This is a genomic window from Mycolicibacterium diernhoferi, from assembly GCF_019456655.1.
Lineage (GTDB): Bacteria > Actinomycetota > Actinomycetes > Mycobacteriales > Mycobacteriaceae > Mycobacterium > Mycobacterium diernhoferi.
Window position 1 is genome coordinate 456,861 of record NZ_CP080332.1, and the last position, 224,777, is coordinate 681,637.

Below are 224,777 nucleotides of genomic sequence, written 5' to 3' on the forward strand. Positions count from 1 at the left end.
ATGCCCTTCACCGACAGTGGCCAGACCATGCCGGTCGGGTGGAACTGGATGAACTCCATGTTGATCAGGCCCGAGCCGGCCCGCAGCGCCAGCGCATGGCCGTCGCCGGTGTACTCCCACGAGTTCGACGACACCTTGAAGGACTTGCCGATACCGCCGGTGGCCAGCACCACGGCCGGCGCCTCGAACAGGATGAACTCACCGGTCTCGCGCCAGTACCCGAAGGCCCCGGCGACCGCCCCGTTGTCCAGGATCAGCTCGGTGATCGAGCATTCGTGGAAGACCTTGATGCGGGCCTCGTAGTCGCCGAGTTCACGCTTGTCCTCCTGCTGCAGCGAGACGATCTTCTGCTGCAGCGTGCGGATGATCTCCAGACCGGTGCGGTCACCGACGTGGGCCAGCCGCGGGTAGGTGTGCCCGCCGAAGTTTCGCTGGCTGATCCGGCCGTCCTTGGTGCGGTCGAACAGCGCCCCATAGGTTTCCAGCTCCCAGACCCGGTCCGGCGCTTCCTGGGCGTGCAACTCGGCCATCCGCCAGTTGTTCAGGAACTTGCCACCGCGCATGGTGTCACCGAAGTGCACCTGCCAGGAGTCCTTGGTGTTGACGTTGCGCATCGCTGCCGCGCAGCCGCCCTCTGCCATCACGGTGTGCGCCTTGCCGAACAGCGATTTGGTCACCACCGCGACCCGTAGGCCGCGTTCGCGTGCCTCGATCACGGCTCGTAGACCCGCCCCGCCCGCGCCGATCACGACGACGTCGTAGGTGTGCCGTTCCAGGTCACCCATTGAGATTCCTCACTAGTGTTGTTGTGGGTCCGAATAGCTCAGTCAGCCAATGAATCTCAGGTCGCTGATGGTCCCGCTGGCGACCAGCATGACGTAGAAGTCGGTGAACATCAGCGTGCCCAGGGTGATCCATGCGTACAGCTTGTGCCGGGTGTTGATCTTGCTGATCTGCGTCCACATCCAGTACCGGACCGGATGCTTGGAGAAGTGCTTGAGCCGGCCACCGGCGACGTGCCGGCAGGAGTGGCACGACAGCGTGTAGGTCCACAGCAGGATGACGTTGACCACCAGCACGATGTTGCCCAGACCGAACCCGAATCCGCCGCCGGGCTTGGCGAACGCGATGACCGCGTCATAGGTGTTGATCACCGAGATGATCGCCGCGATGTAGAAGAAGTAGCGGTGGGTGTTCTGGATGATCAGCGGGAACCGGGTCTCGCCGGTGTACTTGGCGTGCGGTTCGGCCACCGCGCACGCCGTCGGCGACTGCCACACCGAGCGGTAGTAGGCGCCGCGGTAGTAGTAGCAGGTCAGCCGGAAGAGCAACAGGAACGGCAGTGACAGCGCCGCGTAGGGCAGCCACCAGACGTCGGGCAGGAACTGGCCGAAGTGGCTGGCCTCGGGGATACAGCCGGACTGTTCGGCGGCATTCCACTTCACGACGCAGGGCGAGTAGAACGGCGTGAGGTAGCCGTACTCCGCGACGTAGTAGTTGCTCTGCTGGAACGCCCGCACCGTCGCGTAGATGACGAACGCGGCGAAGCCGAGATCGGTGATCAGGGGCGAGCGCCACCACGCATCGGTGCGTAGTGTGCGCTCCTTGATCCGCGCTCTGGTGGGTGAGAAGACGCCGTTACCTTGAGGATTCGAGGTCGGTGCGCTCACTGAGTTCCTCTTCTTCTGTTGTAGGTGACGGGTCCCGCCGGGCAGTTGCTTCCTCGCGCGAGCGCTCGTCAGAGGTCTTACCGGCTGCCGCCGAGGCCCTCGTCATCGACGCCCTGCCAGAAATCGCTGGCGTAATCGGTGTCGGGGATGGTGACCTTCTCGGTGGGTCGGGGGTGTGCGGGTGTCCCGCGCATCTCCAATTCCGCGGCATCGATGTCCAGCCGGTCGATATCGTTGAGCATGCGTTCGGCGTCGTTGACGATGCGGCGCATCGCGGGGGCGTCGCCGTAGCGGGCTCGCAGCGATGTGACGCAACGGCGTAGGTTGCCGATCAGTTCGTGTAGTTCGGCAAGCTCGGTCGTGGTGGACATCAGGCGACCTCCTTGGGCTGAAGGGTGTCAGGAATCACAGTACGCATTCGATGTTAGCCACAACACGTTGTTGAGAGTGAGACAGATCACGTCTTCGTTTCCGGAAAGGTATCCAGATGTCCCAGCAAGACCTGCAGCAGAAGGCCTCCGCCCTGCTGGCCCTGCATCAGCCCGGCAATCCCGCGATCCTGCCCACGGTGTGGGACGCCTGGTCGGCGAAAACCGTGGTGGAGTCGGGATTCACGGCGCTGACCGTGGGTAGTCACCCGGTCGCGGACTCGGTGGGCAAGCCCGACGGCGAGGGGATGAGCTTCGAGGATCTCATCACCCGGGTCGCCCAGATCACCGGCGCGGTCGACGTGCCGATCTCGGTGGACATCGAGTCCGGTTACGGCGAGTCGGCGTCCCGGCTCATCGACGGGCTGCTGTCGGCCGGGGCGGTCGGGCTCAACATCGAGGACACCGTGCACTCCGAGGGCGGCCGTATCCGCACCGACGAGGAGCACGCCGCCCTGGTGGGTGAACTCCGCAAAGCCGCCGACGCGGCCGGCGTGCACGTGGTCATCAACGCGCGCACCGACCTGTTCCTGCGTCAGGTCGGCGACGAGTCGGACCGGTTCGACCGTGCCGTGCAGCGTCTGAGGCTGGCCGCGGAGGCCGGGGCGGACAGCCTCTACCCGGTGGGCCGCCACGACGACGACACCTACCGCCGGTTGGTCGAGGAGCTGCCGCTGCCGATCAACGCGATCGCGCTGCCCGGTGCGGATGACCCGGCGCGGTTCGGCCCGCTCGGGGTCGGCCGGATCAGCTTCGGCCCGTTCCTGCAGGCCGCGCTGACCGAGCGGATCACCGAACTGGTGTTGCCCTGGAAATAGCACTCACAGCCCCACCGGCACCCGTGTGAGGACACCGTGACGGCCGATTCACACAGCGCGACATTGCGGCAATATCGGCTCCCTACCGTCGCGGTATGCAATCAGCCAAGCATGTTGTCGTGGTCGGACACGGGATGGTCGGACACCGCTTCGTCGAGGCGTTGCGCGCCCGTGACAGCGAGGGCACCTGGCGGGTCACGGTGCTCTCCGAGGAGGCCGACGCCGCCTATGACCGCGTCGGGCTGACCGGCTACACCGAGCACTGGGACCGGGCCCGGCTGGCGCTGCCGGGCAACGACTACGCCGGCGATGACGGCGTAGTCCTGCATCTCGGGGTGGCGGCGTCCACGATCGACCGGGACGCCAAGACCGTCACGCTGGCCGACGGACGCACCCTGGACTACGACGCGCTGGTGCTGGCCACCGGCTCCTACGCCTTCGTGCCGCCGGTGCCGGGCCGCGATCTGCCGCAATGCCACGTCTACCGCACCCTCGACGACCTGGACGCCATCCGGACCGGTGCGCTGGCCGCCCTCCCGACGAAGACGCCGGTCGGCGTGGTGATCGGCGGCGGCCTGCTCGGCCTGGAGGCCGCAAATGCGTTGCGGGCCTTCGGGTTGAACACCCACGTGCTGGAGATGTCTCCGCACCTGATGGCCGCCCAGCTCGACGAGGCCGGCGGCGCCGTGCTGACCCGGATGATCCGCGGGCTGGGCATCGAGGTGCACACCGGGGTCAGCACCGAGAGCATCCAGCCCGCCCAGAGAAACCAGCCGCTGCGCAGATCGCAGTCCTCCGACGCGGTGCGGGTGTCCCTGAACGACGGCAGCAGCATCGAGGCGGGCGTCGTCATCTTCGCCGCCGGGGTGCGCCCGCGTGACGAACTGGCCCGCGAGGCCGGTCTGGACATCGCCCAGCGCGGCGGCGTCATGACCGACCTCTCCTGCGTGACAAGTGATCCCCACATCTACGCGGTCGGTGAGGTGGCCGCCATCGAGGGCCGCTGCTACGGCCTGGTCGGCCCGGGCTACACCAGCGCCGAGGTGGTGGCCGACCGGCTGCTCGGCGGCGGGGCCGAGTTCGGTGAGGCCGACATGTCGACCAAGCTGAAGCTGATGGGCGTCGATGTCGCCAGTTTCGGTGATGCCAAAGGGCATACGCCCAACAGCCTGGACGTCGTCGTCAACGATCCGGTCAAGCAGACCTACGCCAAGCTGGTCCTCTCCGACGACGCGAAGACGCTGCTGGGCGGCATCCTGGTCGGCGACGCCTCCGCCTACGGGGTGCTGCGCCCGATGGTGGCCAGCGAGTTGCCCGGCGACCCGCTGTCGTTGATCGCGCCGGCGGGCAGCGGAGACGGCGCGAGCGCACTGGGAGTCGGCGCACTACCGGACATCGCGCAGATCTGTTCGTGCAACAACGTCACCAAAGGTGATCTGGTGGAGGCGATCTGCGGCGGCTGCACCGATGTGTCGGGCCTGAAGAAGTGCACCCTGGCCGGCACCTCCTGCGGATCCTGCGTGCCGCTGCTCAAGCAGCTACTCGAAGCCCAGGGTGTCGAGCAGTCCAAGGCGCTGTGTGAGCACTTCGGCCACTCCCGCGCCGAACTGTTCGAGATCATCAGCGCCACCGAGATCCGTACCTTCTCCGGCCTGATCGAGAAGTTCGGCAGCGGAAAGGGTTGCGACATCTGCAAACCCACCGTCGCCTCGATCCTGGCGTCGACGAGTTCGGACCATGTGCTGGGCGGTGAACAGGCCTCGCTGCAGGACTCCAACGACCACTTCCTGGCCAATATCCAGAAGAACGGCAGCTACTCGGTCGTGCCGCGGGTGCCCGGCGGTGACATCACCCCCGAGCAGCTCATCCTGATCGGGGAGATCGCCCGGGATTTCGATCTCTACACCAAGATCACCGGCGGCCAGCGCATCGACATGTTCGGCGCCCGGGTGGATCAGCTACCGGAGATCTGGCGTCGCCTGGTCGAAGGCGGCATGGAATCCGGTCAGGCCTACGGCAAGTCGCTGCGCACGGTGAAGAGTTGCGTCGGTAGCGACTGGTGCCGCTTCGGGCAACAGGATTCGGTGCAGATGGCCATCGATCTGGAGTTGCGCTACCGCGGCCTGCGGGCGCCGCACAAGATCAAGATGGGTGTGTCGGGGTGTGCTCGCGAATGTGCCGAGGCCCGCGGTAAGGACGTCGGTGTGATCGCCACCGAGACCGGCTGGAACCTGTATGTGTGCGGCAACGGAGGGATGACACCCAAACACGCGCAGCTGCTGGCCGGCGATCTCGACGACGAGACCTTGATCCGTTACATCGACCGGTTCCTGATGTTCTACATCCGCACCGCGGACCGGTTGCAGCGCACCGCACCGTGGTTGGACTCCCTCGACGGTGGGCTGGATCATCTTCGCGACGTCGTGTGTAATGACTCACTCGGTCTGGCAGGCGAATTCGAGGCCGCCGTGGAGCGGCACGTGGATGGCTACTCCTGCGAATGGAAGGGTGTGCTCGACGATCCGGACAAGCTGTCGCGCTTCGTCTCCTTCGTCAACGCGCCCGATGTCGCGGACCCGACCATCGAGTTCACCGAGTCGTTCGGGCGCAAGGTGCCGATCGGCATGCCGAAGCTGCGTCCCGCACAGGAGGCCTGATGACCCTGCTCGATGACCGCAAAGAGATTGATGGGCAGGGCAATTCGGAGTGGATCACGGCCTGCGCCTACGACCGGCTGCTGCCCTGCCGCGGTGTCGCCGTGCTGATGCCCGGCAGTGCGCAGGTCGCGCTGTTCCGGCTCGACGACGGTGCGCTGTACGCGCTCGGCAACATCGATCCATTCTCCGGGGCGGCGGTGATGTCCCGCGGTATCGTCGGGGACCGGGCCGGTCGGGCCTGCGTTCAGTCGCCGATCAAGAAGCAGGCCTTCGCATTGGATGACGGTGTGTGCCTGGATGATCCGTCCGTCGCGGTACCGGTGTACCGGACCCGGGTCACGCCGGACGGTTACGTGCAGATCGCTGCGTAGCCTCGGTCGGCCCCCAGTAGGCGCCCCGGCCGGCGCCCGGCCGGCGCTCCACCTCGCCGCGGCGCTGCAGCACCGTGAGGTTGCGGTAGACGGCCTCGATGACGGCCGGTGAGCCGTGCTGGGTGTGCAGGTGATCGCGCAGCTCCGATGTCGTCATCGGCTGGTCGGCGTCCTGCAGCACCGCGAGTAACTGCGCGCGCAGTCGCTCACTCCCCCCCAACGAAGACATTTGCCCGATCCTAGTCCAGGGCAACGGCGTCTGAAGAATCGCCAGCTCACGCCGCTCTGGTCAAGCGGCGCTGGGCAACCGCACGGGCGCCGCCCGCTGGAACCGGCCGGCGATCAGCCGGATCATGCCGGGGTGGGTGCCCAGCGGGTCACTCACGATGTCCGCCCCGCAGGCCCGCAACCGGTCCTGGAAGAGTCCGTCGGCGAGCAGGTAGGACGCCACGGCGATTCTTCTCCCGTCGCCGCGCTCGCGGCCCGCCGCGACGGCATCGGCGACGGTCGGCGCGCCGGTGGCCGCATAGCCGAGTTCGACGCGGTCACCGATCAGCGCGGACAGCATCGCCGCGGTCTGCCGCAGATCGGACTGTGCGCCCGCGTCCGAGGTCCCCGCCGCGGCGAGAACGACCGAGTCGCCCGGCCGCCAGCCGGATTCGAAGAGGCGGTCGGCCAGGACACGCACCGTGCCGGCGCACGGTCCCAGTGGCCGGGTCACGGTGACCGCCGAATGGGTACTGGCCGCGACATGGGCGGGGACGTCGACGCGGACGTGGTGGCCGGCGGCCAGGAAGGCCGGCACCAGCACGGCCGGCCGGTGCCGGGGCAGGCTGTCGAGCACCTCGGTGGGGGAGGGGCCGAGCACATCGACGAACGCGACGTGCACCTCGCGCCCGAGCGCCTCACCGACGCGGCGGGCCAGATCCCGCACCATCGATACGCCGCCGGGTTTACGCGTGCCGTGTGCCACCAGCACCGCCGAGGTATGCGTGTTCATGCCGCTCCGATCGGGTACTCGTCGACGGCCAGCCGGTATCCGCGCTTCACCACCGTCGACACGATGTTCTTGTCGCCCAACGCTGTTCGCAGCCGCAGCACCGCGGTCTCCACCGCGTGGGTGTCGGTGCCGCTGCCCGGCAGCGCGCTGAGCAGGTCGAATCGGGACACCACCGCACCGGGCCGGTGGGCGAGTGCCCGGATGGTGGCCATCCCGGCCGGCGGTAGTTCCTTGACCACGTCGTCGACCAGGACGCAGGTGCCGCGGATCTCCAGCAGGTGCCCGGCCACCCGCATGCGGCGGGACTGCAGCAAGGGCAACTCGTCGGTGATGTGCCGGGCCAGCGCGCCGAGGCGCATCCGCTCGGGAGCCGACGTCGGCACCCCGAGCCGCACCAGCGGCCGGGCGGTCACCGGGCCGACGCACATGGCGTGCACATTGGTGCGCAGCGCGTCGAGCACCGCGGCCTGGACCCCGAGGTCGTGCGCCCGCAGTAACAGGGCGGCCACCGCGGGTGCGGAGGTGAAGCTGACGGCGTCGAAGCGCTGCTCGGCGATGCCCAGCACCAGCTGGTCGAACGGGCCGTTGCGGGGAGCCGGGTTCCACCGGTACACCCGGATCGGCACCACGTCGGCCCCGGCGGCGCGCAGTTCTTCCAGGAATTCCGGGAACGGGTCCCAGTCGTCGTTGGTGCCGTGCAGCTGGACGGCGATCCGCATCCCGTTGATGCCGCCCTCCAACAGGTAGTGCAGCAGTTCACGGGAGGACTCGGACTCCGGTGACCATTCCTCGGGCAGCCCCGCGGCGCGCAGCGCACCGGTGGCCTTCGGGCCGCGCGAGACGATGCGGGCCTTGCTCAGCGCGGCGGTCAGTTCGTGCGCCAGCCCCCAGCCGTCGGCGGCGGCGATCCAACCGCGCAGCCCGATGCCGGTGGTGGCGATGACGATGTGGGGTGGTGTGGCGATCAGCGCCTCGGTGTGGCGCCGCAGTTCGGCGTCGTCGGGCAGCGGCACCATGCTGATGGCGGCCGCGCTGGTCACATCGGCGCCGCGGCGGGTCAGCAGGGCGCCCAGCTCTTCGGCGCGCCGGGCCGCGGTCACGGCGACCCGGAACCCGGTGAGCGGTGCCCAGTCAGGACCAGTCATGACACCTGTGTATTCAGTCCGTGTTTCTCTGGTGTTACCCGGCGGTTGCGCGGGGGTGTCGCGCCGGGTCGGGGCACGGAGAGCGCAGCGGGCATGGGTCCAGAGATTAGGAGTGCTTTGTTGCGCCGTCGCTGCTCGCGATAACCCGGCAGTGAACTTCCGCTCACCGCCGCCGGCGGCGGGCTGTGAGGCCGGCCGGCTCTACCAGACGTCACCGTCGCGCCAGTCGCAGATGAGATCGGCCGAGGTGTCCAGCTCGACGCCCACCGGCAGGACGTACACCGCGCCGTCGTCCTCCGGGGTGCGGGTGACGCCCGACGGCGCCAACACCGAGGTCGGGCCCGTCCACTGCTGCCAGCCGCGCGGCAGGTACAGCGCCAGCCCGGCCTCCGAGGCTCCCAGCGCGCCCAGTTGGTAGGCGCCGCGCAGCACCTGTTCGAGGGCATCCATCACGGCCGTGGCCAGTCCCTGACCACGCCAGTCCTCGCGCACCGCGACGGCCTCGATGTACCCGCAGCGCAGCGCGGTCCCGCGGTGGAGCAGCCGGCGTTGCACCACCGCGCCGTGCGCGATGATGGCGCCGCGGTGCCCGATCAGTGCGTGCATGCCGCCGAGTGCGTGCTCCCAGTCGGAGTCGGCGAATCCTTCCTCGGAGGTGCTGAACGCCTCGACCACCATCCGGTGCGCGTCGGCGCGGGTTTCGGCATCCAGGTCGGCCGTGTGGATCAGGCGAGCGGTGTGCACCTCGCGCACCGCGCCGTGCCCCTGCATGTGACTGCGCACAAGTGCGTTTCTACCACCAATCCGGGGCTCCGGTCAGAATGGCCGGCGCGGCCGTGACCAGTGCAGCCGCACGGTCTGCCCGGGCCGGGTCTGGCCCAGCCTGTCGATGTCCTCGTCGGTCACCACGCCGATCACCGGGTAGCCACCGGTCACCGGGTGGTCGGGGCCCAGGATCACCGGAAACCCGTTGGGCGGGATCTGGATCGCACCGCGGGTGGCGCCCTCGCTGGGCAGCTGGCGGTCGGGCCAGCGGTATTCCAGCGGCATGCCGACCAACCGCATCCCGACCCGGTCGCTGCGGTTGGTCACCAGCCAGTTGGTGCGCACCAGGATGTCGGGGTCGACGAACCAGTCGTCCCGGGGGCCGGGCACCACCTTCAGTTCGAGGATGTCGGGTGCGATGGTGCCCACCGGCGCCTGATCGAGTTCGGGGAAGTCCGCGGTGTGCGCGCCGACCGGCAACACATCGCCGGCCTGCAGCGGCGCCGGCCCGATGCTCGACATCACGTCGAAGCTGCGTGAGCCCAGCACCGGCTCCACATCGATGCCGCCGCGCACCGCGAGGTAACTGCGCAGCCCGGAGTGCGGCGCTCCGAGGGAGATCACCTCACCGTCGTGGGCGTAGTGAATGCTGTTGGTGCCGAACGGAATCCCGTTGACGGACGGGTCGGTGTCGGCACCGGTCACCGCGATGGTGACGTCCCCGCCGCGGACCCGCGCGGAGAACCCGCCGAAGGTGACCTCGACGGTGGCGTGCTCGCCGGGGTTGGCGACCAGCCGGTTGGCCAGGGTGTGTGCCCGGCGGTCGGCCGCGCCGGACCGGCTCACCCCCATGTGGGCCAGGCCGGGGCGGCCCAGGTCTTCGACGAGGGCCAGCGGCCCGGTGCGCAGGACTTCCAGCGTGATGCTCATGGGATCTCCCGGAATGCGACGGTCATGCCCGGCGTCAGCAGGGCGGGTTGCTCACGTGCCACGTCGAACAGCACGGCGTCGGTGCGGCCGATCAGCTGCCAGCCGCCGGGGGACACCCGCGGATAGATGCCGCTGAACTCACCGGCCAGCCCCACCGCACCGGCCGGCACCCGGGTGCGGGGTTCGTCCCGGCGCGGCACCTGCAGGCGCGGGTCGCCACCCACCAGATAGGCGAATCCCGGTGCGAATCCGCCGAATCCGACGCGCCACAGACTGCCGGTGTGGGCGGCCACGACCTCGGCGGTGCTCAGCCCGGTCAGTTCGGCCACGGCCTGCAGATCCTCACCGTCGTAGGTCACGTCGATCACCACATCGGGGTGATCCGCGGTGGCTGCTTCCCGGGCGGTGTAGTCGGGCCGCAATTTTCCGAGCCGTTGCCGGGTCGGGGCTTGGTAGCGCGGGCCGGCCAGCTTGATCAGCACGGTGCGCGAAGCCGGCACGATGTCCAGGACGCCCGGCAGCCCGGCCTGTTTCAGGGTCTCGGTCCACGCCAATACATCCGCGGTGCTGCCGAACTCGAGCAGCAACGCCTGATCGCCATAGTCACGAACGGTGCCCAGTGCGCCGGGCGCCTTGATTTCCGTTGTCACGCTCATCTACCGAAGCTACCGCCGAGTAGCTTCTTTTTCGAGTGCTCTTCGGACTTTGCCAGACACCCCTTAACCACCCCTCAAGCGTGATCCGCCGCCGGCTCCTCGCGGCCGGCTCAAAGTGCGGGCTGATACGTCGGTTCGCGCCGCTTGATCACCGCGATCACCCGGTAGGTCACCGGCAGCATGACGACTTCGATGGCGGTCTTGTAGAGCCAGCCCAGCGCGGCGTAGACGACGAAATCCCGGAAGCTGGTGATGCCGATGGCGTTGGCGGCGATGGCGCAGAACACCAGGGTGTCGCCCAGCTGCCCGCCGAAGGTGGAGCCGATCAGCCGGGCCCACAGATGCTTCTCCTTGGTGCGTTCCTTGATCTTCACCACCAGCCAGGCGTTGATCGTCTGACCGACCAGGAATCCGGCCAGGCCGGCCACGATCAGCTGGGTGTAGGCGTGCACGACGTTCTCGAAATGCGGTTGGTTGACGTAGAAGTCGGCGGCCGGCAGATAGATGGTCACCCAGAACGCCAGGGCGGCCAGGGCATTCATCGCAAAGCCGACGAGGATGGCCCGCCGTGCCGCTTTGAAGCCGTACACCTCGGAGAGCACGTCGCCGATCACGTAGGTCAGCGGGAACACGATGAAGCCGCCGTCGGTGATGATCGGACCGAAGGCCACGCCCTTGGTGGCGGTGACGTTGGAGATGATCACCAGGGCGGTGAAGACGGCGACGAGCACCGGATAGTAGGCCGAACCGGCTTTCGCGTAGGCGGGGCGCTGTTGGTCGGCCGGGCTGTTCACCCGGTCATTCTCGCAGGCCGCGATCAGCCCAGCGCGGTGCGCAGCATCGGCGGCAGCCGATCGGCCACCATCGCGAGCGACAGCGGCGAACTGAAGGTGATCGCCGCGCCCAGGTCACGGCCGGTGAACACGTTGCGCGGACCCTGCTCGGCGACGATCGGGTCGGCGGACAGCGCCGCGATCTCGGCGTCATCGGCGGTCCAGATCAGCACGTCGGCCGCGCCGAGCACCTCGGCCATCCGGTCCCGCGGGATCGTCGGGTCGACCTCCGGCACGTCGAAGCCCAGTTGGGTGAGGAATTCGGTGCGCCAGCCCGGCGGCGTGGTGACCAGATCGCCGGCCGCCGGATCGCCGTGCAGCAGCAGTGCGCGCTTGCCCTCGAACACGGCGTTCTCCGCGCCCAGGGTGGTGAACCGGTTGTCGATGTCGGTGATGAGCTGCTGCATCTCATCGTTCTTGAACACCACCGCCCCGATGGCTCTGGCCTGGTCCTTCCAGGGTTCGAAGAACGCGTCCGGGCCGGACTGCGCGAGGGTCGGGGCGACGTTCGCCAACCGGGTGTAGGTGTCGCGGTCCAGACCGGCGTTGGTGGCGATGATCAGGTCCGGGTTCAGCGCGGTGATGGCCTCGAAGTCCAGGCCGTTGTCCAGGTGGAGGACGGCCGGTTGCGCGCCTCCCAGGGCGGGGGCCGCCCAGGGCCACACGCCGAACGGCTGGCCGCCGAACCATTCGGTCACCCCGATCGGGATCACGCCGACCGCCAGCAGACAGTCCTGGCCGGTCAGACCGGCGCTGACCACTCGGGTGGGCGGGCCGGGCACCTTGGTCTCACCGAAGGCATGTGCGACGGTGACCGAACCATCGTCGGCGACCGTTCCCGGTGGCGTGGAGCGGCAGCCGGCCGCGGCCGCCGCCGAACCGGCGGCGAGCGCCAGCAGGAAACCTCGCCGGGACCAGGTTGACGGCACGCCGTGAGCGTAGCCGCTAACCGACGGTGAAGTTCCCGAAGAGCAAGGTCGCCAGGCCGAGTGCCGCCACGATGTTCACCACCGTCGCCGAGGCGAACAGCGCGATCGGGCGCCAGCCCGCCTCCCGCAGGCCGCGCAGCGAGAACTCCAGCCCGATGGCGACGAAGGCGAAGATCAGGAACCAGGTGCGCAGATCGTTGACGGTGGAGATATCGGCCTTGTCCCCACCCCACAGCAGGTACAGGGTGCCGATGACGGAGGCGGCGATGAAGCCGAGCACGAACTTGGGGAACCGGTCCCAGAACTCGCGCAGCGACGGGCGTGCCTGGGCACCGGGTTTCCGCTCCACCTTCAGCGCGAAGTAGGCGGTCAGCGCGATCGCGACGATGCCGATCAAGGCGTTCTGGGTGGTCTTGACGATGGTCGCGATCTGCAGCGCGTCCTCGCCGGCGATCGCCCCGGCCGCGGCCACTGCGGCGGTGGTGTCGATGTTGCCGCCGATCCAGGCCCCGGCCACCGCGTCGGAGAGGCCCAAAACCGATGCCAGCCATGGCAACAGGAAGATCGACGGGAGCGCAAAGATGATCACCAGGGACGCCGCGTAGGCCAGCTGTTCGCGTTTGGCCTGCACCGCGCCCGCGGCGGCGATGGCCGCGCTGACCCCGCAGATCGACACCGCGGAGGCCAGCAGCGCCCGCAGTTTGTCGTCCAGACCGAGTCGGCCCCCCAGCCACCAGGTGAACCCGAACACGATGGTGATCAGCAGCAGCGCCTGGATGATGGCCGGTCCGGCCGCGGTGACCAGGAGTTTCAGGTTGATCGACGCGCCGAGCAGCACCAGGCCGGTCTTGATGAAGAATTCGGTACGGAAGCCGCGGGAGAGTGCCTCGCGCAGTGCGAGTTTGGACAACACCACATTGCCGATAAGGCCCAGAGCGATCGCGTAGACCGGGAATTCGATCGATTTGGCGACCTTGGCCAGCGGTGTCCCGGCCGCCCAGCCGGGGACCTCCTGCTCCAGGAACCGGGTGGCCGCACCGAGTGCGATCACCACGAGCACCCCGGCGACGGCGTAGCCCAGCCGGTTCGAGCGGGGATCGGTGCGCTCCGTGGTGTCCTTTCCGGCGGCGTCTTTCCCGGCGGTGACGTCCTCGGTCTCGGTCACGGGATCACGCTGCCGGGGATGACGCCGAGCAGGACCAGGGCGAGCAGCGTCAGTCCGACGATGACGGCCAGCCAGTCCTCGTTCAATTTCGCGGGTTGGGCCATGGCCGGACAGTAGGACGATCCGCGCCGACGCACACCGGTTGTGCTCAGCGGGAATCGAATATCAGCCGCGCACGCCCAGGGCGTCCAGCAGGGCTTCCCGGTGCGCGACGAACTGCGGGTTGCGGTAGGTGCGTTCGCCGCCCTCGGTGAAGTCGAGCTGGCGGTCGGCCACGAACCGCCCGCCGTCGAGCACCAGCACCCGGTCGGCCAGGGCCACCGCCTCGTCGACGTCATGGGTGACCAGCAGGACGCCGGGCCGGTACTTGGCGCACAGATCCTGCAGCAGGCCGTGCATCCGGATCCGGGTCAGCGCGTCGAGCGCACCGAACGGTTCGTCGGCGAGCAGCAGGGCCGGATCGCGCACCAGCGAGCGGGCCAGGGCGACACGCTGCTGCTCGCCGCCGGACAGCTCATACGGCCACGCCCGCTCCCGCCCGGGGAGGCCGACATCGGCGAGCACCGCCGAACCGCGCTGGGCGCTACCGCCCCCGGTCAATCCGAGGGTGACGTTGTCGAGTACGCGGGCCCACGGCAGCAGCCGGGAGTCCTGGAACACCACCGAGACGTCACGGGTGACGAACAGGTCACCGGCACCCTCGACACCGTGATCGAGGCCGGCCAGGGCGCGCAGCAGGGTGCTCTTGCCGGAGCCGCTGCGGCCCAACAGCGCGACGAATTCACCCCGGTGGATGGTCAGGTTCACCGCATCGAGGATCACCGTGGCGCCGAAGCAGCGGGTGACCTCGCGCACCACCGCGACGGGATCGCCGTAGCGGGAGGTGTTTTCGGTGCCCAGTGGCTCAGTTCTCAGTTGCCCAGTGCGCGTCGCCATGACAGTGCCCTCCTCTCGATGGCGCGGACGATGTAGTCACCGGTCAGGCCGAACACCGCGTACACCACCAGGCCGACCACCACGATCTCCAACTGCCCGTACAGCCGGGCCTGGGTCATCAGGAAACCGATGCCCTGGGTCGCGTTGACCTGTTCGACGACGACCAGCGCGGTCCAGGAGATGGTGACGGCCAGCCGCAGGCCGGTGAAAAAGCCCGGCAGCGCACCGGGAATCGCGACCCTGCGGATGAACTGGGCGCGGGACAGCCCGACGGTCTCGGCCAGTTCCACGTGGCGCAGGTCGACACCTTTGAGCTGTGCGGTGGTGTTGATGTACACCGGGATCAGCACGCTGGTGGCGATGATGATGATCTTCATGGAGTCGCCGATGCCGAACCAGATGATGGCCAGCGGGATGATCGCCAGCGTCGGGACCGCGCGCTTGACCTGGATCGGGCCGTCCACGAGGGCCTCCCCGATCCGGCTCAGCCCCGATAGCAGCGCCAGCGTCGAGCCGAGTGCCACCCCGATCACCAGGGAGATCGAGGCGAGCTTCAGGGAGGCGAGGATATTGGTGGGCAGCCGGCCGTCGGCCCACAGTTCTCCTGTGGTGCGGGCGATCTCGAAGGGGTGCGGCAGGGTGCCCGGGTCGAGGATGCCCAACTCGGAGGTGATGAACCAGATGGCCAGCAGCAGCAGTGGCCCGACGGCCAGCGCGGCGGGAATGGCGCGACCCGGCCCGAGGCGCCGCCGGCGGGTGGATCCCGAGCGGTGCTCCAGGTCCGGGTAGCTCTCGGTGGGCGGATTCCCGGTCCGCGCGAGGTCGACGCCGGGCGTCGGCGCCTGTATGTCTGTCACTGGTATCCCCCCGGATCCGGTTACTGCTTCGCGGTGGCGGGCAATTCGGTGTCCGACGTCAGATCGGCGAACCGGAAGTCGAATTCGTCGCGGGCCGTCAGCGGCGCACCGGGGAACGCACCGGCGCTCTGCAGCAGGTCGATGGTCTCCTGCTGGATGCCGATCACCTCATCGCTGAATCCGGGAGCCCTGCTGAACCCGTCGGTCTCGGCGATCACCGCGGCGTCCTCGGGTGACACGTTCTGGTCCTCGATCAGGTACTGCTGAATCCAGACATCCTTGTTCTCGTTGAGCCACTGCTCGGCGCGGTACCAGCGGATGACGAATTCGCGGATCGCGGCGGCCTGAGCCGGATCCTCCAGCGCCACATTGCTGGCGTACACGTAGTACAGGCCCGGATAGGTGCCCGGTGCGTTCGGGATCTCCTTGCTGCCCTTGCCTTCCGTGGAAGTGAGGTAGCGGAACCGGTCGGGCTGTTTGAGCACCGCGGCGTCGATCTGGTTGGCGCGCAGTCCGTCGGCGAATTCGGCCAGGCCCAGGTTCACCGGCTCGACGTCCTCGATGGTCAGCCCGGCGGCCTTGAGGTTGCGCAGCACGAGGGCCTGTTGGGCGGTGCCCTCGTTGATGGCGATCTTCTTGCCTGCCAGGTCGGCCAGCGACTCGATGCCCGATCCGGGCGCGGTGGCCAGCGTCATGCCCGCTCCGTCGTGCTGCACGACGCCGACGATCGGGACCCCCGCGTCGGAGTACTGGGCCAGGATCGGTGGCACGTCGCCGACCCGGCCGAGTTGGGCGTTGCCGGAGCGGATCGCTTCCAGTCGCAGCGGGCCGCTGCTGAAGTTCGCGTAGGTCACGTCGGCGGTGAGCAGATCCTGCTCGCCGGACAGTTCGAACAGGGTCCTGAGCCGGTTCGCGTCGTCGGCGACGACGAGTTCGGTACCCGCCGGCACTTCGACGGGCAGCGCGGCGTCTGCGGCGAGTTTGGTTCCGGAGGCGGGGGATTCGGGTGAACTGCAGGCGGTCAGCGATGCGGTTGCCACCACGGCGACCGCCGCGAGACGCAACAGGGTGGACAGCGGGGTGGGCATGAGTGCTCCTATCAGCAAGCGGGCGCCGACGCGGCGGTGGTGAATCGGCTGGCGGGGCGGTTCAAGCCCAGGTGGCCGCGCAGGGTGGAGCCGGTGTACTCGGTGCGGAACAGGCCGCGTCGCTGCAACTCGGGCACCACATGGTCGACGAACGCCGACAGCGAGGACGGCAGCGCCGGGGGGATGAGGTTGAATCCGTCGGCCGCGCCGGTGGTGAACCATTCCTCGATGGTGTCGGCGACCTGTTCCGGGGTTCCGGCGAACACCCGGTGCCCGCGGCCCCCGCTGAGCCGCAGCAGCAGTTCGCGCACCGTCAGCTTCTCGTTGTGCACCATGCGCTTCACCAGCGCGTACCGGCTCTTGATGAAATGCGTTCCGGTGTCCTGGCGGTCGGTGAAGTCCAGCCGCCGGTCCAGGTCGTCGTGGGTGACCGGGAAGCCGACGATGCTGCTGAGTTGCTCGAGCCCGTAGTCGGGGACGGTGAGGTCCTCGAGCTGGCGTTGGAGGGCGTGTGCCTCGGCTTCGGTCCCGCCGATGATCGCCGACAGGCCGGGCAGGATGTGCACCTCGTCGGGGTTGCGGCCGTGCCGGCGGATCCGGGCCTTCACGTCGGTGTAGAAGTCGCGGCCCTCCTCCAGGGTGGGCTGGGCGGTGAAGATGGCCTCGGCGTACTTGGTGGCGAAGTCCTTCCCGGGCTCCGATGACCCGGCCTGGAACAGCACCGGCCGGCCCTGCGGGGAACGCGGGACTTCCAGCGGCCCGGCCACCGAGAAGTGCTCGCCGACGTGGTCGATGCGGTGGATCTTGTCCGGGTCGACGAAGCGCGGGGCGTCCTTGTCACCGACGATGGCGTCGTCTTCCCAGCTGTCCCAAAGTTTCTGGGTGACCTGCAGGAATTCGTCGGCGCGGCGGTACCGGTGGTCGGGGTCGGGGTGGTTGGGATAGCCGAAGTTGGCGGCGGCGTCGGCGTTGGCGGTGGTGACGATGTTCCAGCCGGCCCGGCCCTTGCTGACGTGGTCGAGCGTGGCGAAACGCCGGGCCAGGCTGTACGGGTCGTTGTATGTCGTCGACGCGGTCGAGACCAGCCCGATCTGGCTGGTGGCCCCCGACAGTGCGGTCACCAGGGTGAACGGGTCCAGCGCGTCGAACGGGCGGAACTCGGTCTTGCCCTTGAGCACCGGGTGGTCGGCGAAGAAGATCGCGTCCAGTTTGCCGCGTTCGGCGGTCCGGGCGAGGTCGATGTAGTGGTCGATGTCGGTGATCCCGGCGATCCGGGTCTCGGGGAGTCGCCAGGCGGCCTCGTGCTGGCCGATGTTGCGCAGAAATGCGTTCAGGTGCAGTTGTCGTGGCAGCGTCGCCATGGTGATGCGTCCTCGGTCTCGGGTGCGCGTGCAGTCCGCTCCCATTCGACGCGGATCGGTGCCCAGCGAGAACAATTACGATCAGCGAAATTTCAGAGGGTGTTCAGGCCGCGCAACAGGACCGCGAGACCGAACTCGAAGGCATCCTCGGCGCGATCGGCCTTGGCGGCGCCGGTGTCGAGGGCGGCCGCGAGCTCCGGGCCGACGTCGGGGCTGGTACCCCACGGAGTCGCCGGGGCGGCCGCGTCGAGCGCCGAGCCGAGGACGAAGCTGTCGATCAGGGTGATGATGCGCAGCGTGTCGTCGGCGCCGAAGCCGGCCTCGGTCAGGGTGCGTGCCAGCGCGTTGTACATGCCGGTCGCCTGCTCGCTGGCGACAGGATAGGCCGTCAACAGCGGAATCAGCCGCGGGTAGCGGGCGTAGCTGCGACGGTAGGACCGCATGATGGCGGCGACGACGTCGATCCAGGGCCCGGTGGGCTCGGGGAGTTCGACCTCACTCATGGCCTTCTCGCGCAGCAGTTCGATGATCTGCTCCCGTCCGGACACGTGGTTGTACAGCGAGGACGGGCTGACCTTGAGCCTGCGGGCCAGCTCCGGAATGGTGAATCCACCGGTCGCGTCGACCAGATCCATTGCTGCCGAGGCGATCCGGTCGCCGGACAGGATTGCCACCCGGGGTCGTCCCATGCCGATCACTCCTGCCCTCTTTACAACGGCGTGTGCACACCCCACAATAAACGAATCTGATTCGTTTTAGGAGTCCCGACATGCAGACGCTGATCGCCGCCGCCGCCGAACCGCTGTCCCGTTCGCACCCGTCGCAGCGGCCGCCGTTGCGGGTGGGTCTGGTGCAGCACCGGTGGCGTTCCGACGCCGCCGAACTGGCCCGGGTGCTGCGCGAGGGCATCGACCGGGCGGCCGGCGAGGGCGCCACCGCGGTGTTCCTGCCGGAGATCACGCTGCTGCGCTACCCGGCGGACGTGCCTGCCGGGGCCAACCCGGGTGAGCGTGCCGAGGACCTCACCGGTGGACCGACTTTCGCGCTGGCGGCCGAGGCTGCGCGCGCCAACGGCATCTTCGTGCACGCCTCGCTGTACGAGAAGGCGCCGGCAGCAGACGGTTTGGGCTACAACACCGCGATCCTGGTGTCGCCGGCCGGGGAGTTGGTGGGCCGAACCCGCAAGATGCACATCCCCATCTCGGCCGGTTACTACGAGGACACGTACTTTCGGGCGGGCCCGGCCGAGAACGCGTACCCGGTCTATGACCCCGACGGACTCGGCGCCCGGATCGGGCTGCCGACCTGCTGGGACGAATGGTTTCCCGAGGTGGCGCGCAACTATGCCCTCGGTGGCGCCGAGATCGTCGTCTACCCGACGGCGATCGGGTCGGAGCCGGTGTTCCCGGCCCTCGACACCCAGCCGCTGTGGCAGCAGGTGATCGTCGCCAACGGCATCAGCAGCGGCCTGTTCATGGTGGTGCCGAACCGCACCGGGAACGAGGGGGCGCTGTCGTTCTACGGTTCCTCGTTCATCTCCGACCCGTACGGCCGGGTGCTGGTGCAGGCACCGCGTGACGAGGAGGCGGTGCTGGTCGCCGATCTGGATCTGGACCAGCGCCGGGACTGGTTGGAGCTCTTCCCGTTCCTGCTGACCCGCCGCCCGGACAGCTACGGTGCGCTGACCGCACCGGTGGACCCGACGCAGCCGTACGGGGTGGGGCACGCGGCCACCGAGGTGGTGAAATGACCGGCTATGTCATGCCCGCCGAGGGCGCCCCGCAGGACCGGGTGTGGATGGCGTTCCCGTCCGCGGGCTACTCACTCGGCGAGACCGAGGCGCAGCACCATGAGGCGCGCTCCACCTGGGCGGCCGTGGCGCACGCGATCGCCGAGTTCGAACCGGTCACGCTGCTGGTCGATCCCGGCGAGGTCGAGGCCGCCAAACGGTATGTCTCCCAGGACATCGAGCTGGTCGAGGTGCCGCTCAACGACGCCTGGATGCGCGATATCGGTCCGACCTTCGTGCACGCCGAGGACGGGTCGGTGGCGGCGGTGGACTGGGTGTTCAACGGCTGGGGCGCCCAGGACTGGGCGCGCTGGGATCGCGACGCGAAGGTCGGCGCGCTGGTCGCCGAGATCGCCGGGGTGCCGGTGGTGTCCTCGCCACTGGTCAACGAGGGCGGTGGAATTCAGGTCGACGGGCGGGGCACGGTGCTGGTCACCGAGACCGTGCAGCTCGATCCGGGCCGCAACCCGGGCCTCGGCAGGGCCGATGTCGAGGCGGAACTACGCCGCACCATCGGGGCGAGCGAGGTGGTGTGGTTGCCGCGCGGGCTGACCCGCGACTCGCAGCGTTTCGGCACCCGCGGGCACGTCGACATCGTCGCCGCGTTCACCGCCCCGGGCCGGCTGCTGCTGCACACCCAGACCGCCGAGGATCACCCGGACAGTTCGGTGTGCAAGGAAATTCGGGACTCGTTGGCCGACCGATTCGAGATCGTGGAGATGCCGGCGCCGGACACCCTCACCGACGACGAGGGCTATGTCGACTACAGCTACATCAATCATCTGGTGGTCAACGGCGGTGTCATCGCCTGCGCCTTCGGTGACCCACGCGACGCCGACGCCGCGGCCATCCTGGCCGAACAGTACCCGGGCCGGACCGTGGTGTCGGTGGATGCCCGGGCACTGTTCGCTCGCGGCGGGGGGATTCACTGCATCACCCAGCAGCAGCCCTCCGCGCAGATCAGACCAGCGTGATGGTCACCGGGATGTTGCCGCGGGTGGCCTTCGAGTAGGGGCAGACCTGATGGGCGCCGTCGACGATCGCCTGGGCGGTCTCGGGGGCGACGCCGGGGATGCTGACGTTCAGCCGTGCCTCCAGTGAGAAGGCACCGTCGGTGTTGACCAGGTCGACCTCGGCGTCGACGGCCGTCTCGGCGGGCAGCTTGACCTTGTGCTGACCGGCGACCAGGCCCATGGCGCTCAGGTAGCAGGCCGACCAGCCGGCGGCGAACAGCTGCTCGGGGTTGGTGCCGGTGCCGGTGGCCCCGGGCGGGGTCAGCTGGATGTCCAGGTTGCCGTCCGAGCTGTAGGACTCACCCTGGCGGCCGCCGGTGGTGTGGGTCTGGGCGGTGTACTGAACGGTCATCGTGTGCTCCTTGAGGTCGTATCGGCCCGTTCTGTCGGACGCGACTGGCTGGTAGAACTCCACCACGCAATGATTCATTCCCGATTTAATCGTGCGCGCTACAATTTTGTGATGAAGCCCGGTGTGATCAAGCCCAGCCCGCCTCCGCTGTCCGACTTTCTGTGCTTCGCCGTGTACTCGGCCAACCTCGCCTACGGCAAGGCCTACAAGACGATCCTGGACAAGCTCGGCATCACCTATACCCAGTATCTGGTGATCGTGGCGCTCTGGGAGGAGGACAACCAGACCGTCAGCGGGCTCGGCGAGAAGCTGTTCCTGGAATCGAACACGCTGACCCCCATCCTCAAACGGCTGGAAGCCATGGGCTACCTGACGCGGCGGCGCTCCACCGACGACGAGCGCCAGGTGGTGGTGAGCCTGACCGAGGCCGCCCGGACCCTGCGCGAACAGGGGGTGGAGATGGACCTGGTGGCCGCCACCGGGCTCTCGCCAGAGGAGTTCGCGATATTGCAGCGCGGCCTGGTGAAGCTGCGCGGCAACCTGCGCGCACACGTGCAGGAAAACGCACCCCAGGAGTGACGCGTCACCCATAATCACGTCGTGACCGACACCGACGTACTGATCGCGGGCGCCGGCCCGATCGGTCTGACCGCCGCCATCGAACTCGCGCGCCGCGGTATTGCCGTCCGGATCGTCGACCCACTGCGCGAGCCGCCCCAGTACGCCAAAGCCGTTGGTGTGCAACCCCGCACGCTCGAGGTCTTCGAGCGGATGGGTGTGCTGCGCCAGATCCTCGATGCGGCGGTGCCGTTCCGCGGCCAACTCGTCTACGTCAACGGGGAGAAGGTCACCCAACTCGAACTCGCCCTGCCCGAGGACGTGCCGTTCGGGTTCATCGGACTGCCGCAGTACGCCACCGAGGCCATCCTGCGCGCGGAGCTGACCACCCGCAATGTGCCGATCGAGCGCGGGGTGCGGCTCGGCGCCTTCGAGCAGGATACCGACGGTGTGACCGCCACCTTGACCGCGCAGGACGGCACCGAGCAGACGGTGCGGGCGCGGTACCTGCTCGGCGCCGACGGGGCACACTCGATCGTGCGCAAGACCCTCGGGCTGACCTTCGAGGGTGCGGCGTTCGAGGAGCAGTACATGCTCGGCGACGTCGAGGTCGACTGGTCGCTACCGCACGACTACAACGTCCGGGTGATGCATCAGACCGACGGCGTGGTCGACGACCTGCTGGTGGCTATCCCGCTGCCGGGCCGGGGGCGCTACCGGATGTCGATGCTCGTGCCCGAGGAGCTGAAGGCGGATTCCGACGGCACTGTGCAGCATGGATTTTCCGAGGGCGGGAAGCCTGAGTTGCACCACATCCAGACGGTGCTGGACCGGATGTCCCCGGAACCGGCCGTCGCGCGCAACCTGCGCTGGTCCTCGGTGTTCCGGATCAGTCACCGCATCGTCGACGCCTACGGCAGGGGTCGGGTGTTCGTGGCCGGCGACGCGGCGCACATCCATCCGCCCACCGGGGCGCAGGGCATGAACACCGGGATCCAGGACGCCCACAACCTGGCCTGGAAGCTGGCGCTGGCGGCGACCGGTAACGGTGCCGATGGACTGCTGGGCAGCTATGACGCCGAGCGCCGGCCGGTCGGCGAGGAGGTGGTCGGTCGCACCGTGCGCAGCGCCCGCCACGGTATCGGCGCCGACTCCGAGGATCCGGCCTTCGTGATCCGCCGCGAGGCGCAGTTGCTGATCAGCTATGCCGGCAGCCCGATCGTCGCAGACGGCGCCGGGGGCCGCGCGCCCGATGCCCGCGGGTTGGTGCGGCCTGCGGTCGCCGATCCGGTGCGGCTGTACACCCTGCTGGCCGGGACGCGGCACACCCTGCTGTTGTATGCCGATGCGGCAACGGGTTTCGAGTCGCTCGAAGCGGTAGCCACGGCGGCGGTGCAGGCCGCGCACGGGTTGCTGGATGTCTACGTCGTCGCCCATCCCGACGCCGATGTGGATGCCACCGTGCTGCCTCTGGTGCGCGACACCGACGGGGACTTCGCCAAGGCCTACCGCGTCGACGGGGCGGCGGCGTTCGTGGTCCGCCCCGACGGGTACCTCGGCTACGTGGGTGCCGCCGAGTCGGCGGCGCTGGTGGAGCATCTGCGGCGCACGTTCCGCTAGGGCACCAACATCACCTTCAGGTGGTTTCCGGCCCGTGACATCGCGGCGTCGTATCCGGCCGCAGCCTCGTCCAACGGCAGTGTGGTGGTGAAGATTCCGTCCACATCGAGCCGCCCGGCCCGCAGCAGCGGCACGAGTTCCGGCCAGGTCTGCTGCACCGGGGCGGTGGTCAACCGGATGGTCAGGCTGCGGATCAGGCAGGCCAGCGCCGGCAGCGGGTAGGGCTGCAGATCGTGCACGCCGACGATGGACACCGTGCCGCCGGTGCGCACGGTGTCCAGGGCGTCGTTGATGGAGGCGTCGGTGCCGACGGCGTCGATGACCGAATCGACGCCGAGGCCGCCGGTGGCCTCCCGGATCGCGGCGGCACCGGCCGGCTCCACCGGCACGGCACCGTCCTGCTGGGCACGGTCCCGGCGCGCCGGCACGGGATCAATCGCGTAAACCGTTGCCGCGCCGAGGGTCAGGGCACTGCGCAGGGCGCACATGCCGACGGCGCCGAGACCGATCACCGCGACCGAGCCGCCGAGCGGGATATCGGCGCGTTTGGCCGCCGCCCACCCGGTGGCCAGATTGTCGGTCAGCAGCAACGCCTGTTCGGTGCTGATGCCCTCCGGCATCCGCAGCAACTGGAAGTCCGCGGCCGGCACCGCCAGCAGTTCGGACTGCGCCCCGCCCAGGGCGCCGGAACCGAAGATCTGCGGACCGTGCACGCACCGGATCGGGTCGTGGGTGGCGCATCCGGCGCAGCGCCCGCAGCCGGCGACCGAGGAGACCAGCACCCGGTCTCCGACGGTGAATCCGCGCACCTCCGAACCGGTTTCGACGATCGTGCCGATAGCCTCGTGACCCAGGGCGACCGGTTCGAAGATCGGGTAGTGGCCCTCCAGGAAGTGCAGATCCGATCCACAGATCGCGGTGGCGTCGACCTGGACGACGGCGCCGTCCGCCCCGGGAAGCTGCGGGTCCGGCCGCACCTGTACGTCGACGGCCCCAGTGGCGTCGACCACGACTGAACGCATGCTCATTCCTCCCGGAAGTCCGACCAGACGGGTTCGTGGACGGCGGCGTGGTAGGTGCTCAGCCGCCACGGGCTGACGGTGTGGATCTCGCCGTCGGCGTTCTTGAAATACGAGTGCTCGATCGACGGGTGGGCCCAGACCGTCTTGCGGATCTCCTCCTGGGATCGCCGGTGCCATTGGGCGGTCGGCTCGGGCAGCGGCTCGATGCTACGCAGCCTCCTGGTGATCAACCGTTCCAGGCACTGGTCGATGTAGCGCATCTGCAGTTCGGAGTTCAGGATCAGGCTGCCGCCGTGGGCCAGGTGCGCACCCGGGCCGTAGGTCATGAACAGGTTGGGGAAGCCGGGCACGGTGATGCTGCGGTAGGCGTACGGCCGGCTGCCCCAGACTTGGTGCAGATCGAGTCCGTCGCGCCCGGTGATCCGCATCGGGAGCAGCACCTCGGTGGCCCGGAAACCGGTGGCGTACACCAGGATATCGGCATCGTAGGTGGCGCCGTCGGCCGTGACGACGCCGCCGGGGGTGAGGCGGTCGATCGGGGTGCGGACCAGATCCACATTGTCGCGTTTGAGGGTGGCCAGCCAGCTGCCGTTGTCCTGCAGGGTGCGTTTCCCGGTGGCCGGATAGTCCGGCAGCACCTTGGCCAGCAGCTCGGGATCATCGCCGACCTGGGTGGTGATCCAGTCGGTGAACATGATCCGCGCGATCGCGTTCATCTCGGACACCGCATAGTTTGGATCGGTGCCGGCCTGGCCGGCGTACTCGGGGTCGACGAGCGCGGCGTCCAGACCCTTGTCGGCGCCGGGCCACATCAACAGAAAGCGGTACCAGCGTCCGTAGTAGGGGAGATGGTCCATGGCCCAGCGGACCCCGTCGGCGACCGGTTCGTGGTACATCGGGTTGGGGAACATCCACTGCGCGGTGCGCTGGAACACCGTGAGGCTCTGGACTTTATCGGCGATGGCCGGCGCGATCTGAAAACCGCTGGCGCCGGCGCCGATCAGGGCGACCCGCTTGCCGGTGACGTCGACACCGTGATCCCAGGCCGCGGAATGGAAGGCCGGCCCGGTGAAGGTGTCCGCGCCGGGGAACTCGGGAAGGTGCGGGCGGTTGAGTTGGCCGACGGCGGTGATGACGGCGTGCGCGGTCAGCACCTCGGTGCCGGTGTCGACCCGCCAGATCGATGCGTCCTCATCCCAGGCCAGCGAGCCGACCTCGGTGTCGAAGCGGATGTGCGGGCGCAGGTCGTGGCGGTCGACCACATCGGCGAAGTACCGGCGAAGTTCGGGCTGCTCGGCGAAGAAGTGTTCCCAGTGGTTGCTGGGTTCGAAGCTGTAGCAGTAGAAATGGTTGGCGATGTCCACCCGGGCGCCGGGATAGCTGTTCTCCCACCAGGTTCCGCCGGGTCCGCTGTTCTTCTCCAGGATGGTGAAGCCGATGCCGGCCTGCTTGAGCCGGATCCCGGCCAGCACCCCGGATTCCCCGCAGCCGATCACGATGACATGGAAGTCTCCGGCGTCGGGGATCGGGCGGGGGCGACGCGGGTCGGCGCCGCGCAGGTCGAGTTCCTCCAACACCAGCGGCAGATTGTCGGCGCCGACAGGCTCACAGGCCGCCCAGTCCAGCATTTCCTGGACCAGGTCGTCGGGTAGCGGTGCGGGGACCGGGCAACCCGCATCGCGGTAGCCGGCGATGATCGGCAGCGCTTCGGCGCGGGCCCGGGCCTTGTCCTCCTCGGACATGAAGCCCTGCACCTCGTTGAGAAACAGTCCGGCCTGCTTGTAATCCCGGATGAAGCGCGGGTCGCCGGTGATGTGGACGAGCGACAGCAGCAGGGTGGGGATGCTGACCTGCTCGAGGGCGGCGGCGATGTCGGCATCGGCGGTGTCGAACGGTTGTCCGGCGTGGAAGCTCCGCGTCACGGGCAGTTACGCTACTGCGCGTAGCGTTAAGGGGCAAGGGTGGTGTTGCCGGGTCACCGACCGCTGGCTCAGACGTTCACTTCAATGGCTCGGGCGTGAAGGTGACGTCGACCGAGCCCACGGTCATCGTCACCTGACCTTCCATCACCATCACCTGCGCCGAGACCCGGCGGTCGACGGTCTGGGCCAGCTGCTGCACCGCTGCGTGCGGGATCTGCACCACCGACAGGTTCGGCAGCCCGGCTACCTTGGGGCCGACGGTGCGCCACCAGGTGGCCACGCCGGCGGCGAACGGGAACAGCAGCACCTGGTCGGCTTGGCCGGCCGCCTTGCCCAAGGCGCGCTCATCGGGCTGGCCGACGTTGATCCACTCCAGGATCCGGCCCGTGTAGTCGGCGAGCCGCAAGTCCGGTACGCCAGGGGTGGACAGGCCCGCTCCGAACGCCAACTCACCGTCGACGTCGCTGAGCCGGTGTGCGCGCAACCCAAACGCCAACAACCGCACCACCATCCGCTCATCGGTCTCACTGGGATGGCGGGCCACGGTCAGCGTGTGATCGGCGTAGTAGCCGTGATCGACATCGGAGACGCCAAGTTCGACTTTGAACACTGTTGCAGAAAGGGCCACGTCCTAGTGTCCACCCTGGTGGTGGTCCCCGAGCAGGCAGGCCGCTTCACATCGACATCAGTCCTGAGCCATCAACTCCACCGCGGCCCGCACCAGGTCCGCATTCGACGCTGCCATCCGCCCATCGGGCAGCTCGAACGTGTCCTCCAATCCGATCCGGGAATCGAACCCCGCATCCACCGCGAGACGAAACAGCGGCCACGTGGCAGCGCCCTCGCCGTGGCAGAGGACGGGCAGCCCCAGCCCCGCGACCACCGAGGCGATCGCCTTCACCTCGGCCACGGCCTGCCCGATGTCCTGGCGGGTGCCCTCGATCAGGATCCGGGTGCACTCGCCCGCGCGCGGATACCGCCCGAACGCCTCGGCCGCGCCGACGAACCAGAGCCCGGCCTCGACACCGATCCCCATGTCCAGCAGCAGGTCCGCGAGTTCGTCGGCGCCCTCCTCGTGCCAGTTCACCGAGGCGTAGGCGGGGCGGCTCGTCCACCCGCCGACCTGCTCCAGGCGATCCGCGGGGTCCTGCACCGCCCACGCTCCGGTGGTGACCCCGATGGGCAGGTCGGGGTGCCTGCCGCGCAAGGCCTGTACGACCGGGTCGACATGCCCGGGTCGCAGGCTGTCGGTTCCATCGGGCGCCTTGGGGTGCACGTGCACCTCTTGCGCGCCTGCCGCCACGGCGGCCGTCACAGCGTCGACGATGTCGTCGACGGTGACCGGCACGTGCGGGTGGCCGCCGGGTCGGTGCGGTCCGTTGGGACAGACCTGAAGCATCATGGCTTCTTCTCCCTCAGTCGTAGATGACGTCGAGCCCCTTGCGTCGCAACTCCTCCAGCCCGGCCCGGAACTTCTCCAGGTACTCGGGGGAGTGCCCCGTCCAGTCGGTGATCTCTCCGACGACCCGCACCGGTCCCGCACTGCGGTAGGAGTGCGTGGGATTGCCCGGGAACTTCTTGTCCGTGACGTTCGGGTCGTCCTCCACCGGTCCCTGCGGTTCCACGATGTACACCCGCTCGCGCCCCGGCCCGACGGCCAGCTCGGCGGCGAGCACCGCACCGTCGAGCACCTTGGTCATGTAGACGTGGTTGGAAATGCGGCCCTGCTGGTAGTTCGACAGCCGGCCCGGCACCAGCAGATCGCCCACCGAAAGGTCGGCCTTCGTCCCGTGCAGGTACGCCCCCGACTCGTGGACGACGAAACGTTCCGGCGTATCGGCCATGTCTGCCATCAGCACCCCCGTGCGTTGTAGGTGGTCGGCGACGCTACACCGCCGCCCGGGGCTTGCGGCAAGCCCACTCCCTGGCCATATAGTGAGAGTGGGAGCCGGACATGGCCTCGACAGCACCCCCTGACGGGCCCGCCGAAACGGCCTGCACCGCTGGTGAATTGAGTCCCACATCACGCCGGCAGGAAATGAATTCGCCGACCCGCGACGCCGCGTCTACTCTGGAACGCCGCACTGATCAGGTGCCGCAAAGTCAGGGAGTGTGCATGAGTACCGGGCCGATTACCCGAGCAACAGAGGAGCCGTTGCAGGGCAGAACGCCCACGGCCCCGCCGTCCGCGGGTGTCATCATCGCGCTGCTGGTCTTCTCCGCCTTCGTCATGATCCTCAACGAGACGATCATGAGCGTCGCGCTGCCGGTGCTGATCTCCGACCTGGACATCACCGCCCGCACCGCACAATGGCTGACCAGTGGCTTCCTGCTGACCATGGCCGTGGTGATCCCGATGTCGGGGTCGCTGCTGCAGCGGTTCTCGGTGCGCGCCGTGTTCCTGACGTCGATGTCCGCATTCTGTGCCGGCACCCTGATCTCCGCACTGGCGCCCGGCTTCGCAGTGCTGCTCGGCGGGCGGATCGTGCAGGCCTGCGGCACCGCGGTCATGGTGCCGCTGCTGATGACGACGGTGATGAAGCTGATCCCTGCCGAACGGCGCGGCCAGACGATGGGCACCATCTCGATCGTCATCGCCGTGGCGCCGGCCGTCGGACCCACCCTGTCCGGATTCATCCTCGGCTCGCTGAACTGGCGGTGGATGTTCTGGATCGTGCTGCCCATCGCACTGCTCGGCCTGGCCGCCGGGTGGCTGCGGCTGCGGGTCGACGAGGAACGGGAACAGCCGGCAACCATCGACGCCATCTCGGTGCCGCTGTCGGCGATCGCGTTCGCGGGACTGGTGTTCGGGCTCTCGGAACTGGCCGGGCACGGGGGACAGGGCGTCCCGGCGTGGATTCCGTTGACGGCCGGGGCGGTCGCGCTGGTCGCCTTCGGCGCGCGGCAGCTGCAGCTCCAGCGGGTCGAGCGGGCCTTCCTGGACCTTCGGCCGTTCACCTACCGGCGGTTCTCGGTGTCGGTGGCGTTGGTGGTCATCGGCTTCATGGGGTTGTTCGGCGCCATCATCATGGTGCCGCTCTACGTGCAGGACGTGCTGGGCCACAGCGCGCTGGTCGCCGGGCTGACCAGTCTGCCGGGTGGCCTGCTGATGGGTCTGGCCGGTCCGCCGGTCGGGCGGGTGTATGACCGGCACGGCGCTCGGGTGCTCGTCGTACCCGGATCGATCCTGCTGTTTGTGGCGCTGTGCGGCTTCGCGCTGCTGTCGGCGAGCACGCCGGTCTGGGAGCTCGTCGTGGTGCAGACGGTCATGATGGTCGGCCTGGCAATGATGTTCACGCCCTTGATGACCGACGCGCTCGGTGCGCTACCGGACCGGCTGTACTCACACGGCAGCGCCATCATGACGACCCTGCAACAAGTGGGCGGCGCCGCCGGCACTGCCCTGTTCGTGACCGTCATGGCCAAGGCGTCGATGTCGGGCGGGGCCCCGGACATGGCCGGAGTGCACGCCGCGTTCGTGGTGGCGGCGGGGATCGGCGCGGTCGCGGTGATCACCAGCTTCTTCACCGCCTCGCAACCCAGCCCGGCCGGCGGCGCACCGGTGCACCAGACGCGACTCCCGTAGGCTGAAAATCACCGTGCCGACCGGACGAACGGTGCCGATCCGGCAGGAGAGGGCGCCGACGTTTCCGTCGCGGCGATAGCGGCAATACCACCGGCGGCGGGGCGTCGGCTGCACGAGGTCAGGGAGGAGTCAGATGTCGTCACACGCGGCTGAGTCGCCAGAGCCCGGCGCTTCGACCCCGAACCACGAAGACCAGGCCAACGAGCCTGCCGAGATCACCTTCGATGAGCATCTGCACCCCGCCCGCCCGAAATCCCTGCGCTTCCGGCCCCGGGTGCGCGCCCCGTTCGTGCGGCGGTCGCTGGCCCAGGACGGACCACCCACCGGCGCGAACCCTGCTTATGTCTCCTGGCTGCTGTCCCAGTCGATGCTCTCGGATGCCAACGAGATCAGCCAGCAGTTCTCCGGTCAGGGCTCGATGTGGCAGAACCCCTTCGCCCGGCCGCACCCCCGTTCAGCCGTGGACACGGCGTCGGTGTGGTTCACCGCCTACCCGCTGTCGCTGATCACTCGGCCCGAGGAGTCCTTCCTCAAGGCGATGGCCGACGAGACGTTGTGGAAAGCCTTCTCCGAGATCGGCATTCAGGCCGTGCACACCGGCCCGGTGAAACGCGCCGGCGGTATCTCGGGCTGGCAGCTGACGCCCAGCGTCGACGGGCACTTCGACCGGATCAGCACCCAGATCGACCCGGCCTTCGGGTCCGAGGACGAGTTCCGGCAGATGTGCGGCACCGCCAACTGGTACGGCGGCACCATCATCGACGACATCGTGCCCGGCCACACCGGTAAGGGCGCAGACTTCCGGCTGGCCGAGATGAAGTACGCGGATTACCCCGGCATCTACCACATGGTGGAGATCGATCCGCTCGACTGGCAGCATCTGCCGGTCGTTCCCGACGGCGCGGATTCGGTGAACATCGATGCCGCGACCGAGGATTGGCTGGCCAAGGCCGGCTACATCATCGGCCGGTTACAGCGCGTCATCTTCTACGCCGAGGGCATCAAGGAGACCAACTGGAGTGTCACCCGCCCCACCGTCGGCGTCGACGGTGTCGAACGGCGCTGGGTGTACCTGCACTACTTCAAGGACGGGCAGCCCTCGATCAACTGGCTCGACCCCAGTTTCGCCGGCATGCGACTGGTCATCGGTGATGCCCTGCACTCGTTGTCGGATCTGGGCACCGGTGGTCTGCGGTTGGACGCCAACGGTTTCCTCGGTGCCGAGAAGTCCACCGAGGACGACGTCGGCTGGTCCGAGGGGCACCCGCTGTCGCAGGCGGCCAACCAGTTCATCGGCAGCATGGTGCGCAAACTGGGCGGCTTCACCTTCCAGGAACTCAACCTCACCATCGACGACATCCGGGACAACAGCGTCGCCGGCCCGGACCTGTCATACGACTTCATCAACCGGCCCGCCTATCACCATGCGCTGGCCACCGAGGACACCGAATTCCTCCGGCTCACCCTGCGCACCACGCTGGAGACCGATGTCGACCCGGCCTCGCTGGTGCACGCCCTGCAGAACCACGACGAGTTGACCTACGAACTGGTGCACTGGTCGGCCGGGCACCGCGACGACATCTACACCTACAAGGGCCACGAGGTCACCGGCGAGGAACTCGGGCACAGTGTCCGCACCGACCTGATCGAGGCGCTGACCGGTCCGCGCGCACCATACAACCGGGTGTTCACCACCAACGGCATCGCCTGCACCACCGCGACGGTGATCGCCGCGACGCTGGGTATCACCGACCTGGACCAGATCGACGACGCGGTGTCGCTGGATCAGATCCGTCGCGCGCACCTGCTGATGGCCATGTTCAACGCGCTGCAACCGGGGGTGTTCGCGCTGTCGGGCTGGGATCTGTGCGGCATGCTCACTCTGCCGCCCGAGGACGTCCGCGAGCTGCTCCGCGGCGGGGACACCCGGTGGATCCACCGCGCCGCGCATGACCTGATGGGCGTCAATCCCAAAGCTACCCATTCGAGTGCCGGAATGCCCCGGGGCAGAAGCCTTTACGGTTCAATACCGGAGCAGCTGGCCGACGAGACCAGCTTCCTGCGCCAGCTGCAGGCCATCCTCGCGGTGCGCACCCACTTCGGCATCGCGACCAGCACCCAGGTGGACATTCCGGAGGTGTCGCATCGGGCCATGCTGGTCATGGTCCACCAGTTGGCCGATCCGCACCAGCTGCAGCTCACGGTGCTCAACTTTGCCAACACCGAGATCGCCGGCACCGTGCGCTCGGAGTTCCTGCCACCCGACGCGGTCGTCTCGGACATGTTCAGCGGCAAGGTGATTGCGCACGTGGACGATCTGCACAGCTTTCCGGCCGAGCTACCGGCCCACCACGGGATGTCCCTGCTGGTGCAACGGCCCGTCGCGGACGAGGATCAGGGCAGCGCGTAATCCATCGGTGGCCCGTTGAGCGCGGCCACGTCGCGGTGCGCGATGGTCATGGCGACATGCTTCCCGCCGCGCAACACGGCGACGATGGCGACCTCGTCGTTCACCGCGAAGGCCTCCGCGGTCGATCCGATCCGGCTGCCTTCGGCGGTGATCCCATGAGTTTGTGCATCCACGGCGTAGGTGTGCAGTGCGCCGTCGGGTGTCTGCGCGGTCAGCGAATCCGGTGACACCGCGATCAGGCGGCCCTGCTGCGGCAGCGGCTGCACCGCCACCGGGGCGGGGTCCGCCGGCGATGGCGCGGCGGGTGCGTCGGCCAGCTGGACGATGAGCGCGGAGACGACGGCGGCGAAGGCGATCGCGAAGGAGATCGTGAGGCTGATTACGGTGTTGATCGGGGTGGTGCGGTGCGCGGTGCTGCGTGCGTGCCTTCCGGATCGGTTACCCATGTCGATGGCCTCTCGTTCGTTGCCGGTCGATTACCCGGCGCCCCAGCCGGAGAAACCCACGCCGATGGACGCGTGGATCGACCCGTTCTGGGTAGACCTGGGCCATGGCAAAGATCGGATACTTCCTGTCTGCGGAGCAGTTCACTCCCAAGGAGCTCGTCGACCAGGTCAAACGCGCCGAGGGCGCGGGTTTCGACGCGCTGTGGATCTCGGATCACTTTCATCCATGGAACGACGCCCAGGGCCAGAGTTCGTTCGTCTGGGGGGTGATCGGGGCGCTGTCGGAGGCCACCTCGCTACCGGTGTCGACCGCAGTGACCTGCCCGACCATGCGGATCCACCCGGCGATCATCGCCCAGGCCGCGGCGACGGCCGCGGTGCAACTGGACGGCCGGTTCGTCCTCGGCGTGGGCAGCGGGGAGGCGCTCAACGAGCACATCCTCGGCGACCCGTGGCCCTCGGTCGGGGTCCGGCTGGAAATGCTCGAAGAAGCCATCGATGTCATTCGGCTGCTGATGCGCGGTGACGAGGTCAGCCACCACGGCGAGCACTACGAGGTGCAGGAGGCGCGCATCTACACCCGGCCCGAACAGCCGCTGCCGATCTACGTGTCCGGTTTCGGGCCGCAGGCAGCTGAACTGGCGGGCCGCATCGGTGACGGCTACGTGCTGGTCACGCCGGAGACCGAGCTGGTGCAGGCATTTCGGTCCGGCGGCGGTGCCGACAAGCCGGTGCAGGCCGGGACCAAGGTGTGCTGGGATGCCGACGCCGACACCGCGGTCGACACCGCGCACCGCATCTGGGGGAACCAGGGGCTGCCCGGCCAAACCGCCCAGATCCTGCCGCGGCCCAAGGATTTCGAGGCACTACAGGCCCTTGTTCCCAAGCAGGACATCGCCGACTCCGTGGCCTGTGGATCCGATCCGGACCGGCATGCGGCCCAGGTCCGCCAGTACCTCGACGCCGGTGTCGACGAGGTCTACGTCAGTCAGATCGGCCCGGACATGGACGGCTTCTTCGCCGGCTGGCAGCGTGATGTGTTGCCGCAATTGCGGTAGCGCACAACGACTGCGTCCTAGGCTGGCAGCATGAGCGAACTCAGCGAAGAGGTCATCGCATTCCTGTCCGAGGGCACCCGCACCGGAAAGCTGGCCGTGGTCGCCTCCGACGGGCGGCCGCTGGTCACCCCGGTGTGGTTCATCGTGGACGGCCAGGACCTGGTGTTCAACACCGACGGACGGTCCGCGAAAGGCCGTGCGCTGAAACGGGATCCACGCGTGGCGATCTGCGTGGACGACCAGCGGCCGCCCTACTCGTTCGTCCAGGTGCAGGGCACCGTGACGACGAGCGAGGACCCCGGCGAGCTGCTGCGCACGGCGACCCTGATCGGGGGACGGTACATGGGCGCCGAACGTGCCGAGGAGTTCGGCCGGCGCAACGGGGTGCCCGGCGAACTGGTCGTGCGGATACGGCCCACGAAGGTCATCGCCGCCTTCGATCTGGCGGACTGACCTGCGGCTACGCCTGACGCACGGTGTTCCCGCCGCTGCGCTTGGCCGAGTACATCGCGGTATCGGCGGCGGCGAACAGGTGCGCCACCATGGCATCCCCGTCCAGTTGACCCGATGTCGCGAGATCGACGTGCGAAACCCCGATGCTGGCGGTCACCCCGTAGGGCATGTCCGCGATCGCATCGCACAGGGTCTGCGCCAGTTGCAGCGCGGGATCCGGTGTGCTCAGCGCGATGAGGAACTCCTCCCCGCCGGCGCGGCAGAGCGCCGCCGGGGCCGGGCAGTGCGCTCGGAGCAGATCGGCGACGGCCCGTATGACGCGATCGCCCTCGGCGTGACCGTAGGTGTCGTTGACGCGCTTGAAATCGTCGATATCCGCCAGGATCACCGTCAACTGGGCCGCGGACCGGTTCGGCTCGGTCAGCATTCGTTGCAGGGCGTGCGAGAAGCTGCGGCGGTTCAGCAATCCGGTCAGCCCGTCCCGCTCCGCGCGGGTCGCGTACATGTCCATGGCCTGCGACATGCCGCGTATCGCGACCGGGATGGACAGGTTCAGGAACCAGATGATCCAGAACCCGGCGATGGCGGTGGCCACATCGGTGTCGTCGGCCAATCGAGCGGTGGCGAAGCCTGCGGTGGTCACCGCGAGTCCGATGTTGAACAGCAGGACGCGGGGGTTGTGGAAGAAGGCGAAGTATCCCCCGGTGACCAGCAGTGCGGCAGATGCCAGGGCGGCCACCCCGGCCGAGGGTTGCACGACGCCCCAGCCGACGACGAACGCGGAGCCGGCCAACCCCATGGCCTGCGACTGTCTGCGGGTGGGCCAGCGGGTCAGCCAGAACGCCGTGATCGAGAGGGCGAACGCCGCCGCTGTCGCGCTCACCACCGTCGCCTGGACGGACATGTTGCGCTGGGTGGCCAGGTAGGACAGCGGGACCAGTGCCGAGGAGGAGGCCACCAGCGCCATGATCTGCTGCGCCGGTCGCAGCAAGCCTCGCTGCCGCAGGAAGGTGGTCATAGATTCGAATTGGTCGGGCGCATTCAGCCAGGTAGCGGCCGTGCTCGGTTCTTTGATCGGAGCCCCCCGGCAAACTATTGGAACGATACAGCAATCTGGTGTGGCCCTCACCTTACAAGCGTATTGCCGGGTCCGACAGCACGATTTGGCCCCGGATTCCGGCGCCGGTCGCCCCGTCGAACCGTCATGACATCGGCACCTTGCGCCAGGTTGGCGAGCTGTCGGCTCCGCTACGCGTTCTGAGCCACCGCGGCGATATGCGTCGCGACGGCCCGGGCCACGGCCAGCGTCGCCGGATCGTCATCGGCCTCGTACCGGTCCGCGGCCGCGTCATACCGGGCGCCGGCGATCGACCCGTGGTCGGCGGCCAGTTCCACGACCTCGACCGGCCACCCTTCCTCCAGCAGGGCCGCGGCGAACTCGGTGGACGCCGACGCCGGCACCACGTCGTCGGCGTCACCGATCAGCAGGGTGAACGGGATGCGGGGCGCCGAGTACGACATGCCGTCGAGGACCGGTCCGCCCGAGAGGGGGTCGTTCGCCATGAACGCCCCGCCCAGGCAGACGGTATGTGCCACAGGCACATCCAGGTCCTGGGCGCGCAAGGCCAGCCCGGCGGCGGCCACCCCGCCGAGTGACCAGCCCACGACCACCAGATCGGCGCCCGCCGTCTTCTGCAGCGCGAACCGCACCGAGTCCAGCAGGTCGGTGCGGCCGCCGTCGGCGGCATGCGAATCCCAGTCCGCGGCGATGACGCCGATCCCGTGCTCGGCGATCGCCTCGGCGAGCACCCGCACCGCGGCGCGGGAGTCCGTCTGGGTGCCGTGCCAGAGCAGCACGCTCGGCCGCGACGGTTCACCGAACAGATCGGCGTGGCGTCCCGGCGCGTACTCGACGGTGTGCATCGCAGTTCAGGGGGCGGCGTGCGGCGTAGGGCTCTGGACGGACTCCCACTTGGACTCCAGAGACCGCTGTACCGGCTGCCCGGTCGTCATCTGGAGCTGGAAGGTCTCGCCGTCGTCACCTTCGAAGGTGACCAGGAAACCGTCGCCGACAGCGTCCTTGTGGACCACCTTGTAGCCGATATCACCGGCGCCACGATCGAGGGCGACGATATCGCCGGGCGTCACTGCGTCGATGGGACTGGTTGTAGACATCTGCAGTCGGTAGCCAGATCTGTCCGCCGGTAAACCTGGCTGCCGGTCACCGGCACGATGACGGCACCCCGAACGCGAGTACCGCGACGTCGTCTTCCACCCCGCTACCCAATCGGCCGAGCAGGTCCCGGATGGCCGCCACGATCTCCGATGCCGACGCCCTCGCGTGGCGGCGGGCGAACTGCAGCAGTGCGCCGGCGTCGTCGTAGCGGTCGGGGCCCGCGCCTACTTTGGCTTCGGTCAATCCGTCGGTGTAGAGGACGAAGGTGTCGCCGGGGCCGAGGTGGATGGTGCTGCTGAAGAAATGCGGTCGTTCGATCATGCCGACCGCCTGGCCGCCCATGGTGTCGGCGAAATATCCGTCGCCGTCCGCGGTGAGCAGGATCGGGGGCAGGTGGCCGGCGCTGGCGAAATTGACGTCGAACCCGGTGCCGCGGCGGGTCAGGTTCCCGTAGATGACGGTGCACATCCGATGGGGTGCGATGTTCAACTGTTGGTGCAGCACCGTATTCAGGTTGTCCAGCACCTGCACCGGGTCGTCGTCGGATACCGCGGCCGAGCGCAGGACGTAGCGGGTCAGACTTGTCACCACCGCGGCGTCCACACCCTTGCCGGCGACGTCCCCGAGGAAGAATCCCCAGGTGGTCGCCGAGAGCGGAAACAGATCGTAGAAGTCGCCGCCGACATCGTCGGCCGAGGCGGTGTGGTAGTGGTCGGCAGCCTCCAAACCCGGCGGTGGGGACAATAAGGGGGGACGCAACGACACGCGCAGCGTGTCGGCGAACGACCGGGCCCGCTCGCGTTCCTGTTCGGCACGGCGGCGTTCCCCGAGAAGTTCGCGCTCGTAGGCTCGGCGGTCGGCGGCGTCCACCACGGTGATTCGCCAGAGCTCTCCGGACGCCGCTGATACCGCTTTGACGTTGGCGGTCAGGAATACCGGAAGCAGTGAACCGTCGGCGGCACGCATGTCGACGGTGACCCCGCCGAGCGATCCCGTCATCCGCAGCAGCGGGGCGAAGTGGGTTTCGAAATGAATACGTCCGCCGGTTGTCAGCAACTCGGCGAGCAGCTTGCCGTGCAACACATCCGGTGCATACCCCAGCCATCGGATCATGGTCGAGTTGGCCCGCAGAATCCGGCCTTCTCCGGTGAGAAGGAGATGACCGGAGGGCGAGTTCTGCCAGAAATCCTGGTAATCCGGTTCGGTCATGTCGACAGTGCGAACGCCGCTATCGCTGCGGCGGTGACATCCGGATCGCTCACGTGCGGGCAGTGACCGATCGCGTCCAGAGTGATCAGCCGGCTGTCGGGGATGTGGTTGTGCACGTAGGCGCCGACCGTCCGCGGTGCGATGGCGTCGACGGCGCACTCGAGGACCAGGGTGGGCACCGGCACCTTGGCGAGGTCGTGCCGATTGTCGGACAGGAACGTCGCCCGGGCGAACACCTTGGCGCAGGCGGGGTCCGTGCGGCAGAAGGTCGCCTCCAATTCGGCGTGCAGGTCGGGGCGGTCCGGATTGCCCATGATGACCGGCGCCATGGCATGCGACCAACCGAGATAGTTCGAATCGATCGATTCCAGCAGCTCCTCGATATCGGTCGCGGAGAAGCCGCCGCGGTACCCATCGTCGTCGATGTAGCGCGGGGACGGCGTCACCATGACGAGCTTGGCGAACCTGTCCGGCTCGGAGATGGCCGCCAGTGCGCCGATCATGGCCGCCACCGAGTGCCCGACGTAGATCACGTCACGAAGGTCGAGTTCACGCACGATGTCCAGGACGTCGGCGGTGTAGCCGGACAGGGTCGAGTACTTGTCGGCGTCCCACGCGGCGGGGTCCGCGGCGCCCGATCCGACGTGATCCATCAAGACGATGCGGAACCGGGACGCCAAGCGCTCGACGATGGGGCGCCACAGGTTCTGGTCGCAACCGAAGCCGTGGACCAGCAGCAACACCGGAGCCCCCGGTGCGCCCGACACGTTGACGTTGTTCTTGGTCCTGACCCCCACGCTTGCAGCATAGAACCGACGGTCGGGCTCCGCGGTCAGTCAGCCGCTTGTTGAAACACCGCGACCGAACGGGCGGCGACCTGGCGCGCCGTAGCGGCCGCGACGACATCACCGCCGGCATCCGGCTCCGCGGCGGTGTCGATGACGGTTCGCCACCGGGCTCCGAATTCCTCGGGTGGCAGCGTGAATTCGATGGGTTCGTGGTGGGCGTTGAAGCACACCACGAACGAGTCGTCGGTGACCCGCTGTCCTCGCGGATCCCGGTCCGGGATGCCGTGGCCGTTCAGGTAGACCGCCACGGACTTGCCGAAACCGGTGTCCCAGTCCTCGTCGTTCATCTCCGAACCGTCGGGGCGGAACCAGGAGATGTCGGGCACACCGGCGGACCCGCGCTGGCGCACCGGGCGGCCGTTGAAGAAGCGTCGCCGCCGGAACACCGGATGCTCGGCGCGCAGCGCGGACAGCCGGGAGGTGAAGTCCAGCAGCTCCTTGTCGGCGTTCGCCCAATTCACCCAGGTGATCTCGTTGTCCTGGCAGTATCCGTTGTTGTTGCCGCCCTGGGTGCGCCCCAGTTCGTCGCCGTGACAGATCATCGGCACACCTTGGGACAACAGCAGGGTGGTCAGGAAGTTGCGCTCCTGCTGGGCCCGCAGCGCGAGGATGCTCGGGTCATCTGTCGGGCCCTCGACGCCGCAGTTCCACGACCGGTTGTGGCTTTCGCCGTCGTTGTTGTCCTCACCGTTGGCCTCATTGTGTTTGTCGTTGTAGGACACCAGGTCCCGCAGGGTGAAGCCGTCATGTGCGATGACGAAGTTGATGGACGCGACCGGCCGGCGGGCGGTGTGCTCGTAGAGATCCGCCGATCCGGTCAGCCGGGACGCGAACTCACCGAGGCTGGCCGCCTCCCCCCGCCAGAAGTCCCGCACGGTGTCGCGGTACTTGCCGTTCCATTCCGTCCACTGCGGCGGGAAGTTGCCGACCTGGTAGCCGCCGGGGCCGACATCCCACGGCTCGGCGATCAACTTGACCTGACTGACCGTCGGATCCTGTTGGACCAGTTCGAAGAACGTCGAGAGCCGGTCCACATCGTAGAACTCGCGGGCCAGGGTGGAGGCCAGGTCAAAACGGAACCCGTCGACGTGCATCTCGGTCACCCAATACCGCAACGAGTCCATGATCAGCTGCAGCGAATGCGGATGCCGCACGTTGAAGCTGTTGCCGGTCCCGGTGTAATCCATGTAATAGCGTTGGTCATCGTCGACCAGCCGGTAATAGGCGCTGTTGTCGATCCCGCGCATCGACAACGTCGGGCCGAGATGGTTGCCCTCGGCGGTGTGGTTGTAGACCACATCGAGGATCACCTCGATGCCGGCCTCGTGCAGGGTGCGCACCATCGTCTTGAATTCCTGCACCTGACCGCCGGGTGTGGTGCTGCTGGAGTATTTGGAATCAGGGGCGAAGAAACCGATGGTGTTGTAGCCCCAGTAGTTCGACAGTCCCTTGTCGATCAGGGTGGAATCGTTCGCGAAGTGGTGCACGGGCATCAGCTCGATGGCCGTCACACCCAGAGATTTGAGGTGGTCGATGATCGCCGGGTGCGCGATCGCGCCGTAGGTGCCGCGCATCGCGTCCGGGATGTCAGGGTGGGTTTCGGTCAGGCCTTTGACGTGCGCCTCGTAGATCAAGGTGTCGGCGTACTCCCGCTGCGGGGGACGGTCCATACCCCAGTCGAAGAACGGGCTGACGACCACCGACTTCGGCATGCTGGCCGCGGAGTCGTCGTCATTGCGGCTGTCGGGATCGCCGAAGTCGTAGCCGAACAGCGACTGGTTCCACTGGAAGGTGCCGTCGATGGCCTTGGCGTACGGGTCCAGCAGCAGTTTGTTCGGGTTGCACCGGTGCCCCGCGGCGGGGTCATACGGTCCGTGCACCCGGTAGCCGTAGCGCTGACCGGGTTCGATGGAGGGCAGGAATCCGTGCCAGATGAATCCGTCGACCTCTGGAAGCGGGTATCGCGTCTCGTTGCCGTCGTCGTCGAACAGGCACAGTTCGACGCGTTCGGCGACCTCGCTGAACAAGGCGAAGTTGGTGCCCGACCCGTCGTAGGTCGCGCCGAGTGGGTAGGCCTTTCCGGGCCACACCTCCTGCTCGAGGGCGGACACCACAGTGGTCGGCGCGTTCGCAGAGTCGGGCATGGCGCCGGGATACCCCGCGCGGACGGTCCTTAGTCTGCGAGTTCGGTCACGTCCACGGGGCGCGCTCTCAGGTGATCGACCAGAATTCCAGCAGCGTGCGGATCGTGGCGACCAGCGGCAACGGCTGATCCAGCATCGGGTGATGCCCGGCCTCGGCGAGTTCGACGAACGGGCCGCGCAGTTGCAGGATCGAGCGGATCTGCTCGGCCATCTCCGGGGGCAGCACACCGTGCTCGCAGCGTAGGAAGCCGACCCGGCACGGAATCCTCTCGAAGGTGTTCTCCAGCAGTTCCAGCTCGGCGGGGGACTGTTCGAGAAGTTCGCCGCCGAAGATCTCGGGATCGAACTTCCACACCCAACCCTTGTCGGAGTGCCGGATCGATTCCCGGGCGATGTGCTGGTCGACGAACGGTAGGGTGACGTCCTGCTTGGGGACCGCGCGGAAACGGGACAAGATCTCGTCCTCGCTCCGATAGCCGGGACTGTCGTGCCGTCGGCTGCGCAACCGCCCCTCCTCCGGGGCACGGTCACGCAGCGGCGAGTCGATGACCAGGATGCTGTCGATCTGCTCGCCGTACCGCATGGCGGCGGCCGAGGTCACCCAGCCGCCCATGCTGTGCCCGACGATGGTCGGCCGCGCCGGTGACCCGCCGGCCTCGGAGGCGGCGAGCACCTCACGCGCCCAGGTATCGAGGGTGTAACAGGCCCGGCTGCCACTGTCGCCGTGCCCGCTGAGATCGGGTGCGACCACCCGGTGGGTGGCGCTGAAGAACGGGGCGATGTGGTCCCACCACCCGGAATGGGCGCCGCCGCCGTGCACCAGCACCAGCGGCGGATTGGCCGGATCGCCCCACAACCGGATATGGACCGGGCAGTCGTCGACCTCGACCGTGGCGTGCTCGGGTCGCTGACTCAGGGCGGCGGTGAACCAGGCGGGCACCTCGACCGATGGCGGTGTATCCGGGGTGTGCGGACGTCGGAACATAGGAGCCACCCAGTTAGTTTCGCAGCTTCGGTGCAGCGGGGCGGCAACCGGATGGTGTGCAGCGGGTCCGAGGGCGTCAGTCACCCACGCTGAAGTACTGCGTCTCCTGGAACTCGTGCAGGCCCACCCGGGCGCCTTCGCGGCCCAGCCCGCTCTGTTTGGTCCCGCCGAACGGGGCCGACGGATCCGACACGATGCCCCGGTTGATGCCGACCATCCCGGCGTCGGTGCGTTCGGCGATGCGCAGGGCGTCCTGCAGCCGGCCAGCGTAAACGTATGCGGCCAAGCCGTATTCGGTGTCGTTGATCCACTCGATGAGCTGATCCTCGTTCTCCCAGACGACCACCGGTGCGACGGGACCGAAGATCTCGGTGCGCAGGATCTCGGCGTCGGCCGGCACCCCGGTCAGCAGCGTGGGCTCGACGAAGTACCCGGTCGAGGGCGCGTGGGCCTGCGCCGCGACGGTGGCGCCGGCGGCCACGGTGCTCTCGAGCAGAGCGCGCAGGGTCTCGGCCGCGCGGGCACTGATCACCGGGCCGACCTGGGAGCGCTGGTCGGCGGCGGGGCCGACGCGCAGCTCGGCGATGGCGGCACCGAAGCGGGCGATGAACCGGTCGGCGACATCGGAGTGCACATAGAATCGGTTGGCCGCGGTGCAGGCCTGACCGCCGTTGCGGAACTTCGCCACCATGGCGCCCTCGACCGCGGCGTCGATGTCGGCGTCGGCGGTGACCACGAAGGGCGCGTTGCCGCCGAGTTCCATGCTGGCGTTGAGGATTCGCGCGGACGCCTGTTCCAGCAGGGTGCGCCCGACGCCGGTGGATCCGGTGAAGGACACCTTCTTCACCCGGTCATCGGCGAGCCAGGCCGAGGCCACCTCGGCGGGCTTGGCGGTGGTGACGAGGTTGACCACCCCGTCCGGCACACCGGCCTGCGCGAGGATCTCGAAGATGGCCAGCGCGGTCAGCGGGGTGAGCCCGGCCGGCTTGAGCACCACGGTGCAGCCCGCGGCGAGTGCCGGGGCGATCTTGCGGGTGGCCATGGCGGCCGGGAAGTTCCACGGCGTGATGAGCGCGGCCACCCCCACCGGCCGGTGCGTCACGATGGTGCGAGCCAGGCCCGACGGGCTGAGCCCGTACTCGCCCTCGGTGCGTACCGCCTCCTCGCCGAACCAGCGGAAGAATTCGGCGGCGTAGATCACCTCGCCGCGGGCGTCGACCGCAGACTTGCCGTTCTCGGCGCAGATCAGCGCGGTGAGCCGATCGGCGTCGGCGACCATCAGTTCGTATGCGCGCCGGAGGATGTCGGCGCGGAACCGCGGTGTCGCACCCGCCCATGCCGCGAACGCCCCCGCGGCCGCATCGACGGCGGCAACGGCTTCGGCGGTGCCGCCGTCGGCCACCTCGGCCAGCGGTTGCCCGGTGGCGGGATCGTCGACGGTGAAGGTGGATGGTGCGGCCTTGGCCTGACCACCGATGATGATGCTCTCGGCGGCGCGCAGGCCGGTGATGATGTCGTTGACGCGCATGGTGCTCCTGGGGATCAAAGTGGCGGGTTCAGTTGTCCCGGAACGCTTGTTCGAGAATGTCCAGGCCCTCGTGCAGCAGATGGTCCGGCATGGACAGCGGCGGCAGGAAACGCAACACGTTCCCGTAGGTTCCGCAGGTCAACACGATCAGACCCTGGGCGTGGGCGTAGCCGGCGATGCGCTGGGCCAGCGCGGAATCCGGTGTGGTGGAACCGGGTTCGACCAGTTCTACGGCGATCATGGCGCCGCGGCCACGCACCTCGCCGATCCGCGTGTCGGTGGTGCTGAGAGTGCGCAGCCGGTCCAGCATGATCTCGCCCATGTGGCGGGCCCGCTCGATGAGGTTCTCCGACTCGATGGTGTCCAGGACCGCCAACGCTGCCGCGCAGGCGAGCGGGTTCCCACCGTAGGTACCGCCGAGTCCGCCGGCGCGCGGGGCGTCCATGATGGCGGCCCGGCCCGTGACCGCCGACAGCGGGAGGCCCCCGGCGATGCCCTTGGCCGTGAGGATCAGGTCGGGCACCACGCCTTCGTGTTCACAGGCGAACATGTGCCCGGTGCGGGCGAAGCCCGACTGGATCTCGTCGGCGATGAACACCACACCGTTGGCGCGACACCAGTCGGCGAGTGCGGGAAGGAAACCCGGTGCCGGGACGATGAATCCGCCCTCGCCCTGGATCGGCTCGATCAGGACCGCGGCGAGGTTCTCCGCGCCGACCTGCTTCTCGATCACGCTGATGGCGTGCCGCGCGGCGGTGGGCCCGTCGAGGTCGCCGTCGCGGAACGGGTAGGACATCGGGGCGCGGTAGACCTCGGAGGCGAACGGGCCGAACCCGGACTTGTAGGGCGCGGACTTGGCGGTGAGCGCCATGGTCAGGTTGGTCCGCCCGTGGTAGGCGTGGTCGAAGGCCACCACGGCCTGGCGGCCGGTGTGCGCCCGGGCGATCTTGACGGCGTTCTCCACGGCTTCGGCGCCGGAGTTGAACAGGGCGCTGCGCTTCTCGTGATCACCGGGGGTGATGCGGTTCAGCGCGGACGCCACCTGCACATAGCTCTCGTAGGGGGTCACCATGAAGCAGGTGTGGGTGAACGCCCGCACCTGTTCGGTCACCGCGTCCACGACCGCCGGAGCGCTGTTGCCGACCGTGGTCACGGCGATACCCGAACCGAAGTCGATCAGCGAGTTGCCGTCGACATCGACGACGACGCCTCCGCCGGAGGCCACCACATAGACCGGCAACGTGGTGCCGACACCGCTGGCGACCGCAGCGAGCTTCTCCGCGTGCAGCGCAGCGGATTTCGGGCCCGGAATGGCGGTGGCCAGAATCCTGCGCTGGGCGATCTGCGGTGCTGCGTGGTCGATCGTGGTCACAACTACTCCTGTCCAGGCGGTTCGATGGGGAAACCGTAGGTCCGGTCGGCGTGGGCCGGGGCGGACAGACTGCCCACCATGTGAATGCTGGGATGTGCAAATATGTCACCATGGTCGACGTCGCGACACTGCTCGGCGCGGGTGAACTCGCGCTACGGCCGGTGGTGCTGGCCCGGCCCGATCAGGTCATCCGCTGGGTGGCCACCAGTGAGCTGCCCGATCCGACACCGTTCTTCCAGGGCGGTGAGCTGTTGCTCACCACCGGGTTGCAGACCGCGTCCTGGACCAGCGAATGGCAGGACTATGTGCAGGCGCTGGTCCGGTCCGGCACCGTCGGGGTCGGCTTCGGTACCGGGGTCAACCACACCCAGGTGCCTCGTCGGCTCGTCTCCGCCTGCCGTGCAGCGGGTTTGAACCTGATCGAGGTACCGCGGCCCACGCCGTTCGTGGCGATCAGCCACCGGGTGTCCCGGCTGTTGATGGAGGAGGAACAGGCCTCGGCGGGGGAGGCTCTGGAGTTCCAGCGCCGGCTCACCGCCGCCGCCGCCAAGCCCGACGGCATACGCGCGATGTTGGCAGCCCTGGCGCACGCCCTGCGCGGAGCCGCCGCACTGTTCTCCGGAGACGGACAGCTCCTCGCCGGCCCGACGGGAACCCGCCGCAGCGAGCTGAATCTCGATCGTGTCGCCGGTGAGATCTCCGTCCTGAGGCGACAGCGGACCCCGTCCTCGGCGGTGCTCGCCGATCCGGAGGGGCTCACGGTGGTGCAGTCGGTGGGCACCGCGAGCGGCCGCGGGCCGTTCCTCGCGGTCCTCGGCCCGCCCCGGTTGACGCTGAGCCAGCGCAGCGCGGTGACCACCGGTGTCGCGCTGCTGGGCCTGATCGCCGAACAGGAACACCGGGCCGAGCAGACCCGGCGCACCGTGCGCGGTCGAGCGGTCGAGCTGCTGGTGGCCGGCGACCTCGTCACCGCGCAGATCGTGCTGAGCATCGACGGGACCGCGCCGGTGATCCCGGACCGGCTACGGATGGTGCACGCCTCGGGGGCCCCGGAGACGCTACTGGACGCCATCGCGGCCGCAGAGAGCCGATCGGGGATCTGCGCGGTACGCGGAGACATCCTGTGGGTGGCGGTCGGCGACACCCGGGCCGGCGGGTTGGCCGGCGCGCTGGCCGATCTCGGGATGCTGGTGGGCGTGGGGAGCAGGACGGCTGCCGGGCACGCCGCCGAGAGCCACCGCACCGCGGAGATCGCACTGGCCCAAGCCAATTCCACATCCGCACTGGTGGGCTGGGACGATCTGGTGCAGCGCGGTCCGTTGGGTCTCATCGATCCCGAGGGGGCGGCGCAGTTCGCAACGGCCCTGCTCGGCGACCTGACCGAGGAGCAGCTCTCCACGCTGCGCAGTTTCCTGACCCATCACGGGTCGCAGCTGAAGGTGAGTGAGGCGCTGGGGATCCACCGCAATACGGTGCGTAAGCGGTTGGCGGCCATCGAGTCGAAACTGGCTGGCTCCCTGGATGATCCGCAACTACGAGTGAACGCGTGGATCGCGCTGCAGACGCTGCCCGCGACCTGAGACGGTCACGTCGTCGCCAAGTCGGTCGCGCCGGCCCCGGCGGTGGGCGCGGGCGTGACCGCTTCCAGTCGGACCGCCACCCCGTTGAGCACCGACATCCCGGCCAGCGCCTCCAGATCTTCGGGCCGGCTGGAGGTCAGCTCGTTGACATTGACGCCGGGATTGGCATTGGCCAGCCGCCAGCCACCTCCGCGGTGTCCCCATCCCTGCGGTATGGCGATGGTGCCGGCGCCGACCTCGTCGGTGACCGTCACCTCCAACTCGATCGCGCCGGTCGCCGAGACCACCCGGGCCACCGATCCGTCGGTGACGCCGGCGGCCTCGGCATCGGCCGGATTGATGCGGGCCCGTTGCCGGCGGTTGCCCTTCATCAGGGTGGGGCTGTTGTGCATCCAACTGTTCTGTGATCGGAGCTCTCGAATGCCGATGGCGGACAACGGGAACTGTGCACTCGTGCTGGGCGCGGATCCGAGTCTGCCGGTCTCGGTGCGGATCTCGGCGGGGTCCAGACACACCTTGCCGCCCTTGTGTGCGACCACGTCGGCGAGTACACCGTGCGGTGCGTGATCGGCCAGGACGATGCCGTGTGGATGCTCGCGCAGCTTACCCGGGTTCAGCCCGCCCCGGCGCAGCCCGAAGCGGTCCCCGTAGGGGCCGATCCGCAGCAGCATGTTCATCATTCTCTGCGGGGTCATCTTCAGGCCGAGACGTTCGAGCCGGTGCAGCACCGGATTGAGCCGCTCCAGGGGCCCGGTCGCGAGCAGCGATAATCCCATCCGGGCGGCCAACTCCTCGAACACTTCCCACTCCGGCCGGGCCTGACCGTAGGGCGCGACCACCGGTTCGGCGGCCTGCAGGAACACCGTCGGACAGCACCCGGCGAACGCCATCGGCATGTCATCGCGCTCCAAGAACGTGGTGCCCGGCAGGATGTAGTCGGCGTATCGGTTGGTCTCGTTGACGTAGAGGTCCAGCGAGACCAGCAGATCCAGTCGGGGCAGCGCGGCCTCCAGGGCGGCGCTGTTGGGCACCGACAAGACCGGGTTGCCGGCGAACACGAACAGCGCCCGTAACTGACCGGTTCCGGTGGTGGTGATCTCGTCGGCGATCAGGGCGGCCGGGAACGTGCCGAAAACGTCGGGGAATCCACCGATCCGGGAGGTCTTGGTGTTGTAACTGAATGCGCCGGAGCGCTCGCCGAAGTCCTCGACCGGGATCACCTGATGCGACATCAACGCGCCCCCGGGCCGGTCCAGATTGCCGGTCACCACGTTCAGTGCGTCGATGAGGAAGCTGACCAGGGTGCCGTGGTGGCCCAGGCAGGCGCCGGTGCGCCCGTAGGCCACCGCGGTCCGGGCCGTTGCGAAATCGCGGGCCAGGGTGCGGACGGTCGGTGCGTCGATACCGGTGCGGGCTGCGGTCTTCTCCGGCGGGAACGCCGCACACAATTCGCGCAGCGTGGCGATGCCGGTGGCCTGCGCGGCGATGGCCGCCCGGTCCTCCAACCCGTCGGCGAAGACGACGTGCAGCAGCGAAAGCATCAGCCAGGCATCCGAATCCGGGCGCACCGGGAGGTGTTCATAGGCGGCGGCGGTCTCGGTGCGGCGCGGGTCGACCACCACCACGCGGCCGCCGCGTTTCACGATGCCGGCCAGATCGTCGCGCACCCGGGGCACCCGCAGGGCACTGCCGTGGGAGACCAGCGGATTGGCCCCGAGCATGAACAGGAAGTCGGTGCGCGGCAGATCGGGGAACGGGATCTGGGTGGCCGCACCGTAGAGCAGCCTGCTGGCCACATACCGGCTGTTGATGTCCTGCGATCCGGCCGAATACAGGTGCCCGGCGCCGATCCGCTTCATGAACAGCCCCGACCACAGGCTGGCGGCGTATCCGAACGCCGCCGGGTTCCCGAGATACTCGCCGACCGCACCGCCGCCGTGGCTGTCGAGCACGTTCTGCAGCCGATTCGCGATATCGGAGAGTGCGACATCCCAGCTCACCTCGGCGAAGCTGCCGTCGGGTTGCCTGCGCAACGGGGCGAGCACCCGGTCCGGGTCATTCTGCACATCGGTGAACGCGATGCCCTTCGGGCAGGCCCGGCCCTGCGACAGCGGGTGGTCCTTGTCGGGGCGCAGCGACTGCAACCGGCCGTCCTCCACGGTGGCGATCAGCCCGCACAGGGGTTCGCAGATCCGGCAGTAGGTGACTCTCTGCTCGGCGGTCACGGGCGGCCCCTTCGTCACGACAATGTGGTGGGGCTCACAGTATGGCCGACGGTAGATGCGGGGCAACCATTCGGTGTGGGTAGGTGATCACGAGATCGCCATCCAGACTCCCAGGGCGATCATGACCACCGCGATCGTGCCGTCGAGCACCCGCCAGGTGGCCGGACTGGCGAACAGGCCGGCCAGCCGGCGGGCGCCCAGGCCCAGGCCGGTGAACCACAGTGCGCTCGCCGCGACCGCGCCGGCGCCGAAAAGCCAACGCTGCTCCTGATGTTCGTTGGCCAACGAGCCCAGCAGGACGACGGTGTCGAGATAGACATGCGGGTTCAGCCAGGTCATCGCCGCCGCGGTGAGCAACACCTCGATCAGTCGGGTCGGTGTCTCCTCCGCAGGGTTCAGCGCCCCCGGGTTCAGTGCGCGTCGCGCAGCCAGCAGTCCGTAGCCGAGCAGGAACGCTGCGCCCCCGATCTTGGCGACTGTCAGTGCATTCGGGTGCGCGGTGATCAGCGCCCCCACTCCGGCGATGCCCGCGGCGATCAGGATCAGGTCGGACACCGTGCACAGCGCGATCACCGGTACCACATGCTCACCGCGGATGCCCTGGCGCAGCACGAACGCATTCTGGGCGCCGATGGCCGCGATCAGCGCCAAGGTGGTGAGGAATCCGAGGAACACCGGTGATGCCATGGCGCTCACGCTAGGGACCGGAGCTGGTCAAGTACAGCTAATTATTCTTAACTATCATTAGCAGAATTTATCTAGAGGTGTCGTGCGCGGCCCCGCGTTCCGGCACCTCGGGCAGGTAGACGATGCGGTACCGGTTGCCGCCCTGGCTGCGGGCCGCGGTCATCGCGTCGTCGGCGATGTCGAGCAGGGTGGCGGTCAGGTCGGTGGGCGACATCGACGCCAGCGGCGACAGTGGCGTGACCACGACCCCCATGCTGGCGGTGAGTTCGCGGGCCACCGACCGCACCCCGGAGCTGATCCGATCGCACAGCGGGTCGGGGTCCGGGGTATTGAACACATCGGCCAACAGGAACCGGGAGTCGGGCAGGTGGGCGATCACATTGTCGCGGCGCGCGTTGTCGCGCAGCATCTGCCCGACCAGCACCCGGAGTTGGCGGGCCCGGCCGGCGCCGGCCAGGTCGACGACGGCGCCGAAACTGTCCAGATCGATGAGCGCGACGACCAGGAAGCGGTCATCGGTGCGCCCGCGGGCCGCGATCGTGACACCCAGTCCGTCCTCGAAGCCGTCCTTGCTGAGCAAGCCGGTGACGGGTTCGATCGCCCCGGTGAACATGTCCGCGTCGATCAGGCCGATCAGCGCCCGCGCCACGAAGGTGGTGAACACGATGCTCAGTGCGATGGTGATGCCGAGGCCGGCGGCCACCGCGGGGTCGGTTGCGGCGAGCCGGAATCCGGTGATGGCGATGACGGCGGCCGCGGAGGCCAGGACGAACGCGATGTGCCGCCCGGTGTGGAACACCGTGGCGTAGGTGGCGACGGCGGTGTACACCGCGGCGCCGATCATGCCGAGCAGGGGCTCGGGCACCAGCAGGCAGGTGGCTGCCGCGAGTATCGACCCGAGGACCACGCCCCACGTCGACTGGAGTGGGGTCGGCCAGACTCCACGCAGCCAGAGCAACCCCATCAGGCCGCTCACGATGGTGATACCGACTCCGGCCACCCGCAGCGCCCACTGATCGGAGTCGGTGGCGCCGAAAATGAGCAGTGCGGGCGCGAATCCGCCGATGATCATCCAGGCGGCGATGAAGCGTGAGGTCGCGACGCGGGCGCCGCGGGAGTCGAGCCTCGAAGTCATCCAGTGGTAGTGGTCGGGATGACGGGGGTCTTGCCAGCTCGGCGCCGTCATGATGACCGGCGTGGACTCGGCATGGCAGCGCCCACCCCCTTTCCTCCGCCCGGCCCAGCCTAGTCAAGCGGCAGGATGTTCGCGCCCGAAACGTCGCAGGCCGGCAGCGGTGCAAGCCCTGTGCTCTGCCTCCGCAGCCGCCTGGAGTCCGGTGGGTGAAGTACAAGATCGAACCGGACGTCCTGGCCGGATCGACTCCTTCGATCTGGACTCTGAAGACACCGAACCGCTGGCACCGTTGATGCCGGGGGAGGGGACCTGCCTGGAGCGGGGCCGTGCGCGATTGTGGACACCCTTCTGGTGTCGCTGGAGTTCGAATCCGTGCGTAGGTCGAGTGTCGAGGTCGGCAGGCTGGTCCGCTCCCGCCTGCGCAGCGGGCGCGTGTGACAGCCTGCCGACCGATCCCTACTTGAGCATGCTGCCGGCGTCCACGGTCACCGGAAGGCCGGTGACATAGCGTGCTTCGTCGGAGGCCAGGAACAGCACGGCGTTGCTGATGTCGACGGGCTCCACCCACCCGATGGGCAGCACGTGCATCAACTGGGCGACGATGGCCATATCGTCCGGGCCCGGGTTCTCCAGGTCGGGCCGGAACAGCTTCATCGTCCCGTCGTTCATGAACATCGGGGTGTTCACATTGGTCGGGCAGACGGCATTGACCCGGATCGAGTGCTGGCCCAGTTCCACGGCGAAGGTTCGCATGAGGCCGATGACGCCGTGCTTGGCGGCGATGTAGTGGCCGGTGTTCGGGTAGGGCTTGAGCCCGCCGACCGAGCTGGTGAGCACGATCGAACCGCCATTACCGCCGGAGATCAGATGGGGGACAGCGGCTTTGACCGATTTCCACACCCCGGAGAGGTTGATGCCGATCATGTTGTCCCAGTCTTCTTCACTGGTTTTGTCCAGGGTCTCGCCGCCGTTGCCGATTCCGGCATTGGCAACGATGATGTCGAGTCGGCCCAACTGCTCGACACCGCCGTCGACGGCCGCCTTCAGGGCGTCGAAGTCGCGGACATCGACCTCGGCGGTCACGATCCGCCGGTTCAGGCCCTTGACCAGGTCCGCGGTCTGCGCCAGGTCATCGGGCGTGGCCGGCGGGATGAGGTCGTTGTCGGTGATCGGCCTACAGATGTCCACCGCGATGATGTCGGCGCCCTCTTCGGCCAGCCGCACCGCGTGACTGCGCCCCTGGCCGCGAGCAGCACCGGTGATGAAGGCGACCTTGCCCTCGACTCTTCCAGTCATGTGTCCACCTCGATGTCGGGCCGCCCGATTCTTCGGCGCGGCGCGGGAATGGGTTTTGAATGTTTGATCGATCGATCAGGAACACTGGCAGTGATCGGTGTGGCTGTCAACCATCGCGGTGAAATGAGGGCCCCGGTGGGGCGGGCGGGGGTGGGGCCGCGGCAGGTCTAGCCGGTGAACGTGTCGAGCAGCCGGTCGACCAGTGCGCGCAGCTCGTCGTGGCCGAGCGTGACGCCGACCGCGTCCTCGTTGCACAGGCTGCGCGCCGTCTGCGCGATGAGCATCGACACCGCGACCGGAGGGTACTTGTGCACGTCGATGCCGCGGGCTCGCAGCGCCACCGCGACCGCGGCGGTCTCGATGTCGCGGACCCGTTCCGCGTAGGCCCGCAGCTCGGTGCGGATCGCCTTGCGATGGTTGGCCAGTGCCATGAACTCGGTATTCAGTGCGGTGCGGCCGGAATCGCTGTTGATCGCCCAGAGTGTCCGCAGCGGGTCGTCATCGGTCAGCGCGGTGCGCATCCGCTCCAGCGACACGTCGGCGCCGGCGCGCAGCACCTCCACGAACAAATCGTCCATGGTCGGGAAGTAGTAGTAGACCAACGCCTGTTTCACCCCGGCCTCGGCCGCCACCCGCCGTGACGTCGCCGCCGCATAACCCTCGTCGCGCATGAGTTTGGCGGTCGCTTCGATGAGTCGGTGGCGGGCCCCGGTGTCGGGCTGCTTGGGCTTACGCGGCGCTGCCATTCAACGGTCCCGGACGGGCGGTTTGCTTGACCGCCGGTGGAAGCCCGTGATAAGCATGGCGCATTCTAACAGTTTGATCGATCGATCAGTTCATGATCGGTTTCCGACGCTGCTGCAGAAGGAATTGTCACCATGACCGACCTCGCCACCGTGGATTTCTTCTCCGATCCGGCGGTCAGCCAGTCGCCCTACGAATACTGGGACCACCTGCGCGCGCAAGGCCCGGTGACCCGGGAACCGCACTACGGGGTGGTGGCGGTGACCGGCTACCGGGAAGTCATGGCGGCGTTCAAGGATCACGACTCGTTCTCGGCGGTCAACGCGATCGGCGGACCGTTCCCGCCGCTGCCGTTCACCCCGGAGGGTGATGACATCAGCGAGCAGATCGAAGCGCACCGTCACCTCTTCCCGATCCATGAGCACATGGTCGTGATGGATCCGCCGGCCCACGAGAAGGCGCGGTCGCTGCTGAGCCGGCTGCTGACACCGCGCCGCCTCAAGGAGAACGAGGACTACATGTGGCAGCTGGTCGACAGCCAGATCGACCAGTTCATCGGCAACGGCCGTTGCGAGTTCCTCTCCGAGTACGCCAAACCCTTTGCCACCTCGGCGATCATCGACCTGCTCGGGGTGCCGGCGGAGGATCGACCCGAGTTCCTGGCTGCCCTGGGTGCCGAGAAGCCGGCCGGTACCAGTGTCGGTGCACTCGACGGCGAGCCGGTCGGACTCGATCCGCTGCAGTACCTCGACGACAAGTTCCTCGGCTACCTGACCGAACGCCGGCGCGAACCCCGCGAGGATGTCCTCAGTGGGATGGCGACGGCGACGTACCCCGACGGTTCCACTCCCGAGCTCATCGAGGTGGTCAAGCCCGCGACCTTCCTGTTCGCCGCCGGCCAGGAAACGGTGACCAAGCTGCTCAGTGCCGCGGTCCAGGTACTCGGCGACCGGCCCGAATACCAGCAGCTGCTGCGTACCGAACCCGACCGCATCCCGAACTTCATCGAGGAAGCGGTGCGGATGCATTCGCCGACCAAGGTCGACTTCCGGCTGGTCCGCAAGACGACCACGCTGGGCGGGGTACGCCTACCCGCGGGCACCATCGTGATGTTGTGCCTGGGCGCGGCGAACCGGGATCCCGACAAGTTCGAAGACCCGCACGAGTTCCGGCCCGACCGAAAGAACGTGCGCGAGCACATCGCCTTCGGCCGCGGTATCCACACCTGCGCCGGTGCACCGTTGGCCCGAGTCGAAGGCCAGATCACCGTGCGCAGGCTGCTGGACCGGATGTCGGAGATCAGGATCGACGAGTCGGTGCACGGTCCCGCCGACGCGCGCACCTACACCTACGAGCCGACCTTCCTGCTGCGGGGATTGACCCAATTGCGCATCGAGTTCACTCCCGCAGCGGGGTGAACCCACCGCGGTTACGGGCCGGCGTCCTCGTCGGCCCATTCCGCCAGCACCCGCTGCTTCTGTTCACTGATCACCTGGTTCAGGTTCGAGGCCTTGGGCCAGCCGCAGTGGGCAGCGAAATGGAGTGCCAGTTCATCCATTTCGTCGAAGGACAGATCTCTGCTGCGCAGTGCGGCATAGACATGGCTGAGGATGGGATACGGGGCGTCCTGGAAGGCGACGCAGGCGACGGTGATCAACCGGCGCTCCCTCATGCCCAGCCCGGGCCGTAACCACATCTCGCCGAACACGAAGTTCAGGATCCCGGCACCGTGAAAGGGATTGTCGCGCGGCGGTGCGTACTCCAGGCAGTTGATGTCCTTGAACGCTTGTTCACCGGCGGCGAGCCGCGTCTCGGGATCAGCGGAGGTGTCGAGCGGCAGCAACCGCGGGGGTGCGGGTACCTGTCCACCGCGCTCACGGTGGATGCGATCCCACTGTTCGTCGACCATCGAGTTGAAGCGCGATGCCTTCGGCCAGCCGCCATAGACGGCGAAATGTAAGACAGTTTCCTGCATTTCGGTGATGGTCAGATCGCCGCTGTTCAGTGCCGCGTACACGTGATCGCGCAGTGGCGCCTCGGCGTCGGCGTCCGCCACGCAGGCCAGCGTGACGAAGCGGCGATCTCGCCGGCTCAGCGCGGGCCGTTGCCATACATCGGCGAACACGAACTCCAGCATGCGCGATGCCGCGGGGCTGGGGTCGTCGGGCGCCGGGATGGTCATCACATCGGCGAACGCCTGCCTGCCGCGCTCGCTCATCGGATGGTCACCCCGGCGTCGACCTTGAACTCGAGTCCGGTCACATACCGCGATTCGTCGGAGACCAGGAAGAGCACCGCGTTGCTGATGTCGACGGCCTCGGCCATCACGATCGGCATGGCGTTCTGGAAGATCGGTGCCAGGTCGGGGCGTTTCTCCACCAGCAGGGTGTGCAGCGACGCCGGTTGCATACCGGTCTCGACACCGGTCGGGTGCACGGTGTTGACTCGGACACCTACCGCGGCAAGTTCATTGGCGAGTGCCTTGCTCATCCCGACGACGCCGTGTTTGGAAGCGGTGTAGGGCGTGTGCAGCGGGCTGCCCTTGATCCCGGCCGCCGAGCTGATGTTCACCAGTGCGCCGCCGTGTTCGACGAGGTGGGGTAGCGCGGCCGCACAGGTGTTCCAGGTGCCGATCAGGTTGACGTCCACCACGGTGCGCCACTGAGCCGTCGTCGTGGTGTCCCACGTCCCGGCGGTCAGCACCCCGGCGTTGGCCACGGCGGCATCCAGCCCGCCGAGCTCGGCCACTCCCGCGTCCACGGCCGCGGACAGCGCCTCGGCGTCACGTACGTCCACGATATGGGTGACAGCTCGGCGACCGAGTTCGGTTATCAGACGGGCTGTTTCGGCGAGATCGTCGGCGCTCGACAGTGGATACTCCACTTCTGGCAGCGATTCGCAGATGTCGACCAGAATCAGGTCGGCGCCCTCCTGAGCCAACCGGATGGCATGGCTGCGACCCATTCCTCTTGCGGCACCGGTGATCAGGACGCGCTTGCCCGCGATGCGGCCGCTCATAGCTTGTTGCAGAAGCCGGCGTCGACGGGGAATGTCACCCCGGTGACGTACTTGGCCGCGTCGGAGACCAGATAGCTCAACGCCGCGCTGATGTCTTCCGGTTCCAGTAGCCCGACCGGCATCGGGTTCTGCAGATGGGGACCGCCATCGGGATAGTGCTCCAGGAAGGCGGTCATGGCGGGGTTGACGGCCATCATGGTGTTGACCGCGGTGGGGTGCACCGTGTTGACCCGAATACTCTGCGGTGCAAGCGCGTTGGCCAGCGTGCGCATCAGTCCCACCACCCCGTGCTTGGAGGCCGCGTAGCCCAGTCCGCCGCCCTGTGACCCGCCGAAGCCGCGTAGTCCGGCGGTCGAACTGGTGAAGACGATGGCGCCGCCGCGCCCGCCGGCGATCAGGTGTCCGACGGTGGCCTTCGCGGTGTGGAAAGCCCCGGTCAGATTCACGTCGATGGCCGCCGCCCACATGTCCAGGTCGTCCTCGATACTCACCTCGCGGAAGGCGGTCGGAGCGATGCCGGCGTTCGCGCACACGATGTCGAGTCGGCCGAAATGTGTGACGCCGGCGTCGACGGCGTCCTTGACCGCGTGGAAGTCGCGGACATCGGCGACCGTAGCCAGCATCTTGGCTCCGGCGGCCTCGACGAGGGCGACCGTCTCGTCGAGTTCGGCGCGGCCGGCCATCGGATAGCCGTTGGCCGGGATGTCGGCACAGATGTCGATCCCGATGATGTCGGCGCCCTCGGCGGCCAGTCGCACCGCGTGGCTGCGTCCCTGACCTCGGGCCACGCCCGTGATGAAGGCGACCTTGCCGTCCAATGAGCCCATTCGTCCTCGCTTCGTCGCGGGCGCCGCCCGGGAAGGGCGACCCACCTGGAGTAACCGGGTTACACCAGGTACGGTAACCGAGTTACTGCGCGGCGACAAGGGGAGATGGTGGCTGAGATAGAAGATCGGCTGCTCGCGGTTGTCGTCGAGATCCTCGAGACCGAGGGCTACGACGCGGTCCAGTTACGGGAGGTCGCACGCCGTGCGCGGACCTCGTTGGCCACCATCTACAAGAGGTACTCGACCCGCGAAGACCTGATCCTGGCGGCGCTCGAGGCGTGGCAGGACGAGCACCGCTACTCCGCGGTCAATCTGCGAAGCCGGGCCGCGGGAGAGTCGCTGCACTCGGCGCTGATGGCGCTGTTCCGGACCATCTTCGAACCCTGGGAACACAACCCCGGGATGCTGACCGCCTATTTCAGGGCCCGATCGTCACCGCGGGGTCAGCAGTTGTTCCGGCGTGGCGTGGACATCGTCGCGCCGGCCGGCTTGGAGCTGATGGCGGATGTCGATGGCGAGTTCGTCGCCGATCTGAACAACGTGGTGTCCAGCGTGGTCTACGGTCTGCTCGGCCGGTTTGTTGCCGGTGAGATCACCAATACCGAGATCCTGCCCACCCTGGACCGCACGGTGTACTGGCTCACCGCAGGTTATGAGGCGACGAAACGGACTGCCGCAGAGTGAGTCAGGGGACGGACAGTTTTCCTTCCAGGATCGTCAGGGATGCGGCCAGGGACTCCTCCGGCAGCGGTGTCTCGTGCGAGGCGGAGATCAGGACCCCGACGATCGCGCCTGCGATGACCCGGCGTTCCAGCGGATCCGACGGTGCGTCGGGACGGTGGACCAGAGCATCGGCAATCAAGCCGATCAGCCGGACGTACTCGGTGTAGACCAGGCCGCGCGCCTCGGGTACCTCGTACATCAGCCGTTCCCCGGCGATGGTCTCGTCGCGTTCGGCCGGCGTCAGTCCGCCGAACACCTCCGCGACAGCATGTCGGTATGCGGCGATGATCGGCAGGTCGGCGGGCGCCTTGGCGAATGCGTCCACGATCGGCCCGATGTGGCGGTCCGAGAGCAGCACCGCTTCCTTGACCCCGAAGTAGCGGTAGAAGGTTCGCGGCGAGACGTCGGCTGCCGCGGCGATCTGATCGATCGTGGTATCGGCGTATCCCTGCTGGGTGAACAGTTCGAAGGCCGCCCGGCGAATGGCCGTGCGCGTCTGGATCTTCTTGCGTTCCCGCAGACTGGTTGCGCTATCTGGTGCCGACACCCCTCTATTGTTCCCCACCTGTTCGGGAAACTGCTTGCGGAGTCAACTAACCAGTGTGCTCACTGCGCCGCTGCTGCATCCCGGTACTGTTCTGGCGTGCCCGATGACCTCTGGACAGCCGCGACTCGGCATCCGTTTCTCGACGCGGTGCGCGAGGGCACCATCACCGACGGTGCCTTCGATCGGTGGCTGTGCCAGGACGCGCTGTTCGTCGCTGACCTACTGACCTTCCAGGCCCGGCTGCTGGCGCGTGCCCCGCGCGCCGCGCAGGGCACCCTGGTCGGCGGATGCGCGGCGCTGGTCGCCGAACTGGACTGGTTCGCCGAGCAGGCCGCGGTGCGCGGTCTCGATCTCGACGTGCCGGCATTGCCCACGACTCTGCGGTACCGGAATCTGCTGCAGCGTCTCGATGATGCGCCCTACCCGGCCGCCGTCACCGCGCTGTGGGTGATCGAACGGGTGTATCTGCTGGGGTGGACCTCGGCGAAATCCCCGACGTCTCCCTTCGGGGAGTTCATCGACCACTGGACCGTCCCGGACTTCGCCGGCTACGTGGATGCGCTCGGCGCACTCGCCTCGGCCGACGAGCACCGGGATCTGATCGCCGAGGTGCTGCGATTGGAAGTGGACTTCTGGAACATGGCCTCCGATGATTCCGACCAGGAGGACCCGGTCTCGTGAGTTTGTCAGCGCAGTTGTGGTCGGAGAACGCCGATATCGTCGCCGAGGTCCAGGCCAACCCGTTCGTCCGCGGAATCGGGGACGGTTCCCTGGACCGCGGGTTGTTCGCCGGATACATCGCCCAGGACGCGTTCTTCCTCGAATCCTTCGCCCGGGCATACGCATTGGCGCTGGCGCGCAGCACCGATACCGAGACGCTGCTGACCTTCGCCGATCTGCTGGCCGGGGTGCGCGAGGAGTTGGGGCTGCACGCCTCCTACGCGGCCGAGTGGGGCATCGACATGGCCGGGGTCGAACCGGCCGCGGCGACGCTGGCCTACACCGAGTTCCTCCTGGCCACCGCGGCCACCGGGGGTCTGGGTGTGGTGTGCGCGGCGATGACACCGTGCATGCGGTTGTACGCCCACCTCGGGCGATCGCTGGACGCGAGCGCGGCGGGCCCCTACGCGGCGTGGGTGCGGACCTACGCCGACCCGGGATTCGAGGAGGTCGCCGCCCTGCTGGAGCGACTGCTCGACAAGCTCGGCGAGGACAGCCCGGCGCTGCGGGCGGCCTACCGTCGAGCCATGCGCCTGGAACTGCAGTTCTTCACCGCGGCGCTGACGCCGCAGGACTAGCCCTGCGGCGCTGCGGTTTTGGTGAGCGCAGCGTGGATCGCCGCGTTGAAGGCCGGCAGATCGTCGGGGGAGCGGCTGGTGATGAGGTTGCCGTCCACCACCACCTCCTCATCGACCACCGTGGCGCCGGCATTGCGTAGATCCGTGCGCAGGCTGGGGTAGGAGGTCAGCGTGCGTCCGTCGGCCACCCCGGCCTCGACCAGCGTCCAGGGCCCGTGACAGATGACCGCGACCGGCCGCCCGGAGTTGACGAAGTCCCGGACGAAGGCCACCGCCGCCGCATCGGAGCGCAGCTTGTCGGCGTTGACCGTGCCGCCGGGCACGACCAACGCGTCGAACTCGTCGACACCGGCCTTCCCGACCGCCCGGTCCACCGTGAATTCGCCGGCCGGTTCCAGGTCGTGGTCGCGTGCGGCGATCGTGCCGTCGGACAGCGACAGCAGCTCAGTGCTGCCGCCGGCGTCCTCGATGGCGCGGCGCGGTTCCTCGAGCTCTCGGCGTTCGACGCCGTCGGTGGCCAGGATGGCGACCTTCATATCGTGCAGTGTTTCGCTCATGACCATGGGCATGCCCGCTACGGGCGCACCCAAACATGGGTGAGCTACCCCAGGTAGATGGCGAACACCGTGATCACGAGCACGGCCAGCCAGCTCTCCATGGCGATCTTGAGCCACCGCGGCGCGTGATTGACCTCCATGAAGGACCGGATGACGATCCGGCACTTGACGTACATCATCACCAGCACCAGTGCGGTGACACTCGTGCTGGGCTGCATGGTCTCGGTGAAGTGCGCCGGAGCCAGCCACCAGGACCCGACCGTGATGAGGACCAGAACTGCCCACGCCCACAGCAGCTTGCGTTCGGTGGTGGTGCCACCGGTTGTCGATGTCGTCATGTCACCTCATCACATACAGCAGTGCGAAAATGACGACCCACAACAGATCGACCATGTGCCAGTACGTCGCGCCGGCCTCGGCCATGGAGATACGCCGGCGCGCGGGGTTGCGCAGATCCCGGATCACCACCCCCAGCACGATCAGCCCGATGAATACGTGCAGGAAGTGCACGCCGGTGATCACGTAGTAGAAGGAGAAGAACTCGTCGGAGTTGGTGTAGCCGGCACCGATCTTCGCCGCCCACTCGTAGCCCTTCAGTGCCATGAACACCACACCACATGCGCCGGCGCTGTAGACGAAGCGGATGGCCCGCCGGTGATCACCCGCGCGGGCGGACAACACGCTGCGTGCGATGAACCACGAGCTGGTCAGCAGCACAACGGTATTGACGACGCCGATATTGACGTCGAGGTGCTGCTGGGCGCGCAGGTATGCCTCGGGCGACATGCTCCGGTAGATCATGAAGATGACGAAGTAGCTGGAGAAAACGAGGATGTCGCCGAGCACCATCACCCACATGTGGATGTCGCCGGGTAGGTGCCCGGAGCTTGGCACCGGCGGCTGCGCGGTTCGGCCGGTTTCGGGTGCGGTCGCCGTCGGCGACGAGTCAGATTGTGTCATCCGGCGGTCAGCCCTCGGGGGTCCACACCGGCGTCCGCGGGTTCTTCGCGGGCCGCCGCGTTACGGAGTATGAAGATCAGTGCGCCGAGCCAGATCGAGAAGATGACGACGGCCACCCAGAAGGCGATCGAACCGTTCCAGGCGAACGGGCCGGAGGGGAACACGAACATCTGGGTGGCGATGACCTCGGTGACGATCTGCCAGATGGACAGGTAGGCGAACCACTTGGGGAAGATCTCGTTCTTGTCGTACAGCACGGCGATGGCCACCGCCAGGTACGCCGCGCTGAAGCAGCCCAGAGAACCGTTGTAGGACAACATCCCCAGGTCATAGAGCAGACTGATGAGTTCGGGATCACGGTCGGGGCGGAAGGTCGCGGTGAGGAAGCAGACGGACACCAGCAGGAACCCCGGTAATGCGCCCACACCCATCCCACCGATGTAGGCATAGGCCAGCACCGGCCCGGTCGACATCCTCGACATCTGGTACGCCACCAGCGCATTGGTCATTGCCGCGCCCCCGAGCAGGATCAGCAGGAGGACGAAGCCGATCTGAATCGTCAAGGCATGGGTGGTCACGAAGGCCACTTTGTCGGCGGCGCTGACATCGGGTCGCGGCGGCGGTGTCACCCGCGCGAGCAGGCAGATGATGACACCGAAGGCGGCGTACCAGACCGGGAAGAACCAGGTGACGAACCGGACGTCGGGCTTACCGGCCGGCGACTTGTCCGGGGCGGTGACGTAGCGGTCCGGGGACAGAATGCTCATCGGGCCGCCGGCGCCCCCACGCCGGCCTGCGGGCCGCCGGCGCCCGGATCGGCGATCACGCCGTCCTCGACAGCCTGCCGCAACACCGCGGCGCGCAGCACGAAGAACATCACGATCATGAAGGCCGCGAATGCGCCGTTGCGCAGCCAGAACGATATGAGCCCGTCCCAGGCCAGCGGGCCGGTCTGAAAGACCGCCGCGCAGGCCGAGGGCATCATGGCCAGCCCGGTGATCAGGGAATACGTGCCGACCCAGCGCGGAAACACCGGGTCGGGACCGGTGTCGAACTTCACCGCCACCGCGAGCAGCATGAACTGGCAGAACACCATGCCGATCGGGGCGATGAGAACGATCCAGGCCAGATCGTTGAGCAGCATCGTCAGTTCGGGATCGCGCTCCGGGCGAAACGCCGCCACCAGGAAGAAGATGTTCGACAGCGCGAAAAACGTTGCGCCACTGACCAGGGCGGTCAGATAGCAATATGCGAAGACGTGGCTTTGGCCATGCATGCGTTTCATCTGGGCGACGATCACCATGAAGAACGGCACCACCATGATCCCGCACAGATTGAACGTCACCTGGCTGAACCGGATCCAGGCGGTGTTCTCCGCGTAGAACCGGGCCACCTCTTCGGCGGGCAGCGTAGGTGACATCGGGGGCCAGAAGCCCGGGAACGCCACCAGTGCGACCAGGAGAACCAGACCCACGGCGGGGCCACTCCAGAGGCAGACCCATTGGGCCCTGATGTTGCCGGCTTTCGGCAGGTCTTGTACCTGCTCAAGGATCTGCACCCGGGCCTCCAATATGACTCAAGTCAGCATCGCTCCGGTTTGTCGGGGCGCTCGTCCGAAACCCGCATCACCGGACCAGTGTCCTTTGCATGGAGGGTGATCCGGGATGACCTTGTGAGGTGAACGGTAACAGCGAGGGTGGTCCGTGCCAAGAGAAAACCTGATTCAAGTCAGTTTGGAAGTCCATCGCGATAAGGTCGCGGTTATCCGAGGACACGAATCGAGGTGCCGGTCCCGTGCCGAAGATCGCTACCGACAAGCGACCCACCAAGGGGCTCCAGACCCGGGAGCGCCTGCTGGGAGCCGCCATTGTCGAGTTCACCCGCGCCGGTGTGGCCGGTGCCGACATCGCCACCATCGTGACGGCGGCGGGCGTCGCGCACGGCACCTTCTTCTTCCACTTCCCGACCAAGGAGCACGTCCTGGTCGAACTGGAGAAACGGGAAGAGGAGCGGATGGCGGCCGAACTCGATCGCCAGTTCGCCGAGCCTCACGATGTGCGTGCCACGTTGGTCGCCGCGGTGACCGCGCTGGAGAAACTCAAGATCCGGCTGGGTCCGCTGCTCTTCAAAGACTTTATCGCCCTGCACTTTTCGGCCAAGACGGTGCAGACCAACGAGTGGGCCAACCACCCGTTCATCGTCGCCGTGATATCGGACCTGCAGCGGGCGCAGGAAGCCGGTGGCCTCCCCGCCGGTGCGGACATCCTGCACAACGGCATCTCCTACCTGGTGGGCTTGTACGCGCTGCTGATCACGGTTCCCGAATCGATGTCCGAACCGTTCATCGACCAGCTCGTCACCACCTATCTGCGCGGCCTCGGGGCGGTGCCGCCCCCGGGTGCCGGCTGAGCCTGCCGCCGCTCGCCGACACGATAGTGTTTCGGGGAAGTCAACGAGGAACGGAGCGGCCATGGCGGCGGTGAACGGGCCGTCTGCGCGCGAGACGAAGCGCCTGCAGACCCGTGAGCGATTGATGGGCGCCGCGGTCGCCGAGTTCAAACGCGCCGGGATGGCCGAGGCCGACGTCGCTGCCATCGTGGCCGCCGCGGGCGTGGCGCACGGCACCTTCTTCTTCCACTTCCCGACCAAGGAGCATGTGCTGCTGGAGTTGGAGAACCGCGAAGAGGACCGGATGGCCAAGCAGTTCGGCCGCTTCCTGGCCAAGAATCATGATCTGGAAGCCGCGTTGACCGAGGCGGTCCGACTGGTGCTCAGCCTGGAGCGCCGGCTCGGTGTGTTGCTCTTCAAAGATTTTCTGGCCCTGCACTTCTCTCAGACTCGACCCACTTCGGAGGACGGCGGGGACCACTCCTTGGTGGTACTGCTGGCCGACCGGATCGAGCAGGCCCGCGTTCTCGGTGAGCTGGATCCCGAGGTCAATCCGATGAACAGCGCGGTGTTCTTCCTGTTGTGCCTCTACGCATTGGCGATCACCACCAACGACCCGATGCGCGCCGAACTGTTGAAGGATCTGGTCAAGCGGACACTGCGCAGCGTGGCCGCCGGCGCCTGAGTCTTGTCAGTGGCCGATTTTGTTGACTACAGTCAGTCGCCATGCGCAGATCCGCCGCTGCAGCGACACAAAGTGGGCTTCCTCTCGAAGGCCATATGGAGGCGTCCCGGCTGGCGCAGCGCCAGGCCGACAAGTGGCTGATCAGCGGGAGCATCCTGATCGGCACGGCGGCGCTCGGTATTTTCGGCCTGCCGCTGTTTCTCCGCGGCGTCTGGTTGCTGCGGCGCGCCCAGCAGAACGGGCTGTCGGTTCGGCCGATGATGGTCACCCTGCTGGGCTACCTGGTCATCATCGATGCGGCGATCAACACCGTCGGGTGGGCGCTCGACACGGTCGGCAGCCATACGCTGTTGGCCCGGGTGTTGCTCAACGGCTGGGGGCACATGTTCGATGCCGGCTACTTCTGGCATTTCAACGAGATGTGGGTCGGCGGTGCCGCCGGGCCGGGTGAGAAGGCCATGGAAGTGGGCATGATCGTCACGGTCTTCACGATGCGCATCGCGGCCGGTATCGGGTTCCTGCAGATGAAGCGCTGGGGCCAGCAGTGGATGATCGTCACCTGCTGGATGGGTGTGGTCATCTGGGTCATCTATGTGTTCAACATGACGATGTATGCCGATGTGCGCTATGCCGGAGTCATCTTCCCGGTGATCGGTTGGTGGCTCTACGACATCTTCTACATCACCCCCTTCCTCGCGATCCCGTACCTGCACACGGTCAACCGCGAGATCTTCACGGACTGACACCGCACCCGCGGGCACCTGACAAACATGACATGAGTCAGTGACTGGGTTCAATGAAGCGCTCCGGCAGTCTGCTCGTTGCCTGCACGCTACGTGCCCTGAGCTGCAAGTACTGGCCTCCCGTGCGCGAACGCGATCGCTTTTCGGTCTTCAATCATTGACTTGAGTCAATCAGTGAACTAGAAACAATGCATCATGACCCAGCAGCTCAAGCCCACCGCGCGGGACGCCCGTCGTCTTCAGACGCGGGAACGCATCCTCGGTGCCGCCATCGCCGAGTTCAAGAGCGCGGGCATGGCGGGCGCCGAGGTGAACACCATCGTGGCGGCCGCGGGTGTTGCCCACGGCACCTTCTACTTTCACTTCCCGACCAAGGAACATGTCCTGCTGGAGCTCGAGCGGCGCGAGGAAGCGCGCGTCGCCGCCGACTTCGCCCGGTTCCTGGATGAGCCGCACGATCTGGCCGGCGCACTGACCGCGGTGACCGCGCTGGTCGCCGGTATCGAGCGCAGGTTCGGCCGCCCGCTCTTCAAAGAGCTTCTTGCCCTGCATTTTTCGCCTTCGCGGCCGGAGTCCGAGGACTGGACCGATCGCGCCGTGATCGTGCTGCTGGTCCGTGAGATCGAACAGGCTAGCCGGGCCGGAGCCGTGCACCCGGAGGCGGACGCCTTCTACAGCGCCGTGTTCTTCCTGCTGGGCGTGTACGGCGTGCTCAGCACCAACGACGACGCGGAGATCCGCGCGGCGACGCTCGACAAGCTGGTCGCCTCGGCGCTTCGCGGCCTGCACATCCGATGAACCCCAAGCAAGGAGACCCGAGAAGTGGACTATGTGTGGGAAGTACTGCGATACGTTGCGGCCTGGGGAGGTACCGGCCTGATCATCTGGTTCTGGTACTGGATGTTCTCCAATATCGGCACGTTCTGAACGCGCACCGGCAATGACCGAACTCGATGACGCATCGGCGATGGCGCTGGAACGTAGCTGTTCGCTGACGGCGGTCGCACTGAGCGACGAGGCCCGGTTCGGTGCGCGCCTGGTCACCGGCGAGCACCGCGGATTCGGGCTCAACCATGCGCGCACCTTCATTCACGTCCCGTACCCGCCGCTGCGCAGGGACTGGACTCGTCGAACCCTGACGTGCGGTGTCGCACTGCAGTGCTCGGCGTCCAAGGACCGGGTCGGGGAGTACCGGATCAACGAACTCTCGGGCCGCGAGCTGCGGGCACTCACCCTGGTGGAAGCCGGCGTGGCACTCGGCTGGATCGCCACCCGCTGGCCGGGACTGATGCCCGAATTCACCAGAGTGCTACCGGAACTAACACCGACGGATCCGGACACCGACGCGCACACCATGATCAGTCGGGCCGTCGAACTCGCCCGCACCGACGACGCCGTCTCGTGCGACCCACTCATCGGCCGGCTGCCGGAGGTCTTCACCGCACCCGACGGACTCGCCGACAAGATGCGTCGACAGTTCGGGCGGATGCCCTGGACCACCTCCCAGAAACGGATGCCGCAGCCGTACTCGGTGCCCGTCGGCGGCGACGGCGGGGTCCGCAATCCGAACCTGCCACCGCCGAGCCGCCCCCAGGACAACGATATGGACGTCGCGCCGGATCACCGGCCCGGAATTCCGTACCCGGAGTGGAACTCCTGGACCGAGAGCTTCATGCCCGATCACGTCGCGGTGCTGGAGATGGCCCGCGACACCCGGGTCGGCGCGGCCACGACGGGCTCGGCCGATCTGCGGAAGTGGTTCCAGGAGCACACCCACCGAGCCATGACCAACCGGCTGGAGGACGGTTCGGACCTCGACATCGACTCCTATGTCCGCCACTACGTGGACCTGCAGACCGGGGAGGCCGGCGAACCACGACTCTTCCGCGAACTACTGCCCAGCAACCGCGATGTCAGCACCGCGCTGTTGCTGGACGGCAGCTCATCGCTGGGCGTACACGGCGGGCGGGTCTTCCGGCTGGAATTGGCGTGCGCCGACGCATTGTCGCGGGCGATGACCCACGCGCGGGAACGGCACGGCATCTTCGTGTTCACCGGAAACACCCGGCACCGGGTGGAAGTGCGCTGCCTCAAAGACTTTCCGGAACTGCGCTTCGTACCGCCCAGCGGGCTGGGCCTGTCCACCGGCGGGTACACCCGACTCGGCGCGCCGATCCGGCACCTGACCAGTCGGCTGCTGGGGCAACCGTCCGAACGGCGACTGCTCATCATCATCGGCGACGGAATGATCTCCGACGAAGGCTACGAGGGTCGCTACGCCTGGGCCGACGCGGCGCACGCCGTCGAGGAGGCCAACGATGCCGGCGTTTCCGTCTACTACGTCGGAGTGGGGCCCGCCCGGGTGGACCCGCTACCCGAGGTGTTCGGACCCCGTCGATCACAACGAATCCGGCGCGTCGAGGACCTGCCTCGCGTGCTCGCCCATGTCCACCGTGAGTTGGTCAGCGCATGACCACCGAATCAGAGGAAGTCAGATGAGTAGCGACACCTACTACGCCAGCGGCAACGAGGTACAGCTCTTCGAACAGGCCTACACCCGCAAGATCCCGGTCATGCTCACCGGTCCGACCGGGTGCGGCAAGACCCGGTTCGTCGAGCACATGGGATCGCTGCTGGGCCGGCCCGTCGTCACCATCAGCTGCCATGACGACCTCACCAGCTCGGATCTGGTCGGTCGCTTCATGGTCACCGGTGGCGACGTCATCTGGACCGACGGCCCGCTCACCCGGGCCGTCAAGAACGGAGCGATCTGCTACCTCGACGAGGTCGTCGAGGCGCGGCACGACTCGCTGGCGATCCTGCATTCGCTGACCGACCACCGGCGCACCCTGTATCTGGACCGGTCCGACGAAATCGTGCAGGCGCCGGATGAATTCATGGTGGTGTGCTCCTACAACCCGGCCTACCGGAGCTCTCTCAAGGAGCTCAAACCGTCCTTCCGGCAACGCTTTGTCACCCTGCCGATGGGCTACCTGCCGCCCGAACAGGAGGCCGCCGCGGTCGTCTCGGAGACCGGCATCGACCTCGCGGCGGCGCAGCGGCTCGTGCAGTGCGCCATCGCGATCCGCACCGCGGACGAGGCATTCCATTTCGAACCGCCGTCGACCCGGGTGCTGGTCACCGCGGCCCAATTGATTGCCGCAGGTGCGGGTGAGCTGGAAGCCGCCGAGGCCTGCATTCTCGCGCCGCTGAGTACCGACGGCGCCATCAGCGAAGGGCTGCGCGAAGTGGCCGCGGCCGGCCTCCTCACCTCCGACACTCTCTAGGAAGGGATTTCGACATGGTCGATCAGAAAGAGAAGAAGCGTAAACGGGCACTCATCGTGTTCCAGATCGTCGTCTACGGCTATCTGCTGGTGATGTTCCTCATCCAGCTGTACATGTCCTTCGAACGTGGCTGGTGGTACCTGTGAACGTGCCGTTACTCGGTCGTAAGGGCAACGACAAACCGGCTGAGAACCGCAGCGGATCAGTCAGTCTGGAAGATCATCATGACGCCTCCAAGGCCGCCCAACGCCGGGCCGATAAATGGTTGATCGTCGGCGCCGCGCTGATGGGGATGTGGGTGCCCGGACTCATCGGCTTCCCGATCTTCATGCGCGGTGTGTGGCTGCAGCGCCAAGCCCAGCTCGCGGGCCTGTCGGTGCGTCCGATGATCGTCACCCTCATCGGTTACCTGGTGCTCATCGACGGCATGCTCAACAGCCTCGGCTGGTCCTTGGACCTGGTCGCCAACCACACCCTGATCAACCGGGTGCTGATGATCGGCTGGGGCCACATGTTCGATGCCGGGTACTTCTGGCATTACAACGAGATGTGGGTCGGCGGCGCCTCCGGGCCCGGTGAGAAATCGATGGTGCTCGGCATGATCATCACCGTCTTCGCGATGCGGTGCGCCGCGGCCATCGGGTTCCTGCAGATGAAGCGCTGGGGGCACCAGTGGATGATCGTCACCTGCTGGATGGGTGTGGTGATCTGGGCGATCTACGTCTTCAACATGACCATGTTCGCCGACGTCCGCTACGCCGGCGTCATCTTCCCGGTCATCGGCTGGTGGCTCTACGACATCTTCTACATCACCCCCTTCCTCGCGATCCCGTATCTGCACACGGTCAACCGCGAAATATTCACGGACTGAAGGAGCGATACCGTGACCACACCCACCGACACGACCGAAGACGCCGCCGAGAACCTGCCGCCGGGCACCACGCCCTACTACGCGCGCATGCACAAGTACATCAAGCGGGCGGTCTTCGTCTGCCTTGTCGCTCTCGTCATCGAGGGCGCCTTCACCCTGCCGTTCATGGCGGTCTACTACGGGTACCCGACGTTGAGCCTCACCCAGATCTGCAGCGAGCTGTTGAAGGTGCGCTACTCCGATGACGCATTGGAGTGCAAGTTCCCGTACCCGCCGCTGGGCCCGCCGGAGGGTGCGGAGGGCAAGGACACCGCCCGCGACATCTGGGGTGTTCAGCCGATCCCGCAGTACGACCGGCTCGGATTCCGCGAACTCGTCGACCGGTACGAGGCCCGCCAGGCAAAGCTGGCCGAACAACAGCAGGGCGGCTGAGGTGTCCGATCGACTACGTGTGATCCAGTGGGCCACCGGCAATGTCGGCAGCCACGCCGTCGCCGCCGTACATGAGCATCCTGACCTCGAGCTGGTCGGCGCCCGGGTCTACAACGAGGACAAGGCCGGCCGGGATGTCGGCGAGGTCTGCGGGATCGGCGCAACCGGGGTGATCGCCACCGCCGATACCGAAGAGATCCTCGCCCTCGACGCCGACTGCGTGCTCTACATGGCGGAGGGGGAGTGGAATCCGCCGGCCGCGCTCGACGACATCTGTCGGCTGTTGGCCTCGGGTAAGAACGTGGTGTCCACCGCCGTCACCGCCTGGATCTACCCGGCCAGCGTCGGCCAGGAAGCGGTGGATCGCCTCGAAACTGCGTGCCGCGAAGGACAGAGTTCCTTCCACGCCACCGGAATCCAACCGGGCTGGGCGGCCGAGGTGTTGCCACTCACGATGTCGGGTCTGTTCCGGCGCATCGACTCGCTGCTGGTGCAGGAGTTGATGGACTACACCACCTACAACGTGCCGTTCGTGCTGTTCGACGTGATGGGGTTCGGCAAACCACCCGGCGAGCGGGTGCCGATGGACGAGGCAGCCATCGGTGGTTTGTCCTTCAAGGCGCCGCTGATGCTGCTGGCCGAGGGGCTCGGTGCCACCATCGAGGACTACATCTGGGAACGCGAAGTCGCCGTGACCGACAAGCCGATCGAGATCAAGGCGGGGCGCATCGAGGCCGGAACCGTCGCCGCGCAACGGTTTTCCTACACCGCGGTGATCGATGGCCGGCGGGCGCTGACGGTGGAACACATCACCCGCATCGGTGCCGAGCAGGCCCCGCACTGGCCCAACGGGCGCGGCTGGAAGATCACCGTCGAGGGATTGCCGTCGATGGTGCTCGAATCGCGCATCGCCACCCACGGTGAGGATGACACCGACCAGGGCTGCCTGGGCACCGCCATGCACGCGGTACACGCCGTCGCCCTGGTCTGTGCGGCTGCACCGGGCATCCGCACCTTCCTCGATCTGCCCACCATCGTCGGCCGCGGTGTGCTGTCGAAGGGGACTCGGCCATGACCTACCGGGTGATCCAGTGGATGACCGGTGATGTCGGTCAGGTCGGTATCCGGCACTTCGCGCAGAACCCGGTGTACGACCTCGTCGGCGTCCTGGTGCACACACCGGACAAGGTCGGCAGGGACGCCGGTGACATCGCCGGCATCGCACCGACCGGCGTGATCGCCACCGACGACCTCGACGCGATGGTCGCCCTGGACGCCGACTGCGTTTTCTACACGCCGGTGATCATGGACGTCGACACCGTGTGCCGGCTGCTGCGCTCCGGGAAGAATGTGGTGACCACCAGCGGATTCTTCCATCCCTCAGCGGATTTCGCGGCCCCGGCGGAGCAGATCCGGGCGGCCTGCGCCGACGGCGGCACCAGTTTCTACGGCGGCGGCATCCACCCCGGCTATGCGGGCGACCTGCTGCCGCTGACGCTGGCCCGGGTGATGAGCAGGGTCGACACCATCCACGTCTACGAAGTCGTCGACGTGCTCAAGGACGCGCCGCTGGACCATATCGACTGGATGGGGTTCGGCAAGGACCGCGACCGTTTCCTGTCCGAACCGACGATCCTGGGCCTGGGCCTGCCGTTCTTCGCCCAGTCCATGTACATGATCGCCGACGGACTCGGGGTACAGATCGACGAGGTGACCGCGGCGGAGGTCGACGTGGCCACCGCGCGGACGCCGATACCGCACGAGCAGGGCGCGATCGGACCGGGCACCGTGGCCGCCCAGCGACACGAATGGACGGCGTGGGTCGACGGCCGGCCGCTCATCGTCTTCCACGCGATCTATCTCGCCGGCAGCCCGGACCAGCGCGAGCCCGCCTGGGACTGGGGAGAGACCCGGTACGAGATCGTCATCGACGGGGATCCACCGACCGAGCTGACACTCAGAGGAGTACGCGGGCCCGACGGCGAGATGGTGCACCCGGGTTACGACTGGACGGCGATGGCCGCGATCAACGCGATCCCCGAGGTGTGCGACGGTCCGCCCGGCTGGCGTACTCACCTGGACCTGGGCTTGATACGGCCACGCGGACTGGTGCGGACATGACCGGTACGCACGTGCTGCCGCACATCCGTTACGAGGATCTGCCGATGACACGAGACCGCGGCGTCGGCTGGGCGGCGCTGCGGGGCCTCGGGCCGGTGGTGCGCGGCGACGACTGGTACTACCTGACCCGCCGCGAGGATGTGTTGGCCGCACTGCGGAATCCGGCGGTGTTCTCCTCGGGCATCGCCTACGACGACATGATCAGTCCGGTCCCGCTGGTGCCGTTGGGATTCGACCCGCCCGAGCACACCCGCTACCGACGCATCCTGCACCAGTTCTTCAGCCCGCAGACGCTGGGCGCGTTGCTGCCGTCGCTGCAGTCCCAGGCGATCGAGATCATCGACGAGATCGCCGCGCGCGACAGCTGTGAGGTGATGGCGGATCTGGCGACGCCCTACCCGTCGCAGGTGTTCCTCACCCTGTTCGGGCTGCCACTAGAGGACCGGGAACGGCTCATCGGCTGGAAGGACGCGATCATCGCGTTCAGCCTCACCACCGACCCGTCCAGCGTGGACCTCACTCCGGCGGTCGAGCTGTACACCTACCTGACCGAAGCCGTCGGCCGGCAACGTGAGCAACCGCGCGAAGGGATTCTGTCGGACCTCCTGCACGCCGAGGAGCCGCTCACCGACGACGAAGCCGTCGGGTTGTCCATGGTCTTCGTGCTCGCCGGGCTGGACACCGTCACCTCCACGATCGGGACGACAATGGTGGAGCTTGCCCGTCGGCCCGATCTGCGCAGGGCGCTGCGCGGCGATCCGGAGGGGGTCGCGGTGTTCGTCGAGGAGATGATCCGGCGCGAACCCGCCGCCCCGGTGGTCGGCCGGGTCACCACCCAACCGGTGACCGTCGCCGGGGTGAGCTTGCCGGCCGGCGCCGACGTCCGGCTGTGCCTGGGCGCCATCAACCGCGACGGCACCGACCTCCACTCGGTCGACGACTTCGTGTTGGACGGAAAACTGCACAAGCACTGGGGTTTCGGCGGCGGACCACATCGTTGCCTCGGCTCGCACCTGGCCCGTATGGAACTGCGACTGGTGGTTGGCGAATGGCTGGCCCGGATCCCGGAGTTCCGGCTGGCACCCGGGTACATCCCGGAGATCATCTGGCCGTCCCCGACCTGCACGCTGCCCACCCTGCCGCTGCTGCTGCACTGAGGGACTTTCCGATCCCGCCGATTTGATCTCTTCCGGATCCGCGGCATTCACGCGATCGTGAATCCTGACCAATGCCCGGATGACGATCGATAGGCCGAGACTTCCCATGACCGACAGCACCGTCGTGGAACGTCTCTCGGCCGATGTCCTGGTGATCGGTGGCGGGCCCGCAGGCACCTGGGCCGCGATCCGGGCCGCGGAAGCCGGCGCCGTTGTGGTGCTCGCGGACAAGGGCTACACCGGGACCAGCGGCGCCACCGCGTCGGCGGGCACCGGGCTCTGGTACGTCGAGGACGACCCCGATCTGCGGGAGGCGGCGATCGCCAACCGGGAGAAGGTGGGCGCCGGACTCACCGAACGCTCCTGGATGACCCGGGTGCTCGACGAAACCTACTCCGTCATGCACGAACTGGCGCGGGTGCAGCGTTACCCGTTCCCGGTCGGCCCAGACGGCGAACTGCTCATGGAGGATCTCCAGGGCCCCGAGTGCATGAAGCGTCAGCGGCTGCGGGTGCAGCGACTCGGCGTGCGCATCCTCGACCACACCCCGGCGCTGCACCTGCTCGCCGACGACGCCGGTGTGGTGTCCGGAGCGGTGGCCGTGCAACGCCGGACCGGGCGCACCGTCCGTATCGAGGCCGGTGCCGTCGTGCTGGCCACCGGCGGGTGTGCATTTCAGTCCAAGACGCTGGGCTGCGATGTGGACACCGGCGACGGCGCGTTGATGGCCGTCGAGGCGGGTGCCCTGCTGTCGGGTATGGAGTTCTCCAACGCGTACGCCATCGCCCCGAAGGGCACCGGGGTCACCAAGAACGCCTTCTACAACTGGGCGACGTTCTACCGTGCCGACGGATCGGTGTTCGAGGTTCCGCGCTCCAAGGACCGCACCCTGATGGCGCAGACCTTGCTGACCGAGCCGGTACTGGCCCGCATCGACAAGGCGACCGCGCGCGAGCAGGCCATGATGCGCACCGCGCAGCCGAACTTCTTCCTCAGCTTCGACCGGCTCGGGATCGACCCGTTCACCGAGCGCTTCGAGATCACCCTGGTGACCGAGGGCACCGTCCGCGGCACCGGTGGCATCCGGATTGCCGGAAGTGACTGCGCCACCGACGTTCCCGGTCTGTATGCCGCGGGGGACACCGCCACCCGGGAACTGATCGCCGGGGCATGGACCGGTGGCGGCGCGCACAACGCCTCCTGGGCGGCCTGTTCGGGCGGCTGGGCCGGAGCGGGCGCCGCCGCATTCGCCCGGCAGCGGGGTGCCCCACCGCCGGCGACCCACCCGGTGGGCGCACCGGGGCCCACAGATCACCGCGAGGTGATCGCCGAGGTACGCGCACAGGTGATGCCCTACGAGATCAACTGCCTCCGCCACGCCGAACGGCTCGGACCGGCGTTGGTGCGGTTGAACGGCATCTGGGCCGCCACCCGATCCGATCGCGAGCTCCAGGGCGAGAACGCATTCCGGGCCCGCGAGGCCGCGGCGATGCTCGCGCACAGCCGCTGGATGTACCACGCCGCGTTGCAGCGCACCGAGAGTCGCGGCATGCACCGGCGTTTCGACCACACCGAGATCGACCCGCGGCAGCAGTACCGGTTGCTGACGGGCGGGCTCGATGAACTCTGGAGCCGGCCGGAACCGGAATGGCTGGCCGCTCGTGACGGGGGGCAGGCCGCGTGATCGAGATCTTTTCCGCCGACCGGTGCATCTCCTGCGACAAGTGCATCGACGTGTGCCCGACCCGGGTGTTCGATCGCGGTCCAGACGGACTTCCGGTGATCGCCCGACAGGACAACTGCCAGACCTGCTTTCAGTGCGAGGCCTACTGCCCGACCGATGCACTGTTCGTGGCGGCACAACTGGAACCGGTGCCCGACGGATCCCCGTACAAGGATCTGCAGCACGTCACCGACACCGGTCTGCTGGGCTCCTATCGCCGGGCGCTGGGCTGGGGCAAGGGACGCACCCTGGGCGCGCGCATCGCCATTCAACCCGAAATGCCCTGAGCGGTCACGGTGCCGGGTTGTCCCGGTCGTAATCCTTGAACGACGGCACCTTCCTGGCCAACAGCCAGACCACCAGCAGCATCGCGATGCCACCGGCCAGCAGTGGACTCCAGATGGCGAACACGCTGGCCACCGCACCGGTCACGACGTCGCCGACCCGCGGCCCGCCGGTCACGATGATGCTGAAGATGCTCTGCACCCGGCCACGCAGGTGGTCGGGTACCGCGGCCTGCAGGATCGCCCCGCGGAAGATCACCGAAATACCGTCCGCAGCGCCGCCGATGGCCAGAACGGCCGCGAGCGCCGCCACCGCAGCGTTGTTGACTTCACCGGAACGCGGTAACAGCACCGCCCACAGCAGGATGAGACCGGCAACGGCGATCACCGCTGCGTAGACATAGGTCACCACCAGGATCGCGAAGCCTTGCCGACGAACCGATCCGGTCCACCCGGAGAACAACGAGGACAGCACCGCGCCGGCGGCGCCGGCCGCGGACAACACCCCGACAGTGGTGACCCCGCCGCCCAGCGTCACCGCGCCCAGGGCAGGGAACAGCACCCGGGGTTGAGCGAAGGCCATCGCCACCAGATCGACGGTCAGGGCGAACCGGATATTGGCGGCCCGCCGGAGGTAGTCCAGACCGTCGAGCACCGAACGCAGCGCACCGACCGCCGCGGCACGGGCCTCGTCCACCGGTCTCAGCGCGGGTAGCGACCAGATGCCGAGGAAGGCCGCGGTATGCAGCACCGCATCGACGAGATATGCCGATTGAAACCCGCCGGCGCCGACCGCGCCGGCGGCCAGCAGCGGACCGACCGTCGCCATCAACCCCATGCTGATGCCATTAAGGGCGCCGGCAGCCGGCAGCAATTCCTTGGGCAGCAGCCGGGGAACGATGGCTCGCCGGGTGATTCCGCCGACGGTATTGGCCACCGAGTTGACCGTGGCGGCGAGGTAGAGCACCCACAGCGAGGTGCCATCCAGGAATGCGTGGGCGGTCAACACGATGATCGCCAGCCAGGAGATAACCGAGGACATCATTGCGACCCGGCGGCGATCGAAGCGGTCGGCCAGCGTCCCGCCGTACAGTCCGATCACCACGATCGGTGCCAGCGCGATGCCCGCGATCAACGAGACCGCGAAGGTCGACGAGGTGATGGCGTACACCTGCAAAGCGACGGTCACCACGGTCATCTCCTGACCGATGCTGCCCAGGGTGGTGCCGAACCAGAGTCGGCCGAAGGCCCTGCTGTGCCGGAACAGGGTGAGATCCAGCAGCAGTCCGCCGCGGATATCGCGCCAGGTCGAGGTGCGAGGGGGCCGAGTCACCGGACGAGCTTACGGGCGGGATCCGCGGCCCACTCCGACAGTGACCCCACGTAGAGGTGGGCCGGTATGTCCAGCAGGGCGAGCGCCAGGACTTCCAGCGCGGCCGCCACACCGGAGCCGCAATAGGTCGCCGGCCTGCTGTGCGGCCCGATTCCGCGGGCGCCGAAGACCGCCAGCAAGTCCGGTTCGCTCTTGAGATATCCGCGTGCGTCGAACAATTCGGGCAGCGGCACATTTCGGGCGTCCGGAATGTGGCCGGCAGCAGGGTTGGTCGGGTCGCTGAACCGGGCGGCCGGACGGGCATCGAGAAGCTGTCCCCGCGCGGCGAAATCGGGCACTGCGATCGCCTCGACGATCGGCAGCCGGCCCGGTCTGATCTCGAATCGGCTTTCCGCACGGGTGGTTTCGGCACTGGTCAGCAGACCGCCGTGGCAGGCCCAACCGTCGAGGCCGCCGTCGAGCAGTCGCACCGATTCGACACCGGCCCAGCGCAGCAACCACCAGGCGCGGGCAGGGGCGGGGGAACGCGTCGCGCCGTAGACCACGACCGGGGTTCGGGCATCGATACCCCAGCGGCGCACCTTCTGCTCCAGTACATCGGGCTCCGGCAGTGGCCGGGCGCCGTTGGCGCCGGTGCTGGTGCCGGCGAGATCGTCATCGATATCGACGAACTGCGCGCCGGGAATGTGGCCGGCCCGAAATGCGTCCGGGTCGGCCGAATCGGACGCCTGGGTGTGTCGCACATCGAGCAGGACGACATCCTGGCCCGACGCCAGTGCTGTACCCAGATCGACGGGGCTGATCAGATGCGCCTCGCGCGCCGCGTCGCTCACTGTGTGTTCTCCTCTGGCGGTCCCCGGATCTGGCACAAATACGGTCGTAACGTATTTGTCCGATCTGGCGCCGCACCAAAGAATCGGTGTGACGCGAAGGCGGCCGGGCCGGCCGCCCGCTCCGCGAAACATGCGCTCACCTGCGGCTGTTCATAGGTTGCGGTACCCGCGCATGACTAAAACTCATGGGTTTGTAAATAGGAGCCGAGTTGCCCGGGTGTCTCTAATGTTCTCCGCTGTAACGAAATATGTACCGGTTTCGCCCCTGAGCTGTACCTGACGATTTCGCAGAAGGACCTGAGATGACTCTCATCACGCGCAGCGTGGTGTCGCCGGAGGAACTGCTCGGCGCCCTCGACGACCCCGACCTGGCGATCATCGAGGTGCACGCGACACGTCCCGGCAGCGCGGTCATCCCCGGTGCCCGGCCGGTCTTCTGGAAAGACCTGGCCTGGCATCCGCTGGATCGTGAGCTGGCTTCCGGGGAACTGTTGTCTGCGCGGCTGTTCGAGCTCGGCGCCGGTACCGGGTCGCGCATCGTGCTGGCCGGCGAGCCGACACAGTTCGCCGCCTATCTGCTGTGGACACTGCGGGTCCGGGGTTTCACCGATATCGGTTACCTGGACGGCGGACTGGAGACATGGCGGGCACTCGGTGCTCCGACGGCGGCCGATACGCCGGTGACCCGGACTGCGCCGACGGAGCCGCTGCCGGTCCCGGATCCCACCCCGGCGCACGAACAGCTGCGGATCGGACGCGATGACGTGCGTGCGCTGCTCGATGACGACAGCGTGGTGTTGCTGGACTACCGCACACCGCAGGAATACGCGGGGGAGCGGGTGAGCGGCCCGACCGCACCGATCGATCACGGCGCCGAGCGGCACGGCCGCATCCCCGGTGCGAAACCACTGTTCTTCCGCGAGCTGCTCGATGAGTCCGGTCGGCTCAAACCGGCCGATCAGCTGCGGGAGCTCGTGGACGGCAGCATCGCTGGGGACCCCCGCCTCATCGTCAACTACTGCCGACTGTCGCACCGGTCCACGCTGGGCTGGATCGCACTCTCGGAGGTGCTCGGCTATGACAATGTCCGCGTCTACGACGGGTCCTGGACCGAGTGGGGCAGCATCGTCGGCTTTCCCATCGAAAAGTAAAGGCTTCCTTCATGACAACGTCTCAGTCGAAATCCTTGACTCTCAATCTCAACCTGATTCCCGGTGGAGTGTTCCCGGGCGCCTGGCGCGCCGGTAACGGTGATGCTCGCCAGTACAGCAGCCTTGAGCACTACATCGAGGTAGCCAAGATCGCCGAGCGGGGCAAGTTCGACGCGGTGTTCCTCGCCGACACCCCGGTGTGGCGGTACCGCGGTGAATACCGCCCGTTCCGCGGTCTCGACCCGACGCTGGCCTTCGCCGCGATCGCGCAGCACACCAGTCACATCGGTCTGGTCGCCACCGGATCGAGTTCCTACAACTCCGCCTACAACCTGGCCCGCCGGATCTCGACCCTGGATCACATCTCGGGCGGCCGCGCCGCGTGGAACATCGTGGCCACCAACGGAGATGACGTCGCGCGTAACTTCGGCCGGGAGCACGGCCTGGATCACGATCAGCGTTACCGTCGGGCGCACGAGTTCGTCGAAGCGGTCCGTGCGCTGTGGGACGGCTGGGCCGATGACGCATGGGTGGCCGACCGGGAGACCGGCACCTATGTCGATGACAGCCGGATCCGCGCCGTCGACTACACCGGTGAGTTCGTGAACACCGCAGGCCCGCTGCCGTTGCCGCGCTCGCCGCAGGGGCATCCGGTGCTGGTGCAGGCCGGGTCGTCCCCGGACGGGATCGGGCTGGCGGCCCGGTTTGCCGATGCGGTCTACACCGTGCAGTCGACCATCGAATCGGCGATCGCCTTCCGCAACACCGTCCGCGCCCGTGCCCGCGAGTGGGGCCGTGACCCGGAGACCATCCGGGTGCTGCCCGGTCTGATCACGTTGGTCGCCCCGACCGAAGCCGAAGCGCGGCAACGAGAGATCGAGCTCCGCGAACTGCACACCGAACATTTCGCGATCAATGCGCTGGCCCTGCAGATCGGCGTGCCGGTGGAGGCCCTGGATCTGGACAAGGAACTGCCCTGGGATCTGGTGCCCTCCGACGGTGAACTGGGCGCGCAGGGCGGACATTTCGCCGCCCTGATCGGCACCGCGCGCCGGGAGCGCTACACCGTCAAGCAGATCCTGGCCCGCCAGGGCGGCGGGCTCACCCACGTCACTGCGATCGGCAGCCCCGAGCAGGTCGCCGACCAGATCGAAACCTGGTACGCCGCAGGGGCCGCCGACGGGTTCAACATCATGAGTGCCCAGCTTCCGCACGTCGCCACGGAGTTCGTCGAGCATGTGGTGCCGCTGTTGCAGCGCAAGGGCATCTTCCGCGCCGAGTACCCGGGCACCACCCTGCGGGACACCCTGGGGCTGGCCCGTCCCGGCGACGGCTTCGAGGACTACCGGGCGCCCAGCACACCCCGGCATAAGGTGGGGGAGGCCGCGTTCGGTTGATCACCGGATGCAACCCCTCATGACGATTCTCGAGACCACCCAGCAGCCGGCCGGCAGCACTGACACGGCCGGGGCACCAGCATCTGGACGCCGCTCACCCCGGCGCAACAGCCGCTGGGCCGATGCTGCCTTCCAGGCACGTTACGTCGCGGAGAAGCTGTTCGCCGCGGTCGTGGTGCTCTGGCTGGCGGCTTCGGCGGCGTTCCTCGCGGTGCACCTGGCACCCGGCGACCCGGCGACCCTGCTGATGGGCGAGTTCAAGAGCCCGGAGTTGCGTGCCACCATCGAAGCCCAATGGGGTCTGGACAAGTCGTTGGCGGTGCAGTACTTCGACTTCCTCGGTCGAGCGGTGCGGGGTGACTTCGGCATGTCGTATGTGCAGCGCACTCCGGTCAGCGACATCCTGTTCAGCCACCGGCTGGTCGCCAGCGCCCAGCTCACCACCGCGGCCACCCTGATCGCGGTCACGGTGGCGCTGGTCGTCGCGCTGCTCACCGCGGGCCGGCGCGGCCTGGCCACCCGGATCACCTACCTGGGTGAACTGACTTTCGCGTCCATCCCGACGTTCTGGCTGGGCATCGTGTTCATCACCGTGCTGTCCTTCCAGCTGGGCCTGCTGCCGGTAGTCGGTGGCAGCAAGCTGGAGAACCTGATCCTGCCCAGCCTGACCCTGGCGTTACCGCTGGCCGCGGTGCTGACCCAGGTGCTGCGGGAGGGGATCGAGCGATCGCTGGAACAGCCTTACGCCATTTCAGCGTTGGCGCGCGGCATCTCACCGTGGCAGCTGAAGCTGCGACACGGCCTGCGGCACTCGCTGATCCCGGCGGCCACGCTGGCCGGTTGGTCGGTGGGCGGGATGCTCACCGGCACCGTCATCGTCGAGCAGGTCTTCGGTCGGCCGGGGATCGGGCAGGCGACCGTCGTCGCCGTCACCCGCCAGGATATTCCCGTCGTGCTGGGCATCACGCTGCTGGCGGTGACGCTGTACGTGGTGGTCAACACCGTCGTCGACATCGTCTATCTGTGGATCGACCCCCGATTGCGGGTGAGGTAGCGGCCATGGCAACAACATTCGCGTTCCCCGGCCGGTCCCTCTCGTCGGGGTTGACCAGCTTCCGGCAGACGGGTCTGCTGATCGCCGGATCGATTCTGGTTCTGCTGGCGGTAGCCGTGCTGTTCCCCGGTCTGTTCACCGGCAGTGACCCGTTGGCCAGCAATATGTCCCACGCGCTGGCCGCACCCAGCTTCGAGCACATCTTCGGCACCGATCACCTCGGCCGCGACGTGTGGTCGCGCGTGGTGCACGGGGCCCGCTACTCGATCCTCATCGGCGTCGCCTCCACCGTGCTCGGTGTGGTGATGGGGGTGCTGCTCGGCGTGATCGCGGGGGTGTCACACCGATGGGTCGACGAGGCCATCTCCCGGGTGTTCGACGCCGTCGGCGCCTTCCCGGACCTGCTGTTCGCGCTGATGCTCATCACGTTGACCGGGCCCGGCACCGGAAATGTCATCGCCGCCATCGCGATTGCCTCGGCGCCGCGGTACGGCCGGGTGGTGCGGGCCGAGACGCTGCGGGTGCGCGAATCCGACTACGTGGCGCAATCCCGGTTGGCGATCGCCTCGGCGGTGCGCCGCACGGTGCGCCATGTGCTGCCCAATGCGCTGGGCACGGTGCCGGTGCTGGCCACCCTGGGCATCGGTACCGCGATCATCGGCGCCGCCGGGCTGAGCTTCCTGGGCTTCGGCCCCACCCCACCGCTGCCGGAATGGGGTTCGATGCTGTCGGACGCCCGCCAAGATCTGCGGGTCGCCTGGTGGGTCGGCTTCTTCCCCGGCCTGTTCATCACCATCACGGTGGTCAGTGTCTCGATCGTCGGGCGCAATCTGCAGCGTCGTTTCGAGCGGAGGGCGCAATCGTGACCACCGTTCTGCCATCCGGTATCAACACCGCGCCGGACGAGCACGCCGGCGACGTTCTGGTCGATGTCAAGGGGCTCTCGGTCTCCTTCGACACCGTGCGTGCCGCCGACGGCGCACATCTGCAGGTGGTCAAGGACGTCGACCTGAGGATCCGGCGCGGCCGCGTGCTGGCCATCGTCGGCGAATCGGGATCCGGCAAGTCGGTGACCGCACGAGCGCTGATCGGTCTGGCCGGTGACGGAAGCCGGATCGAGGCGGACACCTTCGATCTGCTCGGCACCGACGCCCGTGGATTCGAAGAACGCGACTGGCGCTCAGTCCGCGGCGGCCAGATCGGGTTCGTGCTGCAGGACGCGCTGACCTCGCTGGACCCGCTGCGGACCGTGCAGGCCGAGGTCGCCGAGGCGATGCGGATCCCGCGTGGGCAGCGAGTGGCGGCCGTCGAGGAACTCCTTGCCTCCGTGGGCATTCCCGATCCGCCCTACCGGCGGCGCAACTATCCACATCAGCTCTCCGGCGGTCTGCGGCAGCGTGCCCTGATCGCCTCGGCACTGTCCGGGCGCCCCGACGTGCTGGTGGCCGACGAACCGACCACCGCGCTCGACGTCACCGTGCAAGCGCGGATCCTGGGACTGCTGCGCACCCTGGCCGATGACGGCCGCGGCGTGTTGCTGATCAGCCATGACCTGGCCGTCGTATCCCGGGTCGCCGATGACGTGCTGGTGATGCACCACGGCCGGATCGTCGAGCAGGGATCGGTAGACGAGGTCATCCACAACCCCAAGCACGACTACACCCGCAGGCTCGTCGCCGCGGTACCCGGCCGCGACACCCGAGGTCGCCGGCTGAGTGGCTCCGCCGGTACAGAGCCGGAACAGGTGGTGCCGCAGACGTTCACCGTGAGCGACGAGGTCGTCGCCTCGGTGGTGGAGGTCGGCAAGTTCTACCGGCTGGGCCGCGGCAAGGAGTTCGCCGCCGCCGAGGACGTCAACCTGACGATCCACCGCGGCGAGGTGGTCGGCCTGGTGGGGGAATCGGGTTCGGGCAAATCGACGGTGGCCCGCATCGTCACCGGACTGCTCGCCCCCGATACCGGCCACGTTGAGATCGACGGCCGCAAGTGGACCGGTAACCGCCGCCACGTTCCGCCCCGGCTGGGCATCGTGCAGCTCGTCGCGCAGGATTCGGTCGGCTCCTTCGATCCCCGCTACACCGTCCGCGAGATCATCAACGAGACAGTCGCGCTGCGGCATTCCGGTGATGAGCGCACCGGCCGGATCCAGGAACTGCTGGATCTCGTGCACCTGCCCGCCGGTGTGATCGACCGCCATCCCCGGTCACTTTCAGGTGGTCAGCGGCAACGGGTGTCCATCGCCCGCGCGCTGGGCTCCGACCCGGAACTGCTGGTCTGCGACGAGGCGGTGTCGGCGCTGGACGTGTCGATTCAGGCGCAGATCCTCGATCTGCTGCTGGAGATCCGGGCCGTGCGGAACACCGCACTGCTGTTCATCTCTCACGACATCGGGGTGGTGCACCACGTCGCGGACCGGGTGCTGGTGATGCACCGCGGTCGGGTCGTCGAAGAGGGCACCGCCGACGAGGTGTTCGACACCCCGCAGGACCCGTACACACAGGCGCTACTGCAGGCGGTGCCGACGCTATGAGCTGTCCGGGATCCTGTCGCGGCTGACGCCGCACCGTCTTTCTGAACCCCCAGACCGCACAGGGTGTGCGGTCTCCTCACGAGATGGAACGATGATGACCCGTACAACCATGAAGGAACGGAGCTCACTGACCTTGCGGTTGGCGGCTCTGGCAGGCGCGGCGCTGCTGGCGCTGACCGCCTGCGGCAGCGATTCCGGCGGCAGCTCCGCCGGCGGCGAACCGGTCCGCGGTGGCACCCTGACCATCGCGCAGGCGGACTACCCGGAAGAGGGCTTCAACCCGGTGGTCCGCGGCTGCTGCGTTGAGGTACAGGTACTGCGCAACGTCTACGACAGCCTGGTCGCCATCGACTTCGACGAGACAATCCATCCCTGGCTGGCCGAGAGCTTCGAGCAGTCGCCCGACGGCCTGACGTACACTTTCAAGCTGCGCGAGGACGTCAAGTTCCACGACGGTGAACCGTTCAACGCCGCCGCGGTGAAGGCGAACTTCGACAAGATCACCGGTGACAAGGAGTACGCGCCGTCGGTGGCCAAGAGCACCTTCCAGAACCTGTTGGCCACCGAGGTCGTCGACGAGTACACCGTCCGTACGGTGCTTTCCGAGCCGACGGCCAACTGGCTGAGCACCTTGGCCTCCCTGCAGGGCGCCCAGATCTCCCCGAAGTCGCTGGCCGGTCCGGACGCCGCCACCGGTGGCGTCGGATTCGCGGGCACCGGCCCCTTCACTCTCTCCGAGGTGGTCGAAGGAGCCGAGCTGCGGTTCAAGCGCAACGAGGACTACAACTGGCCGTCGGCACTGGCCGAGCACGAGGGCCCGGCCTACCTGGATGAGCTGGTCGTCAAGGTGGTACCCGAGCCCAATGTTCGCGCGGGCCTGTTGACTTCGGGCGAGGTCGACGCGATCGCCCAGATCGCACCGGCCGATATCGCGCTGTTCGACGATGCGGACGGATTCCAGTTCGAGTCTCGCCCGTCGAACGTCTCGCCCTACTCGCTGTACTTCAACGTCACCGGAGACAACACCAAGGATGTCCGCGTCCGGCGTGCCCTGCGGGAAGCCGTCGACCTGAACCCGATCATCGACACCGTGCTGCAGGGCAGCTCGGAGCGCGCTTGGAGCATCGTTGGTCCCGAAAGCCCTTTCTACGACGCCAAGTACGAGAACGCCTATGGTGGCAATGTCGACGAGGCCAACAAGCTGCTCGACGAGGCCGGCTGGACCGGACGCGACAAGGACGGCTACCGGACCAACGCAGCGGGCCAACGCCTCACCGTTCGGGTGATCGCCACCGAGCCCAAGCCGCCGCTGAGCACCGTGCTCGAGGCGTACCAGGCAGAGCTGCGCACCAATGCCGGTGTCGAGGTGGATCTGCAGTTCCGTGACGAAGGCACCGTCGATGTGGTGCGTGAGACCAACGCCTATGAGGCCTTCCCCCGTGCGGTGGGCGGCACCGACATCGGCGTCGTGCTGGAGAAGATCTACGAGACCGGTGGCGCGATCAACGGACCCAAGTTGGAGGACCCGGTAGTCGACGGGTGGTTGGCCGACGGTCGTACTGCGCTGGACCAGGATTCGCGGACAACGTCGTACGACAACGTCGCGCAGTACGCCCTGATCGACGAGGTCACCACTCTGCCGCTGTACACCGAGCGTTACAACGTGGCGACCGGCAGTGGCGTCCATAACATCTCGGCATGGTTGGAGCCGCCGCGCGGCATGGTCAGCTTCGCGGCGTACGAGACCTGGAAAGACTAGACAGGACCCGTGAGCCCAACCCATGAGTAATCTGCCAGATTTCGGGATCTTCTTCCGGCTCAACGACACCGAAGCCGATCCGGTACGGCAGTACCATGACGGTCTCGACTTGATCGGGTACGCCGAGGAGCTGGGGTTATCGAGCGCGTGGATCACCTCGCACCACTTTCGGTCCGACAAGGGGACGATCGCATCGCCGCTGGTGTTCCTGGCGGCAGCGAGCCAGCGCACCAGCCGGATCCGGCTCGGGGCGGGGGTCGTCGTCGTCACCCTGGAGAACCCGATCAGGGTGGCCGAGGATGCGGTGATCACCGATGCGCTCGCCGGGGGCAGGCTGCAACTCGGGTTGGGCTCAGGCCTGGAGGATTGGGCATTCGGTCCGTTCGGGGTGGACTGGGATGACCGCCTCCGGGTGTATGCGGGGAAGGTGGCCGAGCTGAGGTCGGTCCTGGACGGGGCCGACCTCGGTGGCGGCCGTCGGCTGTACCCGCCGGCCGGCGGACTGCGGCAGCGGCTGTGGCGGGTCGCCAGCGATCCGGCCCACGCCGAAGAGATCGGTCGGGTCGGTGACAACCTGCTCTTGCGGTCATCGAAGGCGCTCACCTTCGAAGGGAATCTGACCCGGCACAGCGAGGCGATCGACGCCTTCCGCGAGCACGCGGGGGGACAGCAGCGGATCGCCGCCAGCCGGTCGGTGATCGTCGCCGAGAGCACCACCGCGGCACGTGAACTCGCCGGGCAGCACGCCATCGACGTACACCACCGAAACGGTGACGGGGAGCCGTGGTTCGGCGACCCGGATCTGGTGCGCGCACGGCTGCTCGCCGATCCGGAACTGCATCTCGTCGACGAGGTGCTGCTGCAGGTCGCGCCCGCCAAGCTGACGTTGACGCAATGGAAGTCGAGCCTGAACCTGATGGTGTCCGAGGTGCTCGACCCGATCCGCAAGGAGGGACGCAGCTATGCCCGGGTCTCGTGACCAGGATCCGCTACGTCGATGACCGCCTCGGAGCAGGTGGACGCGGAGTGGCTGGCGCAGCGGCTCACCGCGACGTCGTCGAAGGACCTGGGCCACGGACTGAGCCGGCTCATCGACGGTGGCGAACTGCCCCCCGGCGCGCACCTGCCCACCATCCGTGACTTCGCCCGGGCGGCCGGGGTCAGTCCCGGCACCGTGATGACGGCCTGGAGCCGGGTCCGAGACAGCGGCAGGCTGCAGACGCGGCGACGCGGCGGCACGGTGGTCGCCGCGGCACCCCACCCGGATGCGGAGCCGGGCGTGTCGTCGTTCGACTGGACCCATGTCGAGATGTCGGTGGTGACACCGGATCCGGTGCTCCAACCCGATCTGAGGGCAGCGCTGACCGCGGCGCTGAGCACCCCCGACCTGCACGCCGCGCGACGCGCCCATATCACCCCGGAACTGCTGCGGTTGGTCGAGCCGACCTGGCCGTTCCGGGCTCAGGCCTGGAACTGCGTCGGCGGCGGCAGCGAGGCGCTGGTGCTGGCCAGTGCCGCCGCCACCGGCGGTGCTGTATCAGGTGCCGACCGGTTGATTGCGGTGGAGGAGCCGGTCAGCCCCGGCTACCTGGAAATTCTGCGGAATTTGGGCATCTCGGCAGTCGGTGTGCACGCCGACGAACATGGCCCGACGCCTGCGTCGGTGGCCGCGGCGGTGCGCAGCGGGGTATCCGCAGTCGTGCTGCAGCCCAGCGGGGCCTATGCGGTGGCCGGCGCGCTGAGCGCGGAACGCGCGGCGGAGCTCGGTGAGCTGCTGTCGGAGCATCCCGACGTCTGGGTGATCGAGGATGACAGCGCGGGACCGTTGGCCACTGCGGAACCGGCCACGCTCGGCACCCGCCTGCCGGATCAGGTTGTCCGGATCCGCAGCTACTGCAAGGCATTCGGTATCGACCTGCGTTCGGCAGTGCTCGGTGGCAGCAGTGAATTGGTGGAGCGCACCGTCCGGCTGCGCAGTTTCGGGATGGCCGCCAACAGTCGAATCCTGCAGAACGCCCTGGCCGAGCTGATCGCGGACGAGGCGGCCGCCGATCTGATGGGCCGGGCGCGTGCGATCTACGGCCGGCGCCGTGCGACCGCGCTGCAGGCGTTCACCGAAGTCGGGCTGCCCGCCTCGGCGGGCCGCAACGGATTCGTGGTGTGGGTGCCGGTGCCCGATGAGACCTCGGCGTTGACCAACCTGGCCCGGCAGGGCATCGTGGTCGCTGCCGGCGCCAAATCCTTTGTCACCTCGGCGCCTGGTCTACTGCGGCTGTCGCTGCTGCAGTTGCCCGACGATGTCGAGCTCATCGACGGCCTGGCCCACGCGGTGCGGGCCGCGATCCACTCCGCGGACCGCGAGTACTTCGACTGAATCGGTTATGCCGAGGATCGGTGCCGGTCGGTGGCTGCGATCCTCGGCGTTGTGCGGATGCTGCGCCCGATCAGAACTGCACGCCGCGGGTCAGGGCGCCGTCCACCAGCAGGTTCGTCCCGGTGATGAAACTCGCTGCCGCACTGGACAGGAACACCACGGCATTGGCCACCTCCCGAGGGGTCGCCATCCGGCCGGTCGGGTTCAGCGCCAGGGACTGGGCGAACAACTCCGGGTCCTCGGTCTCGATGGTCGGCCACACCCCACCCGGGAAGTAGGTGTTACCGGGGCTGACGGTGTTGGCCCGCACACCCCTTCCGGCGAGTTGGAAGGCCAGGCCTTGGGTGTAGTGGATGATCGCCGCCTTCATCGCGCCGTACGGGCCTGCCGCAAAATCGATTTCGCGACCCGAGACGCTGGCGATCGTGACGATCGACCCGGCGCCGGAGGCCTCCAGCAGTGGCAGCGCGGCGTCGACCAGGCCGACGGTGCCCATCATGTCGACCTCGAAACTGGACCGCCAGTTGTCCGAGGACTCCGGAATGGCCAGCGCGCTGACGTTGGCGACCACGCCGTCCAGCCCGCCGAAGTCCTGAGCGGTGGCGTTCACCCAAGCCGTCAGCGCAGCCCGGTCGCTCACGTCGACCGCGGTGCCGACCGCGCCGTCCCCGAGTTCGGCCTGTGCGCCGGACACCGACTCGGGGGTCCGCGCGCAGTACGCGACGCGGGCTCCCTCGGCCAGCAGGCCCTCCACCACCGCCCGCCCGATACCGCGCGTTCCGCCGGTTACCGCGAACCGCTTGCCGGTGAGACCGAGATCCATGATGTTCTCCTAATAGGTGATGGTGCCGAATGAACGTGCTGCCGAGCGCAGTTCGGCGTGTACGCCGCCGTACGCGGTGGCTGCCGGGAGTAGGCGCTTGTCGATCTTGGTCACCGCGCTGTAGTTGGTGTCGACGACATTGGCGATCGGTGCCAGGGAGATCTGGGTGAGCAGCTGATAGGCGTCGAGCCGGTCGAGTCCGTACAGCTCGCCCAGCCAGGTGATCATCTCGACCTGCCCGGCCCGCCACGCCTCCTCCAACGGGCGTCCCGATCCGATGCAGACCAGGTGCGTGTCGGTTTCCAGTCGCGGCCAGGCCGGTCCACCGCCCTTGATCAACTCGACGATGGCGGTGACGTTCATGGCACCCTCCACCGCGGTGCCACACGACTCGCCCTCGCCCTGGCGGTAGTGCCCGTCGCCCAGGGAGAACAATGCCCCCGGCACGTTCACCCGCAGGTAGCAGGTCGCGCCGGCGGCCATCTCGGGGGTGTCCATGTTGCCGCCGAACACGTCGGGCACCAGCGAGGTGCGCACCTCCCGGCGGGCCGGCGCGACACCGACGGTGCCCAACATCGGGTTGCTCGGCAGCGCCAGCTCGAAGTCGCTGCCGTGCGCGCTGAACCCCAGCGTCTTGGCGGCCGAGTCGTATTCGTAGATGTACGTGCGTTCGGGCAGTGGATCCTGCAGGGTCGGACTGACCGGCACGCTGGTCAGCCCGCCGAAGAACGGGATCAGCGTGGACGCGCCCCAGGTGCGGGCCGGGGTGAGATCGACCAGATGCACCGCGAGGGTGTCCCCGGGTTCGGCGCCCTCGATCCAGAACGGTCCGGTCTGCGGGTTGAGGTCCTCGGTGTCCAGCGCCCGGGTCGCGACATCGTCGGTACTGGTGATCCGGCCGCCGAAGGCGTCCTCGGTCCACAGCGTGAGCACCGTGCCGGGCTTGATCCGCAGCACCGGTTCGGCGCCGCCGAAGGTGAAGGCGAACTGCTCGGGGGATGGGACGAACGTGATGTGCTCCATCGGGTCATCCTCGTCGCAGGATGCCGTCACCGCCATCCGACGGCAGAGATCGCGGCGTCAGGCGCTGCAACTGGGTGACGTGGGCCGGCTCCAGTTCGGCGAGGGTGGCCACGCCGAGCAGCCGCATGGTGCGGGTGATCTGTTCGGACAGGATCTCGATCATCCGGTCCACGCCCGCTTCGCCGCCGGCCATCAGGCCGTACAGGTAGGCGCGGCCGACCAGGGTGAACCGCGCGCCCAGCGCGATGGCGGCGACGATGTCGGCGCCGGACATGATGCCGGTATCCAGGATGATCTCGGTCTCCTGGCCCACCGCCGGAGCCACCTGCGGCAGCAGATGGAACGGAATGGGTGCCCGATCCAGTTGGCGTCCACCGTGATTGGACAGCACGATGCCGTCGACTCCGAGGTCGACGACGGCCTGTGCGTCGGCCAGCGTCTGGATGCCCTTGACCACCAGTTTGCCCGGCCACTGCGTCTTGATCCAGGCCAGGTCATCGAAGGTGACCGTCGGATCGAACATGGTGTCCAGCAGTTCGGCGACGGTGCCCGACCACCGGTCCAGCGAGGCGAAGGCCAGCGGCTCGGTGGTCAGGAAGTCGATCCACCACTGCGGTCGCGGGATCGCGTTGAGCACCGTCTTGGCCGTCAGCGCCGGCGGGATGGACATGCCGTTGCGCTTGTCGCGCAGCCGTGCCCCGGCCACCGGCACGTCGACGGTGACCAGCAGGGTGTCATAGCCGGCCGCTGCGGCGCGCTCGACCAGGGCCATCGAGCGGTTCCGGTCCTTCCACATGTACAGCTGGAACCAGTTGCGCCCGTCCGGGTTGGCCGCCTTCACATCCTCGATGGAGGCAGTGCCCATGGTGGACAGCGAGAACGGGATCCCGGCCCGGGCCGCCGCGCGTGCACCCGCGTACTCACCCTCGGTCTGCATCATCCGGGTGAAGCCGGTCGGGGCGATGCCGAACGGCAGTTCCGACCGGCCGCCGAGAATGGTGCAGCTGGTGTCCACCTTCGACACATCGCGCAGGATCGCCGGGTGGAACTCGATGTCCTGGAAGGCCTGCCGGGCCCGCGCCAGCGACAGCTCGGCTTCGGCGGATCCGTCGGTGTAGTCGAACGCGGCGCGCGGGGTCCGGCGCTTGGCGATGGTGCGCAGGTCCTCCACCGTCAGGGCGGCGGCCAGCCGGCGGGTGCGCGCGTTCAGTTCGGGCTTCTTGAACTGCATCAGGGGCGCCAGGTCGGCGACCTTGGGAATGCGGCGTTTCATGTCGGTACCTTTCCTGCCGCGACGGTACGCGGAATCCGGGTGCGTCGGGTGCGCACCGGTGTCTTGTGCCGGTGTTCGCCGAGTTGGACACTGGTGTCATGGACACCGCGCCGGCGGGGGCGTGACGTGCGCAACGGTTCCTTGCCGGGTCGGACCTACCAGCAAAGACTGCTAGTAGGGCTAAACATTCATCACGAGTGGGCTGGCATGGATCATGAGAGCGACAACGGCCGCCGCGGTGGGCGCGGTGGTGGCGGCAATGGCATTCGCGGGGTGGGTGACAGCGCCGACCGCGCACGCTGACGCGTGCGGCAACTTCGAGGTCTGGGGCAATGGAGGGGGCCAGTGTGACGGCCCGTTCTACGAAGACGGCAGCTTCCAGCGCTGCACCACGGTCTATGTGCTCGGGATCGGCGGCACACAGTGTTTCATCGTGCCGGCACCGCCGCGGTAGCGGTGACCCGCTCGGTGTGAGCGTGGACCGCGGGCGGTGAAGGCGCCGGCCTTGCCCGGCTGCAGCACCAGGCCCAGATATCTGTCGTGGGCCAGCTGCTCGAAGGTGTAGGCGATGCCCTCCACCACCGCTTCGGTGCGGGTCGGGCAATGCGGCGCGGTTCGTCTGCCCGTACCACGCCTGGACGTACAAGAACACCGGCGAACTTGGCCCACTGAAAGATGAACTGGTGCTAGGGGATTACACCGCATACGGGGACCCGGCGATGGAAGCTGTGGATGAATCGGTGATTGTGGATAACTTCGGGTTTCCCGGCACCGCGCACCGCCACGTGTCGTTCGCCGAGAACTACGTTGAACCGCGGCTGAATGTGCTGTTCGCGGAGATGGCGGAGCTGACCGGGCAGCGCAATGCCATCGATGGCCGGTTGGTGGAGATCGTGGCCGAGATCGACGGCAGAGGTGCGGCCGACGGCAACCCGCTGTGGGGTGGCACCGGATGCCGCTCGATCGAGGCCCTGGTGGCCTGGAAGACCGGAATGACTCCACGCAATGCGGAGACGATGGTGGCGGTGGCGCGTCGCCTCGACGAGTTGCCGCGTCTGGCAGAAGGATTGCGCGCGGGCCGGTTGTCGCTGGACCGGGTCGCGGTGATCGCCGTACGCGCCGCCGAAGGCTGCGATGACCACTATGCGAATCTGGTGCAGTACGCCACGGTGGCCCAGCTACGTACCGCGGTCAAGATGGAGCCCCGCCCCGAACCCGAGACCAAGCCCGAACCCAAGCGCGGGATCAGCTCCTATGACGGTGACGGGTACACCACCTACAAGATCCGGCTCCCCAAGCTCGACGCCGCGAAGTTCGACGCCGCGCTGGCCTCACACAAGGACGCGTTGGTCGCGGACTGGAAACGGCACCACGACGACCCCGGTGCCGAGGTGTCCGATCAGGCGCCTCCGTTCCCGGACACCGTGGATGCGTTCATGAGCCTGATCGAGGCCGGCTGGGACACCGATGTCGCCGCGCGCCCGCACGGCGCGCACACCACGGTCGTGGCGCACGTCGACCTAGACCGCCACGCCGACAAGCCGGTCGCCGCCCTGCATCTGGGAGCCGCCCTCACCGATGAGGAGCGCCGGTTCCTGCTCTGTGACGCGACCTGCGAGGTGTGGTTCGAACGGCGCGGCACCCCGATCGGGGCCGGGCGGACCACCCGCACCGTCGGCCGCCGACTCCGCCGAGCCCTGGAGTACCGGGATAAGTCGTGTGTGGTGCCCGGCTGCGGGGCCACCCGCGGTCTGCACGCCCATCACCTCGTGCACTGGGAGAACGGCGGGGCTACCGAGCTCTCAAATCTGGTGCTGCTCTGCCCGTTTCACCATCGCACGCATCACCGCGGTGGGATCACCCTCACCGGGCCCGCCCACCGACTCCGCGTCACCGACAGTGACGGCGATCTGATGACCGGGGCATCACTGGCCCGCCCACCGACCACCCCGCCCCCGGATGTAGCGCCGTGCAAAGGACCGCTCGGGGAACGCGCCCAATGGTGGTGGTACACCCCCTACGAACCACGACCACCGGCGCCGAACTGACTCGCTATTCGAGGACGAACACCGGGATCAGTCGGTCGGTCTTGGTCTGGTACTCGGCATACGGGGGATAGGCCTCGACGGCGAGCTTCCACCAGTGCTCACGTTCGGCGCCCTCGAGCTCGCGCGCGGTCAGCTCGGCGATCTTGTCGCCGTCCTGCACGGTGATCTGCGGGTGTGCCTTCACGTTGTGGTACCAGGACGGGTGCTTCGGGTCGCCACCCTTGGAGGCGACCATCGCGTACTTGCCGGCCTCCTCGACCTTCATCAACGGCACATAGCGCTTCTTGCCGGTCTTGGCGCCGGTCGTGGTGAACAGCACGATCGGCCGGTCCAGGATCTCAACGCCGTCCGTGGTGCCGTTCTCGATGATGCGTTCGGTCTGCTCGCGTACCCAGTCGGTGGGGCTCAGTTCGGGTTGATTCGACATGGGTGCGGTAACACCGCGGCCCCCGCCGTTATTCCCTGTGAGACCCTCGGGTGATGACAACGCACGCGGATGTCTTCATTTCTGCCACCGAGCTCGCCCGGCGCCTGGATGCCGGCGAGCCCACGACCATCCTGGACGTGCGATGGCAGCTCGGCGCCCCCGATGGGCGTGCCGCCTACGCCGACGCGCATCTGCCCGGCGCGGTGTACGTGTCGTTGGACGATGAGCTCAGCGATCACGGCGTCGCAGGTCGGGGCAGGCATCCACTGCCGTCCGGGGCGCAGCTGCAGGAGGCGGCGCGGCGCTGGGGGGTGCGGCGCGGCACACCGGTGGTGGTCTACGACGACTGGAACCGCGCCGGATCGGCCCGCGCCTGGTGGGTGTTGCGGGCGGCCGGGGTGGCCGATGTGCACATTCTCGACGGCGGACTGGCCGCTTGGCGCGCCGCCGGCGGAGCACTGGAGGCCGGCGCGGTGACCCCGGTACCCGGGGACATCGTCGTCGAGCATGACGATCTCTATGCGGGCGCGATGCCGACCCTGAGCGCCGACGAGGCCGCCGGGCATCCGAACCTGCTCGACGCGCGCGCCCCGGAACGATTCCGCGGCGAGGTCGAACCGGTCGATCCGGTGGCGGGCCACATTCCCGGGGCGCACAACCTGCCCAGCACTGCGGTGCTGACCGCCGACGGCACCGTGCTGTCGCCGGACGAGCTGGCCGCGCTGGGCTGGTCGTTCGGCGGGTCGGACCAGGTCGGGGTGTACTGCGGATCGGGCGTCACCGCCGCGGTACTGGTGGCGGCGCTGGCGGCCGCCGGCGTGGACGCGGCGCTGTTCCCGGGGTCGTGGTCCCAGTGGGGGGCCGAGACCGACCGCCCGGTGGCGACCGGCGACTAGTGCGCGATCATCTTGACGGCCACCACGGCCGCCCCGGCCCCGGCCAGTAGCGCGACCGCCAGCAGCCGCTGCCACCACACCAGCCCCGTCTTGCGAACCGCGGCGAACGTGATCAGCGCCATCTCGGCGACCAGGAACCACATCGCGCTCCACACCGCGGTGGTGGTGTCCAGCAGGCCGACCGCCGAGGCGATCAGGATGAGCACCGGCACCGCGGCGGCCTGCAGGATCTGACCCGACGAGGCCAGCATGTGCGCGGCGTCGCGGCCGCGGGGCGCGCGTCCCTCGACGCTGAGTCGGGCGATGAATTCGGCCAGCAGGGCGGCGGCCCACAAGCCACCCGCGGCCACCGCCACATCGAGCACCCGCACCCACGCGCTGGTGTCGTCGGTGGTGTACCGGGCCAGCGCGGCCAGCGTGGCCAGACACGAGATCGCCCCGTACATCCGCTCCCGCAGCGTGGCGACGACATGCTCGACGGGTTCGGCCTCCGGCACGCGCGTCACGCCAGCCTCGCCAGCAGGAATGCGCCGATCTCCCGGATCGAGGTGTCCATGATGGCGCGGTCTCCCTGGGTGTTGAAGGCATGATCGGTCGGATAGCCGGTGTGGATGACGTCGACCCCGGCTGCGCGCAGGCGCTCGGCGATCTCGATCATCTCCGGTCCCAGCGTGTCGAGATCCCCGGTCTGGATCAGGGTGGGTGGCATCTTCATGGGTAGATCGGCGTCGTGATAGGGCGAGGCGATCGGGTCGTCGTGGCTGGCCGGATCCACGAAATAGAGTTTGGCAGAGAGCTTTTGCAGCCGCGGGGAGATCGCGGCGTTGCTCTTGGGGGAGGTGCGGTCGGCGCGGGTGCAGTCCGCGACGGCATAGGAGAGCACGGCGGCACGCAGCGCGATGTCGGCGTCGTGGGAGTGCTGCGCCAGATTCATGCTGAGCTTGGCGCCGGCGCTGGCTCCACCCACGCTGACCCGGTCGGCATCCCAGCCCTGCTGGTCGGCGTTGTCCAACGCCCACTGCAGTACGTCGATGCACTCCTGTTCTGCCACAGGGAAAGTCACCTGCGGGGCGGCGTGGTAATCGATCGCCAGCACCACACAGCCGACGTCGGAGGCCAGGAACCGGCAGATGTGTGCGTCCTCGTGGGTATTGCGCAGCACGAACCCGCCGCCATGGATGTCGATGTGCAGCGGCGGCCGCCGGTCCGATGTTCCGCTCAACGGTGAGGACGGATGCGGTCGGTACACGAAGCACCGGACCGGCCCGTGCCGGGTCGGCACCCGGACGACGCCGGGCGGGTCGAGTGAGTAGGCCGGCTTCGGGATGGCGGGTGGCCGGAAGACCAACGGAGCGACCTGCTGGGCCGCGTAGGCCAACGCGTACTCCAGCGGCGCGATACGGGGGTTCGCCATGGTCACACGGTAGACGACGGCCGCCATCACCCCAGGTGGAACGCATTAAAGACCTGATGAACGAACCATTAGACCACTTTCGTTAACAACATGTCACAGATCACAAATATTGGTCTATAGGTCTTGTTTTTAGTCCTTCAGCTGCCCTACGCTCCCCACAATCGTAGAAAGGTGGATCTCCATGGCGGTTGACACAAGTGCCGTGACCGGGACCGGGGACGGTGCCGGCGAAGGCAAGCCGACGTTGAAGCGGGGAGCCATCGGGCTCGCCGGCGTCGTGTTCATGGTGGTGGCGTTCTCCGCGCCGATCACGGCGATGACCGGCAACCTGCCGGTCGCGGTGGGCTTTGGCAACGGGCTCGGTGCCCCCGCCGGCTTCCTCATCGCCACCATCGTGCTGACCATCTTCAGCGTCGGATTCGTCGCGCTGGCCCGGCATATCACCGCCGCGGGTGCCTTCTACACGTTCGTTTCGCGCGGTTGGTCGAAGATCCCCGGTCTTGCCGCCGGGGTGATGTCGATGGTCACCTATATGACGATGGAAGCCGCGCTGATCGGCATCTTCTCGGCGTTCACCGATCAAGCGATGACCTCGCAGTTCGGTATCGACCTGCCGTGGGAGGTCTATGCGCTCGGCTGCCTGCTGGTGATCGCGCTGCTGTCGCACTTCGACATCTCGGTGGCGGCCAAAGTGCTGGGCGTTGTGCTGGTTGCCGAGATCGTCATTCTCACCCTGATCGCGGTCGCCTCGCTCATCGCCAGCCCGGACGGCATGAGCTTCACCTCGCTGAATCCGATGACGGCACTGTCCACCAATGGTGTGGCCGGCGGTGTGATCGGCCTGGGTCTGCTGATGGCGTTCTGGTCCTGGGTCGGGTTCGAGTCGACGGCGATCTACGGTGAGGAGTCCAAGGACCCCAAGCGGATCGTGCCGAAGGCGACGTTCATCGCCGTGATCGGCATCGGCGTGTTCTACACGTTCATCTCCTGGGGCGTCATCGTCGGCAACGGCCCGGACAAGGCGGTCGAGCTGGCCTCCGGCGCAGACCCGTTCCAGCTGCTGTACAGCCCCGCTCAGGCGTACCTGGGCCCGTGGGCGGTCACCATCTTCGAGTGGCTGGTTCTGGGTGGTTCGTTCGCCTGTGCGCTGGCCATCCACAACTCCGCGGCCCGCTACCTGTTCGCCTTCGGCCGTGACCGGCTGCTCTGGCACCGTCTCGGTAGTGCACATCCCCAGCACGCCTCCCCTTGGGTGGCATCGCTGACCCAGAGTGGCGTAGCCGCAATCCTTCTCATCGTCTGCTCGGTGACCAAGAGCGACCCGTACGCCGAGCTGTTCGTCCTGGTCGCCATCCTGGCGACGCTGTGCCTGCTGACCGTGCAGATCATGTCGTCGATCTCGACCATCGTGTACTTCCACGTCAAGAAGCAGCATCCGGAGACCGCGAGCTGGTGGCGCACCCTGCTGGCCCCCGTCGTCGGTGGGCTGGGCATGCTCTTGGTGATCTATCTGATGGCATCGAATATGGAGGCCGCGGCGGGCACCGCCTCGGAGAGTCTCTTCTTCAAGATGATCCCGTGGATCGTGCTGACGCTGCTGTTCGGCTCGATGGCCGTCGCGCTGATCCTGCGCAAGGTGGACCCGGTGCGCTATGCGCGGATCGGCAGCACCGTGTTCGACGATCGTCCCGAAGACGTGCTGGCGGCGGACCGAGCATGACCGATTGGTCCGGTGTCAAGGTGCTGGTCACCGGGGGCAGCCAGGGGATCGGTCTGGGCATCGCCGAGGGATTCCTGTCCGCGGGTGCGGCGGTCGCGATCAGCGGCCGCCGGCCCGCCACCCTGGCCGCGGCCGCCGAGAAACTCGGCGGCCCCGGCCGGCGGGTGGCGACGATCGTCGCCGACGTCGCCGACCCGGCCTCGTGTGCGCGGATGGCCGCCGAGGCGCAGCAGCAGCTCGGCGGACTGGACGTGTTGTGCGCCAACGCCGGTATCTATCCGGAGCGCGACATCGACGAGCTCACCGCGGCCGACGTCGCCGACATCATGGCCACCAACGTCGGCGGCACCATCTTCAGCGTGCAGGCCTGCCGACCCGCGCTGAAGGCGTCCGGGCGCGGGCGGGTGGTGGTGACGTCCTCGATCACCGGACCGGTCACCGGATTCCCGGGCCTGAGCCACTACGCTGCGAGCAAGGCGGCTCAGCTGGGCTTCGTGCGCAGTGCGGCACTGGAACTGGCCGCCGATCGCATCACCGTGAACGCCATCGGGCCGGGCAGTATCCGGACCGAGGGACTGGACGGTCTCGGCGCGGACACGATGGCGAAGATGCTGGCCTGTATCCCGCAGCGCCGCTTGGGGTCACCGGCCGACATCGCCGCGGCGGCCCAGTTCTTCGCCAGTGCGGAGGCGGCGTTCATCACCGGTCAGTTCCTGGTGGTGGACGGTGGTCAGACCCTGCCCGAACTGCCCGACGCGCCGTGAAGCGGTGGCCCACTCAGCGCTTCAACCAGGCTTCGACGGTGTGCCTGGTGTCGTTGATGTGGGCCTCCATCCGCGCGGCCGCCAGTTCCGGCTCCCGGCTCTCGATGGCCTCCAGGATGGACTCGTGGTAGTCGTTGGCGTTGGGCTCCAGCCGTCCGAAGATCGCGCCGACCGGCAGCCACATCCGGCGCCGCGCGTCGGCCACGGCGTCGAGCAACCGGTCGTTCTGGGCAGCCTGGGCGATGCCCATGTGGAAGGCCGTGTCCAGCGTCTGGAAATCCGTGGTGTGTTGGGCGGACTGCTCTTTCAGCGCGGTGTGCAGCGCCTCGTCCATGCCGGACAACAGCTTGTGCAGGGCAGCGACGTCGGTGGTGCGGCGCCGCTCGGCGGCCAGCCGGGTCGCGCCGGTCTCCACGATGGCCCGGTAGTCGAAGGCGTCGCGGATGGCCCGTTTGTTCTGGCGCATCTCGCGGCGCATCGCGGCGGCGTCGTAAACCGGTGCCTGGACGGTGAATCCGCCGCCACGGCCACGCCGGACCGCGATCAGGCCGTCACGCTCCAGTACCGCGACGGCGGTGCGCACGGTGGTCCGGGAGACATCGAGCATCTCGGAGAGCTCACGCTCGGTCGGCAGCCGGTCTCCGGGGCGGAACTGACCCAGCTCCAGCGCGCGGCGCATCTGGTCGACGACCAGCTCGTGCGCGGGGATTTGCCGGACCGGGCTCAGCCCACCGGAATTGGCAGCCACCATCGCGCTCTCCCTTCACTTTGCTCGAAGGGTAGCGCACCTGGCCGCAAAATCGGGTATGTCCGGGCCATTGAACCATATGGGTCCACCATCCCCGCGGGGCACGCCCCTCCTAAAAGAACTAAAGACTTGACCAATAGTTGTTTATGAAAGAGACTTGAGCCACAACACGACGGACCGTGCTCATGAAAGGGGTATTGCGGTGGGAGACAAGGTCATTGTTACTGGAGGGGCTGGCGTAATCGGTCAGGCGATCTGCCGCCGGCTGCTGCAGAGTGGCTACGTCCCGATCGCCGCGGACCTCAAGGAAGCGGTCGACGCGCTGGACCTCACGGCGCCCGGACTCGAGGGCACACTCGCGGTCGAGATGGACGTGACCGACGGTGAGAACGTGCGCACGGTGGTGCCCTCGCTGGTTGCCGAGGGGGAGACGCTGTTCGGTGTGGTCAACTGCGCCGGCATCCTGCGGGACTCGTTTCTCGGTGAGCTCGACGAGTCGAAGCTGGAGCTGATGTTCCAGGTCAACATCGCGGGCATGGCCCGGGTGACCGACGCCGCCGCGCCGCTGCTCGCCGAGGGCAGCGCCATCGTCAATGTCGGCAGCCTGACCGGGCACTTCGGCCGGTTCCGCGGCGCATCGGTCTACGGCGCCACCAAGGCCGGCATCGCCGCCTACACCCGCTACGTCGCCGAGGAACTCGCCCCGCGCGGTATCCGGGTGAACAACGTGGCCCCCGGCGTCATCCGGGCACCGATGAGCCCGTCCATGGCGCGGGTGTCCGGCGGTGAGGAGATCAGCGCGAGCTACGCGATGCTCAAGCGGATCGGTGAGCCCGAAGAGGTCGCCGAGGCTGTCGAGTTCCTGCTGTCGCCGCGTGCCTCGTTCATCACCGCGCAGACGCTGCTCGTCGACGGCGGCGTGGTGGCCTGGTGAGCACCGAAGTGGGGCTGCCGTACAGCCCGGAACTGACCGTCGACGAGGCCAATGCGGAAGCGTTCGCCCGCCTCGACGGGGCGGACCCGTGGGTCGTCGACGTGCGCCCGGCCCGCGAGGTGTTGCCCGGGTACCGCGACAACCTGGTGCTGACCTCCGGCGCGCCGATGGCGTGGGCCGATTACACCGGCGGGCAGCGGGAAGCGTTGATCGGCGGCGCCCTGTTCGAGGGCCTGGCCCGCGACCGTGCGGACGCCATCGACGGCTTCGCCACCGGACGCATCGAGATCGGCGCCTGCCACGACTACTCCGCGGTCGGCTCGCTGGCCGGCATCTACACCGCGTCGATGCCGGTGTTCGTGGTGGAGAACCGGGCGCACGGCAACGTCGGCTTCTGCAACTTCTACGAGGGCAAGGAACCCCGCCGGCTCAACTACGGCTGTTACGACGAGGGTGTGCACGAGCGTTTGCTGCACGTGAACTCGGTGCTGGCCCCGGTGGTCGGGGAGGCGTTGCGACGCCGCGGTGGTGTCGCCCTGAAGCCGTTGATCGCCCGCGCGCTGCGGATGGGCGACGAGGTGCACAGCCGCAACGCGGCGGCATCGATCCTGTTCAACCGGGAGATCCTGCCCGCCGTGCTGGACATGGTGGACGATAAGGTTCCCGGGGTACGCGAGACGATGTTGCACCTTGCCGAGAACGACTACTTCTTCCTCCGCCTCTCGATGGCGGCGGCCAAAGCGTCGGCGGATGCGATGGTGGTGCCCGGTTCCACCCTGGTCTCGGCGATGGCGTTCTCCTGCCGCGGCTTCGCGATCAAACTGGCCGGCCTCGGCGATACCTGGTTCGAAGGTCCACCGCCGATCCACGAGGGCAAGCTGTTCGCCGGGCATACCGAGGACGAGATCACCTGGATGGGTGGCGAGTCGCCGATCACCGAGACCATCGGGCTCGGCGGGTTCGCCCAGGCGTGCGCGCTGTCGCTGCAGGAGTACCAGGGCGGCTCACCCGAGGTGATGATCGAGCGCAACCGCGAGATGTACGCCGTCACCCACGGCGAGAACAGCACCTACCGGATCCCGCTGTTCGGCTTCCGCGGCACGCCCACCGGCATCGACGCCCGCAAGGTGTTGGAGACCGGGGTGCTGCCGGTGATGGACGTCGGCTTGGCCGGCCGCGACGGCGGCCAGATCGGCGCCGGTGTCATCCGCGCGCCGCGGGAGTGCTTCGCCGACGCGCTCGCCGAATTCGACCGCAGGTTCCCCGGCCGATGACCGCCGCCCACCCACCGTCACTGCCGCTGACCTTCAGCGGTGGCCAGGCCGTGGTGACCGGGGCCGCCGCGGGCATCGGCGCCGCCATCGCGGGCGTCCTGATGGCGGCGGGCGTGCCGACGGTCCGTCTCGACATCCGGCTCCCGGAACCGGATCCGCGCCACGGCCCCGACGTGCAGCGCTGCGTGGCCGCCGATGTCACCGACGCAGATCTGGCCGGCACCCTGGCTGCCCAGGGTGTCGACCTGGACACGGTGGCCTACCTGGTCAACTGTGCGGGCATCATCGAGAACACCGGATTCGGCAACGTGGCCCAGCAGTCCTGGTTGCGCTGCCTGCAGGTCAACCTGGTCGGCGCCTACAACGTGCTCGACGCGCTCACCCCGGCACTGCGCCGGTCGTCCCCGGCCGCCGTCGTGAACATCACCTCGATCGAGGCGCACCGCGTGATCGCGCTGTCCAACCCGGACCCGAACCCGCAGTACGCGGCGTCCAAGGCGGGCCTGCACATGCTCACCCAGAGCGCGGCCCGAGCCCTGGCCGCCGACGGGATCCGGGTCAACAGTGTGTCGCCGGGCTTCGTGGCGACCGCCATGGCCGCCGCGCACGGCAGCACCGATCAGCTGCCGCCCGCGTTGGCGCCCCGGGTGCCGGCGGGCCGGTTCGCCGACCCCGCCGACATCGCCCACGCGGTCGCATTCCTGCTCAGCGACCAGGCGGCCTACGTCACCGGGGCCGACCTGCGCGTCGACGGAGGGTTCCAACTGACATGACACCCGTGGTCGTCGCACACGAACCCTCATTGGGCCGGCCGGCCCGGGTCGGGTCCTGGGAGGAGCTGGCCAAGGGCACCTTCGCCACCGCCACCGAACGCCTGGGCCGCGGCGAACGGGAGGCCGCGGCGCAACTGGTCGAGATCGCCATCGCCGAAGCCGACGAACTGCGCGACATCTACGAACGCTGGCCGGAGGCCACTGCGGACTGGATCCGCGGCCACGGCGCCGACGCCGACGAACTCGCCCGGGCCATCGATCGGTTGACCGGCCTGATCGGTGAGCAGGCGATGACCGGAATCCAGGCCGAATGGCCGAAGTTCACCGCCGCGGTGGAGGACGCCGCAGCGGCCTGCCGCGCCGGCGAGCCCGGCGCGGGCGCCGCGATCGAGACGGCACGGTCGATCTGGCAGGGCATCCACGACCGCGCCGTCGACCGGGTGTCAGGCCTCGTCGACATCGCGGTCCGGCTGGTCGGCGAGCATGCGCTCGGCGAACTGTGGGACTTCCTGATGGGCGACTGGTACGACATCCACGCACGCCGCTACGCACTGGCCAACCAGCCGTGGACGGAGTCGGCGAACCAGCTGATGATCGCCATCGTCGACGGCTTCCACGCGCACCTGACCGGCACCGGGCGGCAAGGCGACATCGAGCTGATCGAGGAGGAGACCCGGATCGGATTCCGTTTCGCCCCTTGTGGTTCCGGTGGCCGATCGCTGGACGCCCGGATCTCCGGCGGTGCTCCACGCGCGGCCGCGCCATTCAACTTCGCGGTCACCACCGAACGCCACGACTGGGCGTGGAACACCGTGGGCATCTGCTCGTACTGCGTGCACTGCTGCCAGCTCAACGAGGTCATGCCGATCGACCGGCTGGGCTACCCCACCCGGGTGATCGATGCGCCGGTCTGGGACCCCGAACGCCCGGTGAGTACGTGCACATGGTGGGTGTACCGCGATCCCGCGGATGTCCCCGACGAGGTCTATCGGCGGGTGGGCCGCGAACGCCCCGAGCCGAACCGGACCTCAGTAGCAACGACAAGGAGTGACCAGGATGGCTGAACCGATCCCCATGACACAGGTCGAGATCGCCGACTACGACCTCGGGTTGCGGGGCAAGCTGATGCGGGCCGACAAGTCGCACAAACCCGGCCTGACGTTCTGCACCATCATGTACGGGCTCTCCCTGATCGACGATGTCACCGACACCCCGTTCAGCAACGTCGGCAACGGGTACCCGGACGCGCCGCTCGCCGTCGACGAGTCCACCCGCATCCGACTGCCCTGGCGCCCGGGTGTGGATGCGGTGATCGCCGATCTGACCGGTCCGGACGGTGCGCCGCTGGAGCTCTCCCCGCGCGCCGCCGTGCAGTCCCTGGCCGCCCGTTACACCGAGCTGAATCTGGAACCGGTCCTCGGCTTCGAATACGAGCTCTGGTTGTTCCGCGACGGACCGCAGGGGCGGACCCCGCTGGGCCGCACCGAGAATGCCTACAGCCTCACCCGGAACGCCGAAATCCACGACCTCACCATGGAATTCGTCTCGCGGATGGATCAGGTCGGCATCGAGGTCGAAATGGTGCACGGCGAGCTCGGGCCCGGATTCTTCGAGTTCACCCTGGCGCCACGGCCGGCGGTGCAGGCCTGCGACGCCGCGGTGCGGGCCCGCCAGTACCTGCGCGATCTGTGCGCCGAGCGCGGACTGCACGCCAGCTTCATGGCCAAGCCCTACGCCGACAAGTCCGGCGCGGGCGGCCATGTGCACTCCAGCCTGACCCGCGACGGGGTGAATGTCTTCACCGACGGTGACCGCGCACTCAGCGCGCAGGCCGAACACTATCTCGCCGGCCTGATCGCCACCATGGCCGATGTGTCGCTGCTGTTCAACCCGTATGTCAACTCCTACAAGCGGATCGACCCGGAGATGTACACCCCGTGCACGGCGACGTGGGGCGATGACGACCGCTCGACAGCCTGCCGGTTGATCCTCGGCAACCCCGGATCCGCCCGGGTCGAACACCGCCGTCCCGGGGCCGACGCCAACCCCTACCTGGTGGCCGCCGCACTGCTGGCCGGTGGTCTGCACGGACTGCAGGAGCGGCTCACATTGCCGGCCGCCGACGCCGAACCCGCGCCGCTGCCCGGCGATCTGAGTGCGGCGCTGACGAACTTCGAGAACGCGTTGTGGCTGAACGACATGCTGGGCAAGAACTTCTGCACCTCCTACGCCGCGACCCGGCGGGCCGAACTCGAGCGTTATGAGACCTGGTTGAAGACGACCATCACAGAGTGGGAAACCGCACGGCATCTGGAGCACCAATGAGCGAAGCCCGCGAAGCTCGTATGAACACCAACACCGCTCACCTCGACCTCGCCGAGTTCGACGACCTCGTCGGCCGCGGTGAGATCGATACGGTCATCTGCGCGGCACCCGACCCCTACGGTCGCCTGGTCGGCAAGCGGCTGACCGTCCAGGCATTCCGGTCGTTGGGCCTCAACGGTGAGGGCATCAACGCCAGCAGCTTCGTGTTCGCCGTCGACCTGGAGATGAACCCGCTGGACCTGCCGGTGTCCAGCGCGGCCAACGGCTGGGCCGACATCCGGCTGGTTCCGGATCTGTCGACCATGCGTCGGGTGCCCTGGGAACCCAATGTGGCACTGGTGATCTGCGATGCGTACCAGGGCGACCGCGACGAACTGCTGCCGGTGGCACCGCGCACCATCCTGCGCCGCCAGATCGAACGCGCCCAGCAGCACGGGCTGCGGTTCCAGTTCGCCTCGGAGCTGGAGTTCTTCCTGGCCGCCACCCCGCCGCGGGAGGCCTGGGAGCGCGGCTACCAGGACCTGAAGATGATGTCGGACTACCGCTCGGACTACCAGATGATCCAAGCCGGCCGTGACGACTGGTTCATCTCCCGAATCCGCAACCAGATGCCCGATTTCGGGGTGCCCGTCGAGTCCTCCAAACCGGAGTGGGGCCTCGGGCAGCAGGAAGTCACCCTGGATTACTGCGACACCATGGAAATGGCCGACCGGCACGTGCTGTTCAAGTACGGCATCAAACAGCTCGCGACGCAGGCCGATCTGACGGTCACCTTCATGGCCAAACCCAAGATCGACGAGGTCGGCTCGTCCTGCCACCTGCACGTCAGCATGTGGTCCGACGGCAAGAGCATGTGCTGGACCGACGGCCCGGACGGGCCGATGTCCGAGCAGTTCGGCTCGTTCGTGGCAGGCCAGCTGCGCCACGCCGCCGACATGACCCTGATGTTCGCTCCGACGGTCAACTCCTACAAGCGGTTCCAGCCGGACCAGTTCGCCGGGACGGCCATCGCGCTCGGCAACGACAACCGGTCGTGTGCCTTCCGACTGGTCGGCCACGGGCCGTCCTACCGGGTGGAGAACCGGATCCCGGGGGCCGACGTGAACCCGTACTACGCCTACTCCGCCACCATCGCGGCCGGGCTGGACGGTATCGAGCAGCAGCTGCCGAGGCCGGACATCCTGGATGGCAACGCCTGGACCCGGGACGGTGTCGGACTGGTGCCCACCTCACTGCACCGTGCGCTGGATCTGTTCGCAGAGAACAAGATGGTGCGCAGCGCCTTCGGCGACGAGGTGTTCGAGCACCTGCTGGCCTCCAGTCAGGCCGAACTGCTGGCCTACGACTCGCACACCGTCACCGACTGGGAGACCCGCCGGTACTACGAGCGCGTCTGATCCCCGATACCACTCCACCACTGCTCATGAACAAGGAAGTGCCGCATGCCCATTGATCCGATCGCCCAGAAGATGCTCGACGACGCCAAGGCGTCGGGACGTCCGAACGCGCACCTCCTTCCGGTGCCCGTCGCCCGGGAGAACTTCGAGAACACCTTCGGCGCGCTGGCCAAACCGGACATCCACCGGGTCGTCGACGTCGAGATCCCCACCCGCGACGGTGTCGGCGTGCCCGGCCGGCTGTACCTGCCCGCCGAGCAGGCCGCCGACCTGCCGCTGGTGGTCTACTACCACGGCGGCGGCTGGCTGCTGGGCAGCATCGACTCGCACGACGTCGCAACCCGGTTGTTGGCCAACGCCTCCGGTGCCGCGGTGCTGTCGGTGGGTTACCGGCGCGGACCGGAGTCCCGTTTCCCCACCGCCGTCAACGATGCGGTGGACGCCCTGAACTGGGCGGTGTCGGCGGACTCGGGACTGGGCGTGGACACCGGGCGGGTCGCCGTCGCCGGGGACAGTGCGGGTGGCAACCTCGCCGCCGCGGTCGCGCTGCACGTGCGCGACTCGATTCGTCGAGGGGATGGCGGCCCGCAGCTGCGCCACCAGCTGCTCGTCTACCCGGTGACGACCACCGACCTGGCGCGCGGAATGGATCCGGCCTACGACGGGGTGATGCTGGAGCGCGACGAGCTGCAGTGGCATCAGGACAACTACCTGGCGGATCCGTCCGCCGCGGCCGATCCACTGGTCAACATGCTGGACGCCGAACTGGCCGGGCTGCCCGACGCCACGGTGATCCTCGCCGAATGCGATCCCATCCGTCCGCAGGGCGAGTTGTACGCCAAAGCGCTTGCCGCAGCGGGTGTCGCCGTCGAGACCCATGAGACCCCCGGCATGGTGCACGGCTTCTTCGGTCTGGACGAGGTGTTCCCGACCGCCGGCGGGGCGATGACCTTCGCCGGTGAGCGGCTGGCCGCTGCGCTGGCGACGGGTGCGCACCGATGAGCCTGACCGCACTCGTCACCGGGGCCGGCGGCGGCATCGGGCTGGCCACGGTCGTCCGGCTGGCCGCCGACGGGGTCGACGTCATCGCCACCGACGTGAAACCGCAGTCTCCCGAGTTGCCGGCCGGTGTGCGGTATGTGCCGTTCGATCTGCTCAAGGGTGACCCGGCGGTGCTGCTGGGCAACCTCGACGGTAGGCCACTGGACTATCTGGTCAATGCCGCCGGTCTGGCCCTGTTCGACCGGGACGGCTCGGTGCTCGACACCGACGAAGCGGTCTGGACGGCCACCCTCGGGGTCAACCTGCACGCGCTACGGCATCTGACGGTCGCCGCCGTGCCGCTGCTGCGCCAGGGCCGCGGCCGCAGCATCGTCAACGTGGCCAGTACCGCGGGGCTGCGCGGGATGGACTCCCCGCTGGACGCCTATCAGGTCAGCAAGGCCGCCGTGGTGTCGCTCTCGCAGAGTCTTGCCCTGCAGCTGGGGCCGGAGGGGATCCGCTGCAACACGGTGTGCCCGGGTGCCATCCTCACGCCGATGATCGAGCCGCTGTATCAGGAGAATCCGGACCGGCGCACCAATATGGAACAGCGCACCCCGCTGCGCAGGCTGGGACTGCCCGAGGACATCGCCAACGCCATCGCATTCCTGCTGTCCGAGCAGGCATCGTTCATCACCGCAACGGATTTGGTGGTCGATGGCGGCTGGATCGCGCAGATCAGGTAACCACTGGTGCGCCGACCCGGCACCTATTGACAACCCCGTTTAAGGTCTAAATAATGAGCCTATAGACATTAAATGTCTGGCTCAGACCACCGGCACCGACCGATCACTCATGAGGAGAACACCGATGAACGCTTCCGTCCGTATGACGCCCCGGGTGGCGATCATCGGTGCCGGCTTCAGCGGCATCGCGGCTGCGGTCGCACTGCAGCGCAAGGGCATCGATGACTTCGTCATCTTCGAGCAGGCGCCGGGCCTCGGCGGGACATGGTGGCACAACCGGTATCCCGGAGCAGAGGTCGATCTCGAGTCGCACATCTACTCGTTCTCCTTCGAGCGGCACGACTGGACCCGCACCCACGCCGACTGGCGTGAACTGCAGGGCTACCTGGAAGGCGTCGCGCAGAAGTGGGACCTGCCGCGCCGCATCCGGTTCAACGAGACGGTGCAGGACGTGTCGTGGTCGGACACCAACCACACCTACACGGTGACCACCTCCACCGGCGAGGACCACGGCAGTTTCACCGCCGTCATCAGTGCGGTCGGATTCCTGAACATTCCCGTGGTGCCGCCGTTCGCCCGGGGTGACCACGACTTCGAAGGCGCGATGTGCCACACGTCGCGCTGGATCGAGGGGCTGGACATGACCGGCAAGAAGGTCGGTGTGGTGGGCACCGGATCGTCGGCGGTTCAGATCGTCACCGAGGCCGAGAAGGTTGCGTCGGAGGTGAAGATCTTCCAGCTGGAGCCGAACTGGATCCTGCCCAAGGAAAGTCGCGACTTCACGCCGGCCGAGCGGCGCCTCAACCGCAACCCGCTGGTGTATGCCTGGCGCCGGTTCAAGCTCTACTACGAGTACGACACGCGTCAGCTGACCTCCGGGCACGCCCGCGCCGATGGCAAGGCCAACCGGTCGCGGCGGGAGAAGTCGCTGGCCTTCCTGCGCCGTGAACTCGGTTCGCGGCCGGACCTGATGGAACTGGCCACGCCGACGTTCGCATTCGAGGCCAGGCGCACGGTGCTCAGCGACACGTATTACGCCGCGCTGCGCAACCCGAAGGTCGCGTTGGTGCCGCATGGCGTGAAGGGGCTCACCAAGACCGGTGCGATCGACGCCAACGGCGATGAGCACGAGCTGGACATCATCGTGATGGCAACAGGTTTCGACGCCGCCAACTACCTGGGCAACTATGAGGTGCATGGACAGCGTGGCACCGAACTGCACAGCGCCTGGCAGGGTGAACCCGAGGCGTTCCTGGGCATGATGGTGCCGGGCTTCCCGAACTTCTTCATCATGTACGGACCCAACACCAACTCGGTGCCGCTGGTCTCGTTCTACGAGGCGCAGGGCGGGTTCGCCGCCGGCCTCATCGCGCGCGCCGCCAAGAAGGGCAAGACCGTCATCGATGTCCGGCGCTCGGCCTTCGTCATCTACAACGATCTCATCCAGGCGCAGCTGGCCAAGACGGTCTGGGCCACCACGAGTAACTATTTCCAGTCCGGGACCGGAAAGATCGTGTCGCAATGGCCTTTCGGCGCCACTCCGTACATCCTCGGCACGAAGCTGCTGCGCCGGATCGCAGTTCGCCTGTCCTGAGGCACCATGTCGACCGGGAACTGGGCTGAGGAGGCACGCTGCCGCACCGCGGATCCGGACCTGTTCTTCCATCCGGACGGGGAACGGGCCGGTGCCCGCGCCGAACGGCTGCGGCGGGCCCGGCTGGTCTGCGCAGCGTGCCCGGTCGCCCGGCAGTGCGCGGATCACGCCATCAGCAGTCGCGAGGGATTCGGCATCTGGGGCGGGCTGTCCGAGGACGAGCGCATCGGGCGACTACTCGCCGACGGTGCCCGCCCGCGCGGCCGATCTGTTCATCTCACACGGTAGTTAGGAGCTCGAGTTGGCGTCCAAGCCTGTCATCGCCGTCACCATCGCCGGCCGGGAACTTCCCGCAATGGTGCACTGGCGCTTGATGTTCGAAGGGCTGTCGCAGTGCGGCGCGATCCCGGTGGCGATCGACTGCGGGGAGACTCCGATTGAGATCGCCATGCTGCTGGAACAGGTGGACGGGCTGTTGATCAGCGGTGGCGCCGATGTCGATCCCAGCAGGTATGGCGGTGACCCCGAGGACCCCTCGCTGCGCGGGGTGAATTCGGTGCGTGACGCCAACGAGATCGCCGCGTTCGAGGCGGCCTGGGCGCGCGGGTTGCCCACCCTGGCGATCTGCCGGGGTCTGCAACTGGTCAACGTGGCGCGCGGCGGGACGCTGTACGCCGACCTGCCCCGGGACTTCGGGACCGCACTGAATCACCGTCTCGGTGAGGAGGCCCTGCTGCAGAGTGCCCACCAGGTCGAGATCGATGCGGACAGCCGGCTGGCGCAGTGGATGCAGACCTCCGGCGCTATCTCGGTCAACAGCCAGCACCACCAGGGCATCCGCACGCTGGCGGACGGATTCACCGTGGCCGCGCGGGCCACCGACGGGCTGGTCGAAGCCTACGAGTCACTCACCCGTCCCGTCACCGCGATCCAGTGGCACCCCGAGATCAGTTGGCACAACGACGATGTGGCACGACGGCTGCTGAGCGGTTTCGTGACCTCCTGCGTGGCACCGGTACCCGCCTACTGAGCGGGTCGGACCGTCAGGATCTGCGAGGTGGAGCCGATCGGCCCCGTCTCGTCGTGGATGACGCTCTCGGTCAACCCCAGTCCGCCCGGGCCGAACGACACCGTGGTGTCGAATCCCACCCAGCCGCCGCGCGGCTCGGCGAACAGGTGCGCGGTCAGGTCGATGTTGGGGAAGACCACCTTGGCCGGATCGGCCCGCACGGCCAACCCGTTGGCGATGTCGAGCAGCCCGATGGTCGCGGCGGCGGGGCTCACCGCCTCACCGGCGACCAGGCCGATGTCGGTGCGGACCCAGGCCGTCGCCCGCCCGAGCCCGTGCTCCACGCGCCGGACCTCGGCGGAGGCGATGAAGCCGCCGCGCCACAGCCCGGACATGTTCCAGGCCGGGATGCCGGCCGGACCGGGGATCGGGGCGGAACCCGAGCCGGCGAGTTGCGCGGTGTCGAAGCGCCGCATCAGCCAGGCGCGCAGCACCAGCACGTCGCGGCCGGCGTGGCTCAGGGTCGCCTCGACGAGTTCGATGCTGCGCCCGGGCCGGATGACCCGCACGTCCACGTCGACGTCGGCGACGGGGACCGTCCCGAGGATGTCGTAGGACAGCCGGGCCAGCGGTAACCGATCATCGCGACGGTGGTCGCGATGCTGTTCCACGGCGTGGGCGAGCAGGCCGATCGACGGAGCGATGTGCTGCTCGGCGGTGTTCCACGCCCCCTGGGTGTGCCCGGTCGCCCGAAAGCTCGACGCACCGAGCCTTTCGAAGTAATGCACCCGACGATGATGCCCGCCCGCCCCCGACACGCCCGAATCGCGGACCGGGGTCTGTGGGCGAATCCACACCTGCCCTCGTGAGCACCGCCACATCGAGGGCGCGTTGTGCGGTGAATGTGACGGAAGGTTACAGCGAAAAATCTGCCCGATTTGATAGCTGGCTTGTGCATCCCGAATTCGGCACCGTGTGCCGGTACTCATCACCGCACCAACCGAAGGACTCCGACCGCGATGTCACCCTTGCCTCCCGTTCGCCGGCACGCCGCCCTGGGCTCGACCGCACTCGCCGTCGCGCTGGTTCTCTCCGGCTGTGGCGGCGGCAGCGGCAACGAGGCATCGTCGGAGGACGCCGGCACCCCGGTCAGCGGTGGCTCCATCGTCTACGCCACCGACCGCGAGCCCACCTGCCTGGACCCGCACAACTTCGGTGACATGCCGCAGACCTACATCGCCCGGCAGTACCTCGACAGCCTGGTCTCCGAGCGGCCGGACGGCTCGGTGGTGCCCTGGTTGGCCGACTCCTGGGAGGTCTCGCCCGACGGGCTGACCTACATCTTCAAGATCAAGCAGGGCGTGAAGTTCCACGACGGCACCCCGCTGGACGCCGAGGCGGTGCACGCGAACTTCGTGCAGATCCTCGACCCGGCCACCGAGTCGGCCACCGACGCCGGCTACCTGCGGCCGTACTACGAGTCCTCGCGCGCCATCGACCCGGCCACCTTCGAGCTCAAGCTCAAGACCCCGTACTCGGCGCTGCTGCCGGTGCTCTCGCAGGCGTTCTTCGGCATCGAGTCGCCCAAGGCCATGGCGCGTGGCCTGGAGCAGAACTGCCAGTCCCCGGTCGGCACCGGGCCGTTCATCGTCAAGGCCTGGCACCGCGGGCAGAGCGTCGAGTTGGAGCGCAATCCGGACTACAACTCCGCCCCTGCCGACGCCAAGCATCAGGGTCCGGCCTATCTGGACAGCGTGACCTGGAAGTTCATCGAGGACGGCTCGGTGCGGGCCGCCGCGGTGCAGGGCCGTGACGCCGACATCATCTTCAATCCGCCGCCGCAGCAGGTCGCCGCGCTCAAGGCCGATCCCAACCTGACGACGCAGGAGTTCACCCACACCGGGCTGCCCAACGGCATCGCGCTGAACACCAGCCGGGCGCCGTTCGACGACACCTTGGTGCGCCAGGCGTTCATCCACGGCGCCAACGCCGAGGCCGCGGTCAAGAGCGCCTACCTCGGTGTCTACGAGTGGGAGCACGGCCCGATCTCGTCGACCACGCCGTACTTCAAGGACCTGCGCAGCTTCTATTCCTATGACAGGGACAAGGCCGACAAGCTGCTCGACGAGGCCGGCTGGACGCAGCGTGACGCCGACGGCTTCCGCACCAAGGACGGCAAGCGCCTGACCGCCGAACTGGTCTACTCGGCCGACACCGGGGACACCCCGCCGGCCGACGTGACGCTGTTCCAGAACATCCAGTCCGCGGAGAAGGAGATCGGCTTCGACGTCGTGCTCAAGCCGCTGCCCCAGGACCAGTACTTTGCGGCGTTCAGCGACAAGGACGCCTATGACGGACTGACCGGCGCGTACTGGAACAGCCCGACCCCGGCCGTGCTGTCCATCGTCTTCTCCTCGGATTCGCTCAAGGCCGCCCCCGGGAACAACATGAGCTGGGTCGAGAACCCGAAGATCGACGAACTGGTCCGCGCCGCGGCAGGCACCACCGATACCGCTGAGCAGCAACGCCTCTACGGTCAGACGCAGGAGATCGTCGCCGAGGAGGCCTATCAGCTGGGCCTGTACCCGGTGCTCACCCGGCTGGTGGCCAAGAAGAACCTCAGGGACGTCTGGATCGAGCCGTCCGAGGGTGAGCCGGTGCTGCACGACGCCTGGCTGGCCCCGTGAGTCTGGCAGTACCCGGAGCCCGCCGCACCCCGATCGGGGTGCGGCGGTTCCTCGTTCGACTGGCCGGTGTCATCGGTGTGCTGTGGGGTGCGGCCACCCTCACCTTCATCGCCGCCCAGCTGATGCCGGGTGATCCGGCCCAGACCATCCTGGGCGGGGCGGGCTCACGCCCGTCCCCGGAGCAGATCGCGGCGGTCCGTGAGCAGTACGGGTTCAACGACCCGGTGCTCGTGCAGTACCTGAACTACCTGGGCGGGCTGCTGCGCGGCGACCTCGGCACCTCCTACATCCTCAAGCAGCCCGTCACCGGTGTGATCACCGAACAGCTCGCTCCGACAGTGGTTCTCACCCTGACCGCGCTCGTGCTGTCATGGGTCATCGCGGTGGCGGTCACCCTGCTCACAGCGCACCGCAGCCGTTGGCTGTCGTCCATCGGCTCGGGCCTGGAGATCTTCCTGGCCGCGCTGCCGCAGTACTGGCTGGGCATCGTGCTGCTGGTGGTGTTCGCCTTCCAGCTCCGGCTGCTGCCGGTGGTGGGGGACAGCGGCCCCGAAGGGCTGGTGCTGCCCGCCCTCACCCTGGCCCTGCCGCTGGCCGGCTACCTGGGCCAGGTGACCCGCGACGAGTTCTCCTCGGCCATGGAACAACCGTTCGCCGTGTCGGCGCGGGCCCGCGGGATGAGCGACTGGGCGGTGCGCTGGCGGCACGCCCTGCGCCACGCACTGCTGCCCGGGCTCACCCTGTCCGGGTGGGCGCTGGGGTCGCTGTTCTCCACCGCCGTCATCGTCGAATCGGTGTTCGTCCGGCCCGGTTTGGGGCGGTTGCTCGTCGACGCCGTGACATCCAAGGACATGCCGGTGGTGATCGGGGTGACGTTGTTCGTCGCGGCGGTCTACGTGCTGGCCAACCTCTTGGTCGACATCGCCTTCGTGCGCGTCGACCCGCGACTGCGGAGGACCCGATGACCATCGCGAACCCGGTGACCGGCAGCCGGCGGGCATTGCGGCCCGCGGTGGTTCTCGCCGCGGCCTACCTGGCGCTGATGTTCGCCTGGGCGGTCGCGCCCGGGGTGTTCACCAGCGGCACCCCATACGACACCGATATCGAAACACCCTTGAAGCCACCGTCGTTGGAGCACTGGTTCGGCACCGACGCCTCCGGCCGGGACATTTACACCCGGGTGGTCTTCGGTGCGCAGAGCTCACTGGCCATCGGGGTGGGCGCCACGGCGCTGGCCCTGATCGTGGCGATCGCCCTCGGGTTCGCCGCCGGGCTGGGCGGGCGGTTCGCCGACGGGGTCATCAGCCGCTTCCTCGAAGTGGTGCTGTCCATCCCCGGACTGCTCATCGCGCTGCTGTTCATCGCGGTGCTCGGCCCCGGCGTGGCCACCCAGATCCTGGCCGTGGCGATCGGCTCGGCCGTCGGCTACGCGCGCATGGTGCGCGGTCAGGTGATTGCGGTCAAGGATTCCGGATACGTCCATGCCGCAACGGCACTCGGTCACTCCCGGCGCCGCATCATCACCGCGCACGTGTTCCCCAACGCGATGCGCCCGCTGGTGGTGCTCGGCACCATGGGCATCGGCCAGTCGATCATCTGGGCGTCCTCGCTGAGCTTTTTGGGACTCGGCGTCGCGCCGCCCGCCCCGGAGTGGGGCGCCATGCTCAACGCCGGCCGCGACTTCGTCTCCACCGCATGGTGGCTGGAGCTGTTCCCGGGTCTGGCCATCATCGGTTGCACCCTGGCCGTCACCGTGGTGGGCCGGTATCTGCAGCAGCGCCTGGAAGGACGGCTCGAATGAGTCCATTGGTAGCGGTCGAGGACCTGACGGTGTCCTTCGGCAAGCACCGCCGCGAGGTGGTGCGCGGTGTCTCCTTCGAGGTGGCGCCGGGCGAATGCTTCGCCATCGTCGGCGAATCCGGGTCCGGTAAGAGCGTCACCGCCCGCGCCCTGCTCGGGCTGACCGGTCCGACCTCGCACACCGCGGCGAGCCGCCTGGAACTGCACGGAAAGTCCTTGCTGGGCCACAAGGACCGGGACTGGCGCCGCATCCGGGGCCGCGAGGTCGGCTTCGTGCTGCAGGACGCGCTGGTCTCACTGGACCCGTTGCGCACCGTGGGCGCGGAGATCGCCGAGACGCTGCGGCTGCACAAGTACGGCAACAAGTCCGCCCGGCAGAAACGCGTGCTGGAACTGCTCGACGCCGTCGGGGTGCCGGAGCCACCGTTGCGGGCCCGCCAACTGCCCCAGGAACTGTCCGGCGGGCAGCGCCAGCGTGCCCTGATCGCCTCGGCCATCGCCCTGCAACCGCCGCTGCTCATCGCCGACGAGCCGACCACCGCCCTGGACGTCACCGTGCAGGCGCAGATCCTCGAGCTGCTGCAGACCATGAAGGACAACGGCACCGGGCTGATCCTGATCAGCCACGACCTGTCGGTGGTCAGCCGTCTCGCGGACCGGGTGGCGGTGATGCGGGAGGGACAGTTCGTGGAACAGGGCGCGGTCGGCGAGGTGCTGGCCAACCCCGGGCACCCCTACACCCAGGCACTGATCGATGCGGTCCCGGCCACCCACCGCAAGGGCACCCGACTGTCCGCGCAGCCGCCACGCCCGGTGCACGAGGGACGGCGCCGCACGACATTCGACGGTGTGGTGCTGCAGGCCGAGGGCCTCACCAAGCGTTTCCGCGGCCCCGACGGTGCGGACCGCACTGCCGTGCAGGATGTCTCGTTCAGCATCGCGGCCGGCGAGACGCTGGGCATCGTCGGTGAGTCCGGATCCGGCAAGACCACCACCGCCCGGATGGCGCTGGCACTGCTGGAACCCGACGCCGGCACCGTGCTGCTCGGCGGGCAGCCCTGGAGTGCGCTGACCGAATCGCAGCGCCGGCCGCGGCGCCGGGAGATCTCGGTCGTCTACCAGGATCCGCTGGGATCCTTCGATCCGCGCTGGACGGTGCGCCGGATCGTCTCCGACGCCCTGCCCGCCGACACCTACCCCGACGCCGAGACGCGCCGGGCCCGCACCGAGGAGCTGCTGGCCGATGTCGGTCTGGGCGCCGAACACCTGGACCGCAGGCCGCTGCTGCTCTCCGGCGGGCAGCGTCAGCGGGTGGCCATCGCCCGCGCCCTGGCACCCGAACCCGCACTGATCGTCCTCGACGAACCGGTGTCCGCGCTGGACGTGACGATCCAGGCCCAGGTGCTCGATCTGCTGGCCGACCTGCAGGACCGGTTGGGGCTGTCTTACCTGTTCATCTCGCACGATCTCGGTGTCATCCATCACGTCGCCGACCGGGTGCTGGTGATGCGGCACGGGAAGGTCGTCGAATCCGGTGGTGCGGCAGAGATCTTCGACTCGCCCCAGGACCCCTACACCCGTCAGCTACTGGCGAGCCTGCTGGTCGCCGAACCCACTCCCGGAGGTACCGCATGAGCCGCCAGATCATCCTCAATGCGTTCGACATGAACTGTGTGACGCACATCGTCGCCGGTACCTGGCGGCACCCCCAGTCCCAGGCCGTGCGGTACAAGGACATCGAGTACTGGACGGATCTGGCCAAGGTGCTCGAGCGCGGCCTGTTCGACGGCCTGTTCATCGCCGATGTGCTCGGGATCTACGACGTGTACGCGCAGGGCCCGGAGGCCGCGCTGCGTGCGGGCGCCCAAGTGCCGGTGAATGATCCGATGCTGGTGGTCTCGGCGATGGCCGCGGTCACCGAGCATCTCGGTTTCGGGGTCACCGCGGCCACCTCCTTCGAGCATCCCTATTCGTTCGCGCGCCGGATGTCGACGCTGGATCACCTGACCAAGGGGCGGGTCGGCTGGAACATCGTGACCGGATACCTGGAGAGCGCCGCCCGCAACCACGGCCTGGACACCATCACCCCGCACGCCGACCGCTACGACATCGCCGACGAGTACACCGAGGTGCTCTACAAGCTGTGGGAGGGCTCCTGGGAGGACGATGCGGTGGGCACCGACCCGACCCGCACCGAGTACGCCGACCCGGCCAAGGTCCACCCGATCGGGCACGAGGGCAGGCACTTCCGGGTCCCGGGCATCCATCTGTGCGAACCCTCGCTGCAGCGCACCCCGGTGCTCTATCAGGCCGGGGCATCCACCCGGGGGCGGCAGTTCGGCGCCGAGAACGCCGAGGTCATCTTCATCGGCGCGCCCACCAAGGACATCCTGCGCGAGGCGGTGGCCGATATCCGGGCCCGCGCCGCGGCGGCCGGCCGGGACCCGTATGACGTGAAGATCGTCAACAGCCACGTCATCGTCACCGGCGCGACCGAGACCGCTGCGCAGGCACGGTATGACGAGTTCCGCAGTTACACCGATCCGCAAGGGGCGCTGGCCCTGTGGTCGGGTTGGCTCGGCACCGACCTGTCCCGGTTCGAGCTCGACGCCCCGGTCGAGGTCACCGACAACGAGTTCCTGAAGTCCTCGGTGGAGATGTTCGGTCAGGGCCAGTGGACGCTGCGCGACTTCATCGACGCCCACGCGATCAACGTCGATGGGGCCATGTCGGTGGGCGGGCCCTCGCAGGTCGCCGACGAACTGCAGGAATGGGTCGCCGAGACCGATGTCGACGGTTTCAACCTGACCAACGTGATCACCCCCGGCACCTTCGTCGACATCGCCGACCACGTCATCCCGGAACTGCAGCGCCGGGGCGTCTACAAGACCGAGTACACCGAAGGGACCCTGCGGCACAAGCTGTTCGGCCGTGGTCCCCGACTGCCCGAATCCCACCGTGCGGCCGACTACCGCCACGTCACCCAGGAGGTCTCCCGATGACCAGCATCACCACCGAACCACTGACCTACGGGTCGCAGCAGTTGGCCGAACTGATCGAGAAGATCGGCGAGGGCGCGCTGGAACGTGAGCGCACCGGGGAACGGCCCTTCGCGGTGATCGACCTCATCAAGGAGTCCGGCCTGGGTGCGCTGCGGGTGCCGCGCGCCGAGGGCGGTGGTGGCGCCACCCTGCGCGAACTGTTCGCCACCGTCATCGCGATCGCGGAGGTCGACGTCAACGTCGCCCACATCCTGCGCGGGCACTTCGCCCACATCGAGGAGCGGCTGCGGGTCGACGGCGAGGTCCGGCGCCAGGGCATCGACCTGGCGCTGTCGGGCAAGCTGATCGGCAACGCCTCCACCGAGATCGGCTCCACCCCGGCCGGCGGGTTCACCTGGCAGACCACGCTGACCCCCGACGGTGAGGACTACCTGCTCAACGGCAAGAAGTTCTTCACCACCGGCACGCTGTACTCCGACTACGCCGAGGTGCTGGCCAGCGACCCCACCGGCGCCTCGGTGATCGTGCTGGTGCCCACCGACCATCCCGGCGTCACGGTGCTCGACGACTGGGACGGGATGGGCCAGCGCGCCACCGGCACCGGCACCGCCATCTTCGAGAACGTCCCGGTACGGGCCGCGGAGGTGATGGAGTTCGCGCCGCCGGGCGCCGATGACGAGGAGCAGTCGCTGTACCTGTCCGGGGCGTTCTTCCAGCTCTACGTGACGGCACTGGAAGTCGGGGTGATCCACGCGCTGCGCAAAGATGCGGTGGCGCACGTGCATTCGCGGACACGCAGTTTCGCCTGGGCGCCGAACCCGGTACCGGCCGATGATCCGCTGCTGCAGCGCGAGATCGGTGAGATCGCCGCCGCGGCCTACGCCGGGCAGGCCACCGTGCTGGCCGCCGCCGACGCGCTGGCCGCGGCCTTCGAGGCCGATGTGCACAAGACCGACCCGGATCTGGAACTGGCGCACGAGGCCTCGCTGCAGGCCGCGTCCGCCAAGATCGTGGTGGACGCGCTGGCGCAGAAGGCCGCATCGCAGATCTTCGACGTGGGCGGGGCCTCGATCGTGCGTCAGGTACACCTGCTGGACCGGCACTGGCGCAACATCCGCACGCTGGCCTCGCACAACCCGTCGTCGTACAAGGCGCAGGCCATCGGCGCGCTGTACGCCCGCGGGACGAAACTGCCGGGCAGCGGCTACTTCTGACCCGCGGTTCGCGGAGTTCTAGCCGTAACCATTCCGGCTGGAACTCCGCAAATCACGAGAACGCACCCCGGTACTGCGCCGCCGGGTGCCGCTCGTTGATCAGGTCGGTGCCGAACAGCTTGGCCCGCGTCGATCCCGGCGCGTACTCGCGCTGGGCCAGCCCGCGGTCCTGCAGCACCGGGATGACGTGCTCGACGAATTCCACATAACTGCCCGGGATGGTGGCGTTGACGACGTTGATGCCGTCCACACCGGCGTCGCGCCACCGCTGCAACTGATCGGCGATGCTCTCCGGAGTGCCGACCACCCGAGAGTTACGTCCTTGCAGCAGACCGAGATCGCGCACCGTGGCCGCTCTGCCTGGCGATTCCCCGGGTCGCTGCGCTCCTGCCCGCCGAGAAACCGATTCCTGGACCCACTCCACAATGCTGCGGGTCCCATCGGTGTTGCCGATGTCGCCGAGCGGGGCGTCCAGGTCGTGGCCGCCGAAGTCGACGCCGACCGCACCGGACAGATGCGCCACCATCCCGTCCAGATCGATCGCCTCGTCCAGTTCGATCTCCTTGCGGCGGGCCTCCTCCTCGGTACTGCCGATGACGAAGTGCAGGCCCTGGAAGAACTTCAGGTCGTCGCGTTTGCGCCCGGTGGCCACCACCCGGCGGCGGGTGTCCTCGATCAGGTCCCGGGCCTGCTCCGGGCCGGGGCTGATGATGAATTGCGCCTCGGCATGCCGGGCCGCGAAATCCCTTCCCGCGGTGGATGATCCGGCCTGGAACAGGATCGGTGTGCGCTGCGGTGACGGTGCGACAAGATGCGGCCCCTCGACCCGGTACCGCTTGCCGACATGGTTGATCTTGTGGATCTTGGCGAAGTCGCCGTGCAGTCCGCGCGCCCGGTCCTGCAGCAGCGCCCCGTCATCCCAGGAGCCCTCCCACAGTTTGTAGGTGACATCGACGTACTCGTCGGCCCACCGGTAGCGCTCATCGTGCTCCTCCAGTCCGTCGTAGCCGAAGTTACGGGCCGCGTTCTCCAGCGCACTGGTCACGATGTTCCACGCAATCCGGCCGTTGGTGGCGTGGTCGAGGGTGGAGATCTTGCGGGCGAAGTTGAACGGATGGTCCTGGATGACCGAACTGGTGATGGCGATACCGAGATCGGTGGTGTTGTACGCGATGGCCGAGGCGATCACGCTGGGATCGTTGCTCGGAATCTGCAGACCGGCCTGCACGTACTTCTCATAGGAGCCGCCGTAATCCCCGTACAGGCCCACCACATCGGCGAAGAAGATGAAGTCGAACCGGCCTCGCTCAAGCACTTTCGCCAGCGCGACCCAGTGCTCGAGGGAGTTGAAATCGGTCTGGCCGGCATCGGGTCGACGCCACAGTCCCTGCAGGATGTGCGAGGTCGTGTTCATCACGAATGCGGAGAAATGAAGGTGTGGGGTCGGCATTCGAGGAAATCTCGCAACCGAACCCCAGGCACGACAACAGTTTCACTCACCGTGCGTTGCAGTCACGGTAATTATTATCCTGCGCCAGACGCTCGGCAGATCTGTTTGCTACGACTAGCTTCTGCCCGATGACTTCCGACAACAGCGGCAATCCGCGCCGCGCCGTCGACTCCGTGATGGAGCGACTGGACACCTATGGCATCGGGCGCCGGCAGTTCGTGAAACTGCTGGCCGGTAGCACCGCCGCGCTGGCCGGTGTCGGCGCGCTGTCCGCGGTGGGACGCCGCGATGCGGCCCGTGGCGGTGCCGTCGCCTACACCGACGGTCAGTTCGCGCTGCTGAACTGGTCTTCCACCGGCGACTACCAGGTGCAGTGGGGGCGAGCGTTCCAGGACGCGGCCGGCCAGCTCGGCTACAAGAGCGTGGTGCTCGACGGCAAGAACGATGCGGCCGTGCAGTCCAACCAGTTCAACCAGCTGCTCACCCAGAAGACCACCGCCATCTTCGTCGGCCTCAACGACGCCGGCGCGCTACCGACGCTTGCGCACGACGCCAACGAGAACGGCGTGCTGTTCCAGGCGGCCTGGAACTCGCCGGCCTGGTACACCCCCTGGCACAGCGACGTCGACGGCGACAAGTACACCACCTTCCTGATGCCCGACGAGTACGTGTCGGTGGGCAAGGCCGTGGACGTGCTGGCCCGCAAGATCGGGGAGGAGGGCACGATCGTCCGGGTCGGCGGCTACTACCCGTCCATCGACGGTTGCGAGGTGCAGCGCCGGCTCGCAGTCCACGAAACCCTGAAGAAATACCCGAAGATCAAGTTCGCGGGGGAACTGCACGCCAAATACGACGCCGACCTGTCCCAGCGTGCGGCCGCGTCCCTGCTGGCGCGGTTCCCCGACACCCGCGGCATCGTCGCGGTCAACGACGACGCCGCCACCGGTGTGGTGGCCGGTATCGAGGCGGCCGGCAAGGTGCCCGGTAAGGACGTCTTCGTGGTGGGCGCCAACGGATCCACCGCAGGAATCGACCGGATCGTCAAGGGCACCCAGCTCGCCACCACCGGCAACGTGCCGGCCTACCCGTCCTTCTTCACCCTGGCCCAGTTCCACGACCGGCTACAGGGCTGGAAACCCGAAGCGGCCGAACGGTTCTACGGCTGGCACGCCGAGATCATCACCGCGGAGAACGTGCACAAGTTCAAGACCCGCTTCGTCGACGGGCCGATCGCCGAGTCCTTCGACGTGCGGCTGCTCTCGCGCACCCTGCACCCGACCGACTTCGACCTGCAGTTCGACGGCTACCCGGTCGAGGACCTGGAGACCATCTGGCCGGGGGTGCCCAAACCGGCGGGCTTCGAATACCCCGAGGCCTATCTGAATGCTCAGCGCAACGGCGATTTCGACCGGATCCGCGCGCTCTACAAGCAGCACTACCGGACCCCGGTGCTGGGTCCCTCCCCGTACAGGAAGGTCTGACATGACGGTGTTGGAAGAAGAGGCGGTGGCACACGAGCCGGTTCGGGCCGAGCCCCGGCTGCAGGCCCACGACATCGTCAAGACCTTCGGCGCCAACCGGGCGCTCAAGGGCGTCGACCTGACCGTCGGCGACGGCGAGGTCGTCGGCCTGATCGGGGAGAACGGCGCCGGTAAGAGCACCATCCTCAACATCGTCTCCGGGGTGCTGCCGTTCGACTCGGGCACCCTGCAACTCGACGGCCGCGACATCGCCCCGAAGTCCTACCAGGAAGCCAACAAACTGGGCATCTTCCGGGTGTTCCAGGAGGCGAACCTGGTGGACACCCTGCCCGTCTACCAGAACGTGTTCTTCGGCTGGGAGCACCTGTTCCGCACCCGGCTCGGTGGACTGGACCACCGGGCACTGCGCAGGGCGGCCAGCACGGCGCTGGAATCCGCCGGGGTGGACGGCGTGGACGTGTCCGCCCCGACCGGCGTGCTGGCCCCCGGGCAGAAGCAGAGCCTGGACATCGCCCGGGTCACCGCACTGGCCGACCTGCTGGAGGTCGAACGCCCGGTGGTGTTGTTCGACGAACCGACCACCGCACTGGACTCCGAGCACGAGGACAATTTCCTGCTGCTGCTCAAACGCCTGCGCGGTGTCGCGGCCGTCGTCTTCGTCTCGCACCGGCTGCCCGAGATCATCGAAACCACCGACCGGATCACCGTTTTCAAAGACGGTGAATCGGTCGCCGACCGGCCCACCCAGGGCACCGACGAGAGTGAACTGCACCGGTTGATGGTGGGCCGGCTGCGCACCGAGAACTACTACCGTGAGCACGCCCAGGTCGAGATCGCCGCGCAGACCCCGCCCCGGCTGGTGGTCGAGTCCGTCGCCGGTGCGGGCGTGCTCCGGGAGGCCTCGCTGGCGGTGGCGCCCGGTGAGATCCTCGGCCTGGCCGGCACCGAGGGCTCCGGGAAGCGGGTGCTGGGCGAGATCGTCGCCGGCGCGGTCCGCGCCACCGCGGGCCGGGTGCTGCTCGACGGGCAGGAGGTCACCGGTGACATCGGCGAGCACGTCCGTGCCGGCATCGCCTACGTACCCCCGGACCGCTCCGAGAAGGGTCTGGTCACCTCGTCCTCGATCGTCGACAACATCCAATTGGCGTCGCTGCACGATCTTTTCGCCACCCGCCGGGTCGGGCTGTGGGCGGTCGGGCGGGCCCGCAAGGTCGCCGACCAGTACGTCGACGAACTCGGCATCGTCACCCAGGGCATCGACGCACCCGTGTCCTCGCTGTCCGGCGGCAACGCGCAGAAGGTGCTGATCGCCAAATGGCTGCTGCGCAAACCAGATGTGCTGGTCCTCGACGAACCCACCCAGGGCGTGGACACCGGCGCCCGCGAAGGCATCTACGACCTGCTCCGCAAGGTCGCCGCCGAGGGCACCGCGATCGTCCTGGTCAGCGATGACCTTCCCGAACTCATCGGCCTGTCCAACCGGATCGCCGTCGTCACCGAGGGCCGCCTGGTGGCCACCGTCGACGCACCGGCCGGGGCCAAACCCGATGAACACGATCTCGTCGCGCTGATGATCCCCGGCACCACTTCCCCCGTACCCACCACCACTGGATGAGGCCATGACCACTGAATTGACGCTTCCCGCACCCACTCCCGACGCACCCGCCGAGCGCCCCACGCCCCGCGGCTCGCTGTTCGGCCGGCTCAACGTGGTGCGTGACCTGCTCCCACTGGCCGCTCTGCTGGCGCTGTTCGTGTTCTTCTCGGTACGTGCCGAGGCGTTCCTGTCCGCGGCGAACCTCACCCTGATCAGCGGGCAGGCCGGCATCCTGCTGCTCGCCTCGCTGGGGGCGACGCTGGTGATCATCGCCGGCAGCGTCGACCTGTCCGTCGGCTCCATCGCCCTGCTCACCGGGGCGGTGGTGGCCCTGTCGATCAACAACGGCTTCGGCAACCCGATCGTGGTGCTGCTCATCGCGATTGCGGTGGGCGCGCTGATCGGGCTGGTCAACGGGGTGGTGTTCGCCTACGGCCGGGTGCCGTCGTTCATCGCCACCCTGGGCACCCTGTCGCTGTTCGCCGGTATCGGGCTGTCCATCCTGCAGGGCAGCACCATCAACTTCACCAACCAGGCCGTCCGCGACCTTGCCATCGGCCAGTTCATCCCGAATGTGCAGAACGCCGCGCTGATCGCGCTGGCCGCCTTCCTGGTGGTGTGGTTCTTCGCGCGGCGCACCCGGCTTGGCCTGTACGTCTACGCGGTCGGCGGCAATGAGCGGGTGGTCGACCTGGCCGGTGTGCGCACCCGCCGGGTGAAGGTGCTGATCCTGATCCTGTCCGGTATCACCGCCGGGCTGGCCGGGCTGCTGCTGACCGCCCAATTGGGCGCCGCCGGGCCGTCATTGGGGTCGACCATCCTGCTGGATTCGATCGCCGCGATCGTGATCGGCGGGACCGCGCTGTCCGGCGGTGTCGGCGGAGTCGGGCGCACCGTGCTGGGCGTGCTGATCCTGACGGTACTGTCCAACGGGCTCAACCAGATCGGCGCCGCCGACTACACCCAGACCATCATCAAGGGTCTGGTGATCATCGTGGCGGCGGTCTTCACGATGGCCTCCCAGCGCAAGCTGATCGTCAAATAGCATGAGCGGGCCACGATTCGGAGTCTGGGCACTGGAGGAGGGCTGCTTCGGCTCTCCCCATCACCCCGAGGACCCGCACGACGCCCGCTGGGAGCGGGTGCGGGATCAGGTGTTGCTCGCCGAGGAGCTGGGCTACGACAGCACCCTGATCGCGCAACTGTTCATCAGCCCGTTCGGAGAGGACTACGACCAGGGTGAGGCCTGGTCGCTGGCGGCCGCGCTGGCGGCACTGACCAGCCGGATCGAGCTGATCGCCGCGGTCAAACCGTATTCCTACCCGCCCGGGGTGCTGGCCAAGATGGCCCTGCAGATCGAGGAGATCAGCGGCGGCCGCTTCGCCGTCAACCTGGTCAACGGCTGGTTCGCCACCGAGGCCCGTCGACTCGGGTTGACCTTCGGCGACCGGGACGAGCGGTACGCCTATGGGCGGGAATGGATCACGATCGTCCGTGAGTTGCTGACCGGTGGCCCGTCGACATTCCAGGGCCGGTGGTTTCGCACCGACGGTTACCGACCCCGGCCGGTGTCCCGGTGGCGGGACCGGCCGAAGATCTACAGCGGAGGCGAGTCGGAACCGGCCCGGGCGCTGGCCGCCGACGCCTGTGACGCCTGGTTCATCAACGGCCAACCGCTCGAGCGGGTCGCGGCGCTGATCGAGGATGTGCGGGCCCGCCCGCGGATCGGCCCGCCGGTCGAGTTCGGGATGGCGGCGTTCGTCATCGCCCGCGACACCGACGCCGAGGCCGCCGACGCGCTGGCCTACGCCTGGGAGATCAGCAAGCGCGACCGCCTCGAGCAGGAATGGATCAGCGGGCAGGTCGCCCCCGACGTGCAGATGTTCAAGACGTTCGAGGAGTTCCCGCACATCGGCACCAACGGCGGTACCGCGGCCGGCCTGGTCGGCAGCTACGACACCGTCGCCCGGCGGGTCGAGGAATTCCACGACGCCGGCATCGACCTGTTCATGCTGCAGTTCCAGCCCTTCGAGGCCGAGATGAGCCGGTTCGCCGAGCACGTCCTGTGCCGGGTCAAAGGCCGCGTACGCGCCTAGGATCGAGTACATGGCCCGTCACTACGCGACCGCAGACCAGGTCTCCCTCGATGAGCTGCTGGAGTTCGTCCGCCCGCGGCACCGGATGGTGCTCACCACCTTCCGCGCGGATGGGTCGCTGCAGAGTTCCCCGGTCACCGGCGGGGTCGATGACCAGGGCCGACTGGTCATCGCGAGCTATCCGCAGCGCGCCAAATCGGTGAACATCGGCCGCACCGCGCGGGCCAGCGTGACGGTCCTCTCCGACGAGTTCAACGGCCCCTACGTCCAGATCGACGGCGAGGCCGAACGCATCGACCTGCCCGATGCGGTGGAACCGCTGGTGGACTATTTCCGCGCGGTCGCCGGGGAGCACCCGGACTGGGACGAGTACCGCCAGGCGATGATCGATCAACGGAAGTGCCTGCTGCGCATCACCCCTCGCAGCTGGGGACCCGTTGCCGCCGGCGGCTTCCCGCCACCGGCCTAGGACGGACGGGCGTACTTGCCCTTCGGATCGAAATTGGCGTTGCTGATCGCGGTGGACAGACCGGTGCCGATCGGCCCGAGGTGATCGAACAGCTCGGAGGATCCGGTGGCCACACCGTCGGCGCTGGTGTGGGTCAGTGCCGCGAGTGCGATGTAGGGCCCGTCCGGCAGCCGGCTCAGCGCCAGCGTGTAGTCGGCGTTGATGAACGCCAGTCCGGCGGTGCTGAAGTTGGTCATCGAACTGGTGACATCGACGGCCATCGCCGCCCGGATGAACGGAGTCAGCTCCTCGCCGTCCACCAGATCCCGGAACTCGCGGATCCATGCGTACCGGGGACCTGCCTGCTGCCAAGGAAATTCGAGGCCGTTGGAGTCGCCGGTCGGGCCGTAGGCGCGGATGAACATCGGTATCGCTTCGTCGATCTGCTCGGGCTCCTCCGGTATCGGCGGAAGGTCGACCGGGGTGCTCCAGAACTCGCCGTCGGGCTGGGTGCTGCGGCGCAGGTAGAGCGCCGACGCCCGGGCGACCAGCGCCCCGCCCTGGGTCATGGCCGCATCGACCGACCGCATCCGGGCGCCGGCGCGCACCACAGTGGCACTGACCTGCAGAGGTTCGGTCGCCACCCGGCGCAGGATCTCCACCGTCAGCCGGGCCGGCTGCAGGGTGGTGTCTTCCACCTGGGCCTCGATGGCGCGGGCGAGCAGTCCGCCGACCACCTGGCCGCCGAGGGTCGGTCCCCATCCGCCGTGCGCGATCGGATTGGGAACCAGGTCCGCACCGTACTGAACCACGAACGGCGTCGCAGTGCTGAGCGTCATGGGCTTCCTTTCGCGGGCGCCCCGCGCGCCGACCACGTCGACGTTATTACAAAAACAGTCACAACTGTAATCTCAGGACCGGGGTTTGCGACCGTGTTCCCGGTAGAAGTCCACATGCGCCCGAGCCGCATCTGCCCACGTCATCGACAGTGCGAGAGCCCGTCCCGGGCCGGGGTCACCGGGATCGGTGAGGGCGTCACCGAGCTCGGCGGCGAATCCGGTCACGTCCGCCGCATAGCGCACGGTCGGCCCGAAGACCTCGCGCAACACGGGCAGATCACGCGCGACGACGGGGCGGCCGGCGGCCAGCGCCTCCAGGGCCGCCAACCCGAAACCCTCCTTGGTCGACGGGAACGCGAACACCTCGCAGTCCTTGACCAGTCCGGGCAGGTCGTCGTCGGCGACCGCGCCGAGGATGATCGGGGCGATATCCAGTTCCCGGCAGCGTGCCTCGAAGGCGCTGCGATAGTCGCGGTAGTCGAACAGGGTCTCTCCGCCGGCGATGACCAGCGCCAGATCCGGGCATGTCCGTCGCAGCAGTCGATACGCCTCGAGCAGGTCGAGGGTGCCCTTACGGGGTTCGATTCCGCCGACGGTCAGCAGGTACCGTCCCAGCCGTCCGCGCCACTGTCCGTGAGTTGCATCGATGAATCGCTGGGCATCAACACCATTGGGGATCACGGTCGGTTCGAACCCCCAACCGGCCCGCACCTCGGCGGCGACCGCCGCCGACACGCAGATCCGCGCGTACGGTTCGACGATCGCCTTTTCGTGGCATTCGGCGAGGATCGGCGTGGTGAACTCGTCGAGGTGGTGGATGGTGCGGATGCAGTCTCCGACCGCGTTGGCGCTGATGCAGTCCTGCGCGTGCACGATGTCGTAATCGCCCGGCGTGAACGCTCGCCCCAACACCTCGATCGAGCGGACGATGCGGTCGGTGACGGTGTCCCCGTCGTGATCGACGAACTCCACCAACTTCACCGTCACCGCCGGATCCACCGTCCGGAAGAACCCCCGGTCACCCGCGCGGGCCAGCGACCACACCGTGACCTCGGCACCCGCAGCGGCCAGCGCCTCGGCCAGGTTCAGGGTGTGCACCACCCCGCCGCGCGGTTTGGTCGAATAGGTCAGCAAGGCGATCCGCAGGCTCATCCGCGCTCCGATCCGGCCCGATACAGGTCCGGGCGCAGCTCGTCGAGGTGATTGAGAACCTTTCGGGCCCTTGCGATCTCGGACTCGACATCGATCTCGGCCTGGGCCAGCCCGCCCTTGGCCCCGGTATTGGCCAGGATGTCACCGCCGGGCCCGACGATCTTGGCCTGGCCGAGGAACCGCAACCTGCCCATCACGCCGGTCTGGTTCGAGGAGACCAGCACCACCTGGTTCTCCGCGGCGCGGGCGCAGTCGTACAAGTCGAACAGCCGGGACTGCCGGTCGGCCGGCAGCCGGGAGGCCCGGTCGGTGATGCTGGCCGGCCAGGCCGACAGTGCGGCGACGATGTGGGCACCGTCGAGTGCCAGTGTCCGGGCGGCTTCCGGGAATGTCTTGTCGTAGTCGATGAGCATCCCGACCCGACCGACCGGGGTGTCGAAGCTACTGAACCGGTCACCGGCCAGATAGGTCAGGGCCTCCCCGGCGGGCTGGTGGACCTTGCGGTATCTGCCCAGAACACCGTCACCGGACACACAGACGGCCGCGTTGTAGCGGCTACCGCCGGCGGCCTCCTCGGCATAGCCCACGCAGACGGTCATGGCGCCCGCCGCCGCGATCACCGCACCGATCTCCGGACCGTCGGGGTCCAGCGCGGGCGGCGGACCGGTGGGGTCGGGGGCGGTGAAATCGCCGATGTAGCCACCCAGACAGGCATCCGGCAGTACCAACAGGTCGACACCGTCTCGCGCGGCGGACTCGATGATGCCGACGACCTTGGATACGCCGCGGTCGACGTCACGGCCGAAGTGCGCCGCGACCGCGCCCAGCCTGACCGGTGCCATGCGCTCCCCTCAGGCCGGTCCGATACCGGTGACCGAGGCCGTCAACACGGTCGTCGTCACCCCGTCCGGCCAGCGTAGGCGCACCCCGGGCGTGGCCGTCAACGACCCGCAGTCCGCGTCGGCGACACCGGGCGGCAGGCCCGGTGCACGCCGGGTCCGGCCGGCGGTCAGCATGGCGTAGCCGGGGAAGCAGGTCAGCCACTGGCCGGCAGAGGCACCGGCGGGGCGGGGGATGTCCGCGACGGCCAGTTCGGCACCGACCCCACTGGCCTCGGCCAGCATGCCCAAGGTGCCCACCACACCGGCCATGCTGACGTCCTTGGCGGCGCGAGGCCGCAGTTCGGCGACCAACCCGGCCATCGCGGCCAGATCCGTCGCGGAGCGGGCACTGGTGCAATCCCATTGCTTGCCGGTGTATCCGGGCCGCCAGCCGCCGGTGAGGTCGGCGGTGAGCCGGACTCGGTCCCCGGCCCGCCCGCCGCCGGCCGGCACCGGATCGGCGGTGCGCCCGAGTGCGGTGACCGCCAGCGCGGCCGGCACCCCGAGCTGGGTGTGGCCGCCGAGCACCGGGACCCGCCAGGCGGCCGATGCCGCCGTGATACCGCGGACGACGCGGTCCAGGATGGGCCGCGTCGGCGCACCGACCGCGTCCAGCAGTCCGATCGGCCGGGCGCCCATCGCGGTCAGGTCGTTGATGTTGACCAGCACCGAGCACCAGCCCGCCCACTCCGGATCACGTTCGACCATCGACGGGATGATGGCGTCGCAGGCCGCGACCACGTCGGTACCCGGGACCGGGGCACCGTCATCGCCGACGAAACCGGCCGGGCCGAGTCCGCCGCGGATCGCCCGCAGCGGTGCCAGGGTGTCCCCGAGAAAGGATTTGGTGGCGGCGGCAAGCCCGACGAACGGGTTGATCGGGTACCGCATCCGGGTGTGCGAGCGGCCGGCGATCATCTTTTCGCCCAACGGTTTCCAGTTGAGATCGCTGAACACCCGGACATATCGGGTCTGTACGTCGGCCTCGAAGCGCAGCACCCCGGCCGACTCGACGTGCGCGCAGGCCGCCCGGATCAACGCCGGCCCGACGCCGCTGGATCGGGCGGCCCGGGTGGTGACCAGTCGGCTGCCGGTCCACCACCCGATGTCCACCGCGCCGACCGGGGCGAGCCGCACCCCGCCCAGCACGGTGCCGTCGGGCCCGCGAGCCACCAGCACCACGGTGCGCGGGTCGTCATCGATCTCATCGGCGTCGGACCCGGCGAACAGCGCCTGCTCGCGCACGAACTCCGCCGTGCGCAGCCGGCGGTAGTCGGCCAGGTCGGCGCCGCAGGCCGGCTCGATCAGAAACGGCGGAGTCGGCCGGGTACCGGCCAGGATGGACAGATCCTCTGGCGAAGACGGAGTGCTGGAGTCGAAGTGGATCATCAGGCACCCAGCCCCTGCAGCACCGAGCAGGCCCCGCAGGCCGCGCATCCGGCCCGCTGGTCGGTGCCGGCCATCCCGGCCATCGCGAGTTTCGCGGCGACCTCACGGGACACCTTCTCCACCGCCGCGGCCGACGGGGCGGGGGCGGCATCGATCTCGACGGCCAGCGAGCCGGGCTGCGGGCGATAGGGCACCACGAACGGGTACACCCCCATGTCGATCAGTTCGGACGCGCCGGCGATCAGCTCGTCCTGGTCCTCCCCGAGGCCCACCAGCAGATAGGTCGACACCTGATTACGGCCGAACACCCGGACCGCTTCGCGCCACGCCGCCCGGTACTGCTCCAGCGGTACCGTCGCCTTCCCGGGCATCCACCGGCGGCGCACCCGGTCGTCGAGGGATTCCACGTGGATACCGATCGCGTCGGCGCCTGCGGAGCGCAACTCGCCGATGACCGCCAGATCGGCGGGCGGTTCACACTGGACCTGGACCGCAAGACCGGGCTCGGCCTCCTTGACGGCCTGCACGCATCGGATCAGATGCCTTGCGCCACGGTCGGATCCAGCAGAGGTCCCGGTGGTCATCACCATCTGCCGCACGCCGTCCAGCCGTACCGCGGCCGCGGCCACCTCGGCGAGTTCGGCCGGCCGCTTCACCGCGGTGGTGGCCCCCGAGCGCAGGGATTCCTCGATCGTGCAGAACCGGCAGCGTTGATCGGGTGCGTACCGGATGCAGGTCTGCACCACCGTGGTGGCCAGCACGTCGCGGCCGTGCAGCCGGGCCAGTTTCTCGTACGGGACGCCCTCGGCGGTGCACAGGTCGTAGAACTTCGGCCGGTCGATGACCTCGACGTCCAGTCCGGTGTCCACGCCGTCGAGCAGCACCCGGGTGCCGTCGAACACGAACGGGCTGGTGGCATTTCGCGGGATCGCGGCGTTGAGGCCGTCGATGACGAGGTGCCCGTCCGCGCTGGGGCCGGCCCCGGAGGTGCGGCTGACCGGCGGCTCACCGCGGAAACCCGACAGTGCGAGGTCGACCCTGGTGGATACGCTCATCATGGCCCCTTAGCTGGCAGACGCGGTGACGGAGTGGAATGTCTTGTGGTCGACGATGATCGCGTCCGCGATGTGCCGCGCGTCGCGGTCTATTCCGAGGAACCGGCCCGAGCCCCAGGTGTGCATCCAGGGCAGGCCGACGAAGCTGAGCCCGGGTACGGTGGTGATGCCGCGGGTCTGCATGGGGCGTCCGGACCCGTCGAAGGCGCTGGCCTCGATCCACCGGTAGTCCGGCCGGTAGCCGATGGCCCACAACACGCTGGTGACGCCTGCAGCCCGCAGATCCAGTGTGCTGGTTTCTGTCTCGGGATGCCAGACCGGTTCGTAGCGCGATGCCGGCGGTGCCGGGATGCCCTCGCGTTCGATGTGGGCGTCGATGTCTGCGCAGATCGAGTTGTACACCGCGTCGGCGTGGTCCAGTGCGGCGGTCAGGGTGGGCGCGAACCGCAGGGTGTGGTCCTTGCCGTCGGTCAGCGTCCCGTAGAGCTGCATGCCTTCGAGGGCGAACTGGCGCAGGTCCACGTCGCGGCCGCCGTCGCGTCCGGTGACGTAATGGTTGGTCTTCTCGATGGCAGCCTGGCCGCCCGGATACTGCGCGGCCGGCCGATCGTACAGTCCCATCTCGTGCAGCCAGGTCATGCAGTCCCGGCCGCGGTAGGTGCGCGCGACCCGGGGTGCCCCGCCGACGGCCAGGTGCACGGTGCGTCCGCTCAGGTGCAGGTCCTCGGCGATCTGCGCGCCGGACTGCCCGCTGCCCACCACCAGCACCGCGCCGTCGGGTAGCTGGTCGGCATTGCGGTACTGCTCGGAATGCAATTGGTGCACAGAGGGATCCAGCGACCGGGCCCAGGGTGGGGTGATCGGCAGCGGATAGCCGCCGGTGGCGACGACGGCGTGGTCGCAGATGACGGTCTGGGTACCGGTCGCGGTCTGCACCGTCAGTTCGAAACCACCGCCGGGATGGTTGGCCAGCCGGCTGACCCGGCTGTGCGTCCGGACCGGCGGATCGAAGGTCCGCAACCAGCCGGCGAGCCAGTCGACGACCTCATCGCGGGTCATGAAGCCGTCCGGGTCCGGCCCGTCGTAGGCGTAGCCGGGAAGCCGGCAGTGCCAGTTGGGGGTGACCAGGGTGAAGTTGTCCCACCGGGTGTCGAACCAGGCGTGTGCCGGGGTTGCGGCCTCCAGGACGACGTGGTCGATACCGGCGCGGCCGAGATACCAGCTGACCGACAGGCCGGCCTGACCGCCCCCGATGACGACGACGGGAATGACGGTGGTGGTCATGACTGCTCCAGTTGCGGGTGCATCGCGGTGATCTCGATCAACGCATCGGATGGGTAAGCCGCTGCGGCGTGGGTGATCCCCTCCTTCGTCGCGGCCGCCGAGGTGCAGGCGAAGCCGAACCGGGCCCGTACCCGCTCGCTCGCCTCGGCCATGGCACGCCCGACGCGGTCGACGAAGTCGTCGACCCGGTAGCGTCCACCGGTGGCCAGGTAGTCGTGCACGACCAGGCTGGGGGAGTAGCAACGCTGGGTGCTGCCGTCCGGCCAGCGGACCTCGAAGGTCATCTCAGGCATGAGCCGGTGCCTTCCACCCGGCCTCGTGGAAGGCGGTCGGGGCGGTCAGCGGTCCGTACACATCGGGCCGGCGGTCGCGCAGGTGGAACATGCCGGCCCGGGTGGTGCGGAAGGTGGCGTCCAGGTCGACCTCGGCGACCGCCATGCCGCTGTCCAGAAGAGTTGTGGCCAGGATGTTTCCACCTGGATCGACGATCTTGGCGTTGCCGACGTAGCGCAGCGACCCGAAAGTGCCGCTCTGGTTGGACGAGACCCAGAACACCTGGTTGTCCAGCGCGCGGGCGGTGTCGAACAGGTTGAACCGGTAGGTCCAGCGGTCGTCCTGCAGATTCTGCGCGGTGGCAGTCCGGGCTGCCGGCCAGGCTGACAGGCTCGCGATGATCTGCGCGCCGTCCAGCGCCATCAGGCGGGCCGCCTCCGGGAAGGCCTTGTCGTAACAGATTTGCAGGCCGACCCGGCCGACCGGGGTATCGAACACCCCGTACCGGGAGCCCGCGGAGTACGACATCGACTCGCCGAGTGGCTGGTGCACCTTGCGGTAGGTGCCGTACACCTGAGTGCCGTCCAGGATGGCGGCGGAGTTGTAGCGGGTCTCTCCGTCGTCGGCCAGTTCGCAGAATCCGATCGCGACTGTCAGATCACCGATGATCTGCTGCACCCGGGCGATCTCCGGGCCGTCGAGCCGAATAGCCGGGGGCAGCGACTTTTTGGTGGTCCTGACGGTGTCGCCGTGGTTGCCCAGTGAGGACAGGTAGCCACCGATGGCGGCCTCGGGCAGCACGAGGAAATGCACGCCCGCGGCGCGGGCCCGCTCGGTGAGCGTGGTGATCAGCGTGTAATTCTGTTCGAGGTCCCGGGTGAAGTTCGCCGAGACGGCGGCCAGTGTGGTCGTCATGGTCGCGTCCCTAGACCATATAGGTGGAATTGATGATGGCGCCCTTGCGGGCGTAGTAGATCAGCGCGTCCTGGACGTCGAGCGGATGGGCCGGGATGACACCCTCGATCAGGTCCTCTTCACGTCCGCCGTGCAGGCCGAGTCCGAACCGGCAGCAGAACACGGTGCCGCCTTCCTTGATGAACGTGGTCAACGCATCGTTGATGTTCTGCTCGCCGGGGAAACCGGAGTCTCCGGTGGTCGGAAAACCTCGGGTGGCAAGGCAATTGATGGATCCAGGACCGTAGAAGTAGAGCGCGGACTCGAATCCTTTGCGCAGCGCGCGGGTGGCCTGTAGGACGGCGACGAACGATACCGAGGACTCGTGTGCGATCCCGTGCACCAGGGTGAAGTAACTCTCGCCCTCCTGGGCCTGGTAGTCGGGGAAGATCTTGGTCCCACCGTAGATGCTGGTGCCCTTGGGCAGTGCGGGATGCGGGATCTCGGCCAACGATGCGGTGATGTTCTCGGCGATGGACGAGTCAAAAGGCATGAGGGGCTCCGTATTTCGTGTCGGGTGATCGGCCGGTATCGGTTGGGTCAATTAGATGCGCCGGCTGTTGCGTCGTGGTTAGGGCTGGAATACGGCTGCATTGCCGTCGGCTCACCACCGAAACCGGGCGGAAACATCACCGACCCCTGGTCTAACCTGGGAGTCGTGAAGCTGGACAGTCATCAGCTGGCGGCCTTCGCCGCGGTCATCGAGCTGGGCAGCTTCGATGCCGCGGCCGAGCGTCTGCACGTCACTCCGTCGGCCATCAGTCAGCGGATCAAGGCTCTGGAGCAGCGGGTGGGTCAGGTGCTGGTGGTCCGTGAAAAGCCGTGCCGGGCAACCATGGCCGGGGTCCCACTGCTCCGGCTGGCGGCGCAGACCGAGATTCTTGAGGCCGAGGCGCTGGCCGAGACGGCGGGCGGTCGGACCGACCGGACCCGGATCGCGATCGCGGTCAACGCCGACTCGATGGCCACCTGGTTCCACACCGTCTTCGCCCGGCTCCCGGCGGTGCTGCTCGACATCCGCATCGAGGATCAGGATCACTCGGCACGGTTGCTGCGTGAGGGGGCGGTGATGGGCGCGGTGACCACCGAACGCACCGCGGTGCCGGGTTGCCGGGTGCAGTCGCTCGGGGTGATGCGCTATGTCCCGGTGGCGGCCGAACGGTATGTGCGCGAATATCTGCCCGACGGGTTCATCGCCCCGGCGGTCGCCACCGCTCCATCGCTGGCATGGAACCGCGACGATGCGTTGCAGGATAATTTGGTTCGTCAGGTCTTCCGGCGGCCGATCGACCGGCCCGTGCATCATGTGCCGACCGCCGAGGGCTTCGGCGCCGCGGTGCGCGCCGGTCTGGGCTGGGGCATGTACCCCGAACAGTTGGTCACCGCCGACTTCGTGCGCGTCGTCGACGCTCACCTCGATGTGCCGCTGTTCTGGCAGAGCTGGAAGTTGGACAGCGCCGTGGTCGGTGCGGTGGGTGCGGCCGTGCGGCACGCGGCCGCCGGGCTGCGCAGCGGCTAAGCCGGTGCGCCGGCCTCGCGCTGGGCCGCCTTCTCCTCGTAGAAGCGCGCGCGCTCGTCGACGGCGTCGAGGAACTGGGCGAGCTCGGTGCGGGCCCGTTCGCCGGCCGGGCCGAAATCGGTGCGCTCGAAGATCCGCCAGAAGCGCAGCACCGGTTGCAGCACATCGTCGTGGTGGATGCGGAGGTCGTAGATGCCGGCCTTGGCGATCAGGATCGAGCTCTCCCGGAAGTCGGCCATGCCCGCCCCGGGCATGGTGAAGCCGACGACCTCGTCGCGGATGGCCGCCATGGCGGCATCGGGAGCGATGTCCAGCGCGGCCGCCATGAGATTGCGGTAGAAGACCATGTGCAGGTTCTCGTCGGCGGCGATCCGGGCGAGCAGTTGATCGGCGATCGGGCAGCCGGAGGCACGGCCGGTGTTGCGGTGCGACACCCGGGTGGCGAGCTCCTGGAAGGACACGTAGGCCAGCGCGGCCAGCGGAGTCTTGTCGCCGGAGTCGTATCCGGCGATGGTGTGCGCCATGCGCAGCGCTTCCAGCTTGGACGGGTCCACTCCGCGGGTGACCACCAGGTAGTCGCGCAGCGCGATGCTGTGCCGGCCCTCCTCGGCGGTCCATTGGCCGACCCAGGTGCCCCACGCGCCGTCGCGCCCGAACCGGGTGGCGATCTCGCGGTGGTAGGAGGGCAGGTTGTCCTCGGTGAGCAGGTTTACCGTGAGTGCGGCCTTGGCGACCGGGTCCAGCGGGGAGTCCTCGGGTTGCCAGTCCTCGCCGCCCAGGAACGCGAAATCCCTTCCGCGGCTCCACGGCACGTAATCGTGTGGCTCCCACGCCCGGGCCATCGTGAGATGACGTTCGAGGTTCTGCTCGACGATCGGTTCCAACTCGTGCAGCAGTCCGGTCTGGGCATCCGTCATGGTGCGACTCCGTTCATAGCAAGTAACCTACGGTTCCGTAGGTTACTTGTCGGGTCGATGGTTTCGGCTAGCTGATGCCGACGATCTCCTGTGCGATGGTGCTCAGCCGGGACTGTGCCGCCGACACCACCCGCTGACGGTTCTTGTGGAACTCCTCGTAGGCGATGATCACCCGGATGTCGGCGGGTTCGGACAGTTCCTTGACGGCGGCGACCGCGTCGTTGACGTTGAGCTCGTCGTAGCCGGCGATCGGCAGTTCGTCGGGCTCCAGGACGCCGGCGTTCCCGCGCAAGGTGTGCAGTGCATCGGCGACGTCTTCGGCGCCCTCGCGCCGGCTGACCTTCTCGGCGGCCGACAGGGCGGCGTCGCGGGAGGCCGACAGCGTCTTGGCGGCGATCTCACCGGCGTGGCCACCGCGGGCCAGTGCGTCGTCGACGGCCGGCCGGGTCGCGCGGACGGTCGTCAGCAGGCGGTCGACGGCCCGGGTCGCCAGGATGCCGGGCAGGTTCGCGAGCTTGACCGCGGCGCCGGCGGCAGCCTGAATCGGGGTGCGGCGCAACGCCGCCGGGCCGCCGAGTGCCTCTTCGGCCAGGATGGTGGTCAGCCACAGCACGGTGGCGCTGTGTGCGTCGATCAGCGAGTCGGCAAGATCGGCGACCTCACGGTAGCCACCCGCCACGGCCAGCGACTTCAGGTAACGGGCGCGGTCGACGAGCTGGTGCTCGAGCGCCAGATCGCCCAGCAGGGCCTCGGCGAACGGTTCGGCCTGCTCGGTGAGCGCCTTGACGGTGGCGGCCGCACGGCCGAGAAACGGTCCGATGATGTCGGGGGAGCCCCCGAGCTCGCGGATGGTTGCCTCGATCAGTGCGGCGCGCGTCCGGGCGTTCTCCGCATTCTGCGAGAGCTCCTCGCGAACGGCTTCGGTGCGGGCCTGGCCGGTCCGGACCTCGGCGATCTGTATCTCCGTGCTGGTGAGTTCCAGGACGGTACGCAAGTTCGTGATCAGTGTGGTGGTGTCGGTCATAACTCCCCCTTGATATCTGTGCTGTCTGGTGTGTGGTGTCGTTCCCAGCGCCAGAAGCGCTCACCTTCGACTACCCGTCATGGCCGGGACTGACACGAGATCCCCCAAGGTTGTGGTCCAGGTCTCGTATTGGCTGCGACACGCACCCTATGACGGTCGTAATAACAGGAGGTGAACGGCTAATATGACGAGTGTCATAGGAGGCGGACGTGGTGCAGGCGAACGAGAATGCCCGGCAGCGAATGGTGGCGGGCGCGGCGGACATGCTGGGCAGTCGGGGCTTGAACGCGACCGGCGTGCGTGAACTGGCCAAGCATGCCGGTGCGCCGCTGGGCTCCGTTTACCACTACTTCCCGGGCGGAAAAGCCCAGTTGGCGGCCGAGGCGGTGCGCTGGGCCGACGAGCAGACCGCCGCCGCGCTCACCCGGTCATCGGCCGAGGGCCCGGCGGCCATGATCCGCGACCTTCTGGACATGTGGCGGAACACCCTGCTGGGTAGTGACTTCCGTCGCGGTTGCCCGGTGTTGGCGGTGGCCGTGGAGGATCTCCCGGGCGACGACACGGCACCCCGGGACGCGGCGGTGTTCGCTTTCAGCGCGTGGTCGACTCACATCGCTGCGGCACTGCGTGCCGCCGGCCTGGAACACGCCGCGGCGGCCGGCACCGCCACGCTCGTCATCGCCGCGGTCGAGGGCGCGGTGGCGATGAGCCGTGCCGAGCGCAGCATCGAGCCGCTGGAGGTGGTGGGCGCCCAGTTGCAGCAGCTGCTCTCCGGCCTGGGATGTCCGCTCAGACCCTGACCCGCAGCACATCCGAGAGCGGGCGTCGTGGTGTCGGCGGTGCTACCTCGCCGAGTTCCGGGATGCGGCCGATGCGGACCACGACCTGCGGGTAGGGCCGGTCGACCAGGGCGCCGACGATGTCGCGGCTGACCTCCACCTCGGTCAGGTGACTCAGCGTGCACGACGCGAAACCCGCCATGGTGGCGTCCAACAGCAGAGCCGACAGCGCTTCACCGCATCGCAGCAGGTCCGCCCGGGTGTCCTCGAGTGCGGAGATCACCACCAGCTGCGCGGTGTCCTCGGCGACGGTCTGCCGGCGTTCCCGGTTCCGGGTCACGGGGAAGGACCGTCCAACATCCACCCGATCGGCTTCGGCGGCCGAGACCAGCGAGCTGTGTGGGATGCCATCGGTGACCTCGAACGGCGATGTCCACCAGTCGATCTCGTGATGGTAGGCAGAATCGTAGAGGCGCAGGGCGTCGGTGAGCTGGGAGGCGTCCGCGACGGTCGGCCGGTCGGTGGGCGCGATCACGTCCACGGCGGTATCGGAGGCGACGGCCTGGAGTGTCAACTCGAAGGAGTCCCAGTTCTCCGGAGCCGACATCGGCAGCCGGTCGGTGCGCCGGGACAGGATGGCATCGGCGCGGCGCCGGTGTCCCTCGGTGACCGCGACCGGCGTCCCGAATGTGATGGTGGCCAGGTGATGGTGATCGTCGGGATCGGGATAGCGCTGCACCCGGGCCTCCAGGCCGGCGGCGGCCGCCGCGACCCGGAAGTGATCGAGCGCTGCGCCGCAACTGATCACGGCCTGCCGCCCGCTGCTGTCGGTGGCCACCAGCCGGTCGGTGTCGACCCACAGCTGCACGCCCTCGGGGGAGATGATCCACCGCCACGGCTGGCTGTTGTGATACGACGGGGCGCGGCACGCGAGCCGGACCGCGTCCTCGATGACCTTCACCGGGGCCAGGGTGTGCGATGTTGTTGCCATGGAACAAGTCTGTGCCCCTGCGGCTCGGGTGGGTAGGGCCGGAAGTCCCTAACTCGCACGGTGGGCCGGCCCGGAATTCCGCAGGTACGCAACGATCGCGTTGGACAGGGCGCGGCGGGCCTCGTCGAGGTCGATATAGGACCCGAGTTGGCGTTCGGAGGTGATACCGCGCATCGCTCCCGGGATGAACAGGGCCACTTCGCGCACCCGGGCCGGATCCACGTCGAGATCGGAAAAGGCGTTCTGGCAATCGGTGATCCAGGTCTTCTGCCAGGACGCCAACTCGGCGGCCGTCTGCGGAAAGTGCTGTTCGAGTTCGGCGCGGTCCCGGGGGAGTGCGGCGCGCAGGTTCTCGATGGCCCGCGAGTCGGTGGTGCCCAGGCCGTCATACATGACGTCGAGGATCGCGGCCACCCGTCGGGAGAGTGATCCGCGCGGCGCGGCGTGTGACGGCATCGCGCCCCGGCGTTGCGCGGTGTGGCGCAGCACCGCGGCCCACAGCCCGTCGATATCGCCGAACTGGTACTTGACCGTGCCCCAGGTGGCGCCGGCGGCCTTGGCGATGCGGTTACCCGACACCGAACCCGGGGCCCCGGATGCCAACGCCTGCAACGCGGCTTCGAGCATGCTCTCGCGGGTGGCCTGCCCGCGCCGATTGGAGCGGCGGCCGCTGGGGACGGGCACGACGGCTTCGCTCACGCGGGCGATGCTACGCGACTATTGACTTTGATAGAACCCTCTGTGATTGTGGGCGCCATGGCAAAGCCACCGCTGTCGATGAAGCCGACGGGCTGGTTCCAGGTGGCCTGGTCGGACGAGATCGGCGTCGGCGACGTCCATCGGATGACGTACTTCGGCGAGGAGATGATCGCCTGGCGTGCGCAGTCCGGCCGGCTGACGGTGATGAACGCCTACTGCGAGCACCTCGGCGCACACCTGGGCCACGGCGGACACGTGCAAGGTGATGTGCTGCAGTGCCCGTTCCACGGATGGCAGTGGAACCACGAGGGCCGCAACGTCTGTATCCCGTACCAGGAACGGCCCAACCGGGGGCGTCGGATACGCACCTACCCGGTGGTCGAACGCAACTCCTCGGTCTACATCTGGCACGACGTCGACGGCCGCGAGCCGTTCTTCGACGCCCCCGACATCTTCGCCGACTTCGGTGAGCGCACCGCGCAGGACTACTACCCGCAACAGCGGCTGTTCCGCCAAGGCCTGGAGTTGCACCCGCAGTACGTGCTCGAAAACGGGGTGGACTTCGCGCATTTCAAGTTCGTGCACCAGACGCCGATCGTCCCGGTGTTCACCCGGCATGATTTCGCGCAGCCGGTGTCCTACGTCGACTTCACCATCACCTTCGAGGGTGACGACGGCCAGACGATCGACGATGTGAACAGCGGCGTCGAGGCGATCAACGGTGGACTCGGCATCGCCGTCACCAAGAGCTGGGGCATGGTCGACAACCGGACCATCTCAGCGGTCACCCCGGTCGACGACCGCACCTCCGACGTGCGATTCATGGTCTACATCGGCCGTACCCCGGGTCGCGACGACCAGCGAACCGAGGACCGGGCCCGCCAGTTCGGCGAGGAAGTCATCCGGCAGTTCACCCAGGACATCCACATCTGGTCGCACCAACGGTATTCGGACCCGCCCGCGTTGGCCGCCGCCGAGTACGAGGGGTTCACCGCTATTCGCCGGTGGGCCATGCAGTTCTATCCGGACGGTCTGGGCGGCAGTGCCGCAGACCTGGCACGCGTGAGGAAGGCCGATACCCTATGACCCGCAACAGAACCCGCGTCTTCCAGGTTGCCACCGGCAACGTGGGCACCGAGATGATCAAACGGATCGCCGCACATCCCGATCTGGAACTGATCGGACTGCACTGCTACAGCCCGGACAAGGTGGGCCGCGACGCCGGCGAGATCGCCGGTCTGGCGCCCAACGGGGTGATCGCCACCGGCTCGGTCGACGAGATCATCGCGGCCAAGCCCGATGTGCTGACCTTCCACGGGGTCTTCCCCGACGAGGACCTCTACGTCAAGGTGCTCGAAGCCGGCATCAACATCGTGACCACTGCCGACTGGATCACCGGCTGGCACCGTGACACCAACCACCCGCATCCGTCCGGGCGTCCGGTCAGCGAGGTGCTGGCCGCGGCCGCCGCCAAGGGCGGCGCGACGTTCTACGGCACCGGGATGAATCCCGGCCTGAATCAGATTCTGGGCGTGGTGTGTTCGGCGGATGTGGCAGAGATCGAGAACGTCACCACCATCGAATCGGTGGACGTGTCGTGTCACCACTCGGCGGACACCTGGAAGGAGGTGGGCTACGGACTGCCCGTCGACGACCCGCGGCTCCCGGGCATGCTGGAGCGCTACACCCGGGTATTCGCCGACAGCGTGTTGCTGATGGCCGACTGCTTCGACGTACACCTCGACGAGGTGAAGTTCGACTACGAACTCGGTGCCGCCACCAAGGACGTCGACCTGGGCTGGTACCAACTGCCCAAGGGTTCGCTCGGCGGCAGTTACATCAAGTACCAGGGCATGGTCGGCGGCGTGCCCCGGATCGAGACCCATCTGGAATGGCAGATGACCCCGCACACCGATCCGAGCTGGGATATCAAGGGCTGCTACATCACTCAGATCCAGGGTGATCCGTGCGTCTACAACAAGCACATGATCTTCCCCAAGCCCGGCGTCGATCTGTCCGATCCGACCAGCTTCGCGTCAATCGGGATGACCGTCACCGGACTGCCCGCGCTCAACGCCATCGGGTCGGTGGTCGCGGCGCCGCCGGGATTGTTGACCAGTGCCGATCTCCCGCTGAGGGCCTTCGCCGGCCGGTTCAGATAACCCCGGGTGCAGCGGGCGACCCTAACTAAACGGCTGTTTATTTACATGTGTTAAGTTGCATCGGTGGGCAGTCCGGTGCGGAAACGCAATGCGCGGGGATCGGGTGCGCTGCTGCGTGCCGAGATCCTGGCCGCCGCGGGTGAGCTGCTGGACGCGGCCGACCGCGAATCCGACCTCACTCTGCGTGGAATAGCCTGTGCGGCAGGAATATCCGCCCCAGCCATCTACGCCCACTTCGAGGACCGCGACGCCATTCTGTCGGCCATCGCCGAACAGAGTTGGCAGCAGGTGGTCGCCGACATCCGCGCCGAAGCGTCCGCGCAGGACTCCGCGCGCGGCCGGCTGCTCCGCGGCTGCCAGGTCTACGTGGCGTTCGCGCAGCGCTACCCGATGCGCTACGCCTTGATGACCCAGACGGCCGGGCCGTCCCACTCGGCGCGCGAGGCGCTCGGGGTGCTCACCGCCGCCTTGGCGCATTGCCGGCAACGCCCGGGGACGCACCCCGGCGCGGGACGCATCGCCGCGGCGTTGTCCACCGCCCTGCACGGGGTGGCCATGCTCAACCGCACCGATGTCCCGGCCATGTGGCTCAGCGACGCCAGTCCCGACGATGTGCTGCGCACCCTGGTCGACGGCGCCATCGGGCAACTGAACGAAGAAACCGATGACGGAGCGTAAAGGAACGCCGATGACTGTGCTCGACAACGGAATTGCGCTGGAGCGCATCGAAGACGGGGTGCTGCGGGGCCGCACCGTGCCGGAGTGGGCCAATATGGTCGGGCCATTCGGGGGCATCACGGCGGCGGTCCTGGTGCGGGCCATCGAACTGCAGTCCGATGTGCACGGCCAACCGGTCGCGCTGACCGCGAACTACCTGGCCCCCATCGTCGACGGCCCCTTCGAGATCTCGGCACGCGCGGTACGCACCAACCGGACCAACCAGCACTGGTACGTCGAGCTCAGCCAGGACCGTGAGGTCAAGACCACCGCGACCGCGGTCTTCGGTCCCCGCCGCGACACCTGGGGCGACACCGAGCTCGTCCGACCCTCGGCGCCGGCACCGGAGGACGTGCCCGCCGGAGGTGCCGGACCCACCTGGATGAGCAACTACGACATGCGCTACGTCACGGGCGGCATCCCAGGCGAGACCGATGGCGAATCCGACTCCTCCGAGACCCTCCTCTGGTTGCGCGACAATCCCGCCCGGCCATGGGATTTCGCTTCCCTCGCCGCGGCCTGCGACGTCTTCTACCCGCGGGTCTTCCGGCGGCTGGGCCGCATGCTGCCGGCCGGCACCATCTCGTTCACCGTGTACTTCCACGCCGACACCGAGACCCTGGCCGCGCAGGGAACGGGCCACGTGCTGGCCCGGGCCCGGGCCCAGCAGTTCTCGGCCGGCCACTTCGACCAGTCCGCCCAGCTCTGGGCCACCGACGGCGCGCTGCTCGCCACCAGCCACCAGATCGTCTACTTCAAGGGATGAGCACTGGAGGCGAGTAGCCACTCCTCGAACCGGGTGCCGAACAATGTCGCGCCGGGGCCGGGCACCAGCGTGTCTTCCTGCAGGTGCGCTCCCCAGTACCGCGATCGCGGATCGGGGCTCACCGTGCGCCGGTCACCGCGCGCGGTGAGCGCGGTCCGGATCAGTTCGTCGAGCCGATAGCGTTGTGGCCCTGCGATTTCGGTGATGCCGTTCACCGGATTGCCCAGCGCGGCAATGGACACCGCCTCGGCGACGTCGGCGGAGGCGATCGGCTGGAATCCCACCGGAGCCAACCGGACGAGGTCACCGTCGGTCGCGGCATCGGCGATGCCCCGGACAAACTCGAAGAACTGCGTCGCCCGCACGATCGTGTACGGCAGCCCGCCGTTCCGGACCAGGGTTTCCTGCGCCAACTTGGCGCGGAAGTACCCACTCTCGGCGGCCAGCCGGTCGGTGCCCACCACCGACAGCGCCACATGATGGCCGACAGCCGCCGCCGCCTCGGCGGCCAGCAGATTCGTCGTGGCGGTGTGGAAGAACTCCATCGCCGCGTCATCGGCGAAGGACGGTGAGTTCGACACGTCGACGACCGCCGCAGCGTCGGTGAGCGCATCGGCGAGTCCCTCGCCGGTGAGGGTGTTCACCCCGGTGGCGGGCGCGGCGGCGACGGCATCGTGGCCGTGCTCGGCCAATCCCTGCACCACCTGGGACCCGATCAGGCCGGTGCCCCCGATCACAACGATTCTCATGGCGAAACCTCCTGTCGGTGTGCGGGCGGGATGGACGCCCACCCACCAGAACGGACGCACGCCGCCGGAGTCATCCGCACCCGGACCACGGACTGCAGACCACGGATAGTCAAGGGTGCGCCCGGTACTGCGCGGGGCAAGTCTGGAATGCGATGAACGCCAAGAGACCCATCCCCGAGACCGATGCCGAGCTGGCCGCGCGGTTCGAGCGGGACACTGCGCCCCTGCGGCCCGCCCTGATGCGCGGTGCGCGCAGGCTGACCCGGACCGAGGTCGACGCCGAGGACCTGTTGCAGGACGCGCTGCTGCATGCGTTCATGGGTTTCCGCGGGTTCGAACCCGACACCAACCTCAACGCCTGGCTCTTCCGCATCATGCGTAACCGGTGGATCAGCGGCTACCGGATGAAGCAACGCCGCCCGGCGGAGTACGCGACGGACTCCCTCGCGGAGCTGGAACAGACCGCCGGCCCGCGGCGCAGCGCCCGTTCCGCGGAGGCGGTGGCCCTGGACATCCTTCCCGACGCCCGACTGCGGGCCGCCCTGGACGAGCTCCCGGAAGGCTTCCGGATCGCGCTGTACTACGCGGACGTCCAGGGCTTGACCTATGCCGAAACCGCGGCGGCGATGGGCACGCCGGTGGGCACCGTCATGTCCCGGGTGTTCCGCGCGCGGGCCCAGCTGCGCCACACCCTGGCCGCGATCGCCGACCGCGGGGCGCACCCGGTCGAGCTCGATCATCAGAGCGCATGAGAGAAAGGTATTGCATGTCAACACAATTGGCCGGACAGACCGCACTGGTCACCGGTGGTACGGCGGGTATCGGGCTGGCCTGTGCGCGGCTGCTGGCCGGTGCCGGCGCCGCGGTGCTGATCACCGGGCGCGACCGTGCGCGGGGCGAGGCTGCGGCGGCCGCACTCGGCGCCGGCGTCCGTTTCGTCCGCGCCGATATCGCCGACCTCGACTCGGTGGCAGAGCTGGTGGCGCAGAGTTCCCGGGTCGACATCCTGGTCAACAACGCGGCCAGTTTCCCCGGTGCGCTGACCCTCGAGCAGGACGTGGCGTCGTTCGAGTCCACCTTCGACACGAATGTGCGCGGGACCTACTTCCTGGTCGCCGGGCTGGTTCCGGGCATGCTGGCGCGCGGTCACGGCAGCATCATCAACGTCACCTCCATGGTGGCGTCCAAGGGTGTGGCAGGTGCGTCGGTGTACAGCGCGTCCAAGGCTGCGGTGGAGTCGCTGACCAGGACGTGGGCCGCCGAGTTCGGGCCGGGCGGGGTGCGGGTCAACGCGGTGGCGCCGGGCCCGACCAACACCGAGGGCGTGGTCGCCGAATGGGGCGACGTCAATGACGAACTGGGCCGGGCGCTTCCGCTCGGGCGCACGGCCGAACCGGCCGAGATCGCCGAGGCGGTGTTGTTCCTGGCCTCGTCGGCATCGAGTTTCGTCACCGGAGCGACGCTGCACGCCGACGGCGGCGGCATCGCCGCGTGAGACAGCGACGTGAGAACTTCAGAACAGGAGAACAGGATGTCTGATACCTGGCGCACCGCACTGACCGTGCTGCAGGAGGCCAAGCCGGAGATCCCGGCCGACGCCCATGTGATGACCGTGGTCATCGAATTTCCGCCCGGCGATGCCGGCACCCCGCCGCACCGGCATGCCGGGCCGGCGTTCGGGTACGTCATCGAGGGCGAGATGCTGTTCGAACTCGAAGGGCAACCACCCCGGGTGATCAAGGCCGGGGAGGCGTTCTGGGAGCCGGGAGGCGACGTCATCCACTACAGCGACGGCAACAACCGCACCGATATCCCGAGCAAGTTCACCGTGACGATGATGTGTGTGCCCGGCCGGCCGATGCTGGAGCTGGTGGACGAGGGCGAACTGGAAGGGCGCAAAGACCTGCGGTGGCGGCCACCTTCCTGACGGAGCGAGTCCTGACAGCGATGAGCCCTCCCGCCGGTCGGCGGGAGGGCTCATCGGATGAGTAGGGGACCCTAGCGGGCGTACTTGCGGTGACGGCCCATCAGGGCGGTCAGCCAGCGAACGTCGAGCAACATCTCTGTTCCGCCTTTCTATGCGGTCTTGTGCAGGAGCGGCAGCAGCCGGCGTCGGGCGAGCGTGCCCTCGGCGAAATGGTGCAGCGCCTCCGGGATGGAGGATGTGATGGGGAATGCGTCGTCGAGCAGCCGCAGGACATTGCTCACGGCCGGGCTGGAGACCACTGCCCATTCGACTCCTGCGAGGTCGCACTCGTCATCGAGGGCGTAGAGCAGTGACACACCACGCGCGGACAGGAACGTCACGCCACTCAGATCGAGGGCGAACGGCTTCTCTGCGAGGACCAGTCGGCGGACCTTCTGGGTGAGTCGATCGAAGTTGTCGTCGTCGATGACACCCGAGATGGTCACCACCATGGCGAGGTGGCGGCACTGTGCTCGTAGCTCGGCGCCGTCGCAATCGACCGCCGGGTTCCCGTAGCGGAATGCGATCGTCATGTTCTGCCTCCCTTCTGGTTCTGACCTGTCGTTCATCACTGACACCGAAGTTATCGGCGGAACTTAAGGTAGTTGGGAGTAGTGATTGAGACTTTGCTAAGAAGAAAGTCTGAGAGCCGGGTAAGGGTTCGCTGAGCGAAATGTACGTGGTTGTGCCACAAGGCATTTCGTTTTCATGTTTGATTACGCAAATTGGCGGGCACACCTTACCGCCGAGTAGCCTCAGGCCGGGGTTCAGTGCTCGGACTGATTTCCCGAATAGTTCTGCCACGGCGAGTAGTCGGCGATCAACGCCTCCTGGGGCGGTCGCAGCCGCTGCGGAACATGCTGCAGATTGATCCGGACGCGGTACCAGATCGAGCTCGGTCCACGCATACCGTCGACCAGGACATCGACCGGCTCCAGCAGGTCGGCAGCCTCAGGGTGGCTGCCGCGCCACACCTCGAGCGCGGCCATCGCCTCGTCCCGGGTCTTGGTCCGGGCCACCTCGATCAGCGGCATCTGGGACGCCCTGCGACCGTTCACACTCTTGCGGCCGGGTGGTTTCTCCGCGGGTCCGAGTGTCTCGGCGAGATCCAGCAGCCCGGTCAGCTCACCCGGATACGCATCCATCTCGGCCCACGGATCGCCGATCGCGGCGAACCGTGCCGGCACGCTGGCCACGGTGAACGCCTCGGGCCGGCAATCGGGCACCTCGTCCCAGTACAGCGGGGTGGACACCCGGGCATCGGGCTTGGCCCGCACCGAGTAGGCGGAGGCGACGGTGCGGTCCTTGGCGTTCTGGTTGAAGTCCACGAACACCCGGGCGCCGCGTTCCTCCTTCCACCAGCGGGCGGTCGCGAGATCGGGTGCACGCTGCTCGACCACCCGCGCCACGGTCTCCGCCGCCAGCCGGACCTGCTTGAACGGCCAGTTCGGGTGGATGCGCGCATAGATGTGGAAGCCGCGGGAGCCCGACGTCTTCGGCCACGCGGTCAGGCCGTACTCCTCCAGCACCTCGCGGGCCACCGCCGCCACCGCCAGGATCTGCGCCCACTCCACGCCGGGCATCGGGTCCAGATCGACCCGCAACTCGTCGGGGTGCTCCAGGTCCTGCGCGCGCACCGGGTGTGGGTTGAGGTCGATGCACCCCAATCCCACCGCCCACACCAGCCCGGCCGGTTCGGTGATCACGGCTTCCTTCGCCGACGTTCCGGATGCGTATTTGAGTTCGGCGACGTCGACGAAATCCGGCCGCTTCTCCGGTGCCCGCTTCTGGAAGATCGCTTCTTCCTCGATGCCCTTGACGAACCGCTTCAGGATCATCGGGCGGTTGTGCACCCCGCGCAGCGCGCCGTCGGCAACCGCGAGGTAGTAGTCGACGAGATCGAGTTTGGTGATGTCGGCCCGCCCGCCCGCACCCGGAAAGATCACCTTCCCGGGGTTGCTGACCGAAACCTCGCGCCCGCCCACCTCCAGCGTCCTGCGACTACCGGCAGAAGCCCCCATGCGGCCATGGTAGTTATCCGTCCCGACTCGACACGAGTCACATATTGTGGCGTGCATGCCCAGCCTCACAGACCTGCCCGCTCAGGCAGCGGCCAAAGCCCAGCTGTATCTCGGCCGTGGAGCCGCGGAACTGCACTACGCGCGCAAGATGTTCGAAGCCGGTGCGCTGCGCCTGGAATCGCCTCAGGCCATGGCGGCGCTGTTCGCCGATATCCGACGATGGGGTGAGATCGGGATGATCCCGGCGCTCAACGCCCGTCGGCATCCGGACCGACTCGCCGTCATCGACGACGAGGGGGAGTTCACCTTCGGCGAACTGGACCGGGCGGCCAACGCGGTCGCCAATGGCTTGCGCGCCAAGGGAGTCAAGGACGGTGACGGAGTCGCGCTGCTGATCCGTAACAACCGCTGGTTCCTGGTCGCGCTGTACGGCGCGGCCCGGGTCGGCGCCCGGATCATCATGCTCAACAGCGAGTTCTCCGGCCCGCAGATCAAGGAGGTGTCCGAGCGCGAGGGCACCGCGATCATCATCTACGACGATGAGTACACCGCCGCGGTCGCGCAGGCCGAACCGGCGCTGGGCAAGCTGCGGGCGTTGCCCACCAACCCCGACAAGCCGGAGCCCTCGGGCAGCACCGACGACACCCTGGCCGACCTCATCGCCCGCAGCAGCAAACAGACCGCCCCCAAGGTCGGCAAACACGCGTCGATCGTCATCCTGACCAGCGGCACCACCGGCACTCCCAAGGGTGCCAACCGGCAGTCGCCGCCGTCGTTGGCGCCGATCGGCGGGGTGCTCTCGCATGTGCCCTTCAAATCCGGTGAGGTCACCGCGCTGCCTGCGCCGATGTTCCACGCACTGGGATTCCTGCACGCCACCATCGCGATGATGCTCGGCACCACGCTGGTGCTGCGCCGCCGGTTCAAGCCGGCCACCCTGCTCGCCGACATCGAGAAGCACAAGGTGACCGCCGTCGTGGTGGTCCCGGTGATGCTGTCGCGGCTGCTCGACGAACTCGACAAGACCCAGCCCAAGCCGGACCTGTCCAGCCTGCGGATCGTGTTCGTCTCCGGCTCGCAACTCGGTGCCGAACTGGCCACCCGCGCGCTGCGGGAACTGGGCCCGATCATCTACAACCTGTACGGGTCCACCGAGATCGCCTTCGCGACCATCGCACGGCCGCAGGATCTGTCCATCAATCCCGCCACGGTGGGCCCGGTGGTCAAGGGCAACGTGGTGAAGTTGTTGGACGACAACGGGGTTGAGGTTCCACAGGGCGAGGTCGGGCGGATCTTCGTGCGCAACACCATCCCCTTCGAGGGGTACACCGGCGGCGGTGGCAAGCAGATCATCGACGGCATGATGTCCTCCGGCGATGTCGGCTACTTCGATGAGCACGGCCTGCTCTATGTATCAGGGCGGGATGACGAGATGATCGTCTCCGGTGGCGAGAACGTCTTCCCCGCCGAAGTCGAAGACCTGATCAGCGGGCATGCGGAGGTGGTCGAGGCGACCGCGATCGGTGTCGAGGACAAGGATTGGGGGCACCGGCTGCGCGCCTTCGTCGTGAAGGTCGAGGGTGCCAGCATCGATGAGGACACCATCAAGGCCTACGTGCGCGACAACCTGGCCCGCTACAAGGTGCCGCGCGAGGTGATCTTCCTCGACGAGTTGCCGCGCAACCCGACCGGCAAGATCCTCAAGCGGGAGCTGCGTGACATCGAGGTCGATTAGCCCGCCGCACGGAATATCGCGGCACGCGCCGGGGTAGTACCTCGGCGTGAGCATCGATCTGACCGGTAAGACCGCGCTCGTCACCGGCTCCACCCAGGGTCTGCCCCGCATGACCGAAAAGGGTTGGGGCAGAGTCTTTCAGATCGCCAGCGACTCGGCAATCGTGACGCCGGCGGAGATGATCCACTACGGGGTGTCCAAGACCGCGCTGCTGGCGGTGACCCGCGGCTTCGCCAAGGACGCGGCCGGCACCGGGGTGACGGTGAATTCGGTGATCGCCGGACCGACGCACACCGCGGGCGTGCAGGATTTCGTCTACCAGCTGGTGGGCAAGGACCTGCCGTGGGACGAGGCGCAGCGCGAATTCATGCGGCTGCACCGGCCGCAGTCGTTGATCCAGCGGCTGATCGAGCCGGCCGAGATCGCCAATATGGTGACGTACCTGGCCTCACCGCTGGCCTCGGCGACCACCGGTGGTGCGCTGCGGGTGGACGGCGGCTACGTGGACGCCATCCTGCCCTGACCTGTTGCCCGTGCTGAGCAGACGCAAAATCGCCCTATTTCCCGGGAAATAGGGCGATTTTGTGCTTGCTCGCGGAGGGCTTTACGGATCGCGGGGCAGGCCGAGCAGACGTTCGGCGATGATGTTGAGCTGCACCTCGGTGGTGCCGCCGTAGATGGTGGTGGCACGGCTGAACAGCAGTCGCTCCGACCACTGGCCGGGCGCCTGCTCCTTGTCACCGATGATCGCGTCGGTGCCGAACGAGGACACCCCGAACTCGGCGTAGCCCTGACCGGTCTTCATGGACAGCAGCTTGGAGATCGCCGCGGCCGGCATCGGATCGCCACCGGCCAGGGTGAGCAGCGTGGAGCGCAGGTTGAGCACCTTGGCGGCGTAGCCCTCGGCGATCAGCTTGCCGGCGTGGTTCTGCTCGATCTGATCGAAGTGCCCGTCGCGGATGAACTCCACGAACTGTTCCAGGCTGGCCAGGAACGGCGGCTCGGCGCTGCCGATCGACACCCGCTCGTTGGTCAGGGTGTTGCGGCTGACCTCCCAGCCGCGGTCCACCTCGCCGAGCACCATCGAGTCCGGCACGAACACGTCATCGATGAAGACCGTGTTGAACATGGCGTCACCGGTGAGTTCCCGCAGCGGCTTCACCTCCACCCCCGGCGACTTCATGTCGATCAGGAAGTAGGTGATGCCATTGTGTTTCGGCGCGTCCGGGTTGGTGCGGGCCAGCAGCGCGCCCCACTGGGAGAACTGCGCGCCGGTGGTCCAGATCTTCTGCCCGGTGATCCGCCAGCCGTCGTCGACCTTGATGGCCTTGGTGGTCAGGCTGGCCAGGTCGGAGCCCGCACCCGGCTCGGAGAACAGCTGGCACCAGATCATCTCGCCGCGGAACGTCGGCGGCAGGAATTGCTGCTGCTGCGCATCGGTGCCGTAGGCGACGATGGACGGGATGATCCAGGCGGCGATACCCATCTGCGGCCGGGCCACCCGGCCGGCCGAGAACTCCTGGGCGATGATGATCTGCTCGATCGGCGTGGCATTGCGGCCCCAGGGCTTGGGCAGATGCGGCTGCACCCAGCCGCCTTCCGCGATCGCCGCGTTGCGTTCTTCGCGCGCAATGGCTTTCAGTGCCGCAACCTCGGCGCGGATCTCGTCGCGGACCTTCTCGGTCTCGGGATCCAGGTCGATGTCGAGCTTGCGCAGGCCCGTGCCGGTGGCGGTGTCGACGACCTGCTGCGGGTAGTCGGCGGCCCGGCCGAAGCCGGCGACCAGGGCCAGTGCACGGCGGTAGTAGACATTCGTGTCGTGCTCCCAGGTGAACCCGATGCCACCGTGCACCTGGATGCACTCCTGCGCGCAGTGCTGTGCCGCGACCGGAGCCAGCGTGCCCGCGACGGCGGCCGCGAACTCGTACCGGGAATCGGATCCGCTCCCCGAGTCGCTTCGCTCTCCCCCGCCGTGGAACTCGTCAAGGGCGCGGCTGGCGTCCCACACCGCGGCGGTGGCCCGCTCGGTCTCGGCGATCATCCCGGCACACTTGTGCTTGATGGCCTGGAACTGGCCGATCGGGCGGCCGAACTGTTCGCGGATCTTTGCGTACTCGGTGGCGGTGTCGGTGGCCCAGCGGGCGACGCCGACGCATTCGGCGGACAGCAGTGTGGAGATGAGCGCGCGGGCATGGCCCCGGCTGAGGTCGGACAGCACCCGATCGGCGTCCACCTCCACGGCATTGGCCCGCACATGCGCCGCCGGGCGCAACGGGTCGATGCTCTTGACCTCTTCGATCTCCAGCAGGTCGGCGTCGAGCACGATCCATTCTTCGCTGCTCTCGATCGACACCGGCAGCACCAGCAGCGAGGCCTGCGCGGCGCCCGGGACGGCCCGCACCTCACCGCGGATGACGAGCTTGGCGCCCTGGCGGGTCGCGGTCAGACCGGAGTCGATGGCGTAGGCGGCGATGGTCTCACCGGACGCGAGGCCGGCCAGCAGCGGGGATCGTGCGTCGTGCGCGGAGATCAGTGCGCTCGCGATCGCCGACGGGACGAACGGTCCGGGAACCGCGCCGTAGCCGAATTCGGCCAGCGTGATGGCCAGTTCGAGGATGCCGAAGCCCTGTCCGCCGACGGCTTCGGACAGATGGACGCCGGTAAGACCCTGCTCGGCGGCGGCGTTCCAGTACGGCGGGGGATTGGTGATCGGTGTCTCGAGGGCCTCGTGCAGAACGTCTGCCGGGGCGACCTTGGCCACCAGCGACCGGACCGAGTCGGCCAGGTCATTGTGTTCAGAGTTGATCGCGATGGGCACGCTTAACCTCCATGGGCAACTTCCCTAATAACCGGTCGGTTGGGACCGAGGGTAGTACCTCGTGCGTGACCGCCGTCACGGCCTCCCCTGTCAGTCCGCGTTCACCACGTGGGCCAGGGGTTCGCCGTCCCGCAGTCGCCGGCAGTTGTCCACCGCGATCTCCAGATAGCGGCGCATGGTGTCGGCGGTGTACCAGGTGACGTGCGGGGTGAGCACGACGTTGTCCAGCCCGAGCAGCGGGTTGTCCGCGGGGACCGGTTCGACGGCGAACACGTCGAGTCCGGCGGCGGCCAGCCGACCCGCCCGGAGTGCCTCGGCCAGGGCGACCTCGTCGACGATCGCCCCGCGCGCGGTGTTGATCAGTACCGCCCCCGGCTTCATCGAGTCGAGCGCCGCCCGGTCCAGCAGGTGGTGGGTGGCCTCGGTGAGCGGCAGATGCAGGGAGACGATGTCGCTCTCGGCCAGCAGAGCGGACAGGGGCCGCCAGTCCGGCAGGCCGTCATCGCGGGTGCTGGTATGCAGCACCCGTGCTCCCAGCGTCCGCAGCACGGTCTCGACCTGTTTGGCGATGTTGCCGTAGCCGACCAACCCGACCGTGCATCCGCCGATGTCGCGCACCGTCTCGCCCAGGGTGGGATCGGACGGCCAGCCACGCCCCTCGCGGGTTGCGCGGTCCAGTTCCGGGAGCCGGCGCAGCGCGGCCAGCATCAGCAGCAGGGTGCCCTCGGTGACCGACGGCGCGTTGGCGCCGGGCATGTTCGCGACCGCGATGCTGCGTGCGGTCGCGGCGGCGACGTCGATGGTGTTCACCCCGGCGCCCAGCTTGTGCACCAACCGGCAGTGTGTGGCGCGTTCCAGGTCGGCGGCGGAGAGCGGGCGCAGCACGTGCCACACCACGTCGACCTCGGGCAACTCGCGGTACAGAGTGGTGTCGTCGTCCTCCGCGCACCACCGGATGTCCAGCCAGTCCGCCTCGGGGGCAACGAAATCCAGAACTTTCCGGCCGGGGGTGAAGTGGGCCAGAACCTTGATCCGGCGCCCTAGCGCCACCTCTTCGCGATCCACTTGGCGATGGTATCGGCCTGCTCGCTGCGGGCACCGGGTGTGCTGAAGTAGTGATCGGTGTCGATCGACAACTGCGTCTTGTCGGGACTGGCCAGCGCATCGTAAATGCGTTTGGCGTCCGAGGGATAGACGCCGGTGTCCTGCTCGGCGTTGATGACCAGGGCCGGGCAGTCGATGAGCGACAGATGCGGTTCGGCCCGGGTCTGGGCGTGCCGCAGGCTCCACATCCCGATCCAGTTGCGCAGCGTGCAGGACGCGGCGATGCCGTGGGCGGACCGGTTGGCCTTGATCGGTGGGCCGGCGTAACACATGTTCGGCTGGCGCTTGGTCGGTTCCAGCGTGGGATCGACCATCCGTGGGTCCGCCCAGGTGCGCATGACCGTGAACGGCCGATCCGAGTAGCCGGCGGCCTGCACCCGTTTGAGTTCGGTCTCCGCCCAGTCGGTGATGGCCTCGTTGCGGGCGATCTGCGCCGCGCGATAGCGGTCGACGAAATCGGCCGTGTACGGCGGACCGTTGCGCTCGTCGAACAGATCCAGATCCGGGTCGGTGGACAGCGCATCGTTCTCATCGGTGACCGAGGCGTCCATCCAGGCGGTGAGCACGTCCGGCCGGCCCGGGTGTGCGGCGCTGGCCACGTAGCCGTCCGCCGGTGGCAGGCCGGTGAGCCCCGCGGCCGGGCGCATGCCCTCCAGCGGCGTCACGTGGTGATGCACCGCCTGAGCCTGATACGCGGCCATCAGTGAGCCGCCACCGGAGTTGCCGAGCAGCACCACGGTCTCGATGCTCTGTACCTCGCGCAGCCAGCGCACCCCGACGCCGATGTCGACCAGCGCGTGATCGAGCAGAAAAGAACTCTCGAAGCCGCGGAACCGGGTGTTCCAGCCGAGGAACCCGATGCCGCGGGTGGCCAGGTAGTCGGCGAGATAGTGCTCGGAGAAATCGATCTGATAGTGCGTGGCGATCACCGCGACCTTGGGCTTGCGGCCGACCCCGCGGTGGTAGAGCCCCTGGCACGGGTGCCCGCCGGCGCCCGCGCGGCGCGCGGTGGGGGAATCCATCCCGACGAATTCCCGGGTGACTCCCGGCGTCGGGCCCTTCGTCGTCATGGCTGTCCGGTCTCCTTGTGGTAGATCGTGCGGTAGAAGATGGCGGCCAGCGTGGCCACGCAGGCGTCGTCGTCGGCGGTCTGGGCCCCGGTTCCGGCGAGTTGGGCGTAGCAGAACTGGTTCAGCATGGACACCAGCGCGACCGCCACCAGGTGGGCGTCATCGCCCGCGCAGTAGCCGTCGAGCTGGGCCTGCTGGACCATCTTGGTGATCATTGCGATGGGCAGCGCGCAGATCTCGGACCAGTATTGCGCGAAATCATCACTGACCATTGCCAATTGAGAAACTGCGATGATCTCGGCAAGACGATGCCGGTAGGTGTTCCAGTGCGCGGCCGCAGCGGCGTGCGCGCGCTCGGCGTTCGTCAGGTCCGGTTCAGTGGCCGCCAGCACCCGGTCGCGGGCCTCGTCACGGAACCGGACGGCCCAGTCCCGGACCATGGCCTCTTTGGAGTCGTAATAGTTGTAGTACGACGCGGTGGACCGGCCCGCCTCGGCCGCGATGTCGGCAATTGTGGTGGCCAGGATGCCCTTTCGGGCGACGACGGTCCGGGCCGCGGCGTCGATCGCGGCCTGCGTCTGTCGTCCGCGGGCGGTGGGCAGCTCTACCCGAGCGGTCACGGCAATCTCCGGTCGTTTTTCGTTGTTCGGACCTGAATCTGATGTTAGATTCAGTTTCAATTCTGCGCCAGATCCCGGGAGCCGACATGATCAAGCCTTCGAACCCCAATTCCGAATTCGCGCTGGGCGGCATCAACCACGTCGCCCTGGTCTGCTCGGACATGCAGCGCACCGTCGACTTCTACTCCGGCGTGCTGGGAATGCCGCTGGTCAAGTCGCTGGATCTGCCCAACGGCATGGGTCAGCACTTCTTCTTCGACGCCGGCAACGGCGACTGCGTGGCCTTTTTCTGGTTCACCGACGGACCCGACGGTGAACCCGTGGTGTCCTCCCCGGCCGCGCTGCCCGGCATCGGCGAGTTCACCAGTGCGGTCTCCACCATGAACCACCTGGCCTTCCACGTACCCGCGGAGAAGTTCGACGAGTACCGGGAGAAGCTGAAGGCCAAGGGGGTCCGGGTCGGCCCGGTGCTCAACCACGACGACAGCGAGTGGCAGGCCTCGCCGACCCTGCATCCCGGCGTCTATGTCCGGTCCTTCTACTTCCAGGACCCCGACGGCATCACGCTGGAATTTGCTTGCTGGATCAAAGAATTCACCGAGGCCGACACGACCACGGCGCCCAAGACCGCGTCCGATCGCCGGCCGCGCGCATCCGTCTAGGGGGCTTCAGTCGCGCCGGCACTATTGCCCGGGTCGCTGCGCTCCAGCCCGCCGGCACTATTCCCCGGGTCGCTGCGCTCCTGCCCGCCGAGGGGCGGGGAAGGTGTCCAGCACCGACGTCAGCAGGTCGATGAGTTCGTCGGCGCTCAGGCCGATCGTCCCGCTCAGCCACCCGTTGATGGTCTGACTGACCCCGCCGACCACGAAATGCGCGACGGCCTTGATCTCGTCGCTGTCGTCCTGCTGCAGAACGGTCTGTGCGTGCTGGCCGGCCAGCACCGCGAAGAACCCGCCGAGTTCGGCGCGTTTGCGCACCAGCACGGCGTTGGACAACGTGCTGTCGAACAACAACCGCCCCACCCGGGCGTCCTCGCCGATGGTGCGGACCAGGTTGGTGATGCCCGCCCGGTTCTGCTCGGCCGGGCCGACCGAGGCAACGGCCTCCTGGGTGGTCGCGGCGATCCGGGCGACCACCGAATCGAACACCGCGGAGACGAACTCGTCCTTGTCGGCGAAGGCCTCGTAGAAGTGCCGGGTGGCGATCCCGGACTCGCGGCAGATGGCCCGCACCGTCAGATCGGCGTCCGGGCCGGTCAGCAGGTCGAGACCGGCCACGAGTAGGCGGTCGTGACGGTCGGCGACGCGCTGGGCGGCCGCCACCCCGCGGTAGGGCCGAACCTGGGACACCGCACCATCTTGACACCTGTCCGGCACCCGGGGCAATATCAGGAAACCAACGTTTCCGCTTTACGGCCTGCAGGGGTGTCAATGACGATCATCGAGCGTCCGATCAACGAGACCGTCCGGGTCCCGGCCCGCCGGAAGCGTTGGGGTGCCGGCTTCGATGACGGGCTGATGGGCGTGGCGCTGCTCGCCGGCCCGGCAAACGTGATCATGCAGCTCGCCCGCCCCGGCGTCGGCTACGGCGTGCAGGAGAGCAAGGTGCACAGCGGCCGGGTCGACCTGCACCCGATCAAACGGGCCCGCACCACCTTCACCTATCTGGCGGTGGCCGGCCGCGGCACCGACGAGCAGAAGGCCGCCTTCCGTCGCGCGGTGAACAAGGCCCACGCCCAGGTGCGCTCCACCCCGGAGAGCCCGGTGGAGTACAACGCCTTCGACAAGAACCTGCAGCTGTGGGTGGCGGCCTGCCTGTACAAGGGGTCCGTCGACGTCTACCGGCTGTTCATCGGGGAGATGGACGAGGCGACCGCCGACCGGCACTACCGGGACGGCATCACCCTGGGCACCACCCTGCAGGTGCCCGCCGAGATGTGGCCGGCCGACCGGGCCGCCTTCGACAAGTACTGGCAGGAATCGCTGGACCAGGTACACATCGACGACACCATCCGCGAGTACCTGTACCCGATCGCGGTGGGCCGGCTGCGCGGCCTGACCCTGCCCGGCCCGCTGCAGCGGTTCAACGAGAACCTGGCCTGCCTGATCACCACCGGCTTTCTGCCGCAGCGGTTCCGCGACGAGATGCGGCTGCCCTGGGATCCGCAGCGTCAGCGTCGCTTCGAGCGGCTGATGAAGGCGCTGAGTTTCGTGAACAACGCGGTGCCGGGCTTCGTGCGCCAGTTTCCGTTCAACGTGTTGCTCAAGGATCTGGACTGGCGCGTGCGTACCGGCCGTCCCCTGGTCTGACCTGCACGTCAGATCCATTTGCTGAAAGCGCCCCGTGCGCGCGCGGTATGGCGCGTTCGGCGGGCGCTGCCTGCGCTGCTGCCCGCGCCCGGATGCGGCGACAGTCGGTCGGAACCGTTCGCCACCGGGATGCCTTCGCGCCCCGTGCCCGGGTGACACTGATCACCGCCTCAGGCGTAACCGAACGTCTCGACACAGCGGTCGGTGCGGTGCTAACTTTCTCCGAAGTTAGCATAGGCATACTTAAGGAGACGGCAGGGGGCGTGAGCTTCTTTGCTAGTGAAATATGGAAACGGTCAGTGAGACGCTCACGTCGGGCGTAGCGGGAACACGCGTCGATCGCGACGTGGTGAACAGGTTCGCGACCTGCTGTCGGGCGCTGGGACTGTCGGTCAATGACCGGCAGCGACCCGCCGATCTGGCCGCGGCCCGGTCGGGTTTCACCGAACTGACCCGCATCGCCCGCGAGCAGTGCGACGCCTGGATCGGGCTGGCCGCCGCCGGGGCGGGCACCGGCGAGAACGCCGGCCGCGTCATCGGCACCATCTGGCGCACTCTGCCCACCTTCGGCGCGCTGACCCGCGAGATCGATCTGGGTGCCGAGGACCTCGGCTTCACCTATGACACCGGCCTGTATCTCCAGTTCCGGGCGACCGGCCGCGATGACATCGCGCTGGCCTACGCGGCCACCCTCGCCGATTTCGGCGAGTTCGCCGAGGCCGACGCCATCGTCGAGGAACTGCTGACCCGCCGACCGTCCTGGCTGCAGGCCCGCTGGGTGCGGGTCGCGCTCTACCACCGCAGCCGCCGGTGGTCCGATGTGGTGCGCACACTGACCCCGGTGGTCAACGACACCCGCCTCGACGAGCACTACGCCCACGCGGCCCGGGTGACGCTGGCCATCGCGCTGGCGAATCTGGGCATGTTCGCCCCCGCGCTGTCGCACCTGGAGAACCCGGCGGGGCCCGTCGCGGTGGCCGCCGTCGACGGCGGACTGGTCAAGGGTCTGTGCCTGCGGGCCCAGGGCGAGGACGACGAGGCCGCCGACGTACTGGCCGAACTGTACGCCGCCAACCCCGAACATGCCGGGATCGAAGAGGCGTTGTCGGACAAGTCATTCGGCCTGGACACCACCACCGCCGCGCGGATCGAGGCGCGCAGCAACCCCTGGGACCCGTCCACCGAACCGGGGGAGGCCGACTTCGTCGACCCAGGCGCCAAGGAACGCAAGGCGCACCTGCTCATCGAGGCCGAGGCCGAACTCGCCGAGTTCATCGGCCTGGAAGAGGTCAAGTACCAGGTCGCCCGGCTGAAGAGTTCGGTGGCCATGTCGATCCGGCGCCAGGAGCGCGGTCTGGCCGTCGCCCAGCGCACCAACCACCTGGTGTTCGCCGGTCCGCCCGGAACCGGTAAGACCACCATCGCCCGTGTGGTCGCCAAGATCTACTGTGGGCTCGGCCTTTTGAAGAAGGAGACGGTGCGCGAGGTGCACCGAGCCGATCTGATCGGCCAGCACATCGGCGAGACCGAGGCCAAGACCAACGCCATCATCGACAGCGCGCTCGACGGTGTGCTGTTCCTCGACGAGGCATATGCCCTGGTGTCCACCGGCGCGAAGAACGACTTCGGGCTGGTCGCCATCGACACCCTGCTGGCCCGGATGGAGAACGACCGCGACCGGTTGGTCGTCATCGTCGCCGGCTACCGTGCCGACCTGGACCGCTTCCTGGACACCAATGAGGGTCTGCGCTCGCGTTTCACCCGCAGCATCGACTTCCCGTCCTACAGCGCAACCGAACTCGTGGAGATGGCCACCCGGATGGCCGAGAAGCGGGACAGCATCTTCGAGCCCGCCGCACACGACGAGATGGAGAAGCTGTTCGGCTTCCTGGCCGCCAGCACCACCCCGGACGCCATCGGCACCGCCCGGCGCAGCCTGGACATCGCCGGTAACGGCCGCTTCGTGCGAAACCTTGTCGAGCGTTCCGAGGAGGAACGCGAATACCGATTGGACCACTCCGATTCCGACGACTTCACCGACGACGAGTTGATGACGATCACCGCCGACGACGTCAACCGCTCGGCAGGCCCGCTGCTGCGCGGGCTGGGCCTGACCGCACCCGAGGCCGGCGCATGAGCGAGACGGGCGAAGAGCGCCGAGAATTCACCTCGCGCACACCGGTCAACGACAACCCCGAACGCGTGGTGCACCGCCGCGGATTCGTCACCCGACACCAGGTTTCGGGCTGGCGATTCGTCATGCGGCGCATCGCATCCGGGGTCGCCCTGCACGACACCCGGATGCTCGTGGACCCGCTGCGCACCCAGAACCGCGCGGTGCTGGTCGGTGCGCTGGTCTCGGCGACGGTGGTCGCGGGCTGCTTCGTATTCTCGCTGTTCCGTCCCGGCGGTGACGCCGGCAGCGCCACCATCCTGGCGGACCGCGACACCTCGGCGCTCTACGTGCGCATCGGTGACGTGGTGCACCCGGCGCTCAACCTCACCTCGGCGCGCCTGATCGCCGGTCAGGCCGACAACCCGACCACGGTCAAGAGCAGCGAGATCGACAAGTTCGCCCGCGGCAACCTGATCGGTATCCCCGGCGCCCCGGAACGCATGGTGCAGAACAGCTCTCGGGATGCGAACTGGACGGTGTGCGACGCCGTATCGGGCAGCACCACCGGAGTCACCCTGATCGCCGGCGCCCCCGATCTGCAGGGGGAGCGGGCCACCGCGCTGCCCGCCGACCGTGCGGTGCTGATCCAGAACGTCGGCGGCGTGCACGCCGGCACCTGGCTGCTGTGGGATGGCAAGCGCAGCCCGATCGACCTGGGCAACCGCGCCGTCACCTCCGCACTGGGCCTGGGCAACGACATCCCCGCACCCCGGGTGATCGATCCGGGTCTGTTCAACGCCATCCCGGAGTCCGCGCCGCTGGTGGCACCTGCCCTGCCGGGCGCCGGCGAACCGCCGCGCTTCGACCTGCCGGTCCCGGCGCCCGTCGGCGCCGTCGTCGCGGCCTTCGAGGCGGACAACACCATCCGTTACTACGCGGTACACGCCGACGGCCTGCAGCCGATCTCGCCGGTGCTGGCCGCTATCCTGCGCAACTCCGATTCCTATGGGCTGCAACAGCCCCCGCGCCTCGGCGCGGACGAGGTGGCCAAGCTGCCGGTGGCCGGCGGGATCGACACCGCCGCCTACCCGGCCGACGAGGTCACCCTGGCCGAGACCGGTCCCGCGCCGGTCACCTGTGCCTACTGGTCCAAGCCCGCCGATGCGACCGAGAGCCGGCTGACCCTGCTGTCCGGTGCCGCGCTGCCGCTGCCCGAGGGGCAGCGCACCGTGCAGCTGGTCGGGGCGGGCGGTGGCTCCACCGCCGACCACGTCGCACTGACCCCGGGCAGCGGCTACTTCGTGCAATCCGTCGGCTCCGCCGCCGGTGCACCGCCGGCCGGCTCGGCCTTCTGGGTCAGCGACACCGGCGTCCGCTACGGGGTGGACACCTCCGATGACGCCAAATCGGTTGCCGCACTGGGCTTGAACCCGCCGCCGCTGGCCGTCCCGTGGTCGATGCTCGCGCAGTTCGCGCCCGGCCCCACCCTTTCCAAGGCCGATGCGCTGGTCGCGCATGACGCCGTCGCACCCGTGGCCGCAGCCGGCCCCGAGGGGGAGAACGAATGAGCGCCGCTTGCAAGCGAATCATTGATCGGACATGGGACAACCGAGCTTGCGAGGGAGTCGCATGAGTCGCTTGATCTTCGAGGCCCGCCGCCGGCTTCCGGCGCCGGAGGCGCGCAAGGGCACCATCACCATCGAGGCGCCGCCGTCGCTGCCCCGGCTGGTCCCGCCCTCGCTGCTGCGCCGGGTGCTGCCCTACCTGATCGTCATCCTGATCGTCGGCATGATCGTCGCGCTGTTTGCGACCGGTATGCGGATGATCTCCCCGACGATGCTCTTCTTCCCGTTCGTCCTGCTGCTGGCCGCGAGCGCGCTCTACCGCGGATCGGACAACAAGCTGCGCACCGAGGAGGTCGACGCCGAACGCGCCGACTACCTGCGCTACCTCTCGGTGGTCCGGGACAACGTCCGCGCCCAGGCCGCGGACCAGCGCGCCGCCCTGGAGTGGTCGCATCCCGCACCGGATCTGCTCGCCGCGGTACCGGGCACCCGCAGGCAGTGGGAACGCGATCCGGGCGACGCCGACTTCCTGGTGGTCCGCACCGGTCTGCACGACGTCCCGCTGAACACCGCGCTGCGGGTCAAGGACGCCGCCGACGAGATCGACCTGGAACCGGTGGCGCACACCACCCTTCGCGGGCTGCTCGATGTGCACCGCACGGTGCGCAACGCCCCGACCGGCATCGATCTGGGCACCGTCTCCAGGATCACGGTGCTCGGCGAACCCGACGAGGTCCGCGACGCCCTGCGCGCTTGGGTTTCTCAGGCCGTCACCTGGCACGATCCCGCCGTGCTGGGCGTGGCTCTGGCCACCCCGGACCTGGAGGGTCCGGACTGGTCGTGGCTGAAGTGGCTGCCGCACACCGACGTTCCCGGCCAGACCGACGGTGTGGGCCCGGCCCGGTACCTGGCGACCACCGCCGACGGCCTGCGCGGTCTGCTGGCGCCGGTGCTCGACGAGCGGGATGCCTTCACCGGTTCGGCGTCGGCCGCGAACAAGCACCTGCTGGTGCTCCTCGACGACCCGGACGCCGATCCGGACGTCATCGCCGGACGGCACGGACTGGCCGGCGTCACCGTGGTGCACCGGTCCACCACAGAGCCGCACCGCGAGCAGTACTCCGATCCCGAGCGGCCGGTCCTGAAGATCGCCGGCGGCCGGATCGAGCGCTGGCAGAGCGGGGGCTGGCAGGCCTTCGTCGACACCGCCGATGCCTCCTCCGCCGGCCAGGCCGCGCACCTGGCGCGCCGGCTGGCCCGCTGGGACACCAACCCGGAGCAATCGAGGACGGGCGCGACCGGATCATCCACGTTCACCACCCTGTTCGGCATCCAGGACGCCTCGGCGCTCGATGTCGCCGCGTTGTGGGCGCCCCGGCACCGCGACGAGGAACTGCGGGTGCCCATCGGCGTCACCGCGACCGGCGACCCGCTGATCTTCGACCTCAAGGACGAGGCCGAGGGCGGCATGGGCCCGCACGGCCTGATGATCGGTATGACGGGATCGGGCAAGTCACAGACCCTGATGTCGATCCTGCTGGCGCTGCTGACCACACACTCGGCCGATCGGTTGATCGTCATCTACGCCGACTTCAAGGGTGAGGCGGGCGCGGATATCTTCCGGCACTTCCCGCAGGTCGTCGCGGTCATCTCCAACATGGCCGAAAAGCGGTCGCTGGCGGATCGTTTCGCCGACACGCTGCGAGGTGAGGTGGCTCGCCGCGAGCAGCTGCTCAAAGAAGCGGGCCGCACCGTGCAGGGCAGCGCCTTCAACTCGGTGACCGAATACGAGGGGGCGATCGCGGCGGGCCACGACCTGCCCCCGATCCCGACGCTGTTCGTGGTCGCCGACGAGTTCACCCTGATGCTGGCCGAGCACCCCGAGTATGCGGAACTGTTCGACTACGTCGCCCGCAAGGGGCGCTCCTTCCGCATCCACATCCTGTTCGCGTCGCAGACCCTGGATGTCGGGCGGATCAAGGACATCGACAAGAACACCTCCTACCGCATCGGTCTGAAGGTGGCCAGCCCGTCGATCAGCCGCCAGATCATCGGCACCGAGGACGCCTTCCAGATCGAATCCGGTCGCGAGCACAAGGGCGAGGGTTTCCTGGTACCGGCGCCGGGCGCGGACCCGATCAAGTTCCGCAGCACCTACGTCGACGGCATCTACGACCCGCCGCGTGCCGCGCAATCGGTGGTGGTGCACTCGGTGCCCGAACCACAGGTCTTCACCGCGGGCTGGGTGGAACCAGCCCCGGACACCGTCATCGTCACCGGCGAGATCGAGGATGCCCCGGTGCCCCGCAAGCTGATTGCCACCATCGGCGACCAGCTGGCCAACTACGGCCCACGGGCGCCGCAGCTGTGGCTGCCTCCGCTGGAGGAGACAATCCCGCTCACCGATCTGCTGGCGCGCACCGATATCGGCGAACGGCAGTGGCGCTGGCCGCTCGGCGAGATCGACAAGCCGTTCGAGATGCGCCGCGACGCACTGGTGTTCGACGCCGGCACCGCCGCGGGCAACCTGCTCATCCACGGCGGGCCGAAGTCCGGTAAGTCCACCGCGCTGCAGACGTTCGTGCTGTCGGCCGCGGCGCTGCACGCACCCGGCGACGTCAGCTTCTACTGCCTGGACTACGGCGGTGGACAGCTGCGCGCACTGGAGGACCTGGCCCATGTCGGCGCCGTCGCGACGCCGCTGGAACCCGAACTGATCCGGCGCACCTTCGCCGAGCTCGAACAGCTGCTGCGCACGCGCCAGGAACGTGGCGGGCGCGTCGGCACGGGCAGCCATGAGGACGGTTACGGCGAAGTCTTCCTGGTGATCGACAACCTGTACGCGTTCAGCCGGGACAACATCGACACCTTCAACACCCGCAACCCGCTGCTGGCCCGGGTCACCGAGCTGGTCAACGCCGGGCTGTCGTACGGCATCCACGTCGTCATCACCACGCCCAACTGGCTGGAGGTGCCGCTGGCCATGCGGGACGGTCTCGGACTGCGACTTGAGCTCAAGCTCAACGACTCCCATGACAGCAATGTCCGGGTGGCGGGTGCGCTGACCCGTCCGGCCGATGCCGTGCCCGCCGATCAGCCGGGCCGCGGTCTGACCATGGCCGCCGAGCACTTCCTGTTCGCGGCGCCCGACCTGCGCGAGATCGCGGTGCTCAACTCGCGTCACACCGGCCGGCACGCCCCGCCGGTGCGGCTGCTGCCGACCCAGCTCTCGCCGGCCGACGTGGGCACGATCTACGTGGGACCGGAGCAGGTGGTCATCGGTCAGCGCGAGGAAGACCTGCGTCCGGTGGCGATCGACTTCGCCCGCAACCCGCTGATGATGGTGTTCGGCGACAACAGGTCCGGGAAGACCACGCTGCTGCGCCACCTCATCCGCAGCATCCGGGACAACTCCACGCCCGACCAGGTGGCGTTCACGGTCGTCGACCGGCGCCTGCATCTGGTCGAGGAGCCACTGTTCCCGGACAACGAGTACACCCCGAACGTCGATCGGGTCACCCCGGCGATGCTGGGACTGTCCGCGCTGATGGAGAAGCGCCGCCCGCCCGCCGGTCTGTCGGCAGAAGATCTGCGGCGCTGGTCCTTTGAAGGCCAGACCCACTACCTGATCATCGACGACGTCGACCAGATCCCGGACGGGCCCGCGATCAGCGGACCGTACGCCGGGCAACGGCCGTGGACCCCGCTGCTCGGCCTGCTGGCCGAGGCCGGTGACCTGGGTCTACGGGTCATCGTCACCGCGCGGGCCGGCGGATCGGCGCATGCGGTGATGACCGCGCCTCTGCTACGCCGCCTGAATGACCTCCAGGCGACTACCGTGATGTTGTCGGGCAGCCCGGCCGACGGGGGCAAGCTGCGGGGCATGCGCTTCAGCAGGCTGCCGGCGGGACGGGCGATGCTGCTCGGCGAGAGCGAAGAGGCCACCTACGTCCAATTGGTGAATCCGCTCGTGCCCGAGGGTGTTTCACCGGCCAGTACGAACGGAAAGGAATACAGCTGATGACTCTGCGTGTCGTTCCCGAAGGATTGGCCGCCGCCGGCTCGGCGGTCGAGGCGCTGACCGCACGGCTCGCCGCCGCGCACGCCGCTGCGGCGCCACTGGTCAACGTGGTCGTGCCGCCGGCCGCCGACCCGGTCTCGCTGCAGACCGCTGTCGGTTTCAGTGTTGCGGCCAACGAGCACAGTGCGGTGTCGGCGGTTGCCGTGCAGGAGTTGGGCCGCGCCGGTATGGGTGTCGCCCAGACCGGCGCCAGCTATGCCACCGGTGACGCACTGGCCGCATCGACCTACCTGATCGCGCGGGGCGGCTGAGATGACCGCTCCCGTCTGGATGGCGTTGCCGCCCGAGGTGCATTCGGCGCTGCTGTCCAGCGGCCCGGGCCCCGGGTCGCTGTTGGCCGCCGCGGGAGCCTGGCAGTCGCTGAGTGCCGAATATGCTTCAGCCACAGCGGAACTTATTGCCACCCTGGGCGCAGTGGCCGCGGGTGCGTGGGAGGGTCCGAGCTCCGAGCAGTACGTCGCGGCGCACCAGCCGTACCTGGCCTGGCTGGCCCAGGCCAGCGCCAAGAGCGCCGTCGCCGCAGCCCAGCACGAGACCGCGGCCGCCGCCTACACGACCGCGCTGGCCACCATGCCGACGCTGGCCGAACTGGCCGCCAACCATGCCCTGCACGGGGCGTTGTTGGCCACCAACTTCTTCGGCATCAACACCATCCCGATTGCCCTCACCGAGGCGGATTACGTCCGGATGTGGGTGCAGGCGGCCACCACGATGAGCACCTACCAAGCGGTCTCCGCGGCCACCGTGGCGGCCACCCCGGTCCTGGAACCGGCGCCGATGCTGCTGACCCCGGGCGTGGGGGAGGCGGGCAGCGCCGCGGCGACCTCCACCCAGATGCTGGCGCAGGGCCAGGCAGCGAATGCCGGTGGCGCGCTGAACTCGTCGAACTGGCTCGTCGACCTGCTGGAGCCCTACCTGCGCACCCTGGTCGGCGGCGACCTGATCATCGACTTCCTGCGCAATCCGCTGGGCATTCTGCGGCAGATGCTGATCGACTTCGTCACCAATCCGTCGGCGGCCCTGGTCACCTGGGGGCCGATGCTGTTCGCCGTGGTGTTCCAGCTGATCACCCAGCCGTTGGGCTGGGGTACCTGGATCGGTGCCGCGCTGGCGCCGATGCTGCTGCCGGTCCTGGCCGGTGTCGCGCTGGCGATGCTGGGTTTCCTTGCCCTGCTACCGAAGTTCGACGACCTCCCACCCATCGACCTCGGTGAGGCACCGGCGGCCGCCCAACGCACCGAACCCAACCTTCCGGTGGCGAGCATCACCCCGGCCGGTACCCCCACCGCCGCGGCTCCCGCGGCAGGCACCCCCGCGTCGGCTCCGGCGACCGCGCCCGCCGCCGCGCCGGCAGCCGCGGCTCCGGCCATGGCGTACGCGGTCTACGGCGGACACCCTGGCGGCGGCTTCAGCCCGACCGTCCGTGACAGCACCGCCGCCAAGGCACCCGCGTCGGGCTCCTCGGCGGCGGTGGCCTCGGCGGCCGCCCTGTCTGCGGCCGAGCGCCGGAAACGCCGCCGTAAGAAGGGTGGCGAGATCAAGGACCGCGCGTACGCCGACGAGTACATGGATTACGACGAGGATCCCGCACCGCCTGGGGCGAGCGAAGCGACGGGGAATGTGAAAGCACCCCGTCCCGAGCCGACGGTGCAGGCGAGCGAGCGCGGTGCCGGCCCGCTGGGCTTCACCGGCACCGTCACCAAGGACATCACCAGGGACACGGCGGCCGCCGGCATCACCGAACTGGCCGGGGACTCGTTCGGCAACGGACCCACCAACCCCATGCTGCCGGGTTCCTGGCGGCCCGACGATCCGTCGGCACCGGAGGGGGGAAAGCACCGCTGAGCGCGCGCCGGAAAGCCCAGATCACATCGACTGACCACAGATCCACCCGAAAGGAAATGCCATGAGCATGCTCGACGCGCACATCCCCGCGCTGATCGCCTCGGAGTCGGCGTTCGCCGCGAAGACCGCGCTGATGCGCAGCACCATCGCCCAGGCCGAGTCGGCCGCCCAGGCTTCGCAGGCCTTCCACATGGGTGAGTCCTCGGCCGCCTTCCAGGCCGCGCACGCCCGCTTCATCGAGGTGTCGGCCCGGGTCAACGCCCTGCTCGACATCGCCCAGGCCAACCTCGGTGAGGCCGCGGGTACCTATGTCGCGCAGGACGCGGCGGCGGCCAGCACCTACACCGCGATCTGATAACGCACCAGGACCAGGAGAACTCACATGTCGCAGATCATGTACAACTACCCGGCCATGCTCGCGCTGTCAGCCGAGATGAACGGATTCGCGGGGGCTTTGAACGCGGTCGGCGCCGACATCGCCGCCGAGCAGGCCGCGCTGGCGGGAGCCTGGCAGGGTGACACCGGGATGACCTACCAGGCGTGGCAAGCGCAGTGGAACGCCAGCATGTCCGAGCTGGTGCGCGCCTACCAGGCGATGGCGAGCACCCATGAGACGAACACCCTGTCGATGAACGCCCGGGACCGGGCAGAAGGCGCCAAATGGGGATAGATGGCTGCTAATGCGGTCGAGCTGACCGTCGAGCAGGCCTGGTTCATCGCGGAGGAGAGCGGCTGCGGGTCGTTTCCGTGGGTGCTGGCGATCACGCCGCCCTACAGCGAGCCCGCCGCCGCCGGACAGTTCGCGGCAGAGCGTGTCGCCGAACTGACCGAGCTGGGCGTGATGTCGACCGGCGGGGCCATCAACCCCGCTGTCGCCCAGTGGATTCAGCAGACCTGCCGGGCTCGGCAGTGGCTCGAACTCCGAATCGTGGGCGGGCATGGCGACATGCTCCGCGGCCTCGTCGCGCGCCGCGACGATATGCCCGGTGCGCGGGCGGACGGACCCTCGGTCGTCGCCCTGCGCAGCGGGGGATTGGTGACGTTCACCGCGATGGAACTGCTGCATCCGAACGATCTGGTGCCGGTGCTGGTCTCCGGACTGGACGGCCGGAGGCCGGCGAGCTTCGATGAGTTCACCGTTCCGGTGCGAGCCGGGGCGCGCGCCGACGAGAAGCTCCGAAATGGTGCCGACATCACCGAAGTGCTTGAATACCTGGGCATTCCGGCGTCCGCACGCCCCGTCGTGGAGGCGGTGTTCACCGGACGGCGCAGCTACGTCGAGATCGTGGCGGGTGAGCACCGGGACGGCCACCGGGTCGGCACCGATGTCGGCGTCAGCGTCGTGGACTGCGAGGCCGGTCGCATCCTGGTGAGCCCGTCGAAGGCCTTCGACGGCGAATGGGTGTCCACGTTCGCGCCCGGCACCGCGGCGGCCATCGCTGCCGCCGCCGACAGACTTATCGCAACACTGCCGCACGGAACGTGGTTCCCGACGGCGCAGAACCGAGATTTCGACCAGAGAACGGAAGACCGATGCCCGACAACACTGTGATGCCGATCGTGCGGGTGGCCGTGCTCGCCGGCGGGGACGGCCCCGGCGGGCGAGTCACCGAGATGGCACTACCGGCCGAACTGCCGCTGCGCGAGATCATCCCGGCGGTACAGCGCACCGTGCTGCCGACCGGAGACGCCGACGCCACGTCCGCGGGCCGCCCGTCGCGACTCAGCCTCGCGCCGATCGGCGGTGCACCGTTCAGTCTGGACGCGACGCTGGACACCGTCGGCGTGGTGGACGGGGATCTGTTGGCGCTGCAGGCCATCCCGACCGGCCCGCCGGCACCCCGCATCATCGAGGACATCGCCGATGCCGCGGTCATCTTCTCCGAGGCCCGGGAGAAGCCCTGGGGTCCTGCCCAGATCCAGCGTGCCGCCGCCGTCGCCGTCATTGCGCTGATCCTGCTCGGCACCGCACTGGCCACCGCCGTGCGCTTCGCCACCGGGCACTCGGCGGGGCTGTTCACCGTCGCCGGGTTCGCCGCCGCAACCGTTGTCGCCTCCTTCGCCACCCGGGCCCGGTTCCCCGGGTTAGGCACCGCGCTGGCGGTCACCGCGCTGGTGCCCGTCGCGGCGGCCTTCGCGCTCGCCGTACCCGGTGACTTCGGTGCCGCACAGCTCCTGCTGGCCGCCGCGGGTATCGCGGCCTGGTCGGTGATCAGCATCATCGTCTTCGAACGCGCCATCGCCACCTTCACCGCGGCGACGGTGACCGGACTCGGTGTGCTGCTGTTCGCGGTGCTGGCCACCATCTGGGATATGACCGACATCCGCACCGGCAGCGGTCTCATCGTCTTCGCCTTGCTGGTGACCGTGCAGGCCGCGCGGCTGTCCGCCCTGTGGGCGCGGCTGCCCGTCCCGGTGATTCCCGCCCCCGGCGATCCGACGCCGTCTGCGCAGCCGTTGCGGGTGCTGGAGGACCTGCCCCGGCGCATCCGCGTCACCGACGCCCACCAGACCGGTTTCCTGGCCGCGGGCGTGCTGCTGTCGGTCGCCGGTTCGGTCGTCCTGGTCGGCGGTTCCGGTGCGTCGCCGTGGGCCTGGGTGCTGGTCGTCGCCGCGGCACTGGGCACCACGCTGCGTGCCCGGGTGTGGGATTCGACCCCGTGCAAGACGTGGCTGCTGAGCCAGTCCTTCCTGCTGCCCGCCGCGCTGCTGGTGGTCTTCGCGCTCGACGAGCGGTACACGGCGGCATGGTGGGCGCTGGCCGCGCTGGTGGCCGTGGCCGCCGTCTGGATCGTGGTGGCGCTCAACCCGCGGATCGCGTCGCCGGAGACCTACTCGCTGCCCGCGCGCCGGCTGTTCGGATTCGCCAGCTCTGCGGTCGACGCCTCGGTCCTGCCCATCGCGGCGTATCTGGTCGGCCTGTTCGAGTGGGTGCTCAACCGATGAGTGGGGATTTCGGCGCGCTCGCGTTCGGAAAGCGAACGTCGGCGCGCCGAAATCGCGGGGGAGCCGCCGCGTTGACCGCCGCCGTCGCGGTCGCCATGATCGCCACTCCGGTCGCCGGGGCGATCCCGCCACCGGAGGTGGACGCCGGTACCGCGCCGCCGTCGGGTGCCGCGGGTCCGGTGCAGCCCATGGTGCAGCGTGGTGCCTGCACGGTGACCGGGGTGATCCCGGGCACCGACCCCGGCGCGGTCAGCCCGAATCAAATCACGCTGAACCTGGCGGAAGCCTGGCGACACAGCCGCGGTGACGGTCAGACCGTCGCGGTGATCGACACCGGTGTGCAGCCCGGACCGCGGCTGCCCAACGTCGATCCCGGTGGGGATTTCGTCGCCGGTAGTGACGGGCTCACCGACTGTGACGGGCACGGCACCATGGTCGCCGGTGTCATCGCCGGTCAGCCCGGCGCCGACGGCTTCTCCGGTGTCGCGCCGGGGGCACAGCTGCTGTCCATCCGGCAGACCTCGGCTCGATATTCCCCGGCGGGCTCGCCGAATCAGCCCGGCCAGGACCCGGTGATGGTGGAGGCCAGTAACGACATCGCCACCCTGGCCCGCGCCGTGGTCCGCGCCGCCGATCTGGGTGCCCGGGTCATCAACATCTCGTCGGTGGCCTGCGTCCCGGCGACCGCCACGATCGATCAGAGCGCACTCGGCGCGGCTCTGCGCTACGCGGCCGTCGAGAAGGACGTCGTCATCGTCGCCGCGGCCGGGAACACCGGGGGCGGCATCGCGGGTGGAACCGCCTGTGCGGCCAACCCGTTGACCGATCCGACCCGTCCCGACGACCCGCGCAACTGGGCCGGCGTGACCTCGGTGTCGACGCCGTCCTGGTGGCAGCCCTACGTGCTGTCGGTGGGGGCACTGGACCCGGCCGGGCGGCCCGCATCGTTCAGCATGTCCGGGCCGTGGTTGGGCCTGGCGGCACCCGGCGAGAACATCACCTCGGTGAGCAACGGCCCCGACGGGGGACTGGCCAACGGTCAGCCCAACGAGAAGGGGGAGCTGGCGCCGGTCAGCGGGACCAGCTACGCGGCCGCCTATGTCTCCGGTGTCGCCGCGCTGGTCCGCAGTCGTTTCCCCGAACTGAGCGCCGAGCAGGTGGTGCGCCGGCTGACGAGCACCGCCCGCGGTGCGGACCGCTCGCCGTCCTCGCTGGTCGGCGCCGGGACCATCGACCCGGTGGCTGCCCTGACCTGGGATGTGCCCGGCCCGGGCAAGCCCGCAGAAACCACCAAACCCGTTGCGGCACCCCCAGAACCGGTGCAAGAGGATCTCACTCCTCGGGTTGTCGCCTACATCGGCGCCGGCCTGCTCGCCCTGGCCGCCATCGTGACCGCTGCGATCGCCGCACACCGACGGAAGGACAAAGCCGCATGACGGCCCGACTCGCCCTGGCGCTGCTGTTCATCGTTCCGGCCGCCATGGCCTACCCGTACGAGACGACGACCCAGCGCTGGGTCCTCGGTGTCGCGATCGCCGTGGTGATCGTGTTGTTCGCTTGGTGGGGTGGCGATTTCGCGACCACCAAGCTGGCCCGGCGGTGGTCGATCTGGCGTGGCAACCGCGCCGGAGCCGAAACCGAGCAGCAGCCCGCTGACACCGCCACGGTGGTGTTGCGCATCGACGAGTCGGCGGCCGATGAGTTGCCGGTGGCACTGATCGCCGGCTACGCCGCGCGGTACGGACTGCGCTGCGACAAGGTCCGTATCACCAGTCGTGATCGGGCCGGTGAACGCCGGACCTGGGTGTCGATGACCCTGGATGCCGCGCAGAATCTCCGCGCGCTGCAAGCCCGTTCGGCTCGGATCCCGTTGCGTGAAACCGCCGATGTCATGGGCCGTCGGCTGGCTGACCATCTGCGGGAGAGCGGATGGACGGTGTCGGTGCTCGAGGTCGTTCCGCGTCCGGTCTCCAGCCAGGCCAAGGAGATCTGGGGTGCGCTCAGCGACGAGTCGGGATTCCTGACCGCGTACCGAATTCCGGCGGCATCCCTGCCGGCGGTCTTGGACGCAGTGTGGGCGCACCCGTCCGACGAAGTCTGGACGGCGGTCGAATTCGGTCCCGGAACGGTGACCGGGGTCGCTGCGGTGCGCTCGACGGAGCACCCCGGCGCGAGTGCCCCCATTGCCGGGCTGGTCACTCTCGGTGGGCGTCAGCGCCGGGTACTGAACAGCCTGGATCCGCGGTCTTCGCACCGTCTTCCCGGCCACGAACCTGCGCGGAGGGTCGCCGAAGAGCTGCGCTGGGCGGCCGGTTCCGCCGTCAGAACATGAACGGCTGCAGGAACCGGGTCATCCGGCGCAGGTAGTCAGGCTGGCTGACGTGCAGGACGTGGTTGCCCGGGAACCAGTGGAAGGCGCAGCGATCCCAATGCCGCCACAGGATCTCGGCTTGCTGCGGCGGCGCCAGCTTGTCTCCCAGGCCGGCGATGATCAGTCGCCGGTCCTTGGGTACCAGCGGCGGGTAGTTCAGCGGTGAATGGAACATGGTGGCAGCGTCCGCTTTGGACTTGTCCACCTGGGTGAGCCGGTTGCCCAGCCGCACCAGCATGTTGGCCGGGAACCAGTCGTCGAACGCGGCCTCGGGCGTCACCACCGGCACGTTGGGGATGACGGCCTGGATCCGGTCGTCGACCGAGGCGATCAGCGCGGAGGTGTACCCGCCCAGCGACATCCCGGTCAGCGCGATCCGGTCGACACCGGTGGATTCCAGGTAGTCGATCACCGAGCGGAAGTCGTACACCGCCTGGGCCATCGCCTCGGCGAACCCCGCCATACCGTCGGCGAAGTAGCCGTACCCGCTGTACGGGGAGTTCGCCTCGGCCCGCCGGCCGTGGAACGGCAACGTGTAGAGCATGATGTCGTAGCCGGAGCGGAAGAACCACGGTAGGGCGAAGAACAATCCGTTGAACAGGTACGCCGACCCCATGAAGCCGTGGATCAGGCACAGCGTCGGCCGCGGCCCGTCACCGTGCACCCAGTGCTGGGCGTGTACCACATTGTTGCGGGCATAGGAGCCGCGCTGCTCGCGCAGAGCGGGATTCACCGCCTCGAAGCTGCTGGCGAAACGGATGTTGTGTACCGCGCCGTGCGCGATCCAGGACGCCACCGGATTGGCCGGGCGCGTCGACACCCGCGGCGGGGCGGTGGGGGCGGGAAACGAGAGCTGCGGATCATGCTGCGCGGCAAGGTCGATGTAGAACTCCAGTGCGGCGTCCTCGTCATGGGCGCGGTTCGGGCGCAGGGCGGCGCCGGCAAGTCGCGGCAGCATGGCGGCACCGACGATGCCGGCGATGGTGGTGCGCAGACCGAGATCCGCGACGGCCGAGGCGTCGACCACCAGCCGCTGCTGCCGGGTCAGGTCGACACGGCGCGGCAACCCGCGGGCGGTGGCGTCCGCACCGGGAACGTTCGGAACGGGAATCGGCGGGTCGACGGGTTCGGACGGTTCGGTCACCTCGATCGCCTTTCTACCGGGGCGGTTCGGCCGATGGTAGCCCGAACAGCCGTACCCCGTTGGCATAAAACACATTCCGCAGCCAGTCATCGTCGACACCGGGAATCTCGGTGAGCACCGACATGGCGTGCGGATAGCCGTAGGGGATATTGGGGAAGTCGCTGCCGAACAGGATCCGGTCACCCATGTCCGGCAGCCGGGCGTAATCGTCGGCCGGGAACGGCATCTTCTCCTCCATGAACCCGGTGAAGGCCATGGTGGTGTCCAGATGCAACTGTTCGAAATCCTCGCAGAGATCCAGGAACTCGCCGTACTCCGGACCGCCCATGTGGGCGATCACCAGGCGCAGCCGCGGATGCTCGGTCAGTACCCGGCGGATCGGCTCCGGGCCGGTGTGCGTGCCGGGGGCGGGCCCGGACCCGCAGTGGATGATGACCGGCGTGCCGGCGTCCTCCAGCACACCCCAGACGTCGTCGAGCAACGGGTCTGCGGGGTGGTAGTCGCCGACCTGGACATGGGCCTTGAACACCTGCGCACCGGACTCCAGCGCGGCGGTCACGTACTGCGCGGCGCCCGGCTCGGGGAAGAACGTCGCGGTGTGCAGGCAATCCGGGGTGTCGGCGGCGAATCCGGCGGCCCACCGGTTCAGCCAGGCCGCCATGGCCGGCTTGTGCGGGTAGATCAGCGAGGTGAAGGCCAGCACGCCGAAGGAGCGCAGGGTGTGTAACCGGTCCTGCTCGTCGCTGCGGTAGGTGATCGGCCAGGGCCGCCCGATCAGCGGGCCCGCATCGTCGAAGTAGCGCCAGACCTTGTCCATCACATTCTTCGGCATGAAGTGGGTGTGCACGTCGACGATGCCGGGCAGGTCCAGGGCCCGCCAGAGCTGGCGGACCGACTCGGGTTCATCCATCGACTCGATGATGGCACCCGCACCGGGGGAGCAGAATCCCAGGGTATGTGGAACCCCGAGGTCTACCTCGCCTTCGCCGATCACCGTGGCCGCCCGTTCTTCGATCTGGTGAACCGGGTCGCCGCCGAGGCGCCGCGGCGGGTGGTGGATCTGGGGTGCGGGCCGGGCAACCTCACCGAGACGCTGAGCGGGCGTTGGCCCGGTGCCCGGGTGCAGGGCTGGGACTCGTCGGCGGAGATGGTCGCCGCGGCCACCGAACGCGGGGTCCACGCCCGCCTCGGGGGGATCGCCGATTGGGTTCCCGAACCGGATACCGACGTGGTGATCTCCAACGCGGCGTTGCAGTGGGTGCCCGAGCACCGCGAGTTGTTGGTGCGCTGGGCCGCCCAACTGGCTCCGGGCGCGTGGATCGCGTTCCAGGTACCCGGCAACTTCGACGCGCCCTCGCACGCGGCGATACGCGAGGTGGCACGGCGGGAGCCGTTCGCCGATGCGTTGCGCGATATGCCGTGGCGGGACGCCGATGTGGTCGGCACACCCGTCGAATACGCGGGACTGCTCACCGACGCGGGGTGCACGGTGGACGCCTGGGAGACCACCTATGTGCACGAATTGGCGGGTGACACACCGGTTCTGGATTGGATCACCGGGACGGCGTTGACCCAGGTGAAGGAGCGGTTGACCGAACCCGCGTGGCAGCGGTACCGGGAGGAGATCATCCCGCTGCTGGCCCGGGCCTACCCGCGGCGCGCCGACGGGCACACCTTCTTCCCGTTCCGCCGGGTTTTCGTGGTGGCCCAGACCCGGTGACTTGTGGAGCCTTACCCGAAACAGGACACCGGACTGGTTACGGCTAAGACTCCACAAAACGCGCAAGCTCGTCGGTCATGTCGGGAGCCCCTCCCGGTGCGCGTCGGCGCGATACCGGTCCACCCAGTCATCCGAGCGTTGGTCGGCCTGCCGTTCCAGCACCGGCGTCGGCGCCAGCCGCGGGTCCAGTCCCAGTCGTTCCAGCACGTCGGCCACCACGGTGGTCAGGTTGCGCCACAGGTACGGGTAGGAGATGTCGAGCGGTTCGACGCCTTCCTCCTCGAACCAGGTCCGCCAGCCCTCCTCCTGGGCCCGCAGCATGGTGATGACGTGTGCGATGGCCCCGGCGTGATACTCGGCCCGGGCGTCGCGCACCGGGTCGGGGCGTCCACGCCAGACCCGGGTCTGTACGGCCCGCCAGAACGACACGGCCTGGGACACCACATCGGGCCGGTAGATGTGCACCAGCACCGGATCGCTGCCGACGACGTCGCGGATGGCCGACAGCAGGCCGGTGCCGGACCGGTCCGGCAGATCCTCGGCGCGGTCGGTCAGCAGCGGGGTCTGATTCCACATCAGCTTGCCGCCCCACACCCCGTTCGGGGTGCGCCCGACGGTCTGGATGTAGTCCCGCCAGATGGTGGCCGGCGCCAGGTCGGGCTTGCCCTCCACCAGCGGGTCGAGCAGTCGCAGGATCGACTCGTCCTGCACGCCGGCGAACCACTCGCGCGGTTGCGGCGACATGCTGGTGTTCGGCAGGTACTGGAAGAACTCCTGCGGCTCGCCGGCCACGCCGGTGGCACGCAGCGATTCGACGAGCAGCGTGCTGCCGCTCCGCTGCGACGCGAGGACGAGATACGCCTTCGGGTGGGCCATGCGGGAGAACTGTAACGGCAATTCCATTGTGCCGCAGGCGTTGTATTCGCCTCACCCTGAATTTAACTATTGCGGCGACTGGGGTGCATCTTCGATGCCGCGATCCTCGGCAATTGCGGCGCGGCTCAGACCCGGCCATTCCTTGATCGTCAAATACGTTTGCGTGTACCGCTCCGAGATTCTGGTCCCCGCGAAATCGGAGGGGATGACATCGTTCGTCTGCATCCGCCAGTCGTTCAGTTGCAGCGCGAGTTCGCGGGCAATCTCTGCGGTTTCCGCAGTAAGCGGGGTGCCGAACAGGTTGTGCGACTCGCCCGGGTCGGTCCGGAGGTCGTACAGCTCCCGCCCCGGGCGCGGGCTGCGCGCATTCGGGCCGACGACCGCGCCGGGAGCGCTGTCGGCGATATCCCAGGGCAGATCCAACAATGGTCGTTCCGCGTAATTCTCGATATAGGAGAATTCCTTTGTCCGGATGGCCCGGATGGGATCGAAAGAATCGTGATAAGTCTTTGTCGAGTACACCTCGGTGCGTACCGGAAAAGGCGTCGCCGCGGGCTTGACGAAATTGTCCGCGTGGGACAGCCCCTCGACCTCGGCGGGCGCCTGGACTCCCAGCAGGTCCAGCAGCGTGGGCACCAGGTCCACCCCGCTGAACAGTTCGTCGTAGACCTGTGGCGGCACACCCGCCCCGGTCGGTGGGCGCACGATCATCGCGATGCCGGTGCCCGCGTCGTACAGCGTGGACTTGGCCCGCGGCAGCGCCGGGCCGTGGTCGGTCATGAACACCACCCAGGTGCTGCGGTCCAGCCCGGTTTCGGCCAGGGTGTCCAGCAGCCGTCCGACGGCGGCGTCGGCGACGGTGATCGAGCCGTAGAAGTCGGCGAGGTCCTGGCGGATCTCGGGGGTGTCCGGCAGGTACCCGGGCAGCTCCACCGAGGCCGGGTCGGCGGGTTCGTAGCGGTCGTGCGGGTAGGGGCGGTGTGTCTCGAAGAATCCCGCGGTGAGCAGGAACGGGCCGGAGAGTTCGGCCGGGGCCCGGCGCAACCAGGCATCGGCCTGCTCGACGACATACTCGCAGTACGAATTCGACACGTCGAACTCGTCGAAGCCCAGGCGCGAGGGAAAGGAGGTCTCATGCTGCATACCGAACAGCGCGGTGCGCCAGCCGGACTCGGACAGCATCGCCGGCAGGGTGCGAACCCCCGCCCGGTACTCCCACCCATGATGGGCCAGCCCGACCAGGCCGTTGCTCTGCGGGTAGCGGCCGGTGAACAGCGATCCGCGCGAGGGCGAGCACAGCGGCGCGGTGGCATGCGCCCGGGTCAGCAGGATGCCCTCGGCGGCGAGCTGGTCCAGCCGCGGACTCCGCACATCGGTGTGGCCGTACACACCGAGATGGCGCCCCAGATCGTGCCAGTGCACGATCAGTACATTGCTCTTCTGCATCTGGCCACCATCCCACAACGGAACCGCGCGCTGCAGTAGGGATTTGCGCAGCGCGGCCGCTGCGGTTTACCCGGCGGCCGTGATGTGCTATTTCCAGGCGAACACCGGCTGCTCCAGCTGATCGACCGGATCACCGCGGCCTTCCAGGCCCAGCCAGCGCATCTGCAGCAGTACCGCACCGGTCGGCGCGTGGATCAGGTCGTTACCCAACGGAATCTGCACCACCGGCCGGGGACTCTCGGGGATGGTGATGTAGCGCGGTGAATCCTCCCGCTGCAGCTGGTGCAGTCCGACCCGGTACACCGCGACCACCTCGTCCGGGGACGGAAGCAACTCCAGTCGCCCACCGCCCCACAGCACCACCGGGGTGATCACGTACCCCGATCGGGTGGGGTAGTCGTCGAGCATGCCCAGCACCGAACTCCCCGGCAGGTCGACACCGACCTCTTCGTGTAGTTCGCGCAGGGCGGCGTCGGTGGAGGTCTCGCCCGGGTCGAGGCGCCCGCCCGGCAACGCCCACTGCGCCGAATGGGAGTTCAACCGCGATGCCCTGCGGCACAACAGGAACGATGCGCCACCGGATACATCGACCATCCGGCCGTCCAGCGAGTCGGGCATCGGCCGGCCGGCGATCCAATCCTCGACCGGTGCGGGGTCCACCCGGTCCTCGCCGAGGTGGGAGTCCACCAGGGTGACCGCCACCGCGGCGCGCCGCTTGGACGGATCGGTGCAGGTGCGGCGGTCGTGGGCGGCGAGGTTGGCCCGGATGCGTTCACGCAGTGTGGCGTCGTAACTGATCGTCATGGGTGATACGGCACCCCGACGGCGCGGAAGATGAACTCCGGTGGGACGTCGTAGGACAGTGACCGACGCGGCAGCCGTGCCAGCACATCGTCGGACAACGGTTCCTTGTAGTGCAGTGACAATCGGCCCTCGCAGCGCGGGTCGACCTGGGCGACATCGAGGTCGATGACCAGCCCTGCCGGGGAGATGTCGGCGGTGACCGGGCCCGAAAGTGGTGCGTCCCAGCGCAGATCGATGGCGCGTCCGGCGAGTTTGGGGACGGTGGCCAGGGTGGCGAGCACCCGGGCATTGGTGAACACGAGTGATCCGGACAAACTGGTCACGCTGCCCGTCGATCGTCGGCCCGGGACCTTGCCGGAGAAACGCCTGGTGATCGGTACGTACTCGGCGAAGTAGATGATGCCCTCGGCCTGCACAGCCTCGCGCAGCTCGCTGGGAAGTTTGCCGATGCGCAGGAGTTTGCGCAGGAACACCGCCATGATCCGCACGATACGCCAAACCAGGAACGGCGCAGCCCGCCTATGATCGGCGAGGTCAGCGTCGGGCCGGTCCCGGGGCCCGCGAACCGGAATGGGGGAGTGTCCTTGCTGTACAGACTTTCCCCGCGTCATCCCGCCGTGCTGGCCGGCGCGATCGCGGCGGCCGCGGTATTTCTGCTCGCGTTGGCCGGGGTGCTCGCGGGCTGGACTTGGATGGTCGACGCCGACTGGGCGGTACTGGATCCGCTGTACCGGTACGGGGCGGCGCATCCGGGCTGGGTGACCGGCTGGGATGTGTTGTGCACGGTGTTCCACCCGGCGGTGTTCCGGCTGCTGGCCCTGATCTGGATCGGGTACGCCTTGATACGGCGTGAGTACCGGGTTGCGTTGTTCCTGGGGCTGACGGTGGAGTTCTCCGCGCTCATCGTCGTGTTCACGAAAGAGGTTGTGTCGCGGCCACGCCCGGCCACCGCGCTGGTGTCCGAACTGTCCTCGTCATTTCCGTCCGGTCATGCGCTCGGCGCGTCGGCGGCCGTCACGGCCGTGCTGGTCGTGGCATGGCCTGCGCTGCGCCATCAGTGGCGCACCACGGCCGTCATCGCCGGTGTGCTGATCGCGGCGGCGGTCGGCATCGGGCGGGTGGTGCTCAACGTGCATCATCCCTCCGATGTACTGGCCGGATGGGCGCTCGGTTACCTGTGGGTGGTCGCGTGCCTGCCGGTGCTGACCAGCAGCCGGTTCACGGCAGTGGACGAAACACCGGCAGCGACCGGTACCGGCTCTTGAAAGTTGCCTCCTGGCACACGATTTCCACCTCACCGTCGTGCGCGATCGGAGTCGGTCCGTCCACCGCGGTGAAGCTGAACTCGGGCACCCGTAGCTCGTGGTACAGCGGGCTGTGCACCAGCCGGCCCAGCGCCAGGGCGCCCAGTATCCGCACCGTGGCGAACCTGGGGCCGGTCTCCAGGATGCGGACGTCGATGAGGCCGTCATCCATCCGGACCCGCCGTGCCGGAGCGAAACCAGACGGCGAATACAGCGAATTGCCCAGGAAGAACAGCGAAGTCTGCACCGTCTTGTCGTCATAGCGGATGCGGACGGTGGCGTCGCTGCGCAGCGTCCGGAACAGCGCGTACGCACCGGCCAGCGGCTTGCCCAAACGGTGCTCGAGTTTCTCGCGGATCCGGACGAACTTGGGGTAGGCGCCGATACTGGCGGTGTTGACGACGGTGTCGGAGTCGTTGAACGCGATGGTGTCGACGTAGGCAGCCGACCCGGCGCGTATCGCCTCGACCGTCGCCGCGACGGTGTCGCAGCCGATGTCCTTGGCGAAATGGTTGAAGGTGCCGCCGGGGAAGACCGCGAGCGGCACTTCGGCGTCCACTGCGATCCCGGCCGCGCACGACACGGTCCCGTCCCCACCGCCGACCGCCAGCACCTCTGCGCGGTCGGCGGCGTCGCGCAGCTTGTCCTTGATGTCCTCGTGGTCAGCGATCTCGACGATCTCGCACTTCGGCAGCGCCTCCCGGACCTCGTCGAGGATGCGCTCCCCCGTACCGCTGCCGGAGTCCGGGTTCACGACCAGCACGACGCCGTCCCCTTCAGGACGCGGCCGGGTGTGGAACCGGAGTGGCTCGGACGCGGTGACCGGTGGTTCGACGATGGTCGGCACGACGGCCGCCCCGGCCAGGGCGACCGCGGTGCCGATGCCGAAGCCGGCCAGCACATCGCCGGGGTAATGCGCGCCGGTGGCCACCCGGGACAGCCCGACCAGCCCGGCCAGCACGCCGAGCCCGATCCCGAGCGGGCGGTTCTCCAGGCCCACCCCTACGGCGAAGGCGGCCGCGCTGGCCGAATGCCCGGAGGGCAACGAGTTCGATGTCGGCATCCGCCGGGAGCGCCGCAACACCGGGACCGGGGCGAAGTCCGGGCGCGTGCGCTTCCACAGGCGTTTGGCGCCCTGATTGGTCAGCACACTGGTGACGGCCACGGTGGCCAGCGCCCTGGCCGCACCGCGCCGCATCGATGGGGTGCCGGCGGCGATCAACCCCGCCCCGATCGCGATCCACAGCTTCGAGTGGTCGGCCGCCGCGGTGAGCCTGGGCATCACGGTGTCGAGCGCTTTGCTGTCGGATTCCGCAACGGCCTCGAAGATGCGCCGGTCGACCGTTCCCAATCCCATGACTACCAAAGTACGCAGAAACCACCGTGTCTAAACCTTGACTTGACCCGGGTGGGTGCGGGTGCCGACGATGGACGGATGCGCCGACTGGTCCTGCTGTTGAGCGCGCTCTGGCTGGCTTTCGGGGCATCTGCGCCCACCGTCCACGCTGCCGAAACGCCGTGGTTCGTGAACTCCGTCGGCAATGCGACCCAGGTGATTTCCGTTGTGGGCGTGGGGCCCACGACCGCGAAGATCGATGTGTGGGAGCGCACCGCGGCGGGCTGGAACCCGATCGGGGTGGGGATTCCGGCCCACATCGGGTCCAACGGGATGGGCCAGCAGATCCGCGAGGGGTCGAAGACGACACCGATGGGCGTGTTCACCCTGGACTTCGCATTCGGGACGCAGGCCAATCCCGGTGGGGGGCTGCCCTACGTGCAGGTCGGCCCGAACCATTGGTGGGATGGCGATGTCGCCAGCCCCACCTACAACACGATGCAGGTCTGTGAGAAGAAGCGGTGCCCGTTCCGCACCGACGGCGGCGGCACCGAGAACCTGCAGATTCCGCAGTACGCGCATGCGGTGGTGATGGGCGTCAACAAGGCCCGGACGCCGGGCGCCGGCAGCGCCTTCTTCCTGCACTCCACCGGTGGCGGCCCCACCGCGGGGTGCGTGGCCATCGACGATGCCACCCTGGTGAAGATCATCCGGTGGCTGCGCCCGGGCGCGGTGATCACCGTCTCCAAGTGATCAGATATTGAGGGCGCTACCGGGTTTCAGATGGAATCCGAGATTCTCCGTGGACATGGTGGCCTCGTAGGTGCGGTCGTACCCGGTGGCGCAGATCTGCCAGCCCGCGGCGGTGCGGCGGTAGCGGTCCCGGTAGAACGCCGCGCCGATGAGCATGAAGTTGAAATCCGCCACGATGACCCGGTCCTGCAGATACCAGCGACCCGAGGCCTCATCGGGTCCGTCCAGGGTGATCTCCGGGTGGTCGACGCGGTGCTCGGTGATGATGGCCGGGCCCAGCGACTGGCGCATGAACCCGACGAGTGCGTCGCGATCGGTGAAGTGCAGCACCTCGTCGCCGACCGAGGAGCCGTAATCGCCCACGACGTCCTCGGTCAGGGTGGCGGTGAAGTCGTCCCAGTGCTTGGTGTCCAGCGCACGCAGGTAGCGGTACTTGACCTGTTTGATTTCTTCGATTTCACCGAGGGTGTCAGCCATGCCCGCCATCTCAGCACAGCGTTTCGCCGATGTCCCGAACTCCGGTCATCGCGTTGTGTCCGTTCGGTCGATTTGCCGGACGGCAGTTAGGGTGGGCCCAATGACCGACCCGCTGGGGTTGTCCATCGGGACGACCAATTTGGTCGCGGCACGTGTCGGCGACCGTCCTGTCACCCGGCGCGCAGTGCTGACACTTCCCGTGCAGGGCGCGCCGGAAGTCGGCCTGCCCTCCGGGCAGCCCGGGCAGGTGCTGGCCGGATTCGTTGACCGCGTAGGTGATCCGGTACCGCTGGTGGCCTCCGACGGGTCGTCCTATCCGGCCGAGGATCTGCTGGTCGAAGCGCTGGAGGCGATGGTCGGAGTCGTCGGGGCCACCCCGTCGGCGCAGACCGCCATCGCGGTCCCCGCGCACTGGAACGCGGCCACGCTGCGGGCGCTGCGGGCGACCCTGCGTGCCAATCCGGTGCTGTCACCGGGCGGTGCGACACCGCGCCTGGTCTCCGATGCTGTCGCCGCACTGACCTCGCTGAACACCAATCCGGGGCTGAGTGCCGGCGGGCCGGTGGTGCTGGTGGACCTGGGTGGCGGCGGCACCAGCCTCACCCTCGCCGATTCCGGGGCGACCTTCGAGCCCCTGGACGAGACCACCCGGGTCGCCGAGTTCTCCGGTGACCTGATCGACCAGGCCCTGCTGACCCACGTGCTGGCCGGCATCGAGGACGCCGATCCGGGGGCGACTGCCGCGGTCGGTCTGCTCGGCGCATTGCGTGAGGAGTGCCGGCAGGCCAAGGAGAGACTCTCGGCGGCCACCGCCACCGAGGTCCCGGTGTCGCTGCCCCGCTACCAGTCGGTGGTACGGGTGACCCGCGCCGAGCTGGAGGCGCTGCTGGCCGAGCCGCTGGCCCAGGTCCTCGCCGAACTGGACGGCCTGCTGGAGCGCAACAGGCTCAGCTGGGCGGACGTCTCGGTGATCGCCACCGCGGGTGGTGGGGCCAGCATTCCGCTGGTCACCCAGCGGTTGTCCGAGCATTCGCGGCGTCCGGTGGTGAGCACCCCGCAACCCGCGTTGGACGCGGCCGTCGGTGCGGTGCTGTTCGCGGCCTACGCGGCCGAGGCCGGGGCGCAGACCGGGATGGCCCCGGCCGCCGGCGCCGACGCGCCGACCAGCATGGCGCCGCCGGTCGTGGTTCCCGACCAGTCCGGATCCTCGACCTTTCGGGCCCTGGCCTGGTCCCAGGACGACGACGCGGGTGCCGAGCCGGTGCCCTATGCCGGCCCCGACGAGTACCCGAGTCCCTACACCGGTGCCAATCCGTATCTAGCCGAGGACTCGACCCGCATTGTCTCCCAACATGTTCCGGATCCCTACGACGATGATCGCCGGGGTTTGCCCCGGCTGCCGATGGCGGTGTTCGCCGCTGCCGGCATCCTGTCCGTCGTCGCACTCGGCGGTGTGGCGATCGCGCTGACCGGTGTCTCCGAGACCGACACCCCCACTCCGTCGACCGCACCGGTCACCGGGGTGCTGACGCCGGAACCCGCTGCGCCGCCGCCGGCTGTCGAGACCCCGCCGCCGGGCATCGTCACCGTGACCGAGGCGCCGCCCGCGCCGCCTCCGCCGCCCGAATACGTGGCGCCCGAGCCGGTGGCCCCGACGTACACGACGACGACCACGCAGCCGACCACCACCACAACGACGACCACGACCACGACGACGACCACGACGACGACCACGACGACGCCGTCCACGACCACGACCACGACGACGGTGCCGACGACGACGGTGCCGACGACGACGGTGCCGACCACCACCGAACCCGACCCCCTGCCCACCACAACGGCCGAGGTCACCACGGTCGTGCCGACCACCGAGGCGCCCGCGATGCGCACCACCTACATCAATGTGCCTTTGCTGCCGCCGATACCCATTCAGGTCCCGAATCCGGGTGCGCCGGCAGTCCCGTAACCCCACGCCGACCCTTCACCTGCGCATATCAATTATTCGAAGAGTTGAGTCGCTGCGACACGCCGGGTTATAGTCACCCGAGTTAAGTCACGGATGTGTAACGACAAGCAAACGGCCGGGTCTCGGTGGTTGCTGAACGAGAAGTTCGCGAGCTCGAAGGTGTGGTGAATGCGACGACAACGAATGGCCGGTGAGCGGCTCCGGTCGTCGGCGGCGCTGGCCGTGATCGTCGCCCCGGCTGCGGTTCTCTTCTCGATCAGCCCGGATCTGGCGCCCGTCGAGACGTCCGAGCCCGTGGTCCAGGTCGCCGCTGCCGAGGTGGCTCCCGCCGCTGAGGCGATGCCGGCGGGGGTGGAGATCATCGCCGCGCCCGCAGCCTTCGCCTGGAATTCCTCCGCGGTCCCCGCAGCCGCCCCCGAGGTGACATCCGCCCAACTCGTGTCCGCCTCCCGGTGGCGTGCGGACACCCGATCGCTGATGCTGCCCAAGGGTGTCGCCACGGAGCACGGCCTACAGGTCAAGACCATCCTGGCGGCCCGCGCCATCAGCGACACGTTCCCCGAGATCCGCAGCATCGGCGGCGTCCGCGCCGACGCGTTGCGCTGGCATCCCAACGGACTCGCGCTCGACGTCATGATCCCCAACCCTGGCAGCGCCGAGGGAGTCGCGCTCGGAAACCGGATCCTCGCGTACGTGATGAAGAACGCGGGCCGGTTCAGCGTGCAGGACGTCATCTGGCGTGGCACCTACTACACGCCCAGCGGTGCACAGGGCTCCGGCGGGTACGGCCACTACGACCACGTGCACGTCACCACCCACGGTGGTGGCTACCCGACCGGCGGGGAACAGTACTTCCGCTGATCCGGTGAACGGACGAGAGCCGTGTGCTCGCTATCAAGCGTCCGCCAAACCCGTTCTAGGAGTCTGTCTTTGGGCCGGGCAGGTCGTGCTTCATCGTGGCGGGTCCGGCTCCGTAGTCTCCGCCGGTTCCCGCCGCTTGTCCGGTTCTCTGTGTAGTTGTCAAGGTGCGCTTGAGGTCTGGGTTATGCGGCGGTGGGCAGGTTGGTCAGGGTGCGGCGGGCGTGCGAGCGTAGGTGTGCCGGTTCGGGGCCTGCCGGGTCATGCGGTGGGATGAACCAGGGGTGGCGGTCCGGGCCCAAATAGACCTGCCAGCCGCCGTGGTGGATCAGGGTGTGGTGACACCGGCAGAACAGCACCCCGTTATCCAGACTCGTCACACCCCCTTCGCTCCAGGGACGAATGTGGTGGGCGTCGCACCAGGACACCGGGCGCCCACATCCGGGGAACGCGCAGCCACAGTCACGGACCGCCAACCCTTTACGAATGATGGGCGTGAATAGCCGCTCGGCCCGCCCGACATCCAGCGGTGCACCGGAATGGTCGACGATCACCGAGGTTAGGGTGCTGTCACAGGAGATCAGGTCGGCGGTGACCGAACTGACCGGCCCGGTGAATCCGAGAGTGTCGATACCGGCCGGCCGGACCAGGGTGACGTGCGGAAGTACCCCACCGGAGGTCGGGCGCTGCTGGTCTGACAGGTAGGTACGCAGCACTTGACCGAACGCATCGGCGCGGCGCCGTCCGGTCGGCCGCGGGTCCGGGGAGCCGTCCGGGAGTGGAACGGGCCGGCACAGCGGATCCAACGCGGCGAACAGTTCTTCTCCGGTGAGTACGTCGAGATCGAGGGCGGCCGCAACCCGCCCGTCATCGGTCTGCACCAGGGTCATGTCGTTGAGGTCAGTGTTTTCCGCGACCGGCACCGCACCCTCTTCTTGAGGTTGTGTGGCGGCGCGGTCGATAGCGATCGCGCGGGCCTTTTCCGCAACCTGGGCCGGGGTGGTCTGGATCATCAGCTTGGTCACGATGCTGGCCCGGTCCTCCTCCGACAGAGGGGTCCGGTTGTCGATGTGGGTGATGCCGCGCCCGACAGCGTCGACGAACTCGATACCGATCCCACCGAGACGCTGTTGTTGAGTGAGCGCGGGCAGAGTGTGCGCGGCGCGGCCCACCCGCACCAAGCGTTGCGCCGCACCCGGCGCCATCCCGAGCATGGTCAGCAGGTCGGCTCCCGAGCGCAGGTGACGCCGCGCCGGAATCCCGAGCCGCTCAGCCGCTGAGGCCGCCGAGGCGATCACGTGGTCGAGCAGGTTACGCGCGGTCACGGCGGCCACCAGCACCACGAGCAGCGGTGGTTCATCGACGATCCGCCGGGGACTGTCGAGTAGATGGAACAGCGTGCGATCAGCATCGTCGTCCGGGGTCGGAACCGGAGCGAGGTCATCGATCAACGCAGTGACGAACATGTCGAGATGGGTGGCGTCCATAACGGATACCGACTTTCACAGAAGGTGCACAACGGCACGATCAGTCAAGGCGGTTCGACCAGTCCCGCGGGACAGAAGAACCTCTCGGCGACCGGAGTCGCGGTCTGAAGCTCACCGTGAAGCAATGGGAGCAACGTCGCATTCGAACTTGTGTTCGATACTACGCCGAAAATTCGATCCCTGCAAGGGAAATGTCTCAGGACATAGGTGACAGTTCTGGCGGCGGTTCGCCTACCTGGTCCCGAATGTGTGCTGGCAACTCGACGCCACCCAGTACGTGCTCAGCGGCGGACGCACATGCGTGATCTTTCAACTCATCGACGACCACTCCCGCTACGCGCTGGCCTCTCACTTCGCAGCCAGCGACACCGCCAAAGACGCAATCACCTTGCTGGGCAGGGCTATCGCCGCGCAAGGGGTTCCTTGGCCGAACTCCAAGCCGAGGTGGACGCCGATGTCCTGAGGTGTCACATCGACTTTCGGCAAGTGCCATTTCGCGGGACATCAATGCGGCCTCTGGTCGCGAGACCCGCGTCCGGCGGCGAGCCTCGGCCGCGCTAGTTTTCCCGGCGTGCCGCCAGCCACTCGGCCAGCGATCGCCCGGCGTCCAGCACGTGACGTTCCGCGATCGCTCGCGCGGTCTCGGCATCGTGCTCGCCCAGTGCATCCAGCAATGCCTCATGCTCGTCGAGGGAATGCCGTTCGATGCGCCGCCGGGCGCGGCGCACCCAGCACAACTGGCAGGTCTTCGGACTCACAGGCGCACACCGAGGTGTTCCTACTGGCCGTCGCTTCCCGATGCGCACGCATCAGTGCCGTTGACGGCGGTCGTTCCTGCTCACCGCTGCGGGACAGTCCCGGATTCTCACCGGGTTCCCTCTCGCGATGCGGTCGTCGCCGACCACATCGCTCGATGCCTGCAACGTAGAACGCACGCTCCAGGCAGACCAGCTGCACCTGACAGGTTACCGGTCAGGCCGCTGATACAGCGGCCCAGGTGACTACTGGGAGTCGCCGGAGCCGGAGGATTCCGACTTGGCGGATCCACCGTTGTCGGAACCCGACTTCGGGCCCGACTCAGCGTCCGACTTCGGGTCGGAGTGGGATGACGAGCCGCGGCCGGTCAGCTTCTTCACGGTGTTGTGGACTCCGGCTCGGAAGTCCTTGATGCCCTGACGGATTCCGGCTGCCGGGTCCACCTTCGCGGGCTTCGTCGGGTTGATGGTCCCGGCAGCGGTGGACGCGTCCTCGCCGACGGTCTCGGGATCAACCTCGGCTTCGGGTGCCGCGGTGTCCCCGGTAACGGGGCCTTCGGCGGCGGATTCGGCGGTCTCAGGCGTCTCGGCTGCGGTCTCTGATTCCGTGCTGATCGCCTCCACGGCGGTTTCCACCGTGGACTCGACGATGGGGGCGGTGGCCGGATCGATGACCGAAGAGTCGGTAGCGGCGGCGTCATCGGCGGGTTCGGTGACCAGGCTGACCAGGTTCGCATCGGCATCGGGGAGCGTCGTCGTAACGATATCGTTCGGCACGATGTCGTTCGGTGTCTTGATGTCGCGGACCCGCGGCGGCTTTCCCCACGGCGTGAGCAGACCCGGAGCCGGAATGTACGTACCCTCCTGGCCCTGCAGGATCGGACCGAGATCGCCGTAACCGCCGAACAGCAGACCGTCGATCACGTGGAACGGCGCCCGGACAATCGCCTCGATGAACGGCTCGATACGCAAGGTCGTCATCGAGTAGAAGATCTCCGAGTGGGCCATCCCGGCGCCACCGATCGCGCTCAGCAACGGACCGACCAGGCGGACGAACGCGTACTCGATGAACTCAGGTATCTGCCGGATCTGGTCACCGAGCACGGGAAGATTTCGGGCGACGGCCTCGGCGATCGCATCGTTGAGCGGACCGACGATCAAAGGCGCGATCGGAGCCAGGAAAATGTCACTGACCAGGGCGTAGTTCCAGTGCAGCAGGTCAGCGTCGGGCCAGTGCTCGTGAACCGTCCACCACAGGTCAGGGGCTTTTCGGGTGAGGCCGTCGACGCTCTGCTCCACCGCAGCGCGGGCGCCGTCGGCGATCAGGCGCAGATCCTGGACGAAACCGGCCGGCATCACCTCTGCGGTCACGACGCGCGGCGTGTCGATCATCGGCTGGGCTTGCGGAGTGATCATCACCGGTGTCAGGGCAATGGCGCCGGCACTGGCCAGGGCCACACCGGTGTTGATGGTCTGTCGAAACACCTTGTTGGCCACGGATTCAGTTACTCCTGCGTCGATGAGGGCAGTCTGCCGATGCGAACGCTAACCGAGGCCGCGTCGAAAGTGCGGGCTCCCTTCCGCCGGGTCGCGACCGATCGGCGATTGTGTAGATACGCGCGAAACCCCCGTCGTCTCGTTTATGGTTCGGCTGTGCCTGATTTTGATCGCCCTGCATTCGACCGCCGTAGTGCCCTGATGATCCTGGGCCTGGGAGCGGCGGCAGCCGCATTACCGGCCCAGGCAGCCCACGCGGAGCCGCTCCCAGGTGATCTTCCCCCCGGACCGGCGCCGGGACCCGGTGGCCCGGCTCCCGCGGCGGCCGCTCCGGTCATGCTGTTCCAGGATGAGTTCAACGGTCCGGCCGGTTCACCGCCGAACCCGGCCGCCTGGTTCATCGTCCCGGAGCGCGAAACCATCCGGAACCCGCACGAGTGGGACAAACCGTTCAACATGGGTCGCTACGTCACCGATCAGGAGCACGTCTTCCAGGACGGCAACGGCAACCTGGTCATCCGCGCGACCCGCGGCGAGGGCGCGAACATCCAGGAGAAATACGCCGGCGCGAAGATCGTCGGAAACTGGCGCGGCGGGGTCGGCACGACCTGGGAGGCACGCGTCAAACTGGACTGCCTGACCGACGGCGCCTGGCCGGCGTTCTGGTTGGTCAACGACAACCCGGTCCGCGGCGGTGAGGTCGATCTCATCGAGTGGTACGGCAACCGGGACTGGCCGTCCGGCACCACCGTGCACGCCAGGCTGGACGGAACCCAGTTCCAGACCGACAAGCACCCGGTCGACAGTGACTGGCACACCTGGCGGATGACCTGGAAGCCGGAGGGCATGTACTTCTGGAAGGACTATGAGCCGGGTATGGAGCCGTTCTTCACCGTGGCGGCCAACTCGTTGCCGGACTGGCCGTTCAACGACCCGGGTTTCACCATGGCGCCGGTGTTCAACATCGCCGTCGGTGGTTCGGGCGGCCGGGAGCCCGCAGGCGGCACCTACCCGGCAGAGATGCGGGTGGACTGGATCCGGGTGTTCTGATCCGCGTCGTCGCCTGCCGACTCGTCAGATTTCTGGTCGGTTGACGCCGCGTTTCCGGCCGTGGCCGACGAGTCGGTCTCGGCGTCCGCGGCGGACGCGCTCTCCAGTTCGTCCCTGTCCTCGTCGGCCTCATCGGTGGTGGTGAGATCTGGTTGTTCGCCGGGTCCCGGCTCGGTGATCTCGAGTTCGTCGTTTTCGAGGATCTCCCGATCCGGTTCGGCGGCGACGGTCTCGTCGAGTTCCGTCTCGTCCGGCCGGGTCTCGTCCAGCTGTGTCTCGTCCACCGCGGATCGGACGACTTCGGATTCTGCGACCGCGGTCTCGGCCTGCTCGGAGGCATCTGCGCCGACATCTGAGATGCCGGTCTCGACGGGCTCGGGCGCACCGCTGTCGGAGGTCGCCGGCTCATCGAGCGTCGACGCTGTCACCGTGGCCGCCATCCGGCTCTGTGCAGGTGCCGACTCCTCGTTGCCGAAGCACTCCTGGATCGTGTCGACCACCCAATTCACCGAGTTGACAACGGCATCGGCAATCCCGTGCACGACCCACGAGGTGAGGTCCACGATGCCCTGCACCACTTTCACCGTCACATCGGCGATGGTCTTGACCACCCACACCGTGGCGTCGATGACCGCATCCACCACGTCGACAACGAGATCGACGACTCCGTTGATCACGGCAACGGTGGCGTGGGCGAGACCGCGGATGAGGTTATTGATGGCGTCGAGGATGGGGTGGTCGGGCTCCACGGGGCCCAGGCTCGCGATGAAGTCGCGGATGACCTGGACGGCCGGTTTCTCGTCCCAGTCGGTCTCGAATATGCCGAAATTGTCCTGGTGTTCTGATGTTCCGGTCTCGAGATCGCGCGTCGAGTAGATGAAGATCGGACCGGTGCGGTCCTCCTTCTGCCAGTTCTTCAGGAAGTCCGCGATGAAGTCGGCCTGCTTCTGATACATGACGGCATCGGACGGCGCGGTGGGAAGGCCGTATTCCGTGGCCCAGATCTTGAGGTCGGTATCGCCGTAACTGTCCATCATGGCGCGCATCTCGCGAAGTTGCAGGAGCGGCGATTCGCGTTGGTGTTCCTGGTCCGAGAACTTCATGTCGTTCTTGTACGGGTGGAACGAGATCGCGTCGAAGAAGCCGTGGGCGCCAGCGGCATACATGCCCGCGAGGTAGTCGGTCGGATTCATCAGGAGACTGCCACTGCTGAGGTTGACGCCCGAACCGAGCACACCGGCGACCACGGTGATGTCGTCGTCGGCGTCGTCAGGATCGTCATGTGCCTTGATCTGGTCGTAGGCCGCTTTGAGCATGTTGGTGTAGCCGGCCGGATCGACGGGATTGAGGAACGGTCTGCCGTTGGGCTCGTTCCAGATCTCGATGGCAGAGATCTTGCCCTCGTACTTCTCGGCGACCGCCCCCGCGAAGTCGCCGAACTTCGTCGGGTCCGGCATCCCCGACATCGGCAGGGTGTTGTCCGGGTCCAGCCGGGCCCAGCCCGGGGTTTCATGCAGGACAGCCAGGATGCCCATGCCGCGCCGGTGAGCCTCGTTGATGACGTAGTCGATGTTGTTGTTATCCCAGGAGAATTCGCCGTTCTCCAATTGTGTCGAGAGCCAGGAGATTCCCACGCGCACGTTCTGGACGCCGATGGCCTGCATCATATCCAGCTGTTTGTTGACCAGGCCGATGTCGTCGAGCCGCATGAGATTGGAATCCGCCAGTCCGACGGTTGTCGGTGACTCGTCGATGGCGGCAACCAGCTCGACGACGGCCTGGGATGAGGAGCGTAGCTCGATCGGTACGCGTAGTTCGGTGGTGGTGCACACCGTGGCGAGAGCGATGAGAGCGGTGGTGGCGAACATGCTTTGCCGGTGAACGGACCTGCGTCGCTGCCTGCCCATGCCGACTCCCGCTTCGCAGAAATAGCTGTGAAAAGCCATGTGGACCCGACGATAGCAAAGCATTGTCCTGATCAGACGTGATTGAAGTCGGCAGATGCCGGAGCGCCTCGAACGCGCGGCAAGGCGTCACATTCAAGATCATCGTTTGCTGGTGAGAAAAGTTTGCCATACCGCACGGAGCGTGCCAAAGGGCCGAATCGCAGCCGGTGACGGTGGCTGCGGCCCAGTTAGCTCCTGGGTGGTCGGGTCAGTCGTTCGAGGACGCGCCGTGCGAACCAGTGGAACGCGAATCGGATCGGCTGCCGCCTGGCTCGCTGGATCCCCGGGATCCGCGTGAACCCTGCGATCCGCCGGAATCGGTGGAGTCACCGGTCGACTCCACCTTCGCCGCTGTGCGTTCCGCCCGCGGCTTCGAGGTGGATCCCGCAGTGGCACCGGCGGTCTCGGTGGCATCGGAGGCTTCGCTGTCCTCGTTGGCGACCGATTCCGTCCGGGGCGCCCGGCGCGAGTCGACTTCCTCCGTTGCCGTTCCCTTCTCCGGTGCCGCTTGCCCGCGCGTGGCCGAGCGTCGCTCCTCGACGGATGCCGCCACAGCTTGTGCGGCCTCGGTCAGCGCCGCACGTGACGGCGTGGTGCTCTGTTCGGAATCCGCTGTGATAGAAGGCTCTTCGGTGTCCGGCATCGACGAATCCGACGTCTCCACCGTGTCGGCGGCGCGTGCAGCCACGGTCGCTTCGGTCACGGCATCGACCGGCTCAGAATCGACGGCGGTGCGTGCCGAAACCGTTGTCGTCGACGTCGGGTTCAGTGCCTGACCCCATGCCGCAGCCCAATTCGCGGCGGCATCCGCCAGTGCCTGCTGCCAGTTCGCGATGGCCTGCGCGACCGGATCCACAGGCGTTGCGGGAGTGGGCGCCGCGGGCTCCGGCTCGGTGGGCAGGGCCGGATCCTCGACGGCCGGGACCTCACCGGTGGCCAGCGGGCCGTTCTCTTCGATCCAGGCCTGCACCGCCAGCGCGGCCTGCTTGGGGGTCCAGTCGTCACGGAACAGGCCGTAGGTGTCCTCGGGGTTGGTGGACGTGGTGTCCGGATCCACCAGGTTGTAGAGGAACATCGGGCCGGCCCCGTCGAGATCGGCCCAGGTGTCCATGAAGTCGTCGATGAACTCCGCCTGTTGTGCCTCCGATACGGTAGCGGTGGGCAGTCCATATTCGCTGGTCCACACCGTCTTCGCGGCGTCACCGTTCTGCGCCATCAACCCCTGGATGTCCTCGAGGATGCCGATCGCCGAGATCGGGCTGCCCGCGCCGTCACTGAACCGCCAGTCGCTGTTGTACGGGTGATAGGACAGGGCGTCGAAATATCCCGCGGCCCCCGCGTCGTACATGGCTTCGATGAACTCGACCGCGCCGATGTTGTATCCATCGCCCCAGCTCTGTCCGGCGTAGACCACACCGCCGACGACGGTCCCGCTCGGGTCGACGGCCTTCACCGCCTCGTAACCGGCCTTCAGCACGTCGGTGTACGCGGCGGCATCGGGCCGCGGCTCCCAGAAGACGGCCGCATGGGGCTCGTTCCAGATCTCGTATGCGGAGATGCGAGCCGATTCGGGGTCACCCTCGCCGGCACCGTAGCGTTCGGCCAACACGCCCATGAAGTTCCCGAAGTCCTCGGGGTTGCGTGGGGCGCCGTAGGGGGACCAGGAGTCCGTGGCCCACGTCGGTGTGCTCGTCACCGCTCCGAGGACGGCCATCCCGCGTTCTTCGGCGGCGTTGACCACCTTGTCGACATTGGCCCAATTGTAAACGCCCGGAGCAGGTTCGACGAAGTACCACGGGACGAACATCCGGACCTGCGTCACCCCCATCGACTCCATGGTGTCCATCGCGGTGTCGACCTCTTCCGGGGTCATGTAGAACAGTTCGGATTCGGCCACGCCCACGGCGTTGGCGGACGTGTCGATGGCGGCGGCTAGTGAGACGGCCGCGGTGACCTGTCGAATCGCCTCGTCCTGCGGTGGCAGGTTCACCGGCGCTGCTGCACCCACGTGCACCGATGCGCCCACCAGCGTGAACGCAAACAGCGGTGCTGCGACTGAGCAAACCGATTTTGCTGATCTCGGCCAAGGCCTCCACATGATGTCATCTCCAAACTTCCGCAAACCTCGGAATGATCGTTGTGATGCGGCATTTGCCGCGGACGACTCGAGCTGTACCCGGGTGGAAAAAAGATCAATCAGTAGTTTCCGATAGCGGATCTTTCGCAAACGGCGTGATCTCCGCGAGGTAATGAATATGAACTGTTCACGAGGTAATATTTGATTTGTCTAGGCGTAGATCAGTAACTTTTATTTCGTTGGTCGGAGTTCGTCGGTAACCGGGGCTGCAGCGTTAGACCGGAACGACTTCACGGTCGGCAAGAGCAATTGGCGGGTATGCAAATTATGGCTGCACAAGCAAACTTGATAACAATCATGCCACTCAAGATCAGATTTGCTGTCGATCAATATCGGCGCGAAAACTGCTTGTTGCGAGCAAAGGCTTATTCGGCTTGGTACTTCGCGAAATGTGAGGCGGGCTGCCGATGGGTTCGCCTCCGGGGCGTTCCGGCCGGGCCCGTCGGCGCAGCGCTGTCCACCCGGCGAGGTTTTCGGGAACAGGTGTTTGATCTGCGGCGCTACCGGGCATGCCTGGACGGCAAGGCTGGCCCCTTGATCCCCTCTGGCCCGTTGATCAATTGAGAGGCTGATGTGACCACCGCATACCCGTATGAACCCGACACCCAGCTCATCGGCATGGTCGCCGATGGCGTCTACGCGCCGCAGGAAGATTCACAACTCCTGATCGACGTCATGGACAAGACGGCGCTGGCTCTCGGTAGTAACGTCGCCGACCTGTGCACCGGCAGCGGAGTCGTCGCGGTCAACGCCGCCATACAGGGTGCATCGAGCGTGTCGGCATTCGACATCTGTCCTAAGGCGGTGCGGTGCGCCCGGGCCAATGCTCAGGTGCATGACGCCGCCGTGGAGGTCTACCTGGGCTCGTGGGCGCGCGCCACGGAATTCGGCCCTTACGATCTGGTGGTCTGCAACCCCCCGTACGTGCCCCATGACTCGTCGATCGAACCCGTCCCGTCCACCGTCGGCCCCGCCCGCGCCTGGGATGCCGGTTTCGACGGGCGGATGGTCCTCGATCCGTTGTGCGCTGCAGCTCCCGGTCTGCTCGCAGACGGAGGCAGCCTGCTGCTGGTGCAATCGGAGTTTGCCGATCCGCGCCGAACCCTGGAGTTGTTGTCCGAAGCTGGATTGGACGCGGATATTGTTGCATGGGAATGGATTCCGTTCGGTCCGGTGATGCATTCGCGCGCGCAGTGGCTCGAAGAGACCGGGCGGCTGCAGCCCGGCCGACGCGAAGAGGAGCTGCTGGTGATCCGGGCAGACAAGCCATGACAACCGAAGAGCCGCGTACGGTGCGGGTGGTCCGTCGCGGCCCCGTGATGGTGCAGGGCCCGGTGCGCATCGAGCTGCCGGACGGCACCTGTGTGGAGTCCGACCGTTTCATGGTGGCGGTCTGCGCGTGCGGGCGCAGCAAGAACTATCCGCTCTGCGATACCAGTCATCGCCGCCAGCGGCGCGCCGCGAGCGCCACGGGGGACCGCGCGCAGCAGCCGGCGGTCTAGGTACTCAGTCCCGGGTGTCGATCACCTGCTGGGCGACCTGCACCAGCTTGGTATTGGACTCCTGGGATACCTGGCGGAGCATCTCGAAGGCCTGGACGTCGTTGACCTTGTAGCGCTCCATGATGATGCCCTTGGCCTGGCCGATGCGGTCGCGGGTGGACAGTGCGGCCTCCAGCTGCTGCCCCTCCTGGCTGGCCAGGATGGCCGCGGCGGCGTGTGCCGCGAGCACCACGCCGATGGTCTCGGCCTCCCCGCGCCAGACATTCGGCTGGAAGCCGAACAAATTCAGCGCCCCCGCGGTGCGGTCCGATGTGTAGAGCTTGAACGACAGCCCGCTGAGGACACCGATCTCCACGCAGGCCGGCGCGTACCGCGGCCAGCGATCCTCTGTGCGGAAGTCGTCGGTCCGCACGATCAGATCGTCGAGCGCGGCCTGCACACAAGGGCCTTCGTCGTACTGCATCTGCAGCCGGTGTAGTTCGGTGGTGAGTCGAGCGTCCTTGGGCACCGTTTCAAAGGTGCGTTCCTTGCCGATGAGCAGGACCCCGGCGGCGTCCACCCCGGGGATGAGTTCCAGGGCCGCGGCGGAGACCCCGGACAACACCTCGTCGAGACTGCGAGGACCGGCGAGAGAGCGAGCCAACTCGGCCATCCGCGCGGCCAGGTCCTGCTTCTCCAAGAACGTCATACCCGGCATTGTGCTCTACCGGCGAACGTCGGGACAAAAAACCCGCAAGCCGGCCGGATCACTCGGGCGCGAGCGCCGTCAATGCCTCATCCAGTGTGGAGTAGATGTCGATAATATCGGCGACCCCAATCAGTTTGAGTGGACGGCTGGTGATCGGCCCGTCCGCGACGATCGCAAAGCGGACAGCAGGGGTCAGGTCGGAGTGAGCCGTCACGAGCGCTCCCATACCGGAGGATCCGAGGAAATCGACGGCGCTGAGGTCCACCACCAGGCACGCGGGCGATTTCGTGGCGGCGGCCGAGATCTCGGCCTCCAGTTCGGGCGTGGTGAGCACGTCGAGGGTTCCGTGAACGGACAGCACGGTCACATCCCCGGACTGGTGCTCCTGCACGGTGCAGCTCGCGACCGCACCACGCCCTCCGACGACCGGCTCTGGCTGGCTCACCATCGTCACCTCCGAATCTTGATCCCCGCCGGGCCGGCGGCATTGCACGAATTCTATCTGTGGCGGCATCGGGGACCTGTGTCGGTGGTCGCAGCGGGCCACTGAAGGCCACGCCACGCAACATTATCCGCACAACGAAGTATTCGGGTCACTCCAGCGGCCGTCGCAGCGAGGTCGTCCCGTCGGCCCACGCGCTCATCATGTGCTCTGCCAGTCGGTCCTCGACGACCGCGTGGGCTCGGATACCGAACACCACGTCTCGGTCGAGGTGCGGTTCGCGGGCCACCAGGTCGCCCACGACGTCGGTGCGCACCACCTGTTCGTGAACGGCGTCCGCCTCGACATGCTCGGCGTAGAAATCGATGCATGGCCGCGGCGCACCCATCCGTTCCAGCGCCGCCACCAGCCGTTGTGAGCCGGGAGGTGAGGTGATCTCGGTCGAGGCGAAGTGGCCCACCGCGGCGCCGCGCAGTCCTCGGTGCAGCCCGAACAGTGACATCAGGTTCACGGCGGCCAACGCCTCGGCGGGCACGTGGTCGATGTACCCCAGATAGCTGGAATCCAGATCTGCGGCGTCCAGGAGGTCGGCGAACAGTTGCTGGTGCAGTCGTGCCCCGCGCCCCGCGCCGAACTCGTCGTACTCGACCGCGACGAACGCGGCTTTCGCCTGTCCGACCAGTCTGGGGATGGCCCAGGCGTGCGGGTCGCCTTCCTTGAGGTGATAGAGCGAGCGGTGCACGAAATACTCCCGCATCTGCTCCCAGGTGCCCTTGTCGCGCAGGTGATAGGAAAGGCCTTCACCGTCCGCCGGTTCGATCGCCAGCTCACGCATCTCGTCGAATGCCGTTACGTCCGGGTCGATTTCACCGACCTGTCGACGAACCTCGGTCAGGAAGGTGTTTTCCATCCGCCCGCGCAGGTGTAGCAGCCCGGCGTTCCATTCCCATCCGGTGTCGACCCCGGCGAAGCCGCGATAGTGCAGTTCGTAGCAGATGTAGAGCGCCAGGTGCAGGTCGAGACCGTAGGGGTCGGCATCGGCCAGGGAGGCCTCGACCTGAAGGAGATGGTTGGCCGGAGCACGTTCGGAGAGAAGTTCGGTCACGGCGAGCGACAGCGGACCGCGGGGGTCGGGAAGTCGGGGTTCGACATAGATGGGGGCAGCAGTCACGCGTCGGCGGGTACCCGGTTTCCGCTCCGCTCAATCACGGCCTCGCCCGGAGCGGGCCTCGGTTGTCTCAGTTGCCAGGCCATTCGCCGGTCCAGCGCTCAAAGACGCGGGCGCCCTGGCGGTCGATCACGGTCTTGACGACGGAGAAGATCAACCCTTGCAGCGCCGCTGCCAAGACCACCTCCTTGAAGGAATACTCGCGCTCCAGGGCTGTCGGCGGATCGGAGTGATCCCCGGGGGCGGTCCGCTTCCAGATCTGCCTGAAGATGGCCCCCGCGACGAGGCCGCCGGCCAGTGAACTGGCCAGCCCCACAGGGCGATACATGAGTTTCGCGGTCAGGGTCGGCTTATGGGTCGCCATATCGGTCTCCTTATCGGCGGCGTCGCCAGATGATGATGCCCAGCAGGATCGTCGCGGTAGCCACGGCCGCGGCGACGACCGGCAGCGCGGGCTTGATCGCGCCCCTGTCATCGGTCACGGCATCGACCACCAGTACCTTGGTCTCGTCGACCTTCTGTTGTGCGCGTTGCTTGACGTCGAACTTCTCGGCCAAGGCCGCGACCGTTTCGCCCACCTCCTCGCGGGTGCGCTCGATGTCGTCGGTGATCTCCTCGACGTCCGCGTCGTCTCCGGGTTCAGGGCGGTGATCAGGTCCGGGCATGGCGTGCTTCCTTCACGACGTGGACGTCCTCGGACACGTTGGCGACGACGTCCTGCGCCGCCGCCGGAGCCTGTTGGACCTGTTTCTTGCCGACGAGCGCGGCGATGCCCGCGGCCACGAAGAGCACCGCTGCGACGATCACGGCCGCGGCCCAGAGCGGAAGCACCAGTGCCAGCGCGGCAATGGCCGCGGTGACCACGGCCAGCAGGCCGGCGTAGGCGAGCAGGCCGGCGGTGCTGAACAGGCCGGCCCCGATGCCGGTTCTTTTGGCTGCTGTCTGGAATTCCTTTTGCGCCAACCGAATTTCGTCGCGCACCAGCCGTGAGGTCTGGGTGGTCAGTTGGTTCATCAGTTCGGGTATCGAGGCCTGATCTGCAGGCTGGGTTCCTAGGTTGGTCATGGCAAAGATCCAATCGCTGGTACTCGGCGGCCACACCGCCCCACCGAGCACTGCATTACCTGTGCATTGTGGCGCTAAACCTCGGCTGCCCGCGGTTTTGGGTGCGCGCGGCGCGGGTACTCCGTGCTCCACAGCGCTCCTCGAGAACAAGTGGGAACGAGGGCCCGTGACGGCGCCGGGTCGTCGAGTCGCCCCGAACCCATGTTCTCAGCAAAGGAGTCCGTCTTGCGTGTCGCGTCCGTTCCGGCTTCGCACGTATACGTGCGGCATCTCTCGCACCCCGGGGGCCTCGACCCCGTGGTGCGACTCAACGATCCGGTGCCGACAGACGGACGAAAGGTTCCCGGCGGCTGGTGGCCACCGCTGATGTTGGAGCGTGGCTGGGTCGGCGCGCATCGCGACGAGTTCGAGGTGTTCCATCTGCACTTCGGATTCGATGCGGTCACCGCCGACGATCTTGTCGACGTCGTCGAGCAGCTGCGGAAGTACGACAAACCGCTGATCTATACGGTGCACGATCTGCGCAACCCGCATCACCCCGATCCGTCGGCGCACCGACGTCAGCAGGACATCCTGGTCTCGGCCGCACATACGTTGATCACGTTGACCGAGGGCGCGGCCCGGGCGGTGCACCGGCGGTGGGGCCGCCCGGCGCACGTGCTGCCTCACCCTCATGTGCTCGCCAGCCCGTGGATCGCGCGGGACCGCGCCCCGAGCTCGGAGTTCGTGGTCGGGGTGCATGTGAAGAGCCTGCGCGCGAACATGGATCCGCTCGCCATCCTGGACACCTTGACCCAGACGGTGAGCGAACTGCCGAAAGCCTTTCTGCAGATCGACGTGCACGACGAGATCTTCGACCCGGACAGCCATTGGTTCGCCCCCGAGACCGGGCGGGCCTTTCTGGACTACGGCGGACACGACCGCGCCCGGGTGAAGGTGCATCCCTACTTCACGGATACGCAGTTGTGGGACTATCTCGCGTCCCTGACGGTGTCTGTGTTGCCGTACCGGTTCGGGTCACACTCGGGCTGGTTGGAGGCGTGCCACGACCTCGGTACCGGGGTGATCGCACCCGGCTGCGGTTTCTACGGGGAGCAACGCCCCTGCGAACTGTTCGACCTCGACGAGGACCGGTTCGACCCCGAATCGCTGCGCCGGGCCGTGACCGCGATGCATCGACGGTGGAGTGCCGGGGTGCCCGCGCCGCGGGCCAGTTGGGCCGCGCGTCGGCGTGAACGAGTTGACCTGTCGCTCAGTCATTCCCAGCTGTATCGGGAGGCCGTGGCATGACCGGCCCGTTGCGCATCGCCGTCATCGCATCCAATCGCTTTCCGATCCGCCAGCCCTTCGCCGGCGGTCTGGAGTCGCATGTCTGGCACCTGACCCGCGCACTGGCAGATCGTGGACACGACGTTTCGTTGTTCGCCGGCAACGGATCCGACGTCGCACCGGGATGCCGGACGCTGGCAGTCCGGCGGCTGATGCTCTCCGATGCCGCGTCCCGCGACATCTCGATGCCGGGCGAAGCCTTCATGAACGACCACCACGCTTACCTCAGCGTCATGCTCGAACTCGCGCGATCGGGCACCGCCGGTTTCGACGTCGTACACAACCACAGCCTGCATCACCTCCCTGTCGCGATGGCGCCGATGCTGTCGGTGCCGATGCTCACCACGGTGCACACACCTCCGACGCCCTGGCTGGAATCCGCTTTGACGGCAACGGCAGGGGAGGGCACCCGGTTGGCCGCGGTCAGCCGTCATACCGCCCGATCGTGGTCACACATCGCGCCCGACATCGAGGTGGTCCCGAACGGAATAGACACGGCACGTTGGTCTTTGGGGCCAGGAGGCGAGAACCTGATCTGGTTCGGGCGGATCACACCGGAGAAGGGGACGCACCTGGCGGTCGCTGCTGCCCGCGCTGCCGGTGTGCCACTGGTGCTGGCGGGTCCGGTATCGGATCCGGCGTACTTCGCCGAGTCCGTCGAACCGGTGCTGAGCGAACAGGTGCGCTATGCCGGGCACCTCACCCACGGCGAGCTGCTGAATCTGGTCGGTGCGTCGTCGGCCGCACTGGTCACACCGATGTGGGATGAGCCGTACGGGTTGGTGGTGGCCGAGGCGATGTCGTGCGGAACACCGGTGATCGCGTTCGACCGCGGGGGCATACGGGAACTGCTCGCGCCACCGGGGGGTCGGCTCGTGGCGCCGGGAGATGTCGACGCCATGGCAGCGGCGATTGCCGAGGTGGGTGACCTCGACCGGCGTGCGGTCCGTCAGCACGCGGTAGACCGGTGTTCGGCCGACGCGATGTTGAACACCTACCTGGCGTTGTACCAACAGATGATCACCGAGACCGGGGGTAGCGACGATGATCGGTTACTACGTGCACCATCACGGTTTCGGGCACCTGGCGAGGGCGATGAGCATATCCGAACAGCTCAACCGTCCGGTCACGGTGCTGACCAGTCGGCCGGTACCCGAACCGAATCCGTTCACCTGCGTTGTCCAGCTTCCGCGTGACGACGGCGCTGCCACCGTCCGGCAACCGACCGCACACGGATCTCTGCACTGGGCACCGCATTTCGACCCGGGGTACGGCGACCGGATGGATGCCGTCGTGCAGTGGGTCAGAGACGCGCAGCCCGAGGTGTTCGTCGTCGACGTGTCCGTCGAGGTGGCCGTGTTCGTCCGTCTGCTCGGTATACCGGTGGTGGTGACGGCGCTGCCGGGCAACAGAATCGACGCACCGCACCGGTTGGTGCACCGGATGGCGGACCAGATCATCGCGGCGTGGCCGAGAGAGCTGCGGGTGCCGTCCTGGTTGCGGCCATACGAGAACAAGACGGCCTTCGTCGGCGGAATCAGCCGATTCGAGGGCCGGCCAAGGGCTTTTGCGGAGGGCTGCGGGACGAAGGTGGTGGTGCTCTCCGGTGCCGAAGGCATGGGCCTGCGGGAAGGCGAGCTGTGTCCGGATGCGGGCTCGTCCCCGATCACCTGGTCGTCGCTCGGCGGGACCGCCGGTGGTTGGATGGCGGACCCCTGGCCGCAACTGAGTGCGGCCGATCTGGTGGTCACCCACGCCGGTCAGAACTCCATCGCCGACGTCGCGGCGGCGGCGCGGCCGACGATCGTCATCCCCCAGACCCGCCCCTTCGACGAGCAACGTGCGACCGCCGAGGTGCTGCGCCGCCACCATCTCGCGGCGGTGGTGCCCCACTGGCCGAGCCCGCGTGCCTGGCCTGCCTTGATGGCGCGGGCGAAGTGCCTCGACACCGCGCGGTGGAAGCTCTGGGAGGTCGAGGGGGCCGCGCGCCGTGCCGCAACCGCGATCGAGGACACGGCGAACCGGTGCCGAGGACGGTCGACACCATGAACACCGCCGTGATCACCACGGTCCACGGCAGGGCGGTGCATCTACGAAACCAACGCGCCGGCCTGAGCCGTGGCCGCAGTCCCATCGATCTGCACGTGGTGGTGGCGATGGACGATCCGCATGTGGCGGACGTCGACGACGGCGACCTACCGACCGTGCTGGTGGAGTGCGACACCGAGGACGGTGCGCTGCCGCTCGCACGCGCACGCAACACCGGAGCCGACGCGGCCATAGCCGACGGTGCGGAACTGCTCATCTTCCTGGATGTGGACTGCATTCCCGGCCCGGACCTGACCAACCGCTATCAGCAGACGGCCGGCGATCCCAGCCATACCGACGCCATTCTGTGCGGGCCCGTGACCTACCTGCCGCCGCCGGGCCCGCACGGTTACCCGCTCGACCGGTTGCAGCACCTGCGCCATCCACACCCGGCCCGTCCGTGCCCGCCCGGCCACCAGGTCGTCGCCGGTACCGATTACCGGCTGTTCTGGTCGTTGTCCTTCGCTCTGACGGCCTCGACCTGGCACCGGATCGGTGGCTTCTGCGAGGCCTACCGCGGCTACGGGGGAGAGGACACCGACTTCGCCCAGGCCGCCGCGCTGCGCGGCGTCGGACTGCGGTGGGTCGGCGGTGCCGATGCGTTCCACCAGTACCACCCGGTCTCGGACCCACCGATCGAGCATCTCGACGACATCCTGCGCAACGCGGCGGTGTTCCACCGAAGGTGGGGTTGGTGGCCGATGGAGGGCTGGCTGACGTCCTTCCATCGCCTCGGCCTGATCGGCCGGGATTCCGAGGGCAGACCCTTCCGGGCGCCGGCGCAGGGTTTGGCGGCCGCGGGGCAGGGCATCCCTGGCCCATGAAAGTCTCCGAGGTTGCTGCGCTACCCATCCGCGCCGGCGCGGCGATGCGCCACGCCCGGCTGTTCCATCCCGTCGGTGTGCTGTGCTCCGGAAACATCACCCGCACGGCAGCCGGCGGTCGAGGGCTGCCGCTGAGCGACGGCGAGATCGTCGGGCGGTTCTCCAAGGGTGCCGGAACGCCCGGGGCCCTGCCCGACTTCGCGGGCCTGGCGTGGCGGACGCACACCGGCGGTGACACCTGCCCGTGGGATGTACTGATGGTCTCGGCTGCCGCGCGGGTGGCATTACGGCCCACCACCTCGTGGTCGTCGGCTGTCTTCTCGACGCTGATGCCGCTGGGGTATGGCGGAAACGTCTACTGGTTGCGGGCCCGGCTGAGTTCGCCGACCCAGTTCGATGGACTGTCGGTCGACGATATGCGCGAGCACCTGCAGGCGGGGCCGGTGGTGCTCGACGTCGAGCAGGCCCAGGGGACCGGAAGCTTCGATCGGCTGGCGGTCATCGAATTCGACCGGGCTGCCGAATCAACCTGGCCTCCAGGCGATATGGCGTTCGATCCGACGCTGAACCTGGCCGACGGTGTAAGCCTGTTGCCGCAGTGGCTGACCTCGATCCGCCGACGCGCCTATCGCAGCAGCCGCGAGGGCCGCGACGCCGACTGATCCTCAACCCCGTGTGATCGCGCGGGCGACGGCCTCCGCCACCTGGTGGTCATCGAGGGCGCTGTCCTGGATGAGGGCATGCGAAAGAACGGTCCGGACAACCACTTCGGCGGCCTGCAGCGGCTCGAGTGCCAGCGCAGGGTGTGCGGTGATGGTCGGGGCGACCAGGCTGGCGACCGTCTGGACGAGATTCATCCGGTGGTTGCCCACCGTCAGCCCCGCCCGCAGCAGCCAGTGCGGCTCGTGGTCGCGGACATAGGTGAAGGCCGCGTGGCTGCGCAGGTAGTGCAACGCGGCGGTGACGACGCACGGCACTACGGTGCGAGGTTCCGCGCCGAGGTCCACGGTGGCCAGGATGGCCGTGCTCATCGCGGTGATCTCCCGTTGGGCAACCGCGGACAGTAGCCCGTCCTTGTCCCCGAATTCCCGGTACGCGGTGGCGCGGGACACCCGGGCGCGCTCGGCGACCTGGCTGAGCGTCAGCGAGTCCAGACCCGACTCGGCGATCAACTGCAGGGCGGCCTCCACCAGCTGGGTCGAGGATCGGGTGCCGGCCACCGGACATTTCTACCGCAGCGACGCCGTGGCGGCTATTGACCACCTCGCCGGCTGAGACTAGTTTCATAATCAGTCTCAGTTGTCAGGAGTGCACATGGCCGTCCCGTCCGCCGACACCGTGAAAGTGCCGGATCTGCAGCGCCTTCCGGGGCTACGGCAGTACCTCGCATCGCTGACCGGTCGCGAGCGGGCGCGGGCGCAGAGCCGCCTGAGCGGCCTCGGCGAGGCCGATCTGGCCGGCCTCGGGGTCAGTGAGCCCCAACTCGTCGAACGCGACTACCGCGTCGAGGAGATCTCCGGCGTGATCCCGCCGGATCTGCGGGGCACGCTGTACCGCAACGGGCCCGGCCGCTGGCAGGATCACACGGGTCGTCCGTTGCACCACCTGTTCGACGGTGACGGCATGCTCTCGGCGTTCACCATCGCCGACGGTGCCGTGCACTACAAGAACAGATACGTGCGCACCAGCCACTACACCGGCAAGTCGGGCACCCGGCATCTCGGCACCCCCGCGGCCGGTGGCTGGCCGGCCAATATCGGACGGTTCATGCCGAACCTGGCCAATACCAATGTCGTTGAGCATGCCGGCCATCTGTACGCGCTATGGGAGGGTGGACCGCCGCACGAGATCGACCCGGACACCCTGGAGACCCTCGGCGTCCGGCGCTTCGGTGGCGAACTGCGCTGGATGGGCTCCTACTCCGCGCACCCCAGCATCTGCCCGGGCACCGGCGAGATGTTCAACTTCGGCGTCGAGTTCATCCCGCGCCCGCACCTGCGCATCTACCGGACGAATGCGCGTGGCCGGCTGGGGCACTTCCGCTCGGTACCGCTGCCGTACGTGGCCATGGTGCACGACTTCGCCATCACCGAGCGCTATCTCGTGTTCGTGGTCTCACCGATCATTCCCGACGCGGTGCCGGTGGCCCTCGGGCTGAAATCACTCGGCGATGCGCTGCAGTACCAACCGCGCCGCGGCAGCGTGTTCATCCTGGTACCCCGCGCCGGTGGAAAGGTGCGTCAGATCGAATCCGAAGCGGTGATGGTGTTCCACCTCAGTAACGCCTACGACGACGGCGAGGACACCGTGGTCGACGCGATCCGGTATGAGGACGGGCGCCTGCTGAAGCGCATCGCGCGCTTCCAGAGCAGCAGCCTCGATGACGCCCCCTCGGTCTTCGCTCGCTACCGGATCACCAAGACCGGCCGCGTCCTGGACGAGGCGCTCTGCGATGAGCCGTGCGAATTCCCGCGCCACCACGGCGGTTTCGAAGGCAGGGCGCACCGCTATTCCTACTTCAACACCCGCCGCCACCTCGGGTCGTTCTACGACTCGATCACCAAACTCGACCTGGCCGACCGCGTCGCGACCACCTACACCACATCCGGTGCCGGAAACAGCTTCTGCGAGCCGGTTTTCACGCCCAAGGCCGATGCGGTCAACGAGGACGACGGTTGGTTGCTCAGCGTGGAGTATCGGGCCGACAGCCATACTTCGCAGCTGGTGATCCTGGACGCCGCCGACCTGGAACGCGGGCCCGTCGCCACGGCCGGGCTCACCCATCATGTTCCCCAGGGCTTTCACGGCAATTTCGTGCCCCGCGCCATGTGAGGCGGAGTGGGTTTTCACCGGGTGTCGGGGAGGGTGGCTCCGGTCGCGAGCCGGGCGTACTCGCGCATCAGGTGTAGCGCGGTCGCGCGATCGAGCCCGGGATCGCGGGCCACGATGCGGTAACCCAGGTAATCCTCCATCGCCATCAATGTCATCGCGATGTCGCGGGCGGGGGAGTTGAGTTGGAAGGCGCCGGTGTCGGAACCCGCCGTGAGGAGGTCGGTGTAAAGACCGACCTGTCGGTGATAGATCGCCTGGACGTCCCGGCGCTGATCGAGTTCGAAACCCGCCGCGAGCACCGCACGCCAGATCGCGCGCCATTCGGCATCCTCGGGACCGGAGGGAAGCCCGGCAGCGATGGTCAACGCCAACCGGGCCGCGGGAGTCTCGGTCCGATTGCCGATTTGCAGGCGCTCGTCGTAGAACCGGACGTCGGAGCGCATCGCGAGTTCGGACAGCAGATCTGTCATGTCCTTGAAGTAGTACCGCAGCGCATTGGTGGTCAGGCCCAGCTCTGCGGCCACGTCGGTGAGCTTGAGTGATGCCAGGTCGTGGCGCTCGATCACGGCGATCGCGGCGTCGAGGATCTCGTTTCGCCGTTCCTGCTGCCGGTTGGGTCGGGCCATCGACGCGCTGCTCCTCGGTGAAAGTCGGTCGGATCTATTCTGCCGCTCCTGTTGCGCATCGGCGCCACCGGGCGCATAGTTCTTTTCCAATTAGGAAAAAAACCCGGCCGAGGAGAAACCAATGCGTGCCAGAGACCTGGGCGTGACCATCGGGGAACACCCCACCGGGCCACACAACGCCATCACCGACGTACCGGGCGTGCGCGTCGGGCACACCACGTTGCAGGGCGACGGCATCAATACCGGCGTGACCGTCGTCGTCCCGCACGACGACATCTGGACCGAACCGGTCTTCGCCGGGGCGCACGTCCTCAACGGCAGCGGCGAACTGACCGGACTGGAGTGGATTCGTGAATCCGGCGAGCTCACCACCGCCATCGGGCTGACCAACACACACAGCGTCGGGGTGGTGCGCGACGGCTTGGTTGCCGAGCAGGTCCGCGTCCGGGGCGACGGGGCGTACTGGTCGCTGCCCGTGGTCGGTGAGACGTATGACGGGTTCCTCAACGACATCAACGGATTTCACGTTCGGCCCGAGCACGTCCGGTCTGCCCTGGCAGCTGCCGCCGCCGGACCGGTCGCCGAGGGCAACGTCGGTGGCGGCACCGGGATGATCTGCCACCAGTTCAAAGGCGGGATCGGCACGGCATCGCGGGTGAACGGCCATACCGTCGGTGTGCTGGTGCAGGCCAACCACGGCCGGCGCGATCGGCTCCGGATCAACGGGGTGCCGGTCACCCAGCCGGAGGTTCCGCTGCCGGCTCATCCGCCGGGCTACCTGCCGGGCTCCGGATCGATCATCGTCATCGTCGCCACCGACGCACCGCTGCTCCCGCACCAGTGCAGGCGACTGGCGCAGCGCTCGGCGCTGGCCGTCGGTCGGCTCGGCGGCGCCGGTGAGCAGTACAGCGGCGACCTGATGTTCGCCTTCTCCACCGGCAACCGCGGAATCCCGCCGTACGGGGGCGAGGACACCGCCAGGGCTGCATCGGAAATCCCCTTGCGCATGGTGGGTCCACAGCTGATGGACCTGCTGTTCGACCTGACCATCGAGGCCACCGAAGAAGCCATCGTCAACGCCATGGTGAGCGCCGAGACCGTGACCGGCTACCGGGGCTTCACCGCGCACGCCATCGACCACGACCTACTCGCCTCGGCATTAGGAGAGAACGCATGACCACCACCAACGCCGAAACTCCGCGCCTCAACGGACGGCTGGGGCCGGTAGGAATCGTGTTCATGGTCGTCGCGGCGGCGGCACCACTGACCGTCATCGGCGGCAACATGCCGCTGGCAATGGGACTCGGCAACGGCGCCGGCGCGCCGGTCGGATTCCTGACCGCATCCCTGGTCTTGCTGGTCTTCAGCGTCGGGTTCGTGACGATGACCCCACACGTACCCGAAGCAGGCGCCTTCTTCTCCTATGTGACCGCCGGGCTCGGTGAACGGATGGGCAAGGGCATCGCGGTGGTGGCGTTGATCGCCTACACCGCAATCCAAGTCGGCATCTACGGATACATCGGCTGGGCCATCGGCGATACGGTTGCCTTCTACGACGGTCCCCAGATCCCATGGCCGGTATATTCCTTCGTGATTCTTGCGATCGTCGCCGTGTTGGGCTACCGCCACATCGAACTGAGCGCAAAGGTGCTCGGTGTGGCGCTCGCGCTGGAGATCGGCGTCGTGGTGGTCCTCGATCTGGCGATCATCGCCGACCCCGGTCCGGCCGGAATCACGTTCGCCTCCTTCACCCCGGACGTGTTCAGCCAGGGGGCCATCGGCATCGCGATCCTGTTCGCGCTCACCGGATTCATCGGATTCGAAGCCACGGCGGTGTTCAGGGACGAGGCACGAGAACCGAAGCGGACCATCCCGCGCGCCACGTATGCCGCAGTGATTCTGATCGGCGCGTTCTACACGCTGACGGTGTGGGCCTTCGTGGTCGCCATCGGACCCGACAACGTGGCGGCCACCGCCCAACAGACGCTTGCGGGCGAGGGCAACATGCTGCTGGACACCACCGGTGCGGCACTGGGTCGGGTGGGCCGTGACATCGTCAACATCCTGTTGTTGACAAGTCTTTTCGCCTGCGTGCTGTCCTTCCACAATGTCATCGCCCGCTACCAGTTCGTGCTGTCTCGCAAGGGCCTGCTACCGGCCCGCCTCGGCACCGTCCACGACAGCCACGAGTCACCAGCCTTCTCCTCGCTGGTGCAGACTGCCACGGCGGCCTCGATCGTCGGAGTCCTGGCGGTTCTCGGGATCGATCCGTTGGTCGGCGTTTTCGGCTCCATGGCCGGTGTCGCGACAGTCGGCATGGTCTTGCTGATGTTGACCACATCGGTCGCCGTGCTGGTCTTCTTCCTTCGCAACCGCGGCCTCAGCGACGGCCGGATATGGCAGACCCGGATCGCGCCCGGGTTGGCGGTGCTCGGGCTGCTCGGCAGCCTGTGGCTGGTGTTGTCCAACTTCACCCTGGTCACCGGTGGCAGCACCACCCTCAGCGCGATTCTGGCGGCCGTACCGTTTGTGGGGCTGCTCATCGGGGCCCTGCTCTGGAAGCCGACCGCGAAGAAATTGACCTGAACGGCAGTATTCGCTGACTTTCCGTGTGATCGTGGTGCTGCGGCCCTGGCATTCCGTCCGGGGCCGCCAAATCCGCACATGAACCGCACAGAGGTAGACCATGCTCGTACGTTCGTTGATCGCCGCCGCCGTTTTCGGTGCCATTGCTGTCGGGGTGGCGCCCGCCGCGGTTGCCGCGCCGTACAAGAACTGCACCGAGGCCCGCGCAAACGGCGATGTGAACATCCCCTCGAGCAGTGACAAATACGGGTCTCACCTGGACCGGGACGGCGACGGCGTCGGCTGCGAGGCCTGATCAACCGACCGGCCACAGCGAGATCGGCACCCAGTGGGTGCCGCCGAGATTCGGGTGTTTAGCGGACACCGCCCAGTGGGCAGTAACCCACGATGCACGAGCGACCGCCCCCGCCTCAGGTCTTCGTGGTGTTCGGGGCGACCGGCGACCTGGCCGAGCGCATGCTGTTCCCCGGGCTGTACCGACTCTCGGCCGCCGGTGGGTTGCCCGAACGCTATGCGGTGATCGGATCGGGGCGCCACTGTCCGGGCAGCGACGACGACTTCCGCGACACCGTGGGTGCCGCGCTGCGCGAGCACCTGGACCATGTCGACGAGGAGGTGCTGCGCAAGCTGTTGTCGTCCATGAGTTTCAAGACCTCGGATGCCGACGACGGCAGTGACCTCGCCGATGCCGTGCGCAGTACCCGCGAGGGGCTCGGCGCCGACGCCCAGGTGCTCATCTATCTCTCGGTGCCGCCGCAGGCGATGCAACCCATGATCGGCATGCTCGGCCGGGAAGGACTCGCCCGGGACGCCCGCATCGTGGTCGAGAAACCCTTCGGCACCGACCTGGAGTCCTCGCGCGAACTGGACGCGGCCCTCAAGGACATCGTCGGGGAGGACCAGATCTACCGCATCGACCACTTCCTGGGAAAGGAAGCGGTGCAGAATGTGCTGGCGCTGCGCTTCGCGAACGGGCTGATCGAACCGGCCTGGCATCGCGACCACCTGGAGTCGGTGCAGATCGACGTCCCCGAGGAACTCACCATCGAGGGACGCGGGAGCTTCTACGAGTCGACCGGGTGTTTCCGCGACATGATCACCACCCACCTGTGTCAGGTGCTCGGCTTCATCGCGATGGAACCCCCGGCGTCGTTCGATGCCGGGCCGCTGCGCGACGCCAAGGCCGCGGTATTCGACGCGATGCGCCCCTTCGACCGGGCGCACACGGTATTCGGTCAGTACGAGGGCTACCGCGACGAGGACGGCGTCGCCGAGGACTCCTCGGTCGAGACGCTCGTCGCGCTCACCGCCTTCGTCGACACCGAACGCTGGCGCGGTGTGCCGTTCTACCTGCGGACCGGCAAGGCGATGGCCGCCACCCGCGCCACCGTCACCCTCACCTTCCGCAGCCCGGCGACCGACCGGTTCGGTGTCGACCCGTCCGCGGCCAACGCACTGGTGCTGGAACTGGCCAACCCGCCCGCCATCGGGCTGCGGTTGCGGGCCAAACGCCCGGGACCCGAATTGGACCTGCAACCGGTCGATCTGACGGCCGAGCTGGGCGAGGAGGCCGAGTCGATGGCCGCCTACGAACGGCTGTTGCTCGAGGTCATCCGCGGCGATCAGACACTGTTCACCCGCTCCGATGAGGTGGACCGGCTCTGGCAGGTGTGCCAGCCCGTGCTCGATGACCCGCCGGCCGTGCTGCGCTACGCCAGGGGGTCATGGGGGCCCGACGCCGCGCTGGAGCTGACCGACTGGTGGCTGCCCGATGCGTGAGCAGCTCGCGATCGCCCAGCACGGCTTGATCGGGGATCTGCGCACCTGTGCACTGGTCGCGACCGACGGCACCATCGACTGGTTCTGCGCACCGCGGTTCGATTCCGCGAGCGTGTTCGGCGCCATCCTCGACCAGGACCGCGGTGGGAGCTGGCGGCTGGCACCCCTCACCGAGGTCACCCGGACCCAGCAGTTCTACTACCCCGACACCGCCGTGTTGATCACCCGGTTCCTGACCCCCGACGGGGTGGCCGAGGTGCACGACTTCATGCCGGTCGCCACCCAGGACGAGCCGGATCACCGCCAACGCGTGGTACGCCGGGTCAGCGGTGTTCGCGGCACCCTTCGGCTGCGGATGTGCCTGGATGCGCGGCCCGACTATGCCCGGCAGTCCTGCACGGCCGAGCGCTCCGGGGACGGAGTACTCGTCACCGGCGACGGGGTCCGTCTCGGATTGATCGCATCGACGGACCTGCAGATCGACGACGACGGCGAGAACACCAAGGTGTCAGCCGAATTCGAACTGAGCACCGGGGACACCGCACTGTTCATCCTGGAGATGCTCGGCGAGGACGACGACGTCACCGCCTGCGCGGTCGATCGCACCGATGCGCTCCTCGATGCCACCACCGCGTTCTGGCGCGGCTGGGTGGCGACCTCGACCTACACCGGACGATGGCGCGAGACGGTGCACCGCTCGGCCATCACGCTCAAACTGCTCACTCACGAACCCACCGGCGCGATCGTCGCCGCCCCCACCACCAGCCTGCCCGCTCCGGTCGGCGGCAGCCGGAACTGGGACTACCGCTATGTCTGGGTCCGCGACGCCGGGTTCAGTATGTACGCCCTGCTGAGGCTTGGATTCGTCGACGAAGCAAGGGATTTCACCAGATGGCTGTCGGAGCGGATGGGGCAGCGCGACGGTGCCGACGACCGCCGCCTCGGGCCGCTGCGGGTGCTCTACGACATCGACGGCAACCTGCCCGGGGAGCACGAACTCGACCACCTGGCCGGCTACCGCGACTCCCGGCCGGTGCGCATCGGGAATGCAGCGGCCAAGCAACTTCAACTCGACATCTATGGCGAGATCATCGACTCGGTCTACCTGTTCAACAAGCACGGACCCGGTATCAGTCACGACGCTTGGTGCGACGTCAGCGACATCGTCGACTGGGTTGCCGACAACTGGGACCGGCCCGATGCCGGTATGTGGGAGGTCCGCCACGACGAAATGCCCTACACCACATCGCGGTTGATGTGCTGGGTGGCGATCGAACGAGCCATCCGCATCGCCCGGGCCCGCGGTCTCCCGGCGGATCTGGTGGCCTGGTCGGCGGCGCGCGACGAGATCTACGAGCGCATCATGACCAAGTCGTGGAATTCGGATCTGCAGGCCTTCACCCGCGTGGAGGGTGGCACCGATCTGGACGCCGGTCTGCTGCTGATGCCGATGCTGAAGTTCCTGTCGCCGGCCGATCCGCGTTTCCTGTCCACCCTCGGCGCCATCGAAAAACACTTGGTCACCGACAGTCTGGTCTTCCGGTACGAGCCGGGAACCGACGGGCTGGACGGCACCGAGGGCACCTTCTCGATCTGCTCGTTCTGGTATGTCGAGGCGTTGACGCGGGCCGGTCGGCTCAAGGACGCCCAACTGGCGCTGGAGAAGATGTTCACCTATGCCAACCACGTCGGGCTCTACGCGGAGCAGGTCAGCGCCACCGGTGACCAGGTCGGCAACTTCCCGCAGGCGTTCACACACCTGGCGTTGATCAGCGCGGCCATCAATCTGGACCGGGCGCTCGACGGGTGAACATATCCGCCGACGCTGCGCGGCGGGGTCAGCCCGCGGCGGCGATGACGTCGTCCACTTCGCGGGCCCGCTCGGCCATCTCGGCGTGCGCCTTGTCCAGTGCGTCGGCTTGATCCTCATCGGATTTCATCAACGCGTCGATGTCGGAGGCAGCCAGGTCGAGAACACCCATGTCGGAGAAGGCTTTCTGCACCTTGGTTCCCCACAGCCCGATGTCCTTCACGATCGGCGCGATGCGGCTGAACAGGTGAGACCGGAACTGGATCATCAGCGGCGAGGTGTCGACCCACTCGGCACACGCCTGGACGTCGAGGCCGAGGGTGTCGAAGACCTCCTCGCCGCGGAACCGGTCGCGCATCAGGTAGCAGGCCTGCACCACGAACTCCTCCCGCTCGTCGCGTTCGGCGTCGGTCAGCGCGGCGTAGTAGTCCTTCAAGGAGATCCGGCCGAAGGCGACGTGACGCGCTTCGTCCTGCATGACGTAGGCCAGCACCTGCTTGGCCAGCGAGTTCGGCGCGGCCATGTCGCGCAGCACCCCGAACGCGGCGAGCGCGAGTCCCTCGATGAGTACCTGCATGCCGAGATAGGGCATGTCCCAACGGGAATCGCGCAGGGTGTCATCCAGCAGTGAGGTCAGGTTCGTATTGATCGGGTAGACCAGGCCGACCTTCTCGTGCAGGAACCGGGAAAAGGCCTCGACGTGCCGGGCCTCGTCCATGGTCTGGGTGGCCGCATAGAACTTCGCGTCCATGTCCGGGACGACCTCGACGATCTTGGCCGCGCACACCATGGCCCCCTGCTCACCGTGCAGGAACTGGGAGAACTGCCAGGACTGGAAATGCCGGCGCATCTCGGCGTGACGGGCGTCGTCGGCGGCTTCCCACATCGGACTGCCGTACAGCGGGTGGAACTCGTCGGGCAACCCGATCGGGTTCATCGGGTCGACGTCCTGCGCCCAGTCGATCCGGGACTGGGCGTCCCACTGCTTGTCCTTGCCCTTTTGGTACAGCGCGAGCAGCCGGGCCCGGCCCTCGTCGTACTCCCAGGTGAAGCGCGCGTCCCCGGCGCTGGGGAACTCCCGTAGGTACGGCTCGGGCACCTCGGTGTACTTGGTCCTGGTTGACATGATGTGCCGCCTATCCCGCGCAACCCGATCGATCATGTGACTCATGTCACAGTGTGTCACTGTTGGCGGTGTCGTCAACCCCGGTCCGGTCGGTCGAGCGGAGAAACGTGCTCGTCGCGCCCTCCGTGATCCGGGAAGTCTCGCTGCCATGCCGGGCCGCCGGGCTCGAACGCAGACCGCAGAAACGGCGTGATGATGTCGACCGGTAGCGGAAAGACCACCGTCGAGTTCTGGTCGGCGCCGAGTTCGAGCAGGGTCTGCAGATAGCGAAGCTGCAGGGAGGCCGGACTGCGCGACAGCGTGTCGGCGGCCTGACGCAATTCCTCGGACGCCTGCAACTCACCGTGGGCATTGATGATCTTGGCGCGTCGTTCCCGCTCGGCCTCCGCCTCCCGGGCCATCGCCCGCTGCATCGACTCCGGGATTTCGACGTCCTTGATCTCCACGATCTGCACCTCGACTCCCCAGTCCGATGTCTGCCGCTCGATGATGTTGCGCAGATCCTGGTTGAGATCTTCGCGGTGGGCGAGCAAGGTATCGAGGTCGGCGCGCCCCAGCAGCGATCGCAGTGTCGTCTGGGCGATCTGTGACGTCGCGACCGAGTAATTCTCCACCGCAAGAATCGCTTTCACCGGTTCGGTGATGCGGAACATGACGACGGCGTTGACGCGTGCGGGCACATTGTCCTTGGTGATCACTTCTTGTGGCGGAATGGTCAAGGTCACCACCCGCTGGTCCACCCGCACCAGGCGATCCACCAACGGGATCACGAATCGCATGCCCGGACCGTAGAGCGGTCGTACCCGACCGGCGCGGAACACCACGCCGCGTTCGTACTCGCGCAGGACCGTGACCGAGAAGGCGAGCGCGACGCCGACGACCACGATTGCCGCACCGGCGATGATCAGCCCGGTCAACGGAGTTCGTCTCCGCCGCGGGCGCGCCCCATCCCCCATCGGGTCGAGTACCGGTCGATCGCCGCGGCCACCGAGTCCTCGTGGGCGGTGCGGTGCGGCACGTGTTCAGGCCCGGTCGCGGGACTGGACCACAGGTGGCGGAACAGTGGCGTGCACACCGCGGCCACGGCCACGACGACGGCCCCGAGCACAAGTAGATCGGTGGGGGTGCGTTCCATCATCGCTTGGCCGGCCGGGAGCAGGATCGCCAACGCCGCGACCACGCAGGCGATTCCGCGGTGAAAACGCCCGGCCTCGGAGAACGGCCACGGATCGACCTGCCGGCTGATCTCGCGGCCGTGGTCGGAGGTGGTGCAGTCGGCCTTCACCGGGCAGGTGTTGCACACGATCGGCTTCGCGCGGTACCGCATCACCCGGTGGGCCGGGTCGTACGAGGTGGGCCACAACCACTGGTCGGTGGGGCACTGCCAGGCGTCGTGGTCGGGGTGGTAGACGAACCGGGCGGTGCGCCAGCCCTGCGCCCGGTGGGATGCCTTCTTCGCCATCAGGTCGAAACCCCAGGCCGCGGCGGCCAGGAACACCGCATACCCTGCGACCAGCCAGGTCGTCACCGCGGGCGCGTTCACCGCGCGGCCTGGTCGCCGGCGGGCGTCGTGGTGGCGGGAAGTTCGGTGTAGAGCGGGTTTTCGGGGAGTTCGTCACTCGATTCCCGGTGTTGGAAGAAGCTGCGCAGGCCGACGAAGGCGATCCACACGAACGGCAACACCCCGCCGACGATGAAGAGGACATCTCCGGGCATCCGCATCCAATCCAGCAACCGGTTGCCGGGCTCGGTGAGGAAACCCAGCGAGCGTGCCTCGAAATACCCGACGTTCACCGAATGGTAGAGCTGTATCACGCCCAGCGGCAGCAGCGCCGCGAACACCATCCAGGCCAGCCCGATGTTCAGGCACCAGAAGGACAGCCGCGCCGCCTTTTCCGGCCATTTGTCGGCGGGTATGACGTAGCGCAGCGCGAACATCGCCAGCCCGACGGCCATCATGCCGTAGACGCCCATCATCGCCGCGTGTGCGTGATTGGCCGTCAGTGCCGTGCCGATCTGGTAGTAGGACACGATCGGCAGGTTGATCAGGAAACCGAATATGCCCGCTCCCAGGAAGTTCCAGAAGCCCACGGCGACAAGGAACATCACTGCCCAGCGGTGCGGGAAGGGTTTGGAGTCGCCGGTCTGCTGACGCGAGCCGAGCTGCAGGAACGTCCACGCCTCGACGGTGAGGAAGGTCAGCGGGATCACCTCGGCCGCGGAGAAGAAGGCGCCCAGCGCCATGTGCTCGACCGGGGTCCCGGAGAAGTACACGTGGTGCATGGTGCCGATGACGCCGCCGGCGGAGTACAGGATGATGTCGAGAAAGATGATGCCCAGTGCGATGCGTTGGCGGACCACGCCCAGCAGCACGAAGATATAGGCGACCATCACGGTGGTGAACAGTTCGAGGAAGTCCTCCACCCACAGGTGCACCACCCAGAACCGCCAGAAGTCGGCGACGGAGAAGTGGGTGTCGCTGCCGGCGAGCAGGCCGACGGCGTAGAAAGCCGGAATGGCCAGTCCCGCAAAGAAGAACAGCCACGGCATGCTGCGCATCGAGTCGCTCCGCAGCCGAGATCGCAGGCCACGCCAGATGATGGCGATCCAGAAGAACATGCCGATGATGAGCAGGATCTGCCAGATCCTGGGCAGGTCCAGATACTCCCACTGCTGGGATAACAGGGTGCCTTCCGGGATCACCCCGAAGATCGAGAGTGCCTCGCTGACCAGCGACCCCACCACGACCAACGCCAGCGCCGCGAGCAGACCGTACGCCAGCCAGTGCTGCCCCTTCGGCTCTCGGCGCGTGATGAACGGCGTCAGGAAGATCCCGGCGGCCAGCAATGCGCTGGCAGTCCACAGCAGCGACAGCTGCAAATGCCAGGTGCGGGCCAGGCTGAACGGCAGGATCTCGCCGATGTCGATCCCGTAGAAGGAGGTCAGGTCCGCGTAGTAGTGCTCGACCAGGCCGCCGAGCATGGCCTGGGCGAAGAACAGCAGCGAGACCACCGCGAAGAACCATGCGGTCGCGCGCTGGGACTTGGTCAGCACGACTTCACCGGGTTGTCGGTAGGACAGATTCGGCGACGAGCCGGCGTGCCAGCCGATGCGCTGGCTCCACCGGCCATAGATCGCGAAGAGGATGCCCGTGCCGGCGAGCAGGGCGATCAGCGACAGCGCCGACCACACCAGGATGTCCGCGGTGGGGCCGTTGTCGACGCGGGGTTCGGCCGGCCAGTTGTTGGTGTAGCTGTAGTCGTGGCTCGGCCGCTCGGCCGCCGCCGCCCACGCGCTCCAGGCGAAGAATGCCGTCAGGTCCCGGACGTCGCGCGGCTCGGTGATCACGTCCGAGAGCAAGCCGTTGCGCTTGGCCTCCGGGCCGAAGTAGGTGGTGTAGTGGCGGGTCATGAAATCGAAGGCGCGCACCTGGGCGGGCGTGAAGACCAGCGTCTTGGTCGCCTCGTCGTAGCGGTTGGTGCGCAGTTCGGCGACCACGCGATCGTGGACCTCCGGCACACCGGCGGCGGTGAATTCGTCTGCCATCCGGTCGGCCGATCGGCGCAGATAGTCGGCGGTGTAGTCGGGGCCGAGATACCCGCCGTGGCCGTTGATCGAGCCGTACTGCATGAGCCCGCGGCCCTGGAACAACTCTTGACCGCGGGTGATGTCGGCCCCGCTGAACACCGTCTGACCGGACTCGTCGACGACCCGCTCCGGCAACGGCATCGACGCCGTGTAGGTGCGGTAGGCCAGAAAGCCCATCACGAAGAACCCGAAGATCAGCACCAGGGCGACGCCCTGCACCCACCCCTTGCCTATCGGCGACTGGCTGTCGTCATGTGCGCTGCGCGTGGCTGAGAAATCGATCGCCATGACCGGACCCCCGGTAAATCGGTGCTCGTCACCTGACTCACGTTGGCTGGAAGAACCCGACCCCGGCAGATCCAGGCCAACGGACCCCCGATGGCGGATGAGTGAGCTGGGTCACAGCCTACCGATGTGGGTCGATCGCGAGCCGTAATCGCGAGACTGCGCACGGCGCGATACGGGGGAGTGGAGCCGATGACGGGAATCGAACCCGCGTATTCAGCTTGGGAAGCTGATGTTCTGCCATTGAACTACATCGGCATGTTCGATCAGGAAGGCTAGCATCCGCAGGTCACCGATCGGGCAGGAGCCCTCAGGGGGGATTGATGAAACGTCTCGCAGCGGCCGTCCTGGCCGGCGTCGCCATGGCCGCCGCGCCGACCGCGGCGGCCACCCCCGCCGAGGGGGATGTGGAGCGCACCGACCTGGCCACGGGCACCACCTCCGAGCCGATCGTGATCGATACGCAGGGCCGGCCCACCACCCTCTACGTGCAGGAACTGCTGCTGCACCCGCCGTCGAACAGCGGTTGGCACACCCATCCGGGACCCGAGCACACCGTCATCACCGGCGGCACCGTGGCGATCCAGACCGCCCAGCAGTGCACGCCGAGGCAGTACCTGGCCGGCGAGGCGGTCTTCATTCCGGCCGGCGTGCCGCACATCGTGCGCAACGACAGCCCGCACGACGCCAACGCCGTCGTCACCTACACGTTGCCCGCCGACCTCCCGGTCCGCGACGACGCGCCCGCAGCCTGCCCCTGACCGGCACCCGGCCGCTAGGCTCGTCGCGTGCTGCTCTCCGATCGCGATATCCGCGCCGAGATCGCCGCGGGCCGGCTGGCGCTGGAACCGCACGACGACTCCCTGATTCAGCCGTCGAGTATCGACGTGCGCCTGGACAGCCTGTTCCGGGTGTTCAACAACACCCGCTACACCCACATCGACCCGGCACAGCGCCAGGACGACCTGACCAGCCTGGTCGAACCCAAGGAGGGTGAGCCCTTCGTGCTGCACCCCGGCGAGTTCGTGCTGGGCTCGACGCTGGAGCGGTGCTCGCTGCCCGACGATCTGGCCGGCCGGCTGGAAGGTAAGTCCTCACTCGGACGGCTCGGGCTGCTGACCCACTCCACGGCGGGGTTCATCGACCCGGGATTCTCCGGGCACATCACCCTGGAGTTGTCCAACGTCGCCAACCTGCCGATCACGCTGTGGCCCGGCATGAAGATCGGCCAGCTCTGCCTGCTGCGGCTGACCAGTCCGGCCGAGCATCCCTACGGCTCCTCGGCGGCCGGGTCCAAGTATCAGGGGCAGCGCGGGCCGACCCCGTCGCGCTCATATCTGAACTTCGTCAAACCCTGAACCCGCGTAGGGTCTGGTACGTGGCCTAGCTAAGGCCCGCGGGATGTAACGGGGGCGGCACTCGCGGCGATGAAGTATCTAGTCGCCGGTTTGTGTCGAGTGGTCGGTATCGGCGAAAAGGGCGATGTAGCAAACACTTTGGAGGGGTAAGTGGACATCGTATTAGGTGTGTCGCTGACACCTACGACGGTGCGGATGGTGCTGGTCGAAGGCGAGAAGGGCGACGGCGCCACCGTCGACCACGACGCCTTCGAGGTGGCGGGGGCCGGCAACTCAGCAACCTCGGCGGCGGCCGAGCAGGTGGTGCAGGCGGTGCTCGGCACCCGGGAGAGCGCCGAAGCCGGCGGACACCATCTCAAATCGATCGGCGTCACCTGGACCGATCACACCGAGGCCGCCGCACTGCGTGACGCGCTCGCCGCCCACGACATCGACGACGTGATGCTGGTATCCGAACTGCACGCCGCCGGCGCGCTCGCGCAGGCCGCGGGCCGCGCGGTCGGCTACGGCTCCACCGGTCTGCTGTTCCTCGACCGCGACACCGCCACCCTGTCGGTGGTCGACGGTGCCGACGGCTCGGTGGTCAAGGTGCTCAGTCGCAGTCTGCACAGCGCCGACGCGATGGCGGTCCTCGCCGAGATGGCGCACGCCGTCGCCGGGCAGGACACACCCCCGGACGGTCTGTTCATCGTCGGTTCCGGTGTCGACGTCGCCTCGGTGAAGGCCCATCTGGCCGATCTGGTCGACATCCCGGTGAGCGCACCCGAGGAATCCGGGATGGCGCTGGCCCGCGGCGCCGCACTGGCCTCGGCCAGCGCCCCGCTGTTCGAGGCCTCCACCGTCGGCCTGGCCTACTCGCTGGATCCGGACGGCCCGACCGCCGGCGCGCTGCCGGCCGGCGCCGACACCCAGTTCGCCCCGAGCGCGGCGCCCAGCTATGTCGCCTACGCCGACATCCCCGACGATCTGGCCGGGCTGGACGACACCCCGCCCGCCGACGAAACCCGCAAGCCGTTCCTGCTGGTGGGCAGCGCGATGGCATCGATCTTCGTGGTCGGTGTGGTGGCGCTCGCCGTCTCGCTGGCGGTCAGCATCCGGCCGACGGCCGACGAGCGGCCCGCCCCGGCCCGGGCGGCGGTGGCGCCCAGCGTGCAGGCGCCCGCCCCGGCGCGGGTGCCCGAACCCGAGGCACTGCCGGTGCAGCCCGCCCCGCCGCCGGTCGCCGAAACCATCAAGGCACCCATCCCGGTCGTCCAGCAGGCGCCGCAAGCGCCTCGACAGGTGTACGTCGAGGCGCCCGCCCCGCAGGCCCCGGCTCCGGCGCCCGCCCCGGCGGCACCCGCACCCGCCCCGATCGCTCCGGCTCCGGTGCCCAACCCGGCGCCGGCGTGGGCCCCGCCGGTGGTGCTGCCGCCGCCGGTGATCGTGCTGCCGCGGCCGCAGTGGCCGGTCTGGCGCCCGCCGTGGGAGCAGAAGCCGCCCAAGACCCAGACCCCGGACTATCCCGACCAGCCGGGCTACCCGAGTTATCCGACACCGCAGCAGCCGCGGCCCACCCAGCAACCCAAGCCGCAGCAGCCGCAGTGGCCGCAGTGGCCGGGTGGCGGCGGAAACGGTGGAAACGGCTCCGGCGGAAGCGGTTACGACGGGCCCCGTGGAGACTCCGGGCCCCGCGGAGACTCCGGTGGCCGCGGCGAGTCCGGCGGTCGCGGGGGAGGCCACGGCAGTGGCGGCCCGGGCGGCAACTGCTTCCTGATCTTCTGCAACTGACACCTGGTCCGCCGATTCGGCTACCTTGGCCTCCAGGGAGGCAGGGAGCGCGATGAAACAGGGCCCGGTTCGGCACCGCATCCATTGGTTGGCCATGCACGGATTCGTCCGGGGCATCTCCAGCCTGTTCGCGCGCCGGGGCGACCCGCAGGGCCGGCTCATCGCAGACCGGGCGATACATGTCGACCCGGTCCCGTTCACCGAGGAATTGCGCGCCCAGGGCCCCATCGTCAAGGGGCGTGTCGTCTTCATGACCGTCGACCACAAGATCTGCAGTGATGTGCTGCGCTCCGAGGACTTCCGCGTCATCGCGCTGGGATCCAACCTGCCCAAACCCCTGCAATGGGTGATCGACCGCACCAAACCCGATGTGCTGCACCCGCTGCAGCCGCCGTCGATGCTCTCGGTCGAGGCACCGGACCACACCCGCTACCGCAAGCTGGTGTCCTCGGTGTTCACCACGCGCGCCGTCGCGGCATTGCGGGACCGGGTGCAGGACACCGCAAATCAGCTCCTCGACGACCTCGCCGACGCGCCCGGTGCCGTCGACATCGTCGACCGCTACTGCGGGCAGTTGCCCGTCACCGTCATCGGCGACATCCTCGGCGTCCCCGAAGCCGACCGGCACCGCGTCCTGCAGTTCGGCGAGCACGGGGCCGCCAGCCTGGACATCGGCCTGCCGTGGGGTGAATACCAGAAGGTCAGCGCCGCCGTCCACGGCTTCAACGACTGGTTGTCGGCGCATCTGCAGGAACTGCGGCGCCACCCCGGCGACGACCTGATGAGCCAGATCATCCGGTCCTCGGAGGCCTCCGAGGAACCACTGTCCCATCGTGAGCTGGTGGCCACCGCGGGACTGGTGCTCGCCGCCGGCTTCGAGACCACGGTCAACCTGCTGGGCAGCGGGATCCGGCTGCTGCTGGAGCATCCCGAGCACCTGCAGACACTCGCCGAACGCCCCGAACTGTGGCCCACCGCGGTCGAAGAGATCCTGCGCCTGGAATCCCCGGTTCAGCTCAGCGCCCGCATCGCGGTCAAGGATGCCGAACTCGGCGGCAGGCACGTGCCCGCCGGATCCGGCATCCTGGTCTACATCGCCGGCGCCAACCGCGACCCGAATGTCTTCACCGACCCGCACCGGTTCGACATCGAACGCGACAACGCGGGCAGGCACCTGTCCTTCTCCGGCGGGCGGCACTTCTGCCTGGGCGCCGCGCTGGCCCGCGCGGAGGGCGAGGTCGGGCTGCGGACCTTCTTCGAGCGTTACCCCGGCGCCCGGCTCGCCGGCCCCGGCATCCGCCGCGAGACCCGGGTGCTGCGCGGGTGGTCCAGCCTGCCAATCGCCCTCGGCGACAGCCAGTCCGCGCTACGGTCGTAGGTGTGGACTTCCGAGCCGCCCTGCTCGAGCAGACCAGAAGCTTCGGCGAACTGATCCGCGACGCCGACCCGGCGACGCCGGTACCGACCTGCCCCGAGTGGACATTCAAACAGCTGTTCCGCCACGTCGGACGCGGAAATCGCTGGTGCACACAGATAATCGCGGACCGGCGCAGCGAACCGCTGGACCCGCGCGAGGTCCGGGGCGGGAAGCCGCCGGAGGACCTCGACGCCGCCATCGACTGGCTCAACGAGGGCGCGCAGGCGCTCATCGACACCGTGGAACGGATCGGCCCGCACACCAAGGTGTGGACCTTCGTCGGTCCGCACATCCCCGGGTGGTGGATCCGGCGCCGGGTTCACGAGCAGACCGTGCACCGCGCCGACGCGGAACTGGCGCTGGCCAACGAGTTCACCCTGCCCCCCGACCTGGCCGCCGACGGGCTCAGCGAATGGATCGATCTGGCCACCGCACGGCAGGCACCGTTGGAACGCGGCCAGACACTGCATCTGCACGCCACCGACGAGGGACTCGGGCCCACCGGCGAGTGGACCGTCGTGCACGACGAGGACGGCGTGTCCTGGTCGCACGCGCACGGCAAGGGGGACGCCGCGGTGCGCGGCCGGGCCGTCGACCTGCTTCTGGGCATCACCCGCCGCCGCACCGCGGCCGAGGCCGGACTGGAGATCTTCGGGGACACCGCAGTCTGGGACGGCTGGTTGACCCGCACGCCGCTCTAGATCTCTAAGGTTGCAGCTATGAGCACCTCCGAAATCGCGACCGTCCTGGCTTGGCATGACGCACTGAACGCGGCCGACTACGACACGCTGCTGAAGCTGTCGAGCGACGACGTCGAGATCGCCACGCCCGACCGGGCGGCCCAAGGACATCAGGCGCTCCTGGACTGGGCCCAGCAGCCGGGCCGGGGCAGCGCCGAGCCCGGCAGGCTCTACGTGCATGACGGCGTCGTGGTCGCCGAGCAGACACTCACCGGCGAGGACGGGCAGACCGCCACCGCGGCCTCGGCGTTCCGGGTGGTGCACGACCACATCACCTCGGTGTTCCTGCACAGCAGCCTGGACGAGGCGCTCGCGGCGACCGGACTCACCGAACGGGACCTCGACGCTTAGATGCGCGGCATCATCCTGGCCGGGGGATCTGGCACCCGGCTGCACCCGATCACCCGGGGCATCAGCAAGCAGTTGCTGCCGGTGTATGACAAACCGCTGATCTATTACCCGCTGTGCACCCTGATGATGGCGGGCGTCCGCGACATCCAGATCATCACCACCGGCCATGACGCGCCCGCATTCCACCGGTTGCTCGGTGACGGCTCGGAGTTCGGCATCAACCTGACCTATGCCGTGCAGGACCGGCCCGACGGCCTGGCTCAGGCCTTCGTCATCGGCGCCGACCACATCGGCACCGACTCGGTGGCCCTGGTGCTGGGCGACAACATCTTCTACGGTCCGGGTCTGGGCACCGGCCTGCGCCGGTTCGAGAATGTCCGGGGCGGCGCCATTTTCGCGTACTGGGTGGCCAATCCGTCGGCCTACGGTGTGGTCGAGTTCGACGCGGACGGGCGGGCGGTGTCCTTGGAGGAGAAGCCGGCGACCCCGAAATCGCACTATGCGGTGCCGGGCCTGTACTTCTACGACAACGACGTCGTGGAAATAGCGCGGTCGCTTCGAAAATCGGCGCGCGGTGAGTACGAGATCACCGAGATCAACCAGACCTATCTGGAGCAGGGCCGGTTGTCGGTGGAGGTGCTGGCCCGCGGCACCGCCTGGCTGGATACCGGCACGTTCGACTCCCTGCTGGACGCAAGCGATTTCGTGCGCACCATCGAGCAACGTCAGGGCCTGAAGATCAGTGCCCCCGAGGAAGTGGCATGGCGGCTCGGCTACATCGACGACGATCGGCTGGCCGCGCGGGCGCAGACCTTGGTCAAATCCGGGTACGGGTCCTACCTTCTGGAACTGCTGCAGCGCTGAGGGATCAGGGCAGCCCGGCCAGCACCTTGTCCAGGGTGGCCGGCAGATCCCGCACCCGCACGCCGGTGGCATGATGCACGGCGTTGACCACCGCGGCGGCCGCCCCCACGATGCCGATCTCACCCGCACCGCGTGATCCCATCGGGTTCAGGTGCTCCTCCACCTCGTCGAGCCACATCGCCTCGATATCGGCGACATCCGCGTGCGCACTGAAGTGATAGGTCGCCAGATCCTGGGTGACGACGTGCCCGAACCGCGGGTCGCGCACGCTCTCCTCGTGCAGCGCCATCGACAGGCCCATCGTCATGCCGCCGATGAGCTGGGAGCGCAGGGTCCGGGTGTTGATCGCCCGCCCCACCGAGAACACGCCCAGCATCCGCGGCACCCGGATCTCGCCGGTGTCGCGGTGCACCCGTGCCTCGACGAACTGCGCGCCGAACGACTGCACGGTGACCCTGTCGGCATCCGGATTCTCCGGCGCCTCCGCGGTGGTCGTGACACCCACGGCGGGGGAGTGGCCGTGATCATGGCGGAACTGGCCGGCCGCCGCGACGATCGCCGACCCCCACGACGTCATACCCGAGGACCCGCCGGCCACCGAGGCCGGTGGCAGATCGGTATCGCCGATCTGCAGGTCCACCGCCGACGGGTCGCAGCCCAGCGCGTCCGCGGCGATCTGGGTGAGGGTGGTCCACGTGCCGGTGCCGATGTCGGCCGCGCCGATGTGCACGGCGTACCGGCCCGGACCCGTGCAGGTGACCCGGGCCGCGTTGCCGGGCATGGCCATTCCCGGATAGGTGGACGACGCCACCCCGAGCCCGACGTACCAGTCGCCGTGGAGTCGGGCGCCCGGCTGCGGGTTGCGCTCGTGCCAGCCGAACCGCTGCGCCCCGGTGCGCAGGCATTCCACCAGATGCCGCGCCGACCAGGGCTTGCCGGTCTCCGGGTCGACGTCGGGCTCGTTGCGGATCCGCAGTTCGATCGGGTCGATCCCGCAGCGATGTGCCAATTCGTCCATGGCCACCTCGGCGGCGAAGGTGCCCGGGCATTCACCGGGTGCGCGCATCCAGAACGGCACCGCGACATCGAGGGTGGCCAGGCGGTGCGAGGTGCGCCGGTTCGGTGCGGCGTACATCTTGCGTGACGTCACCGCGGTCTGCTCGGCGAATTCCTTGACCGCAGAGGTCTGTTCGATGACGTCGTGGGCGAGTGCGGTGAGGCGGCCCTGTCGGTCGGCGCCGAGTCGGATGCGCTGGATGGTCGGGGTGCGGTAGCCGACCAGGGAGAACATCTGCTGGCGGGTCAGCGCCAGCTTGACCGGCCGCCCGCCGGCCCGTTTGGCGGCCATCAGGGCCAGCACGTCATGGGCGTGCGGGGCGCCCTTGGAACCGAACCCGCCCCCGACATGTGGTGCGACGACCCGGAACTGCTCGGGAGCCATCCCGAACAACGGGGCCAGCGTCTTGCGCACCACGTGCACCCCCTGGGTGGAGTCGAACATGGTCACCCGGTCGGCGCCGTCGACGGTGCTCCATCGCGCGATGCAGGCGTGCGGTTCCATCGGATTGTTGTGTTCGATGGGGGTGGTGTAGGTCTCGTCGACGGTGACCTCGGCGGCCGCCACGGCGGCGTCGACGTCGCCCTCGTCGGTATCGCTGTCATAGTCCGGGTTGACCGAGTCGGGGGTGTACAGCGTGGGGTGATCGGCGGTCAGTTCGGCGTGATGCGGAGACTCGTCGTATCCCACGGCGACCAGGGAGGCGGCCTCCCTGGCGATTTCGGCGGTATCGGCGACCACGGCACCGATGATCTGACCGCGGAAGTGCACCTGGTCGTCCTGCAGGATGGCCAGTTCCCCGTCGGAGTCGTCGGCCAGTTCCGGCGCGTTGAACACCGTCAGCACATCGTGCACGCCGCGCGTGCGGGCGGCCACGGTGGTCTCCATCCACGCCACCCGTCCCCGGGCGACGGTGGACTGGATGGGATGCACATATGCCGGGTGCTCGACCTGCTGTTCGTACGCGTAAGGCGCGGTACCGGTGACCTTGGCCTGCCCGTCGCGGCGGGCCAGGGGTGCGCCGATCGCGTGCGGTTCCAGCAGCGTCATCGCAACCCCCGCTCGGTCAGCATGCGCAGCTGGGAGACCATGGTGCGCCGGGTGAGTTCCACCTTGAACTCGTTGCCCGGCAACGGGTCCGCATCGGCGAGTTCGGCGTCGGCGGCCGCGGCGAACGTCTGCTGCTCGGCGACCGCGCCGACGAGCACCTGCTCGGCACGGCAGGCGCGCCACGGTTTGTGGGCGACACCGCCCAACGCGATGCGCGCGGTGGCGATCCTGCCGGCGGCGAAGGTCAGCTCCGCGGCGACCGACACCAACGCGAACGCGTAGGAGGCACGGTCACGTACCTTGCGATAGTCCGATACCGCCCCGGCCGGCGGTGGCGGCAGTTCGATTCCGGTGATCAGCTCGCTCCGTGTCAGCACGGTGTCGTGGTGCGGTGTG

221 protein-coding genes, 1 tRNA gene, 2 pseudogenes and 1 riboswitch (2 of these 225 cut by a window edge) are annotated in these 224,777 nt (G+C 68.0%); of the genes and pseudogenes, 116 read left to right on the forward strand and 108 right to left on the reverse strand.

The window, feature by feature from the left end:
- The 3 genes from K0O62_RS02080 to K0O62_RS02090 all read right to left on the reverse strand — a co-directional run.
- Positions 1 to 785, reverse strand: partial view of a fumarate reductase/succinate dehydrogenase flavoprotein subunit gene (locus K0O62_RS02080; protein WP_073855464.1) — the 5' portion only. 1,126 nt of this gene lie to the left of the window's left edge; the window shows 785 of its 1,911 coding nt (coding positions 1-785); its start codon is at positions 783 to 785; the stop codon falls past the left edge of the window.
- Positions 786 to 827: 42 nt separating this feature from the next.
- Positions 828 to 1,670 (reverse strand): succinate dehydrogenase subunit SdhC, encoded by an 843-nt coding sequence (sdhC, locus tag K0O62_RS02085; RefSeq protein WP_073855465.1) that lies wholly within the window; start codon positions 1,668 to 1,670, stop codon positions 828 to 830.
- A 77-nt stretch (positions 1,671 to 1,747) separates the two neighbouring features.
- On the reverse strand, positions 1,748 to 2,041 hold the full coding sequence (locus tag K0O62_RS02090; protein WP_073855466.1) for an Rv0250c family protein: 294 nt from the start codon (positions 2,039 to 2,041) through the stop codon (positions 1,748 to 1,750).
- 116 nt (positions 2,042 to 2,157) lie between these two features.
- On the opposite strand from K0O62_RS02090, the gene K0O62_RS02095 reads away from it, so the two are divergent.
- From K0O62_RS02095 to nirD, 3 genes are all read left to right on the forward strand, one after another.
- Positions 2,158 to 2,916, forward strand: a complete 759-nt coding sequence (locus K0O62_RS02095) for an isocitrate lyase/PEP mutase family protein (RefSeq protein ID WP_073855467.1) — start codon at positions 2,158 to 2,160, stop codon at positions 2,914 to 2,916.
- Between the two features lie 95 nt (positions 2,917 to 3,011).
- A complete protein-coding gene (nirB, locus tag K0O62_RS02100) occupies positions 3,012 to 5,573 on the forward strand; it encodes a nitrite reductase large subunit NirB (RefSeq protein ID WP_073855468.1) in 2,562 nt (853 codons plus the stop codon).
- The gene (gene nirD, locus K0O62_RS02105; protein ID WP_073855469.1) at positions 5,573 to 5,944 is read left to right on the forward strand and encodes a nitrite reductase small subunit NirD; all 372 of its coding nucleotides are present in this window, start codon (positions 5,573 to 5,575) and stop codon (positions 5,942 to 5,944) included. The genes nirB and nirD overlap by 1 nt, the downstream gene beginning before the upstream one ends.
- Here nirD and K0O62_RS02110 read toward each other — a convergent pair.
- The 14 genes from K0O62_RS02110 to K0O62_RS02175 all read right to left on the reverse strand — a co-directional run bounded on the left by K0O62_RS02110 (position 5,910) and on the right by K0O62_RS02175 (position 18,298).
- Positions 5,910 to 6,173, reverse strand: coding sequence for a helix-turn-helix domain-containing protein (locus K0O62_RS02110; RefSeq protein WP_073855470.1), 264 nt, complete (start codon positions 6,171 to 6,173; stop codon positions 5,910 to 5,912). The genes nirD and K0O62_RS02110 overlap by 35 nt on opposite strands.
- A gap of 60 nt (positions 6,174 to 6,233) precedes the next feature.
- Positions 6,234 to 6,944: a sirohydrochlorin chelatase gene (locus K0O62_RS02115; protein ID WP_073855471.1), complete on the reverse strand. Its 711-nt coding sequence runs from the start codon at positions 6,942 to 6,944 to the stop codon at positions 6,234 to 6,236.
- Positions 6,941 to 8,089: a uroporphyrinogen-III synthase gene (locus tag K0O62_RS02120; RefSeq protein WP_073855472.1), complete on the reverse strand. Its 1,149-nt coding sequence runs from the start codon at positions 8,087 to 8,089 to the stop codon at positions 6,941 to 6,943. The genes K0O62_RS02115 and K0O62_RS02120 overlap by 4 nt, the downstream gene beginning before the upstream one ends.
- A gap of 201 nt (positions 8,090 to 8,290) precedes the next feature.
- Entirely contained in the window at positions 8,291 to 8,860 is a 570-nt protein-coding gene (locus tag K0O62_RS02125) for a GNAT family N-acetyltransferase (RefSeq protein WP_073855473.1), read from the reverse strand.
- A 45-nt stretch (positions 8,861 to 8,905) separates the two neighbouring features.
- Entirely contained in the window at positions 8,906 to 9,784 is an 879-nt protein-coding gene (locus K0O62_RS02130; RefSeq protein ID WP_073855474.1) for a 5-oxoprolinase/urea amidolyase family protein, read from the reverse strand.
- A complete protein-coding gene (locus tag K0O62_RS02135; protein WP_073855475.1) occupies positions 9,781 to 10,440 on the reverse strand; it encodes a 5-oxoprolinase subunit B family protein in 660 nt (219 codons plus the stop codon). Before K0O62_RS02135 ends, K0O62_RS02130 begins: the two co-directional genes overlap by 4 nt.
- Before the next feature lie 110 nt (positions 10,441 to 10,550).
- Complete coding sequence (locus tag K0O62_RS02140; RefSeq protein ID WP_073855476.1) at positions 10,551 to 11,234, reverse strand: queuosine precursor transporter; 684 nt, start codon at positions 11,232 to 11,234, stop codon at positions 10,551 to 10,553.
- Between the two features lie 23 nt (positions 11,235 to 11,257).
- Positions 11,258 to 12,202: an ABC transporter substrate-binding protein gene (locus tag K0O62_RS02145; RefSeq protein ID WP_073855477.1), complete on the reverse strand. Its 945-nt coding sequence runs from the start codon at positions 12,200 to 12,202 to the stop codon at positions 11,258 to 11,260.
- 16 nt (positions 12,203 to 12,218) lie between these two features.
- Positions 12,219 to 13,283 (reverse strand): YeiH family protein, encoded by a 1,065-nt coding sequence (locus K0O62_RS02150; RefSeq protein WP_234800037.1) that lies wholly within the window; start codon positions 13,281 to 13,283, stop codon positions 12,219 to 12,221.
- A gap of 249 nt (positions 13,284 to 13,532) precedes the next feature.
- Positions 13,533 to 14,303, reverse strand: coding sequence for an ABC transporter ATP-binding protein (locus K0O62_RS02155; protein WP_079244525.1), 771 nt, complete (start codon positions 14,301 to 14,303; stop codon positions 13,533 to 13,535).
- Complete coding sequence (locus K0O62_RS02160; RefSeq protein ID WP_234800038.1) at positions 14,279 to 15,082, reverse strand: ABC transporter permease; 804 nt, start codon at positions 15,080 to 15,082, stop codon at positions 14,279 to 14,281. Before K0O62_RS02160 ends, K0O62_RS02155 begins: the two co-directional genes overlap by 25 nt.
- Positions 15,083 to 15,180: 98 nt before the next feature.
- A complete protein-coding gene (locus tag K0O62_RS02165; protein ID WP_073855479.1) occupies positions 15,181 to 16,248 on the reverse strand; it encodes an ABC transporter substrate-binding protein in 1,068 nt (355 codons plus the stop codon).
- 11 nt (positions 16,249 to 16,259) lie between these two features.
- A complete protein-coding gene (locus K0O62_RS02170) occupies positions 16,260 to 17,609 on the reverse strand; it encodes an LLM class flavin-dependent oxidoreductase (protein ID WP_073855480.1) in 1,350 nt (449 codons plus the stop codon).
- Positions 17,610 to 17,701: 92 nt separating this feature from the next.
- Positions 17,702 to 18,298 (reverse strand): TetR/AcrR family transcriptional regulator C-terminal domain-containing protein, encoded by a 597-nt coding sequence (locus K0O62_RS02175; RefSeq protein ID WP_073855749.1) that lies wholly within the window; start codon positions 18,296 to 18,298, stop codon positions 17,702 to 17,704.
- Between the two features lie 80 nt (positions 18,299 to 18,378).
- Between K0O62_RS02175 and K0O62_RS02180 the strand changes: the two genes are divergently transcribed.
- Together K0O62_RS02180 and K0O62_RS02185 are read left to right on the forward strand one after the other, a co-directional pair.
- The gene (locus K0O62_RS02180; RefSeq protein ID WP_073855481.1) at positions 18,379 to 19,359 is read left to right on the forward strand and encodes a nitrilase-related carbon-nitrogen hydrolase; all 981 of its coding nucleotides are present in this window, start codon (positions 18,379 to 18,381) and stop codon (positions 19,357 to 19,359) included.
- Positions 19,356 to 20,372 (forward strand): agmatine deiminase family protein, encoded by a 1,017-nt coding sequence (locus K0O62_RS02185; protein WP_073855482.1) that lies wholly within the window; start codon positions 19,356 to 19,358, stop codon positions 20,370 to 20,372. Before K0O62_RS02180 ends, K0O62_RS02185 begins: the two co-directional genes overlap by 4 nt.
- On the opposite strand, the gene K0O62_RS02190 is transcribed toward K0O62_RS02185, so the two are convergent.
- Positions 20,359 to 20,763: an organic hydroperoxide resistance protein gene (locus K0O62_RS02190; protein WP_073855750.1), complete on the reverse strand. Its 405-nt coding sequence runs from the start codon at positions 20,761 to 20,763 to the stop codon at positions 20,359 to 20,361. The two genes, K0O62_RS02185 and K0O62_RS02190, sit on opposite strands and share 14 nt — an antisense overlap.
- Before the next feature lie 111 nt (positions 20,764 to 20,874).
- On the opposite strand from K0O62_RS02190, the gene K0O62_RS02195 reads away from it, so the two are divergent.
- Together K0O62_RS02195 and K0O62_RS02200 are read left to right on the forward strand one after the other, a co-directional pair.
- A complete protein-coding gene (locus K0O62_RS02195; protein WP_073855483.1) occupies positions 20,875 to 21,342 on the forward strand; it encodes a MarR family winged helix-turn-helix transcriptional regulator in 468 nt (155 codons plus the stop codon).
- 21 nt (positions 21,343 to 21,363) lie between these two features.
- Positions 21,364 to 22,941, forward strand: coding sequence for an FAD-dependent monooxygenase (locus K0O62_RS02200; RefSeq protein ID WP_073855484.1), 1,578 nt, complete (start codon positions 21,364 to 21,366; stop codon positions 22,939 to 22,941).
- On the opposite strand, the gene K0O62_RS02205 is transcribed toward K0O62_RS02200, so the two are convergent.
- From K0O62_RS02205 to arr, 5 genes are all read right to left on the reverse strand, one after another.
- Positions 22,938 to 23,963 carry an alcohol dehydrogenase catalytic domain-containing protein gene (locus K0O62_RS02205; protein ID WP_073855485.1) on the reverse strand — a complete coding sequence of 342 codons (1,026 nt, stop codon included), beginning with the start codon at positions 23,961 to 23,963 and terminating at the stop codon, positions 22,938 to 22,940. The genes K0O62_RS02200 and K0O62_RS02205 overlap by 4 nt on opposite strands.
- A gap of 2 nt (positions 23,964 to 23,965) precedes the next feature.
- Positions 23,966 to 25,885, reverse strand: coding sequence for a flavin-containing monooxygenase (locus K0O62_RS02210; RefSeq protein ID WP_073855486.1), 1,920 nt, complete (start codon positions 25,883 to 25,885; stop codon positions 23,966 to 23,968).
- Positions 25,886 to 25,961: 76 nt separating this feature from the next.
- Complete coding sequence (locus tag K0O62_RS02215; protein WP_079244347.1) at positions 25,962 to 26,513, reverse strand: YaeQ family protein; 552 nt, start codon at positions 26,511 to 26,513, stop codon at positions 25,962 to 25,964.
- A 57-nt stretch (positions 26,514 to 26,570) separates the two neighbouring features.
- A complete protein-coding gene (locus K0O62_RS02220) occupies positions 26,571 to 27,287 on the reverse strand; it encodes a 3-keto-5-aminohexanoate cleavage protein (protein WP_079244346.1) in 717 nt (238 codons plus the stop codon).
- Between the two features lie 13 nt (positions 27,288 to 27,300).
- Entirely contained in the window at positions 27,301 to 27,738 is a 438-nt protein-coding gene (gene arr, locus K0O62_RS02225; RefSeq protein ID WP_165636958.1) for an NAD(+)--rifampin ADP-ribosyltransferase, read from the reverse strand.
- A gap of 263 nt (positions 27,739 to 28,001) precedes the next feature.
- Here arr and K0O62_RS02230 point away from each other — a divergent pair, with 263 nt between their 5' ends.
- Positions 28,002 to 29,471, forward strand: a complete 1,470-nt coding sequence (locus K0O62_RS02230) for a DHA2 family efflux MFS transporter permease subunit (RefSeq protein ID WP_079244345.1) — start codon at positions 28,002 to 28,004, stop codon at positions 29,469 to 29,471.
- 133 nt (positions 29,472 to 29,604) lie between these two features.
- A complete protein-coding gene (gene treS / locus K0O62_RS02235) occupies positions 29,605 to 31,881 on the forward strand; it encodes a maltose alpha-D-glucosyltransferase (RefSeq protein ID WP_073855487.1) in 2,277 nt (758 codons plus the stop codon).
- Here the strand turns inward: treS and K0O62_RS02240 are convergent.
- Entirely contained in the window at positions 31,866 to 32,327 is a 462-nt protein-coding gene (locus K0O62_RS02240) for a hypothetical protein (protein WP_073855488.1), read from the reverse strand. The two genes, treS and K0O62_RS02240, sit on opposite strands and share 16 nt — an antisense overlap.
- A gap of 104 nt (positions 32,328 to 32,431) precedes the next feature.
- Here K0O62_RS02240 and K0O62_RS02245 point away from each other — a divergent pair, with 104 nt between their 5' ends.
- Positions 32,432 to 33,385 (forward strand): TIGR03557 family F420-dependent LLM class oxidoreductase, encoded by a 954-nt coding sequence (locus K0O62_RS02245; RefSeq protein ID WP_073855489.1) that lies wholly within the window; start codon positions 32,432 to 32,434, stop codon positions 33,383 to 33,385.
- A 30-nt stretch (positions 33,386 to 33,415) separates the two neighbouring features.
- Positions 33,416 to 33,838, forward strand: coding sequence for a PPOX class F420-dependent oxidoreductase (locus K0O62_RS02250; protein WP_073855490.1), 423 nt, complete (start codon positions 33,416 to 33,418; stop codon positions 33,836 to 33,838).
- 7 nt (positions 33,839 to 33,845) lie between these two features.
- Here K0O62_RS02250 and K0O62_RS02255 read toward each other — a convergent pair whose 3' ends face one another.
- The 9 genes from K0O62_RS02255 to gabT form a co-directional block, all read right to left on the reverse strand.
- Complete coding sequence (locus K0O62_RS02255) at positions 33,846 to 34,856, reverse strand: GGDEF domain-containing protein (protein ID WP_079244510.1); 1,011 nt, start codon at positions 34,854 to 34,856, stop codon at positions 33,846 to 33,848.
- 230 nt (positions 34,857 to 35,086) lie between these two features.
- Entirely contained in the window at positions 35,087 to 35,761 is a 675-nt protein-coding gene (locus tag K0O62_RS02260) for an alpha/beta hydrolase family protein (RefSeq protein WP_073855491.1), read from the reverse strand.
- A 6-nt stretch (positions 35,762 to 35,767) separates the two neighbouring features.
- Complete coding sequence (locus K0O62_RS02265; protein WP_073855492.1) at positions 35,768 to 36,013, reverse strand: hypothetical protein; 246 nt, start codon at positions 36,011 to 36,013, stop codon at positions 35,768 to 35,770.
- Positions 36,014 to 36,059: 46 nt separating this feature from the next.
- Positions 36,060 to 37,223, reverse strand: a complete 1,164-nt coding sequence (locus K0O62_RS02270; protein ID WP_073855493.1) for a SpoIIE family protein phosphatase — start codon at positions 37,221 to 37,223, stop codon at positions 36,060 to 36,062.
- Positions 37,220 to 38,020: an alpha/beta fold hydrolase gene (locus tag K0O62_RS02275; protein ID WP_073855494.1), complete on the reverse strand. Its 801-nt coding sequence runs from the start codon at positions 38,018 to 38,020 to the stop codon at positions 37,220 to 37,222. The genes K0O62_RS02270 and K0O62_RS02275 overlap by 4 nt, the downstream gene beginning before the upstream one ends.
- Before the next feature lie 35 nt (positions 38,021 to 38,055).
- Positions 38,056 to 40,215, reverse strand: a complete 2,160-nt coding sequence (glgX, locus tag K0O62_RS02280) for a glycogen debranching protein GlgX (RefSeq protein ID WP_073855495.1) — start codon at positions 40,213 to 40,215, stop codon at positions 38,056 to 38,058.
- A 67-nt stretch (positions 40,216 to 40,282) separates the two neighbouring features.
- Complete coding sequence (locus K0O62_RS02285; RefSeq protein WP_073855496.1) at positions 40,283 to 41,200, reverse strand: alpha/beta fold hydrolase; 918 nt, start codon at positions 41,198 to 41,200, stop codon at positions 40,283 to 40,285.
- A gap of 76 nt (positions 41,201 to 41,276) precedes the next feature.
- Positions 41,277 to 42,728: an NAD-dependent succinate-semialdehyde dehydrogenase gene (locus K0O62_RS02290; RefSeq protein WP_073855497.1), complete on the reverse strand. Its 1,452-nt coding sequence runs from the start codon at positions 42,726 to 42,728 to the stop codon at positions 41,277 to 41,279.
- Positions 42,729 to 42,756: 28 nt separating this feature from the next.
- Positions 42,757 to 44,100: a 4-aminobutyrate--2-oxoglutarate transaminase gene (gene gabT, locus K0O62_RS02295; RefSeq protein WP_073855498.1), complete on the reverse strand. Its 1,344-nt coding sequence runs from the start codon at positions 44,098 to 44,100 to the stop codon at positions 42,757 to 42,759.
- 110 nt (positions 44,101 to 44,210) lie between these two features.
- On the opposite strand from gabT, the gene K0O62_RS02300 reads away from it, so the two are divergent.
- Entirely contained in the window at positions 44,211 to 45,680 is a 1,470-nt protein-coding gene (locus tag K0O62_RS02300) for a PucR family transcriptional regulator (RefSeq protein ID WP_073855755.1), read from the forward strand.
- 5 nt (positions 45,681 to 45,685) lie between these two features.
- On the opposite strand, the gene K0O62_RS02305 is transcribed toward K0O62_RS02300, so the two are convergent.
- The 5 genes from K0O62_RS02305 to K0O62_RS02325 all read right to left on the reverse strand — a co-directional run bounded on the left by K0O62_RS02305 (position 45,686) and on the right by K0O62_RS02325 (position 51,769).
- Positions 45,686 to 47,905 carry a molybdopterin-dependent oxidoreductase gene (locus K0O62_RS02305; protein WP_073855499.1) on the reverse strand — a complete coding sequence of 740 codons (2,220 nt, stop codon included), beginning with the start codon at positions 47,903 to 47,905 and terminating at the stop codon, positions 45,686 to 45,688.
- An 87-nt stretch (positions 47,906 to 47,992) separates the two neighbouring features.
- The gene (gene lysE / locus K0O62_RS02310) at positions 47,993 to 48,592 is read right to left on the reverse strand and encodes an L-lysine exporter (protein WP_073855500.1); all 600 of its coding nucleotides are present in this window, start codon (positions 48,590 to 48,592) and stop codon (positions 47,993 to 47,995) included.
- 67 nt (positions 48,593 to 48,659) lie between these two features.
- Complete coding sequence (locus K0O62_RS02315) at positions 48,660 to 49,727, reverse strand: diguanylate cyclase domain-containing protein (protein ID WP_073855501.1); 1,068 nt, start codon at positions 49,725 to 49,727, stop codon at positions 48,660 to 48,662.
- A 456-nt stretch (positions 49,728 to 50,183) separates the two neighbouring features.
- Positions 50,184 to 51,023 (reverse strand): mycofactocin-coupled SDR family oxidoreductase, encoded by an 840-nt coding sequence (locus K0O62_RS02320; protein WP_073855502.1) that lies wholly within the window; start codon positions 51,021 to 51,023, stop codon positions 50,184 to 50,186.
- A gap of 167 nt (positions 51,024 to 51,190) precedes the next feature.
- A complete protein-coding gene (locus tag K0O62_RS02325; protein ID WP_073855503.1) occupies positions 51,191 to 51,769 on the reverse strand; it encodes a TetR/AcrR family transcriptional regulator in 579 nt (192 codons plus the stop codon).
- A gap of 132 nt (positions 51,770 to 51,901) precedes the next feature.
- On the opposite strand from K0O62_RS02325, the gene K0O62_RS02330 reads away from it, so the two are divergent.
- Positions 51,902 to 53,185, forward strand: coding sequence for a cytochrome P450 (locus tag K0O62_RS02330; RefSeq protein WP_073855504.1), 1,284 nt, complete (start codon positions 51,902 to 51,904; stop codon positions 53,183 to 53,185).
- An 11-nt stretch (positions 53,186 to 53,196) separates the two neighbouring features.
- Here K0O62_RS02330 and K0O62_RS02335 read toward each other — a convergent pair whose 3' ends face one another.
- Genes K0O62_RS02335 through K0O62_RS02345 form a run of 3 tightly spaced genes read right to left on the reverse strand, consistent with a single transcriptional unit; the run spans position 53,197 to position 55,612 of the window.
- Positions 53,197 to 53,985, reverse strand: coding sequence for a carboxymuconolactone decarboxylase family protein (locus K0O62_RS02335; RefSeq protein WP_073855505.1), 789 nt, complete (start codon positions 53,983 to 53,985; stop codon positions 53,197 to 53,199).
- Positions 53,982 to 54,785, reverse strand: a complete 804-nt coding sequence (locus K0O62_RS02340; protein ID WP_073855506.1) for a mycofactocin-coupled SDR family oxidoreductase — start codon at positions 54,783 to 54,785, stop codon at positions 53,982 to 53,984. The genes K0O62_RS02335 and K0O62_RS02340 overlap by 4 nt, the downstream gene beginning before the upstream one ends.
- Positions 54,782 to 55,612 carry a mycofactocin-coupled SDR family oxidoreductase gene (locus K0O62_RS02345; RefSeq protein ID WP_073855507.1) on the reverse strand — a complete coding sequence of 277 codons (831 nt, stop codon included), beginning with the start codon at positions 55,610 to 55,612 and terminating at the stop codon, positions 54,782 to 54,784. Before K0O62_RS02345 ends, K0O62_RS02340 begins: the two co-directional genes overlap by 4 nt.
- A gap of 105 nt (positions 55,613 to 55,717) precedes the next feature.
- Between K0O62_RS02345 and K0O62_RS02350 the strand changes: the two genes are divergently transcribed.
- Positions 55,718 to 56,296, forward strand: a complete 579-nt coding sequence (locus tag K0O62_RS02350) for a TetR/AcrR family transcriptional regulator (RefSeq protein WP_073855508.1) — start codon at positions 55,718 to 55,720, stop codon at positions 56,294 to 56,296.
- 1 nt (position 56,297) lies between these two features.
- On the opposite strand, the gene K0O62_RS02355 is transcribed toward K0O62_RS02350, so the two are convergent.
- Positions 56,298 to 56,882, reverse strand: a complete 585-nt coding sequence (locus tag K0O62_RS02355; RefSeq protein ID WP_073855509.1) for a TetR family transcriptional regulator — start codon at positions 56,880 to 56,882, stop codon at positions 56,298 to 56,300.
- A 96-nt stretch (positions 56,883 to 56,978) separates the two neighbouring features.
- On the opposite strand from K0O62_RS02355, the gene K0O62_RS02360 reads away from it, so the two are divergent.
- Both K0O62_RS02360 and K0O62_RS02365 read left to right on the forward strand, forming a co-directional pair.
- Positions 56,979 to 57,563: a TenA family protein gene (locus K0O62_RS02360; protein WP_073855510.1), complete on the forward strand. Its 585-nt coding sequence runs from the start codon at positions 56,979 to 56,981 to the stop codon at positions 57,561 to 57,563.
- Complete coding sequence (locus K0O62_RS02365; RefSeq protein ID WP_073855511.1) at positions 57,560 to 58,180, forward strand: TenA family protein; 621 nt, start codon at positions 57,560 to 57,562, stop codon at positions 58,178 to 58,180. The genes K0O62_RS02360 and K0O62_RS02365 overlap by 4 nt, the downstream gene beginning before the upstream one ends.
- On the opposite strand, the gene K0O62_RS02370 is transcribed toward K0O62_RS02365, so the two are convergent.
- The 5 genes from K0O62_RS02370 to K0O62_RS02390 are packed head-to-tail and all read right to left on the reverse strand — an operon-like array spanning position 58,177 to position 61,255.
- Positions 58,177 to 58,737: a DJ-1/PfpI/YhbO family deglycase/protease gene (locus tag K0O62_RS02370; protein WP_073855756.1), complete on the reverse strand. Its 561-nt coding sequence runs from the start codon at positions 58,735 to 58,737 to the stop codon at positions 58,177 to 58,179. The genes K0O62_RS02365 and K0O62_RS02370 overlap by 4 nt on opposite strands.
- A gap of 44 nt (positions 58,738 to 58,781) precedes the next feature.
- Positions 58,782 to 59,075, reverse strand: coding sequence for a cytochrome C oxidase subunit IV family protein (locus K0O62_RS02375; protein WP_073855512.1), 294 nt, complete (start codon positions 59,073 to 59,075; stop codon positions 58,782 to 58,784).
- Between the two features lies 1 nt (position 59,076).
- Positions 59,077 to 59,697, reverse strand: a complete 621-nt coding sequence (locus K0O62_RS02380) for a cytochrome c oxidase subunit 3 family protein (protein WP_073855513.1) — start codon at positions 59,695 to 59,697, stop codon at positions 59,077 to 59,079.
- Positions 59,694 to 60,464, reverse strand: coding sequence for a hypothetical protein (locus K0O62_RS02385; RefSeq protein ID WP_073855514.1), 771 nt, complete (start codon positions 60,462 to 60,464; stop codon positions 59,694 to 59,696). Before K0O62_RS02385 ends, K0O62_RS02380 begins: the two co-directional genes overlap by 4 nt.
- On the reverse strand, positions 60,461 to 61,255 hold the full coding sequence (locus tag K0O62_RS02390; protein WP_073855757.1) for a hypothetical protein: 795 nt from the start codon (positions 61,253 to 61,255) through the stop codon (positions 60,461 to 60,463). The genes K0O62_RS02385 and K0O62_RS02390 overlap by 4 nt, the downstream gene beginning before the upstream one ends.
- Before the next feature lie 236 nt (positions 61,256 to 61,491).
- On the opposite strand from K0O62_RS02390, the gene K0O62_RS02395 reads away from it, so the two are divergent.
- The 14 genes from K0O62_RS02395 to K0O62_RS02455 all read left to right on the forward strand — a co-directional run bounded on the left by K0O62_RS02395 (position 61,492) and on the right by K0O62_RS02455 (position 73,391).
- Positions 61,492 to 62,106: a TetR/AcrR family transcriptional regulator gene (locus tag K0O62_RS02395; protein WP_073855515.1), complete on the forward strand. Its 615-nt coding sequence runs from the start codon at positions 61,492 to 61,494 to the stop codon at positions 62,104 to 62,106.
- Between the two features lie 61 nt (positions 62,107 to 62,167).
- The gene (locus tag K0O62_RS02400) at positions 62,168 to 62,770 is read left to right on the forward strand and encodes a TetR family transcriptional regulator (RefSeq protein ID WP_073855516.1); all 603 of its coding nucleotides are present in this window, start codon (positions 62,168 to 62,170) and stop codon (positions 62,768 to 62,770) included.
- Positions 62,771 to 62,811: 41 nt separating this feature from the next.
- Positions 62,812 to 63,513, forward strand: a complete 702-nt coding sequence (locus K0O62_RS02405) for a hypothetical protein (protein WP_073855517.1) — start codon at positions 62,812 to 62,814, stop codon at positions 63,511 to 63,513.
- A 195-nt stretch (positions 63,514 to 63,708) separates the two neighbouring features.
- Positions 63,709 to 64,311: a TetR/AcrR family transcriptional regulator gene (locus K0O62_RS02410; protein WP_073855518.1), complete on the forward strand. Its 603-nt coding sequence runs from the start codon at positions 63,709 to 63,711 to the stop codon at positions 64,309 to 64,311.
- Positions 64,312 to 64,453: 142 nt separating this feature from the next.
- A complete protein-coding gene (locus K0O62_RS02415; protein ID WP_073855519.1) occupies positions 64,454 to 65,986 on the forward strand; it encodes a nitric oxide reductase activation protein NorD in 1,533 nt (510 codons plus the stop codon).
- Positions 65,987 to 66,008: 22 nt separating this feature from the next.
- A complete protein-coding gene (locus tag K0O62_RS02420) occupies positions 66,009 to 66,800 on the forward strand; it encodes a CbbQ/NirQ/NorQ/GpvN family protein (protein WP_073855520.1) in 792 nt (263 codons plus the stop codon).
- 14 nt (positions 66,801 to 66,814) lie between these two features.
- Positions 66,815 to 66,946 (forward strand): hypothetical protein, encoded by a 132-nt coding sequence (locus K0O62_RS28850; protein WP_264002244.1) that lies wholly within the window; start codon positions 66,815 to 66,817, stop codon positions 66,944 to 66,946.
- Positions 66,943 to 67,671 carry a hypothetical protein gene (locus tag K0O62_RS02425; protein ID WP_372512832.1) on the forward strand — a complete coding sequence of 243 codons (729 nt, stop codon included), beginning with the start codon at positions 66,943 to 66,945 and terminating at the stop codon, positions 67,669 to 67,671. The genes K0O62_RS28850 and K0O62_RS02425 overlap by 4 nt, the downstream gene beginning before the upstream one ends.
- A gap of 87 nt (positions 67,672 to 67,758) precedes the next feature.
- A complete protein-coding gene (locus tag K0O62_RS02430; RefSeq protein WP_372512842.1) occupies positions 67,759 to 68,103 on the forward strand; it encodes a hypothetical protein in 345 nt (114 codons plus the stop codon).
- A gap of 1 nt (position 68,104) precedes the next feature.
- Complete coding sequence (locus K0O62_RS02435) at positions 68,105 to 69,178, forward strand: NAD(P)H-dependent amine dehydrogenase family protein (protein ID WP_079244073.1); 1,074 nt, start codon at positions 68,105 to 68,107, stop codon at positions 69,176 to 69,178.
- Positions 69,175 to 70,224 (forward strand): NAD(P)H-dependent amine dehydrogenase family protein, encoded by a 1,050-nt coding sequence (locus tag K0O62_RS02440; protein ID WP_073855523.1) that lies wholly within the window; start codon positions 69,175 to 69,177, stop codon positions 70,222 to 70,224. Before K0O62_RS02435 ends, K0O62_RS02440 begins: the two co-directional genes overlap by 4 nt.
- Entirely contained in the window at positions 70,221 to 71,381 is a 1,161-nt protein-coding gene (locus tag K0O62_RS02445) for a cytochrome P450 (protein ID WP_073855524.1), read from the forward strand. Before K0O62_RS02440 ends, K0O62_RS02445 begins: the two co-directional genes overlap by 4 nt.
- A gap of 106 nt (positions 71,382 to 71,487) precedes the next feature.
- Positions 71,488 to 73,065: an FAD-binding protein gene (locus K0O62_RS02450; protein WP_073855525.1), complete on the forward strand. Its 1,578-nt coding sequence runs from the start codon at positions 71,488 to 71,490 to the stop codon at positions 73,063 to 73,065.
- Complete coding sequence (locus K0O62_RS02455; RefSeq protein WP_073855526.1) at positions 73,062 to 73,391, forward strand: 4Fe-4S dicluster domain-containing protein; 330 nt, start codon at positions 73,062 to 73,064, stop codon at positions 73,389 to 73,391. The genes K0O62_RS02450 and K0O62_RS02455 overlap by 4 nt, the downstream gene beginning before the upstream one ends.
- Before the next feature lie 4 nt (positions 73,392 to 73,395).
- On the opposite strand, the gene K0O62_RS02460 is transcribed toward K0O62_RS02455, so the two are convergent.
- Both K0O62_RS02460 and K0O62_RS02465 read right to left on the reverse strand, forming a co-directional pair.
- A complete protein-coding gene (locus K0O62_RS02460) occupies positions 73,396 to 74,721 on the reverse strand; it encodes an MFS transporter (RefSeq protein WP_205870640.1) in 1,326 nt (441 codons plus the stop codon).
- Positions 74,718 to 75,554: a sulfurtransferase gene (locus K0O62_RS02465; protein ID WP_165636959.1), complete on the reverse strand. Its 837-nt coding sequence runs from the start codon at positions 75,552 to 75,554 to the stop codon at positions 74,718 to 74,720. The genes K0O62_RS02460 and K0O62_RS02465 overlap by 4 nt, the downstream gene beginning before the upstream one ends.
- 302 nt (positions 75,555 to 75,856) lie before the next feature.
- On the opposite strand from K0O62_RS02465, the gene K0O62_RS02470 reads away from it, so the two are divergent.
- The 8 genes from K0O62_RS02470 to K0O62_RS02505 all read left to right on the forward strand — a co-directional run bounded on the left by K0O62_RS02470 (position 75,857) and on the right by K0O62_RS02505 (position 85,819).
- Entirely contained in the window at positions 75,857 to 76,705 is an 849-nt protein-coding gene (locus K0O62_RS02470) for a sulfurtransferase (protein ID WP_073855527.1), read from the forward strand.
- An 11-nt stretch (positions 76,706 to 76,716) separates the two neighbouring features.
- A complete protein-coding gene (locus tag K0O62_RS02475) occupies positions 76,717 to 78,102 on the forward strand; it encodes an NtaA/DmoA family FMN-dependent monooxygenase (protein ID WP_079244297.1) in 1,386 nt (461 codons plus the stop codon).
- A gap of 19 nt (positions 78,103 to 78,121) precedes the next feature.
- Positions 78,122 to 79,156, forward strand: a complete 1,035-nt coding sequence (locus K0O62_RS02480; protein ID WP_073855529.1) for an ABC transporter permease — start codon at positions 78,122 to 78,124, stop codon at positions 79,154 to 79,156.
- A 5-nt stretch (positions 79,157 to 79,161) separates the two neighbouring features.
- A complete protein-coding gene (locus K0O62_RS02485; protein WP_073855530.1) occupies positions 79,162 to 80,022 on the forward strand; it encodes an ABC transporter permease in 861 nt (286 codons plus the stop codon).
- Complete coding sequence (locus K0O62_RS02490) at positions 80,019 to 81,686, forward strand: dipeptide ABC transporter ATP-binding protein (protein WP_234800019.1); 1,668 nt, start codon at positions 80,019 to 80,021, stop codon at positions 81,684 to 81,686. The genes K0O62_RS02485 and K0O62_RS02490 overlap by 4 nt, the downstream gene beginning before the upstream one ends.
- A 91-nt stretch (positions 81,687 to 81,777) precedes the next feature.
- On the forward strand, positions 81,778 to 83,445 hold the full coding sequence (locus tag K0O62_RS02495) for an ABC transporter substrate-binding protein (protein ID WP_079244298.1): 1,668 nt from the start codon (positions 81,778 to 81,780) through the stop codon (positions 83,443 to 83,445).
- A gap of 22 nt (positions 83,446 to 83,467) precedes the next feature.
- Complete coding sequence (locus K0O62_RS02500) at positions 83,468 to 84,424, forward strand: LLM class flavin-dependent oxidoreductase (RefSeq protein ID WP_073855532.1); 957 nt, start codon at positions 83,468 to 83,470, stop codon at positions 84,422 to 84,424.
- 18 nt (positions 84,425 to 84,442) lie between these two features.
- Positions 84,443 to 85,819, forward strand: a complete 1,377-nt coding sequence (locus K0O62_RS02505) for an aminotransferase class I/II-fold pyridoxal phosphate-dependent enzyme (protein WP_073855533.1) — start codon at positions 84,443 to 84,445, stop codon at positions 85,817 to 85,819.
- A gap of 70 nt (positions 85,820 to 85,889) precedes the next feature.
- On the opposite strand, the gene K0O62_RS02510 is transcribed toward K0O62_RS02505, so the two are convergent.
- Genes K0O62_RS02510 through K0O62_RS02520 form a run of 3 tightly spaced genes read right to left on the reverse strand, consistent with a single transcriptional unit; the run spans position 85,890 to position 88,938 of the window.
- Entirely contained in the window at positions 85,890 to 86,642 is a 753-nt protein-coding gene (locus K0O62_RS02510; protein ID WP_073855534.1) for an SDR family NAD(P)-dependent oxidoreductase, read from the reverse strand.
- 9 nt (positions 86,643 to 86,651) lie between these two features.
- Complete coding sequence (locus K0O62_RS02515; RefSeq protein ID WP_073855763.1) at positions 86,652 to 87,665, reverse strand: acetamidase/formamidase family protein; 1,014 nt, start codon at positions 87,663 to 87,665, stop codon at positions 86,652 to 86,654.
- Positions 87,666 to 87,669: 4 nt separating this feature from the next.
- The gene (locus tag K0O62_RS02520; protein WP_073855535.1) at positions 87,670 to 88,938 is read right to left on the reverse strand and encodes an alpha-hydroxy acid oxidase; all 1,269 of its coding nucleotides are present in this window, start codon (positions 88,936 to 88,938) and stop codon (positions 87,670 to 87,672) included.
- Positions 88,939 to 89,152: 214 nt separating this feature from the next.
- Here K0O62_RS02520 and K0O62_RS02525 point away from each other — a divergent pair, with 214 nt between their 5' ends.
- Entirely contained in the window at positions 89,153 to 89,392 is a 240-nt protein-coding gene (locus K0O62_RS02525) for a CDGP domain-containing protein (protein WP_073855536.1), read from the forward strand.
- Between the two features lie 32 nt (positions 89,393 to 89,424).
- Here the strand turns inward: K0O62_RS02525 and K0O62_RS02530 are convergent.
- Positions 89,425 to 89,529: pseudogene (locus K0O62_RS02530) on the reverse strand (TetR family transcriptional regulator); the annotation flags it as partial.
- A 248-nt stretch (positions 89,530 to 89,777) separates the two neighbouring features.
- Between K0O62_RS02530 and K0O62_RS02535 the strand changes: the two are divergent.
- Positions 89,778 to 90,986, forward strand: a complete 1,209-nt coding sequence (locus K0O62_RS02535) for an HNH endonuclease signature motif containing protein (RefSeq protein WP_245006552.1) — start codon at positions 89,778 to 89,780, stop codon at positions 90,984 to 90,986.
- A gap of 4 nt (positions 90,987 to 90,990) precedes the next feature.
- Here the strand turns inward: K0O62_RS02535 and K0O62_RS02540 are convergent, their stop codons facing one another.
- Positions 90,991 to 91,413, reverse strand: coding sequence for a nitroreductase family deazaflavin-dependent oxidoreductase (locus K0O62_RS02540; RefSeq protein ID WP_073855538.1), 423 nt, complete (start codon positions 91,411 to 91,413; stop codon positions 90,991 to 90,993).
- Between the two features lie 53 nt (positions 91,414 to 91,466).
- Here K0O62_RS02540 and K0O62_RS02545 point away from each other — a divergent pair, with 53 nt between their 5' ends.
- Entirely contained in the window at positions 91,467 to 92,309 is an 843-nt protein-coding gene (locus K0O62_RS02545) for a sulfurtransferase (RefSeq protein ID WP_073855539.1), read from the forward strand.
- Here the strand turns inward: K0O62_RS02545 and K0O62_RS02550 are convergent.
- Entirely contained in the window at positions 92,306 to 92,815 is a 510-nt protein-coding gene (locus tag K0O62_RS02550) for a hypothetical protein (RefSeq protein WP_073855540.1), read from the reverse strand. The two genes, K0O62_RS02545 and K0O62_RS02550, sit on opposite strands and share 4 nt — an antisense overlap.
- Positions 92,812 to 93,723 (reverse strand): alpha/beta hydrolase fold domain-containing protein, encoded by a 912-nt coding sequence (locus K0O62_RS02555; RefSeq protein WP_133118240.1) that lies wholly within the window; start codon positions 93,721 to 93,723, stop codon positions 92,812 to 92,814. The genes K0O62_RS02550 and K0O62_RS02555 overlap by 4 nt, the downstream gene beginning before the upstream one ends.
- Before the next feature lie 181 nt (positions 93,724 to 93,904).
- On the opposite strand from K0O62_RS02555, the gene K0O62_RS02560 reads away from it, so the two are divergent.
- Positions 93,905 to 95,443 carry an APC family permease gene (locus tag K0O62_RS02560; protein ID WP_097933842.1) on the forward strand — a complete coding sequence of 513 codons (1,539 nt, stop codon included), beginning with the start codon at positions 93,905 to 93,907 and terminating at the stop codon, positions 95,441 to 95,443.
- Positions 95,440 to 96,207, forward strand: coding sequence for a 3-oxoacyl-ACP reductase FabG (fabG, locus tag K0O62_RS02565; protein ID WP_073855542.1), 768 nt, complete (start codon positions 95,440 to 95,442; stop codon positions 96,205 to 96,207). The genes K0O62_RS02560 and fabG overlap by 4 nt, the downstream gene beginning before the upstream one ends.
- 13 nt (positions 96,208 to 96,220) lie before the next feature.
- Here fabG and K0O62_RS02570 read toward each other — a convergent pair whose 3' ends face one another.
- On the reverse strand, positions 96,221 to 96,958 hold the full coding sequence (locus tag K0O62_RS02570) for a FadR/GntR family transcriptional regulator (RefSeq protein ID WP_073855543.1): 738 nt from the start codon (positions 96,956 to 96,958) through the stop codon (positions 96,221 to 96,223).
- A 199-nt stretch (positions 96,959 to 97,157) separates the two neighbouring features.
- On the opposite strand from K0O62_RS02570, the gene K0O62_RS02575 reads away from it, so the two are divergent.
- The 11 genes from K0O62_RS02575 to K0O62_RS02625 all read left to right on the forward strand — a co-directional run bounded on the left by K0O62_RS02575 (position 97,158) and on the right by K0O62_RS02625 (position 108,009).
- Positions 97,158 to 97,889, forward strand: coding sequence for an SDR family NAD(P)-dependent oxidoreductase (locus K0O62_RS02575; RefSeq protein ID WP_073855544.1), 732 nt, complete (start codon positions 97,158 to 97,160; stop codon positions 97,887 to 97,889).
- Positions 97,886 to 99,163, forward strand: a complete 1,278-nt coding sequence (locus tag K0O62_RS02580; RefSeq protein WP_073855545.1) for a YlbE family protein — start codon at positions 97,886 to 97,888, stop codon at positions 99,161 to 99,163. The genes K0O62_RS02575 and K0O62_RS02580 overlap by 4 nt, the downstream gene beginning before the upstream one ends.
- Positions 99,160 to 99,936, forward strand: a complete 777-nt coding sequence (locus K0O62_RS02585; protein ID WP_073855546.1) for an SDR family NAD(P)-dependent oxidoreductase — start codon at positions 99,160 to 99,162, stop codon at positions 99,934 to 99,936. The genes K0O62_RS02580 and K0O62_RS02585 overlap by 4 nt, the downstream gene beginning before the upstream one ends.
- Positions 99,933 to 101,000: a hypothetical protein gene (locus K0O62_RS02590; RefSeq protein WP_073855547.1), complete on the forward strand. Its 1,068-nt coding sequence runs from the start codon at positions 99,933 to 99,935 to the stop codon at positions 100,998 to 101,000. Before K0O62_RS02585 ends, K0O62_RS02590 begins: the two co-directional genes overlap by 4 nt.
- Complete coding sequence (locus K0O62_RS02595; protein WP_073855548.1) at positions 100,993 to 102,261, forward strand: glutamine synthetase family protein; 1,269 nt, start codon at positions 100,993 to 100,995, stop codon at positions 102,259 to 102,261. The genes K0O62_RS02590 and K0O62_RS02595 overlap by 8 nt, the downstream gene beginning before the upstream one ends.
- A 20-nt stretch (positions 102,262 to 102,281) precedes the next feature.
- Positions 102,282 to 103,658 carry a glutamine synthetase family protein gene (locus tag K0O62_RS02600; protein ID WP_073855549.1) on the forward strand — a complete coding sequence of 459 codons (1,377 nt, stop codon included), beginning with the start codon at positions 102,282 to 102,284 and terminating at the stop codon, positions 103,656 to 103,658.
- A gap of 45 nt (positions 103,659 to 103,703) precedes the next feature.
- Complete coding sequence (locus tag K0O62_RS02605) at positions 103,704 to 104,660, forward strand: alpha/beta hydrolase (RefSeq protein ID WP_073855550.1); 957 nt, start codon at positions 103,704 to 103,706, stop codon at positions 104,658 to 104,660.
- The gene (locus K0O62_RS02610; RefSeq protein WP_073855551.1) at positions 104,657 to 105,385 is read left to right on the forward strand and encodes an SDR family NAD(P)-dependent oxidoreductase; all 729 of its coding nucleotides are present in this window, start codon (positions 104,657 to 104,659) and stop codon (positions 105,383 to 105,385) included. The genes K0O62_RS02605 and K0O62_RS02610 overlap by 4 nt, the downstream gene beginning before the upstream one ends.
- A 124-nt stretch (positions 105,386 to 105,509) precedes the next feature.
- The gene (locus K0O62_RS02615) at positions 105,510 to 106,979 is read left to right on the forward strand and encodes a flavin-containing monooxygenase (RefSeq protein ID WP_097933840.1); all 1,470 of its coding nucleotides are present in this window, start codon (positions 105,510 to 105,512) and stop codon (positions 106,977 to 106,979) included.
- A 6-nt stretch (positions 106,980 to 106,985) separates the two neighbouring features.
- Positions 106,986 to 107,267 (forward strand): WhiB family transcriptional regulator, encoded by a 282-nt coding sequence (locus tag K0O62_RS02620; protein ID WP_073855553.1) that lies wholly within the window; start codon positions 106,986 to 106,988, stop codon positions 107,265 to 107,267.
- A 13-nt stretch (positions 107,268 to 107,280) separates the two neighbouring features.
- Positions 107,281 to 108,009 carry a gamma-glutamyl-gamma-aminobutyrate hydrolase family protein gene (locus tag K0O62_RS02625; RefSeq protein WP_073855554.1) on the forward strand — a complete coding sequence of 243 codons (729 nt, stop codon included), beginning with the start codon at positions 107,281 to 107,283 and terminating at the stop codon, positions 108,007 to 108,009.
- On the opposite strand, the gene K0O62_RS02630 is transcribed toward K0O62_RS02625, so the two are convergent.
- A complete protein-coding gene (locus K0O62_RS02630) occupies positions 108,003 to 108,776 on the reverse strand; it encodes a thioesterase family protein (RefSeq protein WP_073855555.1) in 774 nt (257 codons plus the stop codon). The genes K0O62_RS02625 and K0O62_RS02630 overlap by 7 nt on opposite strands.
- Positions 108,777 to 109,007: 231 nt before the next feature.
- Between K0O62_RS02630 and K0O62_RS02635 the strand changes: the two genes are divergently transcribed.
- Genes K0O62_RS02635 through K0O62_RS02660 form a run of 6 tightly spaced genes read left to right on the forward strand, consistent with a single transcriptional unit; the run spans position 109,008 to position 116,691 of the window.
- Positions 109,008 to 110,675 carry an ABC transporter substrate-binding protein gene (locus K0O62_RS02635; RefSeq protein WP_073855556.1) on the forward strand — a complete coding sequence of 556 codons (1,668 nt, stop codon included), beginning with the start codon at positions 109,008 to 109,010 and terminating at the stop codon, positions 110,673 to 110,675.
- Positions 110,672 to 111,640 (forward strand): ABC transporter permease, encoded by a 969-nt coding sequence (locus tag K0O62_RS02640; RefSeq protein WP_073855557.1) that lies wholly within the window; start codon positions 110,672 to 110,674, stop codon positions 111,638 to 111,640. Before K0O62_RS02635 ends, K0O62_RS02640 begins: the two co-directional genes overlap by 4 nt.
- A complete protein-coding gene (locus tag K0O62_RS02645) occupies positions 111,637 to 112,476 on the forward strand; it encodes an ABC transporter permease (protein ID WP_073855558.1) in 840 nt (279 codons plus the stop codon). The genes K0O62_RS02640 and K0O62_RS02645 overlap by 4 nt, the downstream gene beginning before the upstream one ends.
- Positions 112,473 to 114,110 carry a dipeptide ABC transporter ATP-binding protein gene (locus K0O62_RS02650; RefSeq protein ID WP_073855559.1) on the forward strand — a complete coding sequence of 546 codons (1,638 nt, stop codon included), beginning with the start codon at positions 112,473 to 112,475 and terminating at the stop codon, positions 114,108 to 114,110. Before K0O62_RS02645 ends, K0O62_RS02650 begins: the two co-directional genes overlap by 4 nt.
- On the forward strand, positions 114,107 to 115,477 hold the full coding sequence (locus K0O62_RS02655; RefSeq protein WP_073855560.1) for an LLM class flavin-dependent oxidoreductase: 1,371 nt from the start codon (positions 114,107 to 114,109) through the stop codon (positions 115,475 to 115,477). The genes K0O62_RS02650 and K0O62_RS02655 overlap by 4 nt, the downstream gene beginning before the upstream one ends.
- On the forward strand, positions 115,474 to 116,691 hold the full coding sequence (locus K0O62_RS02660; RefSeq protein ID WP_073855561.1) for an acyl-CoA dehydrogenase family protein: 1,218 nt from the start codon (positions 115,474 to 115,476) through the stop codon (positions 116,689 to 116,691). Before K0O62_RS02655 ends, K0O62_RS02660 begins: the two co-directional genes overlap by 4 nt.
- Positions 116,692 to 116,743: 52 nt before the next feature.
- Here the strand turns inward: K0O62_RS02660 and K0O62_RS02665 are convergent, their stop codons facing one another.
- Positions 116,744 to 118,141 carry an LLM class flavin-dependent oxidoreductase gene (locus K0O62_RS02665; protein WP_073855562.1) on the reverse strand — a complete coding sequence of 466 codons (1,398 nt, stop codon included), beginning with the start codon at positions 118,139 to 118,141 and terminating at the stop codon, positions 116,744 to 116,746.
- 128 nt (positions 118,142 to 118,269) lie between these two features.
- Here K0O62_RS02665 and K0O62_RS02670 point away from each other — a divergent pair, with 128 nt between their 5' ends.
- Genes K0O62_RS02670 through K0O62_RS02690 form a run of 5 tightly spaced genes read left to right on the forward strand, consistent with a single transcriptional unit; the run spans position 118,270 to position 123,784 of the window.
- Positions 118,270 to 119,622, forward strand: a complete 1,353-nt coding sequence (locus K0O62_RS02670; protein ID WP_073855563.1) for a sugar ABC transporter substrate-binding protein — start codon at positions 118,270 to 118,272, stop codon at positions 119,620 to 119,622.
- 1 nt (position 119,623) lies between these two features.
- On the forward strand, positions 119,624 to 121,237 hold the full coding sequence (locus K0O62_RS02675) for a sugar ABC transporter ATP-binding protein (RefSeq protein ID WP_073855564.1): 1,614 nt from the start codon (positions 119,624 to 119,626) through the stop codon (positions 121,235 to 121,237).
- A gap of 4 nt (positions 121,238 to 121,241) precedes the next feature.
- Positions 121,242 to 122,264 (forward strand): ABC transporter permease, encoded by a 1,023-nt coding sequence (locus tag K0O62_RS02680; RefSeq protein WP_234800020.1) that lies wholly within the window; start codon positions 121,242 to 121,244, stop codon positions 122,262 to 122,264.
- A gap of 1 nt (position 122,265) precedes the next feature.
- On the forward strand, positions 122,266 to 123,315 hold the full coding sequence (locus tag K0O62_RS02685; protein WP_073855565.1) for an LLM class flavin-dependent oxidoreductase: 1,050 nt from the start codon (positions 122,266 to 122,268) through the stop codon (positions 123,313 to 123,315).
- A gap of 10 nt (positions 123,316 to 123,325) precedes the next feature.
- Positions 123,326 to 123,784: a PPOX class F420-dependent oxidoreductase gene (locus K0O62_RS02690; protein WP_073855566.1), complete on the forward strand. Its 459-nt coding sequence runs from the start codon at positions 123,326 to 123,328 to the stop codon at positions 123,782 to 123,784.
- On the opposite strand, the gene K0O62_RS02695 is transcribed toward K0O62_RS02690, so the two are convergent.
- The 9 genes from K0O62_RS02695 to K0O62_RS02735 all read right to left on the reverse strand — a co-directional run bounded on the left by K0O62_RS02695 (position 123,781) and on the right by K0O62_RS02735 (position 132,083).
- Positions 123,781 to 124,602, reverse strand: coding sequence for a thioesterase family protein (locus K0O62_RS02695; protein WP_073855567.1), 822 nt, complete (start codon positions 124,600 to 124,602; stop codon positions 123,781 to 123,783). The two genes, K0O62_RS02690 and K0O62_RS02695, sit on opposite strands and share 4 nt — an antisense overlap.
- A 72-nt stretch (positions 124,603 to 124,674) precedes the next feature.
- Entirely contained in the window at positions 124,675 to 125,748 is a 1,074-nt protein-coding gene (locus K0O62_RS02700; protein WP_073855767.1) for an MSMEG_0565 family glycosyltransferase, read from the reverse strand.
- Positions 125,749 to 125,750: 2 nt separating this feature from the next.
- Entirely contained in the window at positions 125,751 to 126,596 is an 846-nt protein-coding gene (locus K0O62_RS02705) for a carbon-nitrogen hydrolase family protein (protein WP_073855568.1), read from the reverse strand.
- A 9-nt stretch (positions 126,597 to 126,605) separates the two neighbouring features.
- The gene (locus tag K0O62_RS02710; RefSeq protein WP_073855769.1) at positions 126,606 to 128,024 is read right to left on the reverse strand and encodes an MSMEG_0567/sll0787 family protein; all 1,419 of its coding nucleotides are present in this window, start codon (positions 128,022 to 128,024) and stop codon (positions 126,606 to 126,608) included.
- The gene (locus tag K0O62_RS02715) at positions 128,024 to 129,079 is read right to left on the reverse strand and encodes an MSMEG_0568 family radical SAM protein (RefSeq protein WP_073855768.1); all 1,056 of its coding nucleotides are present in this window, start codon (positions 129,077 to 129,079) and stop codon (positions 128,024 to 128,026) included. The genes K0O62_RS02710 and K0O62_RS02715 overlap by 1 nt, the downstream gene beginning before the upstream one ends.
- 9 nt (positions 129,080 to 129,088) lie before the next feature.
- Complete coding sequence (locus K0O62_RS02720; RefSeq protein WP_073855569.1) at positions 129,089 to 130,363, reverse strand: MSMEG_0569 family flavin-dependent oxidoreductase; 1,275 nt, start codon at positions 130,361 to 130,363, stop codon at positions 129,089 to 129,091.
- A complete protein-coding gene (locus K0O62_RS02725) occupies positions 130,360 to 130,656 on the reverse strand; it encodes an MSMEG_0570 family nitrogen starvation response protein (RefSeq protein ID WP_073855570.1) in 297 nt (98 codons plus the stop codon). Before K0O62_RS02725 ends, K0O62_RS02720 begins: the two co-directional genes overlap by 4 nt.
- Positions 130,649 to 131,551, reverse strand: coding sequence for a carbon-nitrogen hydrolase family protein (locus tag K0O62_RS02730; protein ID WP_073855571.1), 903 nt, complete (start codon positions 131,549 to 131,551; stop codon positions 130,649 to 130,651). The genes K0O62_RS02725 and K0O62_RS02730 overlap by 8 nt, the downstream gene beginning before the upstream one ends.
- A 10-nt stretch (positions 131,552 to 131,561) precedes the next feature.
- Entirely contained in the window at positions 131,562 to 132,083 is a 522-nt protein-coding gene (locus tag K0O62_RS02735) for an MSMEG_0572/Sll0783 family nitrogen starvation response protein (RefSeq protein WP_073855572.1), read from the reverse strand.
- A gap of 165 nt (positions 132,084 to 132,248) precedes the next feature.
- Between K0O62_RS02735 and K0O62_RS02740 the strand changes: the two genes are divergently transcribed.
- Positions 132,249 to 133,109, forward strand: coding sequence for a LysR family transcriptional regulator ArgP (locus K0O62_RS02740; RefSeq protein WP_073855573.1), 861 nt, complete (start codon positions 132,249 to 132,251; stop codon positions 133,107 to 133,109).
- Here the strand turns inward: K0O62_RS02740 and K0O62_RS02745 are convergent.
- Positions 133,106 to 134,026 carry an acyl-ACP desaturase gene (locus K0O62_RS02745; protein WP_073855574.1) on the reverse strand — a complete coding sequence of 307 codons (921 nt, stop codon included), beginning with the start codon at positions 134,024 to 134,026 and terminating at the stop codon, positions 133,106 to 133,108. The genes K0O62_RS02740 and K0O62_RS02745 overlap by 4 nt on opposite strands.
- 67 nt (positions 134,027 to 134,093) lie before the next feature.
- On the reverse strand, positions 134,094 to 135,050 hold the full coding sequence (locus K0O62_RS02750) for a hypothetical protein (protein ID WP_073855575.1): 957 nt from the start codon (positions 135,048 to 135,050) through the stop codon (positions 134,094 to 134,096).
- Between the two features lie 209 nt (positions 135,051 to 135,259).
- Between K0O62_RS02750 and K0O62_RS02755 the strand changes: the two genes are divergently transcribed.
- Positions 135,260 to 135,850, forward strand: a complete 591-nt coding sequence (locus K0O62_RS02755) for a TetR/AcrR family transcriptional regulator (RefSeq protein WP_234800021.1) — start codon at positions 135,260 to 135,262, stop codon at positions 135,848 to 135,850.
- Here the strand turns inward: K0O62_RS02755 and K0O62_RS02760 are convergent.
- Both K0O62_RS02760 and K0O62_RS02765 read right to left on the reverse strand, forming a co-directional pair.
- Positions 135,840 to 136,820, reverse strand: a complete 981-nt coding sequence (locus K0O62_RS02760) for an Acg family FMN-binding oxidoreductase (RefSeq protein WP_073855576.1) — start codon at positions 136,818 to 136,820, stop codon at positions 135,840 to 135,842. The two genes, K0O62_RS02755 and K0O62_RS02760, sit on opposite strands and share 11 nt — an antisense overlap.
- A 48-nt stretch (positions 136,821 to 136,868) precedes the next feature.
- A complete protein-coding gene (locus tag K0O62_RS02765; protein ID WP_234800040.1) occupies positions 136,869 to 137,447 on the reverse strand; it encodes a TetR/AcrR family transcriptional regulator in 579 nt (192 codons plus the stop codon).
- 129 nt (positions 137,448 to 137,576) lie between these two features.
- On the opposite strand from K0O62_RS02765, the gene K0O62_RS02770 reads away from it, so the two are divergent.
- The 4 genes from K0O62_RS02770 (at position 137,577) to K0O62_RS02785 (ending at position 141,164) form a co-directional block, all read left to right on the forward strand.
- Positions 137,577 to 138,605: a Rieske 2Fe-2S domain-containing protein gene (locus tag K0O62_RS02770; protein WP_073855578.1), complete on the forward strand. Its 1,029-nt coding sequence runs from the start codon at positions 137,577 to 137,579 to the stop codon at positions 138,603 to 138,605.
- On the forward strand, positions 138,602 to 139,681 hold the full coding sequence (locus tag K0O62_RS02775) for an NAD(P)H-dependent amine dehydrogenase family protein (protein ID WP_073855579.1): 1,080 nt from the start codon (positions 138,602 to 138,604) through the stop codon (positions 139,679 to 139,681). The genes K0O62_RS02770 and K0O62_RS02775 overlap by 4 nt, the downstream gene beginning before the upstream one ends.
- Before the next feature lie 63 nt (positions 139,682 to 139,744).
- The gene (locus tag K0O62_RS02780) at positions 139,745 to 140,359 is read left to right on the forward strand and encodes a TetR/AcrR family transcriptional regulator (protein WP_234800022.1); all 615 of its coding nucleotides are present in this window, start codon (positions 139,745 to 139,747) and stop codon (positions 140,357 to 140,359) included.
- 10 nt (positions 140,360 to 140,369) lie between these two features.
- On the forward strand, positions 140,370 to 141,164 hold the full coding sequence (locus K0O62_RS02785; protein ID WP_097933836.1) for an acyl-CoA thioesterase: 795 nt from the start codon (positions 140,370 to 140,372) through the stop codon (positions 141,162 to 141,164).
- On the opposite strand, the gene K0O62_RS02790 is transcribed toward K0O62_RS02785, so the two are convergent.
- Positions 141,149 to 141,913 carry an SDR family oxidoreductase gene (locus K0O62_RS02790; RefSeq protein WP_073855581.1) on the reverse strand — a complete coding sequence of 255 codons (765 nt, stop codon included), beginning with the start codon at positions 141,911 to 141,913 and terminating at the stop codon, positions 141,149 to 141,151. The genes K0O62_RS02785 and K0O62_RS02790 overlap by 16 nt on opposite strands.
- 152 nt (positions 141,914 to 142,065) lie before the next feature.
- On the opposite strand from K0O62_RS02790, the gene K0O62_RS02795 reads away from it, so the two are divergent.
- Genes K0O62_RS02795 through K0O62_RS02805 form a run of 3 tightly spaced genes read left to right on the forward strand, consistent with a single transcriptional unit; the run spans position 142,066 to position 143,840 of the window.
- The gene (locus tag K0O62_RS02795) at positions 142,066 to 142,665 is read left to right on the forward strand and encodes a sigma-70 family RNA polymerase sigma factor (RefSeq protein ID WP_073855582.1); all 600 of its coding nucleotides are present in this window, start codon (positions 142,066 to 142,068) and stop codon (positions 142,663 to 142,665) included.
- A gap of 14 nt (positions 142,666 to 142,679) precedes the next feature.
- Entirely contained in the window at positions 142,680 to 143,408 is a 729-nt protein-coding gene (locus tag K0O62_RS02800; RefSeq protein WP_073855583.1) for an SDR family NAD(P)-dependent oxidoreductase, read from the forward strand.
- 36 nt (positions 143,409 to 143,444) lie between these two features.
- The gene (locus K0O62_RS02805) at positions 143,445 to 143,840 is read left to right on the forward strand and encodes a cupin domain-containing protein (RefSeq protein ID WP_073855584.1); all 396 of its coding nucleotides are present in this window, start codon (positions 143,445 to 143,447) and stop codon (positions 143,838 to 143,840) included.
- Between the two features lie 149 nt (positions 143,841 to 143,989).
- Here K0O62_RS02805 and K0O62_RS02810 read toward each other — a convergent pair whose 3' ends face one another.
- Together K0O62_RS02810 and K0O62_RS02815 are read right to left on the reverse strand one after the other, a co-directional pair.
- The gene (locus K0O62_RS02810) at positions 143,990 to 144,412 is read right to left on the reverse strand and encodes an STAS domain-containing protein (RefSeq protein WP_073855585.1); all 423 of its coding nucleotides are present in this window, start codon (positions 144,410 to 144,412) and stop codon (positions 143,990 to 143,992) included.
- Between the two features lie 234 nt (positions 144,413 to 144,646).
- On the reverse strand, positions 144,647 to 145,900 hold the full coding sequence (locus K0O62_RS02815) for a DNA polymerase domain-containing protein (protein WP_073855586.1): 1,254 nt from the start codon (positions 145,898 to 145,900) through the stop codon (positions 144,647 to 144,649).
- A gap of 55 nt (positions 145,901 to 145,955) precedes the next feature.
- Here K0O62_RS02815 and fadD2 point away from each other — a divergent pair, with 55 nt between their 5' ends.
- Together fadD2 and K0O62_RS02825 are read left to right on the forward strand one after the other, a co-directional pair.
- On the forward strand, positions 145,956 to 147,635 hold the full coding sequence (gene fadD2 / locus K0O62_RS02820; protein WP_073855587.1) for a long-chain-fatty-acid--CoA ligase FadD2: 1,680 nt from the start codon (positions 145,956 to 145,958) through the stop codon (positions 147,633 to 147,635).
- 46 nt (positions 147,636 to 147,681) lie between these two features.
- Complete coding sequence (locus tag K0O62_RS02825; protein WP_264002241.1) at positions 147,682 to 148,158, forward strand: SDR family NAD(P)-dependent oxidoreductase; 477 nt, start codon at positions 147,682 to 147,684, stop codon at positions 148,156 to 148,158.
- A gap of 81 nt (positions 148,159 to 148,239) precedes the next feature.
- Here the strand turns inward: K0O62_RS02825 and K0O62_RS02830 are convergent, their stop codons facing one another.
- The 4 genes from K0O62_RS02830 to K0O62_RS02845 all read right to left on the reverse strand — a co-directional run bounded on the left by K0O62_RS02830 (position 148,240) and on the right by K0O62_RS02845 (position 153,253).
- Positions 148,240 to 150,453, reverse strand: coding sequence for an acyl-CoA dehydrogenase family protein (locus tag K0O62_RS02830; protein WP_073855588.1), 2,214 nt, complete (start codon positions 150,451 to 150,453; stop codon positions 148,240 to 148,242).
- Between the two features lie 90 nt (positions 150,454 to 150,543).
- Positions 150,544 to 151,485 (reverse strand): 2-hydroxyacid dehydrogenase, encoded by a 942-nt coding sequence (locus K0O62_RS02835; RefSeq protein ID WP_073855773.1) that lies wholly within the window; start codon positions 151,483 to 151,485, stop codon positions 150,544 to 150,546.
- Between the two features lie 8 nt (positions 151,486 to 151,493).
- The gene (locus tag K0O62_RS02840) at positions 151,494 to 152,627 is read right to left on the reverse strand and encodes an alpha/beta hydrolase (RefSeq protein ID WP_073855589.1); all 1,134 of its coding nucleotides are present in this window, start codon (positions 152,625 to 152,627) and stop codon (positions 151,494 to 151,496) included.
- Entirely contained in the window at positions 152,624 to 153,253 is a 630-nt protein-coding gene (locus K0O62_RS02845; protein ID WP_073855774.1) for a TetR/AcrR family transcriptional regulator, read from the reverse strand. The genes K0O62_RS02840 and K0O62_RS02845 overlap by 4 nt, the downstream gene beginning before the upstream one ends.
- An 80-nt stretch (positions 153,254 to 153,333) precedes the next feature.
- Here K0O62_RS02845 and K0O62_RS02850 point away from each other — a divergent pair, with 80 nt between their 5' ends.
- Positions 153,334 to 153,909, forward strand: a complete 576-nt coding sequence (locus K0O62_RS02850; RefSeq protein ID WP_073855590.1) for a VOC family protein — start codon at positions 153,334 to 153,336, stop codon at positions 153,907 to 153,909.
- A gap of 57 nt (positions 153,910 to 153,966) precedes the next feature.
- Here the strand turns inward: K0O62_RS02850 and K0O62_RS02855 are convergent, their stop codons facing one another.
- Positions 153,967 to 154,596: a TetR/AcrR family transcriptional regulator gene (locus tag K0O62_RS02855; RefSeq protein ID WP_073855591.1), complete on the reverse strand. Its 630-nt coding sequence runs from the start codon at positions 154,594 to 154,596 to the stop codon at positions 153,967 to 153,969.
- Positions 154,597 to 154,677: 81 nt separating this feature from the next.
- Here K0O62_RS02855 and K0O62_RS02860 point away from each other — a divergent pair, with 81 nt between their 5' ends.
- The 12 genes from K0O62_RS02860 to eccE all read left to right on the forward strand — a co-directional run bounded on the left by K0O62_RS02860 (position 154,678) and on the right by eccE (position 170,441).
- Positions 154,678 to 155,556, forward strand: a complete 879-nt coding sequence (locus K0O62_RS02860) for an oxygenase MpaB family protein (protein WP_073855592.1) — start codon at positions 154,678 to 154,680, stop codon at positions 155,554 to 155,556.
- A gap of 286 nt (positions 155,557 to 155,842) precedes the next feature.
- Positions 155,843 to 157,693, forward strand: a complete 1,851-nt coding sequence (gene eccA, locus K0O62_RS02865) for a type VII secretion AAA-ATPase EccA (protein ID WP_165636961.1) — start codon at positions 155,843 to 155,845, stop codon at positions 157,691 to 157,693.
- Positions 157,690 to 159,240, forward strand: coding sequence for a type VII secretion protein EccB (gene eccB, locus K0O62_RS02870; protein WP_073855594.1), 1,551 nt, complete (start codon positions 157,690 to 157,692; stop codon positions 159,238 to 159,240). The genes eccA and eccB overlap by 4 nt, the downstream gene beginning before the upstream one ends.
- Before the next feature lie 61 nt (positions 159,241 to 159,301).
- Positions 159,302 to 163,258 carry a type VII secretion protein EccCa gene (gene eccCa, locus K0O62_RS02875; protein WP_073855595.1) on the forward strand — a complete coding sequence of 1,319 codons (3,957 nt, stop codon included), beginning with the start codon at positions 159,302 to 159,304 and terminating at the stop codon, positions 163,256 to 163,258.
- Positions 163,258 to 163,569 (forward strand): PE family protein, encoded by a 312-nt coding sequence (locus K0O62_RS02880; RefSeq protein ID WP_073855596.1) that lies wholly within the window; start codon positions 163,258 to 163,260, stop codon positions 163,567 to 163,569. Before eccCa ends, K0O62_RS02880 begins: the two co-directional genes overlap by 1 nt.
- 1 nt (position 163,570) lies before the next feature.
- Positions 163,571 to 165,163, forward strand: a complete 1,593-nt coding sequence (locus tag K0O62_RS02885) for a PPE family protein (RefSeq protein ID WP_073855597.1) — start codon at positions 163,571 to 163,573, stop codon at positions 165,161 to 165,163.
- Between the two features lie 61 nt (positions 165,164 to 165,224).
- Complete coding sequence (locus K0O62_RS02890) at positions 165,225 to 165,518, forward strand: type VII secretion protein EsxS (RefSeq protein WP_073855598.1); 294 nt, start codon at positions 165,225 to 165,227, stop codon at positions 165,516 to 165,518.
- A gap of 27 nt (positions 165,519 to 165,545) precedes the next feature.
- Complete coding sequence (locus tag K0O62_RS02895) at positions 165,546 to 165,833, forward strand: WXG100 family type VII secretion target (RefSeq protein WP_073855599.1); 288 nt, start codon at positions 165,546 to 165,548, stop codon at positions 165,831 to 165,833.
- Positions 165,834 to 166,715, forward strand: coding sequence for an ESX secretion-associated protein EspG (locus K0O62_RS02900; RefSeq protein WP_073855600.1), 882 nt, complete (start codon positions 165,834 to 165,836; stop codon positions 166,713 to 166,715).
- Positions 166,697 to 168,109 carry a type VII secretion integral membrane protein EccD gene (gene eccD, locus K0O62_RS02905; RefSeq protein ID WP_073855601.1) on the forward strand — a complete coding sequence of 471 codons (1,413 nt, stop codon included), beginning with the start codon at positions 166,697 to 166,699 and terminating at the stop codon, positions 168,107 to 168,109. The genes K0O62_RS02900 and eccD overlap by 19 nt, the downstream gene beginning before the upstream one ends.
- A 95-nt stretch (positions 168,110 to 168,204) precedes the next feature.
- Positions 168,205 to 169,545 (forward strand): type VII secretion-associated serine protease mycosin, encoded by a 1,341-nt coding sequence (mycP, locus tag K0O62_RS02910; RefSeq protein WP_073855775.1) that lies wholly within the window; start codon positions 168,205 to 168,207, stop codon positions 169,543 to 169,545.
- On the forward strand, positions 169,542 to 170,441 hold the full coding sequence (eccE, locus tag K0O62_RS02915) for a type VII secretion protein EccE (protein WP_073855602.1): 900 nt from the start codon (positions 169,542 to 169,544) through the stop codon (positions 170,439 to 170,441). Before mycP ends, eccE begins: the two co-directional genes overlap by 4 nt.
- On the opposite strand, the gene K0O62_RS02920 is transcribed toward eccE, so the two are convergent.
- Both K0O62_RS02920 and K0O62_RS02925 read right to left on the reverse strand, forming a co-directional pair.
- Positions 170,431 to 171,624, reverse strand: a complete 1,194-nt coding sequence (locus tag K0O62_RS02920; RefSeq protein ID WP_073855603.1) for an alpha/beta hydrolase family protein — start codon at positions 171,622 to 171,624, stop codon at positions 170,431 to 170,433. The genes eccE and K0O62_RS02920 overlap by 11 nt on opposite strands.
- Positions 171,625 to 171,637: 13 nt before the next feature.
- Entirely contained in the window at positions 171,638 to 172,546 is a 909-nt protein-coding gene (locus K0O62_RS02925) for an amidohydrolase family protein (protein WP_207550984.1), read from the reverse strand.
- Between the two features lie 33 nt (positions 172,547 to 172,579).
- On the opposite strand from K0O62_RS02925, the gene K0O62_RS02930 reads away from it, so the two are divergent.
- Entirely contained in the window at positions 172,580 to 173,344 is a 765-nt protein-coding gene (locus K0O62_RS02930; RefSeq protein ID WP_073855605.1) for a trans-aconitate 2-methyltransferase, read from the forward strand.
- 75 nt (positions 173,345 to 173,419) lie between these two features.
- On the opposite strand, the gene stf0 is transcribed toward K0O62_RS02930, so the two are convergent.
- The 4 genes from stf0 to K0O62_RS02950 all read right to left on the reverse strand — a co-directional run bounded on the left by stf0 (position 173,420) and on the right by K0O62_RS02950 (position 176,949).
- Positions 173,420 to 174,220: a trehalose 2-sulfotransferase gene (gene stf0 / locus K0O62_RS02935; RefSeq protein WP_073855606.1), complete on the reverse strand. Its 801-nt coding sequence runs from the start codon at positions 174,218 to 174,220 to the stop codon at positions 173,420 to 173,422.
- A gap of 66 nt (positions 174,221 to 174,286) precedes the next feature.
- The gene (locus K0O62_RS02940; protein WP_073855607.1) at positions 174,287 to 175,666 is read right to left on the reverse strand and encodes a sulfatase family protein; all 1,380 of its coding nucleotides are present in this window, start codon (positions 175,664 to 175,666) and stop codon (positions 174,287 to 174,289) included.
- Between the two features lie 87 nt (positions 175,667 to 175,753).
- Positions 175,754 to 176,470: an NUDIX hydrolase gene (locus K0O62_RS02945; protein WP_073855608.1), complete on the reverse strand. Its 717-nt coding sequence runs from the start codon at positions 176,468 to 176,470 to the stop codon at positions 175,754 to 175,756.
- Entirely contained in the window at positions 176,467 to 176,949 is a 483-nt protein-coding gene (locus tag K0O62_RS02950; protein WP_073855777.1) for a hypothetical protein, read from the reverse strand. The genes K0O62_RS02945 and K0O62_RS02950 overlap by 4 nt, the downstream gene beginning before the upstream one ends.
- A 105-nt stretch (positions 176,950 to 177,054) precedes the next feature.
- Here K0O62_RS02950 and K0O62_RS02955 point away from each other — a divergent pair, with 105 nt between their 5' ends.
- Complete coding sequence (locus K0O62_RS02955) at positions 177,055 to 177,735, forward strand: phosphatase PAP2 family protein (protein WP_234800023.1); 681 nt, start codon at positions 177,055 to 177,057, stop codon at positions 177,733 to 177,735.
- On the opposite strand, the gene K0O62_RS02960 is transcribed toward K0O62_RS02955, so the two are convergent.
- Complete coding sequence (locus K0O62_RS02960; RefSeq protein WP_073855609.1) at positions 177,689 to 179,131, reverse strand: bifunctional phosphatase PAP2/diacylglycerol kinase family protein; 1,443 nt, start codon at positions 179,129 to 179,131, stop codon at positions 177,689 to 177,691. The two genes, K0O62_RS02955 and K0O62_RS02960, sit on opposite strands and share 47 nt — an antisense overlap.
- Before the next feature lie 78 nt (positions 179,132 to 179,209).
- Between K0O62_RS02960 and K0O62_RS02965 the strand changes: the two genes are divergently transcribed.
- On the forward strand, positions 179,210 to 179,863 hold the full coding sequence (locus K0O62_RS02965; RefSeq protein ID WP_073855779.1) for a L,D-transpeptidase family protein: 654 nt from the start codon (positions 179,210 to 179,212) through the stop codon (positions 179,861 to 179,863).
- Here the strand turns inward: K0O62_RS02965 and K0O62_RS02970 are convergent, their stop codons facing one another.
- Positions 179,864 to 180,349 (reverse strand): nuclear transport factor 2 family protein, encoded by a 486-nt coding sequence (locus tag K0O62_RS02970; RefSeq protein WP_097933834.1) that lies wholly within the window; start codon positions 180,347 to 180,349, stop codon positions 179,864 to 179,866.
- Between the two features lie 91 nt (positions 180,350 to 180,440).
- On the opposite strand from K0O62_RS02970, the gene K0O62_RS02975 reads away from it, so the two are divergent.
- Positions 180,441 to 182,306 (forward strand): Hsp70 family protein, encoded by a 1,866-nt coding sequence (locus K0O62_RS02975; protein ID WP_073855610.1) that lies wholly within the window; start codon positions 180,441 to 180,443, stop codon positions 182,304 to 182,306.
- Positions 182,307 to 182,474: 168 nt separating this feature from the next.
- Complete coding sequence (locus K0O62_RS02980) at positions 182,475 to 183,167, forward strand: VldE C-terminal domain-containing protein (RefSeq protein WP_073855611.1); 693 nt, start codon at positions 182,475 to 182,477, stop codon at positions 183,165 to 183,167.
- Between the two features lie 182 nt (positions 183,168 to 183,349).
- On the opposite strand, the gene K0O62_RS02985 is transcribed toward K0O62_RS02980, so the two are convergent.
- Complete coding sequence (locus tag K0O62_RS02985) at positions 183,350 to 184,651, reverse strand: HNH endonuclease signature motif containing protein (RefSeq protein WP_073855612.1); 1,302 nt, start codon at positions 184,649 to 184,651, stop codon at positions 183,350 to 183,352.
- Positions 184,652 to 184,868: 217 nt separating this feature from the next.
- Between K0O62_RS02985 and K0O62_RS02990 the strand changes: the two are divergent.
- Positions 184,869 to 185,075, forward strand: a pseudogene (locus tag K0O62_RS02990) (DDE-type integrase/transposase/recombinase); the annotation flags it as partial.
- Positions 185,076 to 185,208: 133 nt separating this feature from the next.
- On the opposite strand, the gene K0O62_RS02995 reads toward K0O62_RS02990, so the two are convergent.
- Entirely contained in the window at positions 185,209 to 185,409 is a 201-nt protein-coding gene (locus K0O62_RS02995) for an FCD domain-containing protein (RefSeq protein ID WP_165636962.1), read from the reverse strand.
- A riboswitch (cobalamin riboswitch) is annotated at positions 185,374 to 185,573 on the reverse strand. It overlaps the preceding gene by 36 nt.
- A 79-nt stretch (positions 185,574 to 185,652) precedes the next feature.
- The gene (locus K0O62_RS03000) at positions 185,653 to 186,903 is read right to left on the reverse strand and encodes a hypothetical protein (RefSeq protein ID WP_073855613.1); all 1,251 of its coding nucleotides are present in this window, start codon (positions 186,901 to 186,903) and stop codon (positions 185,653 to 185,655) included.
- Positions 186,904 to 187,104: 201 nt separating this feature from the next.
- Here K0O62_RS03000 and K0O62_RS03005 point away from each other — a divergent pair, with 201 nt between their 5' ends.
- Positions 187,105 to 187,953: a glycoside hydrolase family 16 protein gene (locus tag K0O62_RS03005; protein ID WP_073855614.1), complete on the forward strand. Its 849-nt coding sequence runs from the start codon at positions 187,105 to 187,107 to the stop codon at positions 187,951 to 187,953.
- Here K0O62_RS03005 and K0O62_RS03010 read toward each other — a convergent pair.
- A complete protein-coding gene (locus tag K0O62_RS03010) occupies positions 187,911 to 189,821 on the reverse strand; it encodes a cellulase family glycosylhydrolase (protein WP_073855615.1) in 1,911 nt (636 codons plus the stop codon). The two genes, K0O62_RS03005 and K0O62_RS03010, sit on opposite strands and share 43 nt — an antisense overlap.
- Before the next feature lie 286 nt (positions 189,822 to 190,107).
- On the reverse strand, positions 190,108 to 191,889 hold the full coding sequence (locus tag K0O62_RS03015; protein ID WP_073855616.1) for a cellulase family glycosylhydrolase: 1,782 nt from the start codon (positions 191,887 to 191,889) through the stop codon (positions 190,108 to 190,110).
- A 720-nt stretch (positions 191,890 to 192,609) separates the two neighbouring features.
- Between K0O62_RS03015 and K0O62_RS03020 the strand changes: the two genes are divergently transcribed.
- Both K0O62_RS03020 and K0O62_RS03025 read left to right on the forward strand, forming a co-directional pair.
- Complete coding sequence (locus K0O62_RS03020; RefSeq protein ID WP_073855617.1) at positions 192,610 to 193,308, forward strand: HemK2/MTQ2 family protein methyltransferase; 699 nt, start codon at positions 192,610 to 192,612, stop codon at positions 193,306 to 193,308.
- On the forward strand, positions 193,305 to 193,538 hold the full coding sequence (locus K0O62_RS03025) for a CDGSH iron-sulfur domain-containing protein (RefSeq protein WP_073855618.1): 234 nt from the start codon (positions 193,305 to 193,307) through the stop codon (positions 193,536 to 193,538). Before K0O62_RS03020 ends, K0O62_RS03025 begins: the two co-directional genes overlap by 4 nt.
- Before the next feature lie 4 nt (positions 193,539 to 193,542).
- Here K0O62_RS03025 and K0O62_RS03030 read toward each other — a convergent pair whose 3' ends face one another.
- The 6 genes from K0O62_RS03030 to K0O62_RS03055 form a co-directional block, all read right to left on the reverse strand.
- The gene (locus tag K0O62_RS03030) at positions 193,543 to 194,226 is read right to left on the reverse strand and encodes a GAF and ANTAR domain-containing protein (RefSeq protein WP_073855619.1); all 684 of its coding nucleotides are present in this window, start codon (positions 194,224 to 194,226) and stop codon (positions 193,543 to 193,545) included.
- A 58-nt stretch (positions 194,227 to 194,284) separates the two neighbouring features.
- A complete protein-coding gene (locus K0O62_RS03035) occupies positions 194,285 to 194,674 on the reverse strand; it encodes an STAS domain-containing protein (RefSeq protein WP_073855782.1) in 390 nt (129 codons plus the stop codon).
- A gap of 145 nt (positions 194,675 to 194,819) precedes the next feature.
- Positions 194,820 to 195,839, reverse strand: coding sequence for an iron-containing redox enzyme family protein (locus tag K0O62_RS03040; RefSeq protein WP_073855620.1), 1,020 nt, complete (start codon positions 195,837 to 195,839; stop codon positions 194,820 to 194,822).
- Between the two features lie 67 nt (positions 195,840 to 195,906).
- Positions 195,907 to 196,200, reverse strand: a complete 294-nt coding sequence (locus tag K0O62_RS03045) for a DUF4235 domain-containing protein (RefSeq protein WP_073855621.1) — start codon at positions 196,198 to 196,200, stop codon at positions 195,907 to 195,909.
- 10 nt (positions 196,201 to 196,210) lie between these two features.
- Complete coding sequence (locus K0O62_RS03050) at positions 196,211 to 196,501, reverse strand: DUF3618 domain-containing protein (protein ID WP_073855622.1); 291 nt, start codon at positions 196,499 to 196,501, stop codon at positions 196,211 to 196,213.
- On the reverse strand, positions 196,488 to 196,901 hold the full coding sequence (locus K0O62_RS03055) for a phage holin family protein (protein WP_073855623.1): 414 nt from the start codon (positions 196,899 to 196,901) through the stop codon (positions 196,488 to 196,490). The genes K0O62_RS03050 and K0O62_RS03055 overlap by 14 nt, the downstream gene beginning before the upstream one ends.
- A 201-nt stretch (positions 196,902 to 197,102) precedes the next feature.
- Here K0O62_RS03055 and K0O62_RS03060 point away from each other — a divergent pair, with 201 nt between their 5' ends.
- Genes K0O62_RS03060 through K0O62_RS03080 form a run of 5 tightly spaced genes read left to right on the forward strand, consistent with a single transcriptional unit; the run spans position 197,103 to position 201,804 of the window.
- Positions 197,103 to 198,191 carry a glycosyltransferase family protein gene (locus tag K0O62_RS03060; RefSeq protein ID WP_073855624.1) on the forward strand — a complete coding sequence of 363 codons (1,089 nt, stop codon included), beginning with the start codon at positions 197,103 to 197,105 and terminating at the stop codon, positions 198,189 to 198,191.
- Positions 198,188 to 199,426, forward strand: coding sequence for a glycosyltransferase (locus K0O62_RS03065; protein WP_073855625.1), 1,239 nt, complete (start codon positions 198,188 to 198,190; stop codon positions 199,424 to 199,426). Before K0O62_RS03060 ends, K0O62_RS03065 begins: the two co-directional genes overlap by 4 nt.
- Complete coding sequence (locus tag K0O62_RS03070; protein WP_079244160.1) at positions 199,326 to 200,279, forward strand: glycosyltransferase; 954 nt, start codon at positions 199,326 to 199,328, stop codon at positions 200,277 to 200,279. Before K0O62_RS03065 ends, K0O62_RS03070 begins: the two co-directional genes overlap by 101 nt.
- Complete coding sequence (locus K0O62_RS03075; RefSeq protein WP_073855626.1) at positions 200,276 to 201,142, forward strand: glycosyltransferase family 2 protein; 867 nt, start codon at positions 200,276 to 200,278, stop codon at positions 201,140 to 201,142. Before K0O62_RS03070 ends, K0O62_RS03075 begins: the two co-directional genes overlap by 4 nt.
- Positions 201,139 to 201,804, forward strand: coding sequence for a phosphodiesterase (locus K0O62_RS03080; RefSeq protein ID WP_073855627.1), 666 nt, complete (start codon positions 201,139 to 201,141; stop codon positions 201,802 to 201,804). Before K0O62_RS03075 ends, K0O62_RS03080 begins: the two co-directional genes overlap by 4 nt.
- Before the next feature lie 3 nt (positions 201,805 to 201,807).
- Here K0O62_RS03080 and K0O62_RS03085 read toward each other — a convergent pair whose 3' ends face one another.
- Positions 201,808 to 202,362 (reverse strand): TetR/AcrR family transcriptional regulator, encoded by a 555-nt coding sequence (locus K0O62_RS03085; protein WP_073855628.1) that lies wholly within the window; start codon positions 202,360 to 202,362, stop codon positions 201,808 to 201,810.
- Positions 202,363 to 202,456: 94 nt separating this feature from the next.
- Here K0O62_RS03085 and K0O62_RS03090 point away from each other — a divergent pair, with 94 nt between their 5' ends.
- The gene (locus K0O62_RS03090; RefSeq protein WP_073855629.1) at positions 202,457 to 203,974 is read left to right on the forward strand and encodes a carotenoid oxygenase family protein; all 1,518 of its coding nucleotides are present in this window, start codon (positions 202,457 to 202,459) and stop codon (positions 203,972 to 203,974) included.
- 14 nt (positions 203,975 to 203,988) lie between these two features.
- On the opposite strand, the gene K0O62_RS03095 is transcribed toward K0O62_RS03090, so the two are convergent.
- Positions 203,989 to 204,600: a TetR/AcrR family transcriptional regulator gene (locus K0O62_RS03095; RefSeq protein ID WP_097933832.1), complete on the reverse strand. Its 612-nt coding sequence runs from the start codon at positions 204,598 to 204,600 to the stop codon at positions 203,989 to 203,991.
- Between the two features lie 121 nt (positions 204,601 to 204,721).
- Here K0O62_RS03095 and K0O62_RS03100 point away from each other — a divergent pair, with 121 nt between their 5' ends.
- From K0O62_RS03100 to K0O62_RS03120, 5 genes are all read left to right on the forward strand, one after another.
- Positions 204,722 to 205,777: a DmpA family aminopeptidase gene (locus K0O62_RS03100; protein WP_073855631.1), complete on the forward strand. Its 1,056-nt coding sequence runs from the start codon at positions 204,722 to 204,724 to the stop codon at positions 205,775 to 205,777.
- Complete coding sequence (locus tag K0O62_RS03105) at positions 205,774 to 207,186, forward strand: APC family permease (protein ID WP_073855632.1); 1,413 nt, start codon at positions 205,774 to 205,776, stop codon at positions 207,184 to 207,186. Before K0O62_RS03100 ends, K0O62_RS03105 begins: the two co-directional genes overlap by 4 nt.
- A gap of 100 nt (positions 207,187 to 207,286) precedes the next feature.
- Positions 207,287 to 207,481, forward strand: coding sequence for an excalibur calcium-binding domain-containing protein (locus tag K0O62_RS03110; protein WP_073855633.1), 195 nt, complete (start codon positions 207,287 to 207,289; stop codon positions 207,479 to 207,481).
- A gap of 92 nt (positions 207,482 to 207,573) precedes the next feature.
- Entirely contained in the window at positions 207,574 to 208,965 is a 1,392-nt protein-coding gene (gene zwf, locus K0O62_RS03115; protein WP_073855634.1) for a glucose-6-phosphate dehydrogenase, read from the forward strand.
- Positions 208,958 to 210,775, forward strand: a complete 1,818-nt coding sequence (locus tag K0O62_RS03120; RefSeq protein ID WP_073855635.1) for a glycoside hydrolase family 15 protein — start codon at positions 208,958 to 208,960, stop codon at positions 210,773 to 210,775. The genes zwf and K0O62_RS03120 overlap by 8 nt, the downstream gene beginning before the upstream one ends.
- Before the next feature lie 28 nt (positions 210,776 to 210,803).
- Here the strand turns inward: K0O62_RS03120 and K0O62_RS03125 are convergent, their stop codons facing one another.
- The 5 genes from K0O62_RS03125 to K0O62_RS03145 form a co-directional block, all read right to left on the reverse strand.
- A complete protein-coding gene (locus tag K0O62_RS03125) occupies positions 210,804 to 211,901 on the reverse strand; it encodes a ferritin-like domain-containing protein (protein ID WP_073855636.1) in 1,098 nt (365 codons plus the stop codon).
- A 74-nt stretch (positions 211,902 to 211,975) separates the two neighbouring features.
- Entirely contained in the window at positions 211,976 to 212,818 is an 843-nt protein-coding gene (locus K0O62_RS03130; RefSeq protein ID WP_079244432.1) for a slipin family protein, read from the reverse strand.
- A complete protein-coding gene (locus K0O62_RS03135; RefSeq protein WP_073855637.1) occupies positions 212,815 to 213,444 on the reverse strand; it encodes a hypothetical protein in 630 nt (209 codons plus the stop codon). The genes K0O62_RS03130 and K0O62_RS03135 overlap by 4 nt, the downstream gene beginning before the upstream one ends.
- Positions 213,441 to 215,777, reverse strand: coding sequence for a nitric-oxide reductase large subunit (locus K0O62_RS03140; protein ID WP_073855638.1), 2,337 nt, complete (start codon positions 215,775 to 215,777; stop codon positions 213,441 to 213,443). The genes K0O62_RS03135 and K0O62_RS03140 overlap by 4 nt, the downstream gene beginning before the upstream one ends.
- Positions 215,778 to 215,958: 181 nt before the next feature.
- A tRNA-Gly gene (locus K0O62_RS03145) sits at positions 215,959 to 216,032 on the reverse strand.
- Positions 216,033 to 216,097: 65 nt separating this feature from the next.
- Here K0O62_RS03145 and K0O62_RS03150 point away from each other — a divergent pair.
- The 7 genes from K0O62_RS03150 to rfbA all read left to right on the forward strand — a co-directional run bounded on the left by K0O62_RS03150 (position 216,098) and on the right by rfbA (position 222,274).
- Positions 216,098 to 216,535 (forward strand): cupin domain-containing protein, encoded by a 438-nt coding sequence (locus tag K0O62_RS03150; RefSeq protein ID WP_073855639.1) that lies wholly within the window; start codon positions 216,098 to 216,100, stop codon positions 216,533 to 216,535.
- Between the two features lie 27 nt (positions 216,536 to 216,562).
- Positions 216,563 to 217,132: a dCTP deaminase gene (dcd, locus tag K0O62_RS03155; RefSeq protein WP_073855640.1), complete on the forward strand. Its 570-nt coding sequence runs from the start codon at positions 216,563 to 216,565 to the stop codon at positions 217,130 to 217,132.
- Positions 217,133 to 217,282: 150 nt separating this feature from the next.
- Entirely contained in the window at positions 217,283 to 218,902 is a 1,620-nt protein-coding gene (locus K0O62_RS03160; RefSeq protein WP_073855641.1) for a DUF7159 family protein, read from the forward strand.
- 52 nt (positions 218,903 to 218,954) lie between these two features.
- Entirely contained in the window at positions 218,955 to 220,280 is a 1,326-nt protein-coding gene (locus tag K0O62_RS03165) for a cytochrome P450 (protein WP_073855642.1), read from the forward strand.
- 2 nt (positions 220,281 to 220,282) lie between these two features.
- Positions 220,283 to 221,020: a maleylpyruvate isomerase family mycothiol-dependent enzyme gene (locus K0O62_RS03170; protein WP_073855643.1), complete on the forward strand. Its 738-nt coding sequence runs from the start codon at positions 220,283 to 220,285 to the stop codon at positions 221,018 to 221,020.
- A gap of 18 nt (positions 221,021 to 221,038) precedes the next feature.
- Entirely contained in the window at positions 221,039 to 221,410 is a 372-nt protein-coding gene (locus tag K0O62_RS03175) for a nuclear transport factor 2 family protein (RefSeq protein WP_073855644.1), read from the forward strand.
- A complete protein-coding gene (gene rfbA, locus K0O62_RS03180) occupies positions 221,411 to 222,274 on the forward strand; it encodes a glucose-1-phosphate thymidylyltransferase RfbA (RefSeq protein WP_073855645.1) in 864 nt (287 codons plus the stop codon). It abuts the gene before it with no gap.
- 4 nt (positions 222,275 to 222,278) lie between these two features.
- Here the strand turns inward: rfbA and K0O62_RS03185 are convergent, their stop codons facing one another.
- Together K0O62_RS03185 and K0O62_RS03190 are read right to left on the reverse strand one after the other, a co-directional pair.
- Complete coding sequence (locus tag K0O62_RS03185) at positions 222,279 to 224,381, reverse strand: xanthine dehydrogenase family protein molybdopterin-binding subunit (RefSeq protein WP_073855646.1); 2,103 nt, start codon at positions 224,379 to 224,381, stop codon at positions 222,279 to 222,281.
- On the reverse strand, positions 224,378 to 224,777 hold the 3' end of the coding sequence (locus K0O62_RS03190; protein WP_073855647.1) for an FAD binding domain-containing protein. 593 nt of this gene lie beyond the right edge of the window; only the last 400 of its 993 coding nucleotides appear in the window; the start codon falls outside the window, past its right edge; the stop codon is at positions 224,378 to 224,380. The genes K0O62_RS03185 and K0O62_RS03190 overlap by 4 nt, the downstream gene beginning before the upstream one ends.

What these genes read in the sequence shown, in the direction of transcription:
- K0O62_RS02090 (WP_073855466.1), bottom strand. Translation starts at nt 2,041, where the DNA reads ATGTCCACCACGACCGAGCTTGCCGAACTACACGAACTGATCGGCAAC.
- K0O62_RS02095 (WP_073855467.1), top strand. Translation starts at nt 2,158, where the DNA reads ATGTCCCAGCAAGACCTGCAGCAGAAGGCCTCCGCCCTGCTGGCCCTG.
- nirB (WP_073855468.1), top strand. Translation starts at nt 3,012, where the DNA reads ATGCAATCAGCCAAGCATGTTGTCGTGGTCGGACACGGGATGGTCGGA.
- nirD (WP_073855469.1), top strand. Translation starts at nt 5,573, where the DNA reads ATGACCCTGCTCGATGACCGCAAAGAGATTGATGGGCAGGGCAATTCG.
- K0O62_RS02110 (WP_073855470.1), bottom strand. Translation starts at nt 6,173, where the DNA reads ATGTCTTCGTTGGGGGGGAGTGAGCGACTGCGCGCGCAGTTACTCGCG.
- K0O62_RS02115 (WP_073855471.1), bottom strand. Translation starts at nt 6,944, where the DNA reads ATGAACACGCATACCTCGGCGGTGCTGGTGGCACACGGCACGCGTAAA.
- K0O62_RS02120 (WP_073855472.1), bottom strand. Translation starts at nt 8,089, where the DNA reads ATGACTGGTCCTGACTGGGCACCGCTCACCGGGTTCCGGGTCGCCGTG.
- K0O62_RS02125 (WP_073855473.1), bottom strand. Translation starts at nt 8,860, where the DNA reads ATGCAGGGGCACGGCGCGGTGCGCGAGGTGCACACCGCTCGCCTGATC.
- K0O62_RS02130 (WP_073855474.1), bottom strand. Translation starts at nt 9,784, where the DNA reads ATGAGCATCACGCTGGAAGTCCTGCGCACCGGGCCGCTGGCCCTCGTC.
- K0O62_RS02135 (WP_073855475.1), bottom strand. Translation starts at nt 10,440, where the DNA reads ATGAGCGTGACAACGGAAATCAAGGCGCCCGGCGCACTGGGCACCGTT.
- K0O62_RS02155 (WP_079244525.1), bottom strand. Translation starts at nt 14,303, where the DNA reads ATGGCGACGCGCACTGGGCAACTGAGAACTGAGCCACTGGGCACCGAA.
- K0O62_RS02165 (WP_073855479.1), bottom strand. Translation starts at nt 16,248, where the DNA reads ATGCCCACCCCGCTGTCCACCCTGTTGCGTCTCGCGGCGGTCGCCGTG.
- K0O62_RS02170 (WP_073855480.1), bottom strand. Translation starts at nt 17,609, where the DNA reads ATGGCGACGCTGCCACGACAACTGCACCTGAACGCATTTCTGCGCAAC.
- K0O62_RS02175 (WP_073855749.1), bottom strand. Translation starts at nt 18,298, where the DNA reads ATGGGACGACCCCGGGTGGCAATCCTGTCCGGCGACCGGATCGCCTCG.
- K0O62_RS02180 (WP_073855481.1), top strand. Translation starts at nt 18,379, where the DNA reads ATGCAGACGCTGATCGCCGCCGCCGCCGAACCGCTGTCCCGTTCGCAC.
- K0O62_RS02185 (WP_073855482.1), top strand. Translation starts at nt 19,356, where the DNA reads ATGACCGGCTATGTCATGCCCGCCGAGGGCGCCCCGCAGGACCGGGTG.
- K0O62_RS02190 (WP_073855750.1), bottom strand. Translation starts at nt 20,763, where the DNA reads ATGACCGTTCAGTACACCGCCCAGACCCACACCACCGGCGGCCGCCAG.
- K0O62_RS02195 (WP_073855483.1), top strand. Translation starts at nt 20,875, where the DNA reads ATGAAGCCCGGTGTGATCAAGCCCAGCCCGCCTCCGCTGTCCGACTTT.
- K0O62_RS02205 (WP_073855485.1), bottom strand. Translation starts at nt 23,963, where the DNA reads ATGCGTTCAGTCGTGGTCGACGCCACTGGGGCCGTCGACGTACAGGTG.
- K0O62_RS02220 (WP_079244346.1), bottom strand. Translation starts at nt 27,287, where the DNA reads ATGATGCTTCAGGTCTGTCCCAACGGACCGCACCGACCCGGCGGCCAC.
- arr (WP_165636958.1), bottom strand. Translation starts at nt 27,738, where the DNA reads ATGGCAGACATGGCCGATACGCCGGAACGTTTCGTCGTCCACGAGTCG.
- K0O62_RS02230 (WP_079244345.1), top strand. Translation starts at nt 28,002, where the DNA reads ATGAGTACCGGGCCGATTACCCGAGCAACAGAGGAGCCGTTGCAGGGC.
- treS (WP_073855487.1), top strand. Translation starts at nt 29,605, where the DNA reads ATGTCGTCACACGCGGCTGAGTCGCCAGAGCCCGGCGCTTCGACCCCG.
- K0O62_RS02240 (WP_073855488.1), bottom strand. Translation starts at nt 32,327, where the DNA reads ATGGGTAACCGATCCGGAAGGCACGCACGCAGCACCGCGCACCGCACC.
- K0O62_RS02245 (WP_073855489.1), top strand. Translation starts at nt 32,432, where the DNA reads ATGGCAAAGATCGGATACTTCCTGTCTGCGGAGCAGTTCACTCCCAAG.
- K0O62_RS02250 (WP_073855490.1), top strand. Translation starts at nt 33,416, where the DNA reads ATGAGCGAACTCAGCGAAGAGGTCATCGCATTCCTGTCCGAGGGCACC.
- K0O62_RS02255 (WP_079244510.1), bottom strand. Translation starts at nt 34,856, where the DNA reads ATGACCACCTTCCTGCGGCAGCGAGGCTTGCTGCGACCGGCGCAGCAG.
- K0O62_RS02260 (WP_073855491.1), bottom strand. Translation starts at nt 35,761, where the DNA reads ATGCACACCGTCGAGTACGCGCCGGGACGCCACGCCGATCTGTTCGGT.
- K0O62_RS02265 (WP_073855492.1), bottom strand. Translation starts at nt 36,013, where the DNA reads ATGTCTACAACCAGTCCCATCGACGCAGTGACGCCCGGCGATATCGTC.
- K0O62_RS02270 (WP_073855493.1), bottom strand. Translation starts at nt 37,223, where the DNA reads ATGACCGAACCGGATTACCAGGATTTCTGGCAGAACTCGCCCTCCGGT.
- glgX (WP_073855495.1), bottom strand. Translation starts at nt 40,215, where the DNA reads ATGCCCGACTCTGCGAACGCGCCGACCACTGTGGTGTCCGCCCTCGAG.
- K0O62_RS02285 (WP_073855496.1), bottom strand. Translation starts at nt 41,200, where the DNA reads ATGTTCCGACGTCCGCACACCCCGGATACACCGCCATCGGTCGAGGTG.
- K0O62_RS02290 (WP_073855497.1), bottom strand. Translation starts at nt 42,728, where the DNA reads ATGCGCGTCAACGACATCATCACCGGCCTGCGCGCCGCCGAGAGCATC.
- K0O62_RS02300 (WP_073855755.1), top strand. Translation starts at nt 44,211, where the DNA reads ATGGTCGACGTCGCGACACTGCTCGGCGCGGGTGAACTCGCGCTACGG.
- lysE (WP_073855500.1), bottom strand. Translation starts at nt 48,592, where the DNA reads ATGGCATCACCGGTGTTCCTCGGATTCCTCACCACCTTGGCGCTGATC.
- K0O62_RS02315 (WP_073855501.1), bottom strand. Translation starts at nt 49,727, where the DNA reads ATGACTTCGAGGCTCGACTCCCGCGGCGCCCGCGTCGCGACCTCACGC.
- K0O62_RS02320 (WP_073855502.1), bottom strand. Translation starts at nt 51,023, where the DNA reads ATGACTGGAAGAGTCGAGGGCAAGGTCGCCTTCATCACCGGTGCTGCT.
- K0O62_RS02325 (WP_073855503.1), bottom strand. Translation starts at nt 51,769, where the DNA reads ATGGCAGCGCCGCGTAAGCCCAAGCAGCCCGACACCGGGGCCCGCCAC.
- K0O62_RS02330 (WP_073855504.1), top strand. Translation starts at nt 51,902, where the DNA reads ATGACCGACCTCGCCACCGTGGATTTCTTCTCCGATCCGGCGGTCAGC.
- K0O62_RS02335 (WP_073855505.1), bottom strand. Translation starts at nt 53,985, where the DNA reads ATGAGCGAGCGCGGCAGGCAGGCGTTCGCCGATGTGATGACCATCCCG.
- K0O62_RS02340 (WP_073855506.1), bottom strand. Translation starts at nt 54,785, where the DNA reads ATGAGCGGCCGCATCGCGGGCAAGCGCGTCCTGATCACCGGTGCCGCA.
- K0O62_RS02345 (WP_073855507.1), bottom strand. Translation starts at nt 55,612, where the DNA reads ATGGGCTCATTGGACGGCAAGGTCGCCTTCATCACGGGCGTGGCCCGA.
- K0O62_RS02350 (WP_073855508.1), top strand. Translation starts at nt 55,718, where the DNA reads ATGGTGGCTGAGATAGAAGATCGGCTGCTCGCGGTTGTCGTCGAGATC.
- K0O62_RS02370 (WP_073855756.1), bottom strand. Translation starts at nt 58,737, where the DNA reads ATGAGCGAAACACTGCACGATATGAAGGTCGCCATCCTGGCCACCGAC.
- K0O62_RS02375 (WP_073855512.1), bottom strand. Translation starts at nt 59,075, where the DNA reads ATGACGACATCGACAACCGGTGGCACCACCACCGAACGCAAGCTGCTG.
- K0O62_RS02380 (WP_073855513.1), bottom strand. Translation starts at nt 59,697, where the DNA reads ATGACACAATCTGACTCGTCGCCGACGGCGACCGCACCCGAAACCGGC.
- K0O62_RS02385 (WP_073855514.1), bottom strand. Translation starts at nt 60,464, where the DNA reads ATGAGCATTCTGTCCCCGGACCGCTACGTCACCGCCCCGGACAAGTCG.
- K0O62_RS02400 (WP_073855516.1), top strand. Translation starts at nt 62,168, where the DNA reads ATGGCGGCGGTGAACGGGCCGTCTGCGCGCGAGACGAAGCGCCTGCAG.
- K0O62_RS02405 (WP_073855517.1), top strand. Translation starts at nt 62,812, where the DNA reads ATGCGCAGATCCGCCGCTGCAGCGACACAAAGTGGGCTTCCTCTCGAA.
- K0O62_RS02410 (WP_073855518.1), top strand. Translation starts at nt 63,709, where the DNA reads ATGACCCAGCAGCTCAAGCCCACCGCGCGGGACGCCCGTCGTCTTCAG.
- K0O62_RS02415 (WP_073855519.1), top strand. Translation starts at nt 64,454, where the DNA reads ATGACCGAACTCGATGACGCATCGGCGATGGCGCTGGAACGTAGCTGT.
- K0O62_RS02420 (WP_073855520.1), top strand. Translation starts at nt 66,009, where the DNA reads ATGAGTAGCGACACCTACTACGCCAGCGGCAACGAGGTACAGCTCTTC.
- K0O62_RS28850 (WP_264002244.1), top strand. Translation starts at nt 66,815, where the DNA reads ATGGTCGATCAGAAAGAGAAGAAGCGTAAACGGGCACTCATCGTGTTC.
- K0O62_RS02430 (WP_372512842.1), top strand. Translation starts at nt 67,759, where the DNA reads ATGCACAAGTACATCAAGCGGGCGGTCTTCGTCTGCCTTGTCGCTCTC.
- K0O62_RS02440 (WP_073855523.1), top strand. Translation starts at nt 69,175, where the DNA reads ATGACCTACCGGGTGATCCAGTGGATGACCGGTGATGTCGGTCAGGTC.
- K0O62_RS02445 (WP_073855524.1), top strand. Translation starts at nt 70,221, where the DNA reads ATGACCGGTACGCACGTGCTGCCGCACATCCGTTACGAGGATCTGCCG.
- K0O62_RS02450 (WP_073855525.1), top strand. Translation starts at nt 71,488, where the DNA reads ATGACCGACAGCACCGTCGTGGAACGTCTCTCGGCCGATGTCCTGGTG.
- K0O62_RS02470 (WP_073855527.1), top strand. Translation starts at nt 75,857, where the DNA reads ATGACTCTCATCACGCGCAGCGTGGTGTCGCCGGAGGAACTGCTCGGC.
- K0O62_RS02475 (WP_079244297.1), top strand. Translation starts at nt 76,717, where the DNA reads ATGACAACGTCTCAGTCGAAATCCTTGACTCTCAATCTCAACCTGATT.
- K0O62_RS02480 (WP_073855529.1), top strand. Translation starts at nt 78,122, where the DNA reads ATGACGATTCTCGAGACCACCCAGCAGCCGGCCGGCAGCACTGACACG.
- K0O62_RS02485 (WP_073855530.1), top strand. Translation starts at nt 79,162, where the DNA reads ATGGCAACAACATTCGCGTTCCCCGGCCGGTCCCTCTCGTCGGGGTTG.
- K0O62_RS02495 (WP_079244298.1), top strand. Translation starts at nt 81,778, where the DNA reads ATGATGACCCGTACAACCATGAAGGAACGGAGCTCACTGACCTTGCGG.
- K0O62_RS02500 (WP_073855532.1), top strand. Translation starts at nt 83,468, where the DNA reads ATGAGTAATCTGCCAGATTTCGGGATCTTCTTCCGGCTCAACGACACC.
- K0O62_RS02505 (WP_073855533.1), top strand. Translation starts at nt 84,443, where the DNA reads ATGACCGCCTCGGAGCAGGTGGACGCGGAGTGGCTGGCGCAGCGGCTC.
- K0O62_RS02510 (WP_073855534.1), bottom strand. Translation starts at nt 86,642, where the DNA reads ATGGATCTCGGTCTCACCGGCAAGCGGTTCGCGGTAACCGGCGGAACG.
- K0O62_RS02515 (WP_073855763.1), bottom strand. Translation starts at nt 87,665, where the DNA reads ATGGAGCACATCACGTTCGTCCCATCCCCCGAGCAGTTCGCCTTCACC.
- K0O62_RS02520 (WP_073855535.1), bottom strand. Translation starts at nt 88,938, where the DNA reads ATGAAACGCCGCATTCCCAAGGTCGCCGACCTGGCGCCCCTGATGCAG.
- K0O62_RS02525 (WP_073855536.1), top strand. Translation starts at nt 89,153, where the DNA reads ATGAGAGCGACAACGGCCGCCGCGGTGGGCGCGGTGGTGGCGGCAATG.
- K0O62_RS02535 (WP_245006552.1), top strand. Translation starts at nt 89,778, where the DNA reads ATGGCGGAGCTGACCGGGCAGCGCAATGCCATCGATGGCCGGTTGGTG.
- K0O62_RS02540 (WP_073855538.1), bottom strand. Translation starts at nt 91,413, where the DNA reads ATGTCGAATCAACCCGAACTGAGCCCCACCGACTGGGTACGCGAGCAG.
- K0O62_RS02545 (WP_073855539.1), top strand. Translation starts at nt 91,467, where the DNA reads ATGACAACGCACGCGGATGTCTTCATTTCTGCCACCGAGCTCGCCCGG.
- K0O62_RS02555 (WP_133118240.1), bottom strand. Translation starts at nt 93,723, where the DNA reads ATGGCGAACCCCCGTATCGCGCCGCTGGAGTACGCGTTGGCCTACGCG.
- K0O62_RS02560 (WP_097933842.1), top strand. Translation starts at nt 93,905, where the DNA reads ATGGCGGTTGACACAAGTGCCGTGACCGGGACCGGGGACGGTGCCGGC.
- fabG (WP_073855542.1), top strand. Translation starts at nt 95,440, where the DNA reads ATGACCGATTGGTCCGGTGTCAAGGTGCTGGTCACCGGGGGCAGCCAG.
- K0O62_RS02570 (WP_073855543.1), bottom strand. Translation starts at nt 96,958, where the DNA reads ATGGTGGCTGCCAATTCCGGTGGGCTGAGCCCGGTCCGGCAAATCCCC.
- K0O62_RS02585 (WP_073855546.1), top strand. Translation starts at nt 99,160, where the DNA reads ATGACCGCCGCCCACCCACCGTCACTGCCGCTGACCTTCAGCGGTGGC.
- K0O62_RS02590 (WP_073855547.1), top strand. Translation starts at nt 99,933, where the DNA reads ATGACACCCGTGGTCGTCGCACACGAACCCTCATTGGGCCGGCCGGCC.
- K0O62_RS02595 (WP_073855548.1), top strand. Translation starts at nt 100,993, where the DNA reads ATGGCTGAACCGATCCCCATGACACAGGTCGAGATCGCCGACTACGAC.
- K0O62_RS02600 (WP_073855549.1), top strand. Translation starts at nt 102,282, where the DNA reads ATGAACACCAACACCGCTCACCTCGACCTCGCCGAGTTCGACGACCTC.
- K0O62_RS02605 (WP_073855550.1), top strand. Translation starts at nt 103,704, where the DNA reads ATGCCCATTGATCCGATCGCCCAGAAGATGCTCGACGACGCCAAGGCG.
- K0O62_RS02610 (WP_073855551.1), top strand. Translation starts at nt 104,657, where the DNA reads ATGAGCCTGACCGCACTCGTCACCGGGGCCGGCGGCGGCATCGGGCTG.
- K0O62_RS02615 (WP_097933840.1), top strand. Translation starts at nt 105,510, where the DNA reads ATGAACGCTTCCGTCCGTATGACGCCCCGGGTGGCGATCATCGGTGCC.
- K0O62_RS02620 (WP_073855553.1), top strand. Translation starts at nt 106,986, where the DNA reads ATGTCGACCGGGAACTGGGCTGAGGAGGCACGCTGCCGCACCGCGGAT.
- K0O62_RS02635 (WP_073855556.1), top strand. Translation starts at nt 109,008, where the DNA reads ATGTCACCCTTGCCTCCCGTTCGCCGGCACGCCGCCCTGGGCTCGACC.
- K0O62_RS02645 (WP_073855558.1), top strand. Translation starts at nt 111,637, where the DNA reads ATGACCATCGCGAACCCGGTGACCGGCAGCCGGCGGGCATTGCGGCCC.
- K0O62_RS02650 (WP_073855559.1), top strand. Translation starts at nt 112,473, where the DNA reads ATGAGTCCATTGGTAGCGGTCGAGGACCTGACGGTGTCCTTCGGCAAG.
- K0O62_RS02655 (WP_073855560.1), top strand. Translation starts at nt 114,107, where the DNA reads ATGAGCCGCCAGATCATCCTCAATGCGTTCGACATGAACTGTGTGACG.
- K0O62_RS02660 (WP_073855561.1), top strand. Translation starts at nt 115,474, where the DNA reads ATGACCAGCATCACCACCGAACCACTGACCTACGGGTCGCAGCAGTTG.
- K0O62_RS02665 (WP_073855562.1), bottom strand. Translation starts at nt 118,141, where the DNA reads ATGCCGACCCCACACCTTCATTTCTCCGCATTCGTGATGAACACGACC.
- K0O62_RS02670 (WP_073855563.1), top strand. Translation starts at nt 118,270, where the DNA reads ATGACTTCCGACAACAGCGGCAATCCGCGCCGCGCCGTCGACTCCGTG.
- K0O62_RS02675 (WP_073855564.1), top strand. Translation starts at nt 119,624, where the DNA reads ATGACGGTGTTGGAAGAAGAGGCGGTGGCACACGAGCCGGTTCGGGCC.
- K0O62_RS02680 (WP_234800020.1), top strand. Translation starts at nt 121,242, where the DNA reads ATGACCACTGAATTGACGCTTCCCGCACCCACTCCCGACGCACCCGCC.
- K0O62_RS02685 (WP_073855565.1), top strand. Translation starts at nt 122,266, where the DNA reads ATGAGCGGGCCACGATTCGGAGTCTGGGCACTGGAGGAGGGCTGCTTC.
- K0O62_RS02690 (WP_073855566.1), top strand. Translation starts at nt 123,326, where the DNA reads ATGGCCCGTCACTACGCGACCGCAGACCAGGTCTCCCTCGATGAGCTG.
- K0O62_RS02695 (WP_073855567.1), bottom strand. Translation starts at nt 124,602, where the DNA reads ATGACGCTCAGCACTGCGACGCCGTTCGTGGTTCAGTACGGTGCGGAC.
- K0O62_RS02705 (WP_073855568.1), bottom strand. Translation starts at nt 126,596, where the DNA reads ATGGCACCGGTCAGGCTGGGCGCGGTCGCGGCGCACTTCGGCCGTGAC.
- K0O62_RS02710 (WP_073855769.1), bottom strand. Translation starts at nt 128,024, where the DNA reads ATGATCCACTTCGACTCCAGCACTCCGTCTTCGCCAGAGGATCTGTCC.
- K0O62_RS02715 (WP_073855768.1), bottom strand. Translation starts at nt 129,079, where the DNA reads ATGAGCGTATCCACCAGGGTCGACCTCGCACTGTCGGGTTTCCGCGGT.
- K0O62_RS02720 (WP_073855569.1), bottom strand. Translation starts at nt 130,363, where the DNA reads ATGACCACCACCGTCATTCCCGTCGTCGTCATCGGGGGCGGTCAGGCC.
- K0O62_RS02725 (WP_073855570.1), bottom strand. Translation starts at nt 130,656, where the DNA reads ATGCCTGAGATGACCTTCGAGGTCCGCTGGCCGGACGGCAGCACCCAG.
- K0O62_RS02730 (WP_073855571.1), bottom strand. Translation starts at nt 131,551, where the DNA reads ATGACGACCACACTGGCCGCCGTCTCGGCGAACTTCACCCGGGACCTC.
- K0O62_RS02735 (WP_073855572.1), bottom strand. Translation starts at nt 132,083, where the DNA reads ATGCCTTTTGACTCGTCCATCGCCGAGAACATCACCGCATCGTTGGCC.
- K0O62_RS02745 (WP_073855574.1), bottom strand. Translation starts at nt 134,026, where the DNA reads ATGACGGATGCCCAGACCGGACTGCTGCACGAGTTGGAACCGATCGTC.
- K0O62_RS02750 (WP_073855575.1), bottom strand. Translation starts at nt 135,050, where the DNA reads ATGACCGACACCACCACACTGATCACGAACTTGCGTACCGTCCTGGAA.
- K0O62_RS02760 (WP_073855576.1), bottom strand. Translation starts at nt 136,820, where the DNA reads ATGGCAACAACATCGCACACCCTGGCCCCGGTGAAGGTCATCGAGGAC.
- K0O62_RS02765 (WP_234800040.1), bottom strand. Translation starts at nt 137,447, where the DNA reads ATGCTCGAAGCCGCGTTGCAGGCGTTGGCATCCGGGGCCCCGGGTTCG.
- K0O62_RS02770 (WP_073855578.1), top strand. Translation starts at nt 137,577, where the DNA reads ATGGCAAAGCCACCGCTGTCGATGAAGCCGACGGGCTGGTTCCAGGTG.
- K0O62_RS02775 (WP_073855579.1), top strand. Translation starts at nt 138,602, where the DNA reads ATGACCCGCAACAGAACCCGCGTCTTCCAGGTTGCCACCGGCAACGTG.
- K0O62_RS02785 (WP_097933836.1), top strand. Translation starts at nt 140,370, where the DNA reads ATGACTGTGCTCGACAACGGAATTGCGCTGGAGCGCATCGAAGACGGG.
- K0O62_RS02790 (WP_073855581.1), bottom strand. Translation starts at nt 141,913, where the DNA reads ATGAGAATCGTTGTGATCGGGGGCACCGGCCTGATCGGGTCCCAGGTG.
- K0O62_RS02795 (WP_073855582.1), top strand. Translation starts at nt 142,066, where the DNA reads ATGAACGCCAAGAGACCCATCCCCGAGACCGATGCCGAGCTGGCCGCG.
- K0O62_RS02800 (WP_073855583.1), top strand. Translation starts at nt 142,680, where the DNA reads ATGTCAACACAATTGGCCGGACAGACCGCACTGGTCACCGGTGGTACG.
- K0O62_RS02805 (WP_073855584.1), top strand. Translation starts at nt 143,445, where the DNA reads ATGTCTGATACCTGGCGCACCGCACTGACCGTGCTGCAGGAGGCCAAG.
- K0O62_RS02810 (WP_073855585.1), bottom strand. Translation starts at nt 144,412, where the DNA reads ATGACGATCGCATTCCGCTACGGGAACCCGGCGGTCGATTGCGACGGC.
- K0O62_RS02815 (WP_073855586.1), bottom strand. Translation starts at nt 145,900, where the DNA reads ATGGGGGCTTCTGCCGGTAGTCGCAGGACGCTGGAGGTGGGCGGGCGC.
- fadD2 (WP_073855587.1), top strand. Translation starts at nt 145,956, where the DNA reads ATGCCCAGCCTCACAGACCTGCCCGCTCAGGCAGCGGCCAAAGCCCAG.
- K0O62_RS02840 (WP_073855589.1), bottom strand. Translation starts at nt 152,627, where the DNA reads ATGACGACGAAGGGCCCGACGCCGGGAGTCACCCGGGAATTCGTCGGG.
- K0O62_RS02850 (WP_073855590.1), top strand. Translation starts at nt 153,334, where the DNA reads ATGATCAAGCCTTCGAACCCCAATTCCGAATTCGCGCTGGGCGGCATC.
- K0O62_RS02860 (WP_073855592.1), top strand. Translation starts at nt 154,678, where the DNA reads ATGACGATCATCGAGCGTCCGATCAACGAGACCGTCCGGGTCCCGGCC.
- eccA (WP_165636961.1), top strand. Translation starts at nt 155,843, where the DNA reads ATGGAAACGGTCAGTGAGACGCTCACGTCGGGCGTAGCGGGAACACGC.
- eccB (WP_073855594.1), top strand. Translation starts at nt 157,690, where the DNA reads ATGAGCGAGACGGGCGAAGAGCGCCGAGAATTCACCTCGCGCACACCG.
- eccCa (WP_073855595.1), top strand. Translation starts at nt 159,302, where the DNA reads ATGAGTCGCTTGATCTTCGAGGCCCGCCGCCGGCTTCCGGCGCCGGAG.
- K0O62_RS02880 (WP_073855596.1), top strand. Translation starts at nt 163,258, where the DNA reads ATGACTCTGCGTGTCGTTCCCGAAGGATTGGCCGCCGCCGGCTCGGCG.
- K0O62_RS02885 (WP_073855597.1), top strand. Translation starts at nt 163,571, where the DNA reads ATGACCGCTCCCGTCTGGATGGCGTTGCCGCCCGAGGTGCATTCGGCG.
- K0O62_RS02890 (WP_073855598.1), top strand. Translation starts at nt 165,225, where the DNA reads ATGAGCATGCTCGACGCGCACATCCCCGCGCTGATCGCCTCGGAGTCG.
- K0O62_RS02895 (WP_073855599.1), top strand. Translation starts at nt 165,546, where the DNA reads ATGTCGCAGATCATGTACAACTACCCGGCCATGCTCGCGCTGTCAGCC.
- K0O62_RS02900 (WP_073855600.1), top strand. Translation starts at nt 165,834, where the DNA reads ATGGCTGCTAATGCGGTCGAGCTGACCGTCGAGCAGGCCTGGTTCATC.
- eccD (WP_073855601.1), top strand. Translation starts at nt 166,697, where the DNA reads ATGCCCGACAACACTGTGATGCCGATCGTGCGGGTGGCCGTGCTCGCC.
- mycP (WP_073855775.1), top strand. Translation starts at nt 168,205, where the DNA reads ATGATCGCCACTCCGGTCGCCGGGGCGATCCCGCCACCGGAGGTGGAC.
- eccE (WP_073855602.1), top strand. Translation starts at nt 169,542, where the DNA reads ATGACGGCCCGACTCGCCCTGGCGCTGCTGTTCATCGTTCCGGCCGCC.
- K0O62_RS02930 (WP_073855605.1), top strand. Translation starts at nt 172,580, where the DNA reads ATGTGGAACCCCGAGGTCTACCTCGCCTTCGCCGATCACCGTGGCCGC.
- stf0 (WP_073855606.1), bottom strand. Translation starts at nt 174,220, where the DNA reads ATGGCCCACCCGAAGGCGTATCTCGTCCTCGCGTCGCAGCGGAGCGGC.
- K0O62_RS02940 (WP_073855607.1), bottom strand. Translation starts at nt 175,666, where the DNA reads ATGCAGAAGAGCAATGTACTGATCGTGCACTGGCACGATCTGGGGCGC.
- K0O62_RS02945 (WP_073855608.1), bottom strand. Translation starts at nt 176,470, where the DNA reads ATGACGATCAGTTACGACGCCACACTGCGTGAACGCATCCGGGCCAAC.
- K0O62_RS02950 (WP_073855777.1), bottom strand. Translation starts at nt 176,949, where the DNA reads ATGGCGGTGTTCCTGCGCAAACTCCTGCGCATCGGCAAACTTCCCAGC.
- K0O62_RS02960 (WP_073855609.1), bottom strand. Translation starts at nt 179,131, where the DNA reads ATGGGATTGGGAACGGTCGACCGGCGCATCTTCGAGGCCGTTGCGGAA.
- K0O62_RS02965 (WP_073855779.1), top strand. Translation starts at nt 179,210, where the DNA reads ATGCGCCGACTGGTCCTGCTGTTGAGCGCGCTCTGGCTGGCTTTCGGG.
- K0O62_RS02970 (WP_097933834.1), bottom strand. Translation starts at nt 180,349, where the DNA reads ATGGCGGGCATGGCTGACACCCTCGGTGAAATCGAAGAAATCAAACAG.
- K0O62_RS02975 (WP_073855610.1), top strand. Translation starts at nt 180,441, where the DNA reads ATGACCGACCCGCTGGGGTTGTCCATCGGGACGACCAATTTGGTCGCG.
- K0O62_RS02980 (WP_073855611.1), top strand. Translation starts at nt 182,475, where the DNA reads ATGCGACGACAACGAATGGCCGGTGAGCGGCTCCGGTCGTCGGCGGCG.
- K0O62_RS02985 (WP_073855612.1), bottom strand. Translation starts at nt 184,651, where the DNA reads ATGGACGCCACCCATCTCGACATGTTCGTCACTGCGTTGATCGATGAC.
- K0O62_RS03005 (WP_073855614.1), top strand. Translation starts at nt 187,105, where the DNA reads ATGATCCTGGGCCTGGGAGCGGCGGCAGCCGCATTACCGGCCCAGGCA.
- K0O62_RS03010 (WP_073855615.1), bottom strand. Translation starts at nt 189,821, where the DNA reads ATGTTCGCCACCACCGCTCTCATCGCTCTCGCCACGGTGTGCACCACC.
- K0O62_RS03025 (WP_073855618.1), top strand. Translation starts at nt 193,305, where the DNA reads ATGACAACCGAAGAGCCGCGTACGGTGCGGGTGGTCCGTCGCGGCCCC.
- K0O62_RS03030 (WP_073855619.1), bottom strand. Translation starts at nt 194,226, where the DNA reads ATGACGTTCTTGGAGAAGCAGGACCTGGCCGCGCGGATGGCCGAGTTG.
- K0O62_RS03035 (WP_073855782.1), bottom strand. Translation starts at nt 194,674, where the DNA reads ATGGTGAGCCAGCCAGAGCCGGTCGTCGGAGGGCGTGGTGCGGTCGCG.
- K0O62_RS03045 (WP_073855621.1), bottom strand. Translation starts at nt 196,200, where the DNA reads ATGGCGACCCATAAGCCGACCCTGACCGCGAAACTCATGTATCGCCCT.
- K0O62_RS03050 (WP_073855622.1), bottom strand. Translation starts at nt 196,501, where the DNA reads ATGCCCGGACCTGATCACCGCCCTGAACCCGGAGACGACGCGGACGTC.
- K0O62_RS03055 (WP_073855623.1), bottom strand. Translation starts at nt 196,901, where the DNA reads ATGACCAACCTAGGAACCCAGCCTGCAGATCAGGCCTCGATACCCGAA.
- K0O62_RS03060 (WP_073855624.1), top strand. Translation starts at nt 197,103, where the DNA reads ATGTTCTCAGCAAAGGAGTCCGTCTTGCGTGTCGCGTCCGTTCCGGCT.
- K0O62_RS03065 (WP_073855625.1), top strand. Translation starts at nt 198,188, where the DNA reads ATGACCGGCCCGTTGCGCATCGCCGTCATCGCATCCAATCGCTTTCCG.
- K0O62_RS03070 (WP_079244160.1), top strand. Translation starts at nt 199,326, where the DNA reads ATGAGCATATCCGAACAGCTCAACCGTCCGGTCACGGTGCTGACCAGT.
- K0O62_RS03075 (WP_073855626.1), top strand. Translation starts at nt 200,276, where the DNA reads ATGAACACCGCCGTGATCACCACGGTCCACGGCAGGGCGGTGCATCTA.
- K0O62_RS03080 (WP_073855627.1), top strand. Translation starts at nt 201,139, where the DNA reads ATGAAAGTCTCCGAGGTTGCTGCGCTACCCATCCGCGCCGGCGCGGCG.
- K0O62_RS03090 (WP_073855629.1), top strand. Translation starts at nt 202,457, where the DNA reads ATGGCCGTCCCGTCCGCCGACACCGTGAAAGTGCCGGATCTGCAGCGC.
- K0O62_RS03095 (WP_097933832.1), bottom strand. Translation starts at nt 204,600, where the DNA reads ATGGCCCGACCCAACCGGCAGCAGGAACGGCGAAACGAGATCCTCGAC.
- K0O62_RS03100 (WP_073855631.1), top strand. Translation starts at nt 204,722, where the DNA reads ATGCGTGCCAGAGACCTGGGCGTGACCATCGGGGAACACCCCACCGGG.
- K0O62_RS03105 (WP_073855632.1), top strand. Translation starts at nt 205,774, where the DNA reads ATGACCACCACCAACGCCGAAACTCCGCGCCTCAACGGACGGCTGGGG.
- K0O62_RS03110 (WP_073855633.1), top strand. Translation starts at nt 207,287, where the DNA reads ATGCTCGTACGTTCGTTGATCGCCGCCGCCGTTTTCGGTGCCATTGCT.
- zwf (WP_073855634.1), top strand. Translation starts at nt 207,574, where the DNA reads ATGCACGAGCGACCGCCCCCGCCTCAGGTCTTCGTGGTGTTCGGGGCG.
- K0O62_RS03120 (WP_073855635.1), top strand. Translation starts at nt 208,958, where the DNA reads ATGCGTGAGCAGCTCGCGATCGCCCAGCACGGCTTGATCGGGGATCTG.
- K0O62_RS03125 (WP_073855636.1), bottom strand. Translation starts at nt 211,901, where the DNA reads ATGTCAACCAGGACCAAGTACACCGAGGTGCCCGAGCCGTACCTACGG.
- K0O62_RS03140 (WP_073855638.1), bottom strand. Translation starts at nt 215,777, where the DNA reads ATGGCGATCGATTTCTCAGCCACGCGCAGCGCACATGACGACAGCCAG.
- K0O62_RS03150 (WP_073855639.1), top strand. Translation starts at nt 216,098, where the DNA reads ATGAAACGTCTCGCAGCGGCCGTCCTGGCCGGCGTCGCCATGGCCGCC.
- K0O62_RS03165 (WP_073855642.1), top strand. Translation starts at nt 218,955, where the DNA reads ATGAAACAGGGCCCGGTTCGGCACCGCATCCATTGGTTGGCCATGCAC.
- K0O62_RS03175 (WP_073855644.1), top strand. Translation starts at nt 221,039, where the DNA reads ATGAGCACCTCCGAAATCGCGACCGTCCTGGCTTGGCATGACGCACTG.
- rfbA (WP_073855645.1), top strand. Translation starts at nt 221,411, where the DNA reads ATGCGCGGCATCATCCTGGCCGGGGGATCTGGCACCCGGCTGCACCCG.
- K0O62_RS03185 (WP_073855646.1), bottom strand. Translation starts at nt 224,381, where the DNA reads ATGACGCTGCTGGAACCGCACGCGATCGGCGCACCCCTGGCCCGCCGC.